Source organism: Caballeronia sp. LZ032 (assembly GCF_031451315.1).
GTDB lineage: Bacteria > Pseudomonadota > Gammaproteobacteria > Burkholderiales > Burkholderiaceae > Caballeronia.
Genome location: NZ_JARUXP010000001.1, coordinates 3018407 through 3233543, shown reverse-complemented (window position 1 = coordinate 3233543; position 215137 = coordinate 3018407). Strand labels below are relative to the sequence as shown.

The window sequence follows — 215137 nt, the reverse complement described above, 5'->3', positions numbered from 1 at the left end:
ATAGGCCCATTTCATATTGAAACTGGGAGTTTCGCAACTGCTTATCTGCACCTATCCGCACGCTGCGCTTGGCTTCGCGCGATTCTGCAAGACCGACTCAATATCGATGCGCGTGATCCGCGCGTGCGCATGCGGCGAGCGCAGGAACACGCCATGGCTTTGCTGCGGCAGGACCACGTCGTCCGTGTACTGGCCCGCGCCGGTCAGGAAGCGATAGTCTTCCTTGCGCTTGACGCCGGCGCCGATCAATTTCTGTTGCTCAGGGGCATTCATCGCGGTCTCCTGTTCAGGCGCGATTCATCGTTTCGGAGGGGGATCGGAACCGGGATCAGGCGCCCGCTTTCATGTCCTGCGCGCCCTGGAGCACCGCTTTGACGATGTTGTGATAGCCCGTACAGCGGCACAGGTTGCCGTCGAGCTGCTCTCGGACTTCTTCCTCGGACAGGTTGGCCGACTGCGCGGCCAGCGCGCTCGCACTCATTACCATGCCCGGGGTGCAGAAGCCGCACTGCAAGCCGTGACAGTCCTTGAATGCCGCCTGCATCGGATGGAGCTGGCCGTCTCGCGCCATGCCTTCGATGGTCGTCACGTCCATGCCGTCCGCCTGCACGGCGAGCATGTTGCACGACTTCACCGCGCGGCCTTCGAGGTGCACGGTGCACGCACCGCACTGGGCGGTGTCGCAGCCGATGTGGGTGCCGGTGAGGCGGAGTTGATCGCGGAGAAACTGGACCAGCAGAAGATGCGGTTCGACGGTGGCGGTCACGGGCTTGCCGTTGACCGTCAGGCTGATGCTGAGCGCCATTTCACTGTCTCCATGTGAGGACGGACCCGCTTCACGCCGTTGCACCTGCCTTACTGCCGCCGTGAGCGTTCAGTTGGGTTGGGTGTTGTGTTTGTGACGTCGAGTAAAACACAAATCGACGGGCGTCGCCATCCGCGCGAACGCCCGTCCGGTTCAGGCCGCCGCACTGCAAAACGCCGCCCGGAGGCGGCGTTTGGAGGCCTGTGCAGGGCGTTCAGTGCGTCGCGGTTTCGCGCTCATTCAAGCGGGCAGACGCGCCCGACGCTTCAGACGGCGCGCGGCCCAGCAGCGCGTGACGGCGCGAGTAGGCGAAATAGATCGCCAGGCCGGCCACCAGCCACACGAGGAAGGCAATCCAGGTGGTCGCCTGGAGGTTGGCCATGAGGAAGAGGCACGAGGCGACGGCCAGCACCGGCACCACCGGCACGCCCGGGCAGCGGAACGCACGCGGCAGGTCGGGGTGCGTACGGCGCAGGATCAGCACCGCGACGGACATCAGCGAGAACGCGGCCAGCGTGCCGATGTTGATGAGTTCCGCCAGCACGTTGAGCGGCACGAGCGCGCCGATCAGCCCGAAGACGATGCCGACGAGCCAAGAAGTGAAGAAAGGCGTCGAAAAGCGCGGATGCACCTTCGACAGGCGCGCGGGCAGGAGACCGTCGCGCGACATCGCGTAGATGATGCGGGTCTGGCCGTAGCTCATCACGAGAATCACGGTGAGCATGCCGAGCACCGCGCCGAGATCGATGAAGCCGGCCACCCAGTTCTGCCCCGCCAACTGCAGCGCGAACGACACCGGATGCGGATTGTTCGCAAACTGCGCCGACGGCACGATCCCCGTCACGACGCCCGCCACCGCTACGTACAGCACCGCGCACACGACCAGCGACGAGATGATGCCGATGGGCAGATCGCGCTTCGGATTCTTCACTTCTTCCGCCGCCGACGACACCGCGTCGAAGCCGATGAACGCGAAGAACATCACGGCGGCCGCGCCGAACACGCCTGACCAGCCGTGCGGCATGAACGGATGCCAGTTCGCGGGCTTGACGTGGAACACGCCCACGGCGATCACCAGCAACACGACCGTCACCTTGATCGCGACCATGAGGTTGTTGACGCGCGTCGATTCCTTGATGCCGACCGAGAGCAGCGTGGTGATGGCCATCATTACCAGGAACGCGGGCAGGTTGAACCAGGTGACCTGGCCGGGCAGCGCACCGGGCGCGGCGGTCAGGACGGTGGGCAAGGCGACGCCGAAGCCGGACAACAGCGATTGCAGATAGCCGGACCAACCCACGGACACGGCTGACGACGCGAGCCCGTACTCGAGCATCAGATCCCAGCCGATGATCCACGCGGCCAGTTCGCCGAGTGTCGCGTAGGAATAGGTGTAGATGGAGCCGGCGACGGGAATCGTCGATGAGAATTCGGCGTAGGCCAGCGCGGCGAAACCGCAGGCGACTGCCGCGACGATGAACGAGATCATCAGGGCCGGGCCTGCTTGCACGGCGCCCGTGCCGGTCAGCACGAAAATCCCGGTGCCGATGATCGCCCCGATGCCGAGAAAGGTCAGATCGAGGGCGCCGAGTGTTTTCTTGAGCGAGGTGCCGGACGCGCTGGCCAGCATGTGCTCGACATTCTTCCTGCGGAACAACGACATTGCGATGAATCTCCTTCTGGCACGCGGGCGCCCTGCTGCGGGAAACCCGGCATTTTATCGGAGACTCAAAGATTGCCCTGAGATGGGGCACGTCACGCATGCTGTGGCGAAGTTTTACGAATTTATCTTGAGAAAGATAAATTATCAGCTGGCGATGCCCGGATTCATGTCGACGAGACGGTTGCTCATTACGTAGAAGGTCAGCTCCGCGTTGTTGGCGAGCTTCATCTTCTCCAACAACCGCGCGCGATAAACACTCACCGTTTTAACCGAAAGCGATAAGGCGTTCGCGATATCCGTCAGGCGCTTGCCGGACGCCAGCATGCACAGCGTCTGGAACTCGCGGTCCGACAGCTTTTCGTGCGGCAGCCGTTCGGTATCGAGCGAAACGTAGGTTGCGAGCGCTTCGGCCATTTCCGGGCTCACGTATTTCCGGCCCTCCGCCACCTGGCGGATCGCGCCGAGCATCAGCGCGGGATCGGCCGTCTTCGACAGATAGCCCGCCGCGCCCGCCTTCAGTGCCCGCACCGCGTACTGATCCTCCCGGTACATCGAGAACATCAGCACCGGCAAGCGCGGCGCGTCGCGCTTGATGCGCTTCAGCAGGTCGATACCGTTGACGTCGGGCAGCGAGATGTCGAGCATCGCGACATCGAACGGACGGCGCGCGACAAGCGCGAGCGCCTGCATGCCGGTTTCGGCCTCCGACACTTCAGCGGCGACGCCGCGCTCCACCAGCAATTGCGCGACGCCGCGGCGCACGATGGCGTGGTCGTCGGCGAGCAGGACCTTGAGCATCGGCGGCCTCAGGCGCTCATGACGCCGACCGCGAACAACGCCGGCCGCGCCGCGGCCCACGGCAGGCGCGCGCGCACGATGGTTCCCGCCGGTTTTGCCGCCACGACGCGCAGGCTGCCGCACAGCGACTCGCAGCGCGCACGCATGCCGGACAGGCCGAAGCGCCCGCTCTTGCGACGCGCGGCCGTGCTGATGCCGATGCCGTCGTCCTCGACGGTCAGCGTGATGGCGTCGTTGTCGGCGTCGAGGGTGACGTTCGCGCGCGTGGCGCCGGCGTGGCGCGCGACATTGCCGAGCGCTTCCTGCGCCACGCGAAACAGCGCGAGCGACATGTCATCGGACAGGCGGTCGAGATGCGCGTCTTGCGCGCAGACGAACGTCACGGCAAGCGTCGTCCGGGCTTGGAAGCTTTCGATCCAGTTGAGCAGTTCGGCGCCGAGACCGGCGGCGAAGGTCGGCGCATGCAGACCCTCGACAATGCGATGGCTCGTTTCGCTGACCTCGGCCAGCGCGGCGCGCGCCTGATGCAGCGCGTCGTCGAGTGCGGCGGGGGCATCGGCGGGAAGCCAGTGTCCGGCGCGCGCGAGCGCCAGATTGGCGATGGTGAGCGCCGCGCCGGTTTCGTCGTGGAGATCCTGGGCAAGCGCCTGGCGCGCGCGTTCTTCGGTGGCGGCGAGCAGCGCGGCCAGTTCCTGCACGCGCGCGGTGAGACGCTGGATCTGCCGATCGCCCTTGAGCTTGGCGTCGATGAGCGCGGACCACGGAGACGAAGACGGAAGGCTAAAAGACGCGCCGGGACATTCCGGCGGCGGTGACGACACCCCGCGCAACGGGGCGCGACGAATCGGAGTCTCGTCGAGCGAGATCTTGGCCGGCGGGTTCATTCACATTCCTCGCTTTGAGCGCAACTGGAGCTACGTCCTCGGCTGACCCGCGAGCGGCGTAACTGAATTTACACTCTGTAACATCGAAGATGGGGCGCGCGGCGCGCGCGCCGTCTCAGGCGTAAACGGATCATATCTCAAAAATATGATAAATCCATGTCTGACAAGGCCTGGAACGGTGAACTTCATGTCGTTTGCCAAGTCCGGCGCACACAATGCGTAGGAAAAACACCTACGACACGCTGGCGGCGACGGCAAATTTGTAACTGCGCACTGTGAGTCGAGGCGAAAAAAAACCGGAGCGCGTGGCTCCGGTTCTTGCCCAGCGAATGCGGCGCAACGATCAGCCGACGAACGCCTTCTCGACGACATAGTGGCCAGGATGATTGTTGCTGCCTTCCTTGAAGCCCATGGCGTCGAGCAGTTCGCGCGTGTCGCGGAGCATGTGCGGGCTGCCGCAGAGCATGACGCGGTCGTTTTCGACGGAGAACGGCTCAACCGCCAGATCCGCGAACAGCTTCTTCGTTTCGATCAGATCCGTGATGCGGCCGCGGTTGGCGAATTCCTCGCGCGTGACGGTCGGGTAGTAGACCAGCTTCTCCGACACGATCTCGCCAATGTGCTCGTGCGCCGGCAGATGCTCGGTGATGAAGTCCTTGTACGCGAGCTCGTCGACGAAACGGCAGGTGTGCGTGAGCACAATCTTCTCGTAGCGGTCGTACACGTCCGGGTCCTTGATGATGGACATGAACGGCGCGAGCCCCGTGCCCGTCGACAGCAGCCACAGCGTCTTGCCGGGCAGCAGGTTGTCGGCCATGAGCGTGCCCGTCGGCTTCTTGCCGATCAGCACGGAATCACCCACCTTCAAGTGCTGCAGGCGCGAGGTCAGCGGACCGTCCGGCACCTTGATGCTCAAGAATTCGAGATGCTCTTCGTAGTTGGCGCTCGCGAGGCTGTAGGCGCGCAGCAGCGGCTTGCCTTCGACTTCGAGGCCCACCATCGTGAACTGGCCGTTCTCGAAGCGGAACGAGCTGTCGCGGGTGCAGGTGAAACTGAAAAGCGTGTCGGTCCAGTGATGGACGCTCAGGACGGTTTGAGAGTTAAGGTTGCTCATGGCTTCTTGAACTGTGCGAAAACGGTGGCGCTCCGACGATCGCGGCCGGCTCGCGGCAACCATCGCCACGCCGGGGCCGCGCTGCAAAACGCGCGCACGACGAAGGCGCTGCGCTGCGCGAAAGGACGATCGAGTGGTGACGGCCGCGGATCGGTACGACCCAGGCGCTTCGGTACGACTCAGGCTACGACTCGGACTACACCCAGGCAGCGCGACAGCCCGGCGGAGTCGTGCATTTTAACCCGATAGCGAATCCGCGTCGTCCGGGGCCGCGCGGGACGCCGCTGCGGCAGAGTCGCGCACGTCTGTCTCCAGACGTAACACGCGGACGAAAAAGCGCTGAACGGATGTCGCTGGCTGGCGTGTGGCTGGCGGGCGGCGGGCTTCAGCGGGCTTCCTGGCAATGATCGAATCGCCGGAAGCCGCCGAGCCCGCATGATAGCAACGGAACCGTCGCCGGCTGGAAAAACCCCTTTCCGCAGAAAGGCTTGGACGCGTTTGCGCCGGTCAGATGCGCTGATCGGTGGAGGGCTTCTCCCACAGATTGATGCCGCCTTCCTGCGCATGCCGGTCGATCTCAGCGAGTTCCTCCGCCGTGAACTCCAGGTTCTTCAGCGCGGCGACATTCTCCGTGACCTGCTCCGCGCGGCTCGCGCCGATCAGCACCGAAGTCACCCGCGAACCGCGCAGCGCCCACGCCAGCGCCATTTGCGCGAGGCTCTGGCCGCGCTTCTGCGCCAGTTCATCGAGCTTGCGCACGTGCGCCAGATTGGCGTCGCTCAGATGCTCCTGCTTGAGCGACCCACCGCCCGGCTTGTTGACGCGGGCATCCTGCGGCACGCCGTTGAGATACTTGTTCGTCAGCAGACCCTGCGCGAGCGGCGTGAACGCAATGCTGCCGGCGCCGATGTCGTCAAGCGTGTCGAGCAGTTCCTTCTCGATCCAGCGGTTCAGCATATTGTAGGACGGCTGATGGATCAGCAGCGGCACCTTGTGTTCGGCGAGCAGCTTCGCCATTTCACGCGTCTTCGTCGCCGAATAGGACGAAATGCCCACGTACAGCGCCTTGCCGGAGTGCACCGCGGTGGCGAGCGCGCCGGCGGTTTCCTCGAGCGGCGTGTCGGCGTCGAAACGATGCGAATAGAAGATGTCGACGTAATCAAGGCCCATGCGCTTCAGGCTCTGATCCAGGCTCGCGAGCACGTACTTGCGCGAGCCGCCGCCCTGGCCGTACGGTCCCGGCCACATGTCCCATCCGGCCTTCGACGAAATCAGCAGCTCGTCGCGGTACGGCCGGAAATCGTCCTTGAAGAGGCGCCCGAAGTTGGTTTCGGCGCTGCCGTAGGGCGGGCCGTAGTTGTTGGCGAGATCGAAATGCGTGACGCCCAGGTCGAACGCGGTACGCAGGATTTCGCGCTGGGTGGAAATGGGCGTGGTGTCGCCGAAGTTATGCCACAGGCCCAGCGAAAGCGCCGGCAGCTTCAACCCGCTTCTGCCACAGGTGCGGTACTGCATCTGCGTATAGCGCTCGGATGATGCGTGGTAAGCCATGACGGATTTCCTCTGCGGATTTGCATGTTGAACGGACTTGCGACCAGCATGGCAGCGTACGCCGTGCGGGCACGCGCCCTGCCAAGGGCGTCCATGGTAAGCCGATCGACGGCGGGCGTGCAGCGTCCTTCCCGCCGTCCCGTTATTTGGCACCGCCTTTCACCGGGACGCTGCCAGCTACAGTGAACGTTCGCCGGTCCAGCCGGACCAATGCTCATCCCGTTTCTGGAGCTTCCCATGGATTCGATCGACCGACTGCGCCCCGCCTACGACTCCTTTACCGCCATCGCCGTGACGTACGGCATCGACATCTTGCTGGCCCTGTTGATCCTGCTGGCCGGATGGTGGATTTCCAATGTCGTCGCCAACGCGCTGCGCCGTGCGCTGGCCCGCACCAATGTCGACGCGACGCTCACGCCGGTGCTCGCCAGCATCGCGCTATGGGCGATCCGCGTGGTCGCCATCGTCGCGGCGCTCGGCAAGTTCGGCATCGCGGCGGCCAGCATCCTCACCGTGCTCGGCGCCGCGGGCCTGGCCATCGGGCTGGCCTTGCAGGGCACGCTGCAGAACATCGCGGCGGGGCTGATGCTGTTGCTGCTGCGGCCGTTTCGGGTCGGCGATTACATCGAAGGCGTCGGCACCACGGCGGGCACCGTCAATGAAATCGGACTGTTCACCACGCGTCTGACGAAAGCCGACGGCATCGTCATGTACGTGCCGAACAGCCTGATCTGGGCGAACGCCATCACCAACTACAGCGCGAACGACCGCCGGCGCGTCGTCATCAACTTCCAGGCGCAGCACGGGCTGAAAGTGGATCACGTGCTCGGCGAACTGCGCCGGCTGGTCGGCGAGGATGCGCGCATCGTGCAGGAAGGGCCGTCGGCGCCGTGGATTGCGGTGACGGATTACACCGATACCGGCGTCAAGTACAACCTCGGCGCGTGGACGAGCCGGGGCGATCACGCCAACGTGATGGCCGATCTGCTGCGCAAGATCCAGCCGCTCACGCGCGGGGAAGCGCAGGCCGCCTGAATCGGTTGGCCAACGGGCGGGTGGACGCCGGCTTGCCAACCGATTAACCTGACGCGCCTTTCAGTCACGAGACCAGACCATGACCCGAGCGATTTCCGTTGCGCTGCTTGTCGGCGGCATTGTGCTGCTGTACTTCGGCGGCCAGTCGTTCCATTCGCTGTCCAACGACGTGGCCCGTTTCTTCACAGGCTCGCCGACGAACAAGACCATCTGGCTGATCGCCGGCGGCGTCGTGGCGTGTTTGGCCGGGCTGATCGGACTGGCCATTCCTTCGCGGCGCTGAGCCCGCCGGATCAGGCGAGCGCCACTTCCGGCTTCGATGCCGAACGCGTGCCCGGCAGCGGCGCGTTGCTCGCCCCGCGATAGGTGTAGACGAGCGAGAACTTCACCTGGTCAGTGAGGTTCTTGCCGGCCGAATGCAGCGTATTGCAGTGGAAGAACACGACGTCGCCCGGTGCGAGTTCCGGCGACACCGCCGTGCGAATCAGGGCGGCGTTTTCTGGCACGTCGGAGCGGAAGAATTTGGCGTCGTCGAAACGATCCGACGTGAACGGCAGCTTGTGCGATCCCGGCACGAACCACAGCCCGCCGTTATCCACCGTCTCGCGACCCATCGCGACCCACGCCGACACCAGGTCGTCCCGTTCGAACGCCCAGTAGCGCACGTCCCGATGCCATCCGGTCAGGCTGCCGTACGCCGGATGCTTGGTCATCATGCAGTTGTGATGCGCGCGCGAGAGATACGGCGTTTCCCCGAAGTACAGTTCCATCCAGCCGCGCACTTCCGGCGATGTCGCGAACTCAGCGAACAGCGGATGCCGCGCGTAGGCGTCCAGCAGACGACGCACCGTGTGGCCGCCGGGCGCTTCCTTTGAATCCGGCGCGCCCGGATACCTGAGGTCCGCTTCGAACTCGATGGGCGCCGCGGCCTCGGCGAGTTGCTGACGCGCGACGTCACGCATGGCGTCGCAACGTTCTTGGGAAACGAGTCCCTTGACGATGACGAAGCCCGTTTCGCGCAGTTCACGCACCTGTTCTTTTTTGGATTTCAGCCAGTTTTGATCAGACATTTCAGTTCCGCGTGCCTTGGCTCGATCATTCATGCCAATGACGCTATATCCGGAATTGGTTTGAATTCATCGATTGTAATTCCGTCGTGGCGCCAAGGCCCATGCGGTGGAGCTTTACCTGATTCTTGTCAGCGAACGCTTCAGAAAATTACAGGGAAAACGCGGACTTACCCGGGTCATGAAGCTCTTGTACATTGGCCGCATCAATTCGGTGCAACTTGATGAATAGAGTTGGATCGAAGGCTTGAACGTTATTTTTGAGACGACTACCGTCAGGTTTGCCATCCAGCAAACCGACCTCCCGCCGACATGAACTCCCGAATCGCCATGGGCCTTTCCCGTGCAGCATCACGCGCGGCGCGTCCTGCCCGCCGCGGCATGATCCGCGCACTGCGCCATCATTCCACCCGCACTCGCCTGCTTGCGGAGCAATTGAAGCAGGTCCATCCCGTCGATGGCATTCGCTCGTGGTTCCGCGGACTTTTCTTCAATCTTCGGGTACGTGCGGCATCGCGCCGCGTGTCGTTGCGAGCCTTGTTGCGACGCCCGGTGTCATTGCGCGCACCCACGCCCAAACCCAAACCGGCTGCATTGACGAGCCGCCGTCCGCGCCGCCTGTCGACGAGCAGCGCCGGCTGGTACGCATTCGCCGCGCGCTAGGCGTTCTTGTCGTTCAACGCCGCGTAGTCGGTATAGCCCGCCTCGCCGCCGCCTCGAAGGGTTGCGGGATCGGCCTCGGCCAGCGGCGCGTTCTCCTTCACCCGTTCCACCAGATCCGGATTCGCGACGAAGGCGCGGCCGAATGCCACGGCATCGGCGGCGCCGCGCCCGATCAGCGCGCTCGCTTCGTCGATGCGCCAGTCGCCGGCCGCGATGAGCGCGCCGCTATACGCATCGCGCACGCTGTGAAGCAGGGCGTCGTCGAAATCGGCCAGCTGCAGATACGCGATGCCGATCCGCTCGAGTGCATGCGCCAGGTACGTCGCCGATTCGCGTGCTTCGGCATCCTCGATATCCGCGCCTGCGAAGAGCGGCGACAGCCGCAAGCCGATACGATCCGCGCCAAGCACGCTTGACACCGCCTCGAGCACGTCCACGACGAGCCGCGTTCGCTGCTCGACGCCGCCGCCGTATTCGTCGCTGCGACGGTTCGTGCCGGTCGCGATGAACTGATGCAGCAGCGCGCCGTCGGACGCGTCAATTTCGAGCAGGTCGAAACCGGCCCGATCGGCGCGGTGCGCGGCATCGACGTATTGCAGCACGACGCTCGCGATCTCGTTCGTTTCCAGCGGGCGGGGGTCATCGGCATCGATCAAGGCGAACGCGCCGTCGTCTTCGCGCACGAGGAGTTTTGCGTCGCGCGCCCGGATCGCCGAGGGCGCGACGGGCGGCGCGCCGCTTTCCTGCAAGCGCCGATGCGACAGTCGCCCGGCGTGGGCTAGTTGCAGCGCGATGCGACCATGCCGGGCATGCACCGCGCCCGCGACGGCTTTCCATCCCGCTTCCTGCGCATCCGAAACCATGCCGGGCGTGGCATAGCCGCCGCGTCCCGCGGGTGAAATCTGCGCGGACTCCGTGATGATCAGGCCCGCGCTCGCGCGCTGCGCGTAATAGCGGGCATTCATTTCGACGGGAACGTCGCCGGGCTGTGCGGCGCGATGCCGCGCGAGCGGCCCCATGACGATGCGATTCGGCAGTTCAAGACGGCCGATGCCGAGCGGCGAGAAGAGCGTTTCATGCGACATGGCGGCTCCGGAAGTTCCGAGAATCCGCTCATTGCAGCGCAAGAAACGTGCGCAAAAAAAACCGGCAGGCGCGCTGCCTGCCGGTCCCTTGACGACCTGTACTACGGTGCGGCGAAGCGTGTTACGCGACGCTCGCGACCGGCTCGGTGCCTGCCGCTTCGGCCAGCACGAGCGCCTTGTCGGCGGCTTCCCACGAGAACTCCGGCTCTTCGCGGCCGAAGTGGCCGTAGGCGGCGGTCTTCTCGTAGATCGGACGCAGCAGGTCGAGCATCTGGATGATGCCCTTCGGACGCAGATCGAAGTGTTCCTGCACGAGCTTGGTGATCTCGGCGTCCGAGATGCGGCCCGTGCCGAACGTGTTGACCATGATCGAGGTCGGACGCGCCACGCCGATCGCATAGGACACCTGGATCAGCGCACGCGACGCGAGGCCCGCCGCGACGATGTTCTTCGCCACATAGCGGCCCGCATACGCAGCCGAACGGTCGACCTTCGACGGATCCTTGCCCGAGAACGCGCCGCCGCCGTGCGGCGCCGCGCCGCCGTACGTATCGACGATGATCTTGCGGCCCGTCAGACCGCAATCGCCCTGCGGACCGCCGATCACGAAGCGCCCCGTGGGGTTCACCAGGAACTTGATGTCGCCCTTGATGAGTTCCTTCGGCAGCGTCGGCTTGATGACCTCTTCGATCACGGCTTCACGCAGCTGCGGCAAGTCGATGTCCGGTGCGTGCTGCGTGGAGAGCACCACGGTGTCGATGGAATGCGGCTTGCCGTCCACGTAGCGCACGGTGACCTGCGACTTCGCATCCGGACGCAGCCAGGGCAGGCGCCCGTCACGGCGCAGGTTCGCCTGACGCTCGACCAGACGGTGCGAAAGATGGATGGGCAGCGGCATGAGCTCGGGCGTTTCGTCGCATGCGTAGCCGAACATCAGGCCCTGGTCGCCGGCGCCTTGATCGAGGTTGTCGTCGTGCGCCTTGTTCACGCCTTGAGCGATATCGGGCGACTGCTTGTCATACGCGACGAGCACCGCGCAACCGCGATAATCAATGCCGTAATCGGTGTTGTCGTAGCCAATGCGCTTGATGGTTTCGCGCGCGACCTGGATGTAGTCGACATTGGCCGTGGTGGTGATTTCACCGGCGAGCACGACGAGACCGGTGTTGCAGAGAGTTTCCGCTGCGACGCGCGAATACTTGTCCTGAGCCAGGATGGCGTCGAGGATGGCGTCGGAGATTTGGTCGGCGACCTTGTCCGGGTGGCCTTCGGAAACAGATTCGGAAGTAAAGAGATAGTCGTTCGACACGCTTCAGACTCCAGTTTGAGTACGGTTGGTATTCACGTAGCCGACTTCGTTTGGAGTCTGAAGCGGCGACGCTTTAGCGGATATCCTTACCAGGCCGGCAACTCCATGACTGCAAGACTGCATGAAGCCCCGCGCCCGCTTCGCCCCGCAAGTTGTCCATTAACTCGGCGAAGGTTTTATTATACCGGCTTCCCTTATTTTTTCAGAGCCGACCGCTTGACGCCAATCGCCCCGCATCAATCTTCCGTACCTCGCGGCCACCCGTATGTTCGCTGGAGCACATCATGCTAGGGCGTATCGGGGTAGCCCTTGCGATTGGCTTTCTCAAGTTCCTCGCGATCATTCCATACGGCATCACCGCGCGTTTCGGCGACGGTCTCGGCTGGCTGCTCTATCAGATCCCGAGCCGCCGCAAGCGCATCGTCCACACCAACCTCAAGCTGTGCTTTCCGGAGTGGTCCGACGAGAAGCGCGAGGACATCGCGCAGAAGCATTTCCGCCACGCGATCCGCAGCTACGTTGAGCGCAGCGTGCAGTGGTTCGGCTCGGCCAGGAAGCTCGAAAAGCTGATCCAGCTCGACAGCGCCGTCGACCTCACCGACCCCAACCTGCCGCCCACGCTGTTTCTCGGACTGCATTTCGTCGGCATCGAGGCGGGCTCCATCTTCCTCAACTACTCGCTGCACCGGCAATGCGGCTCGCTCTACCAGCCGTTCTCGAACCCGCAGGTCGAGGAGATGGCGAAGAAGCAGCGCGGCCGCTTCGGCGCCGACATGGCCAGCCGCGCCGACAGCGCGCGCATCGTGCTGCGCTGGCTGCGCGACCGCAAGCCCGTGATGCTAGGCGCGGACATGGACTATGGCATGCGCAACTCGGCGTTCGTGCCGTTCTTCGGCATTCCCACGTGTACGCTGACGGCGGTCGGCCGGCTCGCCAAGACGGGACGCGCGCAGGTAGTGCCGTTCATCGGCGAAGTGCTGCCCGACTACAAGGGCTACCGGCTCAAGATCTTCGCGCCGTGGGACAACTATCCGACCGGCGACGACGAAGCCGATGCCCGGCGCATGAACGCGTTCCTCGAAGAGCACATTCCCGACATGCCCGAGCAATATTATTGGGTGCACAAGCGCTTCAAGACGCGGCCGCCGGGCGAGCCCGGCTTCTACTGAAGCGGCACTGAAGCGGGCGCGGCAGGAAACGCCGCGCGACGCCTCACATACAATAGCGGCCATGAAACTCAAATTCACCAAGATGCAGGGCGCGGGCAACGACTTCGTCGTGCTCGACGGCTATACGCAGGTGCTCGACCTGAGCGCCGCGCAGGTGCGCGCGCTCGCCAACCGTCATTTCGGCATCGGCGCGGACCAGCTGCTGCTCGTGGAGAAGCCGACCATCGGCGGCGTGGATTTCAAGTACCGCATCTTCAATTGCGATGGCGGCGAAGTCGAGCATTGCGGCAACGGCGCCCGCTGCTTCGTGAAGTTCGTGCGCGAGCGGCGGCTGACGGATGCGTCGAGCGTGCGCGTGCAGGTGCAGAACGGCGTCATCACGCTGACGATGCAAGACAACGGCGAGGTCGTCGTCGACATGAGCACGCCCGTGTTCGATCCGCCGCTGGTGCCGTTCGACGCGCACGGGCTCGAAGGCCGCCGCGAGCACGACGACACGCTCTGGCCGCTCGATGTAGCCGGTGAAACGCGCTGGATCTCCGCCGTCTCGATGGGCAATCCGCACGCGGTGCAGATCGTCGCGGACGTCGAGGCATATCCGGTACTGACTGAAGGACCGCTGATCGAACGCCACGCGCGCTTTCCGAAGCGCGTGAACGCGGGCTTCATGCAGGTCATCGACCGGCATTCGGTCAAGCTGCGCGTCTTCGAACGCGGCGCGGGCGAAACCCTCGCGTGCGGCACGGGCGCCTGCGCCGCCGTGGCGGCGGGCATTCGCCGTGGCGTGCTGGACTCGCCGGTGCGCGTCGAGACCCACGGCGGCACGCTCACGATCAGCTGGGACGGCGCGCGCGACACCTCCGCCGCGCTGTTCATGGCGGGCCCGGCCACGACGGTCTTCGAAGGCGAAATCGAGCTCGATCGCATCGTCTAACGCAACCCTATCGACCATGAATCCACGCGAAGTCGCCGACTACCTGCTCGACAATCCCGATTTCTTCGCCGAGCACGCGGAACTGCTCGGCAGCATCCGGCTCTCGAATCCGCATGGCAAGGCCGCCGTGTCGCTGCAGGAGCGCCAGATGGAAATGCTCCGCGACAAGAACAAGCAGCTCGAACGGCGCCTCGCCGAACTGCTGCGCTACGGCCACGAGAACGACAGCATCTCGACCAAGTTCAACCGCTGGACTGTGCGCGTGATCTCGCAGCGCGATCCGTACGCGTTGCCCAAGACCATCAGCGCGGGCCTGTGCGAAGTCTTCGACGTGCCGCATGCGGCGCTGCGCCTGTGGGACATCGACGAAGCGTATCGCCAGGCGGACTTCGCGCGGCAGGTGGGCGAGGAAGTGCGCATCTTCGCGAACAGTCTGACCGTGCCGTACTGCGGCGCGAACACGGATTTCGCGGCGGCGCAATGGCTCGGCGTCGAGAACTCGGCCTCGGCGACAGTCGCGCCCGGCGACGGTCCGTCCGACATCGAACGCAAGGTGGAGTCGGTCGCGCTGGTCACGCTGCGCGACCCGCAGGCTGGTCCGGATGCGCCGAGCATCGGCTTGCTGGTCATGGGTTCGCCCGACCCGCGCCGCTTCCATGACGGCATGGCCACCGACTTCCTGATGCAGATCGGCGCGCTCGCGAGCGCGGCCGTGTCCCGCCTGCTGCCGCACTGAGCCATGGACACCGCCGAGGCCATCGCCACCTATCTCGCGATGCTCGAACACGAGCGGCGGCTGTCCGAGCACACGTTGCGCGCCTACGCCTACGAGCTCGGTGAACTGCGCGCGCTGGCCAAGGAGCGTCCTCTGCAAACGCTCACCGCCGCCGATATCCGCGGCGCCGTCGTGCGGGCGCATTCGGGCGGACTGTCGCCGCGCTCCATCGCGCACCGGCTGTCGGCCTGGCGCGCGTTCTATCGCTGGCTCGCCGAACGGGTCGAGATGCCGGCCAATCCGGTCTCGACCGTGCGCGCGCCGAAAGGCGAAAAGACCTTGCCGAAGGCGCTTTCCGTCGACGACGCCATGGCGCTCATGGACGCGCCGCAAGCCGGCACGACCGAAGCGCTGCGCGATCACGCGATCCTCGAACTGTTTTACTCGTCGGGCTTGCGGCTCGCGGAACTGGTGGGACTCGACGTGCGCTTCGTCGAACAGGACGGCTATCGCTCGGCGGCCTGGCTCGATCTCGAGCACGAGGAAGTGACCGTGCTCGGCAAGGGCAGCCGGCGTCGCTCGGTACCGGTCGGGCGCAAGGCGATCGAGGCACTGCGCGCGTGGATCGCCGTGCGTGGCGAATTCGTCAAGCTCGATCCCCACGCGCTCTTTCTCTCCGTGCGCGGCAACCGCATGGCGCCGGGCGTCGTGCGCACGCGCGTAAAGCGGCTGGCGTTGCTGGCGGGCATTCCGTCGAACGTGCATCCGCACGTGCTGCGCCATTCGTTCGCCACGCACGTGCTGCAATCGAGCGGCGATCTGCGCGCCGTACAGGAACTGCTCGGCCACGCGAGCATCACCGCGACGCAGGTCTACACCTCGCTCGACTTCCAGCATCTCGCCCGCGTGTATGACTCGGCGCATCCGCGCGCCAAAAAACGCGACTGAGCGCACGATTAATCCAGCCGCGTCCACACGCGGCTCATCCGCATGCCCATGAACACCATTACCCTCAAACCGGCGAAGGACAGATCGCTCGCCCGCCGTCATCCCTGGATCTACGCCAACGCCATCGCGCGCATCGACGGCGATCCGGCGCCGGGCGCCACCGTGACCGTGCGCGCCGCCGACGGCCGCTTTCTCGCGCGCGCTTCGTACAGTCCGCAGTCGCAGATCCGCGCGCGCGTCTGGACCTTTGATGAGAGCGAACCCGTCGATCACGCGTTCTTCAAGCGCCGCGTGCAGCGTGCGGTCGAGCATCGGCGCACGCTGGTGAAGGACACCGGCGCGACCCGGCTCGTGTTCGGCGAGGCGGACGGCCTGCCGGGCCTGATCGTCGATTACTACATCGCCGATGACGGCGCGCACGCGCAGCTCGTCTGCCAGTTCATGGCGACCGGCGTCGAAGCCTGGAAGGAAGCGCTCGTGCAGGCGCTGACCGGCGCGACCGGATGCCCGAACGTCTATGAACGCTCGGACGTGTCGATCCGCCAGAAGGAAGGACTCGAACAGATCACCGGCGTGCTCGCCGGCGCCGCGCCGCCCGAGACGCTCATCACCAATGAGTGCGGCGTGCGTCATCACGTGGACGTGCGCCACGGCCACAAGACCGGCTTCTATGTCGACCAGCGCGACAACCGCGTGCTCGTCGCCCAGAGCGCGGCGGGCCGCGAGGTGCTGAACTGCTTCTGCTACACGGGCGGCTTCTCGCTCGCGGCGCTCAAGGGCGGCGCGACGCACGTGACCTCGGTGGATTCGTCCGGCGATGCGCTCGCGCTCGCGAAGGACAACGTCAAGGCGAACGGCTTCGACGCCGACAAGGCCGAATGGCTGGACGCCGATGCGTTCAAGACCCTGCGCCGCCTCCATGACGAAGGCCGGCGCTTCGACCTCATCGTGCTTGATCCGCCGAAGTTCGCGCCGTCGAAGGAAACCGTGGATCGCGCCGCGCGCGCGTACAAGGACATCAATCTGAGCGGCTTCAAGTTGCTGCGTCCGGGCGGCCTCCTGTTCACGTATTCGTGCTCGGGCGCGATCGATTCGGACCTGTTTCAGAAGATCGTCGCGGGCGCGGCGGCGGACGCCCGCGTCGATGCCCGAATCCTGAAGCGGCTGGGTGCCGGCGTCGATCATCCGCTGCTGACGGCGTTTCCGGAAGGCGAATACCTGAAGGGCCTGATGTTGCAAATCGCGTGAACGTCTCCACCTACGCGCGATTGACGGCCGCGCGGACCGCTGCGGCGTCCGCTTGACAAATATGTTTCAATAAACAGTTCGACGCGCCGCCGCGCATCTCCCGAACACAGACAAGGACACAGGCGACTCCATGATTCCCGTAACCATCCTGACCGGCTTTCTGGGCAGCGGCAAAACCACGCTGCTCAAGCGCATCCTGAACGAGCAGCACGGCATGAAGATCGCCGTGATCGAGAACGAGTTCGGCGAAGAGAACATCGACAACGAAATTCTCGTGCAGGAAACGAACGAGCAGATCATCCAGATGAGCAACGGCTGCATCTGCTGCACGATCCGTGGCGACCTGGCGCGCGCACTGGAAGACCTGGCCAACCGCAAAAAGGCGGGCACGCTGGATTTCGACCGCGTCGTGATCGAAACCACCGGCCTCGCGAACCCGGGTCCAGTGGCGCAGACGTTCTTCATGGACAACACCGTCGCCGACGAATTCCTGCTCGACGCCATCATCACGCTGGTGGACGCCAAGCACGCGAACCAGCAGCTCGACCAGCAGGAAGTGGTGCAGCGCCAGGTCGGGTTCGCGGACCGCCTGTTCATCACGAAGTCCGACCTCGTCGATGCCGCCGCGCTCGACGCGCTCAAGCATCGCCTGCTGCACATGAACCCGCGCGCGGCGATCAAGGTCGTCAATTTCGGCGAAGCGGACATCAAGGAAATCTTCGACCTGCGCGGCTTCAACCTGAACGCGAAGCTCGAGATCGACCCGGACTTCCTCGCCGAAGACGAGCACGCGCATGATCACGACCACGCGCACGACCATGATCACGACCACGCGACCTGCGGTCACGATCACAGCCATGATCACGAGCACGGGCACCACCACAACCATCATCACGCGCATCACGACGACAAGATCAAGTCGTTCGTGTATCGCAGCGACAAGCCGTTCGACCCGAACCGCCTCGAAGACTTCCTCGGCGGCATTCTGCAGATCTATGGCGAACGCCTGCTGCGTTACAAGGGCGTGCTCTACATGAAGGGCGTCGATCGCAAGGTCGTCTTCCAGGGCGTGCACCAGATGATGGGCAGCGACCTCGCGAGCAAGTGGCTGCCGATCGAGAAGAAGAACAGCAAGATGGTGTTCATCGGCATTGAATTGCCGAAGGATCTGATCACCGACGGTCTCGACGCCTGCCTCGTCAAATAAACCGGCATGCATCTCGCTTGACCTGCGCGTGTTCCGCGCGGCGCAAGCAGCCTTGAAAGACCAGACGCCGCCGCGGGCATTCGCGCGCGGCGTTTTTTTCGACATCGGCTTTCGGCACGGTTATGTAGTCGCGGGCACGCTTCGGCATCGCTTTTTGAACGACCAGGCGTTATATTTTTGGGATTCCGGCACTAATCGACAGGGTTTTCCTCGGTTGTCGTCGGAAATTGCGGTTCAGTTACAATACAGCCCCACTGGAGAAGGGCAGTTTCGTTGCACGCACATCTTCGGATGTTCGGTCAGCGGACCAGGAGAAAGGATGTCCCGTCGGGACGATGCCTCGATTTGCCGGGGGAAGGCAAATCAAGTCAAAGCACCGGGGCCGGTCATGTCGGGCCTTGCAGCACACGCCAGTCAGTCCGGAGCATCATCCAGAATCGGTTTCCAGAGGAGTTCGGCCCCGCATGGGCGTGTCGCCTGATGCTCGCGCGTACCGGTGCGTTGCATGCGGGTAACGCAGTTGCGGGCGTTGCGAAGACAGCGCCTCACATTGAAGAAGCAACCAGATGACAACGAAACTCTTGACCGAAGCCGAAATCCTGAAGATGAGCGAGAAGGACTACATGAATGCGGAGCAACTCGCCTTCTTCAAGAACCGGCTCGAACAGTTGCAAGCGGACATTCTGAAGAATGCCGGCCAGACAACCGAAAATCTCCGGGAAACGGTGATCGTGCCGGACCCGGCGGATCGCGCGACCATCGAGGAAGAGCATGCACTGGAACTGCGCACGCGTGACCGCGAACGCAAGCTCCTGAAGAAAGTGCAGCAATCGCTCGCGCGCATCGAGTCCGGCGACTACGGCTGGTGCGAGGAAACGGGCGAACCGATCGGCATTCCGCGTCTGCTCGCGCGTCCGACCGCCACGCTCTCGCTCGAAGCCCAGGAACGCCGCGAACTGCGCCAGAAGCTCTTCGGCGACTGATCCCGCCGCAACCGGGCGCTCGTTGCGGGACCGCCCGCAGCGGGGAACACGCCGCCGCGAAAAGCCGGACCACGGTCACGCGCATCACCAAAAAGGCACACGTCGAACGTGTGCCTTTTTTGCTTTCTGCCAGTAAAAAGCGGATGCATCGCCCCGCACGTCTTGATTATTCCTCCCTCGCCCTAAAATCAATCCGACGCGCCTCGCAAACGCACGGTACGGCATCCGTGCGGCCGGGCGCGTGCGCGGCGCCGTTCGTCCGTGACCACTCATAGACGGAACCCCGCGCCGTGCACTCCATCGAATTCTCGACTGCGTGGCGGCCTTCTAAGACTCGAAACCGCCCCGCGTTCATCCGGTTTTCTTAAGGAACGCACATGGAACAATTTCACGGCACGACCATCGTTTCCGTGCGCCGCGACGGCAAGGTCGCGCTGGGCGGCGATGGTCAGGTGACGCTCGGCAACATCGTCATGAAAGGGGGCGCGAAGAAGGTGCGCCGCATCTATGGCGGCAAGGTCCTCGTCGGGTTCGCCGGCGGCACCGCCGACGCGTTCTCGCTGCTCGACCGCTTCGAGGCGAAGCTCGAGAAACATCAGGGCAACCTGACGCGCGCCGCCGTCGAGCTCGCCAAGGACTGGCGCACCGACCGCATGCTGCGCCGCCTCGAAGCCATGCTCATCACCGCCGACGCGAATGCCACCCTCGTCATCACCGGCAACGGCGACGTGCTCGATCCCGAACACGGCATCGCGGCAATCGGCTCGGGCGGCGCCTACGCGCAGGCCGCCGCGCAGGCGCTGATGGAGAACACCGACCTCTCGCCGCGCGAGATCGTCGAGAAGGCGCTGACCATCGCCGGCGACATGTGCATCTATACCAATCACAATCGCGTCATCGAGACGATCGAATAAAGGACTATGACGATGACCACCATGACTCCCGCCGAAATCGTCTCGGAACTCGACAAACACATCATCGGCCAGGGCCGCGCGAAGAAGGCTGTCGCCGTCGCGCTGCGCAACCGCTGGCGCCGTCAGCAGGTGGCCGAGCCGCTGCGCCAGGAAATCACGCCGAAGAACATCCTGATGATCGGGCCGACCGGCGTCGGCAAGACCGAAATCGCGCGGCGTCTCGCCAAGCTCGCGGACGCGCCGTTCATCAAGATCGAAGCGACCAAGTTCACCGAAGTCGGCTACGTGGGCCGCGACGTGGACAGCATCGTGCGCGACCTGATCGAAATCTCGGTCAAGCAGACGCGTGAGTCGGAAATGAAGAAGGTGCGCACCAAGGCCGAAGATCGCGCCGAAGACCGCATTCTCGACATCCTGCTGCCGGGCGCGCGTCCGGTGGGCTTCGGCACGGCGGATGCGTCGGCCGGCGCGTCGTCGGGCGAAGGCGACAACGCCACGCGGCAGACCTTCCGCAAGCGTCTGCGCGAAGGCGCGCTGGACGACAAGGAGATCGAACTCGACATCGAGATGCCGCAGACCGGCATGGACATCATGGGGCCGCCGGGCATGGAGGACATGACCGAGCAGATCCGTTCGATGTTCGCGAACATGGGCGGCGGCAAGAAGACGCGGCGCAAGGTGAAGGTGAAGGAAGCGCTCAAGCTGCTGACCGACGAAGAAGCCGGCAAGATGCTCAACGACGAAGAGGTCAAGAGCCGCGCCGTGCAGAACGTCGAGCAGAACGGCATCGTGTTCCTGGATGAGATCGACAAGATCGCGTCGCGCAGCGAGGCCGGCGGCGCCGAGGTGTCGCGTGCGGGCGTGCAGCGCGACCTGCTGCCGCTCGTCGAAGGCACGACCATCAACACCAAGTACGGGATGATCAAGACGGATCACATTCTGTTCATCGCGAGCGGCGCGTTCCATCTGGCCAAGCCGAGCGACCTGATTCCCGAATTGCAGGGCCGTTTCCCGATTCGCGTCGAGCTGGATTCGCTGTCGGTGGGCGATTTCGAATCGATCCTGAATTCCACCGACGCCAGTCTCGTCAAGCAGTACAAGGCGCTGCTCGCGACGGAAGGCGTCGAACTCGATTTCACCGGGGAAGGCATCCGGCGTCTCGCCGAGATCGCGTTCTCGGTCAATGAGAAAACGGAGAATATCGGCGCGCGGCGGCTGTATACGGTGATCGAGAAGCTGCTGGAAGAAGTGTCGTTCGCGGCCGGCAATCACGCGGGCCAGCCGGTGCGAATCGACGCGGCGTATGTGGATCGCGCACTCGGCGACGTGGCGCAGGACGAAGACCTGTCGCGTTACGTGCTGTGAGGGATTGAGCGGCCTTTCAGGAAGCTGATCCAGCCAAGCCGGGCCATCGTGCCCGGCTTTTTCGTGGGTGCTCGAAAGGGTGCCAAACGAAACGTACGGACGAAAAAAAGCCCGCCTAGGTTGGCGGGCTGAATCCATATCAGGAGGAGACATGGAGGAGACAGTTCCAATAATACACAGCCCCTTGATGCGACGCAATAGAAATTTTAGTAAAAACCCCTATGGCGTCACTATGTGGTATCTGCCCCTGAGATTCCGCGCCCGGCCATGCAATGACAGCGCAAGAATCGGCGCGTAACCTCGTCGGCACGGCTCTACAGTGGTCGCATACCCACTGCGCCACCGAGGCTTGTGATGAAAACCGAAACCGCCCCCGTTTTTTCCTCTGACGACAGCCGCTGGCAAGCCGTCGTGCAGCGCGACGCCCACGCCGACGGCGTGTTCTTCTTCGCCGTGCGCACGACCGGCGTGTTCTGCCGGCCGTCGTGTGCGTCGCGGGCGCCGCGCCGGGAGAACGTCGAGTTCTTCGCGACGACCGACGCGGCCGAAACCGCCGGCTATCGCGCCTGCAAGCGCTGCCAGCCGACTCGTCTGCCGCGCGACCTGGCCATCGTCGAACGTGCGTGCAAAGTGCTCGACGCCCATCCGCAGGAGCGCATGACGCTCGCCCAACTGAGCGATGAAGTACACGTCAGCCCGTTCCATCTGCAACGGCTGTTTTCGCGGATCGTCGGCATTTCGCCGCGCCAGTATCAGGCCGCGCAGCGCGCCGGGGTGCTACGCGACGCGTTGCAGCGCGGCCGCGACGTCACGCGCGCCACCCACGATGCCGGATTCGGCTCGCCGTCGCGCATGTATGACGCCGTGCCCGCCGAACTGGGCATGACGCCCTCCGCCTACAAGCGCCAGGGCGCGGGACTCACGGTGCGTTACACGACCGCCGCCACGCCGCTCGGCATCGTGATCGTTGCGGCCACGGACAAGGGCGTGTGCAAGATCGCGTTCGGCGACGACGCCGCCACGCTCGTCGATCAGCTGGCCGCCGATTTCTCCCAGGCCGAGCGCCTCGAGGACGCCGCGCGGATGGAACCGTTCGTCGCGCAGATCCGCGCCTATCTGCAAGGCACGCGCGAGCGCTTCGACCTGCCGCTCGATATCGGCGCGACCGCGTTCCAGCGACGCGTCTGGGATGCGCTGCGCCACATTCCGTACGGGCAGACGCGCAGCTACAGCGACATCGCGGAAACGCTCGGCTTGCCGCGCGCGGTGCGGGCCGTCGCGAACGCGTGCGCCTCGAATCCGGTGGCGCTTGCGATTCCGTGTCATCGCGTGATCGGCAAGGACGGCGCGATTGCGGGCTATCGCTGGGGCGCGTCGCGCAAGGAAACGCTGCTCCACACCGAGCGCACGCAGCACGCCGCCGACGAAATCGCCTGACCGTTCCTGACGCGCTCGTCATCATTGGAACCGAAGCGCCCGTCGGCGCTTCGTTCTCCTCGCGAGCCGCTCCAGACGGCTCCGACATCCTCCGCGAAACCTCGCGCGAATACCCCGAAAAACCCGCAAACCCTTGCTGGTCTTGCGCTCAAGCACGCCTTACACCGAGATGTTAAAGTGCCCGCTACCCTAAAAATACGACCCGGGCTTCATCGCTCGCGCTCCTCGCAGATTGCTTCATGGCAAACCAGAATCCCGCTGATCCCCAAGCCGGCGCCTATCAGCGCAGGCTCGCCGCGCTCGCGTCGGGCACGCATGCCGACGCCTTGCGTCAAGGCTTGCGCGGCATCGAGAAAGAAAGCTTGCGCGTGACGCCGTTGGGCGAACTCGCCATGACGCCGCATCCGCGTGCATTCGGATCCGCGCTCACGCATCCGCTGCTCACAACCGATTACTCGGAAGCGCTCGTCGAGCTGATCACGCCCGCTGAAACGGATGTGTCGATCACGCTCGAACGGCTCGATGTGCTGCATCGCTTCGTGTATTCGCGCATGGGCGACGAACTGCTGTGGAACAACTCGATGCCCAACACGTTGCCGCCGGAAGACGAGATTCCGCTCGGCACGTATGGCACGTCGAACATCGGCAAGCTGAAGCACGTGTACCGGCGCGGCCTCGCGTTGCGCTATGGCCGCACGATGCAGTGCATCGCCGGCATTCACTACAACTATTCGCTGCACGAAAACGTCTGGCGTGCCTGGCAGGCGCTCGATCCGGACAGCACGTTATCGGCGAAGGACTTCCAGTCCGAGCGCTATTTCGCGCTGATCCGCAACTTCCGCCGCACGAGCTGGCTGCTGATGTACCTGTTCGGCGCATCGCCGGCGTTGAACCGGCGTTTCGTCGAAGGCCGCGCGCATCATCTCGAATCCTTCGACGCCGACACGTTCTTCCTGCCGCACGCCACCAGCCTGCGCATGAGCGATCTCGGCTACACCAACAACCCCGCACAGGCCGACCTGCTGCCGAGCTACGACAACCTCGGCGCCTATCTGCGCGTGCTCTCCCGCGCGGTCAGCCAGCCGTATGCGCCGTACGAGGAGATCGGCACGCAGCGCGACGGCGAATGGGTGCAGATCAACACCAACGTGCTGCAGATCGAAAACGAGTTCTACTCGACGATCCGCCCCAAGCGCGTCACGCATTCCGGCGAGCGTCCGCTGCACGCGTTGTGCGAGCGGGGCGTGCAGTACATCGAGGTGCGCTGCCTGGACATCGATCCGTTCGAGCCGACCGGCATCGCGCTCGAAACCGCGCGTTTCCTCGATGCCTATCTGCTCTACTGCGCACTGGAAGAGAGTCCGCTGCTGCCGCCCGACGCGAATCTCGAAGCCAACGCCAACTTCAGCGCGGTGGCGAAGGAAGGGCGCAAGCCGGGTCTGGCCTTGCAACGCGGCGGCGCCAGCGTGCCGATGCGGCAATGGGCCGAACAACTGTTCGATGCCATCGAGCCCGTGGCAAAGACGCTCGACGCCCTCGCGGGCCGTGACGATCACACGCGTGCACTCGCGGCGTTGCGGCCGCGGCTGGCGGATGCGTCGCTCACGCCGTCGGCGCGCGTGCTGCGCATCATGCACGACAAGCAGCAATCCTTCGACGCATTCGCGCTCGAACTCAGCGCGCGCCACGCAGCGGCGTTTCGCGAACGACCGCTTAATGCGGACGAGGAACGCAGGATGGAAGAGCTCGCGGCGAAGTCGCTGGTGGAACAGGTCGAGGCCGAAAGCCGGGACAGCGAATCGTTCGGGGCCTTCGTCGCCGCCTATCAGGCCTACAAGCCGGACACCGAGAGCGTCTGAACCGGCCGCTCGCCGTTCACTGGCAGAATTGCCACGCCGGTGTCAGGCGCCGACGGCAACGCTTACCGGCGTGTGCAACAGTGCGCAACGCAGCGCAACATCGGCCGGTCTGGCGGGTCAAAATGTGGCTCATTTTTCGACGATCGGGGGAGCAATGAACAAGAAGTTCTTCGGCGCGGCCGCGCTGGGGGCTGCGTCGCTCGCGTTACTGGGCGGCTGCGCGGTGCAGGATCAGGTCAGCAGCACGACGATGGAGCAGGCCACCCAGCCGCTCACCTGCATGAGCAAGCCGGAATGCGACGCCTGGTGGGCCCGTGCGCAGGTCTGGGTCACGAATCATTCGGAATACCGCATTCAGACGGTCACCGACTCGATCATCATGACGGCCGGTCCGTCGAGCGGCAAACGCGCGCTTGCCTACCAGGTCACCAAGACGCCGACCAACGAGGGCACCGCGACCATCGGTTTCGCTGCGCATTGCGACAACCCGCTCGGCTGCGAGCCGAATCCGTGGCAGGCGGGCGCGGATTTCAAGCAGTTCATCCGCAATGGTCCGGGACTGCGCAAGTCCGCGACGCCGCAAGCCGTGCAGTCGGGCGCAACGCTGCCCGCACCGGTGCCGGCTCCCGTGCCGGGCGGCGTGCAGGTCAGTCCGCTCGACACGCCGCCGCCGCTCAATCTCGAGAGCCAGCCGGGTCAATCCGCGACTCCGCTCACACCGCAGTAACGCCCTTCAATGCCCCATCGAGGCTGACGCGCCCTTTCTCGGCCGCGTCAGCCAGACCATCACGGCCAGCACGAGAAACGCATAGTACGAAATGCGGAAGAAGTCGTTGGTCGACATCATGTACGCCTGCGCCGACACCACGCGATCCAGTTGCGCCGTGAGCGCCTGGCCGCCCAGCCCGAGCCCCGACAGCAGATCCGAATAGGCCGTCGTGCCGGTCGCATACGGCGTGACCGACTCGGTGAGCCGCGCGTGATGGCGGATCATGTCGTTCTCCCAGAAGGTCGTGCTGACCGCCGTGCCGATGGCCCCCGACAGCGTCCGCAGGAAGTTCGACAATCCCGCCGCGCCCGCGAGCCGGTCGTCGGAGACGCTGGAGAGCGTGATGGTCGTCATCGGCACGAAGAAGCAGGCGACGCCGATGCCCTGGATCAGACGCGGCATGATGATCTGATGAAAGGGCGTGTCGAGCGTGAAGGTCGAATTCCAGTGCGACACGAACGCGAAGGTCAGGAACGCGAAGCTCGCCACCACACGCAGGTTCAGGCGATGCATGTTCTGCCCGATGAGCGGCGACAGCACGAGCGCAAGCACGCCGACCGGCGCGGTGGCGAGACCCGCGAGCCACGGCGTGTAGCCAAGCACGGTCTGGAGCCACAGCGGCAGCACGACGACCGAACCGAAGAACGCCAGAAAGCCCAGCGACGTGATGAGCACGCCCATCGCGAAATTGCGGTCGCGGAACAGCGAGAGGTCGATCACCGGTTCCTTCTCGGTCAGCTCCCACGCGAACATGAACGCGAGCGAGATGGCCGAGACGATCGCCAGTGTGGTGATCAGATGCGAGCTGAACCAGTCGCGGTCCTTGCCGAGGTCCAGCATCATCTGCAGGCTCGCGACGCCGATCACGAGCAGCGTGAGCCCGACGCCGTCGATGCGTTGCGCCGTCGTTTTCGTTTCATGACCGCGCAGCAGGAACCACGCGAGCGCCGCCGACAGCACACCGATCGGCACGTTGATGTAGAAGATCCACGGCCAGGTGAAGTTGTCGGTGATGTAGCCGCCCATCATCGGGCCGAAGATGGGGGCGACGATCACCGTCATGGCCCAGAGTCCGAGCGCGAGGCCGCGCTTGTCGGGCGGATAGCTGCGCATCAGGATGGTTTGCGAGAGCGGCACCATGGGTCCGGACACGAGCCCTTGCAGCAACCGGAACGCGATCAGCGATTCGAAGTTGTGCGCGAGGCCGCACAGCGCCGAGGCGACGGAGAACAGCAGTACGGAGATGGTGAACAGCTTCACTTCGCCGACGCGCCGGGCCAGCCAGCCGGTCAGCGGCACCGCGATCGCCGACGCCACGGAGTACGAGGAAATGACCCAGGTGCCTTCGCTCGTCGCCACGCCGAGACTGCCGGAGAGGGTGGGCACCGCGACATTCGCGATGGACGTGTCGAGCACCTCCATGAAGGTGCCGAGCGCCAGGCCCAGCGTCAGCAGGGCCAGGATGCCGCCCTTGAGCGGCATGGGCGCGGGTAGTGCGGAGGTTGTCGTTGTTGACATCGTCTTTTGGCTCCAGCAGCGGGGCGAGGGTGAAGGCTCGCATCGCATGCAATCTTTCTCTTGTCGCGACATTCTCTGCCCAGACAGCGATACGGGCATTCAAACGCCTTGATTTCGACTCGCTGCTATTCGTCGCCGAGTGGACAGGAGGGACAGTCGCCCGCTGCCGCATTGCCGATGAAGCGCGCCAGCAGTCCGGTCAACTGATCCAGTTCTGCACGGCTGAAGCCGTCGAGTTGCTCATTGAGCACGGCGGCGCCGATCGCCGGAAGCTGCCCCGCCGCGGTGCGCCCGCGCTCGGTCAGCGCAAGTTCGACGATGCGGCGGTCCGCCTCGCTTCTCGACCGGCTGACGAAGCCCTTCTTCTCGAGCCGGTCGATCATGCGTGTCATCGATCCGCTGTCATACGACATCTCGCGCGACAGCTCCAGCGGCGTACGCGCGCGGCCCGAAGCCAAAGCCAGCATCACGCCGATCTGCTGCGCGGTGAGATCGAGCGGCTTGAGCGCCTGATCGGTCCGCGCGACGAGCACGTTACGCGCTTTGGCGAGCAGATAGCCGAGGCTCGTTTCGAGCCGGATGGTCGATGGATCGTAGAGCGGGTCGCTGTTCATGGAAGCCTCGAGCACGCGGCTCATGTCTTGCTAAGAGTGCGAAGCCCGCGATGCTGCACCGCGTTTCAAAGGGGCCACACTCACAAAAAAGCCGTCGGAAGTATCTTGAAAAATACTTGCACAGTCAATATTATTTCATGCAACGAGTTACGCGCTTCCCGCGCCACCCGAGACCATGTTCTGATCGCCCGCAGCGTCGCCCGCCGACGCCCCCAGGATCCCTCCCATGACCCGCTTCGTACGCACCGCCCGCCGACGTTTCGGCACTCTCAGCAGCACGATCGCCCACGCTTCCCGTCACTTCGTCCCGCCGAAGCTGAATACGTGGAAATTTGCGCTGTATCTGATCGTTTTTCTGCTGCCGGGCGGATCGTTCATTGTGCTGGGCATGGGCTGGTACGAGAACCGGCATCGGCGCAAGGAAGCCGCGCCTGCGAAAACTCCTGCAGCGTCACCCGTGGCCGCCCGGCCGCTGCTCCAGCCGCCCTGCGCGCCCTGCCCTGGAAACGGCGGCGCCACCGGCGCCTGAATCCAGGCCGTCACGCCAGCCGGTAACGCGTCGTAACCGATTTCCTCAGTCGCGTAACACCCGGCTTACGGCGAACCCGGTACGCTAACGTCTGCCCGACACGCCCGCCAGGTCTGTTCAGGCGCAGAAAGCGCCTTGATCGCGCGCCGAGCGCACGGCGTTGGCGTTCCACGAGTGCTCCACTATCATCCCGGCTTGCCGCGTCCGTCGTTTTGAACGGCGCGGCGCCGACAGGACTTCCGACCCGCAGATGCCGCACCGTACCGCCCTCTCCGCTTCCCTCAGCCCGCGCCGGCTCACTGCCACGGCGCTCGCCGCCACGCTCGCGATGCTGATCGCCGGGTGCGCGGTCGGGCCCGACTATCAGCGTCCGTCCGTGACGCTCCCGGCAAGCTACAAGGAAGCACCCGAAGGGTGGAAGGTCGCGCAACCGGCGGATCAGTCGGATCGCGGCACCTGGTGGACCGTCTACACCGACCCGCGCCTCGACGCGCTCGAAGCCCAGCTGAATCAATCGAACCAGACCGTCGCGCAATATGCCGCCGCCTATCGGCAGGCGCGCGCGCTCGTCGGCGAAGCACGCGCGGCCTATTTCCCGACCATCGGCGCGTCCGCATCGGGCTCGCGGTCGGGTACCGGCGCCGGCAACCGCTCGACCAGCAGTTCCAGCTTCGGCCAGCAAGGCTCCGTGAACAACCAGTTCAGCGCTTCGCTCGATGCTTCGTGGGAGCCGGACCTGTGGGGCAGCGTGTCGCGCACGGTGGCATCGCAGAAAGCGGGACAACAGGGCGCCGCCGCCGATCTCGCCAACGCCCGGCTCTCCGCGCAGGCCACGCTCGCGCAGACCTACTTCCAGCTGCGCTCGCTCGACGCCCAGCAAAGGCTGCTCGACGACACCGTCGCCGCCTACGAGCAGTCGCTCAAGCTCACGCAGAACCAGTACGGACAAGGCATTGTCGCGCGCTCGGACGTGATCCAGGCGCAGACGCAGTTGCAATCGGCACAGGCGTCGGCGATCGACAACGGCGTCGCGCGCGCCCAATACGAGCACGCGATCGCCGTGCTGGTCGGCGAGCCGGCCTCGACCTTCTCCATCCCGCCCATTCCGCTCGACGCCACCCCGCCGACCGTCCCGGTGCAGATGCCGTCGGCCATTCTCGAACGGCGTCCGGACATCGCGTCCGCGGAACGCAAGGCCGCCGCGGCGAACGAGCAGATCGGCGTGGAAATGGCCGCGTATTTCCCGACCCTGACACTGTCGGCGCAAGGCGGTTTCGAGAGTTCGGTGTTGTCGCAGCTGCTGCGCGCGCCGTCGCGCTTCTGGACGCTCGGGCCGGATATCGCGGCCACGCTGTTCGACGGCGGCCTGCGCTCCGCCCGCACCGACGCCGCGCGCGCCGCCTACGAACAGAACGTCGCGACCTATCGCCAGACCGTGCTCACGGCGTTCCAGGATGTCGAAGACAACCTTGCGTCGCTGCGCATCCTGGAGAAGGAAATCGTCGTGCAGCAGCAGGCGGTCGAATCCGCGCAACAGGCACTGGCGATCATCAACAATCAGTACAAGGCGGGAACGGTCGCGTACATCAACGTGCTGACCGCGCAGACCACGGCCTTCACCGCACAGCAGAAGCTCGCGAACATCGCGGGGCAGCGGATGGTGTCGTCGGTGGGACTCGTAAAGGCGCTGGGCGGCGGCTGGGACGTCGCACAGATGGACCACGAAACCGGCGACGTGCAAGCGCCCGCGGCTGCATCGGCTCCGGTGGCCAACGCGGCGGACGCAAGCCGCACAATCGCGCGCTGAACGCTACAACTCCAGCTTCAGCCTCAGCGCACGAACACGAGCGCGACGGTATCCGGATCCGTGTGACGGCCGAGCAGGTTGAGCAGCCCGGCCAGATTCTCGCGCTGTTCGGGCGTGGACGTCGCGGTGCCCTGGAACGACGTCGATTCCTGCGAGATCGAGCCATTGCCCTTGAGGATCAGCGGGCCCTTGCTCGTGGACAGATCGATGCTCGCCTGCCCGCCCTGCGCCTGCAACGCCACGCGATATGAACCGAGCGGCTTCACGCGTGAAACGCTCGATGCCATGTCGTCGAGCGTCACCACCACCTGCCCGTAGGCATTACGGTTCAACAAACGCAGTTCGGTCCAGGCGAGCCGCACGTTGCCGTCGAAATTCAGCGTGTTGAACGGCGCGCCCAGGCCCGACAGCAGCGTCGCCGGCACGGCAATCTCGCTCGCGCTGAGCGTCGCCCCGCGCGGACTGGCGTCGACGATCACGGCATCGGGCATCGCCTGTGTCTGGCGCATCGTCATGTGCACGCGGCCGGTGAAGAGCGGCCAGAACGCCGTGCTCCACTCGATGCGCCCCGGCAGCAGCGTCGCGCCCGAACCATCGCTGCCGGCGGCAAGCATCAGGGTGGCGGAACCGCGCCACAGCGAGCCGGACGGATCGACCAGGTTCACGTGGCCATCAGTGGCCTTCGAAAACTGCGGCACGATCCACGCGGCCGGCATCATCACGAGCAGCGTCCCGCCGATCGACACGATCATCACGAGCAACGCCGGCACCGCCAGCCGGATGCGTCGGGTCCAGTAGCTCATTTCACGCCGGCCGGTTGCAGCGACGCCGTCAGGTCCACCTGGCCATCCGGCTTCAGCGCGGTGATGTGCGCCTCCGACACCTGCACCTTGAACTGCTTGCGCGCGTCGTCGAGCCACATCGTCCAGTTCGGGAACGACGCGTTCTTCAACTGGATCTGCACCGCCGCGCCGATCACCTGCACCTGCGTCGGCTGCATGCCGTTGTCGGCGAGCGATTTCTGCAACGCGTCGCGCAGCGCGCCGCCGGTCGGCGTCACGCCTTCCGCGGCCGGCGCGAGCGAGCGCGCTTCATTGGCCTGCGCGTTCATCGTCGCAAGCTGGCGCTGCATCCCGGGCAGCGTGTCGCGCAGCCGCGCGCGGCCTTCGAACGCCGGCGCCCACAGCACCAGATACACGAGCAGGATGCCGAGCGCGAGGCCGCCCCACATCAGCATGGTTTTTTCGCGCGGCGTGCGCGCTTCCCAGAATTCCGCCAGGGAACGGAGGAGTTCCGCTTTCATTGGCCGCTCCCGATGGTCCATTTGCCGGTGTTGCTGTCGATCGAACCGCTCAGGCCATTCGCGGCGAGGCGCTTGGTGAGATCGGGATCGACCTTGGTGTCGGGCTTGAAGGTCACTTCCAGATGACGGTCGCGATAGTCGAGCCCCGCGATGCCGTTCACCGGCACGGGACCGAGCGAACGCGCGAGCCCGTCGGCCAGCGACAGGAAGTCCGCCGGCGACAGTTCCCCCGACGCCGTGCGCAGGCGGTCGAGGTTGCGCGTCATCTGATCGGGCGCATCGAGCACGACGGTCGTCGTCGGGAACGCGTTGAGCAGCAACTCGGTCATCTGCGCGTTGATCGCGTCGCGCTGGCGGGCGAGTTGCAGCCACTGCACGTTGATGCCGATGATCGACACCAGCACGGACAGCGCCACGAGCGCGATCGGCACGCGCAGCCGCCGCACGGTCGCGCGATCGAGTTTCCACGGCTGCGCGGCGAACTCGAACTGACACAGGTCGAAGCGGCTCGCGAGCGCATTGCGCGCGAGCGTTTCGAAGGCAATCGGCTGCGCGCCCGGAATGTCCACATGGCCCGCGACGGGACGTACGCTCGCAAGACGCGGCTCGTCGCCGGGCAGGTCGACCAGCGAATAGAGCGTCGCCGGATGGTCGCCGGCGAGCGCCGTCAGCGTCGGCACGATGGATTCGGCGGACAGCGCGAGGCCTTCGCCGAGCGCCGCGCGTTCGCCGCGCGCGATCGCGATCTCGATGCGCGGCGCGCCGAGCGACGCCGGCGTGGGCGCGGCCATCTCGCCGATGAGCGCGGGCGCCGTCGAGATCACCGGGCCCAGCAGGCCGGCGATGAACGGCGTCGAGGGCAGCGCGCCCTCATCTGCGTCGGCATCGAGCGCGGCATCAGGCTCGACAGGCGCAGCCGCAGCCGTCGGTACCGGCAGGCAGCGCATCGCGGGCACCGCCTTCAGGTTGCGATGCCCCGCACCCGCGAAGGCGCCGACGACAAAGCGGAACCAGCCGCGGTCGATCACGGCCACGACGCGCCGTCCGTCCGCCAGCGCAACGGGATCGACGGCGATATGGCACGTCTGCGGATCCTGGATGAGCTGGTCTTCGACCACGTTCGGCAGCGCCTGCCGCAAGCGCGGACCCTTGAGCGGCGGCACGGTGGCGGCGAGCAACAGCGTGTCGCGCGCGGCGACGATCAGCACCGTCGCGCTCGCGCGCGGCAGAAGCCCGAGCGCCGCGCGGCCGATGCGTTGCGGCTCGCCGCGCTTGTCGAGCAGCAGAAAAGGCAGATCCGGCAGATGCCACTCTTCCGAGCGCACCGCGGGATCGCGCGGCGGTAATGAAACGATCAGTGTGCTCAAGCGACACTTCCCCTCAACAATGACTGCGACACGACCATCAGGTCGAATCGCGCGTATAGACGATGCGCGTCGCATGCGTCGTCGGATCGCGATAGACGAGCGTCGTGCGCTCGAGCTGCGCGCGTTCATGATCGACGCGTCCGTGAATCACAAAGTATTTCGTCGTGACATCGAGTTCGTTCGGATCGATCGATGTCGTCTTCACGCCCGCGCCGGACAGCGCGAGCTGCACGTTGCCGACGTCGTGAAAGAACACCGTCTCGCGGCGCGCGACGAACGCCTGCGCCTGCGAGAGACTCATGCCCTGCACCATCGCCGCCACCACTTCCGCCGGCGCGGTGTTCATGTTGACGGCCGACGTGGTGGGCAACACCGTCACGAACGGCCGCAGCTTCGCGACCGCCTCCGGCGAGAAGCCCGGCACGTCGAGCAGCGAATCGACCGTGATCATCTGCAGCGGTGCGACCGGCGAGTTGTCATCCGAGTCCTTGAGGCCCGGATCGTCCGTGAAGTTGCCGCCGCCCACGCCGCCGCCCTGCGCGAGCGCGGCAATCTGCGCTTCCGCCGTCGTGCCGCTGGTGCCTGCGGTGGTGCCGGTCTGCGTCTGGAAGCGCGTCGCCGAACGCTGCAGGCCCGCGCGGATCTGCAGCGCGACCGTCTTCGCCAGCGAGCCGTTGATGCCGAGCATCGTCAGGAGCCGCTGGAACGCCTGGATCTGCTCGACGTTGACGGTGAGCACGCCGGGCGTCGGCGTGGACACCAGATTGCGCAGGTTGAACTTCGCCTGCGCATCCTCGATCGAGCCGGACAGATAGGTCGATGCGCCCTGCTGCGCGCGCACCTCGCCGATCTGCCCGAGGAAGTCCGACAGCTTGGTCCGTGCGATCGGCACGCCCCAGACGCCGCCGAGATAGGTGACGGTGGGCGAGGTATCGGCCTCCGAGCGCAGGATGAGGCGCGTCCAGTCGAGCGCGCTGCGCGAAATCCATTGCGCCTGCGCGAGCAGCCGCTGGTTCTCGATGCGCCGGATCTGCACCTGCTGGCGCCACAGCAGGCCCGACACGAGGATGGCTGTCAGCGACACGACCAGCAGCGCGGTGATGATGGCCACGCCGCGTTGCTTCCTTTCCGGCCGACGGTTCGAACGATGGCGCATTGTCATTCTCCGACCAGGAACACGCGTGTGAGCGGCGCTTTCAACGTCTGCGCGGCGACCGCCACCTGAATGCCCGACACCGCGCGCGGCAGCGGCGCGTTGCCCAGTTGCGGCACCTTCAGGTTGTTGTCGTTCTGGTTGATCTGCGCGAGCACGTCGCTCATGCGCGTCGTCCAGCCTTTCTCCGGGATGAACACGCGCGTCGCGAGCGACCCCACGCCGCCCATCAGCGGAATCGAGCTCCAGCCGCCGGTGTCGCCGGACAACGCGCGCCGCACTTCGCCGACGTTCGCCAGCGGCGGCGACGCATAGCGCACGATACGCCCGTTCGACAGCCGGTAGCGCACCACCTGCAGGCGCGGCGGCACATTCGCCGCGAACACGCCGCGCACGATCTGCAGCGAGCCGTTGCCGATCTGCACGGCGGGCTGGCCGGCTTCGTCGTCAGTGGCGGCCTGGCGGGCGTCGATACGCATCTGGTCGAACAATTGCGCCACGATGCGCTCGTCTTCCATCGCATTCTCGATGGTCGCGCGGGCGCGGATCACGGAGTCCAGTCCGCGCCACGACAGCACCGCGATCACCGCGAGAATCGCGATGGCGATCAGCATTTCGAGCAGCGTGAAACCGCGCTGCCCGCGTTTGCCGGTCAGCGGCCGGCGGTCAGAGCGAGCGGTTCGTTTCATTCGCCACCACCGTGACCATTTGCGCGAGATTGCCGGAGCGGCCCGGCGTCGAGACGAACATTTCGACGCGCCGGAAAATCGGATTCGGCGTCTGGCTCACGCGCTGCGTGCAGGTGAGCTTGAGATTGCCTTGTGAACAGTCGAAGCTGCGCGAACCGAGCGGCGGAAACTGATGCGAGAGCCTCAGCTGCGCGAGTTCGTTGTCCGCGCTCCAGCCCGCCAGCAGACGCCGGTGCAGGTCGGCCTCGCCGGTCGCGAGCGAACCGACCGCGCGGATCGACGCCGCCAGGGCCACGCCGATGATCGCCAGCGCCACGAGCACTTCGATCATCGTGAAGCCGCGTTGACCGGTTCGATGACTTCGGCGCCGCATCATCGCACCTGAAAGCGGCCGTTGCCGCTGCCCACGATGGTCGCGCGGCCCGCGGCCGAGAACAGCGTGATTTCCATCGGCGTGTCGATCGCTTCGGTGCCGAACACGAGCCGGCTCACCGACTTGTCCGAATCGAGAAACTGGATGCTCACGCCGGTCACGCCGCCTTCCCAGTGGCGCGCGCGCAGCAGGTCGTCGCGCAACGGGCGCCAGCCGTCTTCGCTGCGGATGTCGAAGCGAAAGCCGCCGTCCTGCGGCTGCCAGGCAATGGGCCGGGCACGCACCTGGGCTTCGTCGCCTGCCGCTTCGAACAGCAGCGCGAGCCGCTGCGCTTCCTCGTTGAGATCGGTGCGCGGATTGCGCGTCAGCTGCAGCGACGCAAGCGACACCAGCAAACCCGCGATCACCAGCACGACGAGCATCTCGAGCAGCGTGAAGCCGGCGTTGCGCCGTGCGTCGATGTGCCTGCCGTGCCTGTTCACGCTGCGTTCCTTCCTACCGCCGGACGGTCATTGCCACGAGCCGACGTCGGCATCGTTGCCCTCGCCGCCCGCCTTGTTGTCCGCGCCGTAGCTGAAGACGTCGATCTCGCCGTGCACGCCGGGATTCAAATACTGATACTGGCCGCCCCACGGATCGGCAGGCAGGCGTTCCAGGTAGCCGCCGTCCTTCCAGTTGTTCGGCACGGGTTCGGTGGAGGGCTTCTCGATCAGCGCGCGCAGGCCCTGCTCCTGGGTCGGATAACGGCCGTTGTCGAGGCGATAGAGCTTCATCGCCTGCATGATCGTGCCGATGTCCTGCTTCGCGGCGACGCGGCGCGCTTCATCCGGACGGCTCATGATTTTCGGCACGATCAGCGCGGCGAGAATGCCGAGAATCGCGATCACGACCATGATTTCGATCAGCGTGAAGCCGCGCTGGCGACGACCTTGCGCCTGGGCTTGCTGAAGCCGCATGCGGCGTTGGGTCAACATATGCATAACACCCTCTTCAATTGAAAATAACGTTCCGGACTTTCGCGTCCGGTGTTCTGAAACAATCGCGCGGCCGTGCGTGGGACGCCGCCGCCGCTCATTCTATCGATCCGCTTTCATCATGCGTGGCCGCCGCATGCGGGCATCGCGTCGCAGCGAGCCGGACCGCGCCGCGTTCAGCGCACCCAGATGGTCGGCCCGGGCGGATTCTGCGGCAGGAAAATCTCCGATTTCACGCCGTTGCGCTCGATGATGATCGAGCGCGCGCGCACTTCCGACAGCTTCACGCCCTGCGTGAGCGGCCCGCCGAGCGACACCGCCTTGGCCGGCTCGCCGCCGTAGCTCACGATGGCCGCGGCGCCGCCCTGCAGCGCCAGGATGCCGAACAGGTGGACGTCGGAGTTGGCCTGGCGTTCGAGCCGTCCGCCGAAGATGGTCGCGGCCTGCTCGACCGAAGGCGTGCGCGTCGCGGCCGCGCCGGGCAGCGGCGTGGTCTGGCGCGCGGTCAGCGTGACGACCCAGTAGGTGATCGTCACGCAAAAGAGCGCAAGGGCGGCCAGCGATAAGAGTCGGGTTTGCAGGGCGTTCATTACTGCACCAGATTATTCAGTTCGATGATCGGCAGCATCACCGCGAGCACGATCACCAGTACCACACCGCCCATCGCGAGGATCAGCAGCGGTTCGAGCAGGCTCGTCAGGAACATCGTGCGGCGTTCGAGCTCGCGCGCTTCGCCTTCGGAGGCGCGGTCGAGCATCGTGGTGACGTCGCCGGTCGCCTCGCCCGAGCGGATCAGATGGACCAGCACCGGCGGAAAGGTCTTCGTGTTGCCGAGCGCCCGCGACAGCGACGAGCCTTCGCGCACGCGCACGATGGCGTCGTCGACGTTGTCGCGCATCGCCGTGTTGCTGAGCGTTTCGCCGGCGGCCTGCAGCGCGCGCAGGATCGGCACGCCGGCGGCGGTGAGGATGGCGAGCGTGCTGGAGAAGCGCACCGTGTTGTAGCCCCGCACCAGCTTGCCGACCAGCGGCGCGCCGAGCAGCCAGCGGTCGAACGACATGCGCGGCCCGGGCCTTGCCAGGATGCTCTTCACGATCCAGGCGAACAGCGCCACGCCGATCAGCATCGCCCACCAGTAACTGCGCACGAAGGCGGACAGCGCCATCATCATGATGGTAAGGAAGGGCAACTGCTGCTTCGTGCTCGCGAACACGTTCACGACCTGCGGCACGACGTAGCTCAGCAGGAAGGTCACGATGCCGAACGCGATGATCGTCACGATGCCCGGATAGGTGAACGCCAGGACGATCTTCTGCTTGAGCGCGTTGCGCTGCTCGATGTAGTCCGCCAGGCGCGACAGCACCAGACCGAGCTTGCCGGTATGCTCGCCCGCCGCCACCAGCGCGCGATAGATCTCCGGGAAGTCTTTCGGATGCTGCGCGAGCGCATTGGCGAACGAATGGCCGCCGAGCACTTCGGCGCGGATCGCGGCCATCAGTTCGCGGATGTAGTCGCGCTCGGACTGGTCCGTCAGCACGGCGAGCGTCTCGCCGAGCGGCAGGCCGGCGATCAGCAGGCTCGCCAGCTGGCGCGTCAGGATGGCCTGCTCGCGCTGCGACAGACGGCGCCCGAGCGACAGCCGCTGCTGCCGTTCGCCGCGCGTGCGCGATCCCGCCGCTTCGACGACGAGCGGCGTCAGCCCTTGCGTGCGCAACTGGCTGCGCGCGGCGCGGGCGCTGTCGGCGTCGAGCACGCCTTTCTGGGTCTTGCCCGCCGAATCGATGGCTTCAAAACGAAAAGCCGGCATACGTTGGTTCTCCGCGCTGGTTCGCTCTTAATCGCCGCCGGTCACGCGCAGCACTTCTTCGAGCGACGAAACGCCTGCGGCCAGCCAGCGGTCGCCGTCCTCGCGCAGCGTGCGCATGCCCTGCTTGCGGCCGGCTTCGAGAATCTCGGCATCGGCGGCGTTGCGGTGGATGAGCGGCCGGATCGTGTCGTCGATCAGCAGCAATTCATAGACCCCGCGGCGGCCCACATAGCCCGACTGGCCGCAGCGCTCGCAGCCCACCGGATGCCAGTGGCGCACGCCGTCTTCTTCCACGCGCTCTTCCTTGCACACCGGACACAGCTGCCGCACGAGCCGCTGCGCCAGCACGCCCAGCAGCGACGACGCCAGCAGATACGGCTCCACGCCCATGTCGGTGAGACGCGTGACGGCGGAGGCGGCATCGTTGGTGTGCAGCGTCGCGAGCACCAGGTGGCCCGTCAGCGACGCCTGCACGGCGATCTGCGCGGTTTCGAGGTCGCGAATTTCGCCGATCATGATGATGTCCGGATCCTGACGCAGGATCGAGCGCAGCGCCCGCGCGAAGGTCATGCCGATGCGCTCGTTCACCTGCGTCTGGCCGATGCCCGAAAGGTCGTACTCGATCGGATCCTCCACCGTCATGATGTTGGTGGTGGTGGTCTCCAGCCGCGACATCGATGCATACAGCGTGGTGGTCTTGCCGGAGCCGGTCGGCCCCGTCACGAGCACGATGCCGTGCGGCCGGCCGATCAGCTTGTCGAAGTGGACGAGCGTGTCGCGCGCCATGCCGAGGGTTTCGAGATTCAGGCGCTGTGCGTCCTTTTCCAGCAGACGCAGCACCGCGCGCTCGCCGTGGCCGGTGGGCAGCGTGGAGACGCGCACGTCCACCGGACGTCCGCCGACGCGCAGCGTGATGCGCCCGTCCTGCGGCAAACGTTTCTCCGCGATGTCGAGCTGCGCCATGATCTTGATCCGCGAGATCAGCGCGCCGTGCAGCGCCTTCTTCGGGCGCACGACGTCGCGCAGCGTGCCGTCCACGCGAAAGCGCACCACCGAGGCATTCTCGAACGGCTCGATATGAATGTCCGACGCCTGCTCGCGCGCCGCCTGCGTAAGCAGCGCGTTGATCATGCGGATGATCGGCGCGTCGTCCTCCGACTCCAGCAGGTCCTCGACTTCCGGAATGTCCTGCATCAGGCGCGACAGGTCGACCTCGCCTTCCACCTCGCCCACCACCTGCGCCGCGCTGCCGTCATTGCGCGCATAGGCGGCGTTGATGGCGGCGGCGAGTTCGTCGGACGACTTGCGCACGATCGACAACGCGCCGAAGTTGCGCGCGACCTCGGCGAGCGCGGCGTCGCTGGTGCGCTCGCTGATCCAGACCTCGATGCCGTCCGGATGCTGGTGCGCCAGCAGGATCTGTCCGCTGCGCGCGAAGCCGTAGGGCACGAGCCGCGCCGCCAGCGGCGACGCCGCCGTGCTCGCGTGGTCGTGCGCGCCTTCCGCGCCGTTCACCGTGCTCACGGCCGTACTCCGGTCTGGCCGTTGCCTGTATTGCCGCCTGCGCCGGCGGGCGCCGGATAGCTGTTCTGCGACGGCAACGTGGACTGCGGCGCTGTCTGCACCGGTTGCGGCGCCGGTCCCGCATCGGGGTTCTGCGGCAGCGTCGTGCTCGGTCCCGGTCCGCGCGCCATGCTGCTCCAGTCGAGCAGGTTGTCGGCCGGCGCGCCGCCGCCTTCGCTCGGGCCGAGCGGCTTCGGCGGAATCATCGGGACGTTCTGGTCCTTGATGAGGCGGTTGTCGGAGGTCGCGCCGTATTGCTGCTGACGCATGTAGTCGTAGCGCGTGTTCGCGATCTGCGAGGACGTGGCCTGGTCGCGCACGATCACCGGCCGCAGGAACACCATCAGGTTAGTCTTCGTGCGAACCTTGCTTTCGCTGCGGAACAGGCTGCCGATGAACGGAATGTCGCCGAGCAACGGAATCTTGCTGGTGCTGCTGTCGTACTCGTCCTTCATGAGGCCGCCCAGCACGACGATCTCGCCGTCGTCCGCCATGATGGTGGACTGCACGGAACGCGTGTTGATGGTCGGCCCGGACACGTTGTTCACGGTCGTGGCGTCGACGCTCGAGTCTTCCTGGTAGACCTGGAGCTTCAGCACGCCGCCGTCGGTGATCTGCGGCTTGACGTGCAGCACCACGCCGACGTCGCGACGATCGTACGTGTTGAAGGCGCTGATCCCGGTGGTCGTATTCGCGGTCGGCGTGGAGTAGGAGCCCGACGCCACCGGCACGTTCTGGCCCACGATGATCTTCGCTTCTTCGTTGTCCAGCGTGATGAGGTTAGGCGTCGAGAGAACGTTGGCGTCCGAGGACGTCGCCAGCGCCTGCAGCAGGCCGCCCAGTCCGAACAGGCTGCCGAAACGGTGCAGCAAGCCGACGTTGAGGCCCGGAGCGAGCAAGCCGGTCGCCGCCGTGAGCGCGGACGTATTCTGCGCGGCCGCACCGCCTGCCAGCGTCAGATCGACGATGTTGTTGCTCGTGCCCGAGACAGTCGGAAAGCCCGTGCTGCCGTAGAGCGCGTTATTGCCGCTGTTGGACAGCAATGCGCCCTGCCACTGAATGCCGAGGCTTGCATTGGACGTCGCATCCAGCTCGACGATCAGCGCCTCGATATAGACCTGCGGCCGGCGCACGTCGAGCTGGTCGATCACGGCGCGCAGGTTGCGGTACATCGGATCCGGCGCGGTGATGATGAGCGAGTTCGTCGCCGAATCCGCCTGGATCATGCCGCCGCCCTGATCGTTGCCGTTGTCGCTGTCCTTGTTCGACGAGAAGCTCGAGTCGCGGTTGCCGCTGCCGCCCGTCAAGGGATTGTTGCCGCTGCCCGAGCTGGACGAACCGAGGCCGCCCGGCAGCGGGGGCACGCCGGACTGGCCGGTGGACAGCGACGAGTTGCTGCCGAGGCCGCCGCCGCTGTTGCCGTAGCCGTTATTCGAGTTCGAGTTCGACGAGCTGGAATTGTCGCTGGAGCCGCTGCCCTTGCCGAGCATGCCGCGCAGCGTCTTGGCGAGGCGCGTGGCGTCGGCGTTGCGCAGCGTGACGACGTGCATGTTGCCGGGCTGGCCGGTCGGGGCATCCAGCTTCTTCGCGAGCGCCTTGGCTGCCTCGAGCCGCGCGCTGCTCGACGCGCGGAACATCAGCGAGTTGGTGCGCGCGTCCGGCGTGACGGTGACCTTGAGCGTCGCGTCGGTGCTGCCGATCGTGCCCGGATCGAGCAGCTTGTTCATCTGCTCGGCGACATCGATGGCGTTCGCGTTCTTCAGCGTGACGACATCGACCTCGCGGCCCGCCGCCGTATCCACGCCCGCGATGATGCCCGCGATACGGCGAATGTTGTCGGCGTAATCGGTGACCACCAGCGTGTTGTTGGCCGGATAGGCCGCGATGGTGTTGTTCGGCGAGATCAGCGGGCGCAGCACCGGCAGCAGGTTGTTGGCCGACTCGTTGCGCAACTGAAAGACTTGCGTGATCACCTGGTCGCCGCGCGCGCCCGGCGTATTGCCGACGTAGGTCGGCACGCCCTGCAGCTTGGCATCGGCTTCGGGCACGACCTTCAGGACGCCGTGATCCTGCACGAGCGCGAAGCCCTGCATGCGCAGCGACGACTGAAGCGTCTTCAGCGCCTGATCTTCGGGAACCGGATTTTCCGAAACAAGGTTCAGTTGCCCCTTGACGCGGGGATCGACGATGATGGTTTTGCCGGTGGCGGCGCCGATCGCCTTGGCGACCTGGTCGATATCCGCGTTGACGAAATTCAACGTCACTTGCGCGTGCGCGACTTGGGCGACGATGAGTCCCGCCGCCAGCAGTGCCGTCGCGATGCGACGCAGTGCCATAGGTTGTCTTCTCATGGATGTGATATCAGAGCCGGATCACCGGGAAGCCGGCCAAGGCAGCGCTGCCCGTCAGCGGGATGCGCTGCCGACCGCGATCGGACGCGCGGGGCGCACGGTCTCAGTCGGGTAAAAAAATATGACGATAACAGCTTTATGTAACGAAATTATGCCAATTCGTACCAGATCGCAATCTGTCTGAAGCTGCATCGCGCGATGCATTCCAGCGCTCAAGCCTTCAAGGAACTTGCCGTTAGACCATGCTCGTAACAGGTTTCAGGAACGAGCCGATTTGCGCGGGAGCCGAATTGTAGCGCGTCCAGAACTCTTAATATTCATACATTTAGCGCACAGCGAACTGCAGGTCTGGCACACTTGCACGCGAACGGCCTTCTCGCGCGCGCATTGGCGTATGTCTGATAGCCAACTTATTACCAGAAACATCAGCCGGTATGATACGGTCGGTTCCGCTTGACGGGCTGTCTCGAAAAGGGTGGGTTTTCCCGAAACATTGGTTCCCTTCGAGCCTGCGAACCCGGCCGCGGACGTGTGTTGTTTGGCGTTGGCGCCAAGGCGCCGCAACGGCGGCATGACGTTCCGCATGGGCGGATGGAGCAGAAAGAAGATGAAGAGAATCACGCGCAGACTTGTGTCATGCGTCGCGTTATGCGGGTCGCTGCTGGCGGCCGCTTCCGCACACGCGGACTGCTTCGACGAAGCCGCCAAGTATCAGAAGGTCAATCCGCTCATCCTGCGCGCCATCGCCTGGCAGGAGTCGCACAACAGGCCGGACGCGATCAACAAGAACGCCAACGGGTCCACTGATTACGGCCTGATGCAGATCAACTCCATCCACCTCGACACACTGGCTCAATACGGCATTTCCAGCGGCACGCTGATGCAGCCGTGCAAGAGCGTCTACGTCGCTGCGTGGCATCTGCGCCAGAAGATGAACAAGTACGGCAATTCATGGCAGGCGGTCGGCGCTTACCATTCCGAAACGCCTGCGCTGCGCGACAAGTACTCGGCCCAGATCATCGAGATCCTGCGCCGCTGGAAGCTGGTCGAAGCCAAGCGCTGAGCGGGCGCGCGGTCCCTCATCCCTGACATCACCCGCGCCCGCATCCGCGTCCGGCGCAATTGATGCAAAATCCCCTCTTCGATCGTCCGCGCCGCGCGCAGCGCAGCGGACCCGCGCTTGCGCGCCTTCTTCCCCGTCCGGTCCACTGCAATGAACCAATCGCCCCTTCCGATCACCGTGCTGTCGGGATTCACAGGCGCGGGTAAAACCACGCTCGTCGATGCCTTGCTTGCCAATACTGAAGCCGTACGCATCGGCGCGATCACGTGCGGCAAGGCCCCGCCGGCCGCCGACCAGGAAACGACCGAGCTTCCCAACGGCGGACTGCTGCTCACCTTGAGCGATCAATCCATGTCCGGGCTGGAAGGCGCCATCACCTGGCTTGCCGAACAGCAGCGTTTCGATGCGATCCTGGTCGAGACATCGCATGCCGCGGATCCGATGACGATCGCCGAGAACCTCGCGTTCGGCGACGACGATGACGCCACACTCGCCGGCCACGCGGCGCTCGATACCTTCGTCACCGTGATCGATGCCGCGAATTTCCTGCGTGACTACATGTCGTCGGACTCGCTGGCCGAACGCGGACTGCAGACAGGCGCGCACGATGAGGAAGACCGGACGGTCGTGGAAACGCTGATCGCGCAGATCGAGTTCTGCGACGTGATCGTGATCAACAAGACCGATCTCGTCGATGCCGCGGAGACGGAGAAGATCGCGCGAATTCTTCACGCGCTCAACCCGCGCGCGCTTCAGATCACGACGCAATCCGGCATCGTTTCGCCGGGCGAAATTCTCGACACGGGACGCTTCGATCTCGATGCAACGGCAAGCGCGCCGGGCTGGCTTGCCATCCTGGACGAAGCGCCATCGACGAATCCGGACGATGCAGCGGACGTCACTGAAGTCGGTCATGTCGTGTATCGGGCGCGTCGGCCGTTCCATCCGGAGCGTCTATGGCACCTGCTGCATCGCGAATGGACCGGCGTGCTGCGCGCCAAGGGCTTCTTCTGGCTCGCGACGCGCAGTGAAGTGGGCGGTTCGCTGTCGCAGGCGGGCGGCACGTGCCGGCATGGGCCGGCGGGCGTGTGGTGGGCGGCGCAGGATCGCAGCGAATGGCCCACCGATGATCCCGAGCTCGAAGCAGAGATCGTCGCGGAATGGGTTGGCGATCCGGATGACAACAGCATCGGTGACCGTCGCCAGGAGCTGGTGCTGATCGGCCTGGATCTCGATCCGGCGTACTGGCAGGACACGTTCGACGCGTGTCTTCTCACCGACGATGAATGGGCGCTCGGCGCGGATGGCTGGAAGCATCTGGCCGATCCGTTCCCTGCGTGGGACATCGAAGACCATGATCACGATCACCACGACCACGATCATGGTCCCGACTGCGGTTGCGAGGATCATCGGCATTGACCGGCACTGACCGGCAAGACGGCACGCCTGCGCGGCGTGTCGTCGCCGGGCAAAGCATCAATGAGCGCAGACAAAAAAAACCCGCCAAAGGCGGGTCATGTATCACTGGCTACCACGGGTAGCCGGACAATCGGCAAGAAACTTACCGCTTGTTCACTGCATCCTTGAATGCCTTGCCAGCCGTGAACTTGACCGTCTTTGCGGCCGGAATCTTGATGGACTCGCCAGTCTTCGGGTTGCGGCCGGTGCGCGCTGCGCGCTTTCCCGAACCGAAGCTGCCGAAGCCGATCAACTGCACTGCGTCACCTTTCGAGACAGCCTTCTTGATCACTTCGAGCAACGTGTCCAGCGTTTCGCCGGTTTGAGCCTTGCTGGCGCCGGTCTGAGCGGCTACGGCGTCGATCAATTCCTGTTTGTTCATTAAGGTTCCTTTATCAGTTTAGGTTGACACGAACAGCGCGAACGCGCCGATTATACGTGCGCAAGCCGTGCCGTCGAGTAGGGACGGCCTTCTGACAGGCCCGCCCGACGATTTGACGTTCTCCGGCGTCACTTCACGGACGTTGCTCCACATCGTCGCCTTCACGCCGCCTCTGTAGGCAGCGCTTGGTATGATAGCGCAGCGCAAACCCAATCAGGATAAGGGTTTCAAAGATTTACCCTTATATTTTTCGGGCTTCCGGCGGGGTTTTTCAGCGTGGGACATCGACTTTCGACGCTTGTGGCAAAAACGGATCCCTCATCACAAGATGCCGTTGGTTTTTGCCAACGTTCCCGCCCACTTCCCCCGCCCTCGCTCTCAGCCTTGCCCACATTGGGTTTGACGGCTGCGGCCCAGGGCCGTGCAGCGCTCTTGCAAGCACTTTCATCAAGGCCATGGGTCCGGTCGTCGGTCGGTCCCAGTCTTCGGGAAGGTGCAAGCGCGTCGCAAGCCCAAGGCGAGCCGCACAACCCATGCCGCACTTGATCTCCGTCGAATCCTTGGCTCGCCAACGCGCCTTTCCTCCATCCCCATGACCGAGCGCATGACTGGGCCTTCGCTTCTCCCGTCGCACGACCTGCCCGCACGCTGGCGCGGCCGGCGCGTCTTCACGGTCGTCGATCTGACCTTCACGCCTTGCGAAAGCTTTCTTGCCGCGTGGCAAGGCTGGCTTGACGACGAAGCGCGTTGCGAGCGTCTCCATGTCGTTGCCGTCGCACCGCTCGCCGCGCTCGATCATCCTCCGGCGAACACGGGTTCGCCCCTTGAAGCCGAGCTGCAGCGCGCTTGGCCGATGCGCGTGCCGGGCCTGCATCGCCTGGAGTTTGCGGACGGCCGGGTCGTGTTGACGCTTGCGGTCGGCGAGCGCCAGGAGATGCTGCCGAAGCTATGGCTGCGCGCGGATGCCTTGCACGCCGATGCGAGCGACGCAGACGTGCGTGATGCGAGAACGCTGTGCAAGTCGCTCGCGCGACTCGCCAGCGACGACGCGACCGTTTGCATCAACGCGTCCGTCGATATCCATGCGACGTTCGAACGCGCGCTCAAAGCGGCCGGTTTCGTATGCCATGCCTCGGGCGCCAGCCAGCAAGTCAAGGGCCGTTTCGCGCCGCGCTGGCGCGTGCGTCGGCATGAACCGCCGCTACCCGACGGCGACGGCGCGCGCGAGGCCATCGTCATCGGCGCGGGACTGGCCGGCTGTGCGGTGACATCGCGGCTGACCGCGCGCGGCTTCCGCGTGACGCTCATCGACCGGCATGAACAGCCGGCGCGCGATGCATCGGGCAATCCGGCAGGCGTGTTCCATCCGATCGTCTGGCGCGACGACAGCGTCGCCGCCCGCCTCACCCGCGCCGGCTTTCTCCACGCGCTGCAGCGCTGGCGCCCGCTCGAACACGCCGGACACGACTTGCGCCGAAGCAGCGCCGGCCTGCTCCAGATCGCTGATACGCCCGCAGACGCGGAGGCCCTCGCGGCCGCCATCGCGCGCTTTGCGTATCCATCGGAGTATGTGCAGCCGATGACGCGAAGCGCAGCTTCGCGCATGGCAGGCGTCGAGGTTGCGCGCGGCGGCTGGTTCTTCCCGCAAGGCGGCGCAATCTCGCCCGCTGCGTTATGCGCCGCGCAACTGGCCGGGTCTGCCGCGCAAATGGTCATGCGTATGAATATCGAAGTAGCGCGCATCGCTCGTGAAGACGGGCTGTGGCGAGCCTTCAACAGCAGCGGCAACGAGATCGCCCGCGCGCCGGCGATGATCCTCGCCAATGCGCGCGATGCCGCGCGCCTGGCCGGTCTCCACGGGCAGCCGACGCGCATCGTGCGCGGCCAGTTGAGCATGCTCGAGTCACCCGACTTCGATGCGCTGCGCGTGCCGGTGATCGGCGAAGGCTATGCGGTGCCGCTCGGCGCAGGCAGCACGCTGATCGGCGCGACCTACGACATCGACGATCCCGATCCTGAGTTGAACGCGGAAGGACATGTCGAGAACCGCGAACGCGTCGCCGGCATGCTCCCTGGGCTGAGGTTCACCGAAGACACGGTTCGCGGCGGGCGCGTCGCCTTCCGTTGCGTGACCAGCGACCGCATGCCGATGATCGGCCAGTTCGCCGATGAAGCCGCCGCCCGCCGCGACGCGCGGCGGCTGTCCGGCGCCTGGCCGCTGGACCTGCCGCGCATGCCGGGTCTGTACGGCGCGTTCGCGTTCGGCTCGCGCGGACTGATCTGGGCAAGCCTCGCCGCTGAGCTCGTGGCGGCGCAGATCGAAGGCGAGCCCTGGCCTATCGAGCGCGACCTTGCCGAGGCCGTCGATCCCGCCCGCTTCCTGCTGCGGGCGCTGCGCCATGGCGAGATCGACCCCGATGAGTTGTCCCCGCCGGTCTGTGGATAACGCGGCGGATTGCCGGTGAAACGCGTGTGAACTCGTTGTGCATGTAAACGGGACAACCCGCGGTTTCCGGTTTACTCGCCCAAAGTTGTTCCAGGTTAACCGCCGCGGACGAACATGTTTACCGCGCCTTTGTGCTTCTCCCAATTCATTGTTTGAAAAGACAAAATTGCGGTTATCCACAGTGCGCGGCAGCGCTTGTTAACTACTACTACTTGTATATACAGTAAACCTGTAAACACCTGAAGGCGGAGCTGTCCGACGGCAGCAAGGCAAACCATTTCACCCCGTCGCTTCATGTTTCCGGTCAGCATTGCCAATCCGCTCCAGCATATGGCAGTCGCTTTTACCTCAAAGGAATCATGAGCTTGGTCTTTCTGTCAGGGACATCCAGGTATGGCACAATCGCGCTTCTTCCTGCGTCGCGCCGTGCATGCGGCGAGCGCTTTCAATGGAACGATGGCCGCGCGCCAAGAATCTGATCAACGAAGCCGCGTCGTCGTTTTCTGTGTCCGGTCGGCAATCGTTCGATTGCCGCATGTAGGCTCGGTGTCTCACTGAACCGCACGCGGCCTGCAGCCTCACACCGGACACGTCGACCAACTCGTGCACGGCCAGACCGTGACACCGTGTTCGTTCGCATTTCGTATCGCCTGAATGAACTGACGTCCGCTCACGGGAGCGGACGCGCGCCGCCTGCGAGCGCGGCGCCCTCAGGCGAGGTGACGCTACGGACGCGCGCCCGGATAGCAGCAACAGATAGCAGTAACGAAGGAGAAGCCAATACGATGAACTCGGCGTTTTCATTTCTGCCCGCGTGGCCGCTCGAACCCGACGCCATTCTCTGGGCCGGTCTCGCGCTCGTCACGGCGGGCCTGGCCGGTGAACTGTTGTGGCGCGCCTGGCGCCTGCCGCGCATCACCGGCTATGCGGTGATCGGGCTGATCGCGGGGAATGCGGGTCTCGGCGTGATCGACTCGAGCGCAGCCGGGCTGTCGCGGCCGCTGCTGGATGTTGCGCTCGGCTTGCTGCTGTTCGAACTCGGCGGCCGGCTCGATCTGCGCTGGATCCGGCGCAATCCGTATCTGATCCTGTCGAGCATCGCGGAAGCCACGCTGACCTTTGGCCTCGTGCTGATCGCGCTGACCCTGCTCAAGGTACCGACGATGCCTTCGGTCGTCGTTGCCGCCATCGCCATGGCCACGTCGCCCGCGATGGTCATCCAGCTCAAGATGGAACTGCGCTCGGAAGGCCAGGTCACGCAGCGGCTGCTCACGCTGACCGCGCTCAACAGCATGTATGCGGTGATCGTCGAGAAGCTCGCGGCCGGCGTGCTGCATCAGGAGATCTACGGCAATACGCTCGCCACCATCCTGCAGCCGCTGTATCTGCTGATCGGCTCGCTGGTGCTGGCCTTCCTGCTCGCGCGCGCCTGCAACCTGCTGGTCCGGCGCCTGCCCGCCAACGACGAGCATTCGTTCGTCGCGCTGTTCGGTCTCGTGCTGCTGGCGATCGCCGTCGCGCACATCTTCAAGCTGTCGACCATCCTCGCGCTGCTCGCGGCCGGCATCATCGTGAAGAACGCCGACGAACGTCCGCAGCTATGGCCGTCGCACTTCGGCTCCGCCGGTTGGCTGCTTACCGTCATTCTGTTCGCGCTCACGCTGACGTCGTTTCACTGGCGCGACATCGCACTGGGCGGCATCGCGGCGCTGGGACTGATTGTCGCGCGCTTCATCGGCAAGCTTGCCGGCGTGCTGATCTTTGCGAAGCCGAGCGGCCTGAACTGGAAGCAGGGTGCGGCGCTGGGCGTCGCGCTGTCGCCGATGTCCGCGCTCGCGTACTTGCTGGTCGACGACATGTACGTGCTCTATCCCAACTACGATCCCACCTTGCGCGCGATCGTCATGTGCTCCATCGTGCTGCTGCAGATCGTGTCGCCGTTCGTGGTGTACCGCAGCCTGTCGGCGGTCGGCGAGCGGCGCGAGTAATCGATTTTTCCAGAGGCGCCATGGCACTCGAACCCTTCATCAACTCCGAACCCTTTACGTTCGGTGTCGAGCTTGAGATCCAGGTCGTCAATACGCACGACTACGATCTGACCCGCGCGGCGTCGGACCTCATGCGTCTCATCAAGGACGAGAAGATTCCGGGCAACATCACGCCCGAGATCACCGAAAGCATGATCGAGCTGTCGACCGGCATCTGCACGACGCACGAACAGGCCGTCACCGATCTGCGCACCATCCGCGACACGCTCGTCGCGGCGGCGGACCAGCTGAACGTGGGTCTGGCGGGCGGCGGCACGCATGCATTCCAGCAATGGAGCGATCGGCAGATCTACGACGCACCGCGTTTCCAGTACATCTCCGAGCTCTACGGCTATCTCGCCAAGCAGTTCACGGTGTTCGGCCAGCACGTGCATATCGGCTGCCCCGATCCGAACAGCGCGCTGTTCCTGCTGCATTCGATGTCGCGCTACATTCCGCATTTCATCGCGCTGTCGGCTTCGTCGCCGTACATTCAGGGCGTCGATACCGGCTTTCATTCGGCACGCCTGAACTCGGTGTTTGCGTTTCCGCTGTCGGGCCGCGCGCCGTTCGTGCTGACGTGGGACAGCTTCGAGGAGTATTTCTCGAAGATGGTGCATACCGGCGTCGTCAACAGCATGAAGGACTTCTACTGGGACATCCGGCCGAAGCCGGGTTTCGGCACGATCGAAGTCCGCGTGATGGACACGCCGCTGTCGGTAGACCGGGCGGCCGCGATCGCGTGCTATATCCAGACGCTGTCGCGCTACCTGTTGCTGGACAAGCCGCTCACGCCCCACGAGGACGACTACCTCGTCTACACGTTCAATCGCTTCGAGGCGTGCCGCTTCGGCCTGGAGGGCACCTGCATCCATCCGCAGACGGGCGAACGCAGGACCATCGGCGAAGACATCCTGGCAACGCTCGACGTGCTCGCACCGCACGCCGAAGCGCTCGGCTCGCAGGCGGCGCTGGCACAGGTCGCCGACATAGCGCGCGGCATGAACGACGCCACCTGGCTGCGCAGCGTATTCGACAAGGAGAAATCGCTGCACGAAGCCGTCAGGCAACAATGCTTGCAATGGCGTCAATGACGCCAATGACGCCAATGACGCGAGACGTAGCATGTTGCTTACCGTAAGGCTTGCCTTGGTAATCGGCATTCATGAACAGGAAAGGCTGCTGCTTAAATATGCATGCAGCCTTTTTCTTTTGCGCTTTATGAAACAAGGACGTGAGCGTGAATCGGGAATAACTGTCTCATGCCATCGTTTGAAGCAGGTTCAAACTTCCGCTTCTAAGGTTTGCCTCAAACAAACCGTATACCGGCGTAATGGTTGCGCGTCATGCGCGTGGCCTGGGCTACGCAAGCAAACTCTGGCGGAACTTTCAGTGACGTGAAGACGACTTACGACTCGTACAGAGTTAATCAAAACGAGTCGGCAATCAGCGAGTGAGGCGATTTCGAGAGTTATCCACAGTCTGACACGGACAATTAAGGTGTACGTTTGTTCCATGTCGCTTAGAATGGCGACTTTGCCGGCGGGGCGTTATAGTCGGCAAATACGTAGCGCCGCAAAGCAGACCATAAGAGGGCGCATAAACAAGAGGGTAGCAGTGTCCCCATTCAGGTGTCGCCGTGAGGCTTGGCACGCCTGAATTTTGAGACGGCGGGGACCGGGAACGAGCGTGTTCCGCAAGGGGTTGCAAGTCGTTTTCTGCGGAAGCGTTTCGGGAACGGTGTTCGCGTGGTTACGTGAACATGCCGTCAAAACACATAAGCGGAACAACAAGCGAAAGACTATGAATGAAGGCGTTTACGGAGAGCAGGCGACGGGGCGGGTGACCCACGGTCTGCTGCGGCTGAGCACGGCGATGCGCAGCCAGGCTTGGGAATGGGCAGAAGGCGTGGGGCTGACGCCGACCCAGGGTGAAATTCTCGTTTTGCTGATGCAGCGCAGGGGGCCGATGCGCCTCGGCGAGATCGCACGTGAAACGGCATTGACGGCTGCCACGACGAGCGATGCGGTGAGCACGCTCGAAGGCAAGGGGCTGGTCGAGAAGCGCCGCGCGCTCGACGACGGCCGCGCGCTGGCCGTGCGCCTGACCGCACGTGGCCGCACGGCCGCGAAGAAGGCGGTGCAATGGCCGGACTTCCTGGCGAAGGCGGTCGGCACGCTGCGCGAGGAAGAGCAGGTGGCGTTCTATCGCACGCTGCTGAAGACCATCCGCCATCTCGAGTCGCAGCAGCAGATGCCGGCGCACCGTATGTGCCTGTCCTGCTCGCACTTCCAGGCCAGCAAGAATCCGAAGAAGGCGCCGCATCATTGCGCGCTGTTGCAGATCGACATGGCGGATACGGATCTGCGTCTCGACTGCTCGGTCTACGAAGAAGCCGATTCCGCGACGCAGAAGAAGAGCTGGAAGGTCTTCGCTCAGCTTGCCTGACATCGGGCAAACGGAGTGATTCATCCGGCGGCAGCGACGCTGTGAGGCCGCGGCGAGTCGGTTAGACTGTGCCCGTCGCGCCTCCCCGCGAGGCGCGGCTCGTCAACACTTGCCCGACACGCACAGCCCGCTCACGGAAGCCGCCGATGAAAGATGAAGTCCTGGCGATTCGCCACGTCTATTTCGAAGATCTGGGCAGCCTCGAACTCGTACTGGGCGATCGCGGCCATCTCGTGCGCTATCTGGATGTCGGACGCGGCCGCATCGATGCGCCCAATCCGCTCGATCCCTCCCTGCTCGTCATACTTGGCGGGCCGATCGGCGCCTATGAGGACGCGGCGTATCCCCATCTTTCTCCCTTGCTCGCGATGCTGGAAAAGCGCATTGCGGCGGGCTTGCCGACCATCGGCATCTGTCTCGGCTCGCAACTGATTGCCCGGGCGCTCGGCGCACGGGTCTATCCTTCTGGCTTGACCGAACTGGGCTGGTCGCCGCTCACGCTGACCGACGCGGGACGTGCTTCCGCGCTGCGCCATCTCGAAGCCGACGGCGCGCCCATCCCCGTGTTCCACTGGCACGGCGATACCTTCGATCTTCCCGCCGGCGCCACGCTGCTCGCATCGACTGCGCAGTGCGCGCATCAGGCCTTCGCGTGGGGCGAGCATGTGCTGGCGCTGCAGTGCCATCCCGAAGTCCTGGCCGATCGCTTCGAAAGCTGGCTGGTTGCCTATCCCGGCGATGTCGCGCGCAGCGGCACCACCGTCACTGCGTTGCGCGAGGACACCGCGCGCCACGGACCCGCTCTCGAACGCGCTGCGCGCGCGATGTTCGGCGAATGGCTCGACCGTTTTGCCCGCGAGGACCCGCACGCCTGAGCGTGGCACAAGCATTCGCGGCACGTCCTGCAGCGTTGAAAACGCGATGCTATTCTCGACCGCATTCTTCCTTCCCCGAGCCCACGACATGAGCGCGTTGTTCACACCCGCGACCCTGCGCAGCCTGCAGCTTCCCAATCGCATCATGGTTTCGCCGATGTGCCAGTACTCGGCCGAGCGTGGCGAAGCCACGGCGTGGCACATGATCCACCTCGGGCAGCTCGCGCTGTCCGGCGCAGGGATGCTGTTTATCGAGGCCACGGCGGTCGAGCCCGACGGCCGCATCACGCCCGGCGATCTCGGCCTGTGGGACGACGTCACGGAAGCTGCCTTGCGCCCGGTGCTCGCCGCGATCCGCCAGTATTCGGACATCGCCGTGACGATGCAGCTGGCGCACGCGGGCCGCAAGGCGTCGAGTCACGCGCCCTGGGACGGCGGACAGCTGATCCCGGTCGCGGAGGGCGGCTGGATGACCTACGCGCCGTCGGCGGTGCCGCACAAGCCCGACGAGACACCGCCGCTCGCGCTCGACACCGCAGGACTCATGCGCGTGAAGGAAGCCTTCGCGGCATCGGCGCGACGTGCGGCGCGGCTCGGCATCGACGGGATCGAGGTGCATTGCGCGCACGGTTATCTGCTGCATCAGTTCCTCTCGCCCATCTCCAATCAGCGCACCGACGAATACGGCGGCTCGCGCGAAAACCGCATGCGTTATCCGCTCGAAATCTTCGATGCGGTGCGCGCCGCGTTTCCCGCCGACAAGCCGGTCGGCGTGCGCGTCTCGGCGACTGATTGGGTCGATGGCGGTTGGGGCATCGAGGACACGATTGCGTTCGCATCCGAGTTGCAGAAGCGCGGTGTCGACTGGATCGATGTCTCGTCGGGCGGGGTATCGCCATTGCAGAAGATCCCGCTTGCCACCGGTTATCAGGTACCGTTCGCGCAGGCCGTGAAGGAAGCGACGGGCGTGAATACAATCGCGGTCGGCCTCATCACTGAAGCGAAGGACGCGGAGAAGATCGTGGCCGGTGGCCAGGCGGACTTCGTCGCGATCGCGCGCGGCATGCTCTACGATCCGCGCTGGCCGTGGCACGCTGCCGCCGAGCTCGGCGCGGCCGTCACGGCGCCGCCGCAATATTGGCGTTCGCAGCCGCGCGACCAGAAGAACCTGTTCGGCGAGATCACGATCGGACAACGTTGAAAAGTATCGAGCGTCATCGAGACGGTTGAGCATTCGCGCGCCGGGAGTGTAGGATACCGGTGTGTTGGACCTGTGAGCGTTCAACCAAGCTAACGCGGCGCCTCGAAGGCCACCGCGTTTTTTTTATCCCCGATGTTCATCCCGAGCGCGCGGGAGCGAAGCGTCATTCAAGGATTCAGTCGATGAGTTCACGCAGGGTCACCGTTCGCCGCTCAGGCGTGCACGGCAAGGGCGTGTTTGCTGTGAAGCCGATCGCCGCCGGCGAGAAGGTGATGGAATACAAGGGCGAGCGCATCTCGTGGAAGGAAGCGTTGCGACGCCATCCGCACAATCCCGACGAGCCCAATCACACCTTTTATTTCGCCCTCGACGACGGCCGCGTGATCGACGGCAAGATCGAAGGCAACAGCGCGAAGTACATCAACCATTCGTGCGCGCCGAACTGCGAAGCCGAGGAAATCGAAGGGCGTGTCTTCATTCACGCGCTGCGCGATATCGAGGCGGAAGAAGAGCTGAATTACGACTACGGCCTCGTCATCGAAGGCCGCATCACGAAGAAGCTCAAGAAGGAATACGAGTGCCGTTGCGGCGCGAAGAAATGCCGCGGCACCATGCTGGCCGTGAAGAAGGAAAAGGAAAAGAAAAAGAAGTAGCGGGTCCGGCAACAACGATTGTCTTCGAGAAGAGCCACGGTGATCTTTACCGTGGCTCTTTTCACGACTGCGCTACGGCTTCCTGCTTGAGCGGAATGCGCACGATGAAGCGCGCGCCGCCTTCGGGCGCATCCTCGTAATGCACCGAGCCGCCGTGCAGCACGACGATGTCATGCACGATCGCGAGACCCAATCCCGCTCCGCCCTCGACGTTCTGGCCATCGCCACGGAAGAAGCGCTTGAAGAGATCGGCTTGCTGGTCGGACGGCACACCGGGTCCATTGTCCTCCACCACCACTTCGGCGAAAGCGCGCCGTTCCTCGTCACGCCATTCGCTGACCGTCAGCGTGATGCGCGCGCCCTCCGCGCGAAACGGCGGAATGTACTTGAGCGCGTTGTCGATCAGGTTCGCAATCACCTCGCGCGTCAGCACGATATTGCCGCGCACGATCAGCGGATGTTCGTTCTCGGGATCGTCGAGGCGCTGGAAGCCGAGATCGACATTCGATGCGAGTGCCCGTGGCACCCACTCGGCGCCGGTTTCGAAGGCGAGCGCGGCGAAATCGAAATCGGTGAAGCGCGCGGCCTGCTCGCCCGGTTCTGCCCGCGCCAGCGAAAGCAATTGATTCGACAGCCGCACCGCCCGGTCAGCCGAGGCGCGCAGCTCCTTCACCGCTTCCACCGCCTTGGCGGGATCGCGTGAGCTGAGCGCCTGTTCCGCGTGCAGCTTCACCGCCGTCAGTGGCGTGCGCAGCTGATGCGCAGCATCGGCGATGAACTTGCGCTGCGCATCGAGCGCCGTCTGCAGGCGCACGAGCAAGGCGTTCATCGCGCTGGTGAGCGGACGGATCTCACCCGGTACGTAGGTTTCGTCGACCGGTTCGAGCGAGATGTGGGTCTGCTGGTTGAGTGCGTCGGCGAGGTCGGTCAGCGGGTTCAGTTGCTGGTTCACGACGCGCCACACGATCACCCAGCCGGCGAGCAGCAGCAGCGCGAGCGGCATCATGATCGCGATCAGGAACTCCACCGCGATGCGATAGCGCGACCCCACGCGCTGCGCCACTTCCACGACGATCGGATTGCCGGTCGGTTGCGGCACGCGCACTTGCGCCGCGCGCACGCTCACGCCCTGAAAGTGCGTCTCGAAGACATACGCGTAGTGAATGCGCCGGACGTTGCTGCCCGTGAGCGGCAGGTCGCGCTCGCCGGCGATTTCCTCGTCGCCCGTGCTGATGCGGTAGATGAGCTGCTCGACCGGGTCGGAGAACATCGCCTGCGCGAGCGGCGGCACGGTGACAGGCGCATCGACGCCCGCGAGCTGGATCTGCTTGGAGATGGCGGTGGCCAGATCCGCGAGCGAACGGTCCACCACGTGCTGCGTGTATTGCCAGGCAAGCCAGTACGCCATCAGGCCGCTCATCAGCGCGAGCAGCGACAGCGGCGCGGCAAGGCGGCGCAGCAACGTGCGCCGCAGGCTCGGCGGCGTCGGTGTCTCGGGGGCTTTCGATCGCGCCAGATCGAGCCAGTCTTCGCGGGCGAAACGCTGGTCGCCCGCGCGCCGGGTGGGAAATCGCAAGGCAGTCTGCTTCGGGGCAGCCGACGCGGAGCGTCAGGCTGCCTGACGGATTTCCTGGAGCAGATAGCCGAAGCCGCGCACCGTCACGATCTCGACGCGGGTGTTCTCCAGCTTCTTGCGCACGCGATGCACATAGACTTCGATGGCCGTGTCGCCGAGATCGCCGCCGAAGTGCGTCAGGTGATCCTGCAACTGCGCCTTGCTGACCACGCGGCCATGGCGCAGCAACAGCATTTCCAGCACGGCGAATTCGCGCGGCGACAGTTCGAGCGGACGCTCGTCGTTGAAGATGCGGCGATCGACGCCCGACAGGCGCAGGCCGCCCAGCGAGACTTCGGGACGCGGCACGTCGCCGTGCGGGCCGCTGCGACGCATCACGGCACGAATGCGCGCTTCGAGTTCCTGCGGCTCGAAGGGCTTCAGCATGTAGTCGTCGGCGCCGCTGTTGAGGCCTTGCACGCGGTCATGCAGTTCGTCGCGCGCGGTGAGGATGATGACCGGCGTATGGCGGTTGCTCTGGCGAAAACGCGCGAGCAGTGTCATGCCGTCGATGCCGGGGAGGCCCAGATCGAGAATGACGAGTTCGTGGCGGTTTTGCGCGAGGGCCTGTTCGGCGAAGATGCCGTCGTGCACCATGTCGACCGTGAAGCCGGATTGTTCGAGGCTGCTTTGGATGCCGCGCGCGATGGGGCGGTCGTCTTCGATCAGAAGGATTCGCATGGAGTCGCTCAAGTACAATGGGTTGAGCTCAGGCCGGCGGGGGCGATCGGTGGCATGTTCTGTCATGCATGACGCGGCGGCAGGCTCGAGCCAGTTAAAACTCACATCTCATGCGGCGTTGCGCGACCCTGCTTTGAGCCGCGAGCGGCCGTACATCGATTGTCTTTCTTCCCGGACATGGCGCTCATCCCGATCAACGAACTCGAAGCCGCGATCAACTACTGGCGCGGCCGCTCGCCGTCGAGCGGCGATGAACTCGCTCTTTGCAAGGAGGCGAGCGCACTGTCCAGGCCTTATGCGCTGCTGATTGTACAGCGTCGGTCAAGTCTGCCTTCCGAACAGCTGGACGAAGACGCCCGCGCCGCGTGGGAAGCTTACGTGCGCTTCAACAATGGCATGCGCGACTGAAAGCTTGGGCGCATCCTCGCTTTCGGCTTTCTTCAGTTAAGCTTCCAGCCGCCAAAAAATCACGCGCTTTGCCGTGTTTTTCTGCCTTTCGGCGCTGTCATCGTTCGTAACATGCACGTTACCTTGTTTTTACTGTAAGGGTCGGATTCCTGCGCACGGAACGGCCCTCTGCCGCAAGGGTTAAGAGAGCCAGACCGCGTTAATGCGATAAAGTCGCATTCGCTCCCGCTTACGCGCACATTCGCCTCATGCTCGATCTTGACCATTTCGACCTCGCCCTGCTGGACGTCCTGCAACGCTTCGGACGGGCCACGCATCAACAACTGGGCGAACAGGTACCGCTTTCGCCGTCGCAGATCGGACGGCGTTTGCAGAGGCTGGAGGCGGTGGGGGTGATCGAGGGCTATCGGGTCATGCTGCGGCCCGAAAAGCTGGGACTCGGCGTGACGGCCTTCACGAGCCTGAAGCTCAAGCATCATGGCGATTCGGTCATCGAGCAGTTCCAGCAGCAGATCGACCTGCTGCCCGAAGTGCTCGAATGCCATGCCACGGTGGGCGACGCGGATTACCTGCTGCGCATCGTCGCGCCGGACCTGAACGCGCTGTCAGGTTTCGTGATGAAGAAGCTGATGCGGGTGCCGGGCGTGGACAGCGTGCGCTCGAACATCGTGCTGACGACCTTCAAGCGCAATGGTCCGTTACCGCTCGCTCATCTGGCCGCCGACGCCTCTTAAGCCGCAACCTGAGCCGGGTTCAGCAGATCCACATACGCGAGCGGCACCAGATCCGTTTCGCCTACGCCGAGTTGCGCGAACATCGCGTGCGCTTCCTGTTCGCCGCCGGCTTCATCGTCGTCCTGGCCCAGAACCACTTCCAGCTCGATGAAATCACCGAGGCCATCCACGCGGTCCAGATGAATTCGCGTGCGCCCGACGAGATACACGTGGCGCTCCTTTGAAACAATGCCGCGCGTCGTCAGCGCCTGGGCCAGCAGCGCGTGCATGGCCTCGGGATTCGTGACCGGGCTGCGCGAGTAATACGACACCTTCGGGCCGTCGCGGTCGTCGCGTTGATAGAAGATCAGTTCCGATGGCGTGCCGTCGTCGAACTGGCGCAGCTTGAGACGGCCGGTGGGCACGTCGTAGAAGAAGTCCTGCTGGCGAAACACAAGCGGCGCGTCGGTGGCGAGCGCGGCCGCGCGCTCGCGCAATTGCTCGAACTGATGCGCGCGCGCCTTGATTTCGATGTTGCGTGCCATGAAGACTCCTCGAACACAAAAGGTTGGGTTAAGCGAGGACTCAGACTAGCAAAGTTTCGATGAAGCCCGCTTGAAACCCTGCGCAATTTTCGGGCATGGCCGCCGGACGGGTCGTCACACGGCCCATTGCGCGTCGATCAGCCGCAGCGCCGCCGCGATGGCCGGCTCGTCGCACCGCTCGGCGAGCACGATGAACGACAGCTGCGTCGGCACCGACACGCCTTCGACGATCGTCAGCGCGTGCGCATGCGCCTCGCCGAGCGCGATCGAATCGCGCACCAGCGAAAGCCCGATGCCCGACTTGACGAGATCGAGCATCGACGGCTCCTGATCCACTTCGGCGACCACCGTCGGCATCGCGCCCGCTTCGCGGAACAGGCGCGACAAGAGCCGGTTGTGCGCGGATTCGGCCGGCGTCCAGATCCACGGCAGCTTCGCGAGCGCGGCCCAGCTGCGCTTGCCCTTGTTCACGCGGTTGTGCCAGCCTGCCGGCGCCAGCACGCGATACACGAAAGGCGTGAGCCGCACGACGTGGAAACGGTCGCTGTCGCGTGTGCCGTCGCTGGCCGGATCGCCGATGTAATAGCCGACATCGAGATCGCGCGTCCGCACGCGTTCCAGCACCCAGCCCGACATGCCATGCCGCAGCGAGGTCTCGATGCGCGGATACGTCTCCACCAGCTGGCGCAGGAAGCCGCCCAGGCGCAGGAACTCGGGATCCAGGATCGAACCGATACGCAAGGTGCCGCTCACTTCGTGACGCAAGGCGGCAGCGGCGCGGCGGACGTCGGCGGCGGCGGCGAGCGCGCGCTCGGCATGGGGCAGCAACGCTTCGCCATCGCGCGTCAGCAGCAGGCCGTGCGACGTGCGCGAGAACAGCACGACGCCGAGCATCTCCTGAAGGTTCTTGATCTGCAGGCTGACGGCTGGCTGCGTGACATGCAGTTGCGCCGCCGCGCGCGTCAGGTTGCCTTCGCGAGCGACGGTGAGAAAGGCGCGCAGCAGGGTGTAGTCCATCCGCTGATATTAACGCTTCTTATATCGCAGTTGAACATATCTGATTGGATTCGGAGACGTGACCGGCAGTACGCTCGGTGTCGTACGCATCGCGCAACAAAACAACGACAACGAAAGACGATATCGGAGACGGCAATGAAACAGGACGCGCGCAGGCTCGAAGGCGAATTCGACTACATCATCGTGGGTGCGGGCACGGCCGGATGCGTGCTGGCGAATCGCCTCACCGAAGATCCGGACGTCAAGGTGCTGCTGCTCGAAGCCGGCGGCAAGGACGACTATCACTGGATCCACATTCCGGTCGGCTATCTGTATTGCATCGGCAATCCGCGCACGGACTGGCTCTACAAGACCCAGGCTGAGCCCGGGCTCAACGGGCGTGCGCTGTCGTATCCGCGCGGCCGGGTGCTCGGCGGCTGTTCGTCGATCAACGGCATGATCTACATGCGCGGCCAGCGCGAGGACTATGACGACTGGGCGCACATCAGCGGCGATCCGAACTGGTCATGGGACTCTGTTCTGCCGATTTTCAAGCGCAGCGAGGATCATCATGGCGGCGCGAATCAGTGGCATGGCGCGGGCGGCGAGTGGCGCGTCGAGAAGCAGCGTCTCAAGTGGAAGATCCTCGAAACCTTCTCGCAGGCCGCGCAGCAGACCGGCATTCCCGCTACGGAAGATTTCAATCGCGGCGACAACACGGGCGTTGGCTATTTCGATGTGAACCAGCGTGGCGGCATCCGCTGGAATGCGGCCAAGGCCTTCCTGCGCGAAGCCATGAAGCGTCCCAATCTGACGACGATCACCGGCGCGCATACGCAACGGCTCGTGTTCGAAGGGGCGCGTTGTGTCGGCGTCGAGTATCGCGGCGGCGATGTCGATTACCTTGCGCGTGCGCGCTGCGAAGTCGTGCTGAGCGCGGGCGCGGTGAACTCGCCGCAGATTCTCGAACTGTCGGGCATCGGCAATGGCGCGCGTCTGCAGCGGCTCGGCATCGACGTGGTGAAGGATCTGCGCGGCGTCGGTGAAAACCTGCAGGATCATCTGCAATTGCGCATGGCCTACAAGGTGACCGGTGTGCGTACGCTCAACACCTTGTCCGCGCACTGGTGGGGCAAGCTGTTCATCGGCATGCAGTATGCGTTCATGCGCAGCGGCCCGATGTCGATGGCGCCCTCGCAGCTTGGGGCGTTCGCCAAGTCCAATCCCGACGACGTGTCCATCAAGCGGCCCGACCTCGAGTATCACGTTCAACCTTTGTCGCTCGAACGCTTCGGCGAGCCGCTGCATGCGTTCAACGCCTTCACCGCCTCAGTATGCAATCTGCGGCCGACCTCGCGCGGCAGCGTGCATATCGAGTCGCCGGATGCGCATGTGGCGCCGCTGATCGCGCCGAATTATCTGTCGACGGACCGCGACCGCGAAGTCGCCGCCAATGCCTTGCGACTCACGCGGCGCATCGCCGCCGCGCCCGCGCTCGCGCAATATGCGCCGCAGGAGATTCTTCCGGGCATCCAGTTCCAGACCCAGGAAGAACTGGTCGAAGCGGCGGGGCAGGTCGGGACCACGATCTTCCATCCGGTCGGCACCTGCCGCATGGGCACCGACAACGATCCCGCCGCGGTCGTGGACAGCCGCCTGCGCGTGATCGGCGTGCGTGGCCTTCGTGTGGTCGATGCCTCGGTGATGCCCACCATCACCTCGGGCAACACGAACTCGCCGACGCTGATGATCGCCGAGCGCGCGAGCGAGATGATCCGCGAGGACCGGCGCGGTCTTGCCACGGAAGAAGCGATCGCGACTGCCTTCGCATGACGGTGCGAACGAGCGCACTTCACATGTTGAGATGACAGAGGCATGGCGCACGGATGACATCGCACGCGATGCATCCGATGCGCCTGCATGCGTTGCAGAAATACCGCTTCGCATGCCCTCGAAGCGTGCATGCAGCGCGCCTTCCAAGCCATTCGTTAGTTAGTGCAAATCCCAATGATTGCGCTGCATCATTGGCGCGACAATGGCCCCGGATCAAGTGATGCTCGAGGACACTCGTGCGCACTTTGTGCGGACGCAACAGCGCTGTACGAAGCGAAGCAGTACCGGAATGGAGACACCGCCCGGTGCGCGCGGATCAAAAAAACAAGGCGCAGACCCACCCGCTGTCTAGCGCTTCACTTCGCATGGAAGGGGACATGATTCTCGGCGACACCATTCTGGAAACGCGAGGGCTCACCAAGGAGTTCAAAGGCTTCACGGCCGTGAATGACGTGAACCTGCGCGTGCGCCGGGGTTCGATCCACGCGCTGATCGGACCGAACGGCGCAGGCAAGACCACCTGCTTCAATCTCCTCACCAAATTTCTCGATCCCACTGCGGGCCAGATCGTTTTCAACGGCGTCGACATCACGCGCGAACGTCCCGCGCATATCGCACGGCGCGGCGTCATCCGCTCGTTCCAGATCTCCGCGGTGTTCCCGCATCTCTCGGTGCTGCAGAACGTGCGCATCGGCTTGCAGCGGCAGCTGGGCACGTCGTTTCATTTCTGGCGCAGCGAACGCTCGCTCGACCAGCTCAATGACCGCGCCATGGATCTGCTGACGCAAGTCGGCCTCACCGATTTCGCCGACACGAAAACCGTCGAGCTGTCCTATGGCCGCAAGCGCGCGCTGGAGATCGCGACCACGCTGTCGATGGAGCCGGAGCTCATGCTGCTCGACGAACCGACGCAAGGCATGGGCCACGAAGATGTCGACCGCGTGACGGCGCTGATCAAGAAGGTGTCGGCGGGCCGCACCATCCTGATGGTCGAGCACAACATGAACGTGATCGCAGGCATCTCCGACACCATCACCGTGCTCAAGCAAGGCGAAGTGCTCGCCGAAGGCAGCTACGCGGAAGTGTCGAAGAATCCGCTCGTGATGGAAGCCTACATGGGCAGCGCCGATGCGGCGCTCACCGGAGCGCATGCATGAGTACGATCGTGGAAGAACGCCGCTCGCTCAACGCGAACGGCGGGGCCAGCAACGTGCCGGCGCTGGAAATCTCGGGCCTTCAGGCGTGGTATGGCGAGTCGCATATCCTGCACGGCGTGGACCTCAAGGTGAACCGCGGCGAAGTGGTCACGCTGCTCGGACGCAACGGCGCGGGCCGCACCACCACGTTCCGGGCCATCATGGGTTTGACCGGGCGGCGCACGGGTTCGATCCGCGTGAGCGGACACGAGACCATCGGCCTGCCTACACACAAGATCGCGCATTACGGGGTCGGCTATTGTCCGGAGGAGCGCGGCATATTCTCGAGCTTGTCCTGCGAAGAAAACCTGCTGTTGCCGCCGCTGATCGGCGACCCGAAAGATGCGATGTCGCTCGACGAACTCTATTCGATGTTCCCCAACCTGAAGGAACGCCGCGCCAGCCAGGGCACGCGTCTGTCGGGCGGCGAGCAGCAGATGCTGGCCGTCGCGCGCATCCTGCGCACCGGCGCGAACCTGCTGCTGCTCGATGAAATCTCGGAAGGCCTCGCGCCGGTCATCGTGCAGACACTCGCGCGCATGATCCTGATGCTCAAGTCGCGCGGCTATACCATCGTCATGGTCGAACAGAATTTTCGTTTCGCGGCGCCGCTCGCGGACCGCTTCTACGTGATGGAGCACGGCAATATCGTCGAGCATTTCGGCGCGGGGGAACTCGAGGCGAAGATGCCGGTGCTGCACGAACTGCTCGGCGTGTAATCGGGCGCCGGCGTGCCGCACCGGAATGGAAAGGGCATCACCAGTAACACCGCATCAAATCAAAAACTCATGGAGACTGGAATGAAAAAGAAGACCCTCGCGCGCCTCTCTACGTTGTGCTTTGCGGCTGCGGCGGCGAGTGTGGCGGTGATGAGCAGCAGCGCATACGCCGCCGACGGCAACACCGTGAAGATCGGCTTCGTCACCGACATGTCGGGCCTCTATGCGGACATCGACGGACAAGGCGGCCTCGAAGCGATCCGCATGGCCATCGCGGATTTCGGCGGCAAGGTGAACGGCAAGCCGATCGAACTGGTATATGCGGACCATCAGAACAAGGCGGATATCGCTGCATCGCGCGTGCGTGAGTGGATCGACCGCGACGGGGTGAATGCGATCATCGGCGGCACGAACTCGGCCACGGCGCTCTCCAGCGCACAGGTCACGGCCGAGAAGAAGATTCCGTACATCAACATCGGCGCGGGCGCGGACAACCTGACCAACGAGCAATGCTCGCCCTACACGGTTCACTACGCCTACGACACGATGGCGCTCGCCAAAGGCACCGGTTCCGCGGTGACCAAGCAGGGCGGCAAGACGTGGTACTTCCTGACGGCGGACTATGCGTTCGGCAAGGCGCTCGAGAAGAACACCGCGGACGTCGTGAAGGCGAGCGGCGGCCAGGTGCTGGGCGAAGTGCGCCATCCGCTGTCGGCGTCGGACTTCTCGTCGTTCCTGTTGCAGGCGCAGGGTTCGAAGGCGCAGGTGCTCGGCCTCGCCAACGCGGGCGGCGACACGGTCAATTCCATCAAGGCGGCGAAGGAATTCGGCGTCACCAAGTCGATGAAGATCGCCGCGCTGCTGATCTTCCTGTCCGACATCCACTCGCTGGGCCTGGAGACCACGCAGGGCCTCGTGGCGACGGACAGCTGGTACTGGAACAAGGACGACAAGACGCGCGCCTGGGCCAAGCGCTATTTCGACAAGATGAAGAAGATGCCGGGCAGCCTGCAGGCCGCGGACTATTCGGCGACCACGACCTATCTGAAGGCCGTGCAGGCGGCGGGCACGACCGACAGCGACAAGGTCATGGAACAGCTGAAGAAGATGAAGATCGACGACTTCTACGCGAAGGGCTACGTTCGCGAAGACGGCGCGATGATCCACGACATGTACCTGATGGAAGTGAAGAAGCCGTCGGAGTCGAAGGAACCGTGGGATTACTACAAGATCACCGCCACGATTCCGGGCGACCAGGCATTCGGCACGAAGGCGGAATCGCGCTGCAAGCTCTGGAAGTAAGCATTCGGCAGTGATTCAGCGCGTTCGCGCGGCGGGCGTCCGGTGAGGACCTCCGCCGCTGCAACCGCGTCAACACGTTTCTGACGGCAGGTTCAATGGAAATTTTCGGCATTCCACTCGCCGCAATGCTGAGCCAGCTGTTGCTGGGGCTGGTGAACGGCTCGTTCTACGCGATCCTGAGCCTGGGTCTCGCGGTGATCTTCGGCTTGCTCAACGTCATCAACTTCGCGCACGGCGCGCTGTTCATGCTGGGCGCGATGCTCGCGTGGATGGGCTACGCGTACTTCAACATTCCCTACTGGGCGATGCTCGTGCTTGCGCCGGTCATCGTCGGGCTGTTCGGCATGGTCATCGAGCGCTCGATGCTGCGCTGGCTCTACAAGCTCGACCATCTCTACGGGCTGTTGCTGACCTTCGGCCTGACGCTTGTGGTCGAGGGCGTGTTCCGCTCCATCTATGGCTCGTCGGGCCAGCCTTACGACGTGCCCTCGCTGCTGTCCGGCGCGACCAATCTCGGCTTCATGTTCCTGCCGAACTATCGTGCGTGGGTCGTGGTGGCGTCGCTGGCGGTGTGCTTCGCGACGTGGTTCGTGATCGAGAAGACGCGCCTGGGCGCGTATCTGCGCGCGGGCACGGAAAACCCGAAGCTGGTCGAGGCGTTCGGCGTCAACGTGCCGCTGATGATCACGCTGACCTACGGCTTCGGCGTGGCGCTCGCGGCCTTCGCCGGCGTGCTGGCCGCGCCCGTGATCCAGGTGTCGCCGCTGATGGGGCAGTCGATGATCATCACCGTGTTCGCGGTCGTCGTGATCGGCGGCATGGGTTCGATCATGGGCTCAATCCTCACGGGTCTCCTGCTCGGCGTGATCGAAGGTTTCACGCGCGTGTTCTATCCGGAAGCGTCCGCGACGGTCGTCTTCGTCATCATGGCGATCGTGTTGATGATTCGCCCGGCAGGACTCTTCGGCAAGGAAAAATGATGCAGAGAAAAGCGCTCTACGGCCTGTTGCTGATCGGCCTGATCGTGGCGCCGTTCGTCGGCGTGTATCCGCTGTTCATGATGAAGGTGCTGTGTTTCGCGCTGTTCGCCGCGGCCTTCAACCTGCTGATTGGCTATACCGGCTTGCTCTCGTTCGGCCACGCGATGTTTCTCGCGACCGCCGGTTACGTCGCCGGCTATTCGATCCAGACCATCGGTTTGACGCCGGAACTCGGCGTGATCGCGGGTACGGCGGCGGCGACGCTGCTCGGACTCGTCGCGGGGCTGCTGGCGATCCGCCGCCAGGGCATCTACTTCGCAATGGTCACGCTCGCGCTCGCGCAGATGGTGTACTTCGTGTTCCTGCAGGCGCCGTTCACGCACGGCGAAGACGGCTTGCAGGGCGTGCCGCGCGGCAAGCTGTTCAACATGATCGATCTCGGCAGCGACATCACGCTCTACTACGTCGTGCTGGTCGTGATGCTGCTCGCGTTCGCGCTGATCGTGCGCATCGTGCATTCGCCGTTTGGCGAGGTACTGATCGCGATCAAGGAGAACGAGCCGCGCGCGGTGTCGCTCGGCTACGATACGTCGCGCTACAAGCTGCTGGCCTTCGTGCTGTCGGCGGGACTCGCCGGACTGGCGGGCGCCACCAAGACGCTCGTGCTTGGCTTCGAGACGCTCGGCGACGCCTACTGGACCATGTCCGGCCTGGTGGTGCTGATGACGCTCGTCGGCGGCATGAGCACGATGTTCGGACCACTGCTCGGCGCCGCGATCATCGTCGCGCTGGAGGACCGGCTCGGCGACATCGGCGGCGGTCTCGCGCGGCTGACCGGCATGACGTGGTTCAACTCGCTCGGCGAATCCGTGACCATCGTGACCGGCGTCATCTTCATTGCCTGCGTGCTGGCGTTCCGGCGCGGCATTGTCGGGGAGATCGTCGCGCGGGTCCGTCCGCTGCAAGGCTGAAATCCGCGGAGCCACGCACCGAGGCGTGTTTTATTGCAAGAAGTACGCCCCTTCCGGGTGCTTTCATGCACCACTAGGGTAAATGCTAGGTTGTCGTGCACTGTTGCGTTCTTTAACATTCGGTCTAGTTCTGTTGCACCCAGATTTTTGAGGTGGAGAACGAGGAGACATGAGGCACGAAGTGCCCGACCGAAAAGCGCTGTTGGATGAGTCCAACAGCGCTTTTTTTATTGCCCGCTGATTATGTGATTAAATTCGGCGGGCGATTTTAAACGGGGTTTTCCCTGAGGCTTCCCAGCTTGCGCGAGGTGATTGCGCAAGGCCTTGAAAAACAATGCGAAAAGCCACACGGGAGAGCCTTCAAAACGCTTGCTGCGCAGCGCATGCCTCGCTAAACTGCATTTCCCGACCCACTGGTCGGGAATTCGCGGCGAGCGCAATTCAGGGGCATTTTCGCGAGCAGTTCATCACGAAGAAACACGAATTACGGGGCGCACATCAATGAAGTTGGCTTCACGCATCAACGCGGTCGCAATGGCCGTTGTCGGGTTTTCGGCGGTATTCAGCACTCAGGTTTGGGCGGACGTGAAAGTCGGCGTGACGGTCTCGGCGACCGGTCCGGCCGCGTCGCTCGGCATTCCGGAAAAGAACACCATTGCCTTGCTGCCGAAGGAAGTCGCTGGTCAGAAGATCCAGTACATCGTGCTGGATGACGCCACGGACTCCACCCAGGCCGTGAAGAACGCGCGCAAGCTGACGAGCGAAGATCATGTCGATGCACTGGTCGGCTCCACCGTGGTGCCCAACTCGCTCGCGATGATCGACATCGCTTCCGAAACGCAAACGCCGATGATCTCGATGGCCGCCGCCGCGAGCATCGTCGAACCGATGGATGCCAAGCGCGCGTGGGTCTTCAAGACACCGCAGAATGACATCCTGATGGCCACCGCCATCGCGCAGCACATGTCGAATCATGGCGTGAAGACGGTGGCGTTCATCGGCTTCAGCGACGCCTATGGCGAAAGCTGGTTCAAGGAATTCTCGAAGGCCGCCGACCTCGCGAAGATCAAGGTCGTCGCGAACGAGCGCTTCGCGCGCAACGATGCATCGGTCACGGGCCAGGTGCTCAAGATGATGTCGCAGAACCCGGATGCGGTGCTGATCGCGGGCGCGGGCACTCCGGCCGCGCTGCCGCAGAAGACGCTCAAGGAGCGGGGCTACAAGGGCAAGCTCTATCAGACGCACGGCGTCGCGAACAACGACTTCCTGCGCGTGTGCGGCAAGGATTGCGAAGGCACCTTCCTGCCGGCGGGTCCGCTGCTGGTCGCGGAGCAATTGCCGGACACCAATCCGGTGAAGCAGGCCGCGCTGACCTACAAGAAGGCCTATGAAGGCGCGTATGGCGCGGGGTCGGTGTCGACCTTCGGCGGTCACGCGTGGGACGCGGGCCTCATTCTCCAGCGCGCCATTCCGCTTGCGCTGAAGAAGGGTCAGCCGGGCACGCCGGCGTTCCGTGAAGCGCTGCGCGCCGCTATCGAAGAGACGAAGAATCTGCCGGCCTCGCACGGGATCTTCAACATGAGCGCGAACGATCACTCCGGACTCGACCAGCGCGCCCGCGTGATGGTCGAGATCGTCGGCGGCAAGTGGAAGCTCTCGGGCAACTGACGGAATCGTATGTGAACTGATTCGGAAACCAAGGCGCGTCGAAGCAGAACGCGCCTTTTTTCTGTGTGGTGCAGTTGGCGGGAAGCGACGGAAAGAAGAGGGCGCAAAGCCTCGCGGAATGCTCACGTGCAGTCAGGGCAACACGTCGCGCAACGGTCAGGGAAAACCACCCTTGGCATGCAGTATGGCGGTAAATAGATTGGGGCGGCCCTTTGCATGGCCTGGCTCGATTGGCCCACAAGAGGCGGCATCGATAACAACTCGCAGCAGCGCACCGCTGGGGTGCGTGTTGGCAAAACGAGCACGTCGCGTTTGGAGACAGCAATGAAAACGAAGAAGGCATGGATCAGGACGAGCATGGCGCTCGCACTTGCGGGCGGCGCGCTGCTCGGCACGGGTGCGGCATATGCCCAGGTGAAGATCGGCGTGACGCTCTCGGCGACGGGCCCGGCGGCATCGCTTGGGATTCCCGAGAAAAATACCGTCGCGCTGCTGCCGAAGGAAATCGCTGGCAAGTCGGTCGAGTGGATCGTGCTCGACGACGGCTCGGACACGAGCCGCGCGGTGCAGAACACGCGCAAGCTGATCGACGAGGATCATGTGGATGCGATCGTCGGCTCGACCGTGACGCCGAACTCGCTCGCGATGATCGACCCCGCCGCGTCCGGCAAGACGCCGATGATCTCGATGGCCGCATCGGCCGCGATCATCGCGCCGATGGATGCGAAGAAGGCATGGGTCTTCAAGACGCCGCAGAACGATGCCTTGATGGCCGATGCGATCGCGAGCTACATGGAGAAGCACGGCGTGAAGACGGTGGGCTTCATCGGCTTCGCGGATGCCTACGGCGACGGCTGGTACAACGTCTTCAACACGGCCGCAGCGGCGCACAAGCTGAAGATCGTCACGAACGAACGGTATAACCGCACGGACACGTCGGTGACCGGACAAGTATTGAAGACGATGGGCGCGAATCCGGACGCGGTGCTGATCGCGGGCGCGGGCACGCCTTCGGCGCTGCCGGCCAAGGCGCTGAAGGAGCGCGGCTACAAGGGCAAGGTCTATCAGACGCACGGCGTGGCCAACAACGACTTCCTGCGCGTGTGCGGCAAGGATTGCGAAGGCGAGATCCTGCCCGCGGGCCCGGTGCTGGTGACCGAGCAGCTGCCGGCGAGCAATCCGGTGAAGAAGTCTTCGGCGGCGTACAAGGACGCGTATGAGAAGGCCTATGGCGCGGGGTCGCTGTCGACCTTCGGCGGCCATGCATGGGATGCCGGCCAGATGCTTCAGCGGGCCATTCCCGAGGCGCTCAAGAAAGGCCAGCCGGGCACGCCGGAATTCCGCGAGGCGCTGCGCGCCGCGCTGGAAAACCTGAAGGACCTGCCGGTCGCGCACGGCATCATGAACACGACTCCGACCGATCACAACGGTTTCGACGATCGCGCGCGCGTGATGGTGCAGATCGTCGACGGAAAGTGGAAGTTGCTGAACGACTAAGCCGTGTGTCGCGCGTCACCGCGCGTTCATGCGTCTTAATTTCGAGATGACGGGGCGGCGCACCGGCAACGGCGCGCCGCTTCGAGCATGCGAGGCCGCCGATTCCGGTGCGCCTGTTCCACGAGAAGCTTTGAAGAGGAAGTATGGACTTATCGATTGCGGCGATTCTCGCGCAGGACGGGATCACCACAGGCGCGATCTACGCGTTGCTGGCGTTGGCGCTGGTGCTCGTGTTCTCCGTCACGCGGGTCATTTTCATACCGCAGGGCGAGTTCGTCGCGTACGGCGCGCTGACGCTCGCGGCCCTGCAAACACAGAAGCTGCCGGCGACCTGCTATCTGCTCATCGCCATGGGCGTGGGCTGCTTCGTCGCCGAAACGGCCGGCATCGTGCGTCATCCCGCGCGATATCACCAGATCGGACGCTTGCTGGCTGTGCTCGCAGGCAAGTATCTGCTGTTCCCGGTGGCCGTGTGGGCGCTGACCCAGGCGGTCGCTCTCCAGACGCTGCCGATGATCGCGCAGATCGCGCTGACGCTGCTGATCGTCGTGCCGATGGGGCCGTTCGTCTACCGCCTCGCCTATGAGCCAATCGCAGAGGCGAGCACGCTGCTGCTGCTGATCGTTGCCGTAGCCGTGCATTTCGCGATGGTGGGACTCGGGCTCGTCATGTTCGGCGCCGAAGGTTCGCGCACGACAGCCTTCTCCGATGCCAACTTCAATCTCGGCAGCGTGTCGATCTCCGGGCAAAGCCTGTGGGTGGTCGGAACGGCGGTGGTGCTGATCGTCGCGCTGTACTTCTATTTCGATCGCTCGATTTCCGGCAAGGCGCTCCGCGCAACGTCGGTGAATCGTCTCGGCGCGCGGCTGGTCGGCATCGGCACGACGCAGGCGGGGCGGCTCGCCTTCACGCTCGCCGCGGGCCTCGGCGCGCTGTGCGGCGTGCTGGTCGCGCCCATCACGACGATCTACTACGACTCGGGCTTCCTGATCGGCCTGAAGGGCTTCGTGGGCGCCATTGTCGGCGGTCTGGTGAGTTATCCGCTCGCGGCAGCCGGGTCGCTGCTCGTGGGGCTGCTCGAATCGTATTCGTCGTTCTGGGCGAGTGCCTATAAGGAAGTGATCGTCTTCACCCTGATCATTCCGGTGTTGCTGTGGCGGAGCTTGGCAACGCCGCATACGGATGAGGACGAGGAGTAAGCGGATGAAATTCCTGAAACGTTATCGATTCTTCTGGGTGTTCCTGCTGGTCGTCTTCGCGCTGCCGGTGCTGCCGGGACCGGTCGCCGTGCCGGAGTACTGGATCACGCTGCTGAACTACATCGGGCTTTATTCGATCGTCGCGATCGGGCTCGTGCTGCTGACAGGGATCGGCGGCATGACGAGCTTCGGGCAGGCCGCGTTCGTGGGCGTCGGCGCCTATGCAACGGCCTTCCTGACGACGCAGTACGGCGTTTCGCCGTGGCTTGCGCTGATTGCAGGCGTCGTGCTGACCGCTTTCATTGCGCTGTTGCTCGGGCTGATCACCATGCGTCTCTCGGGCCACTTCCTGCCGCTTGGCACGATCGCCTGGGGCCTGTCGCTGTTCTATCTGTTCGGCAACATGGAGTTGCTCGGCAAGTACGACGGCATCAACGGCATTCCGGTTTTGAGCGTCTTCGGATGGCAGCTCGAATCGGGCAGGAGCATTTACTACCTGATCTGGGTGGTCGTGCTGCTGGCGGTGATTTCAGTTCAGAACCTTCTGAACAGCCGGCCGGGACGTGCCATTCGCGCGCTGCGCGGCGGCGGCACCATGGCCGAGGCAATGGGCGTGAACACCGCGTGGATGCGGGTCACCATCTTCATCTATGCGGCGGTCCTGGCGGCCATTTCCGGCTTCCTGTACGCGCATTTGCAGCGCGCCGTCAATCCGACGCCGTTCGGCCTGAATCACGGCATCGAATTCCTGTTCATGGCGGTAGTGGGCGGGGTATCGCATGTCTGGGGTGCGATTCTCGGCGCCACGATCCTCACCGTTCTGCAGGACTATCTGCAAACCTGGTTGCCCAAGCTGATCGGGGCGAACGGCAACTTCGAGATCATCGTGTTCGGCGTCGTGATGGTGTTGCTGCTCCAGTATGCGCGGCAGGGCGTATGGCCGTTCGTCGCACGACTTTTTCCGCGCGCGCCGAGTGCACACGTTCCCGAGCACGGGGAAGCTTTGCCGCAGCGCAGCAAACCGGCGACGGGAGAACGTCTGCTGGTCGTTGAAAAGGCGCGCAAGCAATTCGGCGGATTGGTTGCCGTCAATGACGTGAGCTTCGAAGTCAAGGCAGGCGAGATCATCGGTTTGATCGGTCCGAATGGCGCGGGAAAATCGACGACGTTCAATCTCGTCACCGGCGTGTTGCAGGCGACCAGTGGTGCGATCAGCTTTCACGGCGAACGCATCGAGAAGCTCACGTCGCGCGATATCGTCAAGCGGGGTATCGGGCGAACCTTCCAACACGTCAAGATGCTGCCCGGCATGACCGTGCTCGAAAACGTGGCGATTGGCGCGCATCTGCGCGGCACGACAGGCGTGTGGCGAAGCATTGTTCGCTTGAATGCAGCCGAGGAAGCCCGGTTGATGGCGGAAGCGGCCAGGCAGATTCGGCGCGTCGGGCTCGAGAAGCACATCTACAGCGAGGCTGGAAGTCTGGCGCTTGGCCAGCAGCGGATTCTGGAAATCGCGCGTGCGCTCTGCTGTGATCCGACTTTGTTATTGCTCGATGAGCCCGCCGCTGGTTTGCGTTATCAGGAAAAACAACAGCTGGCTGAACTGCTTCGCAAGCTGCGCGCGGAAGGGATGAGCATTCTTCTGGTCGAACACGACATGGATTTCGTCATGAATCTGACGGATCGACTCGTCGTGATGGAATTCGGCACGAAGATCGCGGAAGGACTGCCAGTCGACGTGCAGAAGGATCCTGCGGTGCTGGAAGCGTATTTGGGCGGGGTGGAATGATGTCGCAGATTACGAATCCGATTCTGCAAGTGGATCGCTTGTCGGTGAGATACGGCAAGGTCGAGGCGTTGCACGACGGCAAGCTCACGGTCGGCGCCGGTCAGATCGTGTCCGTGATCGGCCCGAACGGCGCCGGCAAGTCGACACTGCTGAACGCCATCATGGGTGCGTTGCCGTCATCGGGACATGCCAAAGGCTCGGTGCGTTACCTTGGTGAAGAAGTGTCTGCACTGGCGATCGAACGGCGGGTATCGCGAGGCATGTGTCTCGTCCCAGAAAAGCGTGAGCTATTCGCCACGATGGCGGTGGAAGACAACTTGATTCTCGGAGCGTATCGGCGCAAGCGGGCCGGCGAGCGAAACTTCCTTGATCAGATCGATGAGGTCTACCGCTTGTTTCCGCGTCTCAAGGAACGGCGGAAGCAGGCGGCGGGAACGCTGTCGGGCGGGGAGCGGCAGATGCTGGCAGTCGGGCGGGCGCTGATGGGCAAGCCGCAGTTGCTGATGCTCGACGAACCGAGCCTTGGTCTCGCTCCGCTGATCGTTAAAGAGATCTTCCACATCATCAGTGCATTGCGACAGAGTGGCGTTGCGACGCTGCTGATCGAGCAGAACGCCCGCGCGGCGCTCCAGATTTCGGACTATGGATATGTCTTGGAAACCGGCGAGTTTGCGTTGGAAGGCAAGGCGGATGATCTGCAGCACGATCCTCAGGTGATTGAAACTTATCTCGGTCTGTCCAAGAAAATGGCCTAGATGCTTTGTTTCATGCTGTCGAAGAGGGGCGTGTTTCACGTGAAACACGCTTTTTTTCGCGCATCGGACCTGCGTCGAAGTTGAGGAAGAGAAGAAACCGTTATAATTCAAGGCTGTTCTCTCTTCAGGATCGTGTCGTTCGCACACGAGATCCCAATGCTTTATCCCACTGAATTTGACGTGATCGTCGTTGGCGGCGGTCATGCGGGCACTGAGGCGGCGCTTGCTTCAGCACGCATGGGCTGCAAGACGCTCCTTCTGACGCACAATATTGAGACGCTCGGCCAGATGAGCTGCAATCCGTCGATTGGCGGCATCGGCAAAGGGCATTTGGTCAAGGAAGTCGATGCGCTCGGCGGCGCAATGGCAGCGGCGACGGATGAATCGGGCATCCAGTTTCGCATCCTCAACTCTTCGAAGGGCCCAGCTGTTCGCGCGACGCGGGCGCAGGCTGATCGGCTGCTCTACAAGCAGGCGATACGTCATCGGCTGGAGAATCAGCCGAATCTGTGGCTATTCCAGCAGGCAGTGGAAGATCTGATGGTGGAGGGGGATCGCGTTGTCGGCGCGGTGACGCAGGTGGGACTGCGTTTCCGAGGCCGGGCGGTCGTTCTGACGGCTGGGACCTTCCTCGACGGAAAAATCCATGTTGGTTTGAATAATTACGTCGGTGGCCGTGCAGGCGATCCCGCAGCCGTGTCGCTTTCTGCGCGTCTCAAGGAACTGAAGCTCCCTCAGGGCCGGCTCAAGACCGGTACGCCGCCGCGAATCGACGGCCGGACGATCGATTTCTCGCAGCTCGAGGAACAGCCCGGCGATCTCGATCCCATCCCGGTCTTCTCGTTCCTTGGCCGCGTTGAGCAGCATCCCCGCCAAGTGCCGTGCTGGGTTACCCATACCAACGCACAGACGCATGACATCATCCGCTCGGGCCTGGATCGTTCGCCGATGTACACCGGCGTAATCGAGGGGGTAGGGCCGCGCTACTGTCCGTCGATCGAAGACAAGATTCACCGGTTTGCTTCGAAGGATGCGCATCAGATTTTTCTCGAACCGGAAGGGCTCACGACCAATGAGTTTTATCCGAACGGGATCTCAACCAGCCTTCCGTTCGACGTCCAGCTTGACTTGGTCCGCTCGATGCGTGGTCTCGAGCATGCGCACATTCTTCGCCCCGGCTACGCGATCGAATATGACTATTTCGACCCGCGCGCGTTGAAGGCCTCCCTTGAAACCAAGGCGATCAACGGTCTGTTCTTCGCCGGGCAGATCAATGGGACCACCGGATACGAAGAAGCGGCGGCTCAGGGACTTCTGGCCGGGATCAACGCCGGACTACAAGTCCAAGGAAAGGATGCGTGGTCGCCGCGACGTGACCAGGCCTATTTGGGTGTGCTGGTCGACGATCTGGTGACACGCGGCGTGTCCGAGCCGTATCGGATGTTCACCAGCCGTGCGGAGTATCGTCTTTCGTTACGCGAAGACAATGCAGACATGCGCTTGACGGAAGCGGGTAGGGAGTTGGGCGTTATTGATGACGCACGCTGGGATGCGTTCAGTCGCAAGCGTGATGCTGTTTCACGTGAAACACAGCGTCTGCGTGTGACGTGGGTTAATCCTAAAACGCTGCCGGCAGAAGAGGCGACAGCACTGCTCGGTAAGCCGATCGACCACGAATATAGCCTTGCAGACCTGCTGCGTCGTCCGGAAGTGTCCTATGACGCGATCTGCGCCCTTCGCGATGGAGAATGCGGACCGGACGCCGGACTCGCGGACGATCCGGTGTTACTGGCGCAGATCAAGGAACAGATCGAAATCGGCGTGAAGTACCAAGGTTATATCGAGCGTCAGGCCGACGAAATCATGCGCAATGGCGCGCAGGAAAACACCCGTTTGCCGGACGCGCTCGACTACAACGAAGTCCGCGGGCTGTCGTTCGAAGCGCGCCAGAAGCTTATGCAGCATCGACCGGAGACGATCGGGCAGGCTTCGCGCATTTCGGGCATCACGCCAGCGGCGATCTCGTTGCTGATGGTTCACCTCAAGCGCGGCGCTGGCCGTCGGGGTCGTAACTCGGCGGAAGATTCATCCTCGGCAGGCAACCCGACGGCGGTTCAATGACGGAACGCCCGCCCTCGCTCGCGACGATACTGGACAAGGGCGCCGCCGATCTCTCCATTTCGCTTTCTGCTGAGCAAAAACAAAAGCTGCTCGACTATGTCGCGCTGCTCGGCAAGTGGAACGCCGTCTACAACCTGACGGCCATCCGCGATCCTGAGCAAATGATGATTCAGCATATTCTGGATTCGCTCGCCATCGTGCCGATGGTGTCTGCCCGCCATCCGTCGACGGTGCTCGATGTCGGCTCGGGTGGCGGACTGCCGGGCGTCGTGCTGGCGATCACCCTGCCGGACGTCCGCGTGACATTGAACGACATCGTCCACAAAAAGAGTGCCTTTCAGTCGCAAGTCAAGGCTCAGTTGAGTCTTGGCAATCTGTCCGTCGTGACGGGGCGCGTCGAAGCGCTGCGTCCAGGTATCGAAATACCAGAAAAATTCGATGTAATCGTGTCTCGCGCATTCGCAGAGCTCTCCGATTTCGTTACACTTTCGCGTCATCTGGTCGAAGTCGATGGGCGCATTCTCGCGATGAAAGGCATCAAGCCCGATGCCGAAGTCGCACGTCTCCCGACGGGCGCAACGGTGCTCGGCGTGGAGCGTCTGAAAGTGCCGATGCTCGTCGCCGAGCGACATCTGATCGAAATAGCCGTCGCAGCAGAATGACGGTTCGCCGCACCGTTCGATCCGGCATTCCAGGCACGCTGATCTTCTGACAGCGGAATAACGAGGACACTAAACGATGGCAAAAATCTTCTGCGTCGCAAATCAGAAGGGCGGCGTTGGAAAGACCACGACGGCGGTCAACCTCGCGGCGAGCCTCGGCGGGCTCGGGCAACGCGTACTGCTGATCGATCTGGATCCGCAAGGTAACGCAACCATGGGCAGCGGCATCGACAAGGCAGCCTGCGAGAACACCGTGTACGAAGTGCTCGTCGATGGCGTGGCCGTTCGCGACGCCCGCGTGCGTCCCGGTGCAGTGAACTACGACGTGGTACCGGCCAATCGCGAACTGGCAGGCGCGGAGGTTGAGCTCGTCGACATGGAAAATCGCGAGCGCATCCTGCGCACCGCGATTGCCGAGGTAGTCGATGACTATGACTTCGTCCTGATCGATTGCCCCCCGGCGCTGTCGCTGCTGACGCTCAACGCATTGTGCGCGGCGCACGGCGTCGTCATTCCGATGCAGTGCGAGTACTTCGCGCTGGAAGGACTGTCCGACCTCGTGAACACGATCAAGCAGGTCCATGCCAATCTCAACCGCGAGCTGACGGTCATCGGCCTGCTGCGCGTGATGTTCGATCCGCGGATCACTTTGCAGCAACAGGTGTCGGACCAGCTGAAGGAGCACTTCGGCAGCAAGCTGTTCGATGTCGTCATCCCGCGCAACGTGCGTCTTGCCGAGGCGCCGAGCTACGGGCTGCCGGGGGTCGTGTTCGACAAGTCGTCGCGCGGCGCCCAGGCGTATATCCAGTTCGGCACGGAAATGATCGAGCGCGTGCGCGCGCTGAACGTGAACTGAGCAACACCCATTCGATGCGGCAGCGAACGCCGACGGAGGAACCGAAATGAGCGCTGTGATGAAGAAGAAGGGGTTGGGCCGGGGCCTGGATGCATTGCTCGGCGGCAGTGTCGACATCACCGAAGCCGTGCGCGGTGAGGGCACGCCCTCGGTGCTGGCGCTGGACAAGCTGCAGGCCGGCAAATACCAGCCGCGAACGCGCATGGACGAAGGCGCGCTCCAGGAGCTGGCCGCGAGCATCCGTGCTCAAGGGTTGATGCAACCCATTCTCGTGCGCTCGGTAGGCGACAACCGCTACGAAATCATCGCGGGCGAACGACGGTTTCGAGCCGCGCGGCTGGCCGGACTCGACGAAGTGCCGGTGCTCGTGAAAAACGTGCCAGATCAGGCCGCGGCGGCGATGGCGCTGATCGAGAACATCCAGCGCGAGGACTTGAATCCGCTCGAAGAGGCGCAGGGCATCCAGCGTCTGCTCGATGAATTCCGTTTTACGCACGAACAGGCAGCAGAGTCGGTCGGCCGCTCGCGCAGTGCCGTATCCAACCTGCTGCGCCTGCTCAATCTGGCGACACCCGTCCAGACGATGCTCCTCGCCGGCGATCTCGACATGGGCCACGCACGCGCGCTGCTGGCCGTGGACGCCGCCACGCAGATCCAGCTGGCCAATCATGTGGTCAACCGCCGCCTGTCGGTGCGTGAAACCGAACGTCTCGTCGCGGCGACGACGAAGGAAGCGCCGGCGACCAAAGCGCGTGTAGCTAACGATGGTGGCCGCGATACGCGCCGTCTGGAAGAAGAACTGTCCGATTTGTTGTCCGCGAACGTAAAGATCAAGGTCGGTGGAAGAGGGCGCGGCAAGGTCACGATCGACTTCGGCACGCTCGATTCGCTCGAAGGCATCCTGAGCAAACTGCGTGGCAGCATCGAATCGACTACACCGACTGCCTGACGATCGCGGATCGTGTCCGAGGTCAACGTCAAGCGTACGCGGCCGGACTGGATCGGACGCATCTGGAGGACCGTCTCGAAGGAGCCGGTCCTCGCCATTCTGGTGTTCGCGCTGGTCGTGCTGCAGGTCGTGCAGCCGCGCCCGTGGCCGTCCTTGCCTGGCCTCGTCGACTGGCAAACGGTCCTGACGCTCGCGGGTCTTCTGATCCTGACGAAAGCCATCGAATTATCAGGATTCCTGATGTGGGCGGCGCATCGGCTCGTGCATCACATCCACGGCGAGCGCACGCTTGCATTGCTGCTGGTTGCGCTCGCGGCGGGCCTGTCCACCGTGCTCACCAACGACGTCGCGCTCTTCGCGGTCGTGCCGCTTGCGCTGTCGCTGCACAAGCTCGCGCCCTTGCCGATCAAACGGCTGGTCATCGTGATCGCGCTCGCGGTGAATGCGGGATCGATTCTCACGCCGCTCGGCAATCCGCAGAATCTCTTCCTCTGGCAGACGAGCGGTGTCGCGTTCGGCGCCTTCGTCTGGACGATGCTGCCGCTGTGCGCGGCGTTGATGGTGCTGCTGGCCATCGTGACGTTCGCGATGTTCCGCGGCGCGCCGCTCGACCTGTCCAGCGACGTCGAAGAGCATCGGGTGGATCGCGTGCTGTGCGTCGTCAGTGCCGTGGCGTTCGCCGCGTTCGTCTATCTCGCCGATGCCCATCATGTCGGACCCGCGCTCGCCGTCCTGGCTGCCGGATTCCTGCTCTGGCGGCGTGAGGCAGTCTTCAAGATCGACTGGCTGCTGCTGCTCATCTTCGTGCTGATGTTCATCGTGTTGCGCAGTGCCGCTGCATTGCCCGTGATTCATCAAGCCATCGCGCATCTCGGCATCGACACGCCGGTCAGGGCGTACGCGGCGGGCGCCGTGCTGTCGCAGGGTATCAGCAACGTTCCGGCTGCCATCGTGCTCGCCGAGTTCTCGAAGGACTGGCGTGCACTGACCTTCGGCGTGAGCGTGGGTGGCTTCGGCATCGCCATCGGTTCACTGGCCAATCTGATCGCGGTCAGGCTGTCTAACGAGAAGGGCATGTGGATGCCGTTTCATATCGTATCGATCCCGTTCTGGATCGTGGCGATGATCATCGGATGGGTGCTTGTTTGAGGCTCGGAGACACCTCTGCCAGCACATGAGAATCTGCTTGCAATTGCAAGGAAAGTCTCGTTTTCGAGAACCTTTTCGGCATGCTTTTTCACTGCCTTTTGACACACCTAAACTATTGAATCCGTGACAACAATCGCTTACAATCGCCCGGATTTATCAGCTAGGCCACCTCGAAAGCGCCGCGAAAGCGCAGGGTGATTTCCCCGGACTTTTGGTTGAAGGTTTGAAGACGGTGCGAGAGAAAAATCGAGCGCCGGACGCGCATGCAACCGACGCTGCGCACGTCCCCGGAAATCAGCCGCACAGTACGTCGAGCGAGTCGTGGGACGCCGAAGCGCAAGATAACAATATCGTTCCGCTCACGCGGGATCAGGCAGAGAAGCTGTTTGGCCCGGAAGTGAGTCGTCCATCGCGTGTCACGCCGTTTCGGGTCGTGGCGGCGCAAATGGTTTTGTCCCTGGGTGCGACGCTGCTGTGGTGGCTGTTTTACAAGCCACCGGGCGATGCTGCGCTGTCAGCCTTCCTGGGAGGAGCGATCTGCTGGGCGCCGAGTGCCTTGTTCGCCGCGCGCCTGAAGGCAAAGAGCGGCGCGGAGACGATCGTGAGCTGGATGATCGGCGAGGCGCTCAAGATGGGAGCGACGATTGCTATGTTCGTGGCGATCGCGTTCTGGTACAAGAGCGCGTTGTGGCTGCCGCTGCTCGTGACTTACATCATCGCTCTGAAGACTTACTGGGTTGCAATGGCGCTACGGTGACATTCCATGACGTCCCAGGTAAGCGCCCGCAGCACCGATTGCAAGTAGCATCATGAATGAACAGGTGCGGAACAGTTTCCGCACTCGGGCCTCCCGCCCGGAGACGCGACGCGAAGCGGCGTCCCGGCAGCGGCAGGCGGCGAAAGATTTTTGACAATTTGGGTGGCTTTAACGATATGGCAGCTAGCGAAGGAACGCACGCTCTGGATCCGTCCGAGTACATTGCGCACCACTTGCAGAATCTTTCCACGCATACGCAGACGTCGATCTTCGACATCCACGTCTGGAATCTCGACACGCTGTTCTGGTCGATCGTATGCGGTCTCCTCACCATCGTCATTCTCGGCCTCGCGGCGCGCAAGGCGACCTCCGGCGTTCCGGGCCGTTTCCAGTGCGCCATCGAGATGCTGGTCGAGATGGTCGAAGACCAGTCGAAGTCGATGATCCACGGCAGCCGCCGCTTCATCGCTCCGCTCGCGCTGACCGTGTTCGTCTGGGTCGCCCTGATGAACTCCCTCGACTTCATCCCCGTTGACCTGCCGGGCCGTCTGATCGGCTGGCTCGGTCTCGAGCATGTCCTGCCGCACCATCGCATCGTGCCGACCGCCGACCTCAACGGCACCCTCGGCATCGCGCTCGGCGTGTTCGTGCTGATGATCTACTACAACTTCAAGATCAAGGGCGCGGGCGGCTTCGTTCACGAACTGCTGTCGGCTCCGTTCGGCGCGCATCCGCTGCTGTGGATTCCGAACCTCGCGCTGAACATCATCGAGTTCGTCGCCAAGACGGTTTCGCTCGGCATGCGGCTGTTCGGCAACATGTACGCCGGCGAACTGCTGTTCCTGCTGATCGCCCTTCTGGGCAGCATGTGGTCGTTCGGCGCGGATCTGTCGTTGCTCGGCTTTATCGGCCACGTGGTCGCGGGCACCGTCTGGGCGATCTTCCACATTCTGATCGTGCTGTTGCAGGCGTTCATTTTCATGATGCTGACGCTGGTGTATATCGGCCAGGCGCATGACTCGCACTAAAGCAGCCGCACGTTCCGGAAGTTTTCAGGTTTAGGTTTCACAAGTTTCAATTTTTATAAATCCAGTTCCAAAGTCTTTAATCAAAGGAGTGATCATGCAAGCTTTCATCGCCAACATCCAGGGTCTGACCGCCATCGGTATCGGCATCATCATCGGCCTGGGTGCAATCGGCGCCTGTATCGGTATCGGCCTGATGGGCGGCAAGTACATTGAAGCGTGCGCCCGCCAGCCGGAACTGATGAACCCGCTGCAGACCAAGATGTTCCTGCTGGCTGGTCTGATCGACGCGGCGTTCCTGATCGGCGTTGGTGTGGCAATGCTGTTTGCGTTCGCGAACCCGCTGCTCTCGAAGCTCGCAGGCTGAGGTTCCTCGGAAGTGTGCGTCTGACTCTTTCAAGACGCCAGAACGGAACGGGTGAGGCGCTGATCGAGCTCAACAAGCCGATGAGCGCCTTTTAACCGTATTCCCTCCGATCAAGCAACGTTTAAGGAAACACCGTGAATCTCAACGCAACCCTGTTTGCGCAAATGGTCGTGTTTCTGATCCTCGCGTGGTTCACGATGAAGTTCGTGTGGCCGCCGTTGATCAACGCCCTCGACGAGCGCTCGAAGAAGATTGCCGACGGCCTCGCCGCCGCCGACAAGGGCAAAGCGGAACTCGAAGCAGCGCACAAGCGCGTCGATCAGGAACTCGCGCAAGCACGCAACGACGGCCAGCAGCGCATTGCTGACGCCGAGAAGCGTGCTGCCGCCGTCGCAGAAGAAATCAAGGCGAATGCCCAGGCCGAAGCCGCGCGCATCGTCGCTCAAGCCACGGCTGACGCCGACCAGCAGATCGTGAAGGCACGCGAGACGCTGCGTGCGGAAGTGGCTGCGCTGGCCGTCAAGGGCGCCGAGCAGATCCTGAAGCGCGAAGTCGACCAGAACGCTCACGCCGCTCTGCTGAATCAACTCAAAACCGAGCTCTGATCATGGCCGAACTTGCAACCATCGCTCGTCCTTACGCAGAAGCGCTGTTCCGCGTGGCCGAAACCGGCGATCTCGCGGGCTGGTCCACCTTCGTCGAGGAGCTGGCACAGGTTGCGCGTCTGCCCGAAGTGGAATCGGTCGCGTCGAGCCCGAAGGTGAACCGTCAGCAAATCATCGATCTGCTGCTCGCCGCGGTGAAGTCGCCGCTCGCTCAAGGCAACGCTCAAGCAAAGAATTTCGTCGGCATGCTGGTCGAGAATCATCGCCTGCCGCTGCTGCCGGAAATCGCCGTCCAGTTCGACGAGCTGAAGAACGCCCGCGAAGGTGCGGCCGACGCGCTGATCGTGAGCGCGTTCCCCCTCGAAGGCGAACAATTGAACGACCTCGTCGCCAGTCTCGAACGCAAGTTTCAGCGCAAGCTGAAGCCGGTTGTCACGGTGGATCAGTCGCTGATCGGCGGCGTTCGCGTGACGGTCGGCGACGAAGTGCTCGATACCTCGGTCCGCGCGCGCCTCGCCCGCATGCAGACGGCTCTGACCGCTTAATTTGCGAATTAATGCGGCCAACCGTGTCTCTAGCGGGCACGCAACAGAATTGACTATCAGGAGCGAATAATGCAACTCAATCCCTCTGAGATCAGCGAGCTGATCAAGAGCCGGATCCAGGGCCTTGAAGCGAGCGCGGATGTTCGCAACCAGGGCACCGTGATCTCCGTGACCGACGGTATCGTGCGCATCCACGGCCTGTCGGACGTGATGCAGGGCGAAATGCTCGAATTCCCGGGCAACACTTTCGGCCTCGCGCTGAACCTCGAACGTGACTCCGTCGGCGCCGTTATTCTCGGCGAGTACGAGCACATCTCGGAAGGCGACATCGTCAAGACGACGGGCCGCATTCTCGAAGTGCCGGTCGGTCCGGAACTGATCGGCCGCGTGGTCGATGCGCTGGGCAACCCCATCGACGGCAAGGGTCCGATCAACGCAAAGAAGACCGATGCCATCGAAAAGATCGCGCCGGGCGTGATCTGGCGCAAGTCGGTGTCGCAGCCGGTGCAGACGGGCCTGAAGTCGATCGACGCCATGGTGCCGATCGGCCGCGGCCAGCGCGAGCTGATCATCGGCGACCGTCAGTGCGGCAAGACCGCGGTGGCCGTCGACGCGATCATCAACCAGAAGGGCAAGGACCTGTTCTGTATCTACGTCGCGATCGGCCAGAAGGCTTCGTCGATCATGAACGTGGTGCGCAAGCTCGAAGAAACCGGCGCGATGGCATACACCATCGTCGTGGCGGCTTCGGCTTCGGAATCGGCCGCGATGCAATACCTCGCGCCGTACGCCGGCTGCACGATGGGCGAATACTTCCGCGACCGCGGCCAGGACGCGCTGATCGTCTATGACGACTTGACCAAGCAAGCGTGGGCGTATCGCCAGATCTCGCTGCTGCTGCGCCGCCCGCCGGGCCGCGAAGCATATCCGGGTGACGTGTTCTATCTGCACTCGCGTCTGCTCGAGCGTGCGGCCCGCGTCTCGGAAGAGTACGTCGAGAAGTTCACCAACGGCGAAGTGAAGGGCAAGAGCGGTTCGCTGACGGCGCTGCCGGTCATCGAAACGCAAGCCGGCGACGTCACCGCGTTCGTTCCGACGAACGTGATCTCGATTACCGACGGCCAGATCTTCCTGGAAACCGACCTGTTCAACGCCGGTATCCGCCCCGCCATCAACGCGGGCGTGTCGGTGTCGCGCGTCGGCGGTGCGGCTCAGACGAAGGTCGTGAAGAAGCTGTCGGGCGGTATCCGTACCGACCTGGCGCAGTATCGTGAACTGGCTGCGTTCGCGCAGTTCGCATCGGACCTCGACGAAGCCACCCGCAAGCAGCTGGAGCGCGGCCGCCGCGTGACGGAACTGCTGAAGCAGCCGCAGTATCAGCCGCTGCAAGTGTGGGAACTGGCTGTGTCGCTGTTCGCGGCGAACAATGGCTACCTGGACGACCTGGAAGTTTCGCAAGTGCTGCCGTTTGAAAAGGGCATGCGCGAATTCCTGAAGACCAGCCACGGCGATCTGATCAAGCGCATCGAAGACAACAAGGACTTGGCGAAGGACGACGAAGGCGCACTGCATGCCGCGCTGAAGGACTTCAAGAAGTCGGGCGCTTATTGATCGGGATAGAGAGGCAACGCGCGATGTTCAACAACATCGCGCGGCTTCGATCCGCGTTGCATGGGGCCCGAGTAAGCGCTAAAGCGCCAACTCGGGCCGACAAGGAGTAAGCAATGGCTGGAATGAAGGAAATTCGCGGCAAGATCAAGAGCGTGCAGAACACGCGCAAGATCACCAAAGCGATGGAAATGGTCGCCGCATCGAAGATGCGCCGCGCCCAGGAGCGCATGCGTTCCGCCCGTCCGTATGCCGACAAGGTCCGCGCAATCGCCTCGCACATGAGCAAGGCCAACCCCGAGTATCGCCACCCGTTCATGGTGGAGAACAAGGGCGCGAAGACCGCCGGCCTGATCCTCGTCACCACCGACAAGGGTCTGTGCGGCGGCATGAATACGAACGTGCTGCGTGCGTCGCTGAACAAGATCAAGGAACTCGATCAGAGCGGCGTGAAGATCGAAGCATCGGCGATCGGCGGCAAGGGTCTGGGCTTCCTGAACCGGCTGAAGGCGCAGGTCGTGTCGCAAGTCACGCAACTGGGCGACACGCCGCATCTGGAAAAGCTGATCGGCGCGATCAAGGTGCAGCTCGACTTGTATTCGGAAGGCAAGATCAACGCGGTGTACCTGGCGTACACGCGCTTCGTCAACACGATGAAGCAGGAAGCGGTGATCGAGCAACTGCTGCCGTTGTCGGTGGATGACCTTCACGCGAAGGATGAAGACGGCGAAACGCCGAAGACTTCGTGGGACTACATCTACGAACCGGACGCGCAGACCGTGGTGGACGAGCTGCTCGTGCGCTACGTCGAGGCGCTGGTTTATCAGGCTGTCGCGGAAAACATGGCCTCTGAGCAATCCGCGCGCATGGTCGCGATGAAGGCCGCGTCGGACAACGCGAAAACCGTGATCAACGAACTGCAGCTCGTCTACAACAAGAGCCGCCAGGCCGCGATTACGAAAGAATTGTCGGAAATCGTCGGCGGCGCCGCAGCGGTCTGACGGCCGCGTGAAAGAACACAGTATCTAAAGGAAATGCGATGAGTACCACTGCTTTGGTAGAAGGCAAGATCGTACAGTGCATCGGCGCCGTTATCGACGTGGAGTTTCCGCGTGCAGAGATGCCGAAGATCTACGACGCGCTCATTCTGGAAGGCACCGAACTGACGCTCGAAGTCCAGCAGCAGCTGGGCGACGGCGTGGTTCGCACCATCTGTCTGGGTGCTTCCGACGGTTTGCGCCGCGGCACGATGGTCAAGAACACGGGCAAGCCGATCAGCGTGCCGGTCGGCAAGCCGACGCTGGGCCGCATCATGGACGTGCTCGGCCGTCCGATCGACGAAGCCGGTCCGATCACCGCGGAAACCACGCGTTCGATCCACCAGAAGGCGCCGGCGTTCGACGAACTGTCGCCGTCCACGGAACTGCTCGAAACCGGCATCAAGGTTATTGACCTGATCTGCCCGTTCGCGAAGGGCGGCAAGGTCGGTCTGTTCGGCGGTGCAGGCGTGGGCAAGACCGTGAACATGATGGAACTCATCAACAACATCGCGAAGGAACACGGCGGTTATTCCGTGTTCGCCGGTGTGGGTGAGCGTACCCGTGAAGGGAACGACTTCTATCACGAAATGAAGGACTCGAACGTTCTCGACAAGGTCGCGCTGGTGTACGGCCAGATGAACGAGCCGCCGGGCAACCGTCTGCGCGTCGCGCTGACCGGTCTGACGATGGCCGAGCACTTCCGTGACGAAGGCCTGGACGTGCTGTTCTTCGTCGACAACATCTACCGTTTCACGCTGGCAGGCACGGAAGTGTCGGCACTGCTCGGCCGTATGCCTTCGGCAGTGGGCTATCAGCCGACGCTGGCTGAAGAAATGGGCAAGCTGCAAGAGCGCATTACGTCGACCAAGACCGGCTCGATTACGTCGGTTCAGGCCGTGTACGTCCCTGCGGATGACTTGACCGACCCGTCGCCGGCTACGACCTTCGGCCACCTGGACGCAACCGTCGTGTTGTCGCGTGACATCGCTTCGCTGGGTATCTACCCGGCCGTGGACCCGCTCGATTCGACCTCGCGTCAGATCGACCCGAACGTGATCGGCGAAGAGCACTACACGATCACGCGCGGCGTGCAGCAGACGCTGCAGCGCTACAAGGAACTGCGCGACATCATCGCGATTCTGGGCATGGACGAACTGTCGCCGGAAGACAAGCTGTCGGTCGCGCGCGCGCGCAAGATCCAGCGTTTCCTGTCGCAGCCGTTCCACGTCGCTGAAGTGTTCACGGGCTCGCCGGGCAAGTACGTGCCGCTGAAGGAAACCATCCGCGGCTTCAAGATGATCGTGGAAGGCGAATGCGATCATCTGCCGGAGCAGGCGTTCTACATGGTCGGCACGATCGACGAAGCCTTCGAAAAGGCCAAGAAGATCCAGTAAAGGTCGGGTTATTTCAGGCGGACGCCACTGCCTTGCAGCGGCGTCCACGAAATACACTGACCGACACAGGAGTCGACACATATGGCAACCATCAAGGTAGACGTCGTCAGCGCGGAAGAGCAGATCTTCTCGGGCCAGGCGAAGTTCGTCGCGCTGCCGGGCGAAGCAGGTGAACTCGGCATTCTGCCGGGCCACACGCCGCTCATCACGCGCATTCGTCCGGGCGCGGTGCGCATCGAGGCGGAAGACGGTTCGGAAGAGTTCGTGTTCGTTGCCGGCGGGATTCTCGAAATCCAGCCGGGCATCGTGACCGTGCTCGCCGATACCGCCATTCGCGGCGCCGATCTCGACGAAGCGAAGGCAGAGCAAGCGAAGAAGCGTGCCGAAGAAGCGATGCAGGACAACAAGTCCGAACTCGAATACGCCACGGCGCAAGCCGAACTGGCGTACGCGACGGCGCAGCTCGCAGCAATCCAGCGTCTGCGCAAGGTTCACGCAAGGCACTGACACGCAGCACGCTTCTACGCGTGTTCAGCGTTGAGAAAGCAGCCTTCGGGCTGCTTTTTTTATGCTTGATGCGAGAAGCGGATTGGGCCTTTTCTGCATATCGGATGTGCAGCCTCTGACGCGCCGCTCCGTAGACCCTTGATTCATCGACTTTCTCGTTCAAGGCGCGCGGAATGTTCGCGCGGCATTGCGGGGAAACACTCAATGCCCGCCGGCAAGATCGCCATGCACAATGGCTTTCATCGGCCCTTACAGCGGCCAGCCACATACGCCGGCACAGGGCGGCGAATCCAGGCGGAGAGTGATCGATGGCGATTGAACAGACGCAGGCGGGTGCGCAGGTCGAACCGCGCGACGGCGTGTCCTACGTACGCGGTGCAACCGATATCCCCTTGAGCGAAGCAACCGTATCGCGCTTCCTTCTCGACACCGTTCGCCGTTTTCCGGATCGCCCCGCGGTGGTGTTTCGCGAGCAGGGCATCCGCTGGACGTGGCGTCAGTTCGCCGACGAGGTCGATGCGCTCGCAAGCGGCCTGCTGGCGCTGGGGATCCAGGCGGGCGATCGCGTGGGAATCTGGTCGCCGAACCGGGCCGAATGGCTGTTGACCCAGTTCGCCACGGCGCGCATGGGCGCCGTGCTGGTGAACATCAATCCGGCGTATCGGCTGGCCGAGCTCGAATATGCGTTGAACAAGGTCAGCTGCAAGGCCATCATCGCCGCCGAGCAGTTCAAGACGTCGAAGTACCTGGAGATGCTCGAGTCGCTCGCGCCTGAACTCGCCCACGCCGAGCCCAACGCGCTGCGCGCCCAAAAGCTGCCCGAGTTGCGCGCGGTGATTCGCATGGGCGAGGCGAGCCGTCCCGGCATGCTCAACTTCGCCGACGTGATGCGCCGGGGCCGCGAACAACGCGACAGTGCAAAGCTGGACGCGCTGGAAGCGGTGTTCAATCCGGACGAACCGATCAATATCCAGTTCACGAGCGGCACGACCGGCAACCCGAAGGGGGCGACGCTTACGCATCGCAACATCGTCAACAACGCGCGCTACATCGCCATGGCGATGCGGCTCACCGAGCAGGACTCGCTGTGCGTTCCAGTGCCGCTGTACCACTGCTTCGGCATGGTGCTGGCGGTGCTCGCGTGCGTATCGACGGGCTGTGCGATGGTCTTCCCCGGCGAGGCCTTCGACCCGGGCGCAACGCTCGCCGCCGTCCACGAAGAGCGATGCACGGCGCTGCACGGTGTGCCGACCATGTTCATCGCCGAACTGGATCACCCGGATTTCAGCAAGTTCGATCTCAGCCGCCTGCGCACCGGGATCATGGCCGGCTCGCCGTGTCCGATCGAGACCATGAAGCGGGTCGTGTCGAAGATGCATTTGAGCGAGATCACCATCGCTTACGGCATGACGGAGACGAGCCCGGTGTCGTTCCAGAGTTCGACCACCGATCCGCTCGACAAGCGCACGACGACCGTCGGACGGGTCCAGCCGCATCTCGAAGTGAAGATCGTCGATCCGCTGGGCGAGATCGTGCCGGTTGGCGAGACGGGGGAACTCTGCACGCGCGGCTACTCGGTCATGAAAGGCTACTGGGGCGACGAGGCGAAGACGCGCGAAACCGTGGTCGACGGCTGGATGCATACCGGCGACCTCGCCACGCTCGACGCCGAGGGCTATTGCAACATCGTCGGCCGGCTGAAGGACATGTTGATCCGCGGCGGCGAGAACATCTATCCGCGCGAGATCGAAGAATTCCTGTTCCGCCATCCGAAGGTGCAGTCGGTCCAGGTCTTCGGTGTCCCGGACCAGAAGTATGGCGAGGAAGTGTGCGCGTGGATCGTCGTGCGCCCGGGCGAGCAAATGAGCGAGGACGAAGTGCGGGACTTCTGCGCGGGCCAGATCGCGCATTACAAGGTGCCGCGTTACATTCGTTTCGTCGACGACCTGCCGATGACGGTAACCGGGAAGGTGCAAAAATTCGTCATGCGCGCCCGCATGATCGACGAGCTGAAGCTTTCGGAGAGCCGGACAGCCTGACGACGCGGATGATTCAGCCAAAACGAAGAAGGGAGCGCAGTGCGCTCCCTTCTGTCATGGGACGAAACGTTGGCGCTGCCGAAGCTCTTCAAAGCTCCCGAACGGCGCAAACGTTTGTTCAGGCAAAAAAAAAGCGGGCCTGGAGCCCGCTAAAAACCACACGCTACGGGGTTAGCGCGAGGAGACCAAAGGTGAGATGTTTCGAGCAAGAGACTCGAAAAACGATCCCAGCAAAGATGCCCCAAAAGTGAGCTTCGGCGATTGCCGACCATTGGAAACGCGGAGTTTTTGACTCGCACGCCCAATACATCCGTGTTGAAACCGTTTGAACAGATTGTGGGCGAATTGAATCCGCGTCGCCGTAACAAAGTGTTTCAGGTTGTAACCCCCGTCCTGTAAGGCTTTCAGGAAATTTTCTCGCGCAAACTGTGGGTTTCGCGTGGATATATTGCCTGAACATCGAAACGTTCACTTCATCGGATTGTTCGAATGAAAAAATGCCGACTTAAGGACTAGTGCGATTATTCTAATCGTCCGAGAAAATAGAACACGTGGACGCATGTAAACGGAGCGCAAAACCCGAAATGCGGGCGTCCTTTCCAAAAAACGCACCATGGAGACAAGCATGACCATCGATGCAGCCCTGCTCCGTTACTACCAGCAAGTCGCCCAGGCCTTTCCGCTTCCCGCGCTGGACGACGATGCGCGAGCAGTGCGAGACCGGTTCAGCAAAATCGCCCGCGCCTACGCAGGCCCGAGCGATGCCGATGTCACGACCGAGGACATCGAGATCCCGCTCGAAGGCCGCTCCGTCAACGCGCGCATATACAAACCCGCCGGCACCACCGGCCCTTTGCCGCTCCTCGTGTATTTCCATGGCGGCGGCTGGGTGGTCGGCGATCTGGAAACGCACCACGGCCTTGTCGCGCGGCTTGCACGGGACGCCCAATGCGCGGTGGCGAGCGTCGACTACCGGCTGGCGCCCGAGTTTCCCTTCCCTGCGCCCTGTGCCGACGCACTCGACGCGCTGATCTGGCTCGCCGAGCACCGATCCCGGCTCGGCTTCGCGACTGACCGCCTGGCCGTGGGCGGCGACAGCGCCGGCGCCCATCTGGCGGTGGTCGCCGCGCGCGGGGCGAACCACCAGGTGGCCGGCATCGTCGACTTGCAGGTGCTGCTCTATCCGGTCATGCGGCAGCAGTTCGACAGCCCGAGCTGCGTGGCCAACGCGAATGGTCCAGGCCTCACCAACGAAGAGATGAGGTGGTACTGGGCCCGGTTCTTCGCGGCCGGCGTGCCGGATTCCGACGACGCCCGCGCCTTCCCGCTCGCTGAACCGTGCGAGCGCGCGCCGGCTCCCGCGCTGATTGTCGCGGCGGCCTATGACCCGCTCTACGACGACGCCTACGCCCTGAAAAGCTTTCTCGAAGCCAACGGCGGCCGCGCCGAAATGATCGACGCGCGCGACATGACGCACGGATTCGCCCGCCTGCATGCGCATTCCGAGGCGGCGCTCGCCTGGCTGCGCAAGATCGGCGTGCGCACCGGCGAGCTGCTGCGGGCAGGGCGCTGAGCCCTTACTTCAGCCACTTGTCATACACCGCCTGATACTCGCCCGACGCGCGGGCGAGATGCAGCCACTGGTCGACGTACTGCTGGAACACCACGTCGCCGCGCGGCAGCAGATACGCCTTCTCGCCGAACTGAAACGGCTTGTCCGGATGCACCGAGCACAAGCCGGGGTTGAGCTTCTGCTGGAGCAGCGTCTCGGAGGCGTCCGTGACCATGACGTCCGCTTTGCCGTCGAGGATCTGCTTGAAGATGGTCACGTTGTCCGGATATTCGATCAGCTGCGAGTGCGGGAAATACTGCTTGGCAAAGCGTTCGTTCGTGCCGCCGGGATTGACGATGGTGCGCACGCCCGGCTGGTCGATCTGCGCGACCGTCTGATACTTGTCCACATCGTCGCAGCGGACGATGGGCGTCTTGCCGTCTTCCATATACGGCGCGGTGAAGAACGCGCGCTTCTGCCGTTCCAGAGTGGTCGAAACGCCGCCCACGGCGATGTCGCACTGTGCGATGAAGTCGTTCATCAGGTTTGACCACGACGTCTTCACGTATTCCACCTTCGCGCCGAGCGACTTCGCGAGGCTCTCTGCCAGATCGATGTCGATGCCTTCGAACTGGCCGTCCGGCCGCAGGAACGAATACGGCTTGTAGTCCCCGGTGGTGCAGACGCGCAGCGTGTGGCGCGCGAGAATGCTGTCGAGGCGTGTGGCCGGCGCGCTGGCGACAGGCGCAGACGCCGGAGCCGGCGGTGCGCCTGAGACGGCGCCCGCCTGAACGGTCTGGGCATGCGCGGCGCCCGCGAATGCGGACGACAGCACGACGCTGCAAAAGGCTGCGGCAAGACGGACAGACGTGCGTTTCATTGATTCTCCCGGTTGTCTTTGTTTCTGGTGGGTTGTAACGGGCGATGACCGTCCAGCGATCATAACGAGCCTTTCGACGGCCCGACAGTCGGCCGAACGGCATAGGCCGGCGCCGTGTGAGACTCTCCGAATCGTCCGGATCCGTCAACGGCAACGCTCGGGCGGTCCGGTAGAATGAATGATTCTCCGCCTTCAGCACTGAGCACCGAGCGACGTGGCACACACACTTCTGAACGACACCTTCCTGCGCGCGCTGCTGCGCCAGCCCACCGACTACACGCCGATCTGGCTGATGCGTCAGGCAGGCCGCTACCTGCCCGAGTACAACGCCACGCGGACGCGCGCCGGCAGTTTCCTGGGGCTCGCGAAGAACCCGGATTACGCAACCGAAGTCACGCTCCAGCCGCTCGAACGCTTTCCGCTGGACGCCGCCATCCTCTTTTCCGACATCCTGACCGTGCCTGACGCCATGGGCCTCGGGCTGAATTTCGTGCAGGGCGAGGGTCCGCGCTTCGAGCGGACCGTGCGCACGGAAGACGACGTGAAGCGCCTCGCGGTGCCGGACATCGACAGCACTTTGCGCTACGTCACCGACGCCGTCAGCCAGATCCGGCGCGCGCTCACTGATTCGCAGGGTCGCCAGAAAGTGCCGCTGATCGGCTTCTCGGGCAGTCCGTGGACGCTTGCGTGTTACATGGTGGAAGGCGGCGGTTCGGACGACCACCGTACGGTCAAGTCGCTGGCTTATGCCAGGCCGGACCTGATGCACCGCATCCTCGACATCAACGCGCAGGCAGTGGTCGCATACCTGAATGCGCAGATCGAAGCGGGCGCGCAAGCCGTGATGATCTTCGACACGTGGGGCGGAGCGCTTGCGGACGGCGCCTACCAGCGCTTCTCGCTCGATTACATCGCGAAGATCGTCGCGGGGCTGAAGCGCGAGCACGACGGCGCGCGGGTCCCGGTCATCACCTTCACGAAGGGCGGCGGCCTGTGGCTGGAGGAGATCGCGGCGACGGGTGTCGATGCCGTCGGGCTCGACTGGACCATGAACCTCGGCCGGGCGCGGGAGAAAGTGGGCGCGCGCGTCGCGCTGCAGGGAAACATCGATCCGAACGTGCTGTTTGCGCCGCCCGCCGCGATCCGCATGGAAGCACGCGCCGTGCTCGACAGTTTCGGCAACCATCCGGGCCACGTTTTCAACCTGGGCCACGGCATTTCGCAATTCACGCCGCCGGAGCATGTCGCGGAACTGGTCGACGAGGTGCATCGGCATAGCCGCGCCATTCGGGCTGGACAAGGCTCGCGGTAATCAGCGTCGCCGAGCCGCTGCGTCCGAAAGCCCGTGTTACGAACGCATGTTGCGCTGCAATGTCACGATCGCGGCTGGAATCGTCAGCGGGTGTAGCTTTTTGTCGCAATCGCCCGTCTCACGCGGAGTCCGGCGATGTCAAGACTGAACTTATACACATTTCGTTCGCTGCGGCGCGCCATCAGACCTATGGCCTGAAAGAGCTGATGCGGCATCTCTATATGTGCTTTAAGTCCATGAATGATAAGAGTTTTAATCGGCATGACCCGAAATGTGGGCTAGCGCACATAAGGGTTTCGTGACGGGCTTTGCGGCATGCCCGCCAGCACTTCTCAACAAAGTTATCCACAAGGCTGTGGAAAGCATCGGAAATCCAAAACTAATCTGCGGTTTACCAACGATTCTGATGTTTTACTTTAACTTCAGCCGGGCAATCCATGCTTCTGTCCCACGCCCACCGGGCCGGAGCTGTGGATAATGGCCGACCTTTTCGTGCGCGTCGCCGTGGACCAGCCCATGCCGGTGCTGTTCGACTATCGCTATGCGCTGGCCGAGGCTCCTGTTGAAGGATCGCTGGTGCTCGTGCCGTTCGGCCGGCGCGAAGTGGTGGGACTGATCTGCAAGATCGCGTCCACGACCGATGTCCCCGCCGGCAAGCTGCGCAGCGTAAGCGCGATCTGCGTGTCTTGCCCGCCGCTTTCGGAGTCGTGGATCGCGCTCGCGGAGTTCGCGGCCGACTACTATCAGCGTGGTCTTGGAGAAGTCGCGCTGCCGGCGCTGCCGCAGGCGCTGCGTGACGCGTCGAGGTGGAATCGCCTGTTTGCCGTCGAAGCGCGTTACCGCTTGCTGGCCGAGGGACGCGACGCCCTGCCCGATGCCTTGCCCGCCCGCGCCAGCGCGCTGCGACGTCTGGCGCAGACGCTCGCCGAACAGCCTGTTCTCGGCCTCGGTGACGCCCGCGCCCTGCACCCCAAGGCGGGCGCGACGCTCGAAGAGTGGTTGGGACGCGGCTGGATCGAGCAAGTGAATGAGGGCGCCCCGGCGTCGCCACCTCAAGCCACGCCGACCGGCAACGCCCCCCTTCCGGTGCTGACCGACGAACAACGCACAGCCGTCGACGCCATCTCGGCCGCACAAGGTTTCGCCCCGTTCCTGCTGCACGGCGTAACGGGAAGCGGCAAGACCGAGGTGTATCTGCAGGCGCTGGCGCAGTTGTTCGCCGCACGCCCCTACGCACAGGCGCTCGTCCTGGTGCCCGAAATCAATCTGACGCCGCAGTTCGAGGCCGCCTTTCGCGCGCGTTTCGCGGGCCTCGCGGATGGAGCCATCGTCACGATGCACAGCGGTCTCGCAGAAGGCGAGCGCGCGCGCAACTGGCTGGCCGCGCACACGGGGCACGCGCGCATCGTGCTGGGCACGCGTCTCGCCATCCTGGCGTCGATGCCGAATCTGGCGATGATCGTCGTCGACGAAGAGCACGACCCCGCCTACAAGCAGCAGGAAGGCTTGCGCTATTCGGCGCGCGATCTCGCCATCTATCGCGCCAAGCAGCTCGACATCGCCGTCGTGCTGGGCTCAGCGACGCCGTCGCTCGAAACCTGGTGGCAGACGGAGCAGGGCCGCTACACGCGCCTGACGCTTACACGGCGGGCCGTCGCCGAGGCCGTGCTGCCGGGCATCCGGCTCATCGATCTGGAAGAAGAGCGGCGCCGCGGCCGCGCCTCGGTCGACGGGCTCTCGGGGCCGTTGATCGCCGCATTGAAGACACGTGTCGAGCGCGGCGAACAGAGTCTCGTGTTCCTGAACCGGCGTGGCTATGCGCCGATCCTGTCATGCGACGCCTGCGGCTGGGTCGCGGGCTGCCCGCGTTGCAGCGCCTATGCCGTGCTCCACAAGCCGGAACGGGCGCTGCGCTGTCACCACTGCGGCTGGGAGTCGCGCATTCCGAAGTCGTGTCCGGATTGCGGCAACATCGACATCGCGCCGATGGGCCGCGGCACGCAGCGCGTCGAGGAGACGCTCGCGAGCGTGGTGCCGGGCGCGCGCGTGCTGCGCATCGATGCCGACAGCACGCGCCGCAAGGGCAGCGCACAGGCGCTGTTCTCCGATGTCCACGCCGGGGAAGTCGACATTCTGGTCGGCACGCAGATGATCGCGAAGGGGCACGACTTCCGTCGCGTGACGCTCGTCGGCGTGCTCAATGCCGACCTGGCGCTGTTCTCACACGACTTCCGCGCCAGCGAACGCCTCTTTGCCCAGCTGACGCAGGTGAGCGGCCGGGCGGGACGCGCCGGCCTGCCTGGCGAAGTGATGATCCAGACGCGCTATGCGCGCCATGCGCTCTACCAGGCGTTGACGCGCCAGGACTATGCGGGATTCGCCAATTCGACGCTGGCCGAACGGCGCGACGCGCATCTTCCGCCGTTCGTCTATCAGGCGATGCTGCGTGCCGAGGGACGCACGCTCGAAGCGGCGCTGGCCTTTCTGGAGCAGGCAGCCGCCGGCTTCGCGCCGCTGCCGGGCGCCGAGCGCGTGACGGTGTACGACGCCGTGCCGCTGACCATCGTGAAAGTGTTCAACGTGCACCGCGCGCAATTGCTGCTGGAAAGCAACTCACGCGCGGCGCTGCAAGCCGCGCTGCGCGCGTGGCAGCCGGTGCTGCGTTCGCTGAAGGGTGTGTTGCGCTGGAATGTGGAAGTCGATCCACAGGACGTCTGATGCTGACGCGAGAGCGGCAGGCAAAGTCATGCCGCTTCGAAGACTCAGGACTTTGCGCGGGAAACGTCGTTGCGTGCGGGTCGGCCTTCCTCCTGAGCGTCTTCCGAACGGAAGACCTGTGGCGATGCGCCCCGCACGAACAGCACGACACAGACTGCGAACATTACCCAAACGCTGGCTACCACCATCCAAGTGCTCATGCTCGTAACTCTCCCCGAGGTCGCGGATCATTGACCGCGTATGCCGCGCCGTGGGCGGCGCATTGTGTTTATATCGGCGTTGTCGCAGGCATTACTTAGGGTTTGTCCCAAAATTTCCTTGCTTCAGGGAAAGTACCGAGCAAACCAGTTGCCCTCGGTCCGAGAACATTCCCCGCAACCCCTTGACCCACAAGGGTTATAAGCAGGGTGCAACCCATTTCTGAAATGGTTGCACCTTTTATATCAGCGGAGTACGATTCGCCCACTTTTTAGTCTTTCGCCGGGCCCCACCACCGGCAAACGAAGGAACCATGGCGAGCACAACCTTAGGCGTCAAAGTCGATGATCTGCTGCGTTCCCGGCTGAAGGATGCCGCGACGCGTCTCGAGCGCACCCCTCACTGGCTGATCAAGCAGGCGATCTTCGCCTACCTCGAGCGCATCGAGCACGGCCAGTTGCCGCCCGAACTGTCGGGCGCGAACGGCGGCTCGGAACTGGCTGACGCCGCGCCCGTCGACAGCGACGAAGATGGCGCGCCGCATCCCTTCCTCGACTTTGCCCAGAACGTGCAGCCGCAATCGGTGCTGCGCGCGGCGATCACCGCCGCGTATCGCCGGCCCGAGCCGGAGTGCGTGCCGTTCCTGATCGGCCAGGCGCGCCTGCCGGCGAACGTCTCCGCCGATACCGAAAAACTCGCGACCAAGCTCGTCGAAGCCTTGCGCGCGAAGAGTTCGGGCGGCGGTGTCGAAGGGCTGATCCACGAGTTTTCGTTGTCGAGCCAGGAAGGCGTGGCGCTGATGTGCCTCGCGGAAGCGCTGCTGCGCATTCCCGACCGCGCCACGCGCGACGCGCTGATCCGCGACAAGATCAGCAAGGGCGACTGGAAATCGCACATGGGCCAGGCGCCGTCGCTGTTCGTGAACGCCGCCACGTGGGGCCTCATGATCACCGGCAAGCTGGTGACCACGAACAGCGAAGCAGGTTTGTCGTCCGCGCTGACGCGCCTGATCGGCCGGGGCGGCGAGCCGCTGATCCGCAAGGGCGTCGACATGGCGATGCGCCTGATGGGCGAGCAGTTCGTCACCGGCGAGACCATTTCCGAGGCGCTGGCGAACAGCCGCAAGTTCGAGGCGCGCGGTTTCCGCTACTCGTACGACATGCTCGGCGAAGCCGCGACGACCGAGGAGGACGCGCTGCGCTACTACGCGTCCTACGAGCAGGCCATTCATGCGATCGGCAAGGCGGCCGGCGGGCGCGGCATCTACGAAGGCCCGGGCATCTCGATCAAGCTCTCCGCGCTGCACCCGCGCTACTCGCGCGCCCAGCAGGAACGCACGATGAACGAGCTGCTGCCGCGCGTGCGTTCGCTGGCGCAACTCGCGCGCCGCTATGACATCGGTCTGAATATCGACGCCGAAGAAGCGGACCGCCTCGAACTCTCGCTGGATCTGCTCGAAGCGCTGTGTTTCGATCCGGAACTCGCGGGCTGGAACGGCATCGGCTTCGTGGTGCAGGGTTATCAGAAGCGCTGCCCGTTCGTGATCGACTATCTGGTCGACCTGGCCCGCCGCAGCCGCCATCGCCTGATGATCCGCCTCGTGAAGGGCGCCTACTGGGACACGGAAATCAAGCGGGCCCAAGTGGACGGCCTCGAAGGCTATCCGGTCTACACTCGCAAGATCTACACGGACATCTCGTATCTCGCGTGCGCGAAGAAGCTGCTGGCCGCGCCCGACGCGGTCTATCCGCAATTCGCGACGCACAACGCATTCACGCTGTCGGCGATCTATCACCTCGCGGGCCAGAACTACTATCCCGGCCAGTACGAGTTCCAGTGCCTGCATGGCATGGGCGAGCCGCTTTATGAGGAAGTCACCGGCCGCGACAAGCTGAACCGTCCGTGCCGCGTGTATGCGCCGGTCGGCACGCATGAAACGCTGCTCGCGTATCTCGTGCGGCGCCTGCTCGAAAACGGCGCGAACACGTCGTTCGTGAACCGCATCGCCGACGAATCGATTCCGGTGAAGGACCTCGTCCAGGATCCGATCGACGAAGCGCAGAAACTCGTGCCGCTCGGCGCGCCGCACGCGAAGATTCCGCTGCCGCGCCATCTCTACGGCGACGAGCGGCCCAATTCGATGGGCCTCGATCTGTCGAACGAGCATCGTCTGGCGTCGCTGTCGTCGGCGCTGCTGGCGAGCGCGAATCATCCGTGGCGCGCGCAGCCGATGCTCGAAGGCGCATCGGCCGACGATGCCGCGAGCAACGGCGTCGCCCGCGACGTGCGCAATCCGTCGGATCTGCGCGATCTCGTCGGCACGGTGGTCGAGGCGTCGTCGGAACAGGTGAGCGCGGCCATCGCCAATGCTGTCGCCACCGCGCCGATCTGGCAGGCGACGCCGGTCGAAGACCGCGCGGATTGCCTGACCCGCGCCGCCGACCTGCTCGAAGCGCAGATGCATACGCTGATGGGCCTCATCATCCGCGAGGCAGGCAAGTCGCTGCCGAACGCGATTGCCGAGATTCGCGAAGCCGTCGATTTCCTGCGCTACTACGCCGCGCAGATCCGTGGCGAGTTTTCGAACGATACGCATCGTCCGCTCGGTCCGGTCGTGTGTATCAGCCCGTGGAACTTCCCGCTCGCGATCTTCATGGGCCAGGTCGCCGCCGCGCTCGCGGCCGGCAATCCGGTGCTCGCGAAGCCGGCGGAACAGACGCCGCTGATCGCCGCGCAGGCCGTGCGCATCCTGCGCGAGGCCGGCGTGCCGGCGGGCGCGGTGCAACTGCTGCCGGGCAATGGCGAAACGGTGGGCGCGGCGCTGGTCGCCGATCCGCGCACCCGCGCCGTGATGTTCACCGGCTCGACCGAAGTCGCGCGCCTCATCAACAAGACGCTCTCCGAGCGCCTCGATCCGGACGGCCGCCCGATTCCGCTGATCGCCGAGACCGGCGGCCAGAACGCGATGATCGTCGATTCGTCCGCGCTCGCGGAGCAGGTGGTGGCGGACGTGCTGCAATCGTCGTTCGACTCGGCCGGCCAGCGCTGTTCGGCGCTGCGCGTGCTGTGCCTGCAGGACGACGTCGCCGACCGCACGCTCGAGATGCTCACCGGCGCGATGAATCAACTGGCGGTGGGCAATCCGGACCGGCTTTCGGCGGACGTGGGCCCGGTCATCGATACGGACGCGAAGCGCGGCATCGACGCGCACGTCGACGCGATGCGCGAGAAAGGCCGCAACGTCGTGCAACTGCCGATGCCGGACCACTGCGCGCAAGGCACCTTCGTGCCTCCGACGCTGATCGAACTGGAGAACATCGACGAACTGAAGCGCGAAGTGTTCGGCCCGGTGCTCCATGTGGTTCGCTACCGCCGATCGAACCTTGATAAACTCCTCGACCAAATTCGCGCGACCGGCTATGGCCTGACGCTCGGCATCCATACGCGCATCGACGAAACCATCGCGCACGTCATTTCGCGGGCGCACGTGGGCAACATCTACGTGAACCGCAATGTGATCGGCGCCGTGGTCGGCGTGCAGCCGTTCGGCGGCGAAGGTCTGTCGGGAACGGGTCCGAAGGCGGGTGGCGCGCTGTATCTGCAACGCCTCCTGGCCAAGCGCCCGAGCGGTTTGCCGAAGTCGCTGGAAAGCGCGCTGACCGTCGATCCGGCCGCGACGAAGGACACGCCGGCCGCGGCGCTCACCGCGTTGCGCGACTGGGCGATCGGCGAGCGCGATCCGCACACGGCCGCGCGTTGCGACGGCTATCTGCAGCATGTGATGGCGGGCGCGACGGCGGTGCTGACCGGCCCGACGGGCGAGCGCAATACCTATACGCTCGGCGCGCGCGGCACGGTGCTGTGCGTGGCGGCGACGCAAAGCGGCGCGCGCGCGCAGTTCGCGGCAGTGCTCGCGACGGGCAACCGCGCGTTGTTCGGCGGATCGGCGGGTGAGCAACTGGCGGCGTCGCTGCCGGCGGCGCTCAAGCCGTATGCACAGGTTCGCAAGGCGGCCGAGGACTTCGACGCCGTGCTGTTCGAAGGCGACAGCGATGAACTGCTGTCGCTGGTGAAGGAAGTCGCGAAGCGTCCGGGACCGATCGTATCGGTGCAGGGCGTGGCTGCGGGAGCGTTCGCCGACGCAGGCCACGACGGCGAAGACTATGCGCTCGAACGTCTGCTGACGGAACGCTCGGTGAGCGTGAACACGGCGGCGGCAGGCGGCAATGCCAATTTGATGACGATCGGCTGAGTTACCCCTCGGACGTTCGGATCAGGAACATTCAAACAAGCGGCAGCAGGCACGGCGATCCCGGCACGCGCTGCCATCCACACTGGAACCAGGAGAAGCTATGAAGCACACGATGACCAAGCTGGCAGCAGCCATGACGCTCGCCGGCCTGTTCGCGGGGACGGCAGTCGCGCAGACGTCGGAAGACGTGAAGGTCGGTTACGCCGGCCCGCTGACGGGCGCGCAGGCGCACTACGGCAAGGACATGCAGAACGGCATCACGCTCGCGGTGGAAGACTTCAACGCGACGAAGCCGGTGATCGGCGGCAAGCCGGTTCGCATCGTGCTGGAATCGGCCGATGACCAGGCTGACCCGCGCACCGGCACGACGGTCGCGCAGCAGCTCGTGGATGGCGGCATCAAGGGCATGCTGGGGCACTTCAACTCGGGCACGACGATCCCGGCTTCGCGCATCTACGCGAACGCGGGCATTCCCGAGATCGCCATGGCCACGGCGCCGGAATACACGACGCAGGGTTTCAAGACGGCGTTCCGCATGATGACCTCGGACACGCAGCAGGGCTCGGTCGCGGGTGAGTTCGCGGTGAAGAACCTGAAGGTCAAGAAGATTGCGATCGTCGATGACCGCACGGCCTATGGCCAGGGTCTTGCCGACCAGTTCGAGAAGGCGGCGAAGGCGGCGGGCGGCACGATCGTCGACCGTGAATTCACGAACGACAAGGCCGTCGACTTCAAGGCGATCCTGACCAAGATCAAGTCGATGAATCCGGACCTCGTGTACTACGGCGGCGCGGATTCGCAAGCCGCTCCGATGGTCAAGCAGATGAAGACGCTCGGCCTGCGCGCACCGCTGATGGCGGGCGAAATGGTCAAGACCGACACGTTCCTCAAGATCGCGGGCAACTCGGCCGACGGCACGGTGGCCTCGCTCGCCGGCCTGCCGATGAACGAAATGCCGGGCGGCCCGGCCTACGAAGCGAAGTACAAGAAGCGCTTCAACGAAGACGTGCAGACCTACTCGCCGTACGCCTACGACGGCGCCATGGCCATGTTCACCGCCATGAAGGCGGCCAACTCGACGGATCCGGCCAAGTACCTGCCGTTCCTCGCGAAGACCGACATGCAGGGCGTGACGGCGAAGCATCTGGAATACGACACGAAGGGCGATCTGAAGAACGGCGGCATCACGCTGTACAAGGTCGTCGGCGGCAAGTGGACGACGCTGCAGAGCGTGGGCGGCAAGTAAGCACGCCAGCTCTCGCGGTTGATGTTTCGGGTGAAGGCCCCGTGACTCCGGTCACGGGGCTTTTTCTTTTTCGGGACCGCGCTTGTTGCCCGTCAGCATCGCCCCGACGAGATTTTCCTGCGTCCACACACTCATCAGCACAGCCGCAAGGACATGCACGCAGACGCACACTTCCACCGCGACCGCGAGCCAGCTGTGGATCTCCTGCCGCCAGTCTTCGCCCCAGAAGGCATCGAGCCGCATGATCCAGCCGGATAGCGCGAGCGCGAGAATCAGGCACCACAGCGTGCCCGATGAAGCCCCACACGATGCGCGCGGCAACCAGACCTGCCGCGCCATACCCGAGCAGCCGGTGAATGGAATCGGTCGGACCGAACAGGTTCCAGAGGACGATGCCCGCAACGACCCAGTGCGTGAGCCGCACCCAGAGGTCCCAGACTCTCGTGGGCCGGGTCACGGGCGGAGACATGACGCTTGTTCCACTTCCGATTTCACGACCGCGAGCGTCTTCGTGTCGTCATAGATCTCGACCTTCTTGCCGTTCTTGTCGTGGCCGTAGATCTCGTAGCAGTTGCCATCGACCTTGAACTTGCGGATCTTGCAGCCTTCGGCCTCGAGCCTGGCCTTCGCGTCGCACTCCTTCATCTATTTGCTTTTCGGATGCGCCGTGCAATCCGCCTTCGCGAACGCCGCACCCGACATTCCCATCGCCAGCGACAACGCCAGAATCTTCAGCATGACTTACTCCCGGTGGTTCTGGACGGGCTACTCTAGCGCCACCGGGAGCGCACTGAAAGCAGTATGAAAGTTTTTCCGCTAACGCTTGCCTTGCTGGCGAATGTGTTCGAGCGTCGCGCCCGGCGTGCTCTGTTCCGCCGGAATGCGGACTTCGATTACGGCTGGCAGGCCGGAACGCTGTGCGCGCTCGAACGCGGGCATGAACTGGCTGGTCGTCTCGACGAGTTCGCCGTGCGCGCCGAACGCCCGCGCGTAGGCGGCGAAGTCGGGGTTGGTGAGTCCGGTTCCATGCACGCGGTTCGGATAGTGCCGTTCCTGATGCATGCGGATGGTCCCGTACTGGCCGTTGTTGACGACGATGAAGATCACCGGCAATTCATATTGCATGGCCGTGGCCAGCTCGTGGCTCGACATCATGAAGCAGCCGTCGCCTGCGAACGCGATCACCGTGCGCTCCGGGTACAGCGACTTCGCGGCGATCGCGGCAGGCACGCCATAGCCCATCGCGCCGCTGGTGGGCGCGACCTGCGAGCGAAACTGCCGGTACGAGTAATGCCGATGCAGCCACGTTGCATAGTTGCCGGCGCCGTTGGTGAGAATGGCGTCGGCGGGGAGGGTCTGGGCGAGCTGGCGCATGATCTCGCCGAGCTGGACATCGCCGAGCATCGGGCGCGGCTCGCGCCAGTCGAGATACGCAGCGTGTGCCGCTTCGGCCTCGCCGGCCCACGCGATGGAAGGCGGCGGCGGCAGCGCGGCCAGCATCGCCGCGATTTCCGGCATGCCCGAGACGATCGGCAAATCGGCGTGGTACACGCGCCCGAGTTCCTCCGCGCCCTGGTGTACGTGGATCAGCGTCTGCCTCGGCTTCGGGATGTCGATCAGCGCGTAACCGCCCGTCGTCGATTCGCCCATGCGCGGGCCGAGCACGAAGAGCACATCGGCGTCGCGCACGCGCGCGGCGAGCGCCGGGTTGATGCCGAGCCCGACATCGCCGGCATAGTTCGGATGCTCGTTCGACAGCGTGTCCTGATAGCGGAATGCGCAGCCCGCCGGCAACTGCCATTGCTCGACGAAGCGCGCGAAGTCCTGCGCGGCTTCCTCCGTCCAGCCGCTGCCGCCCGCGATCACGAACGGCTTCCGTGCGTTGCCGAGCAGCTCGCGCAGGCGTTCCATCTGCGCCGGCGTGGGCGCGGCCGCCACGCGCTGGTAGCGCGGCAGCGGCGGGATGGCGGCGAGCGTCTCGGTGAGCATGTCTTCCGGCAGCGCGAGCACGACCGGCCCGGGACGCCCGGCCGTCGCGACGTGAAACGCGTGACTCAGGTATTCCGGCACGCGGCGCGGGTCGTCGATCTGCGCGACCCACTTCGCCATCTGCCCGAACATGCGCCGGTAATCGATCTCCTGGAACGCCTCGCGGTCCATGTGATCGCGCGCGCACTGGCCGATGAGCAGCAGCATCGGCGTCGAATCCTGAAACGCGGTGTGCACGCCGATCGACGCGTGCGTCGCGCCGGGCCCGCGCGTGACGATCGCCACGCCCGGACGTCCGGTCAGCTTGCCGACCGCCTCCGCCATGTTCGCCGCGCCGGCCTCGTGGCGGCAGACGATGGTCTGGATGTGCGCGGTTTCGTCGTGCAGCGCGTCGAGCACCGCGAGGAAGCTCTCGCCGGGCACGCAGAACACGCGCTCGACGCCGTGATGAACGAGCGCATCGACGACGAGACGGGCGCCGGTCGTCTGGCTTTCGGGAGCGGCGGACGGAGCAGCGGAAGCAGCGGACGTCATGCGATGAAGTCTCCTTGAAATGTCCGGAAACGCCTCGGTTCGATGCCGGAGAGGTGCCGGACGGTGAGCGACGTGCCCTCCAGCTTACGCGTTCGGCCGCGCCTTCGGCCACACGCCGCCCGGGAACATTTGGCTGCGGCGGGCGCGCCGTGTTCCGGCCCCGAACTGTCCATCAGCCGAAATACCCCTTTTTCCCACCCTTTATCCAGCGATGGACCGAAGGGGAACTTCGCAATAATGGCTTCACTGAAAAGCGGGGCCGGCAAGCAGACAGACCGGTTCGCTCGCAACGATCGCCGTATCACACCTCATCGGGGGCAAGTTTGAACATTCGTAAATTCATCGGCGCGAACAGCCGTGACGCACTGCGCCAGGTTCGTGAAACGCTCGGTCCCGATGCCGTGGTGTTGTCGAATCGCACGCTGGACGACGGCTCGGTCGAAATCGTCGCGGTGGCGGACAGCGACATCGCTTCGATCTCGCCCGCCGCGCAGGAGCAGGCGGTGCGTTCGGGCGGCGCGTCGCGCGCGGCGCTGGCCGCGGCGGCGGCAGCGATCCCGGTGAAACAGCAGGCAGCCACGAACCCCTACGTGAACGGCGATGTGTTTTCCTCCGTGTTCGGCGCGAGTGCCGATGACGAAGACGACTTCGCATCCTCCGCCGACGACACGTCCCGCACGATGGCCGACACCAACCCGTGGCTGATCGAGCATGCGAAGCGCCTGGCGCAACAGGCGTCGATGCCGTCGAACCGCCCGCTCACGCCGTCGGCCGCGATTGCGCGCGGCATGGGCGTGCCGGTGACGACGCTGTCTCAGGCGCCGGTCCAGTCGACCGCCCGGTCGACCGAATCCGAAGCCGGCAAGTTTGCGCTGCGTCAGCAGCAGCCGGCCCGGGCCGAAGCGGCGCCGCAGCCGGTCTCACAACCGGTCTCGCAGCCGGCCGTGCAGCAGAAGGTCGAAACGCCCGACTGGGCGCGCGAAGCCGCGCAGGTCGCAGCCCGCCGCGCTGCGCACAAGATCAACACGAGCGCGCCGCACGCTGAAACGCCGGCGCCGGGCGCCGCGCCCGCCACGCCGGAAAGCGTCTTCGAAGGCCTGCCCGCGAATGCGGCGGCGGTCGTGACCGAGGCGATCCGGGCGCGCATGCAGCAGGTCGTCAACGACACGGTGATGAACGAACTCTCGTCGATGCGCGAGATGATGGAAGAGCACTTCGCCGGCCTGATGTGGAGCGAGCGCCAGCGCCGCAACCCGACGGGCGGCGCGCTGACCAAGCGCCTGTTCTCGGCCGGTTTCTCGGCGCAGCTCGTGCGCATGGTGATGGACAACATGCCGGAGATGGAGACTGTCGAAGGCGCGCTCGAATGGGTGCAGCAAGTCCTCGAAAACAACATTCCGGTGATGGACAGCGAAGACGCGCTGATGGAGCGCGGCGGCGTGTTCGCACTGATGGGCCCGACGGGCGTCGGCAAGACGACCACCACGGCGAAGCTCGCGGCGCGCTGCGTGATGCGCTTCGGCGCCAGCAAGGTCGCGCTGCTCACGACCGACAGCTACCGGATCGGCGCGCACGAGCAATTGCGCATCTTCGGCAAGATCCTGGGCGTGTCGGTGCACGCGGTGAAGGACGGCGCCGACCTGCAACTGGCGCTGTCCGAACTGCGTAACAAACATATCGTGCTGATCGACACGATCGGCATGAGCCAGCGCGACCGCATGGTCTCCGACCAGATTGCGATGCTGTGCGGCGCGGGCCATCCGGTGCAGCGCATCCTGCTGCTCAACGCGACGAGCCACGGCGACACGCTGAACGAAGTCGTGCAGGCCTACAAGAGCGCGCCGGACCAGCCGCCGCTCGCGGGCTGCATCCTGACCAAGCTCGATGAAGCCACCAATCTCGGCGGCGTGCTCGACACGGTGATCCGCTACAAGCTGCCGGTGCATTACGTCTCGACCGGGCAGAAGGTGCCGGAGAACCTGTACGTCGCAACCAAGCGTTTTCTCATCAAGAGCGCGTTCTGCATTCCGCGCGACGGCTCGCCGTTCGTGCCGAACGAAGAAGAAGTCCCCGCGCTGCTCTCCGCGCTGTCCGCGCGTGCCTCGACCGACATGCATGGGGTGCACTTTGGATAAGTTCGTGCTCGACCAGGCAGAAGGTCTGCGACGGCTCCTCACGCGAGCCGGCTCGCGTGTGGTGGCGGTCGTGGGCGGCCCGGCGGGAATCGGTTGCACGTCGACGGTGGTGAATCTCGGCGCGGCGCTGTCGGTACATGGCAAGGATGTGCTTGTGATCGACGAGCACCGCAACGCGGCGTCGGCCAGCCGGCTCACCGGCATCGAGGATGCAGGCGCGGCTGCTGCGGTGATGACGGGCCGCAGCACGCTCGCGGAGGCCGCCGGGCGCACGCCGTTCGGTTTTTCGCTACTCGCGGCGCCGCGTGATGAACGCATCAGCCATGACGCCGCGCAATGCCGTGCGTTGCTGGACGGTCCGGCGGACATCGTGCTGATCGACGCGCAGTTGGACCGGTATGGCGCGCTCTCGTCGCTCGCGGCGCAGGCGCATGACTTTCTCGTCGTGACGCGGGTGGCCGCGTCGGCGATCACCGAGGCGTATGCGTGCATGAAGCGTCTGCACTACGCCCATGCGATCGGCCAGTTCCGCGTGCTGATCAATCACGTGCAGAACCCGGCCGATGCGGCGGTCGCGTTCGACAACCTGTCGGGCGTCGCAAGCCGGTATCTGGCTGTGTCGCTGGTGCAGGCGGGATATGTGTCCGAGGATGCGCGCGTCGCTCGGGCAAAGGAACTCTCACGCTGCGCTGTCGAAGCGTTCCCGGCCACGGCCGCGGCACGAGACTACCGCGCGATTGCGGCGGAGCTCCTGCACTGGCCGATGCGCCCCGCGCCGTATGCGCGTGCGGCGGACGGCCAGGCGGACGCGCGAATTCCGGTTGGCGACTCTGAGCAGGGCGGACGGGAGACGGCGCATCGTGCGGCCGCGCTTCACGAAATGGCCATGAGCAGCACGGCGTCGATGTGATCAAGATAGGTGACCAAGATGTATAACGCCCAAGGCAAACTCTCACAGTCCGAAACGCTGACGAAATATGCACCGCTCGTTCGCCGGCTGGGGCTTCAGCTCGTCGCCAAGATGCCGGCGAGCGTCGATCTCGACGATCTCATCCAGGCCGGCATGATCGGCTTGCTGGACGCGGCCGGCCGCTACAAGGAAGACCAGGGCGCGCAGTTCGAGACGTATGCGAGCCAGCGGATTCGCGGCGCGATGCTCGACGAGCTGCGCGCCAACGACTGGCTGCCGCGCAGCATGCGCAAGACGTCGCGCGAAGTGGAATCGGCGGTACACAAGGTCGAGCAGAACCTCGGCCGGTCCGCCAGCGAGACGGAGATTGCCGAACACATGAAGATGCCGCTCGACGAGTATCAGTCGATGCTGCAGGACCTGCACGGCGCGCAGCTGATCTATTACGAAGACTTCGACCGTTCCGCCGATGACGAGCCGTTCCTCGACCGCTATTGCGTCGACCGTTCGGATCCGCTGTCCGCGCTGATGGACGACAGCCTGCGCGGCGCGCTGATCGAAGCCATCGACCGGCTGCCGGAACGCGAGAAGCTGCTGATGAGCCTGTACTACGAGCGCGGCCTGAACCTGCGCGAGATTGGCGCGGTGATGGAAGTGAGCGAGTCGCGCGTGTGCCAGCTGCACAGCCAGGCCGTGGCGCGTCTGCGCACGAAGCTGCGCGAGCAGGCGTGGACCGGCGCCGAGGCGTAAGTCTGACGCTCGACGCGTGACGCATGAGACGAATGGCCCGCAGCGATGCGGGCCATTTGTTTAGCTGGTTTCGAAATCGTGGGTTTCGGCGAACACGGTCTTGCCGGCGCCCAGACTCTTGGCGCGATACATGGCGCGGTCGGCGGCGCGCAGCACGGTGTTCATGTCGGACGGGCGCGCGATCGTCGCGCCGGACAGCAGGCAGGCGCCGATGCTCGCCGATACCGATACCGCCCGCTCCTGCACCGACGTGATGGCGGCGAGCGCCGAGTGGATGCTGTCGGCCACGGCGAGCACCGCCGAGCGGTCCCGCACCTGATGCGCGAGCACGACGAATTCGTCGCCGCCGAGCCGGGCGATGGTATCGGTCCTGCGCAGGCGCGCCTCGAGTTGATGCGCGAACGATTGCAGCAGCACATCGCCGACGGCGTGTCCGTAGGTGTCGTTCACTTCCTTGAAACCGTCGAGGTCGATCAGCAGCAGGGCGGTGGCGTCATCGGCGTCGTGGCCGTCCTGGCTGGTTGGTGGCGCGGCCATCGCCCGATTGACGATCTTCTCCAGCGCATAGCGATTCGAGAGGCCGGTGAGCGGATCGGTGGACGCCTGGCGCGCGAGATCCAGATTGAGCTTGCCGAGCCGGTCGACGAGCACGCTCAGATACACCGAAGCCCCCAGCACGCTCAATCCCAGGCCGATCGCGGCCGGCAGGTTGGCATGCCACCAAGGTTGCCCGAGGCCGAGCGCGATCACCACGATGAGCGCCGTCGTACAGGACACCGCGAGCGTGCGCTTGCCATACCGGCATCCCGAGCCGATCAGGAACCAGAACATCACCCAGATGAGCGGCAGCGCGCTGGCGCCGCCAGCCGCGAGCGCGAGTCCGAGCAAGGCCTGATCGGCGATGGTCGTGAGCGTCAGGCGCGTTCCGGACATGGCGCTCGCGCGGCTCACGACCAATAGCGTCAGGGCGCCGTAAGACACATAGAGGGCGACGAGCCGCACGACCATCGACGCATCGTGCGACGGGCGCCACAAAGCGAAGAGGCCATACGCGAGCAGCACCGCTGTTCCCATCCAGACACGAAGCGTGGCCTGCTCCCGTTCGGGACTCCGGTGCCCGGACCCGATGAAAGCCTGGATCCGGCGTGCCGGTTGATGCGCCTGCTCCATATGAACCCCTGGCTGGTGATTTCTTGCTGTTATGGTGTGCTGCTGTCTCGTATGTGCGGCCCGGTCGCGGGAGGCGCTGTGAAGGTGTGCATCGGGTTGCACCGTCGCGCGACCCGCTATTCTGCTACTTTTTGCGATCTCGCTGCAGGATCGGTTGGGGCGAATGCGGACTCTTTGACTCTTCCCGGTCTTCCTGCTTACGGCTGATGACAATGCACAACAACGCTTCTTCCCTGCAAGGCGAATGGCTGGCGGTCTGCAACAGTGAGGACGTGCCGGAGGGCGGGGCGCGAGGATTCATCGTCGCGGATGAGCGCATCGTCGTGTGGCGGGACAGTCTCGGCGCGGCGCATGTGTGGCGCGACTACTGTCCGCATCGCGGGGCGCAACTGTCGCTCGGATCGGTATCGCGCGACTGGATCACGTGTCCCTATCACGGCTGGCGGTATGACATCGAGGGGCAGTGTCTGCATATCCCGTCGAATCCCGCACTGCGTCCGCCGAAACGCGCCTGCGCGACGACCTTTGTCAGCGACGAAAAGTACGGCGTGGTCTGGATGTGTTTCGGCGAGCCCGCGTATGCGCTCGATTTTTATCCGGATGCCGATGTGCCCGGCGGGCGTCGCATCAATCTCGCACCGCAGACGGTGAGGTCATCGGCGCCGAGAGTGGTCGAGAATTTTCTCGACATGGCCCATTTCTCTTTCGTGCACGCGGGGATTCTGGGCGAGCAGGCTCATACCGAGGTGCCCGATTACGAAGTCGTTCCCGTCGATGGCGGTCTCGAAGCGCGGCAGTGCCGTTACTGGCAACCAGCCGGCATGCCGGGGCAGGACGACGGCGCGATGATCGACTATGTGTATCGCGTCAGGCGGCCGTTGATTGCGAGCCTCACGAAGATGGCCGCCGGCGGGCAGGGCGCGCTGCACATCATGCTGGTGGCGTCGCCGGTGTCGGAGACGGAAACGCGGGCGTGGCTCGTCTCCGTTCATGAAGACGACTCGACGCACAGCGATCGGGAGCTTTATGACTTCAATATGGAGATCCTGCTGCAGGACACGCCGATCGTCGAATCGCAATGGCCGAAGCGCTTGCCGCTGGAACTCGATGCGGAGTTGCATCAGAAGTGCGACCGGATGTCGGTGGCTTACCGGAGATGGCTGGCGGAACTGGAGTTCGGGTGGGGGACGACGGGTGGGGTGTAGCGGGGGTCTTGAGATTGGCGCGCCCGGCTGGGATCGAACCAGCAACCCCTGCCTTCGGAGGGCAGTACTCTATCCATTGAGCTACGGGCGCATCGGCGGTGGGCTGCTTATTTGACAAGGTAACAAGGCAAGCGGCTCAAAGAAAGCCAGCTGCAAGGCCCACGCGAATCCGAGAGGATACCTGTTTTCCATGACTCCGTCCATCGCGCGGCGCTGCAAACTCGATGCCCGCGTGCGCCGCAAGCATCACACGATTCGGGTAAACGCCCGTCCGGTCGTGCTGCTGCCCTGTGCCGCCGTCCAAACGTTCCGTCTATAATCGACCGAGCCTTTCCCCACGGCTTGTCTCGGCGCACGGTCTGAGCGCCAAGGCAATGCATGCGGTAGCTGTCACGCTGTCACTGAACCGACTCACACCAAAAAACGGGAGACGAGACAAGCATGAGCGAAGCACCCCACGGAGCCCCGATCAAGACGCCCGGTCAACTCATCGTCGCGATCATTGCGGGATTCGGCATTCCAGTCGCCATCATCATTCTGCTCGCCGTCTATGTGAACAACTCGACGCGCACCGGCGCAGGCACCGATATCGAAGCCTCCGTGAAGGAGCGCATCGCGCCCGCCGCCCAGGTCGATGTCCGCGACGCCAATGCCCCGCGCGTCTACAAAACCGGCGAGGAAGTCTTCAAGGCCGTCTGCTCCGCCTGTCACGCCGCCGGCACCGCCGGCGCGCCCAAGTTCGGCGATGCCGGCGCGTGGGCGCCGCGCATCAGCGAAGGCTACGACACCCTGCTGCACAACGCGCTCAACGGCAAGGGCGCGATGCCCGCCCGCGGCGGCACGAATCCCGACGACTACAGCGACTTCGAAATCGCGCGCGCTGTCGTCTACATGGCGAACAACGGCGGCGCCAAGTTCGCGGAACCCGCGCAACCGGCGCCGGGCGCCGCGGCAAGCGCAGCCGGCGCTGCTTCCGCACCGGCGGCCGCGAGTTCCAACGACAACGCACAAGCCGCAGCCGCCGTCGCCGCGTTGGCGTCGGTACCGCAGGCCGCGCCGGCTCCGGCCGCGGGCGCCCAAAGCGCCGACGCCGCGCAAGCCGGCAAGGCGCTCTACGAGCAGGTCTGCCAGGCGTGTCACGCGGCCGGCGTGCTCGGCGCCCCGAAGTTCGGCGACAAGGCTGCCTGGGCGCCGCGTCTGAAAGAGCCGATGGACACCGTCTACAACTACGCGCTGCACGGCAAGGGCGCGATGCCGCCGAAGGGCGGATCGAATGCGCCGGACGCCGATGTCAAGGCCGCCGTCGACTACATGGTGAACGCGTCGAAGTAAGAGGCCAGGCCGCAAAGCAAAGAACCCTGCGCACGCGAGTGTCGCAGGGTTTTTTTCGAATGCACTGAATGAACCCGACAGCGGCGATCAGCTCTTCTGCAGCATCGCCTTGAGCATCGCCATCCGGTCCTTCGGCGACAGCGGCGCTTCATCGGCAGTCGGCGGCGGCGCGTCGTCGAGCAGCATCTCGGGAATGAAGCGCGACGGTTCGCACACCACCGTCTCCCGCGCCCGCTTGCGTTTCTTGCACCAGTTCAGATGCAGGCTGCGCTGCGCCCGCGTGATCGCGACATACATCAAACGGCGTTCTTCCTCGATGCGCGCATCATCGACGGGCGTGTCTTCGTCCGAGCCGCCGCGATGCGGCATGATGCCTTCCTCGACACCCACCAGGAACACGTGCGGATACTCCAGCCCCTTCGACGCATGCACCGTCGACAGGCGCACCGCATCCGGATCCTCTTCCTTGCCTTCGAGCATCGACATCAGCGCGACGGTCTGGATCAGTCCGAGCAGGTTCTTGCCTTCGTCGGCGAGACCGTCGGCGGTGTCGAAGCCGGTCTGCTCCGTGCCCGGCGCGGCTTCGGGCTTGGTGCCCTTGCGCTTCAGCCATTCGAGGAACTCGAGCACGTTCTGCCACTTCGACTGCGCCTGCCGTTCATCGTAGGCATCGTAGAGATACGCCTCGTAGTGAATGGCCTCCATCATGTCATCGAGGACTTCGCTGGCCGGATCGCGCGCGGCGCGGTCGGACAGCCGGCGAATCCACTCGCAGAACGTGCGCAGCGGCTCGACCTGCCGCGCCGACAGACGCGCCTCGATGCCGCCCATGAACACGGCCTCGAACAGCGACACCTTCGCCGCGCCCGCGAACGCCCCGAGCGCTTCGAGCGTCGTGTTGCCGACGCCCCGGCGCGGCGTCGTGATCGCGCGGATGAACGCGGGATCGTCGTCGGGATTCGCGATCAGCCGCAGATACGCGATCAGATCCTTGATCTCGGCCTTGTCGAAGAACGATTGCCCGCCCGACAGCACATACGGAATGCGTTCACGGCGCAGCACCTGTTCGAAGATGCGCGCCTGGAAGTTGCCGCGATAGAGAATCGCGTAATCGCGGAACTGCGTGCGTCGCTCGAACTTGTGCGCCGAGAGCCGGAACACGACGGATTCCGCCTCATGCTCTTCGTCGTTGCAGCCGGTGACGGTGATCGTGTCGCCCATGCCGTGCTCGGACCACAACTTCTTCTCGAACAGCTTCGGATTGTTGGCGATGACGTTGTTCGCCGCGGTCAGGATGCGCACCGTCGAGCGATAGTTCTGCTCCAGCTTGATGACGTGCAGCTTCGGAAAGTCCTTGCCGAGCTGCGCGAGATTCTCGATCGTCGCGCCGCGCCAGCCGTAGATGGCCTGATCGTCGTCGCCCACGGCCGTGAACGCGGCGCGCGGTCCGGCCAGCAGCTTCACCAGTTCGTACTGGCAGGTGTTGGTGTCCTGGTACTCGTCGATCAGCAGGTAGCGCAGACGGTTCTGCCACTTGTCGCGCACCTGCTCGTTCTGCGCGAACAGTTGCGCCGGGCGCAGGATCAGATCGTCGAAATCGAGCGCCTGATAGGCATGCAGCGTGGCCGCGTAGCTGCGATAGACAATCGCTGCCTGATGTTCATCCTCGTTGCTGGCGAGCACCGACGCCTGATCGGGCGACACCATCGCGTTCTTCCACAGCGAGATGATCGACTGGATCTTGCGGATCAGCCCCTTGTCCGTGGTGCCGAGCTGCTCCTGGACCATGCCGAAACAATCGTCGGAGTCCATGATCGAGAACTGCGGCTTCAGGCCGACGTGCTCCGCCTCCTGCCGCATGATCTGTACGCCGAGCGAGTGAAACGTGCAGATGGTCAACTGATTGACAGGAATCCGGCGGCCTTCCTTGCCCGGTGCCGTGAGCGTCTTGCCTTCGAGCAGCTTGGCGGTGCGCTCGCGCATTTCGAGCGCGGCTTTGTTCGTGAACGTGAGCGCGGCGATGTGCCTCGGCTCGAAGCCGCGCCCCTCGATCAGATGCGCGATCTTCTGCGTGATCACGCGTGTCTTGCCGCTGCCTGCGCCGGCGAGCACGAGACAGGGACCATCGAGATAGCGCACGGCTTCGTTTTGCGCGGCGTTCAGACCTGCGGACATCGTTCTGGGCTTTGGATTCTGAGGCGCGCGGCATGCAGCCGCCGCATGAAGGAGTGCGCGATGTTAACACGATGCCAAGCGCCCGGTTCCGGCCCTGCTTACGGTCGGAGGGCGTGAAGCACGGGCTGCGGGCGTGCCACAATATCAAACCGCTTTCCACGACAGGATGCCCGCATGAGTTCAGCACTGAAAGTCGGCGTAATGGGCTATGGCCTCGCCGGCGCGACGTTTCACGCGCCCGTCATCGAGCATTGCGGCCGCGCCGAAGTGACCGCCATCGCGACCAGCCAGGCCGAGCGCGCACAGGCCGACTATCCCGACGCGCAAATCGTGGCGGACCTCGACGCGCTGCTGGCCGTTCCGGGCCTTCAGTGCGTCGTCATCGCGACGCCGAACGACACGCACTTCGACCTCGCGCACCGCGCGCTGTCGGCGGGCAAGCATGTGGTGGTCGACAAACCCGTCACGCTCAGCGCCGCCGATGCCCGCTCGCTTGCCGATCTCGCCCGCCAGAAGGGGCTGCTGTTCGCCCCGTTCCACAATCGCCGCTGGGACGGCGATTTCATGACGTTGCGCGGCTTGATCGAAAGCGGGCGGCTCGGGCGCATCGCGCACTACGAATCGCACTTCGACCGCTTCCGCCCCAAGGTTCCGCAACGCTGGCGCGAGGAAGCGGCGCGCGGCGGCGGTCTGCTGTTCGATCTGGGGCCGCATTTGATCGACCAGGCGCTGACCTTGTTCGGCGCACCGGAGACGGTGACGGCGTTCGTCAAGACGCATCGCGATCACGCGCATGCACCGGATTACGTACATCTCGTGCTCGGCTACGACGACAAGCAAGTGATCCTGCACGCAAGCGCGCTCGCGGCGCTCGAGCCGCCGCGTTTTGCGGTTCACGGCACGCGCGGCAGCTACGTGAAGAGCGGGCTGGATACGCAGGAAGATCAATTGCGGGCCGGCATGCGGCCGGGCAATCCGGAGTTCGGCAAGAATCCGCCGGGCCTGCTGCGCGAAGTGGACGGCGATCACGATCTGCGCCATGAATTCGCAACGAAGGATGGCGCGTACATCGAGTTCTACCGGGCGCTGGCGGCATCGATCCAGGATGGCAAGCGGTTCCCCGTATCGCCGCAGGACGCGGTGGATACGATGACGATCATCGAGCTGGCGATGCAGAGCGATCGCGAAGGGCGGAGCGTGGCGTTTGTGAGGGCGTGAGGGCGGGGTTTTCGAAAGGCGTGAAACGCGGGGCATTGCAGCCTGCTTCGCGCCTTTCGTGTATTCCGGCAGGCGTTATTTCTGATTTTTTTCGAGATAGCGGTTTGGTTCGATTGCGCTGCTAGTATCAGCGCAGATCATGAATCGGAAATCCGGAGCAGTCGTCCTTGAATCTTCCAAAACTCGCCACGACGGAATGGCTCAGCGAAGTGATCGACATGACGATCACGACGAATGGCAATGCTTTCCGGATAAGGCGTATTGAGCGAGATGCCCAAGCGCTTCTTGAAAGGGGTGCGCAGCAGCGGGAAATGTGCTGGCTGATTCTGGCATTTGCCGCATTTCTGCGCGGCGACCGGAGCCAGTGCATACGGTGTATCGAAGCCGCTCAGGCACTCGCGAAACACGATGTGATGATTCTGGGCAATGCGGCCTCGCTCTTGAACAATGTCGGCATGCCGCGTCTCGCTGTCAATTATGCGCGCCGGGTAGTCGCGAACGCAGGCGATGACGCTCGGTTCAAGGTGAATGCTGCGCGTGTGCTTTTCGGAGCATTGCATTTCGAAGATGCGGCAAGGATCGTTCTTGCTCAGGAAAATCACAGCGCACTCACTGAAGTCGATGCATTTTTTGTATCCATCGAGGGAATTGTCGAGCGGCTTCAGAAAAGTAATGTCGGCATCGAGCTACGCCTGGCTCTGTTGGAATCGGCCATCACGGCCATCTGCGAGGAAGACTGTGTCATAAGACAAACCACCGTCGTGGTTTATCCGGACCATTCCATGCGATACGAGCTCTTCGTCGATCAATCCGCAAGCCGTTGCGCCAGCGTGAATTGCGCGATAGCGGACACGTTGACCGAACGCTTCGAGAACGCTCATCCTGAAGCCATCACTTTCGCGTGCCGCCCATTTGCGTCCTATATACCGGCAGGTTTGTCCATCGAGGTTGAACGGTGAGTATCGAAGTCGATGATCTATTGACGCTGGCGGAACAGTTGTCGGCGGGCAGTCACGAATGTGAATGGCGCGCGGGCGCCTCGCGCGCTTATTACGCCGCCTACCACAAGGCGCTCGTCGTGGCGGATCATTGCCTGCCCCCCAATCCGCAGCTTTGTGGTGAGCACGTCAAGCTCACTGAGCGACTCAAGGCAGGCGGCATGAAAGGACGATCGCTGGCCTATTCACTGATCGATCTCAAGCGCGTGAGGACCGACGCGGACTATCGGCTCGCTGAATCGTTCACACAGTCTCAGGCCACGGACCTTCTGGCAAATTGCCGTGCGTTTGTCCCTCGGGCAGACGCTTTCCGGGCGCACGTCGAACGCGACCACGCCGCCTTTTCCTGATCGGCAGCGGCGCCTGCGTCGCCCCAACGGCCGAGCGCCATCCTGATGCGCCCCCAAATGTCCGCCCCCACCCATTCCGCCCCCGGATCAGTTTGACAACCCCAATTCGGTCGCGTAAATTCTGCCGCACGCGTCGGGAGAGCGCGTGGCCGCTGCTCAGGCAGTGTCGCCGCGCCGCCGAAGGGGCATACCCGCAAACTCTCAGGCAAAAGGACCGACTGCGTCGAGGAATCATTTCCTCGCACTCTGGAGAGCGGCAGCGGCTTCTATAGCGAAGCCAGTTGCCCACCGAAGGGGCGCGCGATGAACCGCAGCACGACCGTGCACGGTTCGCGCAATCTCTCAGGTACCGAGGACAGAGGGGTCACGCATCGCAATCGTCGCGGCATAAGCCTTGCGCGCTGTTCGACAGCACGAAAGGCTCATCCGGCAGGCGAATAGTGCGCTGCGTGGCCTTTTTTGTTTCGCGAACCGAGGCCCCGATGACCGACCTTCAACACACGCCCCTGCACGCCGCCCATCTCGCGCTGAACGCGCGCATGGTCGATTTCGGCGGCTGGGACATGCCCGTCAACTACGGTTCGCAGATCGACGAGCATCGCGCCATCCGCACCGATGCCGGCATGTTCGACGTCTCCCACATGCGCGTCGTCGATTTCGAGGGCGAAGCCGTCCGCGACTTCTTCAAGTACGCCCTCGCCAACAACGTCGACAAACTCACGACACCCGGCCGCGCACTCTATTCCTGCCTGCTCAACGGCGACGGCGGCGTCATCGACGACCTGATCGTCTATTACTTCTCCGAGACGAGCTTTCGCGTCGTCGTGAATGCGAGCACCGCCGAGAAGGACATCGCCTGGTTCGGGCAATTGAACGCCGCAGGCGAGTTCAACCTCTCCATCACGCCGCGCCGCGATCTGGCGATCATCGCCGTGCAGGGTCCGAACGCCCGCGAAAAAGTCTGGCACGTGCTGCCTGATGCCCGCGCACAAACCGAATCGATCAAGCCGTTCAACGCGGTCCGCTTTCCGTCGACGGCATTCGGCGAAGTCATGCTCGCGCGCACCGGCTATACCGGTGAAGACGGTTTCGAGATCGTCGTGCCCGCGACGCACGTCGAAGCCCTGTGGAACGCGCTGCGCGATGCCGGCGTGAAGCCCGCCGGGCTCGGCGCGCGCGACACGTTGCGCCTGGAAGCCGGCATGAATCTCTACGGCCAGGACATGGACGACACCGTCTCGCCGCTCGACGCCGGCCTCGCCTGGACGGTCGATCTCAAAAGCGAGCGCGACTTCGTCGGCCGCAGCGCGCTGGAAGCAAACGGCGCGCAGGCGAACTTCGTCGGACTGGTGCTGACGAAGGAGAACGGCCGCGCGGCCGGCGTGCTGCGCGCCCACCAGAAAGTGCTGTCGCAGCACGGTGAAGGCGAGATCACGAGCGGCACGTTTTCGCCGTCGATGCAGGAGTCGATCGCGTTTGCGCGCGTGCCCGCCGCCGTTGCCGCCGGCGACACGGTGCAGGTCGTGATTCGTGACAAGCAAGTCCCGGCGCGCGTGGTAAAACTTCCGTTCGTGCGCAACGGCAAGGTCCTCGTGGATCTGTCCTGAGGCAAGTGCATCAGACAAGGCATCAAGCCGCTGCGCCCGTTTCCTCCGATCAAGAACCTCACGAACGCATCACGCAAGGAGCATCCAATGAGCATCCCGGCCGATCTGAAATACACCGAATCGCACGAATGGGTCCGCACCGAGTCCGACGGCACCTTGACCGTCGGCATCACCGATCACGCGCAGGAAGCGCTCGGCGACATCGTGTTCGTCGAACTGCCGGCAGCCGGCAAGAGCGTCGCGGCGGGCGATGCCATTGCGGTCATCGAATCGGTGAAGGCCGCCTCCGACATCTACGCGCCGGTGTCGGGCGAGATCGTCGCCTCGAACGACGCGCTGGCTGCCGCGCCGGACCAGGTCAACGGCGCGCCGTACGAAAGCTGGCTCTTCAAGATCAAGCCGTCCAGCAATGACGGTCTCGACAAGCTGCTCGACGCCGCGGGCTACGGCCAGTCGATCGGCGAATAACTTTCTCACTTGGACGAAGGCGGTTTTCCTCGAGGAAAGCCGCTTCTCGCAGGAATTCTCATGAAGCTCGAACACCCGGATCGCCTGATGAACCGCACCTCCCTGTCACTCGCCGCGCTCGAACGCCACGACGCGTTTGCGGAACGGCACATCGGCCCCGATGAAGCAGATCAGCGCGCGATGCTCGACGCGCTTGGCTTCGCCTCGCGCGCGGCCTTCATCGACGCGGTGATTCCTGAATCGATCCGCCGCAAGGAAACGTTGCCGCTCGGCGCGTTCACGCAGCCGAAAAGCGAGGCGGAAGCGCTCGCGTCGCTGCGCAAGCTGGCGGACGAGAATCTGGTGTTCCGGACTTACATCGGCCAGGGTTACTACGGCACGCACACGCCGGGCGTGATCCTGCGCAACGTGCTCGAAAACCCGGCGTGGTACACGGCCTATACGCCGTATCAGCCGGAAATCTCGCAAGGCCGTCTCGAGGCGCTGCTCAACTTCCAGCAGATGGTGATGGACCTGACCGGCCTTGCGATGGCGAACGCATCGCTGCTCGACGAAGCCACCGCCGCCGCGGAAGCCATGACGCTGCTGCAACGCGTGGGCAAGCCGAAGTCGAACGTGTTCTATGTCGCCGACGACGTCCTGCCGCAGACCATCGAAGTGGTGAAGACGCGCGCGAAGCCGGCGGGCATCGAAGTGAAGGTCGGTCCCGCCGCGGACGCCGCGAGTGCGAATGCCTTCGGCGTGCTGCTCCAGTATCCGGGCGCGAACGGCGACGTGCACGACTACCGCGCGCTCGCCGAAGCGATTCACGCCGCGGGCGGTCATGTGATCGCGGCGGCGGATCTGCTCGCGCTGACGCTCATCACGCCGCCGGGCGAGTGGGGCGCGGACGTGGCCATCGGCAATACGCAGCGCTTCGGCGTGCCGGTCGGCTTCGGCGGCCCGCATGCCGCCTTCATGGCGGTGCGCGACGAATTCAAGCGCCAGATGCCGGGCCGTCTTGTAGGCGTGACCGTCGACGCGCAGGGCAATTCCGCGCTGCGTCTCGCGCTGCAGACGCGCGAACAGCATATCCGCCGCGAGAAAGCGACCTCGAACGTGTGCACGGCGCAGGCGCTGCTCGCGATCATGGCGAGCATGTACGCGGTTTATCACGGCCCGCAGGGTCTCCGGACGATCGCGCAACGGGTGAACCGGGTCGCGTCCATCCTCGCGGGCGGTCTGCGCAAGCTGGGCTATACGCTGGCCAATGAATCCTTCTTCGACACGCTGACGATCGAAAGCGGCGCCAGCACGACCGCGCTGCATCAGGCCGCCTACGCCGCGCACGTCAATCTGCGCCGCGTGAGCGCGACGCGCGTAGGCGTGTCGCTCGACGAAACCACGACGCGCGACGACCTGCTGAAGCTGTTCGCGCTGTTTGCGGAAGTCGCGGGCAAGACCGAAACGTTCGACATCGACGCGCTCGACGAAGCTGCGTCCGTTTCACTGCCGGCCGAACTGCAGCGCACGAGCGACTACCTGACGCACCCGGTCTTCAATCGTCACCATTCCGAGCATGAAATGCTGCGCTATCTGCGCAGCCTCGCGGACAAGGATCTCGCGCTCGACCGCACGATGATCCCGCTCGGCTCCTGCACGATGAAGCTCAACGCCACGTCGGAAATGCTGCCGGTCACGTGGCCCGAGTTTGCGCAGATTCATCCGTTCGCGCCTGCCGAACAGACGGTCGGCTATCGCACGATGATCGATCAGCTGGAACAGATGCTGGTTGCATGCACGGGCTACGCGGCGGTGTCCTTGCAGCCGAACGCCGGCTCGCAGGGCGAGTACGCCGGCCTGTTGATCATTCATGCGTATCACGAGTCGCGCGGCGAAGGTCATCGCAATGTGTGCCTGATCCCGGCATCGGCGCACGGCACGAATCCGGCGTCGGCGCAAATGGCCGGCATGCAGGTCGTCGTGGTGGCGTGCGATGCGAACGGCAACGTCGATATCGACGATCTGAAGGCGAAGGCCGAAAAGCATTCGGCGAATCTCGCGGCGATCATGATCACGTATCCGTCGACCCACGGCGTGTTCGAGCGCAATGTGCGGGAAATCTGCGACATCGTGCACGCGCACGGCGGCCAGGTGTACGTGGACGGCGCCAACATGAACGCGATGGTCGGCCTGTGCGCGCCCGGCCAGTTCGGCGGCGACGTCTCGCACCTGAACCTGCACAAGACCTTCTGCATTCCGCACGGCGGCGGCGGACCGGGCGTGGGTCCGGTCGCGGTCGGCGCACATCTGGCCAAGTTCCTGCCCAATCAGGTCTCGACCGGCTACCAGCGCGACGAAGCGGGCATCGGCGCTGTGTCGTCGGCGCCGTATGGCTCGGCTGCCATCCTGCCGATCTCCTGGATGTACATCGCGATGATGGGCGCGCAAGGCCTGACGGCCGCCACCGAAAGCGCGATCCTCGCGGCCAACTATGTCGCGAAGCGCCTCGCGCCGCACTATCCGGTGCTGTACAGCGGCGCGGGCGGGCTCGTCGCGCACGAGTGCATTCTCGACGTGCGTCCGATCAAGGAATCCAGCGGCATCTCGGTGGAAGACGTGGCCAAGCGCCTGATCGACTACGGTTTCCACGCGCCGACCATGAGCTTCCCGGTCCCCGGCACGCTGATGGTGGAGCCGACCGAATCCGAATCGAAGGAAGAGCTCGACCGCTTCATCGACGCGATGATCGCCATTCGTGAAGAGATTCGCGCCGTCGAGGAAGGCCGCGCCGATCGCGACGACAACGTGCTGAAACACGCGCCGCACACCGCCGCAGTCGTCACGGCGGACGCGTGGGACCACAAGTACACGCGCGAGGCGGCAGCGTATCCGCTCAAGTCGCTGGTGACGCGCAAGTATTGGTCGCCAGTGGGCCGCGCGGACAACGCCTATGGCGACCGCAACCTGATGTGTTCATGCGTACCGATTTCGGATTACGCTGAATGAGTACGGCCTAGAGCCGGCGAGCCGCCCGAATGGTCAAGCATTGTCGGGCGGTTTTGCGGTGCGCGTCAGAACGGCTAACATCACACCCCGGACCCAAGCCAATCAAGGAGTACGCATGGCGCCGAAGGTGCGAGAGGTGAACGAAGGCCGTTTCAGGCCACGCGAACGGCTGGCTGTGCTGTGCGCGCTGACGCTGGCCGCGCCGGCTGCGCATGCGGCGATGAACTTCTGCGCCGCGCCCGCGATGCAGACGAGCGAGCGCACCAATGCCGATCCCGGCGTGCGGGCGCTCGTGAAGATGGTTCAGTCACACGTCAACGACCAGCCGAAGGCGCGCGCGAAGCTGCACACCGAGGGCACGTTGCCGCACGAGGGCATTCGCGACGAGAGCATCGAGGCCGAGAAGGACTTAAGCCTGATGCGCGACGCGGCGCTCGCCTGGCGCGCCACCGGCGACGAGCGGTACCTGCGTCTGGTGGACCGTTTCCTGTTCGCGTGGACCACCACGTATCAGCCGAGCTTCAACCCGATCGACGAGACCAACTTCGAGTCGCTGATCCTCGCCTACGACCTGACGGCGAGCGCGCTGCCGGTCAAGACGCGCAATGCCGCGAACGCCTTCATCACGAAGCTCGTGACCGGTTACATCAACGACATCGACAAGCAGCCGCGTCCGCTGACCGGCACGTATCGCAACAACTGGCAGAGTCATCGCGTGAAACTGGTGGCGATGGGCGCGTTCACCATCGACGACCGCAAGCTCATCAACGCGGCGCAGCGGCTGTTCGTCGAGCATATCGGCGACAACATCGCGCCGGATGGCTCGACGGTCGATTTCGCCGAACGCGATGCGCTTCACTACGTGACCTACGACCTTCAGCCGCTCGTCACGGCGGCGCTGGCCGCGCGCCGCCACAACCGCAACTGGCTGCCGGAACGCGCGCAGTCGGGGGCGACGCTCGCTGTCGCGCTCAACTGGCTCACGCCGTATGCGCTCGGCACGAAGACGCACGAGGAATTCGTGCGTTCGACCGTCCCTTTCGACGCCAAGCGCCGCGAGGCCGGTTTGCCGGGCTTCTCGGGTCCGTGGGATCCTAAAAACGCGGCAGAACTCTTTCATCTGGCGGCGCGTCTCGACGGCCGCTACGCGCCGGTGGCGCTGCGGCTCGCGCCGACGCCGCCCGCGTGGCTCGCGGTGTGTCTGCCGCTGCCGGCGCGCTAACTCTCACGCAGGAGCAGTCATGGCAGTCAGCGTATTCGACCTCTTCAAGATCGGCATCGGACCGTCGAGCTCGCACACGGTCGGTCCGATGCGCGCGGCCTTGTTGTTCGCCCAGGGGCTCGAGCGCGACGCGCTGCTGGACGCGGTGGCGTCGGTGAAATGCGAGCTGTACGGCTCGCTCGGCGCGACCGGCAAGGGCCATGGCACCGATCGCGGCGTGATGCTGGGCCTGATGGGCGACGCGCCCGATACCGTCGATGCCGGCACGATTTCGGCGCGTCTCGACCAGGTGCGCGCGTCGAAGACACTGGCGCTGCTCGGCCATCACAAGCTGCCCTTCACGATCAGGGAGAACATCGCGTTCTACCGGCAGGCACTGCCCGAGCATCCGAACGGCATGAAGCTGTACGCGTTCGATGCAAGCGGCGCGTTGCTGCGCGAGGCCACCTATCTGTCGGTGGGCGGCGGTTTCGTGGTGACGGCGGGCGCGGCGAATACCGCGGTGCTGACGGCGCACGAGCAATTGCCGTTTCCGTTCCAGACCGGCGACGAATTGATGAGGATGTGCGTTGAGTCGGGGCACTCCATCGCCCGGCTGATGTGGGAAAACGAATGCGTCTGGCGCAGCGAGGACGAGATCCGCGCGGGCCTGCTGCGCATCTGGGACGTGATGCAGGATTGCGTCGCGCGGGGCTGCGGCATCGGCAATCCCGAAGCCGAAGGGCATCTGCCCGGACCGTTCCAGGTGAAGCGCCGCGCGCCGCAGTTGTACAAGGCGCTGGCGAGCAAGCCGGAGCTGGCGCTGCGCGATCCGCTGTCGATGATCGACTGGATCAACCTCTATGCGATCGCGGTGAACGAGGAAAACGCGATAGGCGGACGCGTCGTGACCGCGCCAACGAATGGCGCAGCCGGCATCATCCCGGCCGTGCTGCACTATTACGACCGCTTCGTGCCTGGCTCCAACCCGCAGGGCATCATCGACTTCCTGCTGACGGCCGGGGCTATCGGCATCCTTTACAAGATGAACGCGTCGATTTCGGGCGCGGAAGTGGGCTGCCAGGGCGAAGTGGGCGTGGCGTGTTCGATGGCGGCGGGCGGCCTCGCGGCCGTGCTCGGCGGCACGCCCGCGCAGGTGGAGAACGCAGCGGAAATCGGCATGGAGCACAACCTCGGGCTTACCTGCGACCCGGTGGGCGGCATGGTGCAGATTCCCTGCATCGAACGCAACGCCATGGGCTCGGTGAAGGCCGTCAACGCGGCGCGCATGGCGATGCGCGGCGACGGTTCGCACTATGTCTCGCTCGATTCGGTGATCAAGACCATGCGCGAAACCGGCGCCGACATGAAGACCAAGTACAAGGAAACGTCGCGCGGCGGGCTTGCGGTGAATATTGTCGAGTGTTGAGGCCCGGCGCAAGCTGGCCGTTCGGTGGATGTTTGAATCCGCCTCAGTTGCTTAGCATGACGTCATAACTGGCATGCGGAGTAAACAATGCTTGACGTCACACGTGGCAACATCGAAAACAAACTGTGCATTCTCAGCGTTCGCTATCAAGGCTATGATGCTATCGCGCATGAGATAGATCTGAATCAGCTGGGAGAATCGATTCAAGGCTTCGCGCGCGTCATTTCGCTATGTGCGAGCGTGCTCGCGACGGGTAGACTGCCCTTTCACTTCGATGCACTCGATGTCAGTGTCGTCTCGCTCCCGGTAGACGAGCATCATTGTTTCGAAGTCCTGGCAATGGTGAAAAGCATGGCAACGAGCAAGGAACTGTGGTCTGGTGCGTTTGGCGCTGTGCTTGCCGCCGTGATTCAGTACGTTCTATCCCGACGCGATCAAGGCAATATGAAATACCTGAATGAAGCATTGCAACGGTCGATGCAGAGCAACGAACTCAACATGACCAGACTGGCCACGACGGTCGACAAGATGATGGCCTCCATCGACAAGCTCACCGACATCCTGCAACCCGCCGCGCGTCAGGCGCTGAGTCCTATCGAGCGCTCATGCGAGCGCATCGACCTCCACCTGGATGGCGCGTGTTTCATGAGCCTGAATCGCACGCACAAGCGGACATTTGCACACGCGGGACGCAAGCTCTCGGAGCATCTCGAGACTTATGTCGGCGTGATTTCGCAGTTCGACATGACCACCGGCGCGTGCCGGGTCACGCTCGAAGGAGGCAGTGCGCGGCTTCCCGCCATCGTGGTCGATCCCGCGTTCAACCGCCCTAAGAATCGCTACGTCGAGGCCATGGCTTCCCGCCATTCCATCTGCTTCCTTGCGAAAGCGGATCTGGATGACGAGGGCCATCCGCTCAGACTGTATATCTCGGACACGTCGGCGCAGGAGCGCAGATTCACCGTCGTCTGATTACGCGCCAATCAGGTTGACCACCTTCACGTTGCGCGTATCGGGCACTTCGGCATAGGACAGCACCTTCAGCTGCGGCAGGCTGCGGCGCAGGAAGCGCGCAAGCATCGCGCGCAGCGAATGTTGCACCAGCAGCACCGGCGGCAGTCCGAGGTTCTGCTGACGCATCATCGCGTTCTGGGTCGAGTTCATCAGCGTCTGCGCGAGTCCGGGCTCCAGTCCCGGATTCGTGCCGGTGGACAACGCCTGCGACAACACGCGCTCCAGCGTCGGATCGAGTCCCATCACCTGGAGGTCGTCGTTGCCGGGATACCATTGCTGCGAGATTGCGCGGCCCAGCGCTAGACGCACCGCGGCCGTCAGGTCGTGAGCGTCGGAAAGCTTCGGAGCGTGTTCCTGAAGCGCGTCGAGAATGGTGCGCATGTCGCGGATCGGCACGCTTTCGTCGAGCAGATTCTGCAGCACCTTTTGCAGCGTCGTCAGCGAAATCACCTTCGGCACGAGGTCTTCCGTGAGCGACGGCGTGTCCTTGCCGATGCGCTCCAGCAGCGCCTGCACTTCCTGGCGTCCGAGCAATTCGGCCGCGTGCGTGACCACCAGATGATTCAGGTGCGTCGCGACCACCGTGCTCGCGTCCACCACCGTGTAGCCGTACACCTGAGCCTGCTCGCGCAGATTGGTGTCGATCCACACCGCCGGCAGGCCGAACGCCGGGTCCTGCGTCTGGGCGCCGGGCAGTGCAGCCGAAACCTGGCCGGGGTTGATTGCGAGCCACTGTCCCGGGAACGCTTCGCCCACGCCCACTTCCACGCCCTTCAGCGCAATGCGGTAGCCGTTCGGGCGCAGTTCGAGATTGTCGCGAATATGAATGACCGGCGGCAGAAAGCCGATTTCCTGCGCGAACTTCTTGCGGATGCCCTTGATGCGCTTGAGCAGTTCGCCATCGGCGTTCTTGTCGACGAGCGGAATCAGGCGATAGCCCACTTCCAGGCCGAGCGGGTCGATGAGCGCGACATCTTCCCAGCTGGCTTCCGCATTCTCGGCCGAGGTGGCCGCCGCGCTTGCAGCGAGCGGTGTGACATCGGTGACGGCGCTTTTCTTCTTCGCTTCGGCGCGCTTGTTCATCGAGCGCGCGGCATAGATCAGGCCGCCGCCGAGCAGCATGAACGCGAAGTGCGGCATGCCGGGGATCAGGCCCATGATGCCGATGATCACGCCCGTAATCATCAGCACGCGGGGATTCTGGAACAACTGTCCCGTCAGCTGGGTGCCGATGTCTTCCTCGGTCGCAACGCGCGACACGATCACGCCAGCCGCCGTCGAAATGATGAGCGACGGAATCTGCGCGACGAGGCCGTCGCCGATGGTCAGCAGTGTGTAGTTGGTCGCCGCGTGGCTGAAGTCCATGTCGTGCTGGAGCATGCCGACAATCAGTCCGCCGACGACGTTGATCACCATGATCAGCAAGCCCGCGATGGCGTCGCCGCGCACGAACTTGCTCGCGCCGTCCATGGAACCGTAGAACTCGGCTTCCTGCGCCACGCCCTGGCGGCGCTTCTTCGCGGTTTCCTCGTTGATGAGGCCGGCGTTCAGGTCGGCGTCGATGGCCATCTGCTTGCCGGGCATGGCATCGAGCGTGAAGCGCGCGCCCACTTCGGCGATCCGGCCCGCGCCCTTCGTGATCACCATGAAGTTGATGATCATCAGAATCACGAAGACGACGATACCCACCGCGAAGTTGCCGCCCACCAGGAAGTGACCGAACGACTCGATCACCTGGCCGGCCGCATCCGGACCGGTGTGGCCTTCCAGCAGCACGATACGCGTCGACGCGACATTCAGCGACAGGCGCAGCAAGGTGGAGAACAGCAGCACGCTCGGGAACGCCGCGAAGTCGAGCGGCTTTTGGGTGTACATGCTGACGAGCAGCACCATCACCGCGAGCGCGATGTTGAAGGTGAACAGCAGATCCAGCAGGAACGCCGGCAAGGGCAGGATCATCATGCCCAGGATCATGCAGATCAGGATCGGGCCGGCGAGGGCTCGAAGGTTCTGCGTGCCCAGCGCGTCAGGCCGTTTGGCGAAAAATCCAGCGCGCGCGTTCATGCGGCGGCTCCATTGTCAGGGTTGTCGCCGGTCAGGGCTTCTTCAGCTTCCTGATCGGCGTCGGCGTCGGAAACGCCGCCTTTGTCGAGTTCCTTCGGTACGTCGAGATCGGACGGCTGGTCCGGCTTGATACCGCCGTCTTCCTTGTAGCGCTTCAGCTGGTAGACCCACGCCAGCACCTGCGCCACCGCGCCATACAGCGCGCCCGGAATCTCGCGATTGATCTCGACGTTGTGATACAGCGCACGCGCCAGCGGCGGCGCTTCGAGCAGCGGCACGTTGTTTTCGCGGCCCAGTTCGCGGATGCGCGCGGCCACGAGATTCACGCCCTTCGCGACGACCTTCGGTGCGCGCATCTCGCCGTCCGTGTACTTCAGCGCGACCGCGAAGTGAGTCGGGTTCGTCACGATCACGTCGGCGGTGGGAATCGCCTGCATCATCCGGCGACGCGCGGCCGCACGCTGCTGCTGACGAATCTTGCCCTTGATGTGCGGGTCGCCTTCGTTCTCCTTGTGCTCGCGCTTCACTTCTTCCTTGCTCATGCGCAGCTTCTTGGCGTGCGAGTACAGCTGGTACGGAACGTCCACGGCCGCGACCAGAAACAATCCGCCGATCGCCATGCCGCAACACACGAAGATGAGGTGCATGGCATCGGCGAGCGCGAGACTGAGCGGCTTGGTCAGAAGGTCGAGCACTTCGGCGCGGCGGCTCCAGATTGCCGAGCCCGCCATGCCGCCGACCACGACCGTTTTCAGGATCGCCATGCCCAGCTGCACCGGGCCCTGCGAAGAGAAGATCTTGCCGAGCCCGCTTACCGGATTGAGGCGGCCGAAATTCGGCGCGAGCGGCTTGGTGGTGAGCAGCCAGCCGCCGAGCGCCATCGGCGCGGCCAGCGCGGCGAAGCACGTGAGCAGCAGGACCGGCAGCACGGCCAGCATGCCTTCCTTGCCGGCGTTCGCGGCCCCGATCATCATCTGGCGCGTGTCGAGCACGGTGGCATGATCGAACGTGAAAGCACCCCGCAACACCGACTGCAAATGCCCGCTGATCGGGCCGGACAAGCCCCAGACCCCGAAAAAGCCCGCCGCCAGCAGCGCAAAGGAAGCGAGTTCACGAGAACGCGCAACCTGGCCTTCCTCCCGCGCCTTTTCCAGGCGCTTGGGAGTGGCTGATTCGGTTTTTTCGAGATCGCTTTCTTCTGCCACCGGGCCTTGCTCCGTTCCGTGTCCAATCCGTGCGAGCGGCACGAAGCCGCTTTTCGATGTCAGGGATTATTGCGGAAGGCGTCGAGCGGCCATCGGAGGATAAGGCCGGGGAAAAGGGGGTTATTCGCTAGATGAAAGCGCGGAAACGAAAGCGGCGCGTGTCCCGCATGAGACACGCGCCGTTCTGAAGGCTACCAATGTCCGGATCAGGCGCCCGGCACGCGGCCGTCCGGGCCGTAGAACCCGGCCCGCGACGGCGCAACCTGCATCGCGGCGAGCGCCTTGCGGTTGTATTCCATGCGCGTGCGGATCAGCACGCCGTTATTGTTGTTGCCTTGTTTCGCGCGACGGGCGGCGGCGGTGAGCAGCGCCCATTGCTCGGCAATCGCGGCATCGCCGGCGGCGGCGGCTTCCATGCCGATGAAACCGGCCGGAAAGCCCAATGCATTCAGATGTTCGTCGCGCGTCTTTTCGAGATTGGAGATGCGTTCGGTGAGCGCGGTCTTGTTCTCGATGATGCCGGGAAGCGCCGGAAGCGGCTGCGCGGCGATCAGCGCTTTTTCCTCGTCGGCGAGGAGGGATTCGAAGGCCTGAACAGCAGCGACTTCTTCGGTGATGGTGGCAAGCAGGGCGTCTCTCATTGCGGCTCGCTGGATACGCTGAAAAGCGGGTTTTAAAAAGCCGCCCGGTCCGCGAACGCCGCCGCCACGACGCGCCTGTCCATCCATGACAGGCGAGTCGAGCTCACTGCGTTCAGCCGCCGGTCGGCGGGGTTCTCGTTTGCAGCAGATCGCGCGCCGTGCTCAGAATGCCGTCGGCGATCTTGGCCGGGTCCATCGTCAGGCTGCCGTCGCGGATCGCGGCCTTGATCGACTCGACTTTCGCCGTATCGATGTCCGAGCCGTTCGATGCGCGCAGGTCCGTCGACAAGGACGACAAGCTCACTTTCGAATTCGTTGCCGGGTTTGCGCCCGCTTGTTGCACGGTGCTCGCGGCACCTTTGGCGTCGTTCTGCGACGCGCGCTGCAGGGTGTCTTGAAGGCCTGCCAGAGTGGTGTTGCTATTCGATTCGATTTTCACGATGTCCATTCCCGAACGTGTTGAGTCCTTTATCGGTCAGGGTGCCCGAAAACTTGACCCTGCCTCAGGAGCGCCAGCTGGTGTTCGCCGTGCTCATCGCCCGGAAACCCTTATGCAGCGGGCATCGACGCGAATTGCAACAAAATGAAACATACGTGGGGGACCGAACACATCATGCAAACCGCCCTCTTCAGAGGGACACTTCCACCGTCTGGCTGTCCTTCACGACGCCGGTGATGATCTGGCCACCGGCAGTTTTCACCCGTACTTGCTGGCCGGGCGCCGCGTTGTTCATCGCGGTGCCGTCGGCGGAAATGGAAAAGCCGGCGCCGCCCGTGACCACATGCACGGTCTGTCCGATCGACACCGAACTCGCGGCGCGCAGCATGTCGGTGCGCAGCGGCAAACCCGCCGGCACGCGCGACAGCGCCACTGCGCCGACAGCTTGCGCCGGATCGGTGACGATGGCCTGCGGCATCGCGGTGAGGTCGCCGTCGCGGGCGATCAGATCGGCGTTGGTCAGCACTTCGCCGGGCGCGATCGCACGCGCGGCCAGATAGTAAGTGGCGTTGACCGACACGCGCGCCTGGACATACAGCGTCCACGGCCGTTCGCCGACGCAGCGCACGCCGACCGTCATGCGGCCCCAGAGGCGCGCGCCGGTCGGCATGAACGGATCGAGCGACGAGCACGCGGCCAGGCCGCGCGGAAACACCGGCGTGACCGTGATGTCGACCTTGCCGGGCAAGCCGGCTGCCTGTTGCTGGAGGAAGTTCAGCGCGGCCGCGCGAATCGACTCGCCGTCCTGCATCGTGGCGGGCGCGCCGGGCGCGGGCGGAAGCGTCGCTGCCGCGGGTGCCGCTGCGGCGGCAGGCTTGAAGCTGACGCGCTGCATCGGCGAAGCGGCTGCCCCTGCGACGGGCGTCGCCACGCCGGCCGCAACCGGTCGCGGATTGACGGCTCGGCCAGCCGCGGCGTCATCGCGCGTGACGACTACCGGCATCACGTCGCGCGAGGCGGCTACAGCGGGCGCCTTGGCAAGCGCCGGAGCCGCGACGCGCGTCGCAACGGGAGCGGCGGCGGCCGCCGGCTTCGCTTCGCCCGGGCCGGGAATCACGATCATGCCGGCGTCGTTCATTGAATCATCGGCGGCGTCGGCGTGGGCTTCCAGTTCGAGCGCGGCGTTGCGCATCGCGGCGTCGGCGGCGCGAGTCGCTGCGCGATAACCGCTGGCGCTCAAGGGCGCGGGCGTCGAAACCCGCGCGGCAGGCGCCAGGTTCTTCGCCATGTCGGCGGCCGCGGCGGGATTGGTCTCGGCATTGCCGGGAATGACGATCATGCCGTCGCTTTGCTGCGCGGATGCGCCCGCCGCGACGGCCATCAGCAGCAAGACGCCCGCCAGCCCGCACAGCGTGCGGCGCGTGAACGTCGCTGCGGCGCGAGCCGTAGGGTTCGATGCACGCTTGGCGGACCTGCTCATCCCTTCTCTCCCTGACGCCGCGCACTGAACGCGGCATTGCCTGAATAAATCGAGCCGCGCACTGCACGGCAACTGCCTGGAACCGGACGGGAAGCACAGCACGCCCGCCATCGGCCACGAAACGCATTCTAGATATCGGCGGGCGCGTGCAAGCGTCGAATAGAGGCCGCGTTTCCCGGTTATTCATCGGATTAGTTCTTGTGCGCCGCTCCTAAGATGCGTGTCATGCAAAAAGGCCTCAGCGCTGCCGACAGGAGAAACCGGAATGCTAGACAGACTCGACAAGGAATTCGCCTTCGGCCGTGAAGCGCTCGACGTGCGCGCGTACCGGCAGGAATTGCTGTCGTCGAACATTGCCAACGCCGACACCCCCGGCTACAAGGCGCGCGACGTCGAATTCTCGAGCGCGCTCGCGGGCGCGCTGAAGCAGAACGGCACGGCGTCGAACAGCTCGACGCTGAAGATGGCGCAGCCCGTCAGCCTCAGCTCGAGCGCGTCGCTGGCCGTGACTTCGCAAGGCCACATGAGCGGCACGTCGACGCTCGCCGCATCCGGCGGCTCGACGGACGACTACGGCAAGCTCGCCTACCGCGTGCCGAGCCAGCCTTCGCTGGACGGCAACACCGTGGACCTCGACGCCGAGCGCGTGCAGTTCGCCGACAATGCGCTGCACTTCGAAGCCGGCATGACGGTGCTGTCGTCGCAGATCAAGTCGATGCTGTCGGCGATCACGTCGAACAGCTGAGCACGACAGGAGAAAGACCATGCCCTCTTTGATGAACATCTTCAACGTCGCCGGCTCGGCGATGTCCGCCCAGGCGCAGCGCCTGAACGTCACCGCGTCGAACCTCGCCAACGCGGACAGCACGACCGGCCCGGACGGCCAGCCGTACAAGGCGAAGCAGGTCGTGTTCGCGGTCGATCCGCTCGGCGGCGCGCGCACCGCGTCGGGCCAGCAGGTCGGCGGCGTGCAGGTGACCGGCGTGATCGACGATCCGAGCCCGATGAAGACCAGCTACGACCCCAGCAACCCCGCGGCCAACGCGGACGGCTATGTGACGCTGCCCAACGTCGACCCCGTGCAGGAAATGGTCAACATGATTTCCGCGTCGCGTTCCTACCAGGCGAACGTCGAAACGCTCAACACCGCCAAACAATTGATGCTCAAGACCCTGACCATCGGAACCTGATACAGACATCCAAGGAACGCAACGTGACGACCAGCACAACCATCGGCAGCAACGGCACCACGGTGTCGCAGACGCTGCTCGACACCATGAACGGCGCGTCGTCGAGTTCGTCGACGTCTTCGTCGACCTCGGCGACCGGCGCGCAATCGGCGTCGGACCTGCAGAACACCTTCCTCACGCTGCTCGTGACGCAGTTGAAGAACCAGGACCCCACCAATCCCGCCGACAGCTCGCAGATGACCTCGCAGCTCGCACAGATCAATACGGTGACGGGCATCGGCCAGTTGAATACGTCGCTGTCGTCGCTTGCCGCGCAGCTGTCGGCTGGCCAGCAGACGCAGGCCGCGCTGCTGATCGGTTCCAACGTGCTGTCCTCCGGCAGCGACGTGACGGTGGCGAGCGGCAAGTCGTCGAGCTTCGGCGTGCAGCTGGCGAACGATGTGAGCGACCTGCAGATCGTCGTGAAGAACGCCTCGGGCCAGATCGTCAACACGCTCGACCTCGGCGCGCAGGGCGCGGGCGTCGTGCCGGTGACGGGCTGGACGCCGGTCGATTCGAAGGGCGCCACGCTCGCCGACGGCTCCTACACGATCACCGCGCAAGGCACGATCAACGGCCAGCAGGCCACGGCCACGACGCTGTCGGCCGCGCAGGTCCAGAGCGTCGTGCAGATGTCCGGCGGCGCGCCGGGCCTCAAGCTTTCGAACGGTTCCACCGTGGCGCTCTCGAGCGTCGCCTCGATTCTTTAAATTCAATTTTTAGGACGAGCGCGAACTCGTCACGGAGAAACACATGAGCTATCAACAGGCACTGAGCGGTCTGGGCGCCGCATCGAGCGACCTCGACGTCATCGGCAACAACATCGCCAACTCGAACACGGTCGGCTTCAAGCAGGGCTCGGCGCAGTTCGCCGACATGTACGCCAACTCGATGGCCACGGCCGTCAGCAACCAGATCGGTATCGGCACGCGTCTGGCGGAAGTGCAGCAGCAGTTCTCGCAAGGCACGATCACGACGACCAACCAGGCACTCGATGTCGCCATCAACGGCAACGGTTTCTATCAGCTGTCGAACAACGGCTCGGTGGTGTACTCGCGCAACGGCGTGTTCCACCTCGATGACAGCGGCAAGATCGTCAACTCGGCGGGCCTGCAACTGATGGGCTATGCGGCGGATTCGTCCGGCGTGGTCAACAGCGCGAGCACGGTTCCCCTGTCGGTGCCGACGGCGAACATCCAGCCGACCGCGACGAAGAGCATCACGGCCGCGTTCAACCTGAACTCGCAGGACACGAACCAGACGCTCAACTTCGATCCGACCAACGGCAACACCTACAACGAATCGACTTCGGTGGATGTGTACGACACGCTGGGCGGCACGCAGAAAGTGTCCGTGTACTTCACGAAGACCCAGACCGGCACGTGGGAAGCCTATGCGGGCTACGGCGACCCTGTCTCGCAGACAACGGATCTCGGCGCAGTGTCGTTCGATTCCACCGGCACGTTGACCGGCACGGCTGCGAACACCGCAGGCGGCGTAACCTCGGCCAACAAGGGGCAGTTCACCTTCACGATCCCCAACGGCGCGGATCCGACCGGCAACAGCACGCAGACCCTGACGCTCGACCTGACCGGCACGACCCAGTACGGCGCCAAGAGCGGCATCACGAATCTGCACCAGGACGGCAACAGCACGGGCGAACTGACGGGCTTCACGGTCGGCACCGACGGCATGCTGACGGGCAACTATTCGAACGGTGAAACCAAGGCCCTCGGCCAGATCGCCATCGCCAACTTCAACAACCAGAACGGCCTGCAAAACCTGGGCGGCAACGTGTACGCGCAGACGGCCGCGTCGGGCGCGGCGCAAATCGCCGTGCCCGGCTCGACCAACCACGGCACGCTGCAGGGCGGCGCGGTGGAGAACTCCAACGTGGACCTGACGAGCGAGCTCGTGAACCTGATCACCGCGCAGCGCAACTATCAGGCGAACGCGCAGACGATCAAGACGCAGCAGACCGTCGACCAGACGCTGATCAACCTGTAAGCAGCGCACGCATAGGCTCGAAGGAAGCGATTCATGGACCGTCTGATCTACACCGCGATGACCGGCGCCAGCCAGGCGCTCGAACAACAGGCCGTCGTGGCGAACAACCTCGCGAACACGTCGACCACGGGTTTCAAGGCGCAACTCGCTGCGTTCCGCCAGGTGCCGATGTCGTTCGAGAACCAGTCCGCCGACGGCTCGACGCGCACCTTCGTGCTGTCGTCGACGCCCACCGCGGACTACTCGGCGGGGCCGGTCCAGCAGACCGGCAATCCGCTGGATGTCGCGATCCAGGGCCAGGGCTGGCTGTCCGTGCAGGCGGCGGACGGCAGCGAGGCCTACACGCGCGCGGGCAACCTGCACGTGGATCAGAACGGCCAGCTCGTCAACGCGAGCAACCTGCCGGTGATCGGCAACAGCGGTCCGCTGTCGATCCCGCCGGGCGCCGAAGTGACAATCGGTCATGACGGCACGATCTCGGCGCTGATTCCGGGCGACCCGCCGACGGCGATCGCGGTGGTGGATCAGCTGAAGCTCGTCAATCCCGATCCGGCGACGCTCACGCGCGGCGACGACGGGCTCTTCCGCACCGCGACCGGCGATCCCGCCGACGCGGACCCGAATGTCGTCGTGGCCGGCGGCGCGCTCGAGGGCAGCAACGTGAACCCCGTCTCCGCGATGGTCTCGATGATCACCAACGCCCGGCAATTCCAGATGCAGACGAAGCTGATGGAATCGGCCGACCAGAACGAACAGTCGGCCAACAAGCTGCTCAACTTCAGCTAAGCGGCGCACGCCAGCACCACAGGACACGAAAGAACATGAATCGCTCTCTCTACATCGCCGCGACCGGCATGAATGCGCAGCAGGCGCAGATGGACACCATCTCGAACAACCTCGCCAACGTGAGCACGAACGGCTTCAAAGGTTCGCGCGCGGTGTTCGAGGACCTGCTGTACCAGACCACCCGCCAGCCGGGCGCGAATTCGACGCAACAGACCGAGCTGGCCTCGGGCGTGCAGCTTGGCACCGGCGTGCAGCAGATCGCGACGGAACGGCTGTACACGCAGGGCAACCTGCAGCAGACCGGCAACTCGAAGGACGTCGCGATCAACGGCCAGGGCTTCTTCCAGGTGACGATGCCCGACGGCACGACCGCCTACACGCGCGACGGCTCGTTCCAGACGAATGCGCAGGGCCAGCTGGTCACGTCGAGCGGCTATCAGGTGAATCCGGCGATCACGATTCCGCAGAACGCGACGTCGATCACGATCGGTTCGGACGGCACGGTGTCGATCACGCAGTCGGGCACGTCGGCCAGCACGACGGTCGGCGCGATCCAGCTCGCGACCTTCATCAATCCGGCCGGCCTCGAAGCGCGCGGTGAAAACCTGTTCTCTGAGACGGGCAGCTCGGGCGCGCCGAACGTGTCACAACCGGGCCTGAACGGCGCGGGCTCGTTGCAGCAAGGCTATGTGGAAGCGTCGAACGTCAACGTGGTGCAGGAACTGGTGAACATGATCCAGACCCAGCGCGCGTACGAAATCAACAGCAAGGCCGTGACCACGTCCGACCAGATGTTGCAGACGCTCTCGCAAATGCAGGTTTAACCCCTTTATTCGACGGATGAGAATCGGAAAGATGACGTCACACTGACGCATCTTTCGCTTCATACGAGTTATCACGATGTCGTCACTTCACCTCATCGCGCGCGCTTCGCTCCATGCCTCGCGCCTCGCCACGGTTGCCGCCTTCGGCGCGGCGCTCGGCGCATGCGGCCTCGTGCCGAAAGAGCCGATCATCCAGCAGCCGATGACCGCGCGTCCGCCGCAGCCGCCCACCGGCACGCGTTCGCCCGGCGCGATCTACAACGCCGGCTATGCAGGCCGCCCGCTGTTCGAAGACCAGCGGCCGCGCAACATGGGCGACATCCTGACCATCGTGATCTCGGAAAACGTCAACGCGACAAAGTCCTCGGCGGCGAACACCAACCGCGGCAGCAATGCGGCCTTCGCCGTGCCGACCACGCCGGGCATCTTCGGCGGCCTGTTCAACAACACGACGCTCTCGGCCACCGGCGCCAACAAGTTCACCGCAACGGGCGGCGCCAGCGCGGCCAACACGTTCAGCGGCACGCTGACCGTGACCGTCACGGAAGTCCTGCCCAACGGCAACCTGATGGTGAGCGGCGAGAAGCAGATGCTCATCAACCAGGGCAACGAATTCGTGCGCTTCTCGGGCGTCGTTAACCCGACGACCATCTCGGGCAGCAACACCGTCTACTCCACGCAAGTCGCCGACGCGAAGATCGAATACTCGGCGAAGGGTTACATCGACGAAGCGGAGAACATGGGCTGGCTCCAACGCTTCTTCCTCAACGTCGCGCCGTTCTGATCATGAATCCGCTTCTTCGTTTCATCTCGTTCTCGCTCGCCGCAGCCGTCGTTGCGCTCGGCGCCGTGCCGCACGCGCATGCCGAACGTCTCAAGGACCTCGTCTCGTTCCAGGGCGTGCGCGACAACCCGCTGATCGGCTATGGTCTTGTCGTCGGCCTCGACGGCACCGGCGACCAGACCATGCAGACGCCGTTCACGACGCAGTCGCTCACCAACATGCTCGGCAACCTGGGCATCACGGTGAACTCGGCCACCACGCAGAACATGCAGTTGAAGAACGTCGCCGCCGTGATGGTGACCGCGACGCTGCCGCCGTTCGCGCGCCCCGGCGAAGCGATCGACGTCACGGTGTCCTCGCTCGGCAATGCCAAGAGCCTGCGCGGCGGCACCTTGCTGATGTCGCCGCTGAAGGGCGCCGATGGCCAGGTATATGCGATGGCGCAGGGCAACCTCGTCGTCGGCGGCGCAGGCGCGAGCGCGAACGGCAGCAAGGTCCAGGTGAACCAGTTGGCGGTGGGCCGCATTTCGGCGGGTGCGATCGTCGAGCGGGCGGTGCCTTCGGCATTGCAGCAGCAGGGCGGCGTCATGCAGATGGAACTGCGTGAAATGGACTTCGACACGACGCAGCGCATCGTCGCTGCGGTCAACAACCTGTTCGGCGCGGGCACGGCGCTCGCGCTCGACGGCCGCACCATCCAGTTGCGCGCGCCGCAGGACCCGAGCCAGCAAGTGTCCTTCATGGCGCAGTTGCAGAACATCGACGTGCATCCGGCGCAGGCCGCCGCGAAGGTGATCCTGAACGCGCGCACCGGCTCCATCGTCATGAACCAGATGGTCACGCTGCAGAACTGCGCCGTGGCGCACGGCAATCTGTCGGTCGTCATCAACACGAAGACGGCAGTGAGCCAGCCGAATGCCTTCTCGAACGGGCAGACGGTGGCGGCGAAGGAGTCGTCGATCCAGCTCAAGCAGGACAGCGGCGCGCTCAAGATGCTGAACGCAGGCGCGAATCTCGCCGAAGTCGTCAAGGCGCTCAACGCGCTCGGCGCGACGCCGGCCGACCTCATCTCGATCCTTCAATCGATGAAGGCCGCCGGCGCCTTGCGCGCCGACCTCGAAATCATCTAAAAACGTATAAGAACTTATGAACGCGAACCCGAACGGAATCGCCAGCGGCATGCTGGCATCGACCGATACGAGCGGCGGACTCTCGAATCTCTCGAACCGTTTCGCGCTCGACACGCAAGGTTTCGACGCATTGCGCGCGCAGGCCGGCGCGAATCCGCAGCAGGGACTCAAGGAAGCAGCGAAGCAGTTCGACGCCGTCTTCACGCAGATGATGCTGAAGAGCATGCGCGATGCGACGCCTTCCGACAGCCCGTTCGAATCGAACGATACGAAGTCGTTCACGTCGATGCTCGACCAGCAGCTTTCGCAGCAGATGTCGTCGAAGGGCATTGGCGTCGCGGACATGATGCTCAAGCAGCTCATGCGCAATTCCGGCACGCAGACCGGCGCGAACGCCGCGGGCGGCGCCGGCGCGGCAGGCTCCATGAACGCGATGCAGGCGCTCGGCGGCATGTCGGGCGGCGGCGATCTCGATGCCAACGCGGGCAATCTCGCGGCCATGAACGCCATGGCGAAGGCGTATGCGGCGGCGCAAGCCAACAAGAACAGCACGCTCGCCGGCCGCGGCTACTCGGCGGCGGATTCGCTCGAACCGCCCGCGCGCGGCAACGGTTCGGACAAGGTCAATGCGTTCGTCGACCGTCTGGCTGCGCCGGCGCAGGCCGCGAGCGCGGCGACGGGCATTCCGGCGCGCTTCATCATCGGTCAGGCGGCGCTGGAATCCGGCTGGGGCAAGCGCGAGATCAAGGCCGCCGACGGCTCGACGAGTCACAACATCTTCGGCATCAAGGCGACGAAGGACTGGACCGGCAAGACGGTCAATGCCGTCACGACCGAATACGTGAACGGCCGGCCGCAGAAGGTCGTGGAGAAGTTCCGCGCCTACGATTCATACGAGCACGCGCTAACCGACTACGCCAGCGTCATCAGCACCAACCCGCGTTACGCGCCGGTGATCCAGGCGTCCCGCGACGTGGCCGGCTTCGCGCACGGCATGCAGAAGGCGGGTTACGCGACCGATCCGCAATACGCGAAGAAACTCATCTCGATCATGCGACAGATCGTCTGACGCAACAGGGCACGGCTTCGCGCTCAATCACCCGATGGTTGCGGCCGCCTTCTTGCTGGGAAGGCGGCGTTTGCCGTATACATCCTGGCGAGATGCAATTGTTCGGCCTTGGGGCGACGGCAAACGTTTTACGTTCGAAGGGACGGCGCACCACATACTTTTTGCGCCGGCAAACCCTAAACTTTTAAAACTGCAAGCCGCTAACCTGAATAATCGAAGTTCCGGACCAATAGGGGCCTGGAGCGACGCGCGGCGTTCGGGGATAAGGGCAATGCGCGAGCACAGAGAATACGGCCAGCACCATGAACACCAATCAAAAACATGACGTTGCCGACGATGATGTTGCACCGATCGTTGATTTCGGACGGCGCAATCCGCTGGAAATCGGCGTTGCGCTGCGCAATCTCGCCAATCGTGGTGACTTCCTCACCGCGCAATACGGCGACGGCCAGATCGTCACCCGCCTGCTTGACGTCGATGTGACGGCGCATCGCTTCACCTTCGACTGGGGCGGCGTCGCGGAACAGAATCGCGGCGTGCTGGCGGCACAAAAGCTCGTTTTTCATGCGGCGCCCGAAGGCGTGCGCGTCGAGTTCACCACGGCCCGGCCGCGCGAAACCGTCTTCGACGGCCGGCCCGCGTTCGAAGTCGAGTTCCCCACGGTGCTCTACTACATGCAGCGGCGCGAGTACTTCCGCGTCGAAGCGCCGGTGCTCGATCCTTACATCTGCACGGGCGTGCTTCCGGACGGGGAGCGTTTCCGCTTCGAGGTGCACGACCTTTCGCTGGGCGGCGTCGCGCTGCGCACGACGGATGAGCGTGTCGCGGGACTGGAGATGGGCATCGTGCTGGAAGATGCCGAACTGCATTTCAGCGCGAACGGCAAGGTCACGCTGGACATGATGCTGGTTTCGCATCGCGAATCGACGACGCCCAAGGGTGATCGCCGCTATACGATCGGCTTCAAATTCACGTCGATGCCGGGATCGGCGGAAAACACGCTGCAACGGCTGATCACGCAGCTCGAGATGAAGCGGCGCTCGCTGGCGAAGTAACGCGTTCGCGGCGTAACTGGCTGAGTAATTCAGCTCCATGCCCCTGTGCGGGGCGGCAGGCAACTGCCGTCTTGCCCAGGGGCATCGTCTTTCATGGGCCATCTGAACGACCGCACGTCGAATCAGCAGAATTGACCTGTAAACCCCGCGCTCTTCGCTCAATAGCGATTGACATCGGCCGTCGATAATTTCCCATCGCGACAAGCGTCCAGCGTTTGCATCGAATCCAAGATCACTCCGATAACCCGATGCGAGCCACGCGTGAAGCTCAATTTCCCCGGCGTCCGGCCGATATACAAGGCAATCATGCGGCAGCGCTCGATTCCACGCCGCCTCAACAGGATTCACGCATGTCCAATAATATTTTCAGCATTGGTCTTTCGGGTCTGAATGCGGCCCAGTGGGGCCTGACGACGACGGGTCAGAACATCAGCAATGCCGCGACGCCCGGCTATACGCTCGAAAAGGTCCAGTACCAGGAAGCGGCCGGCCAATACACCGGTTCCGGCTATCTCGGCAATGGCGTGCAGGCGACGACCGTCACGCGTCAATACAGCCAGTACCTGACGACCCAGGTCAACAACACGCAGGCGTCGAGCAGCGCGGCGAGCACGTACTACTCGCTGATCTCGCAGCTCAACAATCTCGTGGGCGATCCGACCAAGGGCATCGCAACGGGCATCACCAATTACTTCTCCGGCCTGCAGTCCGTCGCGAACTCGGCGAGCAGCACCGCCGTGCGTCAGTCGCTGATGAGCAGCGCGCAGACGCTCGCCGACCAGATCAATTCGGCGGGCGAGCAATACGACCAGCTGCGCCAGAGCGTCAACACGCAGCTGACGAGCGCGGTCTCGCAGATCAACAGCTACTCGCAGCAGATCGCGGATCTCAACAAGCAGATCGACGTCGCCACGGCGGGCGGCCAGCAGCCGAACCAGTTGCTCGACCAGCGCGATCAGCTCGTCACGAACCTCAGTTCGATGATCGGCGTGCAGGTCGTGTCGCAAGGCAACAGCTACAACGTGTTCATCGGCAACGGGCAGCCGCTCGTCGTCGGCAACACGCAATACGGCTTGCAGACGGTGAATTCGCCGTCGGATCCGAGCGAGCTGACTGTTGCCTTCCAGAGCCGCGACGGCTCGCCGCAGACGCCGGCGAACACCCAATACATCGACGATTCGGCCCTCACGGGCGGCGTGGTCGGCGGCCTCATTTCGTTCCGCTCGCAGACCCTCGACCCGGCCGAAGCGCAGCTCGGCGCCATCGCCACGAGCTTCAGCAGCCAGCTGAACAGCCAGAACAAGCTCGGCCTCGACCTCAACGGTGTCCAGGGCACGGACCTGTTCGCGGCCGGCAGCCCGAACATCGTGACCAACGCGCGCAACCAGGGCACGGGCACCGTGAGCGCGTCGATCGTCGACGGCACGCAGCCGCCGACCAACGACTTCGCCGTCACCTACAACGGCACCACCTTCAACGTGACCGATCCGGCGACCGGCAATTCGCTCGGCACGATCGATCCCGGCACCGACAAGACCATCAACGGCCTGAAGATCACCGTGCCGGCCGCCGCCGATGTGAAGCAGGGCGACTCGTTCACGATCCAGCCGACGCGCGCCGCACTCGACGCGTTCAAGCTCACGACGACCAACGGCGCCGCAGTGGCCGCGGCTTCGCCGGCGGTGACCTCGGCGGGCAGCTCGAACACCGGCACGGCGACGATCTCGTCGGCGACGGTCACGACCGGCTACTCGATGCCGTCGGACATCAAGCTCACGTACAGCGCGTCGGCGGGCGGCTTCACGTCGAGCGTCGATGTGACGGTCGGCGGCACCAGCTACACGGCGGGCACGACCATTCCGTACAACGCGTCGAACGGCATGACGGTCACGGCGAACGGCATCTCCGCCACCATCAGCGGCACGCCGAAGGACAACGACGCGTTCACGATCGCGCAGAACAAGGGCGGCACGAGCGACGGCAGCAACGCGCTCGCGATGTCCAACCTGGTCTCGACCAAGTCGTTCAACGGCGGCACCGACACGCTCACGAGCTCGTACGCGAACTACGTGAACACGATCGGCAACCAGACCAACCAGCTCAAGGCGACGAGCACGGCGCAGACCGCGCTGCTCTCGCAAGCCACGACGGCGCAGCAATCGGTGCAGGGCGTGAACCTGAACGAGGAAGCGGCCAACCTGATTCAGTATCAGCAGCTCTATCAAGCGAACAGCAAGGTGATCCAGACCGCCGCGACGCTGTTCCAGTCGCTGCTCGGCATGTTCAACTGAGGCAAACGCAATGCGTATTTCCAGTTCCCAGTACTTCAACATGAACGTCGCTTCGATGAGCGACCAGCAAAGCACGCTCGCGTCGATGTATCAGCAGATCTCGTCGGGCAAGCGCATCCTCACGGCGTCCGACGATCCGCTCGGCGCCGCCCAGGCCGTGCAGCTGACCCTGAAGAGCGGCGCGCTCGCGCAATACAGCACGAACCAGACGACCGCGCTGTCCTCGCTGCAACAGGAAGACTCCACGCTCGGCACCGTGAGCACGGTCCTGCAAAGCATCCAGACCAAGATCGTGCAGGCCGGCGACGGTTCGCTCACCGATGCGGACCGCACCTCGGTCGCGACCGCGATCCAGGGCTTGCGCGACCAGCTCTTCGGTCTTGCGAACACCACGGACAGCAACGGCAACTACATCTTCTCCGGCCTGAAGGGCAGCACGGCGCCGTTCACCAACAATTCGTCGGGTGTCGGCACGACCTATTCGGGCGACTTCGGCCAGCGCTCGGTGCAGATCAGCGAAGGCCGTTCGATTTCGGTGGGCGACACGGGCGTGTCGATTTTCCAGAGCGTCTCGCCGACGGAAAGCGATCCCGTCTCGAGCGCCGGCAGCCAGAACACCGGTACCGGCACGGTCAGCGCGGTGAGCGTGACCGACGCCAGCAACGCCGGCAATGCGAGCCAATACAAGATCACCTTCGCGGTGTCGCAAACGGACGGCACCACGACCTATTCGGTCGAATCCACGCCGCCCGACAGCACGCTGCCGACCAACGTGGCTTATACCGGCAAGACGGACATCAAGCTGGGCGGCCAGAGCGTGACCATCGACGGCACGCCGGGCGACGGCGACACGTTCAGCGTGCAGCCAGCGGCCACCGATAACAACGATATCTTCGCGACGCTCGACAACATCGTGGCAGCGCTCAAGCAGCCGACCGGCACGCCGGGCGCGCAAGCTGCGCTGACGAACGCATTGAGCACGGCCGGAACCAAGGTCAACAACACGTTCAATAATGTGCTGGCGGCGCAGACGGTCGTGGGCGGGCGTGAACAGGAAGTGCAATCGACGCAGACGTCGATGCAGACCAGCCAGACGCAGACGGCAAGCGACATCGCCAATCTCACGAGCATCGACCTGGTGTCGGCGATCAGCCAGTACGAGCTGACGCAGACCTCGCTGCAAGCAGCCCAGATGGCGTTCTCGCAGATCCAGAAGATGTCGTTGTTCGATTACATCGGGAGTTGATTGAAGCGGTTTTTGCCGGACCTTGATCTTGAGGAGCATCGCGGAAGCGCGATGCTCTTTTTTTATTGGCGCGCGACAGGCGGGTGCGCTCTTAACCCCGCCTGCCGGACCAGGGAGCGATCAGACGCGGGATTTCGAATTGCCTCGAGAGACTTCGCCCTGCAGCACGATGACGTTGTTCCCGTCGATGTTGCTTTGCGTGACGGCGTTGGTGGTCTTCGCCGCGCCTCCCGACACCAGCGAATAGTGAAGCTGGCTTCGATCGATCTTCTGCATCGTGACTGAATGACGTTGGTGCATGACTGCTTCCTTATAAGAATTGGACGATAGAAATTTCGTCAGGCGGCAGACTACAGCGATCCAACGTCGAAGGCGTTACGGGAATTCCGAGATATCGTTGCCTGACGGCATGAGCCGGAACATGTCGATGCGTGCGTCAGTGCATCGCGCCGGCGATTCGCCCGATTTGCCCGAGCCCCACGTCGAAGATGCGCTGGAAGAAGGGCATCAGGTTCGGCACCATGAGTTGCAGCAGCAACAAGCCGACCAGCATGGTCACCGGAAAGCCGACCTGGAAGATGCCGATTTGCGGCGCGGCCCGGTTCAGAATGCCGAGCGCGAGGTTGGCGGTGAGCAGCGCGGCGACGATCGGCAGCGCGAGCAGCAAGCCCGTCGAGAAGACGCTGGCGCCATAACCCACCAGCACGCGCCAGCCTTGCGCATGCGCGGCCGAGGCCACGACGTTCACATCCACCGGCACGCTCTGGAATGTGGAGACCAGCGCGCTGACCAGCTGCAGATGGCCGTCGAAGACGAGGAAGGCGAGCATCGCCAGCGTGTTGAGATAGCGCGACACCACCACGGCATTGCCGCCGGCGCGCGGATCGTAGAGCATCGCGAAGCCGAGGCCCATCTGCTGGCCGATGAACTCGCCCGCCGCATCCACAGCGGCGAATGCAACCTGCATCGTCATGCCGATGGCCGCGCCAATCAGGAACTGGTTGACGATGATCCAGATGCCCGCCGACGAGAACACCGTCACCTGCGGCATGGCGCCGAGCGTCGGCGCGATGATCAGCGCGACGAACGCGGCCAGCGCGATCTTCACGCGCATCGGGATCGCCATGTGGCTCAGCACCGGCGCCGTGCCGATCAGCGCGAGAATGCGCACGAACGGCCACAGGAACGCCGTGAGCCAGCCGTTCAGTTGCGCATAGGTGACGGAGAACATCGAGGCGCTCAGCCCGTGATCGCGGGCGTGATGGTGAAGACGTGACGCATGTAGTCGAGCAGCGTCGAGAGCATCCAGGGCCCGGCGATCACCAGCGTGACCGCCACCGCGATCAGCTTCGGAATGAACGAGAGCGTCGATTCGTTGATCTGCGTGGCGGCCTGGAACAGGCTCACCACCAGACCCACGACCAGCGCGACGAGCAGCAGCGGCGCGGCCAGCAACAAGGCGACATACATCGCCTGATGGGCCATCGTCATGACGGATTCGGGCGTCATCTGTCGATCCTCAGGAAACGAAGCTCTGCGCGAGCGAGCCGATCAGCAACTGCCAGCCGTCGACGAGCACGAACAACATCAGCTTGAACGGCAGCGCGATCGTGGTGGGCGACACCATCATCATGCCCATCGACATCAGCACGCTCGCCACCACCATGTCGATGATCAGGAACGGGATGAAGATCGTGAAACCGATCTGGAAGCCGGTCTTCAGCTCGCTCGTGACGAACGAAGGCACCAGCAGCGACAGCGGCACGTCCTCGGGGCCGTTCATCGGCGCGGCGTGCGAGATGCGGGCGAACAGCGCGAGATCCGCCTCGCGGATCTGCTTCAGCATGAACTGCTTGAACGGCGCGACGCCGCGCGTCATGGCCTGATCCATCGTGATCTGGCCTTCGGAGAAGGGCTTGTAGGCGTCGTTGTAGGCCTTGTCGAGCACCGGCGACATCACGAAGAACGAGAGGAACAGCGCGAGGCCGACGAGCACCTGGTTCGGCGGCGTGCTCGTCGTGCCGAGCGCCTGGCGCAGCAGCGACAGCACGATGATGATGCGCGTGAAGCTCGTCATCATCAGGACCATCGCGGGGAGGAACGAGAGCATCGTCAGCAGCAGCATTGTCTGCACGCTGAGCGAATAGGTCGTGCCGCCGTTCGGGCCGGGGCTGGTGTTGAACGCGGGGAGACCCGCCGTGCTTTGTGCGAAGGCGAGATACGGCATCAGACCGATCACGACCGGAAGCGCGAGCTTCACGCCGCGCACGATGTTGCGACTGACCCGCATTACTTGCTCCCGCCGACGAACTGCTTGAGACGCTTGCCCGCGATGCCCGCAAGGACATCGACGAAGCGCTGACCGTGGAAAACGATGAAGGTGATAGCCATGAAATCCTGCCTTTTTCGATAGGCTGAATTGTTGACTATCCGGGGGCGCGACGATGACGCGAACAGAGGGGAAAACCCGCGCTAACTCGTTCTATTGCAAACGAGGCTGCGAGACTGTAAACGCGCATCGGGCGTGGTCCTCGCGGAGCACGCCCGATGCCGATGACCTGCGCGTTACTTGACGAACTTCTGCAGGCGCTTGTTCGCTTCGCCGGCGAGGGCGTCGCGGAACCGCTGGCCGAAGCCGCCGGACACGGTTTGTGCCGCGCCCGGAACAGGGACGCCGATGCCGTCCGCGTCCGCTGATCCGGCGGGCATCGTGTGCAGCAGGCGCACGTTGCCGGGACCCGCGCCGAGCACAAGCCACGTATCGCCCACTTCGATCACCGCAACCCGTTCCTTGTTGCCGAGCGACGCGCCGCCCACCACTTTCACGAGCCCGCTGCGCTTGCCGCCCTGATAGCCGAACTTGCGCGCGAGCCACGCGCAGCCGAACACGAAGCCGATCACGACCGCGAGTCCGACGAGCGTCTGCAACACGGCGCCGAAGCCGAGCGACGGCACCGCGGTGCCCGCGCCGACGCCCGAGGCGATCTGCGCGGCGTGATTCACCGCGTTCATGTCGGCGGCATGCACGAGAAGAGGCGCGGCGAAAAGCAGCGCGGCGACCACGCGTTTCATCGATTCAGCTTCCGGATGCGTTCAGACGGCGTGATGATGTCGGTCAGGCGGATGCCGAACTTGTCGTTGACGACGACCACTTCGCCTTGAGCGATCAGGCAGCCGTTGACCAGCACGTCCATCGGCTCGCCGGCGAGGCCGTCGAGTTCCACGACCGAACCTTGTGCGAGTTGCAGCAGGTTGCGGATGGCAATCTTCGTGCGCCCGAGCTCCACCGTCATCTGCACGGGGATGTCGAGAATCATGTCGATGTCGTTGCGCGTGGACGGCGCCGCGGCCTTCGACAAGGGCTGGAACACGCCGGCCGTAGCCACCGCCGGCGTTTCGTTGCCGTTCTGTTCGGCGAGGGCGCTGGCCCAGTCGTCCATGATGGCGTCGTCGGCCTTGGCGTCCGCGCCGGGCAACGTGCCTTCCTGCATCAGATCACTCATATCCACCTTCCTTCATCGTATCGCTCGCGCTGACCATTTTTTGCACGCGCAGCGCGTATTGCCCATTGAAAATTCCGTAGCCGCATTCCATGACCGGCACGCCGTCCACCTTCGCCGTCACATGCTCGGGGATGTCGATCGGCAGCACGTCGCCGGCGCGCATGTTCAGCAACTGCTCGAACGACGAGCGGATTTCAGCAAGGTCCACCGTCAGTTCCACTTCCGCCGACTGCACCTGCTGCGACAGCACGCGCACCCAGCGGCGGTCCACTTCGAGCGCTTCGCCCTGGATCGGCGAGGACAGCACGTCGCGGATCGGCTCGATCATCGAGTACGGCATGCAGATGTGCAGCGTGCCGCCCGTCGAGCCGAATTCGATCGTGAACTGCGTCACGATGACAATCTCGTTCGGCGTCGCGACGTTGGCGAACTGCGTGTGCATCTCCGAACGCATGTATTCGAACTGGAGCGGCTTCACGCTGCGCCACGAGGTCGCGTAATGCTCGAACACCAGGTTGAGCAGCTTGCTGATGATGCGCTGCTCGGTCTGCGTGAACTCGCGTCCCTCGACGCGCGTATGGAAGCGCCCGTCGCCGCCGAACAGGTTGTCGACCACGAAGAACACGAGGTTCGGGTCGAACACGAACAGCGACGTGCCGCGCAAGGGCTTCACGTGGACCAGGTTGAGGTTGGTCGGGATCGGCAGGTTGCGGGTGAATTCGCTGTACTTCTGCACCTTCACCGGACCGACGGAGATTTCCGCCGAACGCCGCATGAAGTTGAAGATGCCCACGCGCATCAGGCGCGCGAAGCGGTCGTTGATGATTTCGAGGCCGGGCATCCGGCCGCGGACGATGCGTTCCTGCGTCGCGATGTTGTAGGGACGGACGCCGACGGGTTTGGTCTCGTCGGAGACCTGGTCGATTTCGCCGGTGACGCCCTTGAGGAGGGCATCGACCTCCTCTTGCGACATGAACTCTTCGTGGCCCATGAACTTTTACTCGCTGATGCGGCGTTACTGAACGACGAACTCGGTGAACAGCACTTCCTCGACGCGCACCGGCTTTTCAGCGGTGCTCGCGGCCGTTTCGACGGCGGCGCGCAGTTCGTTGGCGAGCTGTTTCTTGCCGTCGACGGTGGCGAGGTCGTCGGGACGCTTGCCCGAAAGCAGAAGCAGCACGCGGCTGCGGACTTCGGGCATGTGCTCGGTGACCAGCAATTGCACTTTCTCGTCGTGCAGCTTGAGCGTGAGGCCCGCGCGCAGGTAGTGCATGGTGCCGTCGTCGGACTGGAGGTTCACGGTGAGCGAATCGAGCGGGAAGAACACGGGCGGCGGCTCCGGAGCGGGCTTGGCCGGGCCATGGTTCTTGCCGAGGAAGAAGTAGGCGCCGCCTGCGCCCGCGCCGAGCAGAACCATCGCGCCGATGGCGATGATCAGGATCTTCTTGAACTTGCCGCCCTTGGCGGGAACGATGGGTTGCTGGTTTGCGGTCGTGGTAGCCATGAATGCGTGCCTCTTTCGATAGGGTGAATTGTTGGCTATCGCGGTGTAAAGCGATGGGTCGAACAGAGGGGGGATTAGGGGCTATTCCATCTGATTGATGGAGCCCTTGGGTCGGGCGTGGTTAGACCGGTTAACGGGGATTTGACGGAAAACTTTTGGCTATTTGGGGGAAGGGAGGAGGGGGTGCGGGGCGGTGCGTGGCCGCCCCGCGCTTCAGGCCTGGTCAGGTCGGCCAGACGTCACGAACCGCTCCACAGGCTGGAGAAGGTGTTGGCAAGCGCCTCGATGATGCTGGCGAGCGCCGATGACGAGCTTTGCGTCGTGCCGGATGTGGATTGCGGTGCGGATCCGAAGGGCGACTGGGTCGTGGTGCCCGAAGCGGCGCGGGTCGTTGAAGTCGCCGGATCCGACGAGGCGTTTCCATCGAACGCGGTGATGCCAGCCTGGATGTAGTCTGAAACCGTGCAGGTCGCGGCGGCGTATTCCAGCGGCAGACCGCCGTTGCTGACCGTGCCCACGAGGATGCCGTTGCTATCGACGAGCGGTCCGCCGGAGTCGCCATAGAACCAGACTGTTTGCACCGCCCAATAAGTACCCGCAAGTAGAGAATTCGGGCCGACGCTGTTGAAGGTGATCGGTGTTGTGACGTATTCGCTCTGCGGCAACATTGCGGCTCCGAAAAGCTGCAAGGCGCCGGCTACGATCAGAGACTTCGGCGTCTGGCGATACACCACCACAGGATCGTTCGCGAAATCCGAGATCTTGGGCGACGGGCACTTTTGGGGAAGTTTCAGAGTCTGCGTCCCGCTCGAGGAGACCGGACGCTGCAGTTTGATGAGCGCGACATCGATGCCAGGGATTCTTACCCAGCCTGTGTTTTCCACAGTGGACGCGGCTTCCTGGGAAGAAGAGAACGCGCTGCCGTATGACACGCTGATCGATGTCACCGAGCTTGGTTCGGTCAGACAATGCTCCGCGGTAATCACGACGTCACTGCTGACGAGCGCACCCGCGCAAAGATAACTGTTATTGACGTTGAGCTTGACGTAAGCGCCTGCATAATCAGTTGCGGCTGCGTGCGTTAATCCGGAAAATAACGCGGATGCAATGAATGAAAATACTTTGAGCCTTGATTTCAACATGAGTCAATGAGTATTTGGTTGATTCAATTCAGGCGCAATTTTAAGCGCGCCTTTCACTTTTCAAAACGTCATGATTTTCTCGGACCGCCTTGGATCAGATGGGTTTTCTAAATCTGCTCAATGTTCGCCACGCAGAAACGAATGCATCAGGCGATGCGGATTCGATACAATCGCGCCTGCGAGCGTTACTGGAGCAGCGCCTTCGACAGCAATGAGTATATGGAAAAGCCCATTGCACGGGCGTGAAAGGCGTTCGCCAATACCGGATCAAGCAAACGGACTAGTCGATCAAATCGGCGAGCTTCTGTTCTATCTTGAATGAAAAAAAGAATTGAAAGTTCGACAATTCCCCGCCGCTACCGCCTTGAAATTTTTCGAAACATTTTAATTTGAGACGCGCGACAGATTTTGATAGGCCGCAACGTGAAAGCAATCGGTCTGGGCGTGACTGGCGTCCGGTTCTGATTAGCTTGCTACGCTGACTAAACGCCACCATGAAAAGAAACGCACCGGGACGCACGCCGTTTTTCGCCTTGATCCTCATGCTCGTCCTGGCCTTGGCCGGGTGCGGCGGAAGCAGCAACTCGCCGCAGGCCGCCAGCACCGGGCCGTCGACTTCGAGCGGTCCGACTGCGCCTGCGTCAGGACCGACGCCTGCCTCTGCACCGGCGCCTGCATCGGAACCCGCGTCTGCACCAACGTCGCCGCCGACGCCAGCATCCGCGCCCGCGCCTGCGTCAGCACCAGCCGTTCAGAACGCGCCCGGCACAGTGCAGGGTGTGACAGGCGGAAGCACTGTCACGAAGCCGACCGCGGTGACGGTCTACGGATCATTGTTGGGCGGATCGTTGGACAAGCCACAGAGCAGGCTCATCATTCCGGTAATCGCACTTGGTTCAGAAACCCTGCCAGCGCCATCCCCGCTGGTGCTGGACACCGGTTCGGCCGGCATGATCATCGACGCACAGGACGTATTTCCCGCGACCATGGTCAGCACCGACGGATTCGTGTTTCCGCCCGGGCAGAACACGCTGACTTATCACGGCATCACCGTAACCAATGTGCAGGTATCCAAGATCTTCGGCGGCGGCGCCCACACCGACTACGGCAATATCGGTTTCGCCACGGTGAGGTTCGGCGGGCATGGCGAACTGACCACGAATCTGATGCCAGTCCTGTTCAGCTATAGAACGCTCGACAGCAATGGCCGACCGCTGCACCTGGCGTGGCACGGCACGTTCGGTATCGACCCCGCTGCCAGCGCTGTCCTGGCACCTGGTGCCGCCCCATCTGGCAGCCTGAACATCTGCTCGCTGCAGTCCATCAATGCGAACGGCTGCGACTTCGTGAGCGTGCTGCGCTACCTGAATGACGCTGCAGGCGTGAATGCGGGCTTCTCGCTCGGCAATGCGGCGCTCGATCCGAAATGCGCCATTACCGCCACGATGACGGGATGCAGTTTTCAACCGGCGTTGACGGTGGGACTGAGTGAGACGGACGAGCAAGCTTATGCATCCATACCGTTGATCTGTCCGCCGCCCCGTAGAATGACTGGATCGGACCACGGTGTGACGGCATGCGTCCCCAACGTGGCCGGCTTCACCATCAGCGACTCCGACTCCGGCGCGAGTTTCAAGACCAAGGTCCTGTTTGATTCCGGCACGCCGATCATGAGATTCTCGGTGCCCCAGGGGCGGCGTTCCCGCAGTCGCTGCGGAAACCTTGACGCTGGCGGACTCGCCGTTCAACTACAGCTATCGGGCGGAGGAGAGGCCGCCCTTTGTCACCCGGTTTTCTGATCGCGCGAAGTCGCAGAGAACCATCATCGGCATCGGCTTCTTCACTGATCACCGGATGTTTGTCGACTTCAGCAGCAATCGAGAGGGCTGGAAGTAAGCGTCGCGCCGCAACCCCGACGCGACCTGGCCCGGTCACGCAAACGTATCGACCAGTCCGACCGTGCGCCGTACCGGCACAGTCACGCTGGCCGTGCCTCCATCGTCGATACCGCCGACACCGCCAATCCCGCTCGTACCACGCGCGCTCCCAGATCCCGAACGCCCGTCACCGCTTTGCTGCTGCGACTGCCGCGCGAACGCCGAGCCATCGGAAACGGACGCGCTGCCGAGGCTGATGCCGTTCGCTTCCATTGCCTCGCGCAACTTCGGCATCGCGGCTTCGACCGCTTCCCGCACCTGCGCATGCTGCGACACGAACAACGCGTGCGCGTGATTCTCGGAAACCTGCAGCGTGACTTGCAGCGGCCCCAGGTCTTTCGGATTGAGCGTCAGTTCCGCGCTTTGCTGATCGGACTTCGACACGAACACGACCTTTTGGCTGAACGCATCGTCCCAGCCGGAAGCGCCGACATGCGGCTCGATTGCTGCGCTGGTGGAAGCCGCCATCGAGCCTTGCGTGCCGGACACGGCCGAACTGCCCGTCGCCGATTGCATCGCCACCGCGTGGGCAGCGGCGTCTGCTGCCTGCTTGTACGCGGCGGTCGCGGCATCGGCGGGCATTGCCGTCGCTGCCTGACCGCCGGCGAGCGCCGCGACATCGGTCTGCGCGGTAGCCGCGTGGGCGTCGGCGCTTGCATTTGCCGCCGAAGACAGTCCGATCAGACCCGCGCCCTTGCCGCCCTTCGCGAACAGACCGGTCTGTTCGTCCCCCTCCTTGCCGGCTTCGCGCGCCGCACCGGCCGCGCCCGTCGCGACGTTCACCGGCAGTGCGGCGGGCGTCTGCTGGTTCAGCGCAGCAAGCGCCGCCTGCAAGGCGTCCTGCGCCGATTTCGCATCGCCGCTCTTTTGCGTGCCGTCGGTGGATTTCGTGTCGTCGCTGGCGCTCGTCGCAGCAGCGGCGGCCGCATCGGTCAGGTCCGTGAGCGTCGGGTCAGTGTCATCGTCGGCATTGGCTGCATCCGCGAGCGCCTTGGCTTTGGCCTGCGAGGCCGCCGCCGCATCCTGCGCGGAGCCTGCGGATTGCGCGGCCGGCTTCGATGCATCGGCCGTCGTGGACTTGCCCGGACGAGCCGCTGCGCCCGTCTTCGCGCCCGCATCGGCTTGATTGGTTTGCGACGCGCCCTGCGCATCGGTGGCGTCGGCGCTCTTCGATGCCGCGTCGGACCGGTCGTCCGGCTTGGGCGCATCGTGCACGCTCGACGTGTCGTCCGACTGCTGCGCCGAGTCGGCCAGCGCGCGGGCGGCCTGTGCGTCGGCGTTGGCGCGGTCGGTGATGCCCTGCAGCGTCAGGCCGAACGACGCCCCCGCGCTCGCCACGCGCTGCGCCGTGGTCTTGCTCGAAGACGAGGCGCCCGACAGCGCGCCAAGGAGAGAAACGGAGGACATGCGTAGCCTCTGGAAATCGGTGGGAATGTTTGATCGGTCAGGACGACGCGCGCTCGGCGCGCATGCGCAGGATCTTGGCCGCGTGTTCGTCGGCTTCGCGCTGTTCGACGCGCGCCGCCTTTTTGGCAAGCATCGCCTCGCCGCGCGCGGCCAGGACTTCGTAGCTGCCGAGTTTCTGCTTCTTCATGCGCCAGTCGGGCTTGGCGGCTTCGATGCGCTGATCGGCCATCAACAGCGCCGTGCGCTGTTGCGCGATCGCCGAATCGAGCGTGTCGACGAACGCCTGGAAATTGCGCAGCGTCTGCGCCGTGGTGCCCTGCTGCGCCGAAGCGGTGAAGCGAGCGTGATACTCGTCCCGATAGGTGATGAGCGAATTCAACTGCGCTTCGAGGTCGTTTCGCTCCTGCTGGAGCTTGCCGAGTTTCTTCGTCGCGGCGTCGAGTTCTTCGCCCGCGAGTTCGATGAGGGTGTTGATCGGCAGATTCTTGGACATGGCGTGACGGTCCCGTATGGTCTTTCGTTTTTGTCTGACTAATAAAGTGGATACTAGTCGAAAACTATTCGAAAAGTTGATTCAACATTTCGATGCTCGGCTCGAATGGCGCCTGCTCCCTGAAACCCTGCTGCAGGAACGACTCCATGCGCGGATACAGCGCGATCGCCCGGTCGAGCAGCTGGTCGCGGCCGCTCGAGTACGCGCCCACGTTGATCAGGTCCTTGTTGCGCTGGTAACGCGACAACATCTGCTTGAACAGGCGCACGCGCTCGAGATGACGGTCGTCGATGAGCGAGGTCATGGCGCGGCTGATCGACTGTTCGATGTCGATCGCGGGATAGTGACCCGCTTCCGCCAGCGAACGATTCAGCACGATGTGGCCGTCGAGAATCGCGCGGGCCGAATCGGCGATCGGGTCCTGCTGGTCGTCGCCTTCTGTGAGTACGGTGTAGAACGCGGTGATCGAGCCGCCGCCCTCCGGGCCGTTGCCGGTCCGCTCGACAAGCGCCGGCAGCTTCGCGAACACCGACGGCGGATAACCCTTGGTCGCGGGCGGCTCGCCGATGGCCAGCGCAATCTCGCGCTGCGCCATCGCGTAACGCGTCAGCGAATCCATCAGCATCAGCACGTGCTTGCCCTGATCGCGGAAATATTCGGCGAGCGAGGTCGTATAGGCGGCGGCCTGCATGCGCAGCACCGGCGAGACGTCGGCGGGCGCGGCGACCACCACCGAGCGCGCGAGGCCGTCTTCGCCCAGGATCTGCTCGATGAATTCCTTCACTTCGCGTCCCCGTTCGCCGATCAGCCCGATCACGATCACTTCCGCGCTCGTGTAGCGCGCCATCGTGCCGAGCAGGACGGACTTGCCGACGCCCGAACCCGCGAACAGGCCCATGCGCTGTCCGCGTCCGACGGTCAGCAGCGAATTGATCGCGCGCACGCCGACGTCGAGCACCTTGTGGATCGGCTCGCGGTTCAGCGGGTTGATGACCGGTGCGGACAGCGGCGCGTCGACGCGCGCGTTGAGCGGACCGAGACCGTCGAGCGGACGGCCCGATGCATCGACCACCCGGCCGAGCATTTCCCAGCCGACCGGCAGGCGCTTGGCGCCCGCCATCGGATCGTTGATCGGCGCGCTTTCGAGCGGATAGACGCGCGCGCCCGGCAGCAGGCCGGCCACTTCGGTGGTCGGCATGAGGAACAGCTTGTCGCCCGAGAAGCCGACGACTTCGGCTTCGGCGCTCGGAATCGCGCTGCCGGGCGGCAGCTCGATCATGCATTCGGAGCCGACGCCCATCTTCAGGCCGACCGCTTCGAGCACGAGGCCGGCGGCGCGCGTCAGGCGGCCGCACGGACGCAGCGGCTTGGCGAGCGCGCTGCGCGTGCGCAGGGCGTCGAGCTTGTCGCGCCACGCGTCGATGTGCGGATTGCCGGCGATATCGGCGAGTTCGGCGATGGTGCGCGCGGCGAGTTCCTCGGGCGTGGGCTCGTCGGCGGCTTCATCGGCGGCGAGCGGGCCGAACGACGCGCGCGCGAGTTCCTGTTCGAGCGCGCTCAGGCCGTCCTGCGTGATGCGGTGCGCGTGCGGGTGGGCGTGCGAATGTGCGTGCGGATGCACGGCCGACGATGCGGGTTGATTTACCACGGCTTGTGTCTCCCGAGGGCAGCCACGACGCGCTCCCAGCGCGATACATTGGTCGAGTCGACTTCGCCCGTCGCCGCATGCGCCTTGCAGCCGCCGCGCTCGACGATCGGGTCGGGACGCACGGTCCAGCCGGCGCCTTCGAGTTCATCCTTCAGATAGGCATCGACGACCGGCATGTCGGCCGGATTGACGATCAGCGTCGGCGCGCCCGACAGTTCCGGTTCCGCCGCGATCACCTCGCGCGCCACCGCGACCAGCGCGGTCGGATCGAGCGCGAGATGCTGGCGCACGACCTGTTGCGCGATATCGACCGCCAGTTCGGCGAGCGCTTCCGCGATGGCCGCATCCGCCGCCTGCAACGCGGTCTTGAAGCTGTCCGCGATTTCGGCGAGACGCGCGGCCTGCGCCAGCGCTTCCTTGCGGCCGTCTTCGAAACCCTTCGCCTGGCCTTGTTCGTAGCCGGCCTGATAGCCGAGCGCCTGGCCCGCGACGTGACCCTTGGCGAGTCCCTGTGCATGCGCGTCTTCCTCGACGCGGCGCAGATGCGTTTCGAGCGCGGCCTGTTCCGCCGCGCTGTTGTCGACCTTGACGTTGACCGGATCGAAGGACGCCATCTCCCAGCGCTGGTACGCCGAGAGCGGAGCCTTGTCCGGGCCCTTGTGCGCGCGGGCGTCAGACATACGCATCCTCCGCCTTGCCACCCAGCTGGATCTGGCCGTTTTCCGCGAGGTTGCGGACGATCTGCAGGACCTTGCGCTGCTGCTGCTCCACTTCCGACACGCGCACCGGACCGCGCGAATCGAGGTCTTCCGCAAGCAGTTCGGCGGCGCGCTGCGACATGTTCGACAGGAACTTCTGGCGCAGCGCCGGCTGCGCGCCCTTCAGCGAGACGATCAGCGTCTCGGACTCCACTTCCTTCAGCAGCAGCTGGATCGCGCGGTCTTCGAGGTCGAGCAGGTTCTCGAACACGAACATCTGGTCGATGATCTTCTGCGCGAGTTCCGCGTCGTACTCGCGGACGTTCGAGATCACGCCTTCCTCATGGTTGCTCGACATGAAGTTGAGAATCTCGGCCGCCGTGCGGATGCCGCCCATCGGCGCGCGCTTCAGGTTGTCGCTGCCGGAGAGGAGGGTGGTCAGCACGTCGTCGAGTTCGCGCAGCGCGGCGGGCTGGATGCCGTCGAGCGTCGCGATGCGCAGCAGCACGTCGTTGCGCAGACGGTCGGTCAACAGCGAGACGATCTCCGACGCCTGATCGCGGTCCAGGTGCACGAGGATCGTCGCGATGATCTGCGGATGCTCGTTCTTGATCAGTTCCGCGACCGCGCCCGAGTCCATCCACTTGAGGCCTTCGATGCCGCTCGTGTCGCTGCCCTGCAGGATCCGGTCGATCAGCGCGCCGGCCTTGGTTTCGCCGAGCGCCTTGGTCAGCACCGAGCGGATGTACTCGCTCGAATCGAGCGACAGCGCCGTGTGCTGCTCCGCCTCGCTGACGAATTCGGTCAGCACGTTGTCGAGCTGCTCGCGCGTCACGTTCTTCAACGCCGCCATGGTCGCGCCGATCTTCTGCACTTCGCGCGGTGCGAGGTACTTGAAAACTTCGGCGGCTTCTTCCTCGCCGATCGACATCAGCAGGAGCGCGGCTTTATTCAGGCCTTCAGCGTTCATCGGACACCCAGTTCTTGACGACCGTCGCAACGATTCTCGCGTCCTGACGCGCGACCATGCGCGCGTAGTCGAGATTGCGATCGAATTTGGCTTTCTTGCTTTCGTGACCGAGGAGACTCACCTCGGCATCCTTGTCTTCATCGTCCTTCTTGTCGCCGCCGGCCGCGGGGCCGTCGAGCAGCGAGAGTTCGTCCGGTGCGGCCAGCGACGGCGCCATTTCGGGCGGCGGCGGGAACGCACGGCGCATCGCCGGCTTCACCATGCTGAAGTACAGGAACAGGCCGACGATGCCGATGCCCAGGTACTTCGCCGCCTGGATGCCCATGCCGATCGACTCCGGCGTCTTCCACCACGGCACGTCCGGCGTCACGTTCAGGTCGGCGGAGAACGCGCTGTTGACCACGTTCACCGAGTCGCCGCGCTTGTCGTCGAAGCCCATCGCGTCCTTCACGAGCTGCTGCACCTGCGCGAGCTTGTCGGCGGCGAGCGGGGTCATCGTCACGTTGCCCTTGGCGTCGACCTTCTTCTCGTAATTCACGACCACCGCCACCGACAGGCGCTTGATGCCGCCGGTCGCCTGCTCGAAGTGGCGCACGGTGCGGTCCACTTCGTAGTTGGTCGTGGTGTCCTTGCGCTCGTTCTTCGGCGTGGACTTCGCGCCCGCGCCGGCTGCGCCGGACGCGGCGGCATCGACGGGCGCGGAGGCGGCTTGCGGCGGCTGGTTCGAGAGCGCGCCCGGCACGCCGGATGCGCCGCTGCCCGAGGTTTCGCTCGATTCGCTCGACTGCTGGCTGCGGATCGCGGTGTTCTGCGCGTTGCCGTTCGGGCCGTAGCTTTCGGCGGTCTGCTCGAGCTTCGAGAAATCGATGTCCGCGCTGACCTGCGAGCGGGCGTTGCCGGCGCCAAACAGCGGCGCGAGGATCGCGTCGATGCGCTTCTGCGTGTTGTGCTCGATCTGCTGCACGTACTTCAGCTGCGAGGCGTCGAGGCCGTTGGCGACGCTCTGGCTGGTGAGCAGGTTGCCGTCCTGATCGACGATATTGACGTTCTTGACCGGCATGTCCGCCACGCCCGACGCCACCATGTGCGCGATCGCCAGCACCTGGCCTTCGTCGAGCACGCGTCCCGGATACAGGTTGACCATCACGGAGGCGGTCGGGAGTTCCTTGTCGCGCACGAACACGCTGGGCTTCGGAATGGCCAGATGCACGCGCGCCGACTTCACCGACGAGATCGACCCGATGGTGCGCTCCAGTTCGCCTTCGAGCGCGCGCTGGTAGTTGACCTGCTCGGCGAACTGGCTGATGCCGAACTTCTGGTTGTCCATCAGTTCGAAACCGACCGAACCGGCCTTCGGCAGGCCCTGGCTCGCGAGGCGCAGGCGGGTTTCGTGAACCTGCTCGGCCGGGACGAGGATCGCGCCGCCGCCGTCGGAGAGCTTGTAGGGAATATTGCCCTGCTGGAGCGCGGCAACGATTGCGCCGCCGTCGCGGTCCGAGAGATTGGAGAAGAGGACGCGGTAGTCCGGCTGGCGCGACCACATGACGAGGCCCGCGACGACCATCACCAGAATGGCGACGGCGACGATCAGCGGCACCCGCGGGTTGGAGCGGAACTGGTTGAGCATCGGCACGCGCTGCGCGAAGCCGCCGAAGTCGGCGCCGCCTGCGAGGCCCGGGCCTGCCGTTCCGGCTGTGCCGGGTTGTGCGCCCGCCAGGCCCAGTCTGGCATCGGGCGTGATGAGTGAGTTATTGGGCGTTTCCATTTAGCGTCGAGGCTCCGAATCTTTCGCTTCCACCGCGGCCGCCGGGCTTCTTGAACGGCGGCAGTGGACTTTTCACGATGGGGATTATCCGCAGAAGATTGCAACTCGATTCAGCGAACAGAGCGGGGTTTTCCCCGTTCTTCCCGCGCTTTGAAACGACACCCGCTGCTAAGCTTTTTCGTACTCGGTGAACCTCCGTCATGGCGGCGCCGAACCCAGGCCACCGCTCCCGTGCGGCGCGGGCCGTCCCGCCTTCGGACGCGGTCCGCCGGCTTATCACTGATTTCCGGAGTCAATATGAACTTTCCGATCAATCCGCTCTCGGCCGCGCTCTCCTCCATCCAGTCGATGGCGTCGCAGGCCGCCGGCGGAACGTCCGCCGCGGGCGCTGCTAACGTGGCGACGGGCGCCGTCACAGGCGGCCAGTCGGGCGCGGCCAGCGTGAGCAGCTTCGCCGACGCGCTGAAAACCTCGATCGACAAGATCAGTGACAACCAGACCAAGGCGCTCGGCGAGGCGCATGCGTTTGAAATCGGTTCGCCGAACGTGTCGCTGAACGACGTGATGGTGGACATGCAGAAGGCGAACGTCGGGTTGCAATTCGGCCTGCAGGTGCGCAACAAGCTCGTCTCGGCCTATAACGACGTCATGCAGATCTCGGTCTGACGCGCAGTCAAGCCTGGAATCGAACCGTTCACGGTCTCTCTTCCGATCCTGTCGCCGCCTCCTGAGCCTTGCGTCCTAAAGCTTTGCCGCGTTCCTCCGATAACCCCCATAACAGCACGGCGAACGACGATTCGCTCGCCCCGGCGAGCGAATCGGGCGCCGGCGCCGGTTTGCAGCAGGCCCGAAACCGGACAGACAGCGGATCGCAGCAGGGCATCGTAAAAGGAGAAGCAAGAGATGTATTCCCCAGGACACGCCGGAGCCAACGCCTACGCGCGCGTGGGCGTCCAGACAGGGGTGATGGGAGCGAGCCCGCACCGGCTGATCACGATGCTGTATCAGGGCGCGCGCCAGGCCATCGCGCAGGCGCGCATGCACATCCAGCAGAAGAACATCGGCGGTCGGGGGATGGCGATCGGCAAGGCCATCAGCATCATCGAGAGCGGCTTGCAGCAGGCGCTCAACAAGGACGCGGGCGGCGAGATCGCCGAACGGCTGGACGCGCTGTATACGTATATGTCGCGCCGGCTGCTCGAAGCGAACCTGAAGCAGGACGAGACGATGCTCGTGGAAGTCGACAACTTGCTCGCGACGCTCGAAGAGGCGTGGGTGGGCATCGCACCGGAAGTGGCTCAAATGACCGCGGCGCCCGTATGACGGAAGGCTGCGTCGATTGCCTCGAAAGAATGAAGATGACCCAAGAATATTTCGCCCACTACGAAGCCATTGCGGCGGTTTCCGGCCAGATGCTCGTGGCCGCGCGCGGCGGCGAATGGAGCGAACTGAAGACGTTGCAAGGCACCTACCGCGAGTTGATCGAGCAGCTGAAGGACGTGGATTCCGGCTCGGAGCTCGATGAAAGCGCCCGCGCCCGCAAGCTCGATCTCGTCAAGAAGATCCTGGCCGACGACGCCGCGATCCGCGACCTGACGTCGCCGAGCCTCGCGCGCCTGTCCGCGCTGTTCACGGTCAACAGCCCGGCGCGCGTACTGAAAAAAATGATGGGACTGCGCTGAGCGCAACTGCGCCTGGCCGGAAGCCGGTCACAGCGTACTTGAGGATGTGGGCATGAGTGGACTCGATACTGCGATCGCAAGCTTGCTCGCCAACCGAACCGAGCTCCTGATGTCCGCCCTTCGCGCGCCGAACGGCGTGAGCGGCAGCGGCGTCACCGGCGCGAGCGTCGGACAGACGGGCACGCCGGCCGATACGTCGCTCGTCGGCGGCGCGCCGCAAGCCAGCCTCGCGCCGGCGCCATCGACGCAGACCGCTTTCTCCAGCGTGGCGCGCACGCTCGACGTGATTTCCCGTTTTGGCGGCGCGACGCCGCCCGTCACCGGCGACGCCCCGCTCTGGCCGACGCCGCCCCGTCCCGCCAGCGCGTTCGCGGCGCTTTCGACCGGACTCTTCGACACCGCTTTCTCCTCCAACGCCGCCGCGGTCGCCGCGGCGCGCGCCGCGACGCAGAATCTGCCGCCGCTGCCGGCAGGCGTGCTCGCCACCGAACTGGCGAAGACCGTCGACGAAAGCGGACTCTTCTACGAATCGCACCTCGTGCAATGGCTGGCGGGCCAGCGCAGCAGCGCGTCGCTCGGCAACGAGCCGCAGGCGCGCGTCGACGCCCGCACGCGCGCCTTGCCGCTCGACTTCGTCAGCGATGCCTTGAGCCCGGCCGCCACCGGCGACACCGGCCTCGACGACGCCCGCGCGCCGCAAGCCGCCGCCGCGGATTCCCCCGATTTGCCCGATCTGCCCGATTTCCCCGCGCGCGGCGTCGCGACGCCGCAGACGCCGCAGCAGGCGGCCGCGCTCGCCGCGTCGGTGCGCGATGCGCCGGCCGCGATGCTGTCGAGTTCACAGGGCGCGAACAACGCATACGGCACGAGCGCCGCGTCGGCCCCGGCCGCGCGGCCGAGCGAACACAACTCGGCGCTGCAGGCGTCGGCCGATGCGGGCATTCATCCGGCCACCCTCAATGTCGTGCGCCAGCAGCTCGACGTGCTCGCGAACCAGCAGTTCCGCTGGCAGGGCGAAGCCTGGCCCGGCACGCGCTTCGAGTGGGAGATTGCCCGCGAACCGCGGGATCACCGCTCGCTGGACGACGCCGCCGACGAGAGCGCGCCTGGCGCACGCGCATCACGCTTTCGCTGCCGGCGCTCGGCACCGTGGACGCCGAGCTGGTGCTGACCGGCGACAAGCTGGTCGCGCGCATCAAGGCGGGCGACGCGGGCGCGCGCCGTCTCGCCACCGACGGCCCCGCCTTCGCGCGCCAGTTGGAAGCGGCGGGATTGGCGCTGGCGTCGCTGTCGGTCCGTTCGATGGACGGCTCCACCGATCTCGCCATCTCCGGCGAACCGAATGACAGGAAGCCGGTCAGGTCGCCGCTCGAGCATCTGTTGCGTCCGGCAGCGGGCGAGGGAGGCGCGGCATGAACCAGAACCAGTCGGGGCCGCCGCCGTACACCCGCATGCAGGCCACGGCGCTCGCCTACGAGGCGGGCAATCGCGATGCGACGCCGCGCGTGGTCGCGAAGGGCTACGGCATGGTCGCGGAGATGATCGTGCAGCGCGCGAAGGAGGCGGGGCTGTATGTGCACGAGTCGCCGGAAATGGTGTCGCTGCTGATGCAGGTCGATCTCGACGCGCACATTCCGCCTGCGCTCTATCACGCGGTCGCGGAACTGCTGTCGTGGGTGTATCGGCTGGAAAACGAGGAGCCGTTGCGCGAAGCGGGGCGCGCGCTGCGTTGATCCTTCACCGCCGACGCTTTCACGCCGCGAAGGCGCGGTTCACGAGCGCGGCGTGATCGAAGCGCGCCGGCAGCGTGCCGTAGACCCGCCCCGTGTCGCCCCGCGCGTCGCCGAGGCGCGTCTCGATGAACGCATCCGCCACTTCCTGCGGCGCATGCCGCGCCAGCAAGACACCCTGCGCGCACAGCGCCAGCTGCTGCGCGATGCGCCGCGCCGATGCCTCGCGCGCCGCCGGATCGCCGGTCAATAGCTTCATCAGCGACGCCAGTGCGCCCGCCAGCGCCGGATGCGCGCTGGCCGTCGCGTTCCAGTCGGCGAGCAGCGCGTGCGCGGCGTCCTGTTCGCGCTCGAACGCGCGCAGCACGTCGAGGCACATCACATTGCCCGAGCCTTCCCAGATCGAGTTGACCGGCGCCTCGCGGTAGAAGCGCGCCATCGGCCCGGTTTCGACGTAACCGTTGCCGCCCCAGACTTCCATCGCCTCGCCGGTGAATTCGAGCGCGCGCTTGCACACCCAGAACTTCGCGGCCGGCGTCACGATGCGCCGCCACGCGCGCGCTTGCGCCGATCCGCCCGGCGCCGTGCTGTCCTCGAACGCGCCCGCGAGACGCATGAACAACACCGTGACCGCTTCGGATTCGAGCGCGAGGTCGGCGAGCACGTTGCGCATCAGCGGCTGATCGACGAGCGGCGCGCCGAACGCGCTGCGGTGCCGCGCGTGGTGGATCGCCTGCACGAGCGCCGCGCGCATCAGCGCCGCGCTGCCGATCACGCAATCGAGCCGCGTGAAGTTCGCCATCTCGATGATGGTCGGCACGCCGCGTCCTTCCTCGCCGATCATCACGCCGTAGGCATCGCGGAACTCCACTTCGCTGCTCGCGTTCGAGCGGTTGCCGAGCTTGTCCTTCAGCCGCTGGACCTCGACCGCGTTCTTGCGGCCATCCGGCTGGAAGCGCGGCACGTAGAAACACGACAGCCCGCCTTGTTCTTCGGTGCGCGCGAGCACGAGATGGGCGTCGCATTGCGGCGCGGAGAAAAACCATTTGTGCCCGATCAGCCGATAGGCGCCGCCGCGTCCCGGCGCGCCCAGCGCATGCGCGCGCGTGCGGTTGCTGCGCACGTCCGAGCCGCCCTGTTTCTCGGTCATGCCCATGCCGATCATCATCGAATGCTTGCCGGCTTCCAGGGGAATGTCGCGCGGATCGTGCTCACGCGACAGCAGCGGCCGGGCAAGCCGCGCGTACAGGTCGGGCTCGTTGCGCAAGACCGGAATGCTGGCGAAGGTCATCGTGATCGGGCAAAGCGAACCCGATTCCAGCTGCCCGTGCAGGAAATACGCGGCGCAGCGCGCGGCCATCGATCCCGGCTGCGCGGACGGCTCGAACGGCATCGCGTGCGCGCCCGCCCGGCGCAGACGCCGCAGCAGTTCGTGCCAGGCCGGATGAAACTCCAGCGCGTCGATGCGTTGACCACGCGGGCTGTGGGTCGAAAGCGCCGGTTCGTGCCGGTTAGCCAGCTCCGCGAGCGCGACGACATCCGGCTGCGTCAGCGCCATGCCATCGTTCGAGAGCGCCTCCGCGTGCCATTGCGCGCCCTCGCGGCGGAGCGCCGCGACGAGCGCGTGATCGAAGGCGAATGCGTCATAGCCGACGAGCGGCTCGACCTGATTGGTGACTTCGTGGGTTTGTTGGAACGGCAGAGCAGCGGTGTCGGATGAGGCGGGCGAAGTCGCGGACATCTTCGGTCTCCTGGGCGCGGCGCGCACCGGACGGGCCGCGCCGGTTGTCGGCGGGCAGGCGCGGTCCCGCTCGACGGATACTCAACAAATCATAGGCTGTGCAGGTTCACCGCGCGCCGCTATTCGGCCGGCTTGCCACGGCGCCCGCGAGAAAATCCGTCGGCCATGAAGTCCTGGTCGAGATTGGCGGGCAGCATCTCGCGCGCCACCTCGATCCACGCGCGCGCCGCATGCGACAGATAGCCGTTGCGACGCCAGCCGAGCGCCATGTCCCAGTGGATCTCCGGCTTGACCACCGGCCGGCACGTAAACGCTTCGGCGTCCAGCCGCCGGCAATACGGCGCCGGCAGCAACGCAATGCCGATGCCGGCCTGCACCAGCGCCGAGATGAAGTCCCAATGCCCGCTGCGCCCGACGATGGTCGGCGCGAAACCCGCGTCGCGGCACGCGGCGAGCACGACATCGTTGAGCGCGAGGCTTTCGCCGTAGAACACGAAGGGTTCGGCGGCGAGATCGGCGAGCGCGACTTCCTGCGCGTCGTCCCAGCGCGAGCCCTTCTGCGCCACCAGCCACAGCAGCTGGCGGCTGACGGGAAGCACGTCGAACAGGTCGGCATCGACGGGTTGCAGCACGCCGCCCAGTTCCAGTTCGCCGTCGAGCAGCGCCGCCTCGATCGCCTTCGAGCCGCGCTCGAACAGCTTCAGTTCGACCTTTGGATACCGTTGCCGGAACGCGGCGATGGCCGGCGTGAACAGCGATCCGCCCATCGGCGGAATGCCGATGGTCAGCGTGCCGCGACCGAAGGTGCCGAGATCGTTCAGTTCGGCTTCCAGACGCGCGTGCGCGGCCAGCACTTCGGCGCCGCGTTGCCAGACGATCTGCCCGACATCGGTGAGCACCATCTGACGGCCTTCGCGCAGCAGCAGCGGCGAGCCGACCTCGTCCTCCAGCGCCTTCACCATCTTGCTGATGGTCGGCTGGGTCACGAACATGTGTTCGGCGGCGGCGGTAAAGCTCTTTTGCTTCACCACTTCGATGAAGTACCGCAAAGCGCGTAGTTCCATCGTCGGCTCCCGGATTCCGGATTGGAATGATTTGAATAAGGTTAAGTCATTTTTATTATGTTTGGGGCGCCCATATACTCGGTCTACAGGTTAACCCTAGTTCAACGCCAAAACCCCGAGAAGACCGCCATGTCCGCCGCCCTCGCCAGCCCCGCCCAAACCCGCAACGCCCGTGGCGCGTTTGGCCGCTTCGTGCGCGTCGCACTGCAATCGACAGTGCTGGCCGCGATCTGGGCCGCCGCGGATTTTGTCGCGCGCAAGTTGTCGCTGCCGGTTCCGGGCGGCGTCGTGGGGCTGGTCGCGCTGCTGGCGCTGTTGTTCTGCGGCGGCATCGCGCCGCGCTGGGTCAAGGCCGGCGCCGACTGGCTGCTGGCGGACATGCTGCTGTTCTTCATCCCGGCCGCCGTCGCGGCGGTCCAGTACGGCGGCCTGTTTCTGGAAGACGGCTGGCGGCTCGCGCTGGTGGTGGTCGGCGGAACGCTGATGGTGATGGTCGCGGTGGCCTTCGCCGTCGATCGCGCCGCGCGTCTCGAGCGGCGTCTCGCATTGCGCCGCGCGCTCGTCACGCGGCACGCCGCCCGCGCCTGAACACCCCGAGCGCCGCCATGAACCACTTCTACGAATCCCTGTTCGCCGACGATTCCGCCCGTCTGATCGCGGCGGGCTGCCTGGTTCTGACCGTGGCGCTGTACTTCGCGGCCAAGCAGCTCTACGCACGCTTCCGGCGTCCGTGGCTCACGCCGCTGCTGGCGGTGCCAGTGGTGCTCGGGATCATCGTCGTGATGGCCCGCATTCCGTACCAGGTCTACTTCGCCGACACGCGCTGGCTCATGTGGCTGCTCGGCCCTGCCACCGTGGCCTTCGCCGTGCCGATCTACGAATACCGCACGCTCATCAAGCGGCACTGGATCTCGCTGACCGTCGGCGTGACGGTCGGCATTCTGGTGGCGGTGGGCGGCTCGCTGGCGCTGGCCAAGCTGCTGCATCTGTCGCCGGAACTGCAGCGCAGCCTCGCAACGCGCTCCGTCTCCACGCCGTTCGCATTGGCCGTGTCGGACAAGATCCATGCGCCCAAGGACCTCACCGCGCTGTTCGTGATCGCCACCGGCGTGTGCGGCATGCTGTTCGGCGAAATCGTGCTGGCGCTCCTGCCGCTGCGCACGCGGCTCGCGCGCGGCGCGCTGTTCGGCGCGGCGGCGCATGGCGTCGGCACGGCGAAGGCGCGTGAGCTCGGCAGCGAGGAAGGCGTCGTCGCGAGCCTGACGATGATGATCGCGGGCGTCGCCATGGTCCTGCTCGCGCCGCTCTTGTCCATCCTTCCTTTCTGATCCCGAAACGCCGCCCGGCAGTCTCGCACCGGCCCGCCAAAAACCCGCTTCGGCGCGCGGCCGTTGCGCCTTCGTCCGACGAGTCTTTGCTACAATCGGCGTTCGCTTCCGAGGAGCGTTGCGACGGGCTTTCAAAACGCCCGCCAGGCTCGGAGCATTCAATCCGGACGGTTCGAAGGCATGTGCAATGCCCCCCAGAGCCCCCGCATTCGAACGGCGCTCACGTCAACATTTCTAGTCTTTTTAGAAAAGGAGGGCGTGATGAACGCCGCAGTTCTCGATTCCAAGGATTCCAAGGATTACGTCGTCGCCGACATGTCGCTGGCCGCATGGGGCCGGAAAGAACTCGACATTGCCGAAACGGAAATGCCGGGTCTCATCCAGACGCGCGAAGAGTACAAGGCGCAGCAGCCGCTGAAGGGCGCGCGCGTCGCCGGTTCGCTGCACATGACCATCCAGACGGGCGTGCTGATCGAAACGCTCACGGCGCTGGGCGCGGACGTGCGCTGGGCATCGTGCAACATCTTCTCGACGCAGGATCACGCCGCCGCCGCGATCGCCGCAGGCGGCACGCCGGTGTTCGCGTTCAAGGGCGAATCGCTCGACGAGTACTGGGAATTTTCGCACCGCATCTTCGAATGGCCGAACGGCGAATTCGCCAACATGATCCTGGACGACGGCGGCGACGCCACGTTGCTGCTGATCCTCGGCGCGAAGGCTGAAAAGGACCGCTCGGTCATCAGCAAGCCGACCAACGAAGAAGAAGTCGCGCTGTACAAGTCCATCGGCAAGCATCTGGATGCCGATCCGACGTGGTATTCCACGCGCCTGTCGCACATCCAGGGCGTGACGGAAGAAACCACCACGGGCGTGCACCGCCTGTATCAGATGGAAAAGGAAGGCCGCCTGCCGTTCCCCGCCATCAACGTCAACGATTCGGTCACGAAGTCGAAGTTCGACAACCTGTATGGCTGCCGTGAATCGCTCGTGGACGGCATCAAGCGCGCCACCGATGTGATGATCGCCGGCAAGGTCGCCGTGGTTGCGGGTTACGGCGACGTGGGCAAGGGCTGCGCGCAGTCGCTGCGCGGTCTGGGCGCCACCGTGTGGGTCACGGAAATCGATCCGATCTGCGCGCTGCAGGCCGCGATGGAAGGCTACCGCGTCGTGACGATGGAATACGCCGCCGACAAGGCCGACATCTTCGTGACCGCCACCGGCAACTATCACGTGATCAACCACGATCACATGAAGGCCATGCGCAACAACGCGATCGTCTGCAACATCGGCCACTTCGACTCCGAAATCGACATCGCCTCGACGCGCCAGTACACCTGGGACAACATCAAGCCGCAGGTCGATCACATCATCTTCCCGGACGGCAAGAAGATCATCATCCTGGCTGAAGGCCGCCTCGTGAACCTCGGCTGCGCAACGGGCCATCCGTCCTTCGTGATGTCGAACTCGTTCACGAACCAGACGCTCGCGCAGATCGAACTGTTCTGCCAGGGCGACAAGTACGAGAACAAGGTCTACGTGCTGCCGAAGCATCTCGACGAGAAGGTCGCGCGCCTGCATCTGGGCCGCATCGGCGCGGAACTGACCGTGCTGTCCGACGAGCAGGCCGGCTATATCGGCGTCGGCAAGAACGGTCCGTTCAAGCCGAACCACTACCGCTATTAACCGCGGGCGGCGACCCGCGTCCGCACCGATGCCCGCGCATCCGTGCGGCGCCCGCGACCTGACGCATCAACCGGAGAATCATCGATGACCGTGCTGCTGACATGGCTGATCAACGCGCTCGCGCTGTTGATCATCACCTATCTCGTGCCGTCGATTCATATTCGCAGTTTCGGCACGGCGCTCATCATCGCTGTGGTGCTGGGGCTCATCAACGCCATCCTGCGCCCGGTCCTCATCCTCCTTACGCTGCCGGTCACGATCCTGACGCTCGGCCTCTTCATCCTCGTGGTGAACGCGCTGTGTTTCTGGTTGTGCTCGTCACTGCTGAAGGGGTTCGAGGTTTCGGGGTTCTGGTCCGCGTTCTTCGGCTCGATCCTGTACAGCATCGTGTCCTGGCTGTTGTCGGCGCTGATTTTCGGCAACCGCAACTTCGGCTGAGTCAGATCGCTCCTGCGTCGCCGCCGCTCGATCCCTTCTCATCATGAAACCGATCGAACTTTCATTCGAGTTTTTCCCGCCGAAGACGCAAGAGGGCGTGGACAAGCTGCGCGCCACCCGCGCCGAACTGAAGACGCTCTCGCCCAAGTTCGTCTCCGTGACTTTCGGTGCGGGCGGCTCCACGCAGCAAGGCACGCTCGATACCGTGCTCGAGATGGCCGCGGAAGGCTTCGAAGCCGCGCCGCATCTGTCGTGCATCGGCTCCTCGAAGGAGAATCTGCGCGCGATCCTCTCGAACTATCGCGGGCACGGCATCCGCCATATCGTCGCGCTGCGCGGCGACCTGCCTTCGGGCATGGGCGAAGTCGGCGAGTTGCGCTATGCGTCGGAACTCGTGGCGTTCATCCGCCAGGAGCACGGCGACTGGTTCAACATCGAAGTGGCCGCATATCCGGAGTTTCATCCGCAATCGAAGTCGCCGCGCGCCGATCTCGAGAACTTCGCCCGCAAGGTGAAGGCGGGCGCGAATTCCGCGATCACGCAGTACTTCTTCAACGCGGACTCGTACTTCAGGTTCGTCGAGGAAGCGCGCAAGCTCGGTGTGGACGTACCCGTGGTGCCGGGCATCATGCCGATCACCAACTTCTCGCAACTGATGCGCTTCTCCGACATGTGCGGCGCCGAAGTGCCGAAATGGGTCGCGCGCCGGCTGGAAAGCTTCGGCGACGACCGCGAGTCGATCCGCGCCTTCGGCGTGGATGTGGTGACGGGGTTGTGCCAGCGTCTCATCGACGGCGGTGCGCCCGGCCTGCATTTCTACACGCTGAACGGCGCGTGGGCCGCGAAGACCGTGTGCGAGCGGCTCGGCTTCAAGAGCGCCTGAGTGTCTGCCTGAGTTTCACTTTCTGCTTTGACCGCGCGGCGTCCGTCGCGCGGTTCTTTCCCTTCCCTTACGAATCTCCTCTTTGCGCATGGACGCGCCAAGGTCTATTACTTGCGCGTATGGTCGATAACCTGCTCTTATCGACCCGCCATCGGCGACAAACTCTAGTGGGGAAAACCAACTACGCAAGCCACTTTTGTTCGTGCTACGGTAGCGCCCGCATTCGCGCAAACGCTTGAAAAAGCACCCGACGCGATCCTATACACTCGCGCTACGCCGGAATGAAAGCCGGCATCGACCTGGAGGAAAACATGAACAAAAACAGCCTGTTGCGAGCGGTCCGCGGACCTGCGCTCGCGGGCGCCATCGCTACGGCGACGCTGTTCGCGGCCACCGTCGCGCACGCCGCGATCCCCAACAAGACGCTGGTGTACTGCTCGGAAGGCAGCCCCGCCGGCTTCGATCCCGCCCAGTACACCACCGGCACCGACTTCACCGCGAACACGTTCACCGTGTACAACCGCCTGGTTGAATTCGAGCGCGGCGGCACGAAGGTCGAGCCGGGTCTCGCCGAGAAATGGGATGTGTCGCCGGATGGCCTGACCTACACGTTCCACCTGCGTCATGGCGTGAAGTTTCAGACGACGTCGTTCTTCAAGCCCACGCGCGAATTCAACGCGGACGACGTGATCTTCACGTTCAACCGCATGCTCGACCCGAACAATCCGTTCCGCAAGGCATACAACGTCCAGTTCCCGTACTTCACCGACCTCGGCATGGACAAGCTGATCTCGAAGATCGAGAAGGTGGATCCGTACACCGTGAAGTTCACGCTGAAGGAAGTCAGCGCGCCGTTCATCCAGAACATGGCGATGGAATACGCATCGATCCTGTCCGCCGAGTACGCGGACAAGCTGCTGAAGGACGGCAAGGCCGCCGACATCAACCAGCAGCCGGTCGGCACGGGCCCGTTCATCTTCCGCAGCTATACGAAGGACGCGACCATCCGCTTCGACGGCAACCCGGACTACTGGAAGCCGAACGCGGTGCAGATCTCGAAGCTGATCTTCTCGATCACGCCGGACGCCGCCGTGCGCGTGCAGAAGCTGAAGAGCAACGAGTGCCAGGTGATGAGCTATCCGCGTCCGGGCGACATCGCGGCGCTGAAGTCGGCATCGAACGTCGATACGCCGTCGCAGGCGGGTTTCAACGAAGGTTATGTTGCGTACAACGTGACCAAGAAGGGCCTCGACAACACCGACGTGCGCCGCGCGCTCGACATGGCGATCAACAAGAAGGCGATCATCGATTCCGTGTATCAGGGCGCGGGCCAGCCGGCCACCGCACCGATGCCGCCCACGCAATGGTCCTATGACAAGAACCTGAAGGGCCAGGCGTACGACACCGCGAAGGCAAAGGCGCTGCTCGCGAAGGCAGGCTTCCCGAACGGCATGGAGATCACGCTGTGGGCGATGCCCGTGCAGCGCGCCTACAACCCGAACGCGCGCCTGATGGCGGAGATGATCCAGGCCGACTGGGCCAAGATCGGCGTGAAGGCGAACATCGTGTCGTACGAGTGGGGCGAGTATCTGAAGCGCGCGCACGCGGGAGAGCATGATGCGCTGCTGATCGGCTGGACCGGCGACAACGGCGATCCCGACAACTGGCTCGGCACGCTGCTCGGCTGCGATGCGGTCAAGGGCAGCAACTTCTCGAAGTGGTGCTACAAGCCGTTCGACGATCTCGTCGTGAAGGGCCGCTCGACCACCGACGTCGCCGCGCGCACCAAGGCCTACACCGACGCCCAGCAGATCTTCGCGCAGCAGCTGCCCTTCTCGCCGATTGCGCACTCGACGGTCTATCAGCCGGTCAGCAAGAAGGTGACGAACATGAAGATCGAGCCGCTTGGCTACGTGCGCTTCGATGGCGTCGGCATGCAATAAGCTTTGCGGCAAGTCTTTGCAGCAGAACGCTTTTTGCACTAAATAACAAGTACAAGGTCCGGCGGCGCGGGTCCACGAGATCCAAGCCGCCGGATACGTTTTTGTCCCCCCAAGACCGAAAAGGGCGATCATGTTCCGATTCGTTTTGCGACGCATAGGCATGGTGATACCGACGTTCATCGGCATCACGATTCTCGCGTTCGCGCTGATCCACCTGATTCCGGGCGACCCCATCGAAGTGATGATGGGCGAGCGCGGCGTGGACCCGGCCATGCACGCCGCAGCCATGAAGCGCCTCGGCCTCGACCAGCCGCTTCCGCTCCAATACCTCACCTATGTCGGGCATGCGCTCAAGGGCGATCTCGGCACCTCGATCATCACCAACACCAGCGTGATGGGCGAGTTCCTCGCACGCTTTCCGGCCACGGTCGAACTGTCGATCTGCGCGATGATCTTCGCGCTCGTCGTCGGCCTGCCGGCGGGTGTCGCGGCGGCGCTGAAACGCGGCACGGTCGTCGATCACGGCGTGATGGGCACCGCGCTCACCGGCTATTCGATGCCGATCTTCTGGTGGGGCTTGATCCTCATCATGTTCTTCTCGGCGAAGCTCGGCTGGACGCCGGTGTCGGGCCGCATCGCGGTGGAATACGACATTCCGCACGTGACCGGCTTCATGCTGATCGACGCGCTGTTCTCATCCGACGAAGGCGCTTTCACCTCGGCCGTGAGCCATCTGATCCTGCCGACCATCGTGCTCGGCACGATTCCGCTGGCAGTGGTCGCGCGCATGACGCGCTCCTCGATGCTCGAAGTGCTGCGCGAGGACTACATCCGTACCGCGCGCGCCAAGGGGCTCTCGCCGTTGCGCGTGGTCATCGTGCATGCGTTGCGCAATGCGCTGATTCCCGTCGTCACGGTGATCGGCCTGCAGGTTGGCACGCTGCTCGCGGGCGCGGTGCTGACCGAGACGCTGTTCTCGTGGCCGGGCGTCGGCAAGTGGCTCATCGACGCCATCTCGCGGCGCGACTATCCCGTCGTGCAGGGCGGCATTCTGATGATCGCGACGCTCGTGATCGTCGTGAATCTGGTCGTGGATCTGCTCTACGGCGTGCTGAATCCGCGCATTCGCCATACGAGGTAATCACGACACGATCATGGCTGACATCCAAAACAATCTCCCCCCGCAAGCGATCACGCCGCCGCCTTCCGGCCGCATGGTGGCCGCCCGCGAATTCTGGGCCAACTTCTCACGCAATCGCGGCGCCGTGGTGGCAGGTTTGATCGTGCTGCTGCTGATCCTGGTCGCGCTGTTCGCGCCGCTGATCGCACCGCATAGCCCGATCGAGCAATATCGCGACTACGTGAAGATCCCGCCCGCGTGGCTCGATGGCGGCAACCGCATGTTCCTGCTCGGCACCGACGAAGCCGGCCGCGACATCCTCTCGCGTCTCATGTACGGCGCTCGGCTGTCGTTCTGGATCGGCTTCGTGTCCGTGGTGCTGGCGCTGATTCCGGGCATCGTGCTCGGTCTCATGGCCGCGTTCTTCCACTGGCTCGACACGCCGATCATGCGCGTCATGGACGTGCTGCTCGCGCTGCCCTCGCTGCTTCTGGCGGTCGCGGTCGTGGCGATCATCGGGCCGGGACTCGTCAACACGATGCTCGCCATCGCCATCGTCGCGCTGCCGGGCTATGTGCGGCTCACGCGCGCCTCCGCGCTCGGCGAGTTGCAGAAGGAATACGTGACGGCTTCGCGCGTGGCCGGCGCGGGCACCGTGCGCCTGATGTTCTCGCAAGTGCTCCCCAACTGCGCGGCGCCGCTGATCGTGCAGGCCACGCTCGGTTTCTCGTCCGCCATTCTCGATGCCGCCGCGCTCGGCTTCCTCGGCCTCGGCGTGCAGCCGCCGGCGGCGGAGTGGGGCGCGATGCTGGCCTCGGCGCGCGACTACATCGAAAGCGCCTGGTGGATCGTCACCATGCCGGGCCTCTCGATTTTGATCTCGGTGCTCGTCATCAATCTCCTGGGCGACGGGCTGCGCGACGCGCTCGATCCGAAACTGAAGCGGATGGGCTGACGACATGAATGACCTTTTGACTATCCGCAATCTGCAGGTGACGTTCGGTGGCACGCAGGCCGTCGATCGCATCGACCTGTCCGTGAAGCCCGGCGAAGTGGTGGGCGTGGTCGGCGAATCCGGCTCGGGAAAAAGCGTCACGATGATGGCGCTGATGGGCCTCATCGACGCGCCCGGCAAGGTCAGCGCCGACCAGGTCACCTTCGACGGCAAGGACTTGCTGAAGGCCTCGGCGCGCGAGCGTCGCAGGATCATCGGCAAGGACATCGCGATGGTGTTCCAGGACGCGCTGACGAGCCTGAACCCGAGCTACACCGTCGGCTATCAGATCAAGGAAGTGCTGAAGCTGCACGAGGGCCTGCGCGGCGACGCGCTGCACAAGCGCGCGGTCGAACTGCTCGACCAGGTCGGCATTCCGGATGCAAAGAGCCGCATCGAGTCGTTCCCGCACCAGATGTCGGGCGGCATGAACCAGCGCGTGATGATCGCGATGGCGGTGGCGTGCAACCCCAAGCTGCTGATCGCCGACGAGCCCACCACCGCGCTCGACGTAACCATCCAGGCGCAGATCATGGAACTGCTCGTGCGCCTGCAGAAGGAACGCGGCATGGCGCTGGTGCTGATCTCGCACGATCTCGCCGTGGTCTCCGAAGTGGCGCAGCGCGTGGCGGTGATGTACGCGGGCGAGATCATCGAAACGAATCACGTGCCGACGATCTTCAGTGAGCCGCATCATCCCTATACCGAAGCGCTGCTCGCCGCGATTCCCGAGCATAGCCGCGGCGCCGCACGGCTGGCGGCGCTGCCGGGCATGGTGCCGGGCAAGGACGATCGCCCGAGCGGCTGTCTGTTTGCGCCGCGCTGCAAGTATGTCGTCGAGGCATGCTGGAAGGGCCGGCCGGACCTGTTCTCGCTCGACAGCAACGATCCGGCGGTGCGCGCGCGCTGCATCAAGCCGTTGAACATCGACGTAGTGGTGGAAGGAGGCGCGCGATGAACGCCGTACCCAAGCAGCTGAATCAGGACATCGTGCTGGCGGCGGACCAGCTTGCGAAACATTACGACGTGAAGCGCAGCGCGTTCCAGCACGGCACGGTGAAGGCGCTGAACGGCGTGTCGTTCGAACTGAAGCGCGGGCATACGCTCGCGGTCGTCGGCGAATCGGGCTGCGGGAAGTCAACGCTCGCCCGTCAGTTGACGATGATCGAAACGCCGACGTCGGGCCGCCTGCTGATCGAAGGCGATGATGTCGCCGGCGCGAGCAAGGCGAAGGTCGCCGAGTTAAGGCAACGCATCCAGATGGTGTTCCAGAACCCGTTCGCTTCGCTGAATCCGCGCAAGACCGTCGAGCAGACGCTCGGCGAACCGCTTGCGATCAACACCAAGCTCAGCGCCACCGAACGCGCCGAGCGCATCGCCCACATGATGCGCACGGTCGGGCTGCGTCCGGAGCATGCGTCGCGCTATCCGCACATGTTCTCCGGCGGACAGCGCCAGCGCGTGGCGATTGCGCGCGCGATGATCCTCGATCCGCAGATCGTCGTCGCGGACGAGCCGGTCTCCGCGCTCGATGTCTCCATCCAGGCGCAGATCCTCAATCTGTTCATGGACCTGCAGGAGCAGTTCGGCACGAGCTATGTGTTCATCTCGCACAATCTCTCGGTGGTCGAGCACATTGCCGACGATGTGATGGTGATGTACTTTGGCGGCATCGCCGAACTCGGCGACAAGGAGACCATCTACGCCCGGCCGCGCCATCCGTACACGCGCGCGCTGATGTCCGCCACGCCCGCGCTGTTCGAGGAAGACCGGCGCATCAAGATCAAGCTGCAGGGCGAAATGCCGTCGCCGCTCAATCCGCCTTCGGGCTGCACGTTCCATCAGCGCTGCCCGTATGCGATCGAACGCTGCCGCGCCGAGGAGCCGAAGCTGCGCGTGGTGGACGGACGGCAGGTGTCGTGTCATCGCGCGGAGGAGGTCGGCGAAGACGAGGGCTGATTTCCCGGTCGGCCCTGCGCGACTTCGCGTTGATTCATGCAGACGAATGGACGGGCCGACACACGAATGTTTTAAGATGTCGGTCGTGCCGGATTCACACGTCAAGCCGCGCTTCTTCCGCGCGGCGTTCGCCCATGCGACAGCCCTTGCGCTGTCGCTCGTGCTGTTTACGGCCGGACTTTGCGTGGCTTCCGACAGTTTTGCCGTCGGCGGTTCGCGCACCCCGCAGGCCGCCGGCGACGCCGGACCGGCCGCCGCGCCTTCCCGGCAAGTATCTCCGCCGCGCACCGACCGCTCGAACGGCACCACGGCAAGCGGCCCGGTCCGCGCGCAGCCGCCGCGCATGCCGTTCTACGTCGCGACCAAGGGCGCCACAACCATTTACGTGCTCGGCACGCTGCACGTCGGTTTCCCGAACGACTATCCGCCCGAGCAACCGTTTCGCGCACGCATACTCGCCGCGCTCGAAGCGTCGCCTACGCTCGCGCTCGAGATTTCCCCCGACGACCTCCTGCTGTCCCAGGAAGACGTGAACCGCTACGGCATGTGCCGCAGCGAGTGCCTGCTCGACTATCTGCCCGATCCGATGTGGCAGCAGGTCGAGACGCGCATGCGCTCGCATCCGGAGGCGCTGAAGCAGTTGCGGCACACGCGGCCGTGGCTGGCGTCGATGCTGATCGAAACCTACGACACGCTCAAGGCCGGTTTCGAAAGCGAGTACGGCACCGAGGCGCAGTTGCAGAACGTCTATCTGCGGGCGCGCGGAAAGATTGTCGGGCTGGAGTCGTTGAACGAACAGATTTCCACCTTCACGCGGCTGACGTCGGCGCAGCAGCGCGAGATGCTCGGACAGGATCTCGTGCAGACGCCGGCCGAGAACATCGCGGATGTAAAGGAACTGCACCGGCTGTGGCGCATCGGCGATGCGGACGCGCTCAAGGCCTGGGACGATGCGAAGTCGAGCAAGCTGGCCAGGAACCGGTCGCTGGCCGCCCAGGTCGACAATCGCGTGGTGTATGAACGCAACCGGCGCTTCGTGCAGCGCATGGTGCAGATGGCGGCGCCGGATAAACCCGTGTTCGTGGCCATCGGGGCATTGCATCTGGGCGGGCCGCGCGGCGTGCTGGAGCTGCTCAGGAAGCGAGGCTTCGTGGTCGAGCCGGCGTGAGGCCGATCCACATCGATTGACGATGCTTCCCCGCGTGACGACACTTCTTCACATGCGCGGTGAGGGAAAGACTCTACACTGCGTCTTTGCTTCCTATCCGCTGCGCCGACCGCGCACACCTGTCTCCACCCGTGCGCACGCCATTGCTGATCCGCTGCTTCATCGCGATGTCATGGGCTATCGCGCTCATCCTCTCATTCATCTTCTCGTTGGCGCCGGCCCGAGCCCGTTCCGGCGATGCCGCGCCGATCTCCGCAAGCGCGGGTCCTCCGCCTGTCGGCGTGCAGGTCAAGATCGAGACCTTCACTGAGCAGGACGCCAGAGCGATCGCGCGCGCCGGCTTCCGTTTTATTCGCCTTGGCGTATGGACGGACCACATGGACGATACCGCCTACATGCAGCGTGTCGCGTCGGCTTTCGACCTCGCGACGCGCGCCAGGCTGCCCGTCCTGCTGACCCTGCGCTCGACCCGTCCGCTGCTGGCATCGGGCGAGACGGGCGGCCGGCTTCTGAACCTCGCCGGCAAGCGTTTCGGCATGCAGGTGCGCGCCGTGGCGCGCACCTATGCGCCCGAACTGATCGGCATCGAGCTGTGGAACGAGCCGGATCTGGACCGCTACTGGCCCACGGGAAACGTCCGCGAGACCTTTGCGCCGTTCATGCACGGCGTCTGCGACGAACTCCGGCGCGCGCCGCTTCACGTTCAAGTGGCGGGCTTCGGCTTTGCGCACGCGCCGCGCCGCGACAATACGGCCGGAGCGCTGCTGGACGCCGTGCTCGCAGCGTCGCCGGGCTGCATCGATACCGTGTCGTATCACGCATACGGAATGACCTCCGCCCAGATCAACGCCACCGCCCGACGTCTGCGCGACCGCTACGGGCTGCCTGCGGCCATCACCGAATGGGGCGCGCCGTCCCGGGGCGCAGTCACGAGCAGCCCGGCAGGGCAGGCAAGCCGCGTCGATGCGTTCGTTGCCGCGCTCGACACACTGAGCGCCTCCCTCGTCTCCCTTTACGAGTGGAAGGACACCGCGCGGGCGGGCAATGAGCGGGAACGCAGTTTCGGCCTCGTCGACGCCGACGGCGCGCCCAAGCCCGCGCTCGCACCGGTGCTCGACTATGTCGGCAAGGCGTCCGGCGGCCGCTGATGCCCGGCATGCAGGGACCGGGCGGCATCGGCCCGGGCAGCGAGCAGGGTCATGCAGAAGAGCGACACGCTCGACAGATGCCGCACGTAGCTGCCGAGATCGGGCTCGAACAGCATTGAAACGGCGATATGCCCCATGACCAGACACGCGAGCACGTCCATGACGGGGTTCGCGTCGGCGATGTGCCGGAAGGGCCGCGCGGATCGCCAGGCGACGATGACGAACACCTGCATGGCGAGGCCGCGCGGATCGGGCGAAAACAGCAGCGGCAGATGCAGCCTCACCACGGCATGGACATAGTCGATACAGAACGCCGCGAAGGAATCCGGCGGCATCAGGTTGTGAAAGCTCGTGCGCGCGCCGAAGGGCGACTGGACCATGAGATAGTCGACCGCCATGTCGCGGGGCAGCAGGAGCGCGGTGTACGCGCCCGACGGCAACAGCAGCAGGGCGAGCACGAGCAGGCCCGCCAGCACGATCCGTCCGCGCCGGCCGGCACGCCGGAACAGCAGCACGGCCGCGGCAGCCGCGCCGATCAGCAGGAAATAGCGGCGCACCAGCAGCGCGTAGACGACATAGGCGCCCACGCCGAACGCCACCGTGAACGCCACGCGCCATCGCGCGAGCGACCACACGATCAGCAGTGAGATCGCCACCACCAGCGTATCTTTCGATGCAACGAACAAGTTGAAGAAGACACAGGGCGCGCCGAGCAGAAGCGCCACCCCCAGCGCCCCGGCATGTCTGGCGCGGGCCAGCATGCACTGGATGAACCCGATGCCAATCGCGACCACGAGGACATCGAGCAGCGTCGGACCGAAGAGCGCAAAAAACTGGCCCACCGCATCGAAGGACGAACCCTCGTAGGTGCTCGCGCCGTCCATCTGCGCCTGGATCTTGTCGGCGTCCCGAAACAGAAAGTCGGGCAGCAGCGACCTGCCCGCCACGAACAGCAGAAGGTACGCGCACGAAGCCAGTCCCGCCAGCCAGGCCGTCACGCCGCGGCTGAGACGGGGACCCGTGAGCATGATCCGCTCAAGCATCGGCGCGCGCTCCCGCCGGTTGGCCGCGCTGGGCCCATCCGAGCGCGATCAGCGCCGTGGTGCTGGCGAGCAGATGAGCCAGCGCGATCCGGACGGTACCCGGACCCGCGCCGTCACCGGCAATGAGCCAGAAAGAAAGGGGCAGCGAAGCGAGCGCCGCACAGCACAGGGCAACGACGATCCGACGCCCCCTGCTACGCGCGATGCAGGCGGCCCAGAGCACATCGCCCGTGGAGCGCAGCAGGAACGAAACCAGCAGAACGGCGAGGGTCAGGCAGGCAAACCCCGTGGCGCGCTCCTTCGCCATCCAGAAGATGAGTGGAGCGGCACAGCCGATGCCCAGCGCCACCGCCACGCTCACGGCGGCGTTACTGCGCAGGGATGCACGCAGCGTGGCGCGCCAGGTCTCTTGCAAGCCACCCGCCGCCCGCGCCAGACGCGGCCCCGCGATCACCCCGACGCTCGCGAACGCGATCGTCTGTACCGCATTCGCGACCGACCACAGGAAGACGTAGCGCCCGACTTCCCCGGCCGGGAGCAAGGCCGACGCGATAAGGCGTTCCGCGTACTGCAAACCGGCGAGCAGCACGCCGCCGACATGGAACGGCACGCCTGCGCGCCAGACCGGGCGCAGCGCCGCTGCCGGACGCGCCGCGCCATGCTGCATGCGGCCGTCCGATGCCAGCCGTGAAAGCAGCGCCCAGCCCCACAGGATGACCGCGAGATTCGTCACCGTCCACAGCACGAAGACGGCCCGCACGTCGTCAAGCGCGCCCGTCAGCAGACCGGCTATGGCGAAGACGGACCAGCCGCCGGTACGCACGAACAACATCGAGGAGCCGGCGCGCGCGCGGTGCACCGAAAACACATAGGCGTTGACCTCCATCGCATAGTGTTCGCTGGCCGCGACCAACAGCAGCAGACCCAGCGTTCGCGGGTCGGATGCGGCGCCCGGGAGCCAGCCGCACAGCGAAGCCGTCATGGCGCCGCACAGGGCGCTCGCATGGAGCATCCCATAGACGCGCCGCAGCGCACGCGCCGTGGCGATCGCGGCACGCGGATCCGCTTCGCTCAAGCGCCGGTTCAGTTCGGCGCCGAAACCAAGTCCGCACAATTTCGACGCGATGACCGAAGCGGCGACGGCCAAGCCGTAGTCGGCGACCGCGCCCAGGCCCAAGGTGCGTGCGAGGACGATCGTCAGTCCGAACTTGGCCGCAAGGGACAGCGCACGCGACAGGAGGCGCCAGACCATCGTCGCGGTTCCTCAGGCTTCGACCGGACGCTGCGCGTCGCGGCGCGGATGGCCGAGCATCGTCTTCGTGCCCGCGGCGTGGCGCAGTATCTCGATGAGCGCGGCCCGCTGCCCGGCGATACGCGTCAGCGCGCGCTCCGTCGCGTCCCAGAACGCCGGCAGCGCGTGCGGCGCGAACAGGCGCTGCACGACCGACGAGGCGTCGAAATCCGCGGCATTCGCCACCCAGCGCGGGATGGCGAGGTCGCCGTACGCGCCGAAGCCCTTGCGCTCGTAGCTGAGATGGAACGCGGGCACGCCATGCAACAGGGACTCGAGTGCGCCGTGCAGGCGCACCGACACGACCACATCCGGCGTGTCGTGCTCCAGCAGATGGCGCAGACCCGGCAGCGTCTCGCCGATGCCCAGCCGCCGGTAGTAGGCGGCGTCGTCGTTGCCGCGCCCCGTGCTCTGCACCGCGAAACTGAGCCGGCACTCGTTGCGCAGCAAGGCAATCAGTTCGCGCGTCGACTGCGCGTAGCGTTCGCGTTGCGGGCGGCTCCAGCTCGGCGCGTCGCGCAGCACCAGGGCGACGTGCCGCACGCCGTGCGGACGTGCTGCGGCCTGCGCCAGCACGGCGTCGCGCGACCGGGCGAATTCGAGCACGGCCAGATCCGGCATGCGCATGACGTTCGCGTTGCCGGCAAGAAAGGCCTCGGAGCGGTCGTCGCGCACGCACACCGTAGCGCACCCCGCCAGTGCTTCGCGCAGCCGGCCGGCGGCCCGATCCGACAGGGCGGACGAACAGCTCATCGCCGGCCCGATGCTTTGCGGCAGATACACCGTTGGCTTGCGCGCGGCGCGTGCGGCGTCCGCCTGCACGAGATGCCCGAGCGCCAGCTTGGCCGCCTCGACGCCATTGCGCGCACGCAAGTAGCCGCCGCCGACCCCGACGATCAGATCGCACTGCGACAGACGCTCGCGCAATCGCGCCGCCGCGGGCGTGACGACGCGGCAGGCGGTGCCCGCCGCGGCGGCGACCCGCGCAAGACCGCTCGACGCGATGACCGGCGCGGGCAGCACGTCGTCGTATTCCGGGAACGACGACGGGTCGGCGGCAACGACAGCCAGTCGAATGCGTGCGCCGAAGGCCTCGCGCAACAGGGCGGCGGACAGATCGACCAGCAACCCGTCACCGGAATTGCGACGGCTATAGGCGTGCAACAGCACGATGTTTTCGATCGTTTTCATGGTTCAGGCGTGGATGCAATGCCGATAGACGGCGAGGGTTTCGTACACCATCCGCTCGGAGGTGAAATGGGCGGCAGCGCTCGCGCAGTTGGATCTGAGCCGCGCGAGCCGTTGCGCATCGGTCGCGAGCGCGATCACCGCTTCGGCGAAGGGCGTCGGGTCGTCGTGATTCGGCACGACGACGCCGGTGTCGCGTGCGGCGACCAGCGCGTCCGCGCCCGCGACGCGCGTGGACACGATCGGCACGCCGGCGGCGACCGATTCGACATAGACGTAGGGGAAGCCCTCGTAGCGACTCGGCAGCGCGCAGAGATCGAATGCGCCGAAGTAGCGCCGGGCGTTGGGCACGGCGCCGACGACGTGCAGATTGGCCGGCAGCGCGTCGAGCGCCACGCCGGCCGCGGCGCAGAAGTCGCCGCTGCCGATGCAGACGAACTGCACGCGCCGGCCGAGCCGCTCCTCGACCTGACGTGCGATCGACACGAAGCGATCGATACCCTTCTGGAACGCGAAGCGCCCCACCAGGCCGACGACGAAGGCGTCATCGCGCAGGCCCAGGCGGCGCCGCGCCGCTTCACGGCTCACGCGCTCGAACTCGGGCACGCCGTTATGAATGGTCGCGATACGCGGGCGGCCGATGTGCAGGTCCTCGTGCAGGTGACGCGCTTCGTCATCCGAAACAGCGATGATGCGATCGGTCAGCCTGCGCCCGAAACCGCCCTCGACAGCGCCGATCGCCCGCCGCGCGACGGCGCCGAGCGTGGGATTCAGCGTGAAGACCGCGTGCGGCGTGTAGACGTGACGCCAGGGCCCGCGGCATGCGCGCGCGAGCACGCCGGCCTTGGAGCTGTGCGAGTGCACGAGGTCCGGTCGCAGCGCGGCGAGCGTCCTGTAGAGCCGCGCGAAGGACACGAGATCGCGTGCGCCGATGGCGCGCTGCATGGGCAGGCGCGTGACCGTCGAGCATGAGGCAAGGCAGTCGGCGGTCAGCCAGTGAGAATCGAAGCGATCCCCATCGGGGCGCGCGATCAGATGCACCTCGACGCCGCGCTTCGCGAGACCGGGAAGCAGATCGGCGAGATGGGTGGCGATGCCGCCGGCCGCGGCTTCCACCACGATGGCGACGCGCAGGCGGCGCTGTGCTGCGACGTCGGCCGCGCGCGCCTGCCGCCCGCGGGCAGGCGTCATGCTGCCCTTGATGGAAACGGGCGGCTTCATGTGCGTTTCATCCGGCTGCGCAGCAACGAAAGGGCGGTTCGCCATTGCGCCCTGGGGGGCTCGCCGTAGCCATAACTGCGGTAGCCCGTTCTGCCCAGCGACGCGCGGACGGAGCGCATCGACAGCCCGTTGAGGATCAGGCCTGCGGGCTTCGTGCCGCCATGTCCGAGGCGCTTGACCGTCTCGTTCAGTTCGCCGAGCCGGGTCTCGCCGGCTCTCGCCACCAGCAACACCGCGCTGGCCTGCGACGTGAACGACGCCGCGTCCTCCACCGCGAGAACCGGCGGCGTGTCGACGAGTACGAAGTCGTACGCGCCGCGCAGGGCGTCGATCAGCTCGCCGGCCCGCGCGGACAGCAGCAATTCGGCGGGGCGGTCGGACGGTGAGCCCGCCGCGACGAAATCCAGACGAGGCGCTTCGATCCGGTGAATGACACGCTCAGGGCTCACGCTTCCCGCAATCAGGTCCGACCAGCCGGGGCCACGCGTCACGCCCAGACAGACATTGAGGGAGGGTCTGCGCAGATCGCCATCGATGAGCAGCACACGCAGGCCCGTCGCGGCCAGCACCGCGGCGAGATTGAGCGCGATGAACGACTTGCCGGCATTCGGTGCCGCGCCCGTGATTACGACCACCTTGCCCGGCGTATCCGGCCCGGTCATGCGCAACGCGGTGCGCAGGCTGCGCAGGCTTTCGATGGCTCGATCGTGCGGCGCCTCGACGGCGAGCAGCGCGGCACGCGTGGCTTCCGGGCCCGCGAGCGCAGTTCGAAGCAAACGCTGCGCGGCTGAAAAGGGCACCGTCGCCAGCACCGGCAAGCCCGTGCCGCGCTCGATTTCATCGGCCGAGTGGACCGCGCCGGCCAGGAACTCCCGCACGAATGCATAGGCAAGGCCGGCGAGCAGGCCGCCCAGCAGCGAAGCGGCCGCCACGAGCGGCCGTTTCGGCCACGCGGGATCTTGCGCGACGATCGGCGCGTCGATCATCCGGACGCTGCCGACCCTGCCGGCCTTGACGAGTTGCAACTGCTGCGCGTTGGCGAGCGTCGAGGTATAGAGGTCGGTGCTGACCTTCACGTCCAGCGTGAGCCGGGCGGCCGTCTGTTCGATATCGGGCAGGCGGGCCAGCGCGGAGTCGAAGGCGGCGATCTGCGCACGCAGCAGCGCGATCTGCCGGTCCGCCGCCACCACGCCCGGGTGCTGCGGCGTGTAGCGGGTCGCGAGTTCCGCGCGCTTCTGCTGCAGGACGATCAACTGGGCACGCGCTTCCGCCTGCTGCTGCATTCCGGTCGCGATCTGCGTCGGCACATCGATGACGCCGCGCTCGTCGCGCATGCGGGTGTAGCGCGCCTGCGCGTCATCAAGCTGCCGTTTCAGCTCAGGCAGTTGCGCCATCAGGAAGCCGAGCGATTGAGCCGCATCGGCATATTTGCGCTCCACGTTCTGACGGACGTACTGCTCGCCAATCTCGCGCAGCGTGCGGCTGGTGCGCTCTGCGTCGCGTCCCAGCAAGGTCGCGACGATCACGCCCGACTGCCTGACCTTTTCCTGGACGTCGAGGCGTTGCTGGAGCTTGACGACGGTGTCGTCGAAGCCGTGCCGGATCACGGAAAAGGCGGTGCCCGGACGCGCGTCGAGGCTCGCCACGGTGATGATCAGCGGCCCGGACGGCGTGTTCACGCGGCTCTCGGCGCCGACGCGCCCGTGCAGCGGGACGTCGAGCAAGGCGCCGGCGAGCGTGTATCGGCCTCCGGCCTCCACCTTCAGCGTGAAGGGCTCGTCCTGCCATGGCGCCGGCACGTCGAGGCGGCTCACGTCGGCGCGCTCGCGGCCCCATGCGTAGCCGCCAAAGCCGAACACGCCGGGAGCGAGCGGACCCTCCTGAAAGCGCGAAACGAAATCGCCGATCAACGGGAAACGCACCGGCGCCGCCTCGATGTGCAGATGCTGCCTCTCGACGGCGCGCGAGACCACGAGGCGCGACGTGATGATCTGAGCCTCCGCCGCGGCGGAGGACTTGACGTCGAAAAACGTCGACATCTGGCTGGGAAGATTGCCGGCCAAGCCCGCGGCGGCGCCGTCCTCGACCTGGATCAGGATGTCCGCCTGATACTTCGGCGGCCACAGAAAACTCCAGCCGATGCCGGCCAGCCCGACCACGGACACGATCAGGACGATGCGCCGCGCGTTCGTGAGAAGCGTGTCGAGGAGCGTAATGACATCGAGTTCGGCGCTGGCGGCCAGGCCGTGTCGATCGGGGTAGGACATGAATGGATCTATCTGGAAAGTGGAGCGCGGCGCACCGGGGCAGCGGCCGGTCGGACGGTGCGATTGCGCTGGTCGGGTTCAGGGCGTGGCATGCGAGGCAGGGCGCAGACGGCCGAGCCATTCGCGCAGGCCGGATTCGATGTGCGCGAGCGCAGCTTCAAAGGCCGCGCGGCCCTGCCGGTATGGATCGCCGACATCGCGCTGGGCGGCGTGCATCAGCCGGTAGACACGGCCGCGCGCGAAGGGGTGGCGCGCGAGCAGCGTCTCGCGCTGGCCGAGCGCCATGACGAGGATGAGATCGTGACGACGCAGCAATACGGAACTCGCCGGGCGCGCCACGTGACCCGACAGGTCGATGCCGCGCGCCCGCATCAGTTCGACAGCCTGCGGGTCCGCCGGCTGGCCGGTCAGCGCATGCGTGCCGGCGGATCCCACCTCGATCCCCGGCATCGCCTGAGCGAGCAGCGCCGCCGCCAACGGGCTACGGCAGATGTTTCCCTCACAGACCATCAGCACGGAGCGGATCATTTCGCGATCACTCCCGCCGTGAGTCCCGAGCTGATCAGCGGCATCAGCAAGGTCAGCACGCGGTTGAACCGCACGAGGCCGTTGCCGTCGACATAGACGACGTCGTTCGGCTGCAGCTCGAAGTCCTTCGCGACGAGCATCGACACCGGCGAACGGCTGTCGAGATGGAAGACTTGCGGCGTGCCATCGAGTGAACGGATCACGAACATCTGCGCCGTGTCGGCCGTGTTCGCATTGATGCTGCCCGCCTGAGCGAGCGCGTCCGCGAGCGACAGGCGGCCGTCGCGGCGCGGCCGCGCGGAACCCGGCTTGTTGACTTCGCCCAGCACATAGACCGCGTTTTCATCGCGCGATGCGACCCGCAACATGTCGCCGGCCCTCAGGTAGAGCCGTGACGGGCTGAGATCCTGCGCAAGCAGCTGCGGCACGTCGATGCGCTGCGAGACGCCCTCGCGCACCAGGACTACATCGCTTTGATCCGCGTTCTCGCTGAAGCCGCCCGCGCGGGCGACGGCGTCGTAGAAACTGAGCGGCACGTCGGTCAACGACAGGGCGCCCGGGCTGCGCACTTCACCGTCGACATAGACCTGGCGCGAGCGGTACGACGCCATGCGTACGGTGACCTGCGGCTTGATCAGATAGGCCGCGAGCGCGGCGCGCAGGCGCTGCTGGATCTGCTCCGTGCGCAGGCCCGCGACCTTGAGCGTGCCCGCGTACGGAAACTGGAGCGTGCCGTCCTGGTCCACGACGAAGCCTGCCGCCGGATCGCTCGCCTTCGCCGATCCCTGGCCCTGCGCCGGTCCGAGCGCCGCGGCGAACTCCGGGTGGTCCCAGACGACGATCTGCAGCACGTCGCCTGCGCCGACCGTATAGGTCTCCGGCGCAGCGAACAGACGCTTTGCCTGCTGGTCCTGCCGTCCCTTGCGCTCGGCGGCGAAGCGCTGGACGAGACTCAGGTCGAGTTCCGTGACCGGCAGCGCGGGCGCGGCTGCCGAAGGCTCCGTGTAGCGGCTGTCCTCCTGACCCGCCGCCACGTTCGGGCCGACCGGCATGTGAAAGCCCGGCGCCGACGCGCAGGCGCCCAGCAGCCCCGTCAGCGCGAGCGCGGCGACGATGTGGGACGGTATCGAGTGCTTCATGTCGGGTTCCTGCGCTTCAGTACGCGTTGCGATGCACGAGGCCGCGCACGACGGTCGCCGCGACGATGCGCAAGTCGAACGCGAACGACCAGTTGCTGAGATAGAAGAGATCGTGTTCGACGCGCTGACGCATCATCTCCACGGAGCTCGTCTCGCCGCGCAGGCCGTTGACCTGGGCCCAGCCGGTGATGCCGGGCTTGATGCGATAGCGGTGGATGTAGTCGTCGACGATGTTCTGATACAGCGCGTCGTGCTCGATCGCATGCGGCCGGGGGCCGACCACGGACATGTCGCCGCGCAGCACATTGAAGAACTGCGGCAACTCGTCGAGGCTGGTGCGGCGCAGGAAGGCGCCGACGCCCGTGATGCGCCGATCGTTCCGGGTGGCTTGCACCACCACGCCGTCATCGCGCTGATGCGCGCGCATCGTGCGGAACTTGTAGATCTGGAAGGGTTGGCCGTTCGCACCGTGACGCCGCTGCTGGAACAGCACCGGGCCGCGCGACGACACCTTGATGGCCAGCGCGATCGCAATCAGCAGCGGCGCGCACGCCACGATCGCGCAGGTGGCGAAGACCAGGTCGAACAGCGTCTTGGCGGCGACCGCATCGCCGGTGAGGGGCGCCGCGACAAGGTTGATGGCGAGCGTGGTATCGAGATCGGCGCTCTCGCTGCGAAAGCGCGCGACGCCGCGGACGTCCGGAATGAACCGGATGTTGACGAAATCGTTGCGGAATGTCTCGAGAAAGCGCTGCAGCGTCGCTTCGTCGGTGAGCGGCAGCACGAGCCACACTTCGTTGATGCGATGCGCGCGCACGTGCGCGGCGAATGTCTCGATGTCGCGCAAGCGCAGCGCGCCCGGGTAACACGCATCCGATTCAGGATCCAGGTCGAATACGGCGCCGATCCCGTAACCCGCGTCGGGCATCGCCATCACGCGCCGCACGAATGCCGCGCAGCGCTCGCCGCGACCGACCACCGCCACTGAAAAGCGTCGCGCGCCCGCCATGCGTTCGCCAAGTCGGCAGAGGATCACGCCACCCGCCGTCAGGCCGCTCAGGCAGACGAACCAGTCCATCGAAGGCGCGTAGCCGCGATGCATCCGGTTGACCACCCCGACCGCGAGCGCTTCGCACACGATCCAGCCCAGCGCCGGCAGCAGGACGTGCCGCGCCAATGCCCGCCGGGCCGGACGCTTGAGACGGAGACCGGACGACAGACTCAACGCGAATACGATCGCGAAGGCCGTGACGGCGCTGTCGTAACCCGCGTTGGCCGCGTGACCGAAGCGGCTTTCGGCGACCAGCGAGCAGACCATGACGAGCAGCGTCTCGAGCAAACGAAACAGCAAATCGGGGGCCGCCGGGAAATTCAGAAAATGGCTGTAAGTCGGCAAACGCATGACAGGATCGATGACGAAAGATCAGTTCCCCGAAAGTCGCGATGTGCGAAAGGCGGAAAAAGCCACGCCTCGGTTCATTCAGGAAACACGCGATCGGCATCGCACGCAGTACGCCAACGAGTTACTTGCGGAGCAACTCTGCATCCTCACTTGTCGAGCGAGCGCCGAACCAAACGTGCGCAGTCTCCTTGATCGACGCGGGATGCAACCATAGGCGCGCTCTGAATCTGGGCAGTGTCCGATTCCTGCAAATGACAGTCGTCAGAGGGTTCTGACTCCCGCGCCCAATATCGCGATCACACGCGCGCATTCGAATGCCTGAGCGCAATGCTCACGGGTTGCAATGCTGATGACGAGCATCAAAAAATCCGGACGGACCTGCGTCGAAGTTCTGATGCCGCGAGGGAAGGGGACGAGACGAACCGCCGCGGCTATCGACGCCGGCGCGCGGTTGACAAGCGGAAACAAGCGGAAGAAAGGAAGGGGACTGCGAGGAGGGAAGTTTCACGAGAGCACGCGGAAGCCGCGTGCTCTCACGCCGATGCTCAGATGAACATCAGCCAGTTCAGCAGGAAGATGTTGGCGATCAACAGCGTCAGCGCGGTCGGCACCTGCACCTTGATGACCGCGTTCTTGTCGGGCAGTTCGAGCAGCGCTGAAGGCACGATGTTGAAGTTCGCGGCCATCGGCGTCATCAGCGTGCCGCAGTAGCCCGAGAACATGCCGATGGCGGCCATCGTCGCGGGATTGCCGTGGAACACGCCGACCAGGATCGGCACGCCGACGCCGCCCGTCATCACCGGGAACGCCGCGAAGCCGTTGCCCATGACCATCGTGAACAACGCCATGCCGATCACGTACACCGCCACCGCGACGAAGCGGTAGTCCATGTTGACGTAGGCGGTCGTCACGTGCGCGACGGCCTTGCCCACGCCCGCATCCGAGAACACCAGCCCGAGCATGCCGAGCATCTGCGGCAGCACGGCGGCCCACGACAGCGCGTCGATCAGGCGGCGCGTTTCGCGCATCGACTGGCCGACGGTATCGCGCGTCATCACGCAGGCAATCGCCAGCGCGATCACGCAGCCGACGCCGAAGCCGATCAGCGTCACGTTCTTCAGTTCGATCAGCGGCGTGCCGCCGAACACCAGATACTTCGCGCCGAGCGTGAGGACGACGGTCACGACCGGAATGGTCAGCGCCGGAATGAAGAGCTTGTTGCCGAGACGCACGGCGCTCTGGCGACGGGTTTCTTCGGAGAGCATCTTCGGCTTCGCGCCGGTGACGCCGCCGAACCCGGCGATCAGCGCCATCGCGACTACCAGCACGCCGACGACCGGCACCGGAATCCAGTCGCCGATCAGGAAGATCAGCGCGTAGATCAGCCAGAAACCGCCCGCGGTGAGCCGGCGCGGATGCGACTTGTCCGTGAGGATCATGCCCGCGACGACCACGAGCACGATGCCGACGAGATAGAACAGATAGTTGATCGTGAGCGTCATGCCTTCTCTCCGGCGACGTTGCGCGTCAGGGCGCCAAGTTCGCGCGCGAGTCTGCGGTCGAGCAGCCACAGGCGGAAGCCATGGATCAGGAAGGCACAGATCGCCGTGGGAATGCCCCACACGGCGACATGCATCGGTTCGACCACGATGCCCGCCTCCTTCAGGAAGGTGGTCATCAGCACGATCGCGCCGAACGCCACGAAGATGTCCTCGCCGAAGAACAGGCCGACGTTGTCAGTCGCCGCCGAGTAGGCGCGCAGCTTGTGGCGCACCGTATCGGACAGCTTGCCGTAGCGGGCTTCGGTGGCGCCTTCGGCCATCGGCGCGAGCAGCGGGCGCACCATCTGCGGATGACCGCCGAGCCCGGTCAGGCCCACCGCCGCCGTGATCTCGCGCACGAACAGATAGACGATCAGCAGGCGCCCGGCCGTCGCCGCCTTGATGCTGGAAATCCACATCTGCGCGCGTTCGCGCAGGCCGTGACGCTCCAGCAGTCCGATCACCGCGAGCGGCAACAAGATGATGAGCGGAATGTTGCGGGTCTTGAGAAAGCCGCTGCCGATCGCGGTCAGGATTTTCTCGACCGGGAAGTGCGCCGCCAGCCCGGTGATGATCGCGGCGGCGGCGACGATCAGCATCGGATTGAAGCGCAGGACAAAGCCCACGATGATGACGGCCACGCCAATGAGCGGCCATAGGTTGACTGCGGTGTTGACTGCGGTTGCCATGAGTTCTCCAAACGGATCAAGCGTCACGCCTCGAACCGGGCGCGTGGTTTTATTGCTTGTGGTTTGCTGCTTGCGACTGCGCGGCTCTGCCGGCCGCTTGCTGACGCGCCCCGGTTGCGCGGGATGCGCTTTGACTCAGTGAGAAGGCGTCATTCGGCGTGCGCCGCGCGAACCTCGATGCCCGCATCGGCGAGCGCGCCGCGGATCCGGCGCGCGAACGCCAGCGCGTGCGCGCCGTCGCCGTGCAGGCAGATGGTCTGCGCGTTGAGCGGCACCCATTCGCCCGACACGGCCTGCACGCGCTGTTCGCGGACCATCGCGAGCGTGCGGTCGAGCACGAGGTTTTCATCGTCGAGCAGCGCGCCCGGTTCCTTGCGCGGCACGAGCGAGCCGTCCGCGCGGTAGCCGCGGTCCGCGAACACTTCCTCGATCGCGATGAGTCCGGCGCGCCGCGCGGCCTCCACCAGCCCGCTGTTGGCGAGTCCGAACACGAGCAGCGACGGGTCGAAGTCGCGCACCGCGGAGACGATCGCATCGGCGATGTCCGTGCTTCTCGCCGCCTGGTTGTAGAGCGCGCCGTGCGGCTTCACGTGCGCGATGCGCCCGCCCTCCGCCTGCGCGATCGCCGACAGCGCGCCCAGCTGATACAGCACGCCCGCGTAGATCTCTTCGGGCGGCAGGTCCATTTCCTTGCGGCCGAAGTTCTCCGGGTCGTTGAAGCTCGGATGCGCGCCGATGGCCACGCCTTTCTCGACGGCCCAGCGCACGCAGTCGCGCATCGCGGTGGCGCCGCCGGCGTGCCAGCCGCACGCGATGTTGGCGGAGCTGACGAGGTCGAGCAGCGCTTCGTCGGTGCCGCAGCCTTCGCCGAGATCGGCATTGAGATCGATTTCCATGATGTTTCGTACAAGTCCTTACGTTGAATGTTGCGCGCGACGCGCGGCGTCCGGCGCGGCCCTCATGCGCCTGCGCGCGCGATGCGTTCCTCGTGCATGGCGATGGCCGTTTCCACCTGGCTCACATACTGGCGTTCTTCCGCGAGCGCATGGCGCGCCTCTTCCACCGATGTCTCGATGAAGCGCACGCCGCCGTTCAGCCGCACCTGCGCGAGCTTCCACACGTCCGCGCGGATGACCGCGCCGATCTTCGGATAGCCGCCCGTGGTCTGGGCATCGCCCATCAGGATGATGGGCTGGCCGTTCGGCGGCACCTGGATCGTGCCGGGCAACACCGCGTGCGACAGCAGTTCCACCTTGCGGGTTCGTTCGAGCGCCGTGCCCGCGAGGCGGAAGCCCATGCGGTTGCTGTTTGGCGTGATGGTCCATTCCTCGTTCCAGAAGGCCTGCTGGGCGGCATCGCCGAAGCTGTCGTATTCCGGACCGCGCAGCACGCGCACCGGGACCGCCCACGCCAGGCCCGGCGCGTGACGGCCGCGCCGCACCGGTTCGTCGACCAGCACGAACTTGCACCACGCCGGCGCCTTCACGCCGAACGCAGGCTCTTCCGGTGAGAACGCAATGCCCTTGTGCGGCTGCGGCACGCCGACGGGCAAACGGTCGCCGTCGCGCAGCGCGCGGCCGCCGAGACCGCCGAAGCAGGCGCCGAGATCGGTGGAACGCGAACCGAGCATCGGCAGCACGTCGATGCCGCCCGCGATGCACACATAACAGCGCATGCCGCGCTTGGCCGCGCGCAGCGTCAGTTCCTGGCCCGCGCGCACCGGCAGGCTCCACCAGGAATAGACCGGCTTGTCGTCGAGCGTGGCGCCGAAATCGGTTCCAGCGATGGCAATGCGTGTCGCATGCTTGAAGCGCAGCACGGTCGGCCCGAAGGTGACCTCGATGCCCGCCGCATCCGGCCGGTTGCCGACGATGCGGTTGCCCACTTCGAGCGACAGCGCATCGAGCGCGCCGCCCGAGCTCACGCCCAGATGGCGATAGCCGGGGCGGCCGAGATCCTGTACCGAGCTGAGCACGCCCGCGCGAATCACGTCGATCATGCGCGGACCTCCAGCGCCGTGAAGCGCACGCGGTCGCCGGGCTGCATCAGCGTCGGCGGGTTTCTGGCCGGATCGAACAGCTTGAGTTCGGTGCGGCCAAGCAGTTGCCAGCCGCCCGGCGACACCGCCGGATAAATGCCCGTCTGCGCCCCGCCGATCCCCACCGATCCCGCCGGCACTTCGAGGCGCGGCTCGGCGCGGCGCGGCATGTGCAGCGCGGGGTCGAGCCCGCCCAGGTAGGCGAAGCCCGGCTGGAAGCCCAGGAAGAACACGATGTATTCGGCTTGCGTGTGCCGCTTCACGACTTCATCAACGGACAGGCCCACCTGCCGCGCCAGTTCGACGAGATCCGGGCCGTCCGCGCCGCCGTAGCGCACCGGAATCTCGATCTCAGCCGCCTCGGCTTCAGTGGCCTGGACGGCGTCCCAGCCGCTCTGCAGCTGCGCCGCGAGCGTTTCGTAGTCCACTTCCAATGGGTCGAACACGAGGGTCAGGTTGTTCATGCCCGGCACGACTTCGACGACGTGCGGCATCAGGCGGGCGTGTTCCGCCAGCGCCCAGACGCGGCGTTGGCAGTCGAGCGTGGCGGGCGGCGCGGTGTCGAGCACCAGCGCGGAATCGCCGAGCGGATGAATACTGGGTTGGGTCATGCCTTGAGTTCGCTGTTTCGCGACAAGAAAAAGTGCCGGTCGGGCGCTCATCGCATCGTCGCAGAATGGTACATTGTCAATAAATTATCAAGAAATTATCAATACAGGTTTTCGCCGAGGCGCGCGGTACGCTGGTAAAAACGCCCTGCGCTACACTCCAACGCACACTAATAACGGGCGAATGCCATGCCGCGCCATCCCACCAAGATCGTCTCCTCCGAACATCTCGTGTCCGAAACCAGCGCGGAACTGTCGGAGTTCGAGTACGGGCTCATCATGGCGGGAAACGCGTTCAATCGCTGGATGGTGCGCTGCATGTCGGCAGCGGGAGCCAAGGACATGACCGCAGTGGAGGTGTCGCTGCTGCACCACGTGAGCCATCGCGACCGCAAGAAGAAGCTCGCCGACATCTGCTTCGTGCTGAATATCGAGGACACGCACGTCGCCACGTATGCGCTCAAGAAGCTGGTCGGGCGCGGCTATGTGCAGAGCGAGAAAACCGGCAAGGAAGTGTTCTTCTCCGCGACGCCGGCAGGGCGCGAATTGTGCGGGCGGTATCGCGAGGTGCGCGAGGCTTGCCTGATCGAGACGCTGCGCGAGAGCGGCCTCACCAACGAGCAGATCGGCGAAGCGGCGCAGCTGATGCGCAATGCTTCCGGTCTGTATGACACCGCCGCGCGCGCGGCGGCATCGCTATAAATCAAGGTAGCGCCCGGCTCAGGCTTCCGTGACGATCGCGTCGAGCGGCAGGTCGTGGATTTCGCGCGGCAGCGCGCCGCAGCGGCATGCCTCGAACGCGACGCCCAGCGTGACCGGCCGCCGCGCACCCGGCCACGCGGCCAGCGTGCGGTCGTAATAGCCGCCGCCATATCCCAGCCGATAACCATCCGCGTCGAAACCGACACACGGAATCAGCAGCAGATCCGGCACCCCGACGCGCTCTTCGGCGGGCACCGGAATCCGGTAGCGGCCTTCCTTCATGGGCATATCGGCGCGCCATGCGTGAAAGACCATCGGCGCGCGCGGCTCGACGACGACCGGCAGCGCCGCTTCACGTGACGCGTCTTCGGCGAGCCAGCGCGTGATGACATCGCGCGCGTCGAACTCGCCCGCCACCGGCCAGTAGAAGCCGACGCACTGCGCCGCGTGGCGTTCGAGGGCCTCGCGCAGGCGCGCGGCGAGGGCGGCGTGCAGGGCGGCGTAACCCGGCTGTTCAGCCAGCGCTTCGCGACGTTCGAGCAGGGTCGCGCGCAGCGCACTCTTGGGCTCACTCTTAAGCAATTTCTCCGGCGCGTGTTCCGATGTCGCGCAAACGTTGCGTGATATGCTTTCTTCCGACCTCAGGACTCGCTTCAAGACCATTCGCGCTCCAGAAATAAAGATGTCAAAACGCCTCAACCGAGTATATCCCGCGGTCTGCGCCGCCCTTGCCGCGCTTTCCCTCGTTGCCTGCGGCACGGCCTCCGCTGTCCCTCCCGACGCCGATTTCACCCCCGGTTCCGACGACCGCATCTTCCTGCAGTTGCGCGACGCCGCCCGCGCAAACGACGCCGGCAAAGCCGCTGCGCTCGCCGCGCAGATTCCGTCCTATCCGGCGCCGAGCTATCTCGAATACTTCACGCTCAAGCCGCAATTGTTCGATTCGCAGGGTCACGCGCGCATCGACGCGCCGGATGCGCCCGTGCTGTCGTTCCTGCAGCGCTATGACGGCCAGGCCATTGCAGACCGCATGCGCAACGACTACCTGGTGGTGCTCGGCAGCCGTCACGACTGGAAGAACTTCGAGCAGCAATACGCGCGCTTCGTGCTCAACGACGACACGCAGGTCAAGTGCTACGCGCTGGAGGCGCGCCTGTCGCGCGGTGAAAACGTCGCGGATGCCGCGCGCGCGTTGCTTGTCGATCCGAAATGGTACGGCGACGGCTGTGTCGACCTGATCGGCGCGCTGGCCGAGTCGGGCCAGTTCACGAGCGATGACATCTGGCAGCAGATCCGTCTCGCCTACGAGCAGAACTACACCAACACCGGCGGCAACATCGTCGAGACGCTGGGTCAGGAAAAGCCCAAGGACTCGCTGCTCGACGACGCCGTCAGCAAGCCGCCCATTTATCTCGCGCGTGGCGTGATGCCCAACACCCCGGCGCATCAGCTCACGTTGCTCGCCATCACGCGCATGGCCCGCAACGATCCGGCCATGGCCGCGGCCACGTTCAGTTCCGTCGCGCCGAGCCTGACGCCGACCGAGCGCGCCATCGGCTGGGGCACGATCGGCTATCAGGCGGCGGTCAAGCGCATGCCGTCGGCAGCGGACTGGTACCGGCTCTCGGCCAATGCGCAGTTGTCGAACCCGGCGTATGAGTGGCGTACTCGCAGCGCCTTGCTCGCCGGCGACTGGAACATGGTGCGCTGGTCCATCGAGCAGATGCCGCCCGGCTTGCGCAGCCAGCCGTCGTGGGTTTACTGGCATGCACGCGCCGTCAAGCAGGCCGGCGACACGGCCACGGCGAATCAGGAATTCCAGAGCATCGCGGACCAGTTCAACTTCTATGGCCAGCTCGCGCTGGAAGAACTGGGACAGAAGATCACCGTGCCGCCGCGCACCACCGTGACGGACGAGGAAATCGCGCAGATGCAGTCGGTGCCGGGCTTCGCGCTGGCGCAACGGTTCTATGCGCTGAACATGCGGCTCGAAGGCAATCGCGAATGGAACTGGCCGCTGCGCACGATGACGGACCGCCAGTTGCTCGCCGCCGCGCAGTATGCGAAGCGCATCGAACTGCTCGACCGCACCGTCAACACCGCCGACAAGACCAAGGCCGAGCACGACTTCTCGCTGCGCTTCCTGTCGCCGTACCGGGATATCGTCGAGCGTGACGCGCAGAACACCGGCCTGGACGTCGAGTGGGCGTACGGGCTGATCCGCCAGGAATCGCGCTTCATCATCAACGCGCGTTCGGAAGTGGGCGCGGGCGGCCTGATGCAGCTGATGCCGGGCACGGCGCAGCTCGTCGCGAAGAAGATCGGCATGGGTCCGGTCTCGCGCGCGCAGATGAACGAGATCAACACCAACATCCTGCTCGGCACGAATTACCTGTCGATGATCTACAATCAATTCGACAACTCGCCTGTGCTCGCCACCGCCGGCTACAACGCCGGGCCGGGCAGGCCGCGGCAGTGGCGGCAGGACTTGCGGGCGCCCGTGGAGGGCGCGGTTTTTGCTGAAACCATCCCGTTCACCGAGACTCGCGATTACGTGAAGAACGTGCTGTCGAACACCGTCTACTATGCCGCGCTGTTCGAAGGCCGTCCGCAGTCCTTGAAGGCGCGTCTGGGCTACATCGCTCCCTGACGGCGTCCCCAAGCGAAACTCACGCCCGCGTGTCCTGGAAAGGATTCGCGGGCGTTGTCTTTCCTGCTTCAGATTTTCAAGGCGGTTTTCAAGACACGTCCGTCCAGCCACGACCCAAGAGGCGAGCCATGCGACACCAACACATAGCGTTGATCGGCGGATCGGGATTCATCGGCAGCCATCTCGTCAATGCACTCGTCGATCTCGGCAAGAACGTGCGCGTGGCCACGCGCCGTCGCGCCAGTGCCGCACATCGGACGCTGCTGCCCATCGACGGGCTCGCAACCGAGGGACACGAGCCCCTGCCGCAGGCCGCCTTAATCGAACAGTGCGATGCGGTGATCAATCTCGTCGGCGTGCTGCAGGGCCGGCGCGGCGATCCGTATGGGCCGGAGTTCGCGAAGGCGCATGTCGAGTTGCCGCGCAAGATCGCGGCGGCGTGCGCGGCGAAGGGCGTGAGGCGGCTGCTGCACATGAGCGCGCTCGGCGCCGATGTCGACGGCCCGAGCATGTATCTGCGCTCGAAGGGCGAGGGCGAAAAGATCGTGCGCGAGTCCGGACTCGACTGGACCGTGTTCCGCAGTTCGGTCGTATTCGGCCCTGAAGACAATCTGCTCAATCAGTTCGCGTTCCTCGAACGCATGTTTCCGGTGATTCCGCTCGCATGCGCCGACGCGCAGTTCCAGCCGGTCTTCGTCGGCGACGTGGCGAAGGCCATGGTCAACGTGCTCGATCTCGACGCCGCCGGCCATCAGGTCTATGAACTCGCGGGTCCCGGCGTCTATACGCTGGCGGAACTGGTGCGCTTCGCGGGCGCGACCATCGGCAAGCATGCGCGCATCATCAAGCTGCCGGAGAGCCTTGGCCGTCTGCAGGCGATGACCATGGAAATGGCGCCCGGCGAGCCGCTCATTTCGCGCGACAATCTCGACTCGATGAAAACGCCGAACATCGCGAGCGGGCCGCTTGCGCCTGAACTCGGCATCGACGAACCGGCGAGCATCGAGGCCATCGCGCCGCTGTACCTGACCGGCAATGCATCGCGCTCGCGCTTCGACGCCTTCCGCGCCACCGCGCACCGCTGAACTCCTACTCTGATCGCATGAAACTCGTTATCGGTGACAAGCTCAATTCTTCCTGGTCGATGCGTCCGTGGGTGCTGCTCACGCATTTCGGCATCCCGTTCGAGGAGACGCTGATCCGCCTGAACCAGCCCGACACGAAGGCGCAGATTCTGGCGCTTTCGCCGAATGGCCAGGTGCCATGCCTCATCACCGATACGGGCGCTGCCGTGTGGGAATCGCTGGCGATTGCCGAGACGATTGCCGAACTGCACCCGCAGCACGCGATGTGGCCGCGCGATGCCGCCGCCCGGGCACGCGCGCGAAGCATCAGCGCCGAGATGCACGCGGGTTTCGCGGACCTGCGCCAGAACATGCCGATGGACCTCTCGGTCCACGCGCCGGGCACGGGCGCGACGCCGGGTGCGCTCGCGAACATCGCGCGCATCGAAGCCATCTGGGCCGAGTGCCTCGCGGCGTCGGGCGGACCGTTCCTGTTCGGCGAGTTCGGCATTGCGGACGCGATGTACGCGCCCGTCGTCATGCGCTTCAACTCCTATGCGCCCAAGCTGAGCCAGATCTCGCTGGACTACGCGCGGCGCGTCACGGCATTGTCGGCAGTGGCCGCGTGGATCGACGGCGCGCGCGAGGCGGCGCGATGAACATCTATGCGGTCGGCGGCGCGATCCGCGATGAACTGCTCGGCGTGCCGGTGGTGGATCGCGATTACGTCGTGGTGGGCGCGACGCCCGAACAGATGGTCGCGCAGGGGTATCGGCCGGTCGGGCGGGATTTTCCGGTGTTCCTGCATCCCGAGACGCACGAGGAATACGCGCTCGCGCGGACCGAACGCAAGACGGCCGCAGGCTATCACGGCTTCCAGTTCTACTATTCGCCGGACGTGACGCTCGAGGAAGATCTCGCGCGGCGCGATCTCACGATCAACGCCATGGCCCGCGAAGTCACGCCGGCGGGCGAGCTGACGGGTCCCGTCATCGATCCCTTCGACGGCCGGGCCGATCTCGCGAACAAGCTGTTCCGGCACGTGGGCGAGGCGTTCATCGAGGATCCGGTGCGGATTCTGCGCGTCGGGCGTTTCGCCGCGCGCTTTGCCGATTTCAACATCGCGCCCGAGACCGCCGCGCTGATGCAAAAGATGGTCGCGGCCGGCGAAGTCGATGCGCTCGTGCCCGAGCGCGTGTGGCAGGAAGTGTCGCGCGGGCTGATGGAGAAGAAGCCGTCACGCATGTTCGAGGTGCTGCGCGGCTGCGGCGCGCTGGCGCGCATCCTGCCCGAAGTCGATGCGCTGTGGGGCGTGCCGCAGCGCGCCGACTATCACCCGGAAGTGGACACCGGCGTGCACGTGATGATGGTGCTCGACTACGCCGCGTCGCAAGGCTTCGCGCTGCCGGTGCGTTTCGCGGCGCTGACGCACGATCTCGGCAAGGCGACCACGCCGGAAGACATCCTGCCGCGCCATCTCGGTCACGAGGGCCGCAGCGTGGATCTGCTGCGGCCCTTGTGCGAACGCCTGCGCGTGCCCAACGAATGCCGCGACCTGGCGGTGCTGGTCGCGCGTGAGCACGGCAACATCCATCGCGTGATGGAGATGGGCGCGGCCGCGCTGGTGCGGCTGTTCGAACGCGCCGATGCGCTGCGCAAGCCGGCGCGTTTCGCCGAGGCCTTGCAGGCGTGCGTGGCCGACGCGCGCGGCCGGCTGGGACTCGACCGGCAACCGTATCCGCAGGCGGAGCGGCTGCGCGAGGCGCTCGTTGCGGCCCGTTCCGTCGATGCCGGCGCCGTCGCGCAACAGCACGCGGCCCAGCCGTCGAAGATCAAGGATGCGGTACACGACGCACGGGTCGCCGCCGTGAAGGACGCGCTGGGCGTCTGATCGTCCGACCTCAGAGTGCGCGCGCGATCAGTGAGAGCAAAAGGGAAAGCAGCAGCGTCGACATGAAGGGAAACGAGTATTCCCGGCCGAACAACCGCAGCGTGAAATCACCCGGCAGCCGCCCGATGCCGAACTTCCTGAGCCAGGGCATCGAGCCGGAGAGGATCGCGAGCGCGATGAAGGTGGTCAGCAGCCAGCGGATCATGATGGATAAAAATCACAGGGTGTGAGTTCGGTCGCCGGTGGCGAAGGCGTCGAGCGTGCCGGAGATGCCGCGCGAAAACGCGATCACCTTGAACAGCTCGCCCATCTCGGCCTCGGAGAGCAGTTTCTGCACGGCATTGGCGGCCGGCAGGAAACGCCGCACATCGGACGGATCCAGTTCGCCGAGCACGTCGGTGACGCCCGCGTTCAACAGGAAGCGGGCCTGCGAGGTGAAGCCGAGCAGATCCGCGCCGGTCTCGACCCCGGCTTCCGCGATGCCCGTGAATTCCACGTGCGCGGTGATGTCCTGCAAGCCCGGATAGAGAAACGGATCCGGATGCGCGCGATGCCGGTAGTGACACATCAGCGTGCCGCCCGCGCGCTGCGCGTGATAGAACTCGCGGCGCGGAAATCCATAGTCGATGAAAAACGCCGCGCCGCGCACGAGCATCGTGCAGACGGTCTTCGTGAAGCCCAGCGCCGCTTCGTGCGTTTCCGTCACGTATTCGGCGAAGGGTTCGTCGTTGGCGTCGTCGATGGCGGCATCGATCAGTTCGACTTGCGCGTCGGGCGTGATCGGCCGGTCGTCGAAGGCCAGGCGGTCGTCCAGCAGCACCACGCCGCGCTCGTGCCACGCGCCGAGCTTGCGCGCGACGAGGCGCACGGGCATCGCGTCCAGCACCTCGTTGCCGATCACCACACCTTCGAAGCTGTCCGGCAGCGAATCGAGCCATTGCACCTTCGCGGCGAGCGCGGGCGCGTCCCGTTCGATGGTTTCACGCTGGCGCGCGCGCAATTCGCCGGAAAGATCGACGATCGCGTAGCTGTCGAAGGGCACGTCGAGTTGGGCGAGGGCGCTCATCAGGCCGGCGGCGAGCTTGCCGGTGCCGGCGCCGAACTCCATCAGCTGCCGCGTGCCGCTCTGCTGCAACGCCTGCGCCACGGGACGGGCGAGCGTCGTCGCGAACAGCGGGGACAACTCGGGCGCGGTGACGAAGTCGCTGCCGTCTTCCCCGCGGCGGCCGAATTTCATGGCGCCGCCGCTGTAATAGCCCAGGCCGGGAGCGTACAAGACCAGATCCATATAGCGGTCGAACGGCAGCCAGCCGCCCGCAGCGGCGATGCGTTCGCGGATCAGCCCGGTCAGCGCTTCGGATTGCGCGAGCGCGTCGGCGCCCGGAGCAGGTAAACTATCGGATTGTCGAGCATTCGAGTTCATCCCCGCATTGTAAATGAGCGCCTCCACGCCGTTTTCTTCCGCTAACGCGCCGTCTTCCGGCGCCGCCCAACGTTCCCGCGCCGTGCTCGTGACCGGCGCGGCGAAACGGGTAGGACGCGGCATCGCACTGGAGTTCGCGCGGCAGGGCTGGGACGTGGCGGTGCATTACGGCGGCTCGGAGCACGAAGCGCGCGAAACCGTGGCGCTCATCGAGGCGCTCGGGCGGCGCGCGGTGGCGCTGAAAGCGGATCTCGGCGTCGAAGCCGAAGTCGCGCGGCTGGTGCCGGCGTGCGTCGAGGCGTTAGGCGGCCTGCAGTGCGTGGTGAACTGCGCATCGCGTTTCGACGAGGACACCGCCGGCGATTTCCACTACGCGAAGCTGCTGGAGATGACCGCGATCAACGTCGCCGCGCCACTGCTGCTCGCGCGCATGCTGCACGAGATCCTGCCGGACGCCGCGTCTGATCGCGACGAACTGCGCGGCGTGGTCATCAACGTGCTCGACCAGAAGCTTTACAACATGAACCCGGATTACCTGTCGTACACGCTGACGAAGGCCGCGCTCGACAACGCCACGGTGGCGCTGGCCCAGGCGCTCGGGCCGAAGCTGCGCGTGGTGGGCCTGGCACCGGGTTTGACGATGATCTCCGCCGGGCAGACGCCTGCGACGTTCGCGGCGGCGCATCGCGTGACGCCGCTGAATCGCGCGTCGACGGTGGAGGATGTCGCGCAGGCCGCGTGCTATCTCGCGAATGCGCACGGCGTGACCGGCACGACGCTGGTCGTCGATGGCGGCCAGCACCTCGTGCCGAGCCCGCGCGACGTGATGTACATGATCGGCGCGCAGAATCACTGACGCGCCCAACTTTTGGATGAGACCATGCTTGCCGCACTTTCGCACCCCCGGCTGACCGATTGCCGGCGGCTTTTTCTGCGCAACTACGAAGTGCGCATCAACATCGGTGTGCATGACTTCGAGAAGCGCGGTGAGCAACGCGTCGTGATCAATGTCGAGCTGTACGTGCCGCTCGCGCTGTCGACGCCCGTCGCGGACAAGCTGGCCGAAGTCGTCGATTACGACTTCATGCGCTCGACCATCGCGGAACGCGTGAAGCGCGGCCATATCCATCTGCAGGAAACGCTGTGCGACGACGTCGCCGCCGCCTTGCTGGCGCATCCGGACGTGCGCGCGGTGGCCGTATCGACGGAAAAGCCCGACGTCTATCCCGATTGCGACGCGGTCGGCGTCGAAGTCTTCCGCATCAAGGAGGAACAGGCATGAACGCGCGCGACACGCTCGACACCCCGGACGAGGTCAAACCGGTCCGCGAGGCGCTGACGAAGCGCCAGCAAAAGGAAGCGTACGAGAACAACAAGCTGTACAAGCGCATCGTGCGGCAGGTCGGCGAGGCGATCGGCGACTTCAACATGATCGAGGAAGGCGACAAGGTCATGGTCTGCCTGTCCGGCGGCAAGGACAGTTACGCGATGCTCGACGTCCTGATGCGCCTGCGCGAGCGCGCGCCGATCAACTTCGAGCTCGTCGCCGTCAATCTCGACCAGAAGCAGCCCGGCTTTCCGGAACACGTGCTGCCCGAATACCTGGCGAAGCTGGACATTCCGTTTCACATCGAGAATCAGGATACGTACAGCATCGTCAAGCGCCTGGTGCCCGAGGGCAAGACCACGTGCTCGCTGTGCTCGCGGCTGCGGCGCGGCATCCTGTACCGAGTGGCGGGCGAACTCGGCGCGACCAAGATCGCGCTGGGCCATCATCGCGACGACATCCTGCAGACGCTGCTGCTCAACATGTTCTACGGCGGCAAGCTGAAGGGCATGCCGCCCAAGCTGCAATCGGACGACGGCAAGAACATCGTGATCCGTCCGCTTGCTTACGTGAAGGAAACCGATCTGGAGAAATACGCGGAGTTGCGCGAATTTCCGATCATTCCGTGCAACCTGTGCGGAAGCCAGCCGAACCTGAAGCGCGCCGAGATGAAAGCGCTGATCCGTGAATGGGACAAGCGTTTCCCGGGGCGGGTCGAGAACATGTTCAACGCGCTGTCGAATGTCGTGCCGTCGCATCTGATGGACGGCGCGCTGTTTCCGTTCGCCGGATTGCGCGCGACGGGCGAAGCGGATCCGCAGGGCGATATCGCGTTCGACGAAGAACCGTGCGCAAGCGAACCGTCAACGTCGGCGGGCACCATTTCAATTGTGCAGTTCGACGACCTGTAACCGTTGTCGGAGCAGGATGCGGCGTGGCTTTCGCCGCATTGCATCAAGGAGCCGGATGCTATATTGGCGGCTCGTCACACCCAGCAAGGCTTCCCGGCATGAACATCGTGATTCTGGCTGCCGGCATGGGCAAGCGCATGCGCTCCGCCCTGCCGAAGGTACTTCATTCACTGGCGGGCAAGCCGCTGCTCTCCCATGTCATCGACACGGCGCGCACGCTTTCGCCGACGCGCCTCGTGGTCGTCGTCGGACATGGCGCGGACCAGGTTCGTGAGGCTGTCGGCGCGCCGGACGTGCAGTTCGCGCTGCAGGAACGGCAGCTCGGCACCGGACACGCCGTGCAGCAAGCGCTTCCGCTGCTCGATCCCTCGGTGGCCACGCTCGTGCTCTACGGCGATGTGCCGCTCACGCGCGCCAGCACACTCGAACGCCTGATCGATGCGGCGGGCGAGAACCGATATGGCGTGTTGACCGTGGACGTCGGCGATCCGACCGGCTATGGACGCATCGTGCGCAATGCGGCCGGCTCGGTCCGCAAGATCGTCGAGCAGAAGGATGCGTCCGAAGAAGAACGCCGTATCGCGGAAATCAACACGGGCATCGTCGTGACGCCGACGCGCGCGCTCGAAGGCTGGCTCGCATCGCTCAGGAACGACAACGCGCAAGGCGAGTTCTATCTGACCGATGTCGTCGAACGCGCGATCGAATCGGGCGTGGAGGTCGTCACCGCCCAGCCCGACGCCGAATGGGAAACGCTCGGCGTGAACAGCAAGGTCCAGCTGGCCGAACTCGAACGGATTCATCAGCGCAACGTCGCGCACGCGCTGCTCGATGCGGGCGTGACGCTGCTCGACCCGGCGCGCATCGACGTGCGCGGCACGCTCGAATGCGGCGCGGATGTGTCCATCGACGTGAATTGCGTGTTCGAAGGGCGCGTGACGCTCGGCGACAACGTGACGATCGGCCCGAACTGCGTGCTCCGCGATGCCGATATCGGCGCCGGGACGCGGGTGGATGCGTATACGCATATCGAAGGCGCGACGGCCGGCGCGAACGTGGTACTCGGGCCGTATGCACGGCTGCGTCCGGGCGCACAGCTGGCGGATGAAGCGCACGTCGGCAACTTCGTCGAAGTGAAGAACGCGGTGCTCGGGCGCGGCTCGAAGGCGAACCACCTGACCTATATCGGCGATGCCGACATCGGCGCGCGCGTGAACATCGGCGCGGGCACGATCACCTGCAACTACGACGGCGCGAACAAGCATCGCACGGTGATCGGCGACGACGTGTTCGTCGGCTCCGATACCCAGTTGGTCGCGCCGGTGCGCGTGGGCAGCGGCGTGACGATCGCCGCGGGCACGACGGTGTGGAAGGACATCGGCGAGAACGAACTCGTGCTCAACGAGAAAACGCAAGTGAGCAAGACGGGCTACGTGCGTCCGGTCAAGAACAAGAACAAGTCGTAAGGCTGTTGGTTTGACGCAGTCAGACGCGCGCGGCCCGGTGGGCCGCGCTTTCAGATACTGGTTTCAAAGGATGAACGCCCATGTGCGGAATTGTCGGCGCGGTAGCGCAACGTAACATCGTCCCGGTGCTGGTCGAAGGGCTGCGCCGCCTCGAATATCGCGGCTACGACTCGTGCGGCGTGGCCGTGCTGAGCCATGGCGAACCGCGCCGCGCCCGCAGCGTCGCGCGCGTGTCCGACCTCGATGCCCAGGTGCGCGACTCGAATCTCGCCGGCATGACCGGCATCGCGCACACGCGCTGGGCCACGCATGGCGCGCCCATCACGGACAACGCCCATCCGATCTTTTCGCGCGATACGGTCGCGCTGGTGCACAACGGCATCATCGAGAACTACGAGACGCTGCGCGAGATGCTCAAGGGCAAGGGCTACGAGTTCGTCTCGCAGACCGACACCGAAGTCATCGCGCATCTGATCCACAGCATGTATCACGGCGACCTGTTCCAGACCGTGCGCGAGGCGGTGAAGATGCTGCACGGCGCGTATGCGATCGCCGTGATTCACAAGGATCAGCCGCATACGGTCGTGGGCGCGCGCCAGGGCTCGCCGCTCGTGGTCGGCGTGGGGCAGGGCGAGAACTTTCTTGCTTCCGATGCGCTGGCGCTCGCGGGCAGCACGGACCGCTTCGCGTTCCTCGAAGAGGGCGATGTGGTCGAGATCGGACTGGATGGCGTGAAGATCGTCGATCGCGAAGGCCTGCCGGCGGCGCGTGAAGTCCGCACGGTGACGGCGTATGGCGGCGCGGTGGAACTCGGGCCGTACCGGCATTTCATGCAGAAGGAAATCTTCGAGCAGCCGCGCGCGATCACCGACACGATTCCGCAAGCCGATCACTTCGATCCGGCGCTGTTCGGCGAAGGCGCGCAAGAAGTGTTCGCGGGCATCGACAGCATTCTCATTCTTGCGTGCGGCACGAGCAGTTACGCGGGCCTGACGGCGAAGTACTGGCTCGAATCGATCGCCAGGATTCCGACGCAGGTCGAGATTGCCAGTGAGTATCGCTATCGCGAGTCGGTGCCGAATCCGAAGGCGCTGGTCGTGGTGATTTCGCAGTCGGGCGAAACCGCCGATACGCTCGCGGCGCTCAAGCATGCGCAGTCGCTCGGTCACAAGCACACGCTCGCCGTGTGCAACGTGGCGACGAGCGCGATGGTGCGCCAGACCGAGCTTGCGTTCCTGACGCATGCGGGCACGGAGATCGGCGTGGCATCGACGAAGGCGTTCACGACGCAGCTCGTCGCGCTGTTCGTGCTGGCGGTGACGCTGGCGAAGATGCGCGGTCGTGTCGATGCGAAGCAGGAAGCGGCGTATTTTGCGCAGCTGCGCCATTTGCCGGCGGCGCTGAACAGCGTGTTGGCGCTGGAGCCGCAGATCATCGCGTGGTCGGAGGACTTTGCGCGCAAGGAGAATGCGTTGTTCCTCGGGCGCGGACTGCATTATCCGATTGCGCTCGAAGGTGCGTTGAAGCTCAAGGAGATTTCGTATATCCACGCCGAGGCGTATCCGGCGGGTGAGCTCAAGCATGGACCGCTCGCGCTGGTGACCGAAGCGATGCCGGTGGTGACCGTGGCGCCGAATGATGCGCTGCTGGAGAAGCTCAAGTCGAACATGCAGGAAGTGCGGGCGCGTGGGGGAGAGCTGTATGTATTCGCGGATGCGGATACGCGGATTGTCAGTCAGGACGGGATTCATGTGATCCGCATGCCGGAGCATTATGGGGCGCTGTCGCCGATTCTTCACGTCGTGCCGCTGCAGTTGCTGGCCTATCACACGGCTTGTGCTCGAGGGACGGATGTCGACAAGCCCAGGAATCTGGCGAAGTCGGTTACGGTGGAGTGAGGGGGGCGGTTTGGATAGGTGGGGTGGTAATTGGAATTAGAAACGTTTTCGCCGTATACGCTTCTACGCCAGCGCGGCCCGTTTTGCCATGTAACCCTCTGATTTGCTGACGTAAAAATTTCTAATTCCAAGCCGATTTTTCGGCTGTTTCCCGCACCGGAAAGCGTGAAAGTGGCGAAAGAATGACGCTACTTTCGCGCTTTTTTCTTCGCATTTCCAGCACCCGCACCTGCTCACCAGTGGCCGCGCGTGCCCAGTTCCGGCGAGTCCATCTACGCCTTACGCGTAGACTGCCAAGGCGTTCTGAAGCGCGAGTCATGGAGGCATCGTTTATGGTGAGTTCAGGCGTCAAGGTCCAAGTAGTCCCCCTCGATACGTTCAGGCAACTGATTACGGACGTTCTGTACAACGTCAAAGCGCATAGTCTTCCCCAAGCGTGCAAGCGGATGGGGATTCAGTCTTCCGTTGGCCCGGACGACGCGGCAGAGGCGCACAGCAGCAAAAGGCTGTACATCAGTTCGCGCATCGCCGACTACAACAGGGAAGCGCTTATCGAACTTGCCCGCAAGGTGCTCGACGAATACTCGAGCGACGCCCTCGCCGACGCTCTTGCTGAAATGACGCAGCATGGTCAGCATCGCGTTAGCCAGCTTGTGCGCCGCGATGTCCTCAAAGTCCTTAACCGGGTTGATTTGCTGTTTGGCGACCTCCCTGTCATCGCGAGTCTGGAGGAGGTATTCACCGCCGAGTTCTTGCGCGCGGGTGAGTCGATGTGGGTGGACAACGCCAGCGTCGGTGCCCAGGTACTGCAGCACTACGTGCGTAACCCGGATTGGTCGCACGAGGAGATGCTCATCGAATGCGGTGCGTTGACATGCAGTCAGGTCCGATTCTTCGCCTTACTCGAGAAACTCGTGCATCCGATGACTCGTCGGGATGACGAGCAAGCTGAATTGGCAACCGCTATCAGCGACGCGTTGAAGCGAGACGGCTTCACGCTGAAGCAGACTTCTGTCGAGTCCCAATACCCGATTTTCAGTGTCGTTCGCACTCACGCTGGCGTTGCCGGCACGATGAAGAATCTGATTTTTGCGTCGACGGGTGAGAAACCCGAACTGGTTTTTCGCGACGCACTGAACAACGATGTCGAAATCACGAAGCATGCCGACAAGGTTCTCGTGTACGACCAGCCACTCCCCAACTCGGGGATGTTGCTGTGGAGCGACTTGCGCGACTGGTACGCAATAATCCAAGGCGTAGAGGGCGTTCAGGGCGCGAAGATGTTATACACACGCCTTCGCGAATCGGTGCTGGGCGCAAAGTCACCCGGCGAGTTCGCCATTTTTCACGGCTACTACGACCGCTTCAGCAAAGCGCTGGGCGACAGACTTCCTGCTCTTATTCCTCAGGTCTACCTGCATTACGACCCATATACGCGGCGCGCGCGGGGCGATGAGAAGTTTCTGGTCCGGCAGCGCATGGATTTTCTGTTGATGCTGGAGCGAGGCGTGCGCATCGTCATCGAAATCGATGGCAGCCACCACTACGCAGTGAAAGAGTCGGGCGGACAGGAACGCTACGTCGCGAGTCCTCGGCTCTATGCCGAGATGGCAGCGGAGGACAGGCGGCTACGATTGATGGGCTATGAGGTGTATCGGTTCGGCGGCCATGAATTCCTCGATGTGGACATCGAGAGCTGGAAAGTCGGTCCGTTGGCGCAGCAGCGCGTGGCCGACTTCTTCGACAGGCTGCTGGCTAAGCACGAAATCCAGTAACTTTCGCGAGCTCTTAACGCGGAGACGAAGGGCTTGCCTCACCGGACTCGCCGTCGACATCATCATCGTCGACGGCCCTTTCCGGCGACTTGAGGCGTCCGCGAAGATTTGGCGCCGCTCGCTCGACCAATCGTCAGTTGCTTCGACTTCGTAGCGACATAACTACTCGTCAGCCGACAGTGCGTTGTAAGCATCTATCGCAGCCTGCCGCGCGGTCTTGTAGGAATGCACAGATGCGGCCACCACGAACTGGCCGTCCTTCGTCTCATGATGCAGCTCGAGCGCCCCACTCTCGAGCAGCTTTCGCACATGCGGCCGGGAGACAAAGAGCACCGTCGCTGCATCGGCAATCGACATGAATCCGTCTATATCTGAAGGCATGGGAACACTCCGGTTGAAGTCGCCAATCACGGGTAGCGCCGCCATGAACCCGGTGGCGCCGCTGGCGGCTCGCTGGAGTGTCCGCCGTGGCGCGACCGCTCGTCGTTAAAGAGCACCCGCATTTTCTCAAGCGCAATCAGCTGAGAACGGGTTTCCTCCTTCCACGCGGACTGAACGGCGCCATACAACGCATCCAGTTCATACAGTAGCTGGCGAAGCCTGACGATTTCAAGAATCGGGCGCCGGAAGCTTGTGTCCTGGCCGCAGCCCGAGCGATGCGCAGCCCACAGCGCGCGGAGCTCGTCGAGCGATGGCGTTGGCAAATCGGGGAATCGGGGTTCGTTACAAAATACCTCCCGGATACTTGTATATGTACAGCATTACGGCACGGGGCATCTCGGCTAACGGGGCGCAACATCCGGCCCGACATCCGCCGAGCCTCGCGAGCGCAAAAGCTGCTGATTCCAGCAGGCCGTGAAATGCGGCGTACCATCAAGAGTGGCGTGCGCAATAGCGATGGAGGACGGAATGGCAGACCGACACGTGCCTGACGACTTTCCTAGAGAGCCAGACCTTGGCTCTGTGACTGGCGTTCAACCGAAGCTTCTTGTCCGGGAAGTCAACGGCCGTTATGTGAGCGGCCCTACCGATGAGGAGTTATGGGAACGCTATGACACGTGCGAGGACCTTGCTAACCAACTCTACGAATACGTGTCACGAAAGATTGCTACGGCCGGGCTGTCACCCGACGTGGCGTTGGCCCGTGCCGAGAAAGGCGTGCGATTGAAGGTCGACGCCGGAGAATGGGGCTTCTCTCAGGCTGAAGTGGCCTGGGTTATGAAGCGCGTGCAGCAGCATTGGGTCGATGGAAGAAATGATGCTCCAGGAGAGGCGCCGTGACCTACTTCCGGTCGTGTTCCAAATTACTCTGTGGCCTTCTCACGGCCACGCCATCGACACGTTTCGAACCGCGATGACAAGGTCGTTGAAGTCCCCAGGCTTCAGAACATATTCATTCGCCCCACCAGCGACCGGACTGTGACCCGAGATGCCTACGCCGAGGAAATCGCGGCGGTCCATCGGCAACGCCCGGGAATTCGTGCTGTTGTGTATGACCATTCATTCGTCGGCGACCGCGCATGGTTCCGCTTCGCATTTAAGTGGACCGACCCAGACTCGGGAGAGGCTCGCAGTCGCGCTGGCCATCAGTTGTATCGCAGGGAAAATGGCAAGCTAGTCGAAACCTGGATTGCGCTTCAACCGCTCGGTTCAAACTTGTCGGACACACCCCAGGTGAACTGGACGAGCGCGCCGAGAATCAACGGTCTCGATAATCCGTATGGACACTCCTGAACGCAGGATATGACTCCTTGGAGACGCCCGATGAACCTTGGTTCCCATACCTTCCCTATCGGTTCGCCGTGACATAGCGTGGAACTGCTCAGGTTGAGTAAGGAGCACTGCACTCGTTCATGACCCGCACGGCTCTGCCTGCGGGATTTTTTTACCTCGCCCTGACGAGGTAATGGGCTGGGCGCTTCGCCAAGAGACGTATCGCGGTCATGCGCAAGATAGGTGTTTGAAACCGAGTGAACGTGTTTCAAACGTCCTCGTCATTTCCGAAGCTCATGTCCTTGATGTCTACATACGTGTCCGGTTTGTGGAGAACCCCGGCCAGTTCACGAATAGACCGTGTTTTCGCTCGTATGAGGATGGTGCCGTCCGGCATTACGTGCCACCGCAGGGCCGTGCCTGTCTTTAGGCCCAGCGCCTTCCGTATACGTGCCGGGACCGTCGTCCTATTGTCACGCGTTAGCCGGGATTCCGGCATTGCTACCCCCCTGCTTCAAAACACGATGTCGCATCCCCACAATCGGGCAATCGTGTAACGCACTTGCGGTGCCCACCAAGGCCCCGTCGCTCATGCCGCCCGCCAATGCTTATAACGGCCGGTCCACATCACGAATGGCATACTGCGTCGCCCCAAATGCGATGCGTTGGGGTTCACCCACGCGTCGGAAATCTCAAAATCGACGTGGCGACACTTGTTTTCGGCGCCAAGAATAAACGCGACCTAATTCTTACTTTGCCGGCTTGCGGCGGCGCAGACTCGGCGGCGACATCATGGCGGTGCCACCTGCAGCTAGCGGCGGGTCAGCGACGCCCGCGAGGTGCAGCATTGCCGCGCCCACCACCTGAAGAGTTTCCAGTCGTACTGGGCCAGTTGCCACTGGAGGAGCCACCGCTCGACCTGCCGCCGCTCCCAGATGATTTGCTTCCGCCGGACGAACCCTTCGATGCACCACCCGGGTTGCCGCGCGCGCCACCTTGGCTGCCACCGTTTCCTTTGCTCATCGCCGCCTCCATTTAACTTGTAGGGTGGTGCCAGCCGCGTCCGATGCGTCAGATGTCGCATCGGGGTCGAGGCAGTTGGCCCTCTGAACAACGACCCTTGAGCCAACGGCGCCGGACACCGAGATTATGTTCCGGCGCGGCTACGAATGCTTTCGGACAGCCGCAACGACCTGACAGAACCGACTGTTACCCGAATGCCGCGCCTATGGCTCGCATGGGAGTCGACTCGCTCGAGACGACTTTCAGATACCAGCCCATGAGCTTCTTGAAGACCTATGTCGAGCACGTTTGCCGCCTCCGTTAGCGTCATGCCGCCTGAGCGGACCCCTCCACGCATATGCTCTGCCACATGACGAATGAGCCCAGGAACATTGCCAGCGGTCATCCGAACGGGCAATGGCAGCAGATAGGTCGCGCCGGTCGGATTTTGAATCGCCACGGACTGCCCGGTGTCAGCCGGCGTCAGTATCAGCGCGCTTTCGAGCAGGCGTGAGTTCGGAGGTGTGAGCCGATACACGGAGACCATCATGCGACCTACTGGAGCTCTGCCGTCCCATCGCTCGTTCGCCCCAACCGTAGCAATGACACGAGACCAGAGATTCATACGAGGGTCTATTTCAAGGACGGCGCGATAAAGAGGCTCGCGATTCGTCTTACTACCTTCGAGTGTCTCGCCGGGGTACACGGAGACGACGGTTCTGGACCACTCTGATGCCCAAGCCTTCGCGAGGAGACGTACGCAGCGGAAGCGGTTCGCATCGTGCAGGCAGTCGACGGGTCTCAGGTTCCAGGTTGACGCGCGCGCGGTATGAAGCCACGCAAGCCTTGCCTCTGCTGGCGCAGGATACAGAATCTTGCATAGCTCCCACAATCGCTCTTTCGTTGAATCGTCGGCAACCAGGAAGGAGGGAATGTATGGGCGACCTTCGATGTAAATGGCAAAGAGCTCGCCGCGGCGAAGCATCTTTTGCAGCCTTATGCGCGGCACGTTCAGCGCTTCGCTCATTGCGTCTGGAAGTATCAGGTGGCCCTGCCTCACAGCTTGCTCGCGTCTATTGAGCAGGACCGCCCAGTTCAGGACATTTGCGTTCGGCATGGGCCACTCCATCATGGTCATTAGTAGCGGTCCGTTAGCGGACCAACATTGATACGTTGACTACAGGAATACCTCTCTTGATGCGATGGATGTCAGACGGCGCGGCCCAGATTTCCGGCAACAGCATTGCACTGGCCTCGAGGTCGTCTGTCACCGGGAAGTGTCTCAGTAGCGCGAGTGCGACCGACTGGACCAGCCCGGGAACCTCGATGGATTCGGCGCCTGACAGGAGCTCCAGAAAGTCTCGTACTTCGAGAATCGCCTGCGTTCTTTCGGTCGGGAATGTCATTGCCGTGGCTCCCCAAAAGCGTGCGTCGTAACGTCCGTGAACTCGACGACACCATTCCACTTGCACCAACGTTGCCAGACATAGTGGGCGTCCTCGCAATGAGCGGACGGGCCGCGGAGCTGATAGACCCGCCCGGACTCCGTAACGCCTTTACATGCGGCGGCGTCGAACTGCGAGATGGCAGAGCTGACTCGTCCCGTGCCGTCCCGAACGTCGGCACCAATGAAGTGGCGTGTCCCTGAATCGGTCTCGAGGATTTGCCACGACGTCAGAGTGAGCTGCGGGTCTATCGCTACCGGTGCTGATTGCCAGATTGGCATGATGGGCTCCAATTATTGCCACAGGCGCCACGCGCTGTGACCTCGAGGACCGGCGAGTCGAGATTGCGAAGCCGGCGGCCGCGAGAACGCGGCAGCGACATCCGTTGCAATCGAACAGACGTGCCGGAGCAGCTCCAGTACGGAGTTGTTCAAAGTCGATTTGTGTAGTGTGCGAGCAGCCCGGGGCGCACGGCCTCGGCCTGGTTGCTGGTAGACGTCTACCGCCGGGACGAGTGGTCAATGCTTCCCGGACAGGCGACAGTGCCTTACCGGCATATCTCCTGAGGCAAGAGATGTTTCGATGCCGGCCCGTGTTAGTTCTGCTTTTGGAGGTCAGCTAGAAAGTGCGAAATATTTCGCACTTAAAGTCACTGTAGTACAACAATTTCGAAGCGCAAGGAAAATCGGACTCATGCGTTGTCGACCTCCACCGCGCTGCGAGCGGCGCATACGATGTCGGCCTGGTCGATGAAGCGGTCAAGAGAGTCTGAACTGAGCAGGTGAAGGAGCTGGATGAAGACGCTGAGCTGTAGCGAGCCGGCGTGCAGCTGGGCCGCAAGCGATGCAGCAGACACAGTCGCTCCGAGCCGGCTGAGTCTTCCCGCAACTTCCTCCAGACCAATCGACGGTTGTCTTTCGAGTTCCGCCTTGAACACCTTGCTTGCGCGCTCTTCCCATGTGCCATCGTGGCGCGATGCCTCGGCCCAGCGCTCAGGAAGTTGCGCGTTCGTCACCGCAAGGATGTGCAGGAACAGACTTGCTCGCAGCGTCCCGCGGGAAATCTTCGACACGATAGCGCGCTCGCCTCCTCTCACTCCGTCGCGCGTCAGCGCTTCGACCAGACCGCTGTAAGTCATGTCCTTGCGGGTCAATGCCACGCGCGTCGCTCTTGACGCAAGTCGTGACCAAGGGGTGTCAGCTTCGCTCATAAATGATTTGACTTTTTCAGCCCATTGCCTACGCTTCAGTGCGAAAAAAAGCGCACTCACGCACGGGGTTCCCGGCGGGAATGGTCCTCGACGGTAGGACGAACGTTCCGGTCAGAAAGCGCCCCGCGTGTCTCTTCGAAGTGTATCGACGGTCATTCCTGGCTTGCACCTGCCTCTGTGTGGAGGTGGTCGACATGTTTCCCGAACGCATGCTTTATCTAACGGTGGAAGGCGTCGTCGTGCCGCGCACCGTGACCCGTACGCAGCTCACTGGAGCTGAGCCCTGTCGATGGTCGGAGTGTCGGCATCTGGCTTACCTCGCGGATATGGTCGAACCGCTGGAGCAGCTCGGCATCGTACTGAACTCAGCCTGGCTTCCGGCGCTGGGTATGCAGACCGTGGCTGGCATCCTGCCGCAACGGCTGCGTAACCTGGTCGTCGGTGCTACTGCACGAGGGAATCGCGTCATCCGGCGCGGCAAGCTACCCGCCGCGGCGGGGCGACGCGAGCATCTTGATGCCGACGTGCGGCGACGCCAGCCGCGCCAACTTACTGTGCTCGAATGCGACGCGTGTAGCGTACCTATTCCCCTGCGCAATGACGCCGTGATTGTCCCCCACGGCCTTTGGGCCGCAACATCGGACGAGTGGCGACATCTCGCAGATAAGCTTACTACACAGATTAACTGACAGGCATCTGGAATTTTGTAGTGAATTCCAAAATTCATTTTGCGGTATACGCAATTCACTTGCCAACTGCACAAGCGTATAACGTTAATTGCGGTTTTCCTGGTTCGGCAAATTTAACGATATACGTTTTAGCCACTAACCGAGAGAGTGAATTCCTTGGTTAAAGCAGACCGTTTGCCTGCGTCGAACACCAGAAAGCCGGATTTTTCTGTGCCGTGACAGTGTTGTGCAAATTAATTTTCGATAAGTAAATTCTTGAAAACTCCCGTCCGGCAAGGGGGAATCACAAATTCGCGGAATAGTGCGTATAAAACCTGTTGACGAACGGAAAATGGTCGCTAGTATGTTCTCAACATGATTCATAGGAGGCTAGATAGAAGACCAAAAACAAGAGATTCCATGGTGAACTAAATGAAAGTGCACACCAAGGAGTTTCAGACAGATTACTAGGTAGTGCTAGTTCGGCAGTTGACGAGTTTCAACCGCGACTGAGCAAGACGGGCATCCGGTGAGTTTGGCCCGGGTGTATTGGTGCCCCCTCTGGGGGAGCTCCTCGCCACGAAGCGCGTAGGGACTCCCATAGCTGGGGCGCCTCGGTCAACCTGAGGAATGTAGTCATGTTGGCAATTTACGCTCGGCCACGGCCGACCCACCAAGACCAGGCGCATACGTCTGGTTGTTGGCGACAGCCTGTAGGCCGCCCCGGCGGTTGCCTCAACAGGCTCTCGCGCCTTCGCTGTCATGAGTTCCACCGACAGCCCTTCACCCGCGAATCCCGATTGCATGCTTTGCACGCTGCGAACTTCTGGCGCGCATGCTTGCCGGTGTTTTCAACCCGAGCACAAAATTTCGAATATCGGTGTCGGGAATAGCCGACGCAAAAACGCAAAGAGGGACGGCGCCAACCGTCCCTCTTTGCCTTAGACAAGTTTCCTCTCTTCTTGTGAGAAAAAACCGTACGTTCCTACTCAAGACGTACGGTCTCACGAGTTGACTGGGCTGTCAATGTTTTCTCATGCTTTTTTAAGAAGGCAGGGAGACATTCGGCCAAATTAACCTCGGAGGCTGAAATGCCAAGTATTTATGTTGCGCATACTGAGTTCCTCTCCCGAGCTTCTATGCTCGCGGACCCGCCATATAACCAATCCGACCCGAATTCAAGTATTGGCAGTGGCCCTCCCATTCGATGTCCCCCTGTACGGTTCCGCCGCTCATTCGCGCCGGGCCGTCGCCATTTCAGATGCAATACACGCAATGCGAGCAAATCGCCAGCCGCGTTTCACGGTCGGTATCTACGCAATGCGGAGCAATTCGAAAGGAGCCGGTCATGAAGCAAGACCTTTCCAACGAAGTTATCGAAAATAACTATCAGAATAAAAATTCGATGGCACAAGCCAACCCCTGCTTGAACTACGTCCCACAGTGGGATGACTACGATTCGACTGTCGCCCGCATGACCATCGCGCCGGAGCGCGGCTTTGACGGCCGTATCTCTTCCGACGCTTTCGCACTCTTTCCGACACAAAGACAGGCTGAGCTGGCAAGAGCGCTTACCACATCCATCATTCAGAGCACGCTGGAGCGCAACCCGGCTGACTTCGCATATCAGGAGCTCCTGCTGCGCGCGTCGGTGCATCTTGCGGACACGGCTGACTTACATGGCCACAGCGTTCCGACCCTGTCTATCTCGGTTCCGACGGCAGGCCCCAGAGGCATGTTCGTCTCGATACCCTCCGCGATGGGCGTGCACTCGTTCGTAGCCGCGCTCGAAAACTTCGTCGGGACCGGTTCGGTGAGTTTCGACGTGGACACGCCGGCAGGGCAGCCGATTCGCGTCAACCGGCTGAAATCTCTCACCGTCGAGTTTCCGCCGAACGGGTCGCCGCGTCGCTTCGTCAAGACGCTGCTCCGGAAGCTGGACAGCGCTGTGATGACGGGATTCGCGGACGAAGTCAGGGGCGCCTTCCATCGCAACCCGGAAGATTGCGCACACTCTTTGGCGGCCCTTGGAATACAGCAGAATCTTGGGGTCCTGCTCGTCACCGGCATAACCGCAAAGGCCATGGCTCAGCCTGGCGCACCGCTCGTGCTCATGGAACTGGGCCAGTTCTCGATTCTCACCGGGATTCCGGTTGTGTGTGTCGGGACACCCGGTGCTGCACCCTCGCTGGTCGAGCTCGGCGTCTCAGTCGCCGCTCTTTACAGCTATGGCGCATGCATCATCGAGCCCTTTGGCGATAAGGACCCGCATTGGGGTCTCTACTCAGAATACACGTGGCAGAACTATTTCGTGGATGCGTTTGGCGCGAAACAGCCTGGCTGGTTTGGTCAGGAGATGTTGAAGCACTGCGCGGGACATACGGACCTGCTGTTCAAAGTGGGGCGTCATGTTCGAGATTTCCACGAAAAACGGTCAGCTGAAGCGCTCACATCTGAGGCACTGACCGGTTTTGCCAAGACGGCGCTCGTGATGGTGGAGGGCGACAATCATTTTGGCCGGTGTAGCGGCGAAGGTTTTGGCCGGTGGGGAGAAGTCAGAGGCGGCGTAGCCGCCGGAGAGTTCTCCCCACCGG

At 64.4% G+C, this 215137-nt stretch carries 194 protein-coding genes, 1 tRNA gene, 3 pseudogenes and 3 riboswitches; of the genes and pseudogenes, 118 read left to right on the top strand and 80 right to left on the bottom strand.

Features of this window, described 5'->3' with window-relative positions; genetic code table 11:
* Positions 1 to 51: 51 nt before the first annotated feature.
* From QCE69_RS15165 to mgrA, 7 genes are all read right to left on the bottom strand, one after another.
* On the bottom strand, positions 52 to 273 hold the full coding sequence (locus QCE69_RS15165; protein WP_309931396.1) for a hypothetical protein: 222 nt from the start codon (positions 271 to 273) through the stop codon (positions 52 to 54).
* 55 nt (positions 274 to 328) lie between these two features.
* Positions 329 to 805, bottom strand: a complete 477-nt coding sequence (locus QCE69_RS15160; RefSeq protein ID WP_309919377.1) for a 2Fe-2S iron-sulfur cluster-binding protein — start codon at positions 803 to 805, stop codon at positions 329 to 331.
* 214 nt (positions 806 to 1019) lie between these two features.
* Positions 1020 to 2468 carry an amino acid permease gene (locus QCE69_RS15155; RefSeq protein WP_309919375.1) on the bottom strand — a complete coding sequence of 483 codons (1449 nt, stop codon included), beginning with the start codon at positions 2466 to 2468 and terminating at the stop codon, positions 1020 to 1022.
* Between the two features lie 144 nt (positions 2469 to 2612).
* On the bottom strand, positions 2613 to 3266 hold the full coding sequence (gene rqpR, locus QCE69_RS15150) for a response regulator transcription factor RqpR (protein ID WP_309919373.1): 654 nt from the start codon (positions 3264 to 3266) through the stop codon (positions 2613 to 2615).
* Between the two features lie 8 nt (positions 3267 to 3274).
* On the bottom strand, positions 3275 to 4150 hold the full coding sequence (locus QCE69_RS15145; RefSeq protein ID WP_309931394.1) for a sensor histidine kinase: 876 nt from the start codon (positions 4148 to 4150) through the stop codon (positions 3275 to 3277).
* Positions 4151 to 4493: 343 nt separating this feature from the next.
* A complete protein-coding gene (locus tag QCE69_RS15140; protein WP_309811093.1) occupies positions 4494 to 5264 on the bottom strand; it encodes a ferredoxin--NADP reductase in 771 nt (256 codons plus the stop codon).
* 507 nt (positions 5265 to 5771) lie between these two features.
* The gene (gene mgrA / locus QCE69_RS15135) at positions 5772 to 6815 is read right to left on the bottom strand and encodes an L-glyceraldehyde 3-phosphate reductase (protein ID WP_309811091.1); all 1044 of its coding nucleotides are present in this window, start codon (positions 6813 to 6815) and stop codon (positions 5772 to 5774) included.
* A 237-nt stretch (positions 6816 to 7052) separates the two neighbouring features.
* Here mgrA and QCE69_RS15130 point away from each other — a divergent pair, with 237 nt between their 5' ends.
* Both QCE69_RS15130 and QCE69_RS15125 read left to right on the top strand, forming a co-directional pair.
* Positions 7053 to 7850: a mechanosensitive ion channel family protein gene (locus QCE69_RS15130; RefSeq protein WP_309931391.1), complete on the top strand. Its 798-nt coding sequence runs from the start codon at positions 7053 to 7055 to the stop codon at positions 7848 to 7850.
* A gap of 79 nt (positions 7851 to 7929) precedes the next feature.
* Positions 7930 to 8133, top strand: coding sequence for a DUF3185 family protein (locus QCE69_RS15125; protein ID WP_309811085.1), 204 nt, complete (start codon positions 7930 to 7932; stop codon positions 8131 to 8133).
* A gap of 10 nt (positions 8134 to 8143) precedes the next feature.
* On the opposite strand, the gene QCE69_RS15120 is transcribed toward QCE69_RS15125, so the two are convergent.
* Positions 8144 to 8920, bottom strand: coding sequence for a phytanoyl-CoA dioxygenase family protein (locus QCE69_RS15120; protein WP_309931389.1), 777 nt, complete (start codon positions 8918 to 8920; stop codon positions 8144 to 8146).
* Positions 8921 to 9229: 309 nt separating this feature from the next.
* On the opposite strand from QCE69_RS15120, the gene QCE69_RS15115 reads away from it, so the two are divergent.
* A complete protein-coding gene (locus QCE69_RS15115) occupies positions 9230 to 9580 on the top strand; it encodes a hypothetical protein (protein ID WP_309931387.1) in 351 nt (116 codons plus the stop codon).
* Here QCE69_RS15115 and QCE69_RS15110 read toward each other — a convergent pair.
* Together QCE69_RS15110 and metK are read right to left on the bottom strand one after the other, a co-directional pair.
* Complete coding sequence (locus QCE69_RS15110; RefSeq protein ID WP_309931385.1) at positions 9577 to 10665, bottom strand: alkene reductase; 1089 nt, start codon at positions 10663 to 10665, stop codon at positions 9577 to 9579. The two genes, QCE69_RS15115 and QCE69_RS15110, sit on opposite strands and share 4 nt — an antisense overlap.
* Positions 10666 to 10786: 121 nt before the next feature.
* Positions 10787 to 11974 (bottom strand): methionine adenosyltransferase, encoded by a 1188-nt coding sequence (gene metK / locus QCE69_RS15105; RefSeq protein ID WP_309919354.1) that lies wholly within the window; start codon positions 11972 to 11974, stop codon positions 10787 to 10789.
* Positions 11975 to 12258: 284 nt separating this feature from the next.
* Between metK and QCE69_RS15100 the strand changes: the two genes are divergently transcribed.
* From QCE69_RS15100 to QCE69_RS15045, 12 genes are all read left to right on the top strand, one after another.
* Complete coding sequence (locus tag QCE69_RS15100) at positions 12259 to 13143, top strand: lipid A biosynthesis lauroyl acyltransferase (protein WP_309931383.1); 885 nt, start codon at positions 12259 to 12261, stop codon at positions 13141 to 13143.
* A 61-nt stretch (positions 13144 to 13204) separates the two neighbouring features.
* Entirely contained in the window at positions 13205 to 14077 is an 873-nt protein-coding gene (dapF, locus tag QCE69_RS15095; RefSeq protein WP_309919348.1) for a diaminopimelate epimerase, read from the top strand.
* Between the two features lie 16 nt (positions 14078 to 14093).
* Entirely contained in the window at positions 14094 to 14813 is a 720-nt protein-coding gene (locus QCE69_RS15090; RefSeq protein ID WP_309931381.1) for a DUF484 family protein, read from the top strand.
* A 3-nt stretch (positions 14814 to 14816) separates the two neighbouring features.
* Complete coding sequence (gene xerC / locus QCE69_RS15085; RefSeq protein ID WP_309931379.1) at positions 14817 to 15740, top strand: tyrosine recombinase XerC; 924 nt, start codon at positions 14817 to 14819, stop codon at positions 15738 to 15740.
* A 48-nt stretch (positions 15741 to 15788) separates the two neighbouring features.
* A complete protein-coding gene (locus QCE69_RS15080) occupies positions 15789 to 16988 on the top strand; it encodes a class I SAM-dependent rRNA methyltransferase (RefSeq protein WP_309919340.1) in 1200 nt (399 codons plus the stop codon).
* Positions 16989 to 17118: 130 nt separating this feature from the next.
* Positions 17119 to 18195, top strand: coding sequence for a GTP-binding protein (locus QCE69_RS15075; protein WP_309931377.1), 1077 nt, complete (start codon positions 17119 to 17121; stop codon positions 18193 to 18195).
* 566 nt (positions 18196 to 18761) lie between these two features.
* Positions 18762 to 19178, top strand: coding sequence for an RNA polymerase-binding protein DksA (gene dksA / locus QCE69_RS15070; protein WP_309898454.1), 417 nt, complete (start codon positions 18762 to 18764; stop codon positions 19176 to 19178).
* Positions 19179 to 19555: 377 nt separating this feature from the next.
* Entirely contained in the window at positions 19556 to 20092 is a 537-nt protein-coding gene (hslV, locus tag QCE69_RS15065; protein ID WP_309811053.1) for an ATP-dependent protease subunit HslV, read from the top strand.
* 12 nt (positions 20093 to 20104) lie between these two features.
* Entirely contained in the window at positions 20105 to 21457 is a 1353-nt protein-coding gene (hslU, locus tag QCE69_RS15060; protein ID WP_309919334.1) for an ATP-dependent protease ATPase subunit HslU, read from the top strand.
* 354 nt (positions 21458 to 21811) lie between these two features.
* Positions 21812 to 22894 (top strand): bifunctional DNA-binding transcriptional regulator/O6-methylguanine-DNA methyltransferase Ada, encoded by a 1083-nt coding sequence (ada, locus tag QCE69_RS15055; protein ID WP_309919331.1) that lies wholly within the window; start codon positions 21812 to 21814, stop codon positions 22892 to 22894.
* 239 nt (positions 22895 to 23133) lie between these two features.
* Positions 23134 to 24753 carry a glutamate--cysteine ligase gene (gene gshA / locus QCE69_RS15050; RefSeq protein WP_309931375.1) on the top strand — a complete coding sequence of 540 codons (1620 nt, stop codon included), beginning with the start codon at positions 23134 to 23136 and terminating at the stop codon, positions 24751 to 24753.
* A gap of 154 nt (positions 24754 to 24907) precedes the next feature.
* The gene (locus QCE69_RS15045; protein ID WP_309811040.1) at positions 24908 to 25480 is read left to right on the top strand and encodes a hypothetical protein; all 573 of its coding nucleotides are present in this window, start codon (positions 24908 to 24910) and stop codon (positions 25478 to 25480) included.
* Between the two features lie 6 nt (positions 25481 to 25486).
* Here the strand turns inward: QCE69_RS15045 and QCE69_RS15040 are convergent, their stop codons facing one another.
* Together QCE69_RS15040 and QCE69_RS15035 are read right to left on the bottom strand one after the other, a co-directional pair.
* A complete protein-coding gene (locus QCE69_RS15040; protein ID WP_309919325.1) occupies positions 25487 to 27040 on the bottom strand; it encodes a DHA2 family efflux MFS transporter permease subunit in 1554 nt (517 codons plus the stop codon).
* A 125-nt stretch (positions 27041 to 27165) separates the two neighbouring features.
* On the bottom strand, positions 27166 to 27654 hold the full coding sequence (locus QCE69_RS15035; protein WP_309931372.1) for a MarR family transcriptional regulator: 489 nt from the start codon (positions 27652 to 27654) through the stop codon (positions 27166 to 27168).
* A gap of 226 nt (positions 27655 to 27880) precedes the next feature.
* On the opposite strand from QCE69_RS15035, the gene QCE69_RS15030 reads away from it, so the two are divergent.
* Complete coding sequence (locus QCE69_RS15030) at positions 27881 to 28183, top strand: hypothetical protein (protein WP_309919318.1); 303 nt, start codon at positions 27881 to 27883, stop codon at positions 28181 to 28183.
* A gap of 250 nt (positions 28184 to 28433) precedes the next feature.
* Positions 28434 to 29990 (top strand): efflux transporter outer membrane subunit, encoded by a 1557-nt coding sequence (locus QCE69_RS15025; RefSeq protein ID WP_309931369.1) that lies wholly within the window; start codon positions 28434 to 28436, stop codon positions 29988 to 29990.
* A gap of 23 nt (positions 29991 to 30013) precedes the next feature.
* Here QCE69_RS15025 and QCE69_RS15020 read toward each other — a convergent pair whose 3' ends face one another.
* The 12 genes from QCE69_RS15020 to gspD all read right to left on the bottom strand — a co-directional run bounded on the left by QCE69_RS15020 (position 30014) and on the right by gspD (position 41555).
* Positions 30014 to 30793, bottom strand: coding sequence for a type II secretion system protein N (locus QCE69_RS15020; RefSeq protein ID WP_309811026.1), 780 nt, complete (start codon positions 30791 to 30793; stop codon positions 30014 to 30016).
* A complete protein-coding gene (locus QCE69_RS15015; protein ID WP_309919313.1) occupies positions 30790 to 31293 on the bottom strand; it encodes a type II secretion system protein M in 504 nt (167 codons plus the stop codon). Before QCE69_RS15015 ends, QCE69_RS15020 begins: the two co-directional genes overlap by 4 nt.
* Complete coding sequence (gene gspL / locus QCE69_RS15010) at positions 31290 to 32660, bottom strand: type II secretion system protein GspL (RefSeq protein WP_309931368.1); 1371 nt, start codon at positions 32658 to 32660, stop codon at positions 31290 to 31292. Before gspL ends, QCE69_RS15015 begins: the two co-directional genes overlap by 4 nt.
* Before the next feature lie 37 nt (positions 32661 to 32697).
* Complete coding sequence (gene gspK / locus QCE69_RS15005; protein WP_309931366.1) at positions 32698 to 33822, bottom strand: type II secretion system minor pseudopilin GspK; 1125 nt, start codon at positions 33820 to 33822, stop codon at positions 32698 to 32700.
* Complete coding sequence (locus tag QCE69_RS15000) at positions 33819 to 34502, bottom strand: prepilin-type N-terminal cleavage/methylation domain-containing protein (protein ID WP_309919304.1); 684 nt, start codon at positions 34500 to 34502, stop codon at positions 33819 to 33821. The genes gspK and QCE69_RS15000 overlap by 4 nt, the downstream gene beginning before the upstream one ends.
* Positions 34480 to 34875, bottom strand: a complete 396-nt coding sequence (gene gspI / locus QCE69_RS14995; protein WP_309931364.1) for a type II secretion system minor pseudopilin GspI — start codon at positions 34873 to 34875, stop codon at positions 34480 to 34482. Before gspI ends, QCE69_RS15000 begins: the two co-directional genes overlap by 23 nt.
* Entirely contained in the window at positions 34875 to 35357 is a 483-nt protein-coding gene (locus QCE69_RS14990) for a GspH/FimT family pseudopilin (protein ID WP_309919298.1), read from the bottom strand. The genes gspI and QCE69_RS14990 overlap by 1 nt, the downstream gene beginning before the upstream one ends.
* Positions 35358 to 35384: 27 nt before the next feature.
* A complete protein-coding gene (gspG, locus tag QCE69_RS14985) occupies positions 35385 to 35855 on the bottom strand; it encodes a type II secretion system major pseudopilin GspG (protein ID WP_404987337.1) in 471 nt (156 codons plus the stop codon).
* A 170-nt stretch (positions 35856 to 36025) separates the two neighbouring features.
* Positions 36026 to 36439 (bottom strand): hypothetical protein, encoded by a 414-nt coding sequence (locus tag QCE69_RS14980; protein WP_309811001.1) that lies wholly within the window; start codon positions 36437 to 36439, stop codon positions 36026 to 36028.
* The gene (gene gspF, locus QCE69_RS14975) at positions 36439 to 37656 is read right to left on the bottom strand and encodes a type II secretion system inner membrane protein GspF (protein WP_309919295.1); all 1218 of its coding nucleotides are present in this window, start codon (positions 37654 to 37656) and stop codon (positions 36439 to 36441) included. The genes QCE69_RS14980 and gspF overlap by 1 nt, the downstream gene beginning before the upstream one ends.
* 27 nt (positions 37657 to 37683) lie before the next feature.
* On the bottom strand, positions 37684 to 39180 hold the full coding sequence (gene gspE, locus QCE69_RS14970; protein WP_309810993.1) for a type II secretion system ATPase GspE: 1497 nt from the start codon (positions 39178 to 39180) through the stop codon (positions 37684 to 37686).
* Positions 39177 to 41555 (bottom strand): type II secretion system secretin GspD, encoded by a 2379-nt coding sequence (gene gspD / locus QCE69_RS14965; protein ID WP_309919292.1) that lies wholly within the window; start codon positions 41553 to 41555, stop codon positions 39177 to 39179. The genes gspE and gspD overlap by 4 nt, the downstream gene beginning before the upstream one ends.
* 622 nt (positions 41556 to 42177) lie before the next feature.
* Here gspD and QCE69_RS14960 point away from each other — a divergent pair.
* Entirely contained in the window at positions 42178 to 42633 is a 456-nt protein-coding gene (locus QCE69_RS14960; RefSeq protein WP_309919289.1) for a lytic transglycosylase domain-containing protein, read from the top strand.
* A gap of 150 nt (positions 42634 to 42783) precedes the next feature.
* Positions 42784 to 44052, top strand: a complete 1269-nt coding sequence (locus QCE69_RS14955) for a GTP-binding protein (protein ID WP_309931361.1) — start codon at positions 42784 to 42786, stop codon at positions 44050 to 44052.
* A 142-nt stretch (positions 44053 to 44194) separates the two neighbouring features.
* Here QCE69_RS14955 and QCE69_RS14950 read toward each other — a convergent pair whose 3' ends face one another.
* On the bottom strand, positions 44195 to 44473 hold the full coding sequence (locus QCE69_RS14950; RefSeq protein ID WP_008352404.1) for an HU family DNA-binding protein: 279 nt from the start codon (positions 44471 to 44473) through the stop codon (positions 44195 to 44197).
* 604 nt (positions 44474 to 45077) lie between these two features.
* Here QCE69_RS14950 and mnmC point away from each other — a divergent pair.
* The 7 genes from mnmC to QCE69_RS14915 all read left to right on the top strand — a co-directional run bounded on the left by mnmC (position 45078) and on the right by QCE69_RS14915 (position 54123).
* Positions 45078 to 46919, top strand: a complete 1842-nt coding sequence (gene mnmC / locus QCE69_RS14945; protein ID WP_309931359.1) for a bifunctional tRNA (5-methylaminomethyl-2-thiouridine)(34)-methyltransferase MnmD/FAD-dependent 5-carboxymethylaminomethyl-2-thiouridine(34) oxidoreductase MnmC — start codon at positions 45078 to 45080, stop codon at positions 46917 to 46919.
* Positions 46920 to 47704: 785 nt separating this feature from the next.
* A complete protein-coding gene (locus QCE69_RS14940; protein WP_309919281.1) occupies positions 47705 to 48907 on the top strand; it encodes a cation:proton antiporter in 1203 nt (400 codons plus the stop codon).
* Between the two features lie 20 nt (positions 48908 to 48927).
* Positions 48928 to 50040, top strand: coding sequence for a YbdK family carboxylate-amine ligase (locus tag QCE69_RS14935; protein WP_309810973.1), 1113 nt, complete (start codon positions 48928 to 48930; stop codon positions 50038 to 50040).
* A 709-nt stretch (positions 50041 to 50749) separates the two neighbouring features.
* Positions 50750 to 51394 (top strand): MarR family winged helix-turn-helix transcriptional regulator, encoded by a 645-nt coding sequence (locus tag QCE69_RS14930; protein ID WP_309931658.1) that lies wholly within the window; start codon positions 50750 to 50752, stop codon positions 51392 to 51394.
* Positions 51395 to 51540: 146 nt separating this feature from the next.
* A complete protein-coding gene (locus tag QCE69_RS14925; RefSeq protein WP_309931357.1) occupies positions 51541 to 52269 on the top strand; it encodes a glutamine amidotransferase in 729 nt (242 codons plus the stop codon).
* 88 nt (positions 52270 to 52357) lie between these two features.
* Positions 52358 to 53470 carry an NADH:flavin oxidoreductase/NADH oxidase gene (locus tag QCE69_RS14920; RefSeq protein ID WP_309919273.1) on the top strand — a complete coding sequence of 371 codons (1113 nt, stop codon included), beginning with the start codon at positions 52358 to 52360 and terminating at the stop codon, positions 53468 to 53470.
* Positions 53471 to 53652: 182 nt separating this feature from the next.
* Positions 53653 to 54123: an SET domain-containing protein-lysine N-methyltransferase gene (locus QCE69_RS14915; protein WP_309919270.1), complete on the top strand. Its 471-nt coding sequence runs from the start codon at positions 53653 to 53655 to the stop codon at positions 54121 to 54123.
* Positions 54124 to 54184: 61 nt separating this feature from the next.
* Here the strand turns inward: QCE69_RS14915 and QCE69_RS14910 are convergent, their stop codons facing one another.
* Together QCE69_RS14910 and QCE69_RS14905 are read right to left on the bottom strand one after the other, a co-directional pair.
* Positions 54185 to 55639, bottom strand: coding sequence for a sensor histidine kinase N-terminal domain-containing protein (locus tag QCE69_RS14910; protein WP_309919885.1), 1455 nt, complete (start codon positions 55637 to 55639; stop codon positions 54185 to 54187).
* A gap of 93 nt (positions 55640 to 55732) precedes the next feature.
* Positions 55733 to 56419 carry a response regulator transcription factor gene (locus QCE69_RS14905; RefSeq protein WP_309810954.1) on the bottom strand — a complete coding sequence of 229 codons (687 nt, stop codon included), beginning with the start codon at positions 56417 to 56419 and terminating at the stop codon, positions 55733 to 55735.
* Positions 56420 to 56596: 177 nt separating this feature from the next.
* Here QCE69_RS14905 and QCE69_RS14900 point away from each other — a divergent pair, with 177 nt between their 5' ends.
* A complete protein-coding gene (locus QCE69_RS14900) occupies positions 56597 to 56827 on the top strand; it encodes a DUF3717 domain-containing protein (protein WP_309898397.1) in 231 nt (76 codons plus the stop codon).
* 248 nt (positions 56828 to 57075) lie between these two features.
* Complete coding sequence (locus QCE69_RS14895; protein WP_309810952.1) at positions 57076 to 57561, top strand: Lrp/AsnC family transcriptional regulator; 486 nt, start codon at positions 57076 to 57078, stop codon at positions 57559 to 57561.
* Here QCE69_RS14895 and QCE69_RS14890 read toward each other — a convergent pair.
* Together QCE69_RS14890 and QCE69_RS14885 are read right to left on the bottom strand one after the other, a co-directional pair.
* Positions 57558 to 58085, bottom strand: a complete 528-nt coding sequence (locus tag QCE69_RS14890) for a class IV adenylate cyclase (protein ID WP_309931354.1) — start codon at positions 58083 to 58085, stop codon at positions 57558 to 57560. The two genes, QCE69_RS14895 and QCE69_RS14890, sit on opposite strands and share 4 nt — an antisense overlap.
* A 114-nt stretch (positions 58086 to 58199) precedes the next feature.
* Positions 58200 to 59102, bottom strand: coding sequence for a LysR family transcriptional regulator (locus QCE69_RS14885; protein WP_309919264.1), 903 nt, complete (start codon positions 59100 to 59102; stop codon positions 58200 to 58202).
* A gap of 135 nt (positions 59103 to 59237) precedes the next feature.
* Between QCE69_RS14885 and QCE69_RS14880 the strand changes: the two genes are divergently transcribed.
* The 27 genes from QCE69_RS14880 (at position 59238) to QCE69_RS14750 (ending at position 90187) form a co-directional block, all read left to right on the top strand.
* A complete protein-coding gene (locus tag QCE69_RS14880) occupies positions 59238 to 60914 on the top strand; it encodes a GMC family oxidoreductase N-terminal domain-containing protein (RefSeq protein WP_309931352.1) in 1677 nt (558 codons plus the stop codon).
* Positions 60915 to 61291: 377 nt separating this feature from the next.
* The gene (locus tag QCE69_RS14875) at positions 61292 to 62071 is read left to right on the top strand and encodes an ABC transporter ATP-binding protein (protein WP_309810943.1); all 780 of its coding nucleotides are present in this window, start codon (positions 61292 to 61294) and stop codon (positions 62069 to 62071) included.
* Entirely contained in the window at positions 62068 to 62829 is a 762-nt protein-coding gene (locus QCE69_RS14870; RefSeq protein ID WP_309898389.1) for an ABC transporter ATP-binding protein, read from the top strand. The genes QCE69_RS14875 and QCE69_RS14870 overlap by 4 nt, the downstream gene beginning before the upstream one ends.
* 81 nt (positions 62830 to 62910) lie before the next feature.
* Positions 62911 to 64131: an ABC transporter substrate-binding protein gene (locus QCE69_RS14865; RefSeq protein ID WP_309919259.1), complete on the top strand. Its 1221-nt coding sequence runs from the start codon at positions 62911 to 62913 to the stop codon at positions 64129 to 64131.
* 95 nt (positions 64132 to 64226) lie between these two features.
* Entirely contained in the window at positions 64227 to 65111 is an 885-nt protein-coding gene (locus QCE69_RS14860; RefSeq protein ID WP_309810934.1) for a branched-chain amino acid ABC transporter permease, read from the top strand.
* Positions 65111 to 66082 carry a branched-chain amino acid ABC transporter permease gene (locus QCE69_RS14855; protein ID WP_309811755.1) on the top strand — a complete coding sequence of 324 codons (972 nt, stop codon included), beginning with the start codon at positions 65111 to 65113 and terminating at the stop codon, positions 66080 to 66082. Before QCE69_RS14860 ends, QCE69_RS14855 begins: the two co-directional genes overlap by 1 nt.
* Before the next feature lie 501 nt (positions 66083 to 66583).
* The gene (locus QCE69_RS14850) at positions 66584 to 67750 is read left to right on the top strand and encodes an ABC transporter substrate-binding protein (RefSeq protein WP_309931350.1); all 1167 of its coding nucleotides are present in this window, start codon (positions 66584 to 66586) and stop codon (positions 67748 to 67750) included.
* Positions 67751 to 68074: 324 nt separating this feature from the next.
* Positions 68075 to 69247 (top strand): ABC transporter substrate-binding protein, encoded by a 1173-nt coding sequence (locus QCE69_RS14845; protein ID WP_309810925.1) that lies wholly within the window; start codon positions 68075 to 68077, stop codon positions 69245 to 69247.
* Between the two features lie 143 nt (positions 69248 to 69390).
* A complete protein-coding gene (locus QCE69_RS14840; RefSeq protein ID WP_309919256.1) occupies positions 69391 to 70446 on the top strand; it encodes a branched-chain amino acid ABC transporter permease in 1056 nt (351 codons plus the stop codon).
* A gap of 4 nt (positions 70447 to 70450) precedes the next feature.
* The gene (locus QCE69_RS14835) at positions 70451 to 72235 is read left to right on the top strand and encodes a branched-chain amino acid ABC transporter ATP-binding protein/permease (RefSeq protein WP_309931348.1); all 1785 of its coding nucleotides are present in this window, start codon (positions 70451 to 70453) and stop codon (positions 72233 to 72235) included.
* The gene (locus tag QCE69_RS14830) at positions 72232 to 72990 is read left to right on the top strand and encodes an ABC transporter ATP-binding protein (RefSeq protein ID WP_409021187.1); all 759 of its coding nucleotides are present in this window, start codon (positions 72232 to 72234) and stop codon (positions 72988 to 72990) included. Before QCE69_RS14835 ends, QCE69_RS14830 begins: the two co-directional genes overlap by 4 nt.
* Positions 72991 to 73146: 156 nt before the next feature.
* Positions 73147 to 75111, top strand: coding sequence for a tRNA uridine-5-carboxymethylaminomethyl(34) synthesis enzyme MnmG (mnmG, locus tag QCE69_RS14825; RefSeq protein ID WP_309931346.1), 1965 nt, complete (start codon positions 73147 to 73149; stop codon positions 75109 to 75111).
* Positions 75108 to 75773, top strand: coding sequence for a 16S rRNA (guanine(527)-N(7))-methyltransferase RsmG (gene rsmG, locus QCE69_RS14820; RefSeq protein ID WP_309931344.1), 666 nt, complete (start codon positions 75108 to 75110; stop codon positions 75771 to 75773). Before mnmG ends, rsmG begins: the two co-directional genes overlap by 4 nt.
* A 76-nt stretch (positions 75774 to 75849) precedes the next feature.
* On the top strand, positions 75850 to 76629 hold the full coding sequence (locus tag QCE69_RS14815; RefSeq protein WP_309931342.1) for a ParA family protein: 780 nt from the start codon (positions 75850 to 75852) through the stop codon (positions 76627 to 76629).
* A gap of 46 nt (positions 76630 to 76675) precedes the next feature.
* Complete coding sequence (locus QCE69_RS14810; RefSeq protein WP_309810907.1) at positions 76676 to 77578, top strand: ParB/RepB/Spo0J family partition protein; 903 nt, start codon at positions 76676 to 76678, stop codon at positions 77576 to 77578.
* A gap of 12 nt (positions 77579 to 77590) precedes the next feature.
* Positions 77591 to 78727, top strand: coding sequence for an SLC13 family permease (locus QCE69_RS14805; protein WP_309931340.1), 1137 nt, complete (start codon positions 77591 to 77593; stop codon positions 78725 to 78727).
* Positions 78728 to 78938: 211 nt separating this feature from the next.
* On the top strand, positions 78939 to 79484 hold the full coding sequence (locus tag QCE69_RS14800) for an ATP synthase subunit I (protein ID WP_309919238.1): 546 nt from the start codon (positions 78939 to 78941) through the stop codon (positions 79482 to 79484).
* Positions 79485 to 79660: 176 nt separating this feature from the next.
* Entirely contained in the window at positions 79661 to 80512 is an 852-nt protein-coding gene (gene atpB / locus QCE69_RS14795; protein WP_309810900.1) for a F0F1 ATP synthase subunit A, read from the top strand.
* A gap of 94 nt (positions 80513 to 80606) precedes the next feature.
* Positions 80607 to 80876: a F0F1 ATP synthase subunit C gene (atpE, locus tag QCE69_RS14790; RefSeq protein ID WP_007180033.1), complete on the top strand. Its 270-nt coding sequence runs from the start codon at positions 80607 to 80609 to the stop codon at positions 80874 to 80876.
* Between the two features lie 134 nt (positions 80877 to 81010).
* A complete protein-coding gene (locus tag QCE69_RS14785) occupies positions 81011 to 81481 on the top strand; it encodes a F0F1 ATP synthase subunit B (RefSeq protein ID WP_309931339.1) in 471 nt (156 codons plus the stop codon).
* Between the two features lie 2 nt (positions 81482 to 81483).
* The gene (locus QCE69_RS14780) at positions 81484 to 82026 is read left to right on the top strand and encodes a F0F1 ATP synthase subunit delta (protein ID WP_309810895.1); all 543 of its coding nucleotides are present in this window, start codon (positions 81484 to 81486) and stop codon (positions 82024 to 82026) included.
* Positions 82027 to 82095: 69 nt separating this feature from the next.
* Entirely contained in the window at positions 82096 to 83637 is a 1542-nt protein-coding gene (gene atpA / locus QCE69_RS14775) for a F0F1 ATP synthase subunit alpha (protein WP_309931337.1), read from the top strand.
* 113 nt (positions 83638 to 83750) lie between these two features.
* A complete protein-coding gene (atpG, locus tag QCE69_RS14770; protein ID WP_309919235.1) occupies positions 83751 to 84635 on the top strand; it encodes a F0F1 ATP synthase subunit gamma in 885 nt (294 codons plus the stop codon).
* A gap of 38 nt (positions 84636 to 84673) precedes the next feature.
* Positions 84674 to 86068: a F0F1 ATP synthase subunit beta gene (gene atpD / locus QCE69_RS14765; RefSeq protein WP_309919232.1), complete on the top strand. Its 1395-nt coding sequence runs from the start codon at positions 84674 to 84676 to the stop codon at positions 86066 to 86068.
* An 81-nt stretch (positions 86069 to 86149) separates the two neighbouring features.
* Positions 86150 to 86575, top strand: a complete 426-nt coding sequence (locus QCE69_RS14760) for a F0F1 ATP synthase subunit epsilon (protein WP_309919230.1) — start codon at positions 86150 to 86152, stop codon at positions 86573 to 86575.
* A gap of 308 nt (positions 86576 to 86883) precedes the next feature.
* Positions 86884 to 88614, top strand: coding sequence for an AMP-binding protein (locus QCE69_RS14755; RefSeq protein ID WP_309931335.1), 1731 nt, complete (start codon positions 86884 to 86886; stop codon positions 88612 to 88614).
* A 625-nt stretch (positions 88615 to 89239) separates the two neighbouring features.
* Positions 89240 to 90187 (top strand): alpha/beta hydrolase, encoded by a 948-nt coding sequence (locus tag QCE69_RS14750; RefSeq protein WP_309931334.1) that lies wholly within the window; start codon positions 89240 to 89242, stop codon positions 90185 to 90187.
* Between the two features lie 4 nt (positions 90188 to 90191).
* Here the strand turns inward: QCE69_RS14750 and QCE69_RS14745 are convergent, their stop codons facing one another.
* Entirely contained in the window at positions 90192 to 91046 is an 855-nt protein-coding gene (locus QCE69_RS14745; protein ID WP_309919221.1) for a transporter substrate-binding domain-containing protein, read from the bottom strand.
* A gap of 214 nt (positions 91047 to 91260) precedes the next feature.
* Between QCE69_RS14745 and hemE the strand changes: the two genes are divergently transcribed.
* The 4 genes from hemE to QCE69_RS14725 all read left to right on the top strand — a co-directional run bounded on the left by hemE (position 91261) and on the right by QCE69_RS14725 (position 100772).
* Positions 91261 to 92358: a uroporphyrinogen decarboxylase gene (hemE, locus tag QCE69_RS14740; RefSeq protein WP_309919219.1), complete on the top strand. Its 1098-nt coding sequence runs from the start codon at positions 91261 to 91263 to the stop codon at positions 92356 to 92358.
* Between the two features lie 477 nt (positions 92359 to 92835).
* Complete coding sequence (locus QCE69_RS14735) at positions 92836 to 95076, top strand: primosomal protein N' (protein WP_309919216.1); 2241 nt, start codon at positions 92836 to 92838, stop codon at positions 95074 to 95076.
* Positions 95077 to 95587: 511 nt separating this feature from the next.
* A complete protein-coding gene (gene putA / locus QCE69_RS14730; RefSeq protein ID WP_309931332.1) occupies positions 95588 to 99526 on the top strand; it encodes a trifunctional transcriptional regulator/proline dehydrogenase/L-glutamate gamma-semialdehyde dehydrogenase in 3939 nt (1312 codons plus the stop codon).
* Positions 99527 to 99626: 100 nt separating this feature from the next.
* Positions 99627 to 100772: a branched-chain amino acid ABC transporter substrate-binding protein gene (locus QCE69_RS14725; protein ID WP_309810858.1), complete on the top strand. Its 1146-nt coding sequence runs from the start codon at positions 99627 to 99629 to the stop codon at positions 100770 to 100772.
* A gap of 51 nt (positions 100773 to 100823) precedes the next feature.
* Here the strand turns inward: QCE69_RS14725 and QCE69_RS14720 are convergent.
* The 3 genes and pseudogenes from QCE69_RS14720 to QCE69_RS14710 all read right to left on the bottom strand — a co-directional run bounded on the left by QCE69_RS14720 (position 100824) and on the right by QCE69_RS14710 (position 103295).
* Positions 100824 to 101241: pseudogene (locus QCE69_RS14720) on the bottom strand (cytochrome b/b6 domain-containing protein).
* A pseudogene (locus QCE69_RS14715) lies at positions 101226 to 101510 on the bottom strand (PepSY domain-containing protein). The pseudogenes QCE69_RS14720 and QCE69_RS14715 overlap by 16 nt, the downstream one beginning before the upstream one ends.
* Before the next feature lie 78 nt (positions 101511 to 101588).
* Positions 101589 to 103295, bottom strand: a complete 1707-nt coding sequence (locus tag QCE69_RS14710) for a thiamine pyrophosphate-binding protein (protein ID WP_309931331.1) — start codon at positions 103293 to 103295, stop codon at positions 101589 to 101591.
* A 323-nt stretch (positions 103296 to 103618) separates the two neighbouring features.
* Here QCE69_RS14710 and flhF point away from each other — a divergent pair, with 323 nt between their 5' ends.
* From flhF to QCE69_RS14695, 3 genes are read left to right on the top strand one after another with little or no spacing between them, the layout of a single operon-like run.
* Complete coding sequence (gene flhF / locus QCE69_RS14705) at positions 103619 to 105430, top strand: flagellar biosynthesis protein FlhF (RefSeq protein WP_309931329.1); 1812 nt, start codon at positions 103619 to 103621, stop codon at positions 105428 to 105430.
* Positions 105423 to 106340, top strand: coding sequence for a MinD/ParA family protein (locus QCE69_RS14700; RefSeq protein ID WP_309931328.1), 918 nt, complete (start codon positions 105423 to 105425; stop codon positions 106338 to 106340). Before flhF ends, QCE69_RS14700 begins: the two co-directional genes overlap by 8 nt.
* A gap of 18 nt (positions 106341 to 106358) precedes the next feature.
* Positions 106359 to 107090, top strand: a complete 732-nt coding sequence (locus tag QCE69_RS14695) for an RNA polymerase sigma factor FliA (RefSeq protein ID WP_309898321.1) — start codon at positions 106359 to 106361, stop codon at positions 107088 to 107090.
* 60 nt (positions 107091 to 107150) lie between these two features.
* On the opposite strand, the gene QCE69_RS14690 is transcribed toward QCE69_RS14695, so the two are convergent.
* Positions 107151 to 108164 carry a GGDEF domain-containing protein gene (locus QCE69_RS14690; protein ID WP_309919203.1) on the bottom strand — a complete coding sequence of 338 codons (1014 nt, stop codon included), beginning with the start codon at positions 108162 to 108164 and terminating at the stop codon, positions 107151 to 107153.
* Between the two features lie 308 nt (positions 108165 to 108472).
* On the opposite strand from QCE69_RS14690, the gene QCE69_RS14685 reads away from it, so the two are divergent.
* On the top strand, positions 108473 to 109465 hold the full coding sequence (locus QCE69_RS14685; protein WP_309931326.1) for an aromatic ring-hydroxylating dioxygenase subunit alpha: 993 nt from the start codon (positions 108473 to 108475) through the stop codon (positions 109463 to 109465).
* Positions 109466 to 109480: 15 nt separating this feature from the next.
* Here the strand turns inward: QCE69_RS14685 and QCE69_RS14680 are convergent.
* Positions 109481 to 109556, bottom strand: a tRNA-Arg gene (locus QCE69_RS14680).
* A 350-nt stretch (positions 109557 to 109906) separates the two neighbouring features.
* Here QCE69_RS14680 and QCE69_RS14675 point away from each other — a divergent pair.
* The gene (locus QCE69_RS14675) at positions 109907 to 110797 is read left to right on the top strand and encodes a c-type cytochrome (protein ID WP_309919197.1); all 891 of its coding nucleotides are present in this window, start codon (positions 109907 to 109909) and stop codon (positions 110795 to 110797) included.
* Positions 110798 to 110884: 87 nt separating this feature from the next.
* On the opposite strand, the gene QCE69_RS14670 is transcribed toward QCE69_RS14675, so the two are convergent.
* The gene (locus tag QCE69_RS14670; RefSeq protein WP_309919194.1) at positions 110885 to 112972 is read right to left on the bottom strand and encodes a UvrD-helicase domain-containing protein; all 2088 of its coding nucleotides are present in this window, start codon (positions 112970 to 112972) and stop codon (positions 110885 to 110887) included.
* 174 nt (positions 112973 to 113146) lie between these two features.
* Here QCE69_RS14670 and QCE69_RS14665 point away from each other — a divergent pair, with 174 nt between their 5' ends.
* The 9 genes from QCE69_RS14665 (at position 113147) to QCE69_RS14625 (ending at position 124203) form a co-directional block, all read left to right on the top strand.
* Positions 113147 to 114190, top strand: a complete 1044-nt coding sequence (locus QCE69_RS14665) for an oxidoreductase (protein ID WP_309931322.1) — start codon at positions 113147 to 113149, stop codon at positions 114188 to 114190.
* Positions 114191 to 114357: 167 nt separating this feature from the next.
* Positions 114358 to 115149, top strand: coding sequence for a hypothetical protein (locus QCE69_RS14660; RefSeq protein ID WP_309931321.1), 792 nt, complete (start codon positions 114358 to 114360; stop codon positions 115147 to 115149).
* Between the two features lie 20 nt (positions 115150 to 115169).
* Positions 115170 to 115538 (top strand): hypothetical protein, encoded by a 369-nt coding sequence (locus QCE69_RS14655; protein WP_309931320.1) that lies wholly within the window; start codon positions 115170 to 115172, stop codon positions 115536 to 115538.
* A gap of 124 nt (positions 115539 to 115662) precedes the next feature.
* Positions 115663 to 115766, top strand: a riboswitch (glycine riboswitch).
* A gap of 8 nt (positions 115767 to 115774) precedes the next feature.
* A riboswitch (glycine riboswitch) is annotated at positions 115775 to 115907 on the top strand.
* A gap of 113 nt (positions 115908 to 116020) precedes the next feature.
* A complete protein-coding gene (gene gcvT, locus QCE69_RS14650) occupies positions 116021 to 117145 on the top strand; it encodes a glycine cleavage system aminomethyltransferase GcvT (RefSeq protein ID WP_309931318.1) in 1125 nt (374 codons plus the stop codon).
* Positions 117146 to 117232: 87 nt separating this feature from the next.
* Complete coding sequence (gene gcvH / locus QCE69_RS14645; RefSeq protein ID WP_309810807.1) at positions 117233 to 117613, top strand: glycine cleavage system protein GcvH; 381 nt, start codon at positions 117233 to 117235, stop codon at positions 117611 to 117613.
* Between the two features lie 60 nt (positions 117614 to 117673).
* Complete coding sequence (gcvP, locus tag QCE69_RS14640; RefSeq protein WP_309931317.1) at positions 117674 to 120601, top strand: aminomethyl-transferring glycine dehydrogenase; 2928 nt, start codon at positions 117674 to 117676, stop codon at positions 120599 to 120601.
* A 115-nt stretch (positions 120602 to 120716) separates the two neighbouring features.
* A complete protein-coding gene (locus QCE69_RS14635) occupies positions 120717 to 121823 on the top strand; it encodes an alginate lyase family protein (protein WP_404987334.1) in 1107 nt (368 codons plus the stop codon).
* A 19-nt stretch (positions 121824 to 121842) separates the two neighbouring features.
* Positions 121843 to 123231, top strand: a complete 1389-nt coding sequence (locus QCE69_RS14630) for an L-serine ammonia-lyase (protein ID WP_309919179.1) — start codon at positions 121843 to 121845, stop codon at positions 123229 to 123231.
* Between the two features lie 87 nt (positions 123232 to 123318).
* Positions 123319 to 124203: a hypothetical protein gene (locus QCE69_RS14625; RefSeq protein ID WP_309931316.1), complete on the top strand. Its 885-nt coding sequence runs from the start codon at positions 123319 to 123321 to the stop codon at positions 124201 to 124203.
* Here QCE69_RS14625 and flhA read toward each other — a convergent pair whose 3' ends face one another.
* The 5 genes from flhA to flgA all read right to left on the bottom strand — a co-directional run bounded on the left by flhA (position 124204) and on the right by flgA (position 130074).
* Complete coding sequence (gene flhA, locus QCE69_RS14620; RefSeq protein ID WP_309919173.1) at positions 124204 to 126309, bottom strand: flagellar biosynthesis protein FlhA; 2106 nt, start codon at positions 126307 to 126309, stop codon at positions 124204 to 124206.
* Positions 126306 to 127514 (bottom strand): flagellar biosynthesis protein FlhB, encoded by a 1209-nt coding sequence (gene flhB, locus QCE69_RS14615; RefSeq protein WP_309810790.1) that lies wholly within the window; start codon positions 127512 to 127514, stop codon positions 126306 to 126308. The genes flhA and flhB overlap by 4 nt, the downstream gene beginning before the upstream one ends.
* Before the next feature lie 206 nt (positions 127515 to 127720).
* Positions 127721 to 128155, bottom strand: coding sequence for a flagellar protein FlgN (locus tag QCE69_RS14610; protein ID WP_309931315.1), 435 nt, complete (start codon positions 128153 to 128155; stop codon positions 127721 to 127723).
* A 112-nt stretch (positions 128156 to 128267) separates the two neighbouring features.
* Complete coding sequence (flgM, locus tag QCE69_RS14605; protein ID WP_404987363.1) at positions 128268 to 128594, bottom strand: flagellar biosynthesis anti-sigma factor FlgM; 327 nt, start codon at positions 128592 to 128594, stop codon at positions 128268 to 128270.
* 190 nt (positions 128595 to 128784) lie between these two features.
* Positions 128785 to 130074: a flagellar basal body P-ring formation chaperone FlgA gene (flgA, locus tag QCE69_RS14600; RefSeq protein WP_309931314.1), complete on the bottom strand. Its 1290-nt coding sequence runs from the start codon at positions 130072 to 130074 to the stop codon at positions 128785 to 128787.
* A 265-nt stretch (positions 130075 to 130339) separates the two neighbouring features.
* Between flgA and flgB the strand changes: the two genes are divergently transcribed.
* From flgB to flgL, 12 genes are all read left to right on the top strand, one after another.
* The gene (gene flgB, locus QCE69_RS14595) at positions 130340 to 130819 is read left to right on the top strand and encodes a flagellar basal body rod protein FlgB (RefSeq protein WP_309931312.1); all 480 of its coding nucleotides are present in this window, start codon (positions 130340 to 130342) and stop codon (positions 130817 to 130819) included.
* A 19-nt stretch (positions 130820 to 130838) separates the two neighbouring features.
* Positions 130839 to 131264 carry a flagellar basal body rod protein FlgC gene (flgC, locus tag QCE69_RS14590; protein ID WP_035499295.1) on the top strand — a complete coding sequence of 142 codons (426 nt, stop codon included), beginning with the start codon at positions 130839 to 130841 and terminating at the stop codon, positions 131262 to 131264.
* Between the two features lie 23 nt (positions 131265 to 131287).
* On the top strand, positions 131288 to 132013 hold the full coding sequence (locus QCE69_RS14585; protein WP_309919158.1) for a flagellar hook assembly protein FlgD: 726 nt from the start codon (positions 131288 to 131290) through the stop codon (positions 132011 to 132013).
* A gap of 43 nt (positions 132014 to 132056) precedes the next feature.
* Positions 132057 to 133310, top strand: a complete 1254-nt coding sequence (gene flgE / locus QCE69_RS14580; RefSeq protein WP_309919155.1) for a flagellar hook protein FlgE — start codon at positions 132057 to 132059, stop codon at positions 133308 to 133310.
* 33 nt (positions 133311 to 133343) lie between these two features.
* A complete protein-coding gene (flgF, locus tag QCE69_RS14575) occupies positions 133344 to 134096 on the top strand; it encodes a flagellar basal-body rod protein FlgF (protein ID WP_309810772.1) in 753 nt (250 codons plus the stop codon).
* A 35-nt stretch (positions 134097 to 134131) separates the two neighbouring features.
* On the top strand, positions 134132 to 134920 hold the full coding sequence (gene flgG / locus QCE69_RS14570) for a flagellar basal-body rod protein FlgG (protein ID WP_309919153.1): 789 nt from the start codon (positions 134132 to 134134) through the stop codon (positions 134918 to 134920).
* A gap of 76 nt (positions 134921 to 134996) precedes the next feature.
* Entirely contained in the window at positions 134997 to 135704 is a 708-nt protein-coding gene (locus QCE69_RS14565) for a flagellar basal body L-ring protein FlgH (RefSeq protein WP_309931310.1), read from the top strand.
* Positions 135705 to 135706: 2 nt separating this feature from the next.
* Positions 135707 to 136834: a flagellar basal body P-ring protein FlgI gene (locus QCE69_RS14560; RefSeq protein ID WP_309919147.1), complete on the top strand. Its 1128-nt coding sequence runs from the start codon at positions 135707 to 135709 to the stop codon at positions 136832 to 136834.
* A 49-nt stretch (positions 136835 to 136883) separates the two neighbouring features.
* On the top strand, positions 136884 to 137903 hold the full coding sequence (gene flgJ / locus QCE69_RS14555; RefSeq protein ID WP_309931308.1) for a flagellar assembly peptidoglycan hydrolase FlgJ: 1020 nt from the start codon (positions 136884 to 136886) through the stop codon (positions 137901 to 137903).
* Positions 137904 to 138205: 302 nt separating this feature from the next.
* Positions 138206 to 138958, top strand: coding sequence for a flagellar regulator YcgR PilZN domain-containing protein (locus QCE69_RS14550; RefSeq protein WP_309919140.1), 753 nt, complete (start codon positions 138206 to 138208; stop codon positions 138956 to 138958).
* 350 nt (positions 138959 to 139308) lie between these two features.
* Entirely contained in the window at positions 139309 to 141249 is a 1941-nt protein-coding gene (gene flgK, locus QCE69_RS14545; protein WP_309919137.1) for a flagellar hook-associated protein FlgK, read from the top strand.
* A gap of 10 nt (positions 141250 to 141259) precedes the next feature.
* Complete coding sequence (gene flgL / locus QCE69_RS14540) at positions 141260 to 142495, top strand: flagellar hook-associated protein FlgL (protein ID WP_309931307.1); 1236 nt, start codon at positions 141260 to 141262, stop codon at positions 142493 to 142495.
* A gap of 120 nt (positions 142496 to 142615) precedes the next feature.
* On the opposite strand, the gene QCE69_RS14535 is transcribed toward flgL, so the two are convergent.
* From QCE69_RS14535 to QCE69_RS14490, 10 genes are all read right to left on the bottom strand, one after another.
* Positions 142616 to 142795: a hypothetical protein gene (locus QCE69_RS14535; RefSeq protein WP_309931306.1), complete on the bottom strand. Its 180-nt coding sequence runs from the start codon at positions 142793 to 142795 to the stop codon at positions 142616 to 142618.
* Between the two features lie 136 nt (positions 142796 to 142931).
* On the bottom strand, positions 142932 to 143726 hold the full coding sequence (gene fliR / locus QCE69_RS14530) for a flagellar biosynthetic protein FliR (protein WP_309919128.1): 795 nt from the start codon (positions 143724 to 143726) through the stop codon (positions 142932 to 142934).
* An 8-nt stretch (positions 143727 to 143734) separates the two neighbouring features.
* Positions 143735 to 144004, bottom strand: a complete 270-nt coding sequence (gene fliQ / locus QCE69_RS14525; RefSeq protein WP_008352562.1) for a flagellar biosynthesis protein FliQ — start codon at positions 144002 to 144004, stop codon at positions 143735 to 143737.
* A 10-nt stretch (positions 144005 to 144014) separates the two neighbouring features.
* Positions 144015 to 144722 (bottom strand): flagellar type III secretion system pore protein FliP, encoded by a 708-nt coding sequence (fliP, locus tag QCE69_RS14520; protein ID WP_409021206.1) that lies wholly within the window; start codon positions 144720 to 144722, stop codon positions 144015 to 144017.
* Between the two features lie 338 nt (positions 144723 to 145060).
* Entirely contained in the window at positions 145061 to 145567 is a 507-nt protein-coding gene (fliO, locus tag QCE69_RS14515) for a flagellar biosynthetic protein FliO (RefSeq protein ID WP_309919125.1), read from the bottom strand.
* Positions 145564 to 145998: a flagellar motor switch protein FliN gene (gene fliN / locus QCE69_RS14510; RefSeq protein WP_309919123.1), complete on the bottom strand. Its 435-nt coding sequence runs from the start codon at positions 145996 to 145998 to the stop codon at positions 145564 to 145566. The genes fliO and fliN overlap by 4 nt, the downstream gene beginning before the upstream one ends.
* On the bottom strand, positions 145991 to 146989 hold the full coding sequence (gene fliM, locus QCE69_RS14505; protein ID WP_309898259.1) for a flagellar motor switch protein FliM: 999 nt from the start codon (positions 146987 to 146989) through the stop codon (positions 145991 to 145993). Before fliM ends, fliN begins: the two co-directional genes overlap by 8 nt.
* Before the next feature lie 24 nt (positions 146990 to 147013).
* On the bottom strand, positions 147014 to 147502 hold the full coding sequence (fliL, locus tag QCE69_RS14500) for a flagellar basal body-associated protein FliL (RefSeq protein ID WP_309810727.1): 489 nt from the start codon (positions 147500 to 147502) through the stop codon (positions 147014 to 147016).
* Between the two features lie 239 nt (positions 147503 to 147741).
* Complete coding sequence (locus QCE69_RS14495; protein ID WP_309931301.1) at positions 147742 to 148644, bottom strand: trypsin-like serine protease; 903 nt, start codon at positions 148642 to 148644, stop codon at positions 147742 to 147744.
* Positions 148645 to 148924: 280 nt separating this feature from the next.
* Positions 148925 to 149248: a hypothetical protein gene (locus QCE69_RS14490; RefSeq protein WP_309931300.1), complete on the bottom strand. Its 324-nt coding sequence runs from the start codon at positions 149246 to 149248 to the stop codon at positions 148925 to 148927.
* A 244-nt stretch (positions 149249 to 149492) separates the two neighbouring features.
* Here QCE69_RS14490 and QCE69_RS14485 point away from each other — a divergent pair, with 244 nt between their 5' ends.
* Complete coding sequence (locus tag QCE69_RS14485; protein ID WP_309931298.1) at positions 149493 to 150443, top strand: hypothetical protein; 951 nt, start codon at positions 149493 to 149495, stop codon at positions 150441 to 150443.
* Positions 150444 to 150575: 132 nt separating this feature from the next.
* Here QCE69_RS14485 and QCE69_RS14480 read toward each other — a convergent pair whose 3' ends face one another.
* The 6 genes from QCE69_RS14480 to fliF all read right to left on the bottom strand — a co-directional run bounded on the left by QCE69_RS14480 (position 150576) and on the right by fliF (position 157562).
* Entirely contained in the window at positions 150576 to 151988 is a 1413-nt protein-coding gene (locus QCE69_RS14480; RefSeq protein ID WP_309931296.1) for a flagellar hook-length control protein FliK, read from the bottom strand.
* Positions 151989 to 152025: 37 nt separating this feature from the next.
* Positions 152026 to 152481 (bottom strand): flagellar export protein FliJ, encoded by a 456-nt coding sequence (fliJ, locus tag QCE69_RS14475; RefSeq protein ID WP_309810704.1) that lies wholly within the window; start codon positions 152479 to 152481, stop codon positions 152026 to 152028.
* 64 nt (positions 152482 to 152545) lie between these two features.
* On the bottom strand, positions 152546 to 154057 hold the full coding sequence (gene fliI / locus QCE69_RS14470) for a flagellar protein export ATPase FliI (protein WP_309811739.1): 1512 nt from the start codon (positions 154055 to 154057) through the stop codon (positions 152546 to 152548).
* Between the two features lie 65 nt (positions 154058 to 154122).
* Positions 154123 to 154815 carry a flagellar assembly protein FliH gene (gene fliH / locus QCE69_RS14465; protein ID WP_404984622.1) on the bottom strand — a complete coding sequence of 231 codons (693 nt, stop codon included), beginning with the start codon at positions 154813 to 154815 and terminating at the stop codon, positions 154123 to 154125.
* Positions 154802 to 155797 carry a flagellar motor switch protein FliG gene (gene fliG / locus QCE69_RS14460; RefSeq protein WP_309919111.1) on the bottom strand — a complete coding sequence of 332 codons (996 nt, stop codon included), beginning with the start codon at positions 155795 to 155797 and terminating at the stop codon, positions 154802 to 154804. The genes fliH and fliG overlap by 14 nt, the downstream gene beginning before the upstream one ends.
* Positions 155787 to 157562: a flagellar basal-body MS-ring/collar protein FliF gene (gene fliF / locus QCE69_RS14455; protein WP_309919108.1), complete on the bottom strand. Its 1776-nt coding sequence runs from the start codon at positions 157560 to 157562 to the stop codon at positions 155787 to 155789. Before fliF ends, fliG begins: the two co-directional genes overlap by 11 nt.
* 297 nt (positions 157563 to 157859) lie before the next feature.
* On the opposite strand from fliF, the gene fliE reads away from it, so the two are divergent.
* The 6 genes from fliE (at position 157860) to QCE69_RS14425 (ending at position 160977) form a co-directional block, all read left to right on the top strand.
* Positions 157860 to 158228, top strand: a complete 369-nt coding sequence (gene fliE, locus QCE69_RS14450; RefSeq protein ID WP_309931294.1) for a flagellar hook-basal body complex protein FliE — start codon at positions 157860 to 157862, stop codon at positions 158226 to 158228.
* A gap of 237 nt (positions 158229 to 158465) precedes the next feature.
* Positions 158466 to 158885: a flagellar export chaperone FliS gene (fliS, locus tag QCE69_RS14445; protein ID WP_309810687.1), complete on the top strand. Its 420-nt coding sequence runs from the start codon at positions 158466 to 158468 to the stop codon at positions 158883 to 158885.
* A gap of 29 nt (positions 158886 to 158914) precedes the next feature.
* A complete protein-coding gene (locus QCE69_RS14440) occupies positions 158915 to 159244 on the top strand; it encodes a flagellar protein FliT (protein ID WP_309810684.1) in 330 nt (109 codons plus the stop codon).
* Between the two features lie 109 nt (positions 159245 to 159353).
* Positions 159354 to 160415, top strand: a complete 1062-nt coding sequence (locus tag QCE69_RS14435) for a flagellar hook-length control protein FliK (RefSeq protein ID WP_309931292.1) — start codon at positions 159354 to 159356, stop codon at positions 160413 to 160415.
* A complete protein-coding gene (locus tag QCE69_RS14430; RefSeq protein WP_309919102.1) occupies positions 160394 to 160660 on the top strand; it encodes a hypothetical protein in 267 nt (88 codons plus the stop codon). Before QCE69_RS14435 ends, QCE69_RS14430 begins: the two co-directional genes overlap by 22 nt.
* Positions 160657 to 160977: an EscU/YscU/HrcU family type III secretion system export apparatus switch protein gene (locus QCE69_RS14425; protein WP_309931289.1), complete on the top strand. Its 321-nt coding sequence runs from the start codon at positions 160657 to 160659 to the stop codon at positions 160975 to 160977. Before QCE69_RS14430 ends, QCE69_RS14425 begins: the two co-directional genes overlap by 4 nt.
* Positions 160978 to 160996: 19 nt before the next feature.
* Here QCE69_RS14425 and QCE69_RS14420 read toward each other — a convergent pair whose 3' ends face one another.
* A complete protein-coding gene (locus tag QCE69_RS14420; protein ID WP_309931288.1) occupies positions 160997 to 162715 on the bottom strand; it encodes an isovaleryl-CoA dehydrogenase in 1719 nt (572 codons plus the stop codon).
* Positions 162716 to 162834: 119 nt separating this feature from the next.
* Entirely contained in the window at positions 162835 to 163779 is a 945-nt protein-coding gene (locus QCE69_RS14415) for a LysR substrate-binding domain-containing protein (RefSeq protein ID WP_309810676.1), read from the bottom strand.
* A 129-nt stretch (positions 163780 to 163908) separates the two neighbouring features.
* On the opposite strand from QCE69_RS14415, the gene QCE69_RS14410 reads away from it, so the two are divergent.
* The 12 genes from QCE69_RS14410 to QCE69_RS14355 all read left to right on the top strand — a co-directional run bounded on the left by QCE69_RS14410 (position 163909) and on the right by QCE69_RS14355 (position 176443).
* On the top strand, positions 163909 to 164367 hold the full coding sequence (locus QCE69_RS14410) for a CidA/LrgA family protein (protein WP_309931286.1): 459 nt from the start codon (positions 163909 to 163911) through the stop codon (positions 164365 to 164367).
* Positions 164368 to 164384: 17 nt separating this feature from the next.
* Positions 164385 to 165107 (top strand): LrgB family protein, encoded by a 723-nt coding sequence (locus tag QCE69_RS14405; protein WP_309919095.1) that lies wholly within the window; start codon positions 164385 to 164387, stop codon positions 165105 to 165107.
* 103 nt (positions 165108 to 165210) lie between these two features.
* Positions 165211 to 165336: riboswitch (S-adenosyl-L-homocysteine riboswitch) on the top strand.
* A gap of 32 nt (positions 165337 to 165368) precedes the next feature.
* A complete protein-coding gene (gene ahcY, locus QCE69_RS14400; protein WP_309810667.1) occupies positions 165369 to 166790 on the top strand; it encodes an adenosylhomocysteinase in 1422 nt (473 codons plus the stop codon).
* Between the two features lie 84 nt (positions 166791 to 166874).
* Positions 166875 to 167228: a phage holin family protein gene (locus QCE69_RS14395; RefSeq protein ID WP_309810664.1), complete on the top strand. Its 354-nt coding sequence runs from the start codon at positions 166875 to 166877 to the stop codon at positions 167226 to 167228.
* 43 nt (positions 167229 to 167271) lie between these two features.
* Positions 167272 to 168111, top strand: coding sequence for a methylenetetrahydrofolate reductase [NAD(P)H] (metF, locus tag QCE69_RS14390; protein ID WP_309931285.1), 840 nt, complete (start codon positions 167272 to 167274; stop codon positions 168109 to 168111).
* Between the two features lie 311 nt (positions 168112 to 168422).
* A complete protein-coding gene (locus QCE69_RS14385) occupies positions 168423 to 170054 on the top strand; it encodes an ABC transporter substrate-binding protein (RefSeq protein ID WP_309919087.1) in 1632 nt (543 codons plus the stop codon).
* A gap of 130 nt (positions 170055 to 170184) precedes the next feature.
* Positions 170185 to 171195, top strand: coding sequence for an ABC transporter permease subunit (locus QCE69_RS14380; RefSeq protein WP_309919084.1), 1011 nt, complete (start codon positions 170185 to 170187; stop codon positions 171193 to 171195).
* Positions 171196 to 171208: 13 nt separating this feature from the next.
* A complete protein-coding gene (locus QCE69_RS14375) occupies positions 171209 to 172129 on the top strand; it encodes an ABC transporter permease subunit (RefSeq protein WP_309810653.1) in 921 nt (306 codons plus the stop codon).
* A gap of 4 nt (positions 172130 to 172133) precedes the next feature.
* Positions 172134 to 173126, top strand: coding sequence for an ABC transporter ATP-binding protein (locus QCE69_RS14370; RefSeq protein ID WP_309919079.1), 993 nt, complete (start codon positions 172134 to 172136; stop codon positions 173124 to 173126).
* A complete protein-coding gene (locus QCE69_RS14365) occupies positions 173123 to 174127 on the top strand; it encodes a peptide ABC transporter ATP-binding protein (RefSeq protein ID WP_309919076.1) in 1005 nt (334 codons plus the stop codon). Before QCE69_RS14370 ends, QCE69_RS14365 begins: the two co-directional genes overlap by 4 nt.
* 76 nt (positions 174128 to 174203) lie before the next feature.
* On the top strand, positions 174204 to 175295 hold the full coding sequence (locus QCE69_RS14360; RefSeq protein ID WP_309931284.1) for a TraB/GumN family protein: 1092 nt from the start codon (positions 174204 to 174206) through the stop codon (positions 175293 to 175295).
* 131 nt (positions 175296 to 175426) lie between these two features.
* Positions 175427 to 176443, top strand: coding sequence for a hypothetical protein (locus QCE69_RS14355; protein WP_309931282.1), 1017 nt, complete (start codon positions 175427 to 175429; stop codon positions 176441 to 176443).
* Here QCE69_RS14355 and QCE69_RS14350 read toward each other — a convergent pair.
* From QCE69_RS14350 to pxpB, 13 genes are all read right to left on the bottom strand, one after another.
* Complete coding sequence (locus tag QCE69_RS14350; RefSeq protein WP_309931280.1) at positions 176413 to 177471, bottom strand: hypothetical protein; 1059 nt, start codon at positions 177469 to 177471, stop codon at positions 176413 to 176415. The genes QCE69_RS14355 and QCE69_RS14350 overlap by 31 nt on opposite strands.
* A gap of 7 nt (positions 177472 to 177478) precedes the next feature.
* Complete coding sequence (locus QCE69_RS14345) at positions 177479 to 178738, bottom strand: polysaccharide biosynthesis protein (protein WP_309931279.1); 1260 nt, start codon at positions 178736 to 178738, stop codon at positions 177479 to 177481.
* A gap of 12 nt (positions 178739 to 178750) precedes the next feature.
* A complete protein-coding gene (locus QCE69_RS14340; protein WP_309931277.1) occupies positions 178751 to 179968 on the bottom strand; it encodes a polysaccharide pyruvyl transferase family protein in 1218 nt (405 codons plus the stop codon).
* 3 nt (positions 179969 to 179971) lie between these two features.
* Positions 179972 to 181186 (bottom strand): glycosyltransferase family 4 protein, encoded by a 1215-nt coding sequence (locus QCE69_RS14335; RefSeq protein ID WP_309931275.1) that lies wholly within the window; start codon positions 181184 to 181186, stop codon positions 179972 to 179974.
* Complete coding sequence (locus QCE69_RS14330) at positions 181183 to 183453, bottom strand: polysaccharide biosynthesis tyrosine autokinase (RefSeq protein WP_309931273.1); 2271 nt, start codon at positions 183451 to 183453, stop codon at positions 181183 to 181185. Before QCE69_RS14330 ends, QCE69_RS14335 begins: the two co-directional genes overlap by 4 nt.
* 78 nt (positions 183454 to 183531) lie before the next feature.
* Complete coding sequence (locus QCE69_RS14325; RefSeq protein WP_309931272.1) at positions 183532 to 183981, bottom strand: low molecular weight protein-tyrosine-phosphatase; 450 nt, start codon at positions 183979 to 183981, stop codon at positions 183532 to 183534.
* Positions 183978 to 185120, bottom strand: a complete 1143-nt coding sequence (locus QCE69_RS14320) for a polysaccharide biosynthesis/export family protein (RefSeq protein WP_309919051.1) — start codon at positions 185118 to 185120, stop codon at positions 183978 to 183980. The genes QCE69_RS14325 and QCE69_RS14320 overlap by 4 nt, the downstream gene beginning before the upstream one ends.
* 16 nt (positions 185121 to 185136) lie before the next feature.
* Entirely contained in the window at positions 185137 to 186522 is a 1386-nt protein-coding gene (locus QCE69_RS14315) for an undecaprenyl-phosphate glucose phosphotransferase (RefSeq protein ID WP_309931271.1), read from the bottom strand.
* 545 nt (positions 186523 to 187067) lie between these two features.
* Positions 187068 to 188024 carry a DUF979 domain-containing protein gene (locus QCE69_RS14310; RefSeq protein WP_309919047.1) on the bottom strand — a complete coding sequence of 319 codons (957 nt, stop codon included), beginning with the start codon at positions 188022 to 188024 and terminating at the stop codon, positions 187068 to 187070.
* Positions 188021 to 188752 (bottom strand): DUF969 domain-containing protein, encoded by a 732-nt coding sequence (locus QCE69_RS14305; protein WP_309919044.1) that lies wholly within the window; start codon positions 188750 to 188752, stop codon positions 188021 to 188023. The genes QCE69_RS14310 and QCE69_RS14305 overlap by 4 nt, the downstream gene beginning before the upstream one ends.
* Before the next feature lie 149 nt (positions 188753 to 188901).
* Entirely contained in the window at positions 188902 to 189648 is a 747-nt protein-coding gene (pxpA, locus tag QCE69_RS14300) for a 5-oxoprolinase subunit PxpA (RefSeq protein ID WP_309810614.1), read from the bottom strand.
* 62 nt (positions 189649 to 189710) lie between these two features.
* On the bottom strand, positions 189711 to 190751 hold the full coding sequence (locus tag QCE69_RS14295; protein ID WP_309810612.1) for a biotin-dependent carboxyltransferase family protein: 1041 nt from the start codon (positions 190749 to 190751) through the stop codon (positions 189711 to 189713).
* The gene (pxpB, locus tag QCE69_RS14290) at positions 190748 to 191401 is read right to left on the bottom strand and encodes a 5-oxoprolinase subunit PxpB (protein WP_309931269.1); all 654 of its coding nucleotides are present in this window, start codon (positions 191399 to 191401) and stop codon (positions 190748 to 190750) included. Before pxpB ends, QCE69_RS14295 begins: the two co-directional genes overlap by 4 nt.
* Before the next feature lie 186 nt (positions 191402 to 191587).
* Here pxpB and QCE69_RS14285 point away from each other — a divergent pair, with 186 nt between their 5' ends.
* On the top strand, positions 191588 to 192100 hold the full coding sequence (locus tag QCE69_RS14285) for a winged helix DNA-binding protein (RefSeq protein ID WP_309810607.1): 513 nt from the start codon (positions 191588 to 191590) through the stop codon (positions 192098 to 192100).
* An 18-nt stretch (positions 192101 to 192118) separates the two neighbouring features.
* On the opposite strand, the gene QCE69_RS14280 is transcribed toward QCE69_RS14285, so the two are convergent.
* The gene (locus QCE69_RS14280) at positions 192119 to 192763 is read right to left on the bottom strand and encodes a 5-formyltetrahydrofolate cyclo-ligase (protein WP_309919037.1); all 645 of its coding nucleotides are present in this window, start codon (positions 192761 to 192763) and stop codon (positions 192119 to 192121) included.
* Between the two features lie 19 nt (positions 192764 to 192782).
* Here QCE69_RS14280 and QCE69_RS14275 point away from each other — a divergent pair, with 19 nt between their 5' ends.
* From QCE69_RS14275 to QCE69_RS14260, 4 genes are all read left to right on the top strand, one after another.
* A complete protein-coding gene (locus QCE69_RS14275) occupies positions 192783 to 194750 on the top strand; it encodes a transglycosylase SLT domain-containing protein (protein WP_309931267.1) in 1968 nt (655 codons plus the stop codon).
* 128 nt (positions 194751 to 194878) lie between these two features.
* Positions 194879 to 195835 carry a complex I NDUFA9 subunit family protein gene (locus QCE69_RS14270; RefSeq protein WP_309931266.1) on the top strand — a complete coding sequence of 319 codons (957 nt, stop codon included), beginning with the start codon at positions 194879 to 194881 and terminating at the stop codon, positions 195833 to 195835.
* A 17-nt stretch (positions 195836 to 195852) separates the two neighbouring features.
* Positions 195853 to 196473: a glutathione S-transferase family protein gene (locus QCE69_RS14265; protein WP_309931264.1), complete on the top strand. Its 621-nt coding sequence runs from the start codon at positions 195853 to 195855 to the stop codon at positions 196471 to 196473.
* The gene (locus tag QCE69_RS14260; RefSeq protein WP_309919024.1) at positions 196470 to 197705 is read left to right on the top strand and encodes a multifunctional CCA addition/repair protein; all 1236 of its coding nucleotides are present in this window, start codon (positions 196470 to 196472) and stop codon (positions 197703 to 197705) included. Before QCE69_RS14265 ends, QCE69_RS14260 begins: the two co-directional genes overlap by 4 nt.
* Before the next feature lie 10 nt (positions 197706 to 197715).
* On the opposite strand, the gene QCE69_RS14255 is transcribed toward QCE69_RS14260, so the two are convergent.
* Complete coding sequence (locus tag QCE69_RS14255) at positions 197716 to 197910, bottom strand: DUF2905 domain-containing protein (protein ID WP_309810593.1); 195 nt, start codon at positions 197908 to 197910, stop codon at positions 197716 to 197718.
* Between the two features lie 12 nt (positions 197911 to 197922).
* Positions 197923 to 199128, bottom strand: a complete 1206-nt coding sequence (locus QCE69_RS14250) for a class I SAM-dependent methyltransferase (protein ID WP_309931263.1) — start codon at positions 199126 to 199128, stop codon at positions 197923 to 197925.
* A gap of 13 nt (positions 199129 to 199141) precedes the next feature.
* Here QCE69_RS14250 and QCE69_RS14245 point away from each other — a divergent pair, with 13 nt between their 5' ends.
* From QCE69_RS14245 to QCE69_RS14220, 6 genes are all read left to right on the top strand, one after another.
* Complete coding sequence (locus tag QCE69_RS14245; RefSeq protein ID WP_309931261.1) at positions 199142 to 199984, top strand: SDR family oxidoreductase; 843 nt, start codon at positions 199142 to 199144, stop codon at positions 199982 to 199984.
* 24 nt (positions 199985 to 200008) lie between these two features.
* Positions 200009 to 200410, top strand: coding sequence for a dihydroneopterin aldolase (locus QCE69_RS14240; RefSeq protein WP_309810591.1), 402 nt, complete (start codon positions 200009 to 200011; stop codon positions 200408 to 200410).
* A complete protein-coding gene (ttcA, locus tag QCE69_RS14235; protein ID WP_309931259.1) occupies positions 200407 to 201366 on the top strand; it encodes a tRNA 2-thiocytidine(32) synthetase TtcA in 960 nt (319 codons plus the stop codon). Before QCE69_RS14240 ends, ttcA begins: the two co-directional genes overlap by 4 nt.
* Positions 201367 to 201464: 98 nt before the next feature.
* Positions 201465 to 202832: a bifunctional UDP-N-acetylglucosamine diphosphorylase/glucosamine-1-phosphate N-acetyltransferase GlmU gene (glmU, locus tag QCE69_RS14230; RefSeq protein WP_309931257.1), complete on the top strand. Its 1368-nt coding sequence runs from the start codon at positions 201465 to 201467 to the stop codon at positions 202830 to 202832.
* A gap of 80 nt (positions 202833 to 202912) precedes the next feature.
* Positions 202913 to 204730 carry a glutamine--fructose-6-phosphate transaminase (isomerizing) gene (glmS, locus tag QCE69_RS14225; RefSeq protein ID WP_309931254.1) on the top strand — a complete coding sequence of 606 codons (1818 nt, stop codon included), beginning with the start codon at positions 202913 to 202915 and terminating at the stop codon, positions 204728 to 204730.
* A gap of 317 nt (positions 204731 to 205047) precedes the next feature.
* Positions 205048 to 206505 carry a hypothetical protein gene (locus QCE69_RS14220; protein ID WP_309931252.1) on the top strand — a complete coding sequence of 486 codons (1458 nt, stop codon included), beginning with the start codon at positions 205048 to 205050 and terminating at the stop codon, positions 206503 to 206505.
* Positions 206506 to 206667: 162 nt separating this feature from the next.
* Here QCE69_RS14220 and QCE69_RS14215 read toward each other — a convergent pair whose 3' ends face one another.
* Entirely contained in the window at positions 206668 to 206886 is a 219-nt protein-coding gene (locus QCE69_RS14215) for a hypothetical protein (protein ID WP_309931251.1), read from the bottom strand.
* 528 nt (positions 206887 to 207414) lie between these two features.
* Between QCE69_RS14215 and QCE69_RS14210 the strand changes: the two genes are divergently transcribed.
* On the top strand, positions 207415 to 207786 hold the full coding sequence (locus QCE69_RS14210; protein WP_309931249.1) for a hypothetical protein: 372 nt from the start codon (positions 207415 to 207417) through the stop codon (positions 207784 to 207786).
* A 700-nt stretch (positions 207787 to 208486) separates the two neighbouring features.
* On the opposite strand, the gene QCE69_RS39535 is transcribed toward QCE69_RS14210, so the two are convergent.
* From QCE69_RS39535 to QCE69_RS14195, 4 genes are all read right to left on the bottom strand, one after another.
* The gene (locus tag QCE69_RS39535; protein ID WP_409021186.1) at positions 208487 to 208717 is read right to left on the bottom strand and encodes an AbrB/MazE/SpoVT family DNA-binding domain-containing protein; all 231 of its coding nucleotides are present in this window, start codon (positions 208715 to 208717) and stop codon (positions 208487 to 208489) included.
* Positions 208718 to 209365: 648 nt separating this feature from the next.
* A complete protein-coding gene (locus QCE69_RS14205; RefSeq protein WP_309931247.1) occupies positions 209366 to 210337 on the bottom strand; it encodes a hypothetical protein in 972 nt (323 codons plus the stop codon).
* 34 nt (positions 210338 to 210371) lie between these two features.
* Complete coding sequence (locus QCE69_RS14200; RefSeq protein ID WP_309931245.1) at positions 210372 to 210626, bottom strand: BPSL0761 family protein; 255 nt, start codon at positions 210624 to 210626, stop codon at positions 210372 to 210374.
* Between the two features lie 730 nt (positions 210627 to 211356).
* Positions 211357 to 211875, bottom strand: coding sequence for a DUF6471 domain-containing protein (locus QCE69_RS14195; protein WP_309931654.1), 519 nt, complete (start codon positions 211873 to 211875; stop codon positions 211357 to 211359).
* A 194-nt stretch (positions 211876 to 212069) separates the two neighbouring features.
* Here QCE69_RS14195 and QCE69_RS14190 point away from each other — a divergent pair, with 194 nt between their 5' ends.
* Together QCE69_RS14190 and QCE69_RS14185 are read left to right on the top strand one after the other, a co-directional pair.
* On the top strand, positions 212070 to 212564 hold the full coding sequence (locus QCE69_RS14190) for a hypothetical protein (RefSeq protein ID WP_309931244.1): 495 nt from the start codon (positions 212070 to 212072) through the stop codon (positions 212562 to 212564).
* Between the two features lie 1327 nt (positions 212565 to 213891).
* Positions 213892 to 215137, top strand: a pseudogene (locus tag QCE69_RS14185) (hypothetical protein); the annotation flags it as partial.

Bases quoted from the DNA above. Each gene is read 5' to 3' on its own strand.
- QCE69_RS15165 (WP_309931396.1), bottom strand. From the start codon at position 273: ATGAATGCCCCTGAGCAACAGAAATTGATCGGCGCCGGCGTCAAGCGC.
- QCE69_RS15160 (WP_309919377.1), bottom strand. From the start codon at position 805: ATGGCGCTCAGCATCAGCCTGACGGTCAACGGCAAGCCCGTGACCGCC.
- QCE69_RS15155 (WP_309919375.1), bottom strand. From the start codon at position 2,468: ATGTCGTTGTTCCGCAGGAAGAATGTCGAGCACATGCTGGCCAGCGCG.
- rqpR (WP_309919373.1), bottom strand. From the start codon at position 3,266: ATGCTCAAGGTCCTGCTCGCCGACGACCACGCCATCGTGCGCCGCGGC.
- QCE69_RS15145 (WP_309931394.1), bottom strand. From the start codon at position 4,150: ATGAACCCGCCGGCCAAGATCTCGCTCGACGAGACTCCGATTCGTCGC.
- QCE69_RS15140 (WP_309811093.1), bottom strand. From the start codon at position 5,264: ATGAGCAACCTTAACTCTCAAACCGTCCTGAGCGTCCATCACTGGACC.
- mgrA (WP_309811091.1), bottom strand. From the start codon at position 6,815: ATGGCTTACCACGCATCATCCGAGCGCTATACGCAGATGCAGTACCGC.
- QCE69_RS15130 (WP_309931391.1), top strand. From the start codon at position 7,053: ATGGATTCGATCGACCGACTGCGCCCCGCCTACGACTCCTTTACCGCC.
- QCE69_RS15125 (WP_309811085.1), top strand. From the start codon at position 7,930: ATGACCCGAGCGATTTCCGTTGCGCTGCTTGTCGGCGGCATTGTGCTG.
- QCE69_RS15120 (WP_309931389.1), bottom strand. From the start codon at position 8,920: ATGTCTGATCAAAACTGGCTGAAATCCAAAAAAGAACAGGTGCGTGAA.
- QCE69_RS15115 (WP_309931387.1), top strand. From the start codon at position 9,230: ATGAACTCCCGAATCGCCATGGGCCTTTCCCGTGCAGCATCACGCGCG.
- QCE69_RS15110 (WP_309931385.1), bottom strand. From the start codon at position 10,665: ATGTCGCATGAAACGCTCTTCTCGCCGCTCGGCATCGGCCGTCTTGAA.
- QCE69_RS15100 (WP_309931383.1), top strand. From the start codon at position 12,259: ATGCTAGGGCGTATCGGGGTAGCCCTTGCGATTGGCTTTCTCAAGTTC.
- dapF (WP_309919348.1), top strand. From the start codon at position 13,205: ATGAAACTCAAATTCACCAAGATGCAGGGCGCGGGCAACGACTTCGTC.
- QCE69_RS15090 (WP_309931381.1), top strand. From the start codon at position 14,094: ATGAATCCACGCGAAGTCGCCGACTACCTGCTCGACAATCCCGATTTC.
- xerC (WP_309931379.1), top strand. From the start codon at position 14,817: ATGGACACCGCCGAGGCCATCGCCACCTATCTCGCGATGCTCGAACAC.
- QCE69_RS15080 (WP_309919340.1), top strand. From the start codon at position 15,789: ATGAACACCATTACCCTCAAACCGGCGAAGGACAGATCGCTCGCCCGC.
- QCE69_RS15075 (WP_309931377.1), top strand. From the start codon at position 17,119: ATGATTCCCGTAACCATCCTGACCGGCTTTCTGGGCAGCGGCAAAACC.
- dksA (WP_309898454.1), top strand. From the start codon at position 18,762: ATGACAACGAAACTCTTGACCGAAGCCGAAATCCTGAAGATGAGCGAG.
- hslV (WP_309811053.1), top strand. From the start codon at position 19,556: ATGGAACAATTTCACGGCACGACCATCGTTTCCGTGCGCCGCGACGGC.
- hslU (WP_309919334.1), top strand. From the start codon at position 20,105: ATGACCACCATGACTCCCGCCGAAATCGTCTCGGAACTCGACAAACAC.
- ada (WP_309919331.1), top strand. From the start codon at position 21,812: ATGAAAACCGAAACCGCCCCCGTTTTTTCCTCTGACGACAGCCGCTGG.
- gshA (WP_309931375.1), top strand. From the start codon at position 23,134: ATGGCAAACCAGAATCCCGCTGATCCCCAAGCCGGCGCCTATCAGCGC.
- QCE69_RS15045 (WP_309811040.1), top strand. From the start codon at position 24,908: ATGAACAAGAAGTTCTTCGGCGCGGCCGCGCTGGGGGCTGCGTCGCTC.
- QCE69_RS15040 (WP_309919325.1), bottom strand. From the start codon at position 27,040: ATGTCAACAACGACAACCTCCGCACTACCCGCGCCCATGCCGCTCAAG.
- QCE69_RS15035 (WP_309931372.1), bottom strand. From the start codon at position 27,654: ATGAACAGCGACCCGCTCTACGATCCATCGACCATCCGGCTCGAAACG.
- QCE69_RS15030 (WP_309919318.1), top strand. From the start codon at position 27,881: ATGACCCGCTTCGTACGCACCGCCCGCCGACGTTTCGGCACTCTCAGC.
- QCE69_RS15025 (WP_309931369.1), top strand. From the start codon at position 28,434: ATGCCGCACCGTACCGCCCTCTCCGCTTCCCTCAGCCCGCGCCGGCTC.
- QCE69_RS15020 (WP_309811026.1), bottom strand. From the start codon at position 30,793: ATGAGCTACTGGACCCGACGCATCCGGCTGGCGGTGCCGGCGTTGCTC.
- QCE69_RS15015 (WP_309919313.1), bottom strand. From the start codon at position 31,293: ATGAAAGCGGAACTCCTCCGTTCCCTGGCGGAATTCTGGGAAGCGCGC.
- gspK (WP_309931366.1), bottom strand. From the start codon at position 33,822: ATGACAATGCGCCATCGTTCGAACCGTCGGCCGGAAAGGAAGCAACGC.
- QCE69_RS15000 (WP_309919304.1), bottom strand. From the start codon at position 34,502: ATGAAACGAACCGCTCGCTCTGACCGCCGGCCGCTGACCGGCAAACGC.
- gspI (WP_309931364.1), bottom strand. From the start codon at position 34,875: ATGCGGCGCCGAAGTCATCGAACCGGTCAACGCGGCTTCACGATGATC.
- gspG (WP_404987337.1), bottom strand. From the start codon at position 35,855: ATGCATATGTTGACCCAACGCCGCATGCGGCTTCAGCAAGCCCAGGCG.
- QCE69_RS14980 (WP_309811001.1), bottom strand. From the start codon at position 36,439: ATGAACGCCCTGCAAACCCGACTCTTATCGCTGGCCGCCCTTGCGCTC.
- gspF (WP_309919295.1), bottom strand. From the start codon at position 37,656: ATGCCGGCTTTTCGTTTTGAAGCCATCGATTCGGCGGGCAAGACCCAG.
- gspD (WP_309919292.1), bottom strand. From the start codon at position 41,555: ATGGCACTGCGTCGCATCGCGACGGCACTGCTGGCGGCGGGACTCATC.
- QCE69_RS14960 (WP_309919289.1), top strand. From the start codon at position 42,178: ATGAAGAGAATCACGCGCAGACTTGTGTCATGCGTCGCGTTATGCGGG.
- QCE69_RS14955 (WP_309931361.1), top strand. From the start codon at position 42,784: ATGAACCAATCGCCCCTTCCGATCACCGTGCTGTCGGGATTCACAGGC.
- QCE69_RS14950 (WP_008352404.1), bottom strand. From the start codon at position 44,473: ATGAACAAACAGGAATTGATCGACGCCGTAGCCGCTCAGACCGGCGCC.
- mnmC (WP_309931359.1), top strand. From the start codon at position 45,078: ATGACTGGGCCTTCGCTTCTCCCGTCGCACGACCTGCCCGCACGCTGG.
- QCE69_RS14940 (WP_309919281.1), top strand. From the start codon at position 47,705: ATGAACTCGGCGTTTTCATTTCTGCCCGCGTGGCCGCTCGAACCCGAC.
- QCE69_RS14935 (WP_309810973.1), top strand. From the start codon at position 48,928: ATGGCACTCGAACCCTTCATCAACTCCGAACCCTTTACGTTCGGTGTC.
- QCE69_RS14930 (WP_309931658.1), top strand. From the start codon at position 50,750: ATGAATGAAGGCGTTTACGGAGAGCAGGCGACGGGGCGGGTGACCCAC.
- QCE69_RS14925 (WP_309931357.1), top strand. From the start codon at position 51,541: ATGAAAGATGAAGTCCTGGCGATTCGCCACGTCTATTTCGAAGATCTG.
- QCE69_RS14920 (WP_309919273.1), top strand. From the start codon at position 52,358: ATGAGCGCGTTGTTCACACCCGCGACCCTGCGCAGCCTGCAGCTTCCC.
- QCE69_RS14915 (WP_309919270.1), top strand. From the start codon at position 53,653: ATGAGTTCACGCAGGGTCACCGTTCGCCGCTCAGGCGTGCACGGCAAG.
- QCE69_RS14905 (WP_309810954.1), bottom strand. From the start codon at position 56,419: ATGCGAATCCTTCTGATCGAAGACGACCGCCCCATCGCGCGCGGCATC.
- QCE69_RS14900 (WP_309898397.1), top strand. From the start codon at position 56,597: ATGGCGCTCATCCCGATCAACGAACTCGAAGCCGCGATCAACTACTGG.
- QCE69_RS14895 (WP_309810952.1), top strand. From the start codon at position 57,076: ATGCTCGATCTTGACCATTTCGACCTCGCCCTGCTGGACGTCCTGCAA.
- QCE69_RS14890 (WP_309931354.1), bottom strand. From the start codon at position 58,085: ATGGCACGCAACATCGAAATCAAGGCGCGCGCGCATCAGTTCGAGCAA.
- QCE69_RS14885 (WP_309919264.1), bottom strand. From the start codon at position 59,102: ATGGACTACACCCTGCTGCGCGCCTTTCTCACCGTCGCTCGCGAAGGC.
- QCE69_RS14880 (WP_309931352.1), top strand. From the start codon at position 59,238: ATGAAACAGGACGCGCGCAGGCTCGAAGGCGAATTCGACTACATCATC.
- QCE69_RS14875 (WP_309810943.1), top strand. From the start codon at position 61,292: ATGATTCTCGGCGACACCATTCTGGAAACGCGAGGGCTCACCAAGGAG.
- QCE69_RS14870 (WP_309898389.1), top strand. From the start codon at position 62,068: ATGAGTACGATCGTGGAAGAACGCCGCTCGCTCAACGCGAACGGCGGG.
- QCE69_RS14865 (WP_309919259.1), top strand. From the start codon at position 62,911: ATGAAAAAGAAGACCCTCGCGCGCCTCTCTACGTTGTGCTTTGCGGCT.
- QCE69_RS14860 (WP_309810934.1), top strand. From the start codon at position 64,227: ATGGAAATTTTCGGCATTCCACTCGCCGCAATGCTGAGCCAGCTGTTG.
- QCE69_RS14855 (WP_309811755.1), top strand. From the start codon at position 65,111: ATGCAGAGAAAAGCGCTCTACGGCCTGTTGCTGATCGGCCTGATCGTG.
- QCE69_RS14850 (WP_309931350.1), top strand. From the start codon at position 66,584: ATGAAGTTGGCTTCACGCATCAACGCGGTCGCAATGGCCGTTGTCGGG.
- QCE69_RS14845 (WP_309810925.1), top strand. From the start codon at position 68,075: ATGAAAACGAAGAAGGCATGGATCAGGACGAGCATGGCGCTCGCACTT.
- QCE69_RS14840 (WP_309919256.1), top strand. From the start codon at position 69,391: ATGGACTTATCGATTGCGGCGATTCTCGCGCAGGACGGGATCACCACA.
- QCE69_RS14835 (WP_309931348.1), top strand. From the start codon at position 70,451: ATGAAATTCCTGAAACGTTATCGATTCTTCTGGGTGTTCCTGCTGGTC.
- QCE69_RS14830 (WP_409021187.1), top strand. From the start codon at position 72,232: ATGATGTCGCAGATTACGAATCCGATTCTGCAAGTGGATCGCTTGTCG.
- mnmG (WP_309931346.1), top strand. From the start codon at position 73,147: ATGCTTTATCCCACTGAATTTGACGTGATCGTCGTTGGCGGCGGTCAT.
- rsmG (WP_309931344.1), top strand. From the start codon at position 75,108: ATGACGGAACGCCCGCCCTCGCTCGCGACGATACTGGACAAGGGCGCC.
- QCE69_RS14815 (WP_309931342.1), top strand. From the start codon at position 75,850: ATGGCAAAAATCTTCTGCGTCGCAAATCAGAAGGGCGGCGTTGGAAAG.
- QCE69_RS14810 (WP_309810907.1), top strand. From the start codon at position 76,676: ATGAGCGCTGTGATGAAGAAGAAGGGGTTGGGCCGGGGCCTGGATGCA.
- atpB (WP_309810900.1), top strand. From the start codon at position 79,661: ATGGCAGCTAGCGAAGGAACGCACGCTCTGGATCCGTCCGAGTACATT.
- atpE (WP_007180033.1), top strand. From the start codon at position 80,607: ATGCAAGCTTTCATCGCCAACATCCAGGGTCTGACCGCCATCGGTATC.
- QCE69_RS14780 (WP_309810895.1), top strand. From the start codon at position 81,484: ATGGCCGAACTTGCAACCATCGCTCGTCCTTACGCAGAAGCGCTGTTC.
- atpA (WP_309931337.1), top strand. From the start codon at position 82,096: ATGCAACTCAATCCCTCTGAGATCAGCGAGCTGATCAAGAGCCGGATC.
- atpG (WP_309919235.1), top strand. From the start codon at position 83,751: ATGGCTGGAATGAAGGAAATTCGCGGCAAGATCAAGAGCGTGCAGAAC.
- atpD (WP_309919232.1), top strand. From the start codon at position 84,674: ATGAGTACCACTGCTTTGGTAGAAGGCAAGATCGTACAGTGCATCGGC.
- QCE69_RS14760 (WP_309919230.1), top strand. From the start codon at position 86,150: ATGGCAACCATCAAGGTAGACGTCGTCAGCGCGGAAGAGCAGATCTTC.
- QCE69_RS14755 (WP_309931335.1), top strand. From the start codon at position 86,884: ATGGCGATTGAACAGACGCAGGCGGGTGCGCAGGTCGAACCGCGCGAC.
- QCE69_RS14750 (WP_309931334.1), top strand. From the start codon at position 89,240: ATGACCATCGATGCAGCCCTGCTCCGTTACTACCAGCAAGTCGCCCAG.
- QCE69_RS14745 (WP_309919221.1), bottom strand. From the start codon at position 91,046: ATGAAACGCACGTCTGTCCGTCTTGCCGCAGCCTTTTGCAGCGTCGTG.
- QCE69_RS14735 (WP_309919216.1), top strand. From the start codon at position 92,836: ATGGCCGACCTTTTCGTGCGCGTCGCCGTGGACCAGCCCATGCCGGTG.
- putA (WP_309931332.1), top strand. From the start codon at position 95,588: ATGGCGAGCACAACCTTAGGCGTCAAAGTCGATGATCTGCTGCGTTCC.
- QCE69_RS14725 (WP_309810858.1), top strand. From the start codon at position 99,627: ATGAAGCACACGATGACCAAGCTGGCAGCAGCCATGACGCTCGCCGGC.
- QCE69_RS14710 (WP_309931331.1), bottom strand. From the start codon at position 103,295: ATGACGTCCGCTGCTTCCGCTGCTCCGTCCGCCGCTCCCGAAAGCCAG.
- QCE69_RS14695 (WP_309898321.1), top strand. From the start codon at position 106,359: ATGTATAACGCCCAAGGCAAACTCTCACAGTCCGAAACGCTGACGAAA.
- QCE69_RS14690 (WP_309919203.1), bottom strand. From the start codon at position 108,164: ATGGGAACAGCGGTGCTGCTCGCGTATGGCCTCTTCGCTTTGTGGCGC.
- QCE69_RS14685 (WP_309931326.1), top strand. From the start codon at position 108,473: ATGCACAACAACGCTTCTTCCCTGCAAGGCGAATGGCTGGCGGTCTGC.
- QCE69_RS14675 (WP_309919197.1), top strand. From the start codon at position 109,907: ATGAGCGAAGCACCCCACGGAGCCCCGATCAAGACGCCCGGTCAACTC.
- QCE69_RS14670 (WP_309919194.1), bottom strand. From the start codon at position 112,972: ATGTCCGCAGGTCTGAACGCCGCGCAAAACGAAGCCGTGCGCTATCTC.
- QCE69_RS14665 (WP_309931322.1), top strand. From the start codon at position 113,147: ATGAGTTCAGCACTGAAAGTCGGCGTAATGGGCTATGGCCTCGCCGGC.
- gcvT (WP_309931318.1), top strand. From the start codon at position 116,021: ATGACCGACCTTCAACACACGCCCCTGCACGCCGCCCATCTCGCGCTG.
- gcvH (WP_309810807.1), top strand. From the start codon at position 117,233: ATGAGCATCCCGGCCGATCTGAAATACACCGAATCGCACGAATGGGTC.
- gcvP (WP_309931317.1), top strand. From the start codon at position 117,674: ATGAAGCTCGAACACCCGGATCGCCTGATGAACCGCACCTCCCTGTCA.
- QCE69_RS14635 (WP_404987334.1), top strand. From the start codon at position 120,717: ATGGCGCCGAAGGTGCGAGAGGTGAACGAAGGCCGTTTCAGGCCACGC.
- QCE69_RS14630 (WP_309919179.1), top strand. From the start codon at position 121,843: ATGGCAGTCAGCGTATTCGACCTCTTCAAGATCGGCATCGGACCGTCG.
- QCE69_RS14625 (WP_309931316.1), top strand. From the start codon at position 123,319: ATGCTTGACGTCACACGTGGCAACATCGAAAACAAACTGTGCATTCTC.
- flhA (WP_309919173.1), bottom strand. From the start codon at position 126,309: ATGAACGCGCGCGCTGGATTTTTCGCCAAACGGCCTGACGCGCTGGGC.
- QCE69_RS14610 (WP_309931315.1), bottom strand. From the start codon at position 128,155: ATGAGAGACGCCCTGCTTGCCACCATCACCGAAGAAGTCGCTGCTGTT.
- flgA (WP_309931314.1), bottom strand. From the start codon at position 130,074: ATGAGCAGGTCCGCCAAGCGTGCATCGAACCCTACGGCTCGCGCCGCA.
- flgB (WP_309931312.1), top strand. From the start codon at position 130,340: ATGCTAGACAGACTCGACAAGGAATTCGCCTTCGGCCGTGAAGCGCTC.
- flgC (WP_035499295.1), top strand. From the start codon at position 130,839: ATGCCCTCTTTGATGAACATCTTCAACGTCGCCGGCTCGGCGATGTCC.
- flgE (WP_309919155.1), top strand. From the start codon at position 132,057: ATGAGCTATCAACAGGCACTGAGCGGTCTGGGCGCCGCATCGAGCGAC.
- flgF (WP_309810772.1), top strand. From the start codon at position 133,344: ATGGACCGTCTGATCTACACCGCGATGACCGGCGCCAGCCAGGCGCTC.
- flgG (WP_309919153.1), top strand. From the start codon at position 134,132: ATGAATCGCTCTCTCTACATCGCCGCGACCGGCATGAATGCGCAGCAG.
- QCE69_RS14565 (WP_309931310.1), top strand. From the start codon at position 134,997: ATGTCGTCACTTCACCTCATCGCGCGCGCTTCGCTCCATGCCTCGCGC.
- QCE69_RS14560 (WP_309919147.1), top strand. From the start codon at position 135,707: ATGAATCCGCTTCTTCGTTTCATCTCGTTCTCGCTCGCCGCAGCCGTC.
- flgJ (WP_309931308.1), top strand. From the start codon at position 136,884: ATGCTGGCATCGACCGATACGAGCGGCGGACTCTCGAATCTCTCGAAC.
- QCE69_RS14550 (WP_309919140.1), top strand. From the start codon at position 138,206: ATGAACACCAATCAAAAACATGACGTTGCCGACGATGATGTTGCACCG.
- flgK (WP_309919137.1), top strand. From the start codon at position 139,309: ATGTCCAATAATATTTTCAGCATTGGTCTTTCGGGTCTGAATGCGGCC.
- flgL (WP_309931307.1), top strand. From the start codon at position 141,260: ATGCGTATTTCCAGTTCCCAGTACTTCAACATGAACGTCGCTTCGATG.
- QCE69_RS14535 (WP_309931306.1), bottom strand. From the start codon at position 142,795: ATGCACCAACGTCATTCAGTCACGATGCAGAAGATCGATCGAAGCCAG.
- fliR (WP_309919128.1), bottom strand. From the start codon at position 143,726: ATGTTCTCCGTCACCTATGCGCAACTGAACGGCTGGCTCACGGCGTTC.
- fliQ (WP_008352562.1), bottom strand. From the start codon at position 144,004: ATGACGCCCGAATCCGTCATGACGATGGCCCATCAGGCGATGTATGTC.
- fliP (WP_409021206.1), bottom strand. From the start codon at position 144,722: ATGCCGTATCTCGCCTTCGCACAAAGCACGGCGGGTCTCCCCGCGTTC.
- fliO (WP_309919125.1), bottom strand. From the start codon at position 145,567: ATGAAACGCGTGGTCGCCGCGCTGCTTTTCGCCGCGCCTCTTCTCGTG.
- fliN (WP_309919123.1), bottom strand. From the start codon at position 145,998: ATGAGTGATCTGATGCAGGAAGGCACGTTGCCCGGCGCGGACGCCAAG.
- fliM (WP_309898259.1), bottom strand. From the start codon at position 146,989: ATGGGCCACGAAGAGTTCATGTCGCAAGAGGAGGTCGATGCCCTCCTC.
- fliL (WP_309810727.1), bottom strand. From the start codon at position 147,502: ATGGCTACCACGACCGCAAACCAGCAACCCATCGTTCCCGCCAAGGGC.
- QCE69_RS14495 (WP_309931301.1), bottom strand. From the start codon at position 148,644: ATGTTGAAATCAAGGCTCAAAGTATTTTCATTCATTGCATCCGCGTTA.
- QCE69_RS14480 (WP_309931296.1), bottom strand. From the start codon at position 151,988: ATGTCCTCCGTTTCTCTCCTTGGCGCGCTGTCGGGCGCCTCGTCTTCG.
- fliJ (WP_309810704.1), bottom strand. From the start codon at position 152,481: ATGTCCAAGAATCTGCCGATCAACACCCTCATCGAACTCGCGGGCGAA.
- fliH (WP_404984622.1), bottom strand. From the start codon at position 154,815: ATGCGTATGTCTGACGCCCGCGCGCACAAGGGCCCGGACAAGGCTCCG.
- fliG (WP_309919111.1), bottom strand. From the start codon at position 155,797: ATGAACGCTGAAGGCCTGAATAAAGCCGCGCTCCTGCTGATGTCGATC.
- fliF (WP_309919108.1), bottom strand. From the start codon at position 157,562: ATGGAAACGCCCAATAACTCACTCATCACGCCCGATGCCAGACTGGGC.
- fliE (WP_309931294.1), top strand. From the start codon at position 157,860: ATGAACTTTCCGATCAATCCGCTCTCGGCCGCGCTCTCCTCCATCCAG.
- fliS (WP_309810687.1), top strand. From the start codon at position 158,466: ATGTATTCCCCAGGACACGCCGGAGCCAACGCCTACGCGCGCGTGGGC.
- QCE69_RS14440 (WP_309810684.1), top strand. From the start codon at position 158,915: ATGAAGATGACCCAAGAATATTTCGCCCACTACGAAGCCATTGCGGCG.
- QCE69_RS14435 (WP_309931292.1), top strand. From the start codon at position 159,354: ATGTCCGCCCTTCGCGCGCCGAACGGCGTGAGCGGCAGCGGCGTCACC.
- QCE69_RS14425 (WP_309931289.1), top strand. From the start codon at position 160,657: ATGAACCAGAACCAGTCGGGGCCGCCGCCGTACACCCGCATGCAGGCC.
- QCE69_RS14420 (WP_309931288.1), bottom strand. From the start codon at position 162,715: ATGTCCGCGACTTCGCCCGCCTCATCCGACACCGCTGCTCTGCCGTTC.
- QCE69_RS14415 (WP_309810676.1), bottom strand. From the start codon at position 163,779: ATGGAACTACGCGCTTTGCGGTACTTCATCGAAGTGGTGAAGCAAAAG.
- QCE69_RS14410 (WP_309931286.1), top strand. From the start codon at position 163,909: ATGTCCGCCGCCCTCGCCAGCCCCGCCCAAACCCGCAACGCCCGTGGC.
- QCE69_RS14405 (WP_309919095.1), top strand. From the start codon at position 164,385: ATGAACCACTTCTACGAATCCCTGTTCGCCGACGATTCCGCCCGTCTG.
- ahcY (WP_309810667.1), top strand. From the start codon at position 165,369: ATGAACGCCGCAGTTCTCGATTCCAAGGATTCCAAGGATTACGTCGTC.
- QCE69_RS14395 (WP_309810664.1), top strand. From the start codon at position 166,875: ATGACCGTGCTGCTGACATGGCTGATCAACGCGCTCGCGCTGTTGATC.
- metF (WP_309931285.1), top strand. From the start codon at position 167,272: ATGAAACCGATCGAACTTTCATTCGAGTTTTTCCCGCCGAAGACGCAA.
- QCE69_RS14385 (WP_309919087.1), top strand. From the start codon at position 168,423: ATGAACAAAAACAGCCTGTTGCGAGCGGTCCGCGGACCTGCGCTCGCG.
- QCE69_RS14380 (WP_309919084.1), top strand. From the start codon at position 170,185: ATGTTCCGATTCGTTTTGCGACGCATAGGCATGGTGATACCGACGTTC.
- QCE69_RS14375 (WP_309810653.1), top strand. From the start codon at position 171,209: ATGGCTGACATCCAAAACAATCTCCCCCCGCAAGCGATCACGCCGCCG.
- QCE69_RS14370 (WP_309919079.1), top strand. From the start codon at position 172,134: ATGAATGACCTTTTGACTATCCGCAATCTGCAGGTGACGTTCGGTGGC.
- QCE69_RS14365 (WP_309919076.1), top strand. From the start codon at position 173,123: ATGAACGCCGTACCCAAGCAGCTGAATCAGGACATCGTGCTGGCGGCG.
- QCE69_RS14360 (WP_309931284.1), top strand. From the start codon at position 174,204: ATGTCGGTCGTGCCGGATTCACACGTCAAGCCGCGCTTCTTCCGCGCG.
- QCE69_RS14350 (WP_309931280.1), bottom strand. From the start codon at position 177,471: ATGCTCACGGGTCCCCGTCTCAGCCGCGGCGTGACGGCCTGGCTGGCG.
- QCE69_RS14345 (WP_309931279.1), bottom strand. From the start codon at position 178,738: ATGGTCTGGCGCCTCCTGTCGCGTGCGCTGTCCCTTGCGGCCAAGTTC.
- QCE69_RS14340 (WP_309931277.1), bottom strand. From the start codon at position 179,968: ATGAAAACGATCGAAAACATCGTGCTGTTGCACGCCTATAGCCGTCGC.
- QCE69_RS14335 (WP_309931275.1), bottom strand. From the start codon at position 181,186: ATGAAGCCGCCCGTTTCCATCAAGGGCAGCATGACGCCTGCCCGCGGG.
- QCE69_RS14330 (WP_309931273.1), bottom strand. From the start codon at position 183,453: ATGTCCTACCCCGATCGACACGGCCTGGCCGCCAGCGCCGAACTCGAT.
- QCE69_RS14325 (WP_309931272.1), bottom strand. From the start codon at position 183,981: ATGATCCGCTCCGTGCTGATGGTCTGTGAGGGAAACATCTGCCGTAGC.
- QCE69_RS14320 (WP_309919051.1), bottom strand. From the start codon at position 185,120: ATGAAGCACTCGATACCGTCCCACATCGTCGCCGCGCTCGCGCTGACG.
- QCE69_RS14315 (WP_309931271.1), bottom strand. From the start codon at position 186,522: ATGCGTTTGCCGACTTACAGCCATTTTCTGAATTTCCCGGCGGCCCCC.
- QCE69_RS14310 (WP_309919047.1), bottom strand. From the start codon at position 188,024: ATGACGCTCACGATCAACTATCTGTTCTATCTCGTCGGCATCGTGCTC.
- QCE69_RS14305 (WP_309919044.1), bottom strand. From the start codon at position 188,752: ATGGCAACCGCAGTCAACACCGCAGTCAACCTATGGCCGCTCATTGGC.
- pxpA (WP_309810614.1), bottom strand. From the start codon at position 189,648: ATGGAAATCGATCTCAATGCCGATCTCGGCGAAGGCTGCGGCACCGAC.
- QCE69_RS14295 (WP_309810612.1), bottom strand. From the start codon at position 190,751: ATGATCGACGTGATTCGCGCGGGCGTGCTCAGCTCGGTACAGGATCTC.
- pxpB (WP_309931269.1), bottom strand. From the start codon at position 191,401: ATGACCCAACCCAGTATTCATCCGCTCGGCGATTCCGCGCTGGTGCTC.
- QCE69_RS14285 (WP_309810607.1), top strand. From the start codon at position 191,588: ATGCCGCGCCATCCCACCAAGATCGTCTCCTCCGAACATCTCGTGTCC.
- QCE69_RS14280 (WP_309919037.1), bottom strand. From the start codon at position 192,763: ATGGTCTTGAAGCGAGTCCTGAGGTCGGAAGAAAGCATATCACGCAAC.
- QCE69_RS14275 (WP_309931267.1), top strand. From the start codon at position 192,783: ATGTCAAAACGCCTCAACCGAGTATATCCCGCGGTCTGCGCCGCCCTT.
- QCE69_RS14270 (WP_309931266.1), top strand. From the start codon at position 194,879: ATGCGACACCAACACATAGCGTTGATCGGCGGATCGGGATTCATCGGC.
- QCE69_RS14265 (WP_309931264.1), top strand. From the start codon at position 195,853: ATGAAACTCGTTATCGGTGACAAGCTCAATTCTTCCTGGTCGATGCGT.
- QCE69_RS14260 (WP_309919024.1), top strand. From the start codon at position 196,470: ATGAACATCTATGCGGTCGGCGGCGCGATCCGCGATGAACTGCTCGGC.
- QCE69_RS14255 (WP_309810593.1), bottom strand. From the start codon at position 197,910: ATGATCCGCTGGCTGCTGACCACCTTCATCGCGCTCGCGATCCTCTCC.
- QCE69_RS14250 (WP_309931263.1), bottom strand. From the start codon at position 199,128: ATGAACTCGAATGCTCGACAATCCGATAGTTTACCTGCTCCGGGCGCC.
- QCE69_RS14245 (WP_309931261.1), top strand. From the start codon at position 199,142: ATGAGCGCCTCCACGCCGTTTTCTTCCGCTAACGCGCCGTCTTCCGGC.
- QCE69_RS14240 (WP_309810591.1), top strand. From the start codon at position 200,009: ATGCTTGCCGCACTTTCGCACCCCCGGCTGACCGATTGCCGGCGGCTT.
- ttcA (WP_309931259.1), top strand. From the start codon at position 200,407: ATGAACGCGCGCGACACGCTCGACACCCCGGACGAGGTCAAACCGGTC.
- glmU (WP_309931257.1), top strand. From the start codon at position 201,465: ATGAACATCGTGATTCTGGCTGCCGGCATGGGCAAGCGCATGCGCTCC.
- glmS (WP_309931254.1), top strand. From the start codon at position 202,913: ATGTGCGGAATTGTCGGCGCGGTAGCGCAACGTAACATCGTCCCGGTG.
- QCE69_RS14220 (WP_309931252.1), top strand. From the start codon at position 205,048: ATGGAGGCATCGTTTATGGTGAGTTCAGGCGTCAAGGTCCAAGTAGTC.
- QCE69_RS14215 (WP_309931251.1), bottom strand. From the start codon at position 206,886: ATGCCTTCAGATATAGACGGATTCATGTCGATTGCCGATGCAGCGACG.
- QCE69_RS14210 (WP_309931249.1), top strand. From the start codon at position 207,415: ATGGCAGACCGACACGTGCCTGACGACTTTCCTAGAGAGCCAGACCTT.
- QCE69_RS39535 (WP_409021186.1), bottom strand. From the start codon at position 208,717: ATGCCGGAATCCCGGCTAACGCGTGACAATAGGACGACGGTCCCGGCA.
- QCE69_RS14205 (WP_309931247.1), bottom strand. From the start codon at position 210,337: ATGCCGAACGCAAATGTCCTGAACTGGGCGGTCCTGCTCAATAGACGC.
- QCE69_RS14200 (WP_309931245.1), bottom strand. From the start codon at position 210,626: ATGACATTCCCGACCGAAAGAACGCAGGCGATTCTCGAAGTACGAGAC.
- QCE69_RS14195 (WP_309931654.1), bottom strand. From the start codon at position 211,875: ATGAGCGAAGCTGACACCCCTTGGTCACGACTTGCGTCAAGAGCGACG.
- QCE69_RS14190 (WP_309931244.1), top strand. From the start codon at position 212,070: ATGTTTCCCGAACGCATGCTTTATCTAACGGTGGAAGGCGTCGTCGTG.